This is a genomic window from Janthinobacterium sp. PC23-8 (assembly GCF_002250505.1).
In the GTDB taxonomy this organism is placed as follows: Bacteria; Pseudomonadota; Gammaproteobacteria; order Burkholderiales; family Burkholderiaceae_D; genus Janthinobacterium.
Window position 1 is genome coordinate 87,157 of sequence record NZ_NJGY01000005.1, and the last position, 225,876, is coordinate 313,032.

The 225,876-nt window shown below is 60.2% G+C and carries 210 protein-coding genes, 3 tRNA genes and 6 pseudogenes; 124 read left to right on the forward strand and 95 right to left on the reverse strand.

Annotated features, from left to right (window positions below; all coding sequences use genetic code 11):
* The 5 genes and pseudogenes from CD932_RS29600 to CD932_RS26895 all read left to right on the forward strand — a co-directional run.
* Positions 1 to 743: pseudogene (locus tag CD932_RS29600) on the forward strand (DNA polymerase III subunit gamma/tau); the annotation flags it as partial.
* 32 nt (positions 744 to 775) lie between these two features.
* Positions 776 to 1,102: a YbaB/EbfC family nucleoid-associated protein gene (locus CD932_RS26880; protein ID WP_094445955.1), complete on the forward strand. Its 327-nt coding sequence runs from the start codon at positions 776 to 778 to the stop codon at positions 1,100 to 1,102.
* 47 nt (positions 1,103 to 1,149) lie between these two features.
* Positions 1,150 to 1,740: a recombination mediator RecR gene (recR, locus tag CD932_RS26885; protein ID WP_065305998.1), complete on the forward strand. Its 591-nt coding sequence runs from the start codon at positions 1,150 to 1,152 to the stop codon at positions 1,738 to 1,740.
* A 3-nt stretch (positions 1,741 to 1,743) separates the two neighbouring features.
* A complete protein-coding gene (locus tag CD932_RS26890; protein WP_094445956.1) occupies positions 1,744 to 2,961 on the forward strand; it encodes a CaiB/BaiF CoA-transferase family protein in 1,218 nt (405 codons plus the stop codon).
* Between the two features lie 94 nt (positions 2,962 to 3,055).
* Complete coding sequence (locus CD932_RS26895; RefSeq protein WP_094445957.1) at positions 3,056 to 4,189, forward strand: esterase-like activity of phytase family protein; 1,134 nt, start codon at positions 3,056 to 3,058, stop codon at positions 4,187 to 4,189.
* Here CD932_RS26895 and CD932_RS26900 read toward each other — a convergent pair.
* From CD932_RS26900 to CD932_RS26915, 4 genes are all read right to left on the reverse strand, one after another.
* Positions 4,158 to 6,320, reverse strand: a complete 2,163-nt coding sequence (locus tag CD932_RS26900) for a bifunctional diguanylate cyclase/phosphodiesterase (RefSeq protein ID WP_094445958.1) — start codon at positions 6,318 to 6,320, stop codon at positions 4,158 to 4,160. The genes CD932_RS26895 and CD932_RS26900 overlap by 32 nt on opposite strands.
* Position 6,321: 1 nt before the next feature.
* Positions 6,322 to 9,180 (reverse strand): response regulator, encoded by a 2,859-nt coding sequence (locus CD932_RS26905; RefSeq protein WP_094445959.1) that lies wholly within the window; start codon positions 9,178 to 9,180, stop codon positions 6,322 to 6,324.
* Positions 9,181 to 9,363: 183 nt separating this feature from the next.
* The gene (locus CD932_RS26910; RefSeq protein WP_094445960.1) at positions 9,364 to 9,564 is read right to left on the reverse strand and encodes a YbdD/YjiX family protein; all 201 of its coding nucleotides are present in this window, start codon (positions 9,562 to 9,564) and stop codon (positions 9,364 to 9,366) included.
* A complete protein-coding gene (locus CD932_RS26915) occupies positions 9,564 to 11,624 on the reverse strand; it encodes a carbon starvation CstA family protein (protein ID WP_094445961.1) in 2,061 nt (686 codons plus the stop codon). The genes CD932_RS26910 and CD932_RS26915 overlap by 1 nt, the downstream gene beginning before the upstream one ends.
* Positions 11,625 to 11,856: 232 nt before the next feature.
* On the opposite strand from CD932_RS26915, the gene CD932_RS26920 reads away from it, so the two are divergent.
* From CD932_RS26920 to CD932_RS26940, 5 genes are all read left to right on the forward strand, one after another.
* Complete coding sequence (locus CD932_RS26920) at positions 11,857 to 13,239, forward strand: cache domain-containing protein (protein ID WP_094445962.1); 1,383 nt, start codon at positions 11,857 to 11,859, stop codon at positions 13,237 to 13,239.
* Entirely contained in the window at positions 13,236 to 13,871 is a 636-nt protein-coding gene (locus CD932_RS26925) for a response regulator transcription factor (RefSeq protein ID WP_094445963.1), read from the forward strand. The genes CD932_RS26920 and CD932_RS26925 overlap by 4 nt, the downstream gene beginning before the upstream one ends.
* 190 nt (positions 13,872 to 14,061) lie before the next feature.
* The gene (locus CD932_RS26930) at positions 14,062 to 15,249 is read left to right on the forward strand and encodes an EAL and HDOD domain-containing protein (protein ID WP_094445964.1); all 1,188 of its coding nucleotides are present in this window, start codon (positions 14,062 to 14,064) and stop codon (positions 15,247 to 15,249) included.
* A 1-nt stretch (position 15,250) separates the two neighbouring features.
* A complete protein-coding gene (locus tag CD932_RS26935) occupies positions 15,251 to 17,290 on the forward strand; it encodes a bifunctional diguanylate cyclase/phosphodiesterase (protein WP_094445965.1) in 2,040 nt (679 codons plus the stop codon).
* A gap of 78 nt (positions 17,291 to 17,368) precedes the next feature.
* Positions 17,369 to 17,458, forward strand: a tRNA-Ser gene (locus CD932_RS26940).
* A gap of 252 nt (positions 17,459 to 17,710) precedes the next feature.
* Here CD932_RS26940 and CD932_RS26945 read toward each other — a convergent pair.
* Complete coding sequence (locus CD932_RS26945) at positions 17,711 to 19,111, reverse strand: PLP-dependent aminotransferase family protein (protein WP_176461153.1); 1,401 nt, start codon at positions 19,109 to 19,111, stop codon at positions 17,711 to 17,713.
* A gap of 278 nt (positions 19,112 to 19,389) precedes the next feature.
* On the opposite strand from CD932_RS26945, the gene CD932_RS26950 reads away from it, so the two are divergent.
* Complete coding sequence (locus tag CD932_RS26950) at positions 19,390 to 19,620, forward strand: hypothetical protein (protein WP_094445966.1); 231 nt, start codon at positions 19,390 to 19,392, stop codon at positions 19,618 to 19,620.
* Between the two features lie 423 nt (positions 19,621 to 20,043).
* On the opposite strand, the gene CD932_RS26960 is transcribed toward CD932_RS26950, so the two are convergent.
* On the reverse strand, positions 20,044 to 20,589 hold the full coding sequence (locus CD932_RS26960) for a TetR/AcrR family transcriptional regulator (protein ID WP_094445968.1): 546 nt from the start codon (positions 20,587 to 20,589) through the stop codon (positions 20,044 to 20,046).
* Between the two features lie 131 nt (positions 20,590 to 20,720).
* On the opposite strand from CD932_RS26960, the gene CD932_RS26965 reads away from it, so the two are divergent.
* The 4 genes from CD932_RS26965 (at position 20,721) to gstA (ending at position 23,551) form a co-directional block, all read left to right on the forward strand.
* Positions 20,721 to 21,059 (forward strand): multidrug efflux SMR transporter, encoded by a 339-nt coding sequence (locus tag CD932_RS26965; RefSeq protein WP_094446142.1) that lies wholly within the window; start codon positions 20,721 to 20,723, stop codon positions 21,057 to 21,059.
* A gap of 85 nt (positions 21,060 to 21,144) precedes the next feature.
* Complete coding sequence (locus tag CD932_RS26970) at positions 21,145 to 22,218, forward strand: catalase family peroxidase (protein WP_094445969.1); 1,074 nt, start codon at positions 21,145 to 21,147, stop codon at positions 22,216 to 22,218.
* A complete protein-coding gene (locus CD932_RS26975) occupies positions 22,215 to 22,826 on the forward strand; it encodes a cytochrome b (RefSeq protein WP_094445970.1) in 612 nt (203 codons plus the stop codon). Before CD932_RS26970 ends, CD932_RS26975 begins: the two co-directional genes overlap by 4 nt.
* A 92-nt stretch (positions 22,827 to 22,918) precedes the next feature.
* Positions 22,919 to 23,551, forward strand: a complete 633-nt coding sequence (gene gstA / locus CD932_RS26980) for a glutathione transferase GstA (protein WP_094445971.1) — start codon at positions 22,919 to 22,921, stop codon at positions 23,549 to 23,551.
* A 207-nt stretch (positions 23,552 to 23,758) separates the two neighbouring features.
* On the opposite strand, the gene CD932_RS26985 is transcribed toward gstA, so the two are convergent.
* Positions 23,759 to 24,799, reverse strand: coding sequence for a methionine synthase (locus CD932_RS26985; protein ID WP_094445972.1), 1,041 nt, complete (start codon positions 24,797 to 24,799; stop codon positions 23,759 to 23,761).
* Positions 24,800 to 24,827: 28 nt separating this feature from the next.
* Positions 24,828 to 25,811 carry a DUF1852 domain-containing protein gene (locus CD932_RS26990; RefSeq protein WP_094445973.1) on the reverse strand — a complete coding sequence of 328 codons (984 nt, stop codon included), beginning with the start codon at positions 25,809 to 25,811 and terminating at the stop codon, positions 24,828 to 24,830.
* Positions 25,812 to 26,047: 236 nt separating this feature from the next.
* Between CD932_RS26990 and CD932_RS26995 the strand changes: the two genes are divergently transcribed.
* Positions 26,048 to 26,926, forward strand: a complete 879-nt coding sequence (locus tag CD932_RS26995) for a LysR family transcriptional regulator (RefSeq protein ID WP_094445974.1) — start codon at positions 26,048 to 26,050, stop codon at positions 26,924 to 26,926.
* 38 nt (positions 26,927 to 26,964) lie between these two features.
* Here the strand turns inward: CD932_RS26995 and CD932_RS27000 are convergent, their stop codons facing one another.
* Together CD932_RS27000 and pcaF are read right to left on the reverse strand one after the other, a co-directional pair.
* Positions 26,965 to 27,969, reverse strand: coding sequence for a porin (locus CD932_RS27000; RefSeq protein ID WP_094445975.1), 1,005 nt, complete (start codon positions 27,967 to 27,969; stop codon positions 26,965 to 26,967).
* A 44-nt stretch (positions 27,970 to 28,013) separates the two neighbouring features.
* Positions 28,014 to 29,216 (reverse strand): 3-oxoadipyl-CoA thiolase, encoded by a 1,203-nt coding sequence (pcaF, locus tag CD932_RS27005; RefSeq protein ID WP_094445976.1) that lies wholly within the window; start codon positions 29,214 to 29,216, stop codon positions 28,014 to 28,016.
* Between the two features lie 280 nt (positions 29,217 to 29,496).
* Between pcaF and CD932_RS27010 the strand changes: the two genes are divergently transcribed.
* From CD932_RS27010 to CD932_RS27025, 4 genes are all read left to right on the forward strand, one after another.
* Positions 29,497 to 30,507: a tripartite tricarboxylate transporter substrate binding protein gene (locus CD932_RS27010; RefSeq protein WP_094445977.1), complete on the forward strand. Its 1,011-nt coding sequence runs from the start codon at positions 29,497 to 29,499 to the stop codon at positions 30,505 to 30,507.
* 20 nt (positions 30,508 to 30,527) lie between these two features.
* Positions 30,528 to 30,989, forward strand: coding sequence for a tripartite tricarboxylate transporter TctB family protein (locus tag CD932_RS27015; protein ID WP_094445978.1), 462 nt, complete (start codon positions 30,528 to 30,530; stop codon positions 30,987 to 30,989).
* 10 nt (positions 30,990 to 30,999) lie between these two features.
* Positions 31,000 to 32,544, forward strand: a complete 1,545-nt coding sequence (locus CD932_RS27020) for a tripartite tricarboxylate transporter permease (protein WP_094445979.1) — start codon at positions 31,000 to 31,002, stop codon at positions 32,542 to 32,544.
* Positions 32,545 to 32,712: 168 nt separating this feature from the next.
* Positions 32,713 to 34,329 carry a methyl-accepting chemotaxis protein gene (locus CD932_RS27025; protein WP_094446143.1) on the forward strand — a complete coding sequence of 539 codons (1,617 nt, stop codon included), beginning with the start codon at positions 32,713 to 32,715 and terminating at the stop codon, positions 34,327 to 34,329.
* Here CD932_RS27025 and CD932_RS27030 read toward each other — a convergent pair.
* From CD932_RS27030 to CD932_RS27050, 5 genes are all read right to left on the reverse strand, one after another.
* Positions 34,304 to 34,714, reverse strand: a complete 411-nt coding sequence (locus CD932_RS27030; protein ID WP_094445980.1) for a cupin domain-containing protein — start codon at positions 34,712 to 34,714, stop codon at positions 34,304 to 34,306. The genes CD932_RS27025 and CD932_RS27030 overlap by 26 nt on opposite strands.
* A gap of 53 nt (positions 34,715 to 34,767) precedes the next feature.
* Positions 34,768 to 35,910, reverse strand: coding sequence for an alpha/beta hydrolase (locus tag CD932_RS27035; protein ID WP_254926780.1), 1,143 nt, complete (start codon positions 35,908 to 35,910; stop codon positions 34,768 to 34,770).
* Between the two features lie 32 nt (positions 35,911 to 35,942).
* Positions 35,943 to 37,946: a glycoside hydrolase family 3 protein gene (locus CD932_RS27040; RefSeq protein WP_254926781.1), complete on the reverse strand. Its 2,004-nt coding sequence runs from the start codon at positions 37,944 to 37,946 to the stop codon at positions 35,943 to 35,945.
* Between the two features lie 35 nt (positions 37,947 to 37,981).
* A complete protein-coding gene (locus CD932_RS27045) occupies positions 37,982 to 39,007 on the reverse strand; it encodes a porin (RefSeq protein WP_176461154.1) in 1,026 nt (341 codons plus the stop codon).
* A gap of 123 nt (positions 39,008 to 39,130) precedes the next feature.
* Complete coding sequence (locus CD932_RS27050; protein ID WP_094445982.1) at positions 39,131 to 39,937, reverse strand: IclR family transcriptional regulator; 807 nt, start codon at positions 39,935 to 39,937, stop codon at positions 39,131 to 39,133.
* Positions 39,938 to 40,201: 264 nt separating this feature from the next.
* Here CD932_RS27050 and CD932_RS27055 point away from each other — a divergent pair, with 264 nt between their 5' ends.
* The 7 genes from CD932_RS27055 to CD932_RS27085 all read left to right on the forward strand — a co-directional run bounded on the left by CD932_RS27055 (position 40,202) and on the right by CD932_RS27085 (position 49,218).
* Positions 40,202 to 40,996 carry an enoyl-CoA hydratase/isomerase family protein gene (locus CD932_RS27055; protein WP_094445983.1) on the forward strand — a complete coding sequence of 265 codons (795 nt, stop codon included), beginning with the start codon at positions 40,202 to 40,204 and terminating at the stop codon, positions 40,994 to 40,996.
* 60 nt (positions 40,997 to 41,056) lie between these two features.
* Entirely contained in the window at positions 41,057 to 43,144 is a 2,088-nt protein-coding gene (locus CD932_RS27060) for an acetate--CoA ligase family protein (RefSeq protein WP_094445984.1), read from the forward strand.
* An 11-nt stretch (positions 43,145 to 43,155) separates the two neighbouring features.
* On the forward strand, positions 43,156 to 45,213 hold the full coding sequence (locus CD932_RS27065) for a 3-hydroxyacyl-CoA dehydrogenase NAD-binding domain-containing protein (RefSeq protein ID WP_369679854.1): 2,058 nt from the start codon (positions 43,156 to 43,158) through the stop codon (positions 45,211 to 45,213).
* A 2-nt stretch (positions 45,214 to 45,215) separates the two neighbouring features.
* Positions 45,216 to 46,544, forward strand: coding sequence for an MmgE/PrpD family protein (locus CD932_RS27070; RefSeq protein ID WP_094445986.1), 1,329 nt, complete (start codon positions 45,216 to 45,218; stop codon positions 46,542 to 46,544).
* Between the two features lie 70 nt (positions 46,545 to 46,614).
* Entirely contained in the window at positions 46,615 to 47,418 is an 804-nt protein-coding gene (locus CD932_RS27075) for a substrate-binding domain-containing protein (protein WP_094445987.1), read from the forward strand.
* Positions 47,419 to 47,664: 246 nt separating this feature from the next.
* A complete protein-coding gene (locus CD932_RS27080; protein ID WP_094445988.1) occupies positions 47,665 to 48,336 on the forward strand; it encodes an ADP-ribosylglycohydrolase family protein in 672 nt (223 codons plus the stop codon).
* A 141-nt stretch (positions 48,337 to 48,477) separates the two neighbouring features.
* Positions 48,478 to 49,218, forward strand: a complete 741-nt coding sequence (locus tag CD932_RS27085) for a hypothetical protein (RefSeq protein WP_094445989.1) — start codon at positions 48,478 to 48,480, stop codon at positions 49,216 to 49,218.
* 10 nt (positions 49,219 to 49,228) lie between these two features.
* Here the strand turns inward: CD932_RS27085 and CD932_RS27090 are convergent, their stop codons facing one another.
* Entirely contained in the window at positions 49,229 to 49,630 is a 402-nt protein-coding gene (locus CD932_RS27090) for an ACT domain-containing protein (RefSeq protein ID WP_094445990.1), read from the reverse strand.
* Between the two features lie 8 nt (positions 49,631 to 49,638).
* Positions 49,639 to 50,250, reverse strand: a complete 612-nt coding sequence (locus CD932_RS27095; RefSeq protein ID WP_094445991.1) for a LysE/ArgO family amino acid transporter — start codon at positions 50,248 to 50,250, stop codon at positions 49,639 to 49,641.
* A 101-nt stretch (positions 50,251 to 50,351) separates the two neighbouring features.
* Here CD932_RS27095 and CD932_RS27100 point away from each other — a divergent pair, with 101 nt between their 5' ends.
* The 4 genes and pseudogenes from CD932_RS27100 to CD932_RS27115 all read left to right on the forward strand — a co-directional run bounded on the left by CD932_RS27100 (position 50,352) and on the right by CD932_RS27115 (position 53,869).
* Complete coding sequence (locus tag CD932_RS27100) at positions 50,352 to 51,263, forward strand: LysR family transcriptional regulator ArgP (protein ID WP_094445992.1); 912 nt, start codon at positions 50,352 to 50,354, stop codon at positions 51,261 to 51,263.
* Positions 51,264 to 51,293: 30 nt separating this feature from the next.
* Entirely contained in the window at positions 51,294 to 52,058 is a 765-nt protein-coding gene (locus CD932_RS27105) for a YEATS-associated helix-containing protein (RefSeq protein WP_094445993.1), read from the forward strand.
* 71 nt (positions 52,059 to 52,129) lie between these two features.
* Positions 52,130 to 53,283 (forward strand): annotated as a pseudogene (locus tag CD932_RS27110) (IS3 family transposase); the annotation flags it as partial.
* Between the two features lie 385 nt (positions 53,284 to 53,668).
* Entirely contained in the window at positions 53,669 to 53,869 is a 201-nt protein-coding gene (locus CD932_RS27115; protein ID WP_094445994.1) for a DUF3079 domain-containing protein, read from the forward strand.
* 46 nt (positions 53,870 to 53,915) lie between these two features.
* Here CD932_RS27115 and CD932_RS27120 read toward each other — a convergent pair whose 3' ends face one another.
* The gene (locus CD932_RS27120) at positions 53,916 to 54,389 is read right to left on the reverse strand and encodes a GNAT family N-acetyltransferase (protein ID WP_094445995.1); all 474 of its coding nucleotides are present in this window, start codon (positions 54,387 to 54,389) and stop codon (positions 53,916 to 53,918) included.
* A 108-nt stretch (positions 54,390 to 54,497) separates the two neighbouring features.
* A complete protein-coding gene (locus tag CD932_RS27125; RefSeq protein ID WP_094445996.1) occupies positions 54,498 to 55,469 on the reverse strand; it encodes a ribonuclease Z in 972 nt (323 codons plus the stop codon).
* A 393-nt stretch (positions 55,470 to 55,862) separates the two neighbouring features.
* Between CD932_RS27125 and msbA the strand changes: the two genes are divergently transcribed.
* Both msbA and CD932_RS27135 read left to right on the forward strand, forming a co-directional pair.
* Positions 55,863 to 57,740 (forward strand): lipid A export permease/ATP-binding protein MsbA, encoded by a 1,878-nt coding sequence (gene msbA, locus CD932_RS27130; protein ID WP_254926782.1) that lies wholly within the window; start codon positions 55,863 to 55,865, stop codon positions 57,738 to 57,740.
* Positions 57,730 to 58,209: a MarR family winged helix-turn-helix transcriptional regulator gene (locus CD932_RS27135; protein WP_094445997.1), complete on the forward strand. Its 480-nt coding sequence runs from the start codon at positions 57,730 to 57,732 to the stop codon at positions 58,207 to 58,209. Before msbA ends, CD932_RS27135 begins: the two co-directional genes overlap by 11 nt.
* Here CD932_RS27135 and CD932_RS27140 read toward each other — a convergent pair.
* Entirely contained in the window at positions 58,199 to 59,548 is a 1,350-nt protein-coding gene (locus tag CD932_RS27140) for a chloride channel protein (RefSeq protein ID WP_094445998.1), read from the reverse strand. The two genes, CD932_RS27135 and CD932_RS27140, sit on opposite strands and share 11 nt — an antisense overlap.
* A gap of 112 nt (positions 59,549 to 59,660) precedes the next feature.
* A complete protein-coding gene (gene nhaR / locus CD932_RS27145) occupies positions 59,661 to 60,560 on the reverse strand; it encodes a transcriptional activator NhaR (RefSeq protein WP_094445999.1) in 900 nt (299 codons plus the stop codon).
* A gap of 187 nt (positions 60,561 to 60,747) precedes the next feature.
* On the opposite strand from nhaR, the gene CD932_RS27150 reads away from it, so the two are divergent.
* The 3 genes from CD932_RS27150 (at position 60,748) to CD932_RS27160 (ending at position 63,497) form a co-directional block, all read left to right on the forward strand.
* The gene (locus tag CD932_RS27150; protein ID WP_094446000.1) at positions 60,748 to 61,710 is read left to right on the forward strand and encodes a TerC family protein; all 963 of its coding nucleotides are present in this window, start codon (positions 60,748 to 60,750) and stop codon (positions 61,708 to 61,710) included.
* A gap of 65 nt (positions 61,711 to 61,775) precedes the next feature.
* Complete coding sequence (locus CD932_RS27155; RefSeq protein WP_094446001.1) at positions 61,776 to 62,180, forward strand: TerB family tellurite resistance protein; 405 nt, start codon at positions 61,776 to 61,778, stop codon at positions 62,178 to 62,180.
* A gap of 36 nt (positions 62,181 to 62,216) precedes the next feature.
* Positions 62,217 to 63,497, forward strand: a complete 1,281-nt coding sequence (locus tag CD932_RS27160; protein WP_094446002.1) for a glycerate kinase — start codon at positions 62,217 to 62,219, stop codon at positions 63,495 to 63,497.
* Here CD932_RS27160 and CD932_RS27165 read toward each other — a convergent pair whose 3' ends face one another.
* Positions 63,498 to 64,511, reverse strand: a complete 1,014-nt coding sequence (locus tag CD932_RS27165) for a zinc-binding alcohol dehydrogenase family protein (RefSeq protein ID WP_094446003.1) — start codon at positions 64,509 to 64,511, stop codon at positions 63,498 to 63,500.
* 98 nt (positions 64,512 to 64,609) lie between these two features.
* Here CD932_RS27165 and CD932_RS27170 point away from each other — a divergent pair, with 98 nt between their 5' ends.
* From CD932_RS27170 to CD932_RS27185, 4 genes are all read left to right on the forward strand, one after another.
* On the forward strand, positions 64,610 to 65,512 hold the full coding sequence (locus tag CD932_RS27170) for a LysR family transcriptional regulator (protein WP_094446004.1): 903 nt from the start codon (positions 64,610 to 64,612) through the stop codon (positions 65,510 to 65,512).
* 104 nt (positions 65,513 to 65,616) lie between these two features.
* A complete protein-coding gene (locus tag CD932_RS27175; protein WP_094446005.1) occupies positions 65,617 to 67,158 on the forward strand; it encodes a DUF1800 domain-containing protein in 1,542 nt (513 codons plus the stop codon).
* Between the two features lie 14 nt (positions 67,159 to 67,172).
* Positions 67,173 to 68,354, forward strand: coding sequence for a DUF1501 domain-containing protein (locus tag CD932_RS27180; protein ID WP_094446006.1), 1,182 nt, complete (start codon positions 67,173 to 67,175; stop codon positions 68,352 to 68,354).
* Positions 68,355 to 68,457: 103 nt separating this feature from the next.
* Positions 68,458 to 69,636: an AI-2E family transporter gene (locus CD932_RS27185; protein WP_254926783.1), complete on the forward strand. Its 1,179-nt coding sequence runs from the start codon at positions 68,458 to 68,460 to the stop codon at positions 69,634 to 69,636.
* Between the two features lie 80 nt (positions 69,637 to 69,716).
* Here the strand turns inward: CD932_RS27185 and CD932_RS27190 are convergent, their stop codons facing one another.
* Positions 69,717 to 69,941, reverse strand: coding sequence for a hypothetical protein (locus tag CD932_RS27190; protein ID WP_065307247.1), 225 nt, complete (start codon positions 69,939 to 69,941; stop codon positions 69,717 to 69,719).
* Between the two features lie 170 nt (positions 69,942 to 70,111).
* Between CD932_RS27190 and CD932_RS27195 the strand changes: the two genes are divergently transcribed.
* From CD932_RS27195 to CD932_RS27205, 3 genes are read left to right on the forward strand one after another with little or no spacing between them, the layout of a single operon-like run.
* Positions 70,112 to 70,837 (forward strand): phosphatase PAP2 family protein, encoded by a 726-nt coding sequence (locus tag CD932_RS27195; protein WP_094446148.1) that lies wholly within the window; start codon positions 70,112 to 70,114, stop codon positions 70,835 to 70,837.
* Positions 70,818 to 71,777: a diacylglycerol kinase family protein gene (locus CD932_RS27200; protein ID WP_094446007.1), complete on the forward strand. Its 960-nt coding sequence runs from the start codon at positions 70,818 to 70,820 to the stop codon at positions 71,775 to 71,777. Before CD932_RS27195 ends, CD932_RS27200 begins: the two co-directional genes overlap by 20 nt.
* Before the next feature lies 1 nt (position 71,778).
* Complete coding sequence (locus CD932_RS27205) at positions 71,779 to 72,597, forward strand: metallophosphoesterase (protein ID WP_094446008.1); 819 nt, start codon at positions 71,779 to 71,781, stop codon at positions 72,595 to 72,597.
* An 18-nt stretch (positions 72,598 to 72,615) separates the two neighbouring features.
* On the opposite strand, the gene CD932_RS27210 is transcribed toward CD932_RS27205, so the two are convergent.
* From CD932_RS27210 to CD932_RS27225, 4 genes are all read right to left on the reverse strand, one after another.
* Entirely contained in the window at positions 72,616 to 72,906 is a 291-nt protein-coding gene (locus CD932_RS27210; protein ID WP_094446009.1) for a type II toxin-antitoxin system RelE/ParE family toxin, read from the reverse strand.
* Positions 72,899 to 73,144, reverse strand: coding sequence for a type II toxin-antitoxin system ParD family antitoxin (locus CD932_RS27215; RefSeq protein ID WP_094446010.1), 246 nt, complete (start codon positions 73,142 to 73,144; stop codon positions 72,899 to 72,901). Before CD932_RS27215 ends, CD932_RS27210 begins: the two co-directional genes overlap by 8 nt.
* Positions 73,145 to 73,251: 107 nt before the next feature.
* Entirely contained in the window at positions 73,252 to 74,643 is a 1,392-nt protein-coding gene (cls, locus tag CD932_RS27220) for a cardiolipin synthase (RefSeq protein WP_094446011.1), read from the reverse strand.
* On the reverse strand, positions 74,640 to 76,748 hold the full coding sequence (locus CD932_RS27225) for a site-specific recombinase (protein WP_094446012.1): 2,109 nt from the start codon (positions 76,746 to 76,748) through the stop codon (positions 74,640 to 74,642). Before CD932_RS27225 ends, cls begins: the two co-directional genes overlap by 4 nt.
* Positions 76,749 to 77,060: 312 nt before the next feature.
* On the opposite strand from CD932_RS27225, the gene CD932_RS27230 reads away from it, so the two are divergent.
* Positions 77,061 to 77,975 (forward strand): porin, encoded by a 915-nt coding sequence (locus tag CD932_RS27230; RefSeq protein ID WP_254926784.1) that lies wholly within the window; start codon positions 77,061 to 77,063, stop codon positions 77,973 to 77,975.
* On the opposite strand, the gene CD932_RS27235 is transcribed toward CD932_RS27230, so the two are convergent.
* The 3 genes from CD932_RS27235 to CD932_RS27245 form a co-directional block, all read right to left on the reverse strand.
* Positions 77,963 to 78,538, reverse strand: coding sequence for a DUF3617 domain-containing protein (locus CD932_RS27235; protein WP_094446014.1), 576 nt, complete (start codon positions 78,536 to 78,538; stop codon positions 77,963 to 77,965). The two genes, CD932_RS27230 and CD932_RS27235, sit on opposite strands and share 13 nt — an antisense overlap.
* A gap of 79 nt (positions 78,539 to 78,617) precedes the next feature.
* Positions 78,618 to 80,165, reverse strand: a complete 1,548-nt coding sequence (locus CD932_RS27240) for a TerC family protein (protein ID WP_094446015.1) — start codon at positions 80,163 to 80,165, stop codon at positions 78,618 to 78,620.
* 84 nt (positions 80,166 to 80,249) lie between these two features.
* Positions 80,250 to 80,798 carry a hypothetical protein gene (locus CD932_RS27245; protein WP_141213391.1) on the reverse strand — a complete coding sequence of 183 codons (549 nt, stop codon included), beginning with the start codon at positions 80,796 to 80,798 and terminating at the stop codon, positions 80,250 to 80,252.
* Between the two features lie 12 nt (positions 80,799 to 80,810).
* On the opposite strand from CD932_RS27245, the gene CD932_RS27250 reads away from it, so the two are divergent.
* Entirely contained in the window at positions 80,811 to 83,639 is a 2,829-nt protein-coding gene (locus tag CD932_RS27250) for a pitrilysin family protein (RefSeq protein ID WP_094446017.1), read from the forward strand.
* 69 nt (positions 83,640 to 83,708) lie between these two features.
* On the opposite strand, the gene CD932_RS27255 is transcribed toward CD932_RS27250, so the two are convergent.
* The 4 genes from CD932_RS27255 to CD932_RS27265 all read right to left on the reverse strand — a co-directional run bounded on the left by CD932_RS27255 (position 83,709) and on the right by CD932_RS27265 (position 85,929).
* On the reverse strand, positions 83,709 to 84,389 hold the full coding sequence (locus tag CD932_RS27255; RefSeq protein WP_094446018.1) for an OmpA family protein: 681 nt from the start codon (positions 84,387 to 84,389) through the stop codon (positions 83,709 to 83,711).
* 168 nt (positions 84,390 to 84,557) lie between these two features.
* Positions 84,558 to 84,704, reverse strand: coding sequence for a lmo0937 family membrane protein (locus tag CD932_RS28555; RefSeq protein ID WP_121670992.1), 147 nt, complete (start codon positions 84,702 to 84,704; stop codon positions 84,558 to 84,560).
* Positions 84,705 to 84,876: 172 nt separating this feature from the next.
* Positions 84,877 to 85,134 carry a hypothetical protein gene (locus tag CD932_RS27260; RefSeq protein ID WP_094446019.1) on the reverse strand — a complete coding sequence of 86 codons (258 nt, stop codon included), beginning with the start codon at positions 85,132 to 85,134 and terminating at the stop codon, positions 84,877 to 84,879.
* A gap of 147 nt (positions 85,135 to 85,281) precedes the next feature.
* Complete coding sequence (locus CD932_RS27265) at positions 85,282 to 85,929, reverse strand: glycine zipper 2TM domain-containing protein (protein WP_094446020.1); 648 nt, start codon at positions 85,927 to 85,929, stop codon at positions 85,282 to 85,284.
* Positions 85,930 to 86,129: 200 nt separating this feature from the next.
* Between CD932_RS27265 and CD932_RS27270 the strand changes: the two genes are divergently transcribed.
* Positions 86,130 to 86,894, forward strand: a complete 765-nt coding sequence (locus CD932_RS27270) for a Crp/Fnr family transcriptional regulator (RefSeq protein ID WP_094446021.1) — start codon at positions 86,130 to 86,132, stop codon at positions 86,892 to 86,894.
* A gap of 86 nt (positions 86,895 to 86,980) precedes the next feature.
* On the opposite strand, the gene CD932_RS27275 is transcribed toward CD932_RS27270, so the two are convergent.
* Together CD932_RS27275 and CD932_RS27280 are read right to left on the reverse strand one after the other, a co-directional pair.
* Complete coding sequence (locus CD932_RS27275; RefSeq protein WP_094446022.1) at positions 86,981 to 87,199, reverse strand: glycine zipper 2TM domain-containing protein; 219 nt, start codon at positions 87,197 to 87,199, stop codon at positions 86,981 to 86,983.
* A 162-nt stretch (positions 87,200 to 87,361) separates the two neighbouring features.
* Positions 87,362 to 89,449, reverse strand: a complete 2,088-nt coding sequence (locus CD932_RS27280; RefSeq protein ID WP_094446023.1) for an AsmA family protein — start codon at positions 89,447 to 89,449, stop codon at positions 87,362 to 87,364.
* Positions 89,450 to 89,730: 281 nt separating this feature from the next.
* Here CD932_RS27280 and CD932_RS27285 point away from each other — a divergent pair, with 281 nt between their 5' ends.
* The 7 genes from CD932_RS27285 (at position 89,731) to CD932_RS27315 (ending at position 94,156) form a co-directional block, all read left to right on the forward strand.
* On the forward strand, positions 89,731 to 90,135 hold the full coding sequence (locus CD932_RS27285) for a DUF4398 domain-containing protein (RefSeq protein ID WP_094446024.1): 405 nt from the start codon (positions 89,731 to 89,733) through the stop codon (positions 90,133 to 90,135).
* 18 nt (positions 90,136 to 90,153) lie between these two features.
* Positions 90,154 to 91,053, forward strand: coding sequence for an OmpA family protein (locus tag CD932_RS27290; RefSeq protein WP_094446025.1), 900 nt, complete (start codon positions 90,154 to 90,156; stop codon positions 91,051 to 91,053).
* Positions 91,054 to 91,168: 115 nt separating this feature from the next.
* On the forward strand, positions 91,169 to 91,705 hold the full coding sequence (locus CD932_RS27295) for a bacterioferritin (protein ID WP_094446026.1): 537 nt from the start codon (positions 91,169 to 91,171) through the stop codon (positions 91,703 to 91,705).
* A gap of 54 nt (positions 91,706 to 91,759) precedes the next feature.
* Positions 91,760 to 92,062 (forward strand): YqjD family protein, encoded by a 303-nt coding sequence (locus CD932_RS27300; protein WP_094446027.1) that lies wholly within the window; start codon positions 91,760 to 91,762, stop codon positions 92,060 to 92,062.
* 16 nt (positions 92,063 to 92,078) lie between these two features.
* Positions 92,079 to 92,465, forward strand: coding sequence for a phage holin family protein (locus CD932_RS27305; RefSeq protein WP_094446028.1), 387 nt, complete (start codon positions 92,079 to 92,081; stop codon positions 92,463 to 92,465).
* Positions 92,466 to 92,542: 77 nt separating this feature from the next.
* A complete protein-coding gene (locus tag CD932_RS27310) occupies positions 92,543 to 92,881 on the forward strand; it encodes a hypothetical protein (protein WP_094446029.1) in 339 nt (112 codons plus the stop codon).
* Between the two features lie 138 nt (positions 92,882 to 93,019).
* Positions 93,020 to 94,156: a patatin-like phospholipase family protein gene (locus CD932_RS27315; protein ID WP_094446030.1), complete on the forward strand. Its 1,137-nt coding sequence runs from the start codon at positions 93,020 to 93,022 to the stop codon at positions 94,154 to 94,156.
* A 2-nt stretch (positions 94,157 to 94,158) separates the two neighbouring features.
* Here CD932_RS27315 and CD932_RS27320 read toward each other — a convergent pair whose 3' ends face one another.
* The 3 genes from CD932_RS27320 to CD932_RS27330 form a co-directional block, all read right to left on the reverse strand.
* Positions 94,159 to 94,476: a hypothetical protein gene (locus CD932_RS27320; RefSeq protein ID WP_254926785.1), complete on the reverse strand. Its 318-nt coding sequence runs from the start codon at positions 94,474 to 94,476 to the stop codon at positions 94,159 to 94,161.
* A 45-nt stretch (positions 94,477 to 94,521) separates the two neighbouring features.
* Complete coding sequence (locus tag CD932_RS27325) at positions 94,522 to 94,674, reverse strand: DUF3309 family protein (RefSeq protein WP_065307223.1); 153 nt, start codon at positions 94,672 to 94,674, stop codon at positions 94,522 to 94,524.
* 70 nt (positions 94,675 to 94,744) lie between these two features.
* On the reverse strand, positions 94,745 to 95,185 hold the full coding sequence (locus CD932_RS27330) for a glycine zipper 2TM domain-containing protein (protein ID WP_094446031.1): 441 nt from the start codon (positions 95,183 to 95,185) through the stop codon (positions 94,745 to 94,747).
* Between the two features lie 267 nt (positions 95,186 to 95,452).
* Between CD932_RS27330 and CD932_RS27335 the strand changes: the two genes are divergently transcribed.
* The 3 genes from CD932_RS27335 to CD932_RS27345 all read left to right on the forward strand — a co-directional run bounded on the left by CD932_RS27335 (position 95,453) and on the right by CD932_RS27345 (position 97,652).
* Entirely contained in the window at positions 95,453 to 96,016 is a 564-nt protein-coding gene (locus CD932_RS27335) for a hypothetical protein (protein ID WP_094446032.1), read from the forward strand.
* A 67-nt stretch (positions 96,017 to 96,083) separates the two neighbouring features.
* Entirely contained in the window at positions 96,084 to 96,395 is a 312-nt protein-coding gene (locus CD932_RS27340) for a BON domain-containing protein (protein ID WP_094446033.1), read from the forward strand.
* A 165-nt stretch (positions 96,396 to 96,560) separates the two neighbouring features.
* A complete protein-coding gene (locus tag CD932_RS27345) occupies positions 96,561 to 97,652 on the forward strand; it encodes an AI-2E family transporter (protein WP_254926797.1) in 1,092 nt (363 codons plus the stop codon).
* 63 nt (positions 97,653 to 97,715) lie between these two features.
* Here CD932_RS27345 and CD932_RS27350 read toward each other — a convergent pair whose 3' ends face one another.
* Both CD932_RS27350 and CD932_RS27355 read right to left on the reverse strand, forming a co-directional pair.
* Positions 97,716 to 98,663, reverse strand: coding sequence for a YihY/virulence factor BrkB family protein (locus CD932_RS27350; RefSeq protein WP_094446035.1), 948 nt, complete (start codon positions 98,661 to 98,663; stop codon positions 97,716 to 97,718).
* Positions 98,664 to 98,735: 72 nt separating this feature from the next.
* The gene (locus tag CD932_RS27355; RefSeq protein ID WP_094446036.1) at positions 98,736 to 99,761 is read right to left on the reverse strand and encodes an OmpA family protein; all 1,026 of its coding nucleotides are present in this window, start codon (positions 99,759 to 99,761) and stop codon (positions 98,736 to 98,738) included.
* A 428-nt stretch (positions 99,762 to 100,189) separates the two neighbouring features.
* Here CD932_RS27355 and CD932_RS27360 point away from each other — a divergent pair, with 428 nt between their 5' ends.
* Both CD932_RS27360 and pbpC read left to right on the forward strand, forming a co-directional pair.
* Positions 100,190 to 105,931 carry an alpha-2-macroglobulin gene (locus CD932_RS27360; protein ID WP_254926786.1) on the forward strand — a complete coding sequence of 1,914 codons (5,742 nt, stop codon included), beginning with the start codon at positions 100,190 to 100,192 and terminating at the stop codon, positions 105,929 to 105,931.
* A gap of 11 nt (positions 105,932 to 105,942) precedes the next feature.
* Entirely contained in the window at positions 105,943 to 108,042 is a 2,100-nt protein-coding gene (pbpC, locus tag CD932_RS27365; protein ID WP_094446038.1) for a penicillin-binding protein 1C, read from the forward strand.
* 42 nt (positions 108,043 to 108,084) lie between these two features.
* Here the strand turns inward: pbpC and CD932_RS27370 are convergent, their stop codons facing one another.
* The 8 genes from CD932_RS27370 to CD932_RS27405 form a co-directional block, all read right to left on the reverse strand.
* Complete coding sequence (locus CD932_RS27370; RefSeq protein ID WP_094446039.1) at positions 108,085 to 108,351, reverse strand: hypothetical protein; 267 nt, start codon at positions 108,349 to 108,351, stop codon at positions 108,085 to 108,087.
* A 58-nt stretch (positions 108,352 to 108,409) separates the two neighbouring features.
* Positions 108,410 to 108,790, reverse strand: coding sequence for a hypothetical protein (locus CD932_RS27375; RefSeq protein ID WP_141213392.1), 381 nt, complete (start codon positions 108,788 to 108,790; stop codon positions 108,410 to 108,412).
* Between the two features lie 114 nt (positions 108,791 to 108,904).
* A complete protein-coding gene (locus tag CD932_RS27380) occupies positions 108,905 to 110,251 on the reverse strand; it encodes a sigma-54 dependent transcriptional regulator (RefSeq protein WP_094446041.1) in 1,347 nt (448 codons plus the stop codon).
* Positions 110,244 to 112,142, reverse strand: coding sequence for an ATP-binding protein (locus CD932_RS27385; RefSeq protein WP_254926787.1), 1,899 nt, complete (start codon positions 112,140 to 112,142; stop codon positions 110,244 to 110,246). The genes CD932_RS27380 and CD932_RS27385 overlap by 8 nt, the downstream gene beginning before the upstream one ends.
* Positions 112,139 to 112,930: an ABC transporter ATP-binding protein gene (locus tag CD932_RS27390; protein ID WP_094446042.1), complete on the reverse strand. Its 792-nt coding sequence runs from the start codon at positions 112,928 to 112,930 to the stop codon at positions 112,139 to 112,141. The genes CD932_RS27385 and CD932_RS27390 overlap by 4 nt, the downstream gene beginning before the upstream one ends.
* A gap of 11 nt (positions 112,931 to 112,941) precedes the next feature.
* On the reverse strand, positions 112,942 to 113,763 hold the full coding sequence (locus CD932_RS27395) for an ABC transporter permease (RefSeq protein ID WP_094446043.1): 822 nt from the start codon (positions 113,761 to 113,763) through the stop codon (positions 112,942 to 112,944).
* Positions 113,764 to 113,779: 16 nt separating this feature from the next.
* Positions 113,780 to 114,790 (reverse strand): ABC transporter substrate-binding protein, encoded by a 1,011-nt coding sequence (locus CD932_RS27400; RefSeq protein WP_094446044.1) that lies wholly within the window; start codon positions 114,788 to 114,790, stop codon positions 113,780 to 113,782.
* A 403-nt stretch (positions 114,791 to 115,193) separates the two neighbouring features.
* The gene (locus tag CD932_RS27405) at positions 115,194 to 115,445 is read right to left on the reverse strand and encodes a hypothetical protein (protein ID WP_094446045.1); all 252 of its coding nucleotides are present in this window, start codon (positions 115,443 to 115,445) and stop codon (positions 115,194 to 115,196) included.
* A 555-nt stretch (positions 115,446 to 116,000) separates the two neighbouring features.
* Here CD932_RS27405 and CD932_RS27410 point away from each other — a divergent pair.
* Both CD932_RS27410 and CD932_RS27415 read left to right on the forward strand, forming a co-directional pair.
* Complete coding sequence (locus CD932_RS27410) at positions 116,001 to 116,501, forward strand: winged helix-turn-helix domain-containing protein (protein WP_254926788.1); 501 nt, start codon at positions 116,001 to 116,003, stop codon at positions 116,499 to 116,501.
* Positions 116,502 to 116,725: 224 nt separating this feature from the next.
* Positions 116,726 to 117,610, forward strand: coding sequence for a zinc-dependent peptidase (locus CD932_RS27415; RefSeq protein WP_094446047.1), 885 nt, complete (start codon positions 116,726 to 116,728; stop codon positions 117,608 to 117,610).
* 9 nt (positions 117,611 to 117,619) lie between these two features.
* Here the strand turns inward: CD932_RS27415 and CD932_RS27420 are convergent, their stop codons facing one another.
* Positions 117,620 to 118,513 carry a LysR family transcriptional regulator gene (locus CD932_RS27420; RefSeq protein WP_094446048.1) on the reverse strand — a complete coding sequence of 298 codons (894 nt, stop codon included), beginning with the start codon at positions 118,511 to 118,513 and terminating at the stop codon, positions 117,620 to 117,622.
* A 101-nt stretch (positions 118,514 to 118,614) separates the two neighbouring features.
* On the opposite strand from CD932_RS27420, the gene CD932_RS27425 reads away from it, so the two are divergent.
* The 3 genes from CD932_RS27425 to CD932_RS27435 all read left to right on the forward strand — a co-directional run bounded on the left by CD932_RS27425 (position 118,615) and on the right by CD932_RS27435 (position 121,023).
* Positions 118,615 to 119,778 carry a mandelate racemase/muconate lactonizing enzyme family protein gene (locus CD932_RS27425; RefSeq protein WP_094446049.1) on the forward strand — a complete coding sequence of 388 codons (1,164 nt, stop codon included), beginning with the start codon at positions 118,615 to 118,617 and terminating at the stop codon, positions 119,776 to 119,778.
* Between the two features lie 132 nt (positions 119,779 to 119,910).
* Positions 119,911 to 120,486: a hypothetical protein gene (locus CD932_RS27430; RefSeq protein WP_094446050.1), complete on the forward strand. Its 576-nt coding sequence runs from the start codon at positions 119,911 to 119,913 to the stop codon at positions 120,484 to 120,486.
* A 171-nt stretch (positions 120,487 to 120,657) separates the two neighbouring features.
* Positions 120,658 to 121,023: a hypothetical protein gene (locus CD932_RS27435; protein WP_094446051.1), complete on the forward strand. Its 366-nt coding sequence runs from the start codon at positions 120,658 to 120,660 to the stop codon at positions 121,021 to 121,023.
* 9 nt (positions 121,024 to 121,032) lie between these two features.
* Here the strand turns inward: CD932_RS27435 and CD932_RS27440 are convergent, their stop codons facing one another.
* Positions 121,033 to 121,908, reverse strand: coding sequence for a universal stress protein (locus tag CD932_RS27440; RefSeq protein ID WP_094446052.1), 876 nt, complete (start codon positions 121,906 to 121,908; stop codon positions 121,033 to 121,035).
* 163 nt (positions 121,909 to 122,071) lie between these two features.
* On the opposite strand from CD932_RS27440, the gene phbB reads away from it, so the two are divergent.
* Positions 122,072 to 122,830 (forward strand): acetoacetyl-CoA reductase, encoded by a 759-nt coding sequence (gene phbB / locus CD932_RS27445; RefSeq protein ID WP_094446053.1) that lies wholly within the window; start codon positions 122,072 to 122,074, stop codon positions 122,828 to 122,830.
* A 155-nt stretch (positions 122,831 to 122,985) separates the two neighbouring features.
* On the opposite strand, the gene CD932_RS27450 is transcribed toward phbB, so the two are convergent.
* The 3 genes from CD932_RS27450 to CD932_RS27460 form a co-directional block, all read right to left on the reverse strand.
* Complete coding sequence (locus CD932_RS27450; protein WP_094446054.1) at positions 122,986 to 123,438, reverse strand: hypothetical protein; 453 nt, start codon at positions 123,436 to 123,438, stop codon at positions 122,986 to 122,988.
* Entirely contained in the window at positions 123,435 to 124,214 is a 780-nt protein-coding gene (locus CD932_RS27455) for a hypothetical protein (RefSeq protein ID WP_141213393.1), read from the reverse strand. Before CD932_RS27455 ends, CD932_RS27450 begins: the two co-directional genes overlap by 4 nt.
* Positions 124,215 to 124,354: 140 nt before the next feature.
* Complete coding sequence (locus tag CD932_RS27460) at positions 124,355 to 125,725, reverse strand: DEAD/DEAH box helicase (protein WP_094446056.1); 1,371 nt, start codon at positions 125,723 to 125,725, stop codon at positions 124,355 to 124,357.
* A gap of 178 nt (positions 125,726 to 125,903) precedes the next feature.
* On the opposite strand from CD932_RS27460, the gene CD932_RS27465 reads away from it, so the two are divergent.
* From CD932_RS27465 to CD932_RS29610, 8 genes and pseudogenes are all read left to right on the forward strand, one after another.
* Positions 125,904 to 126,686 carry a TonB-dependent receptor gene (locus CD932_RS27465; protein ID WP_094446151.1) on the forward strand — a complete coding sequence of 261 codons (783 nt, stop codon included), beginning with the start codon at positions 125,904 to 125,906 and terminating at the stop codon, positions 126,684 to 126,686.
* A gap of 358 nt (positions 126,687 to 127,044) precedes the next feature.
* Positions 127,045 to 127,692, forward strand: coding sequence for an SDR family oxidoreductase (locus tag CD932_RS27470; RefSeq protein WP_094446057.1), 648 nt, complete (start codon positions 127,045 to 127,047; stop codon positions 127,690 to 127,692).
* Between the two features lie 26 nt (positions 127,693 to 127,718).
* Positions 127,719 to 128,114 carry a hypothetical protein gene (locus CD932_RS27475; protein WP_094446058.1) on the forward strand — a complete coding sequence of 132 codons (396 nt, stop codon included), beginning with the start codon at positions 127,719 to 127,721 and terminating at the stop codon, positions 128,112 to 128,114.
* A gap of 129 nt (positions 128,115 to 128,243) precedes the next feature.
* Positions 128,244 to 128,404, forward strand: a pseudogene (locus tag CD932_RS29605) (CHASE3 domain-containing protein); the annotation flags it as partial.
* 149 nt (positions 128,405 to 128,553) lie between these two features.
* On the forward strand, positions 128,554 to 128,931 hold the full coding sequence (locus CD932_RS27485; RefSeq protein WP_094446060.1) for a BlaI/MecI/CopY family transcriptional regulator: 378 nt from the start codon (positions 128,554 to 128,556) through the stop codon (positions 128,929 to 128,931).
* A 2-nt stretch (positions 128,932 to 128,933) separates the two neighbouring features.
* Entirely contained in the window at positions 128,934 to 130,391 is a 1,458-nt protein-coding gene (locus CD932_RS27490; RefSeq protein ID WP_094446061.1) for a M23/M56 family metallopeptidase, read from the forward strand.
* A gap of 63 nt (positions 130,392 to 130,454) precedes the next feature.
* On the forward strand, positions 130,455 to 132,566 hold the full coding sequence (locus tag CD932_RS27495) for a TonB-dependent siderophore receptor (protein WP_176461159.1): 2,112 nt from the start codon (positions 130,455 to 130,457) through the stop codon (positions 132,564 to 132,566).
* 8 nt (positions 132,567 to 132,574) lie between these two features.
* Positions 132,575 to 132,712, forward strand: a pseudogene (locus CD932_RS29610) (hydrolase); the annotation flags it as partial.
* A 65-nt stretch (positions 132,713 to 132,777) separates the two neighbouring features.
* Here the strand turns inward: CD932_RS29610 and CD932_RS27505 are convergent.
* Positions 132,778 to 133,557, reverse strand: coding sequence for an inositol monophosphatase family protein (locus tag CD932_RS27505; RefSeq protein ID WP_094446063.1), 780 nt, complete (start codon positions 133,555 to 133,557; stop codon positions 132,778 to 132,780).
* A gap of 195 nt (positions 133,558 to 133,752) precedes the next feature.
* On the opposite strand from CD932_RS27505, the gene CD932_RS27510 reads away from it, so the two are divergent.
* The 8 genes and pseudogenes from CD932_RS27510 (at position 133,753) to CD932_RS29615 (ending at position 143,282) form a co-directional block, all read left to right on the forward strand.
* Complete coding sequence (locus CD932_RS27510) at positions 133,753 to 134,517, forward strand: RNA methyltransferase (protein WP_094446064.1); 765 nt, start codon at positions 133,753 to 133,755, stop codon at positions 134,515 to 134,517.
* A gap of 113 nt (positions 134,518 to 134,630) precedes the next feature.
* Positions 134,631 to 135,242, forward strand: a pseudogene (locus CD932_RS27515) (GMC family oxidoreductase); the annotation flags it as partial.
* Positions 135,239 to 136,189: an alpha/beta fold hydrolase gene (locus CD932_RS27520; protein WP_094446066.1), complete on the forward strand. Its 951-nt coding sequence runs from the start codon at positions 135,239 to 135,241 to the stop codon at positions 136,187 to 136,189. The pseudogene CD932_RS27515 and the gene CD932_RS27520, both read left to right, overlap by 4 nt.
* Positions 136,190 to 136,508: 319 nt before the next feature.
* Positions 136,509 to 140,138, forward strand: coding sequence for an EAL domain-containing protein (locus CD932_RS27525; RefSeq protein WP_094446067.1), 3,630 nt, complete (start codon positions 136,509 to 136,511; stop codon positions 140,136 to 140,138).
* 194 nt (positions 140,139 to 140,332) lie between these two features.
* Positions 140,333 to 141,028 carry a TetR/AcrR family transcriptional regulator gene (locus tag CD932_RS27530; RefSeq protein ID WP_094446068.1) on the forward strand — a complete coding sequence of 232 codons (696 nt, stop codon included), beginning with the start codon at positions 140,333 to 140,335 and terminating at the stop codon, positions 141,026 to 141,028.
* 14 nt (positions 141,029 to 141,042) lie between these two features.
* Positions 141,043 to 141,816, forward strand: coding sequence for a hypothetical protein (locus CD932_RS27535; protein WP_094446069.1), 774 nt, complete (start codon positions 141,043 to 141,045; stop codon positions 141,814 to 141,816).
* An 11-nt stretch (positions 141,817 to 141,827) separates the two neighbouring features.
* Positions 141,828 to 142,373 (forward strand): TIGR00730 family Rossman fold protein, encoded by a 546-nt coding sequence (locus CD932_RS27540; protein WP_094446152.1) that lies wholly within the window; start codon positions 141,828 to 141,830, stop codon positions 142,371 to 142,373.
* 294 nt (positions 142,374 to 142,667) lie between these two features.
* A complete protein-coding gene (locus CD932_RS29615) occupies positions 142,668 to 143,282 on the forward strand; it encodes a PEP-CTERM sorting domain-containing protein (protein ID WP_254926790.1) in 615 nt (204 codons plus the stop codon).
* A 51-nt stretch (positions 143,283 to 143,333) separates the two neighbouring features.
* On the opposite strand, the gene CD932_RS27550 is transcribed toward CD932_RS29615, so the two are convergent.
* The 3 genes from CD932_RS27550 to CD932_RS27560 form a co-directional block, all read right to left on the reverse strand.
* Positions 143,334 to 143,843, reverse strand: coding sequence for a YgjP-like metallopeptidase domain-containing protein (locus CD932_RS27550; RefSeq protein ID WP_094446070.1), 510 nt, complete (start codon positions 143,841 to 143,843; stop codon positions 143,334 to 143,336).
* Between the two features lie 117 nt (positions 143,844 to 143,960).
* Positions 143,961 to 144,350 carry a KGG domain-containing protein gene (locus tag CD932_RS27555; protein WP_094446071.1) on the reverse strand — a complete coding sequence of 130 codons (390 nt, stop codon included), beginning with the start codon at positions 144,348 to 144,350 and terminating at the stop codon, positions 143,961 to 143,963.
* Between the two features lie 55 nt (positions 144,351 to 144,405).
* Entirely contained in the window at positions 144,406 to 144,909 is a 504-nt protein-coding gene (locus CD932_RS27560) for a phasin family protein (RefSeq protein ID WP_094446072.1), read from the reverse strand.
* 344 nt (positions 144,910 to 145,253) lie between these two features.
* On the opposite strand from CD932_RS27560, the gene purU reads away from it, so the two are divergent.
* Positions 145,254 to 146,123 (forward strand): formyltetrahydrofolate deformylase, encoded by an 870-nt coding sequence (gene purU / locus CD932_RS27565; protein ID WP_094446073.1) that lies wholly within the window; start codon positions 145,254 to 145,256, stop codon positions 146,121 to 146,123.
* A 26-nt stretch (positions 146,124 to 146,149) separates the two neighbouring features.
* Entirely contained in the window at positions 146,150 to 146,692 is a 543-nt protein-coding gene (locus tag CD932_RS27570; protein ID WP_094446074.1) for a YaeQ family protein, read from the forward strand.
* Positions 146,693 to 146,707: 15 nt separating this feature from the next.
* Here the strand turns inward: CD932_RS27570 and CD932_RS27575 are convergent, their stop codons facing one another.
* Positions 146,708 to 147,493 (reverse strand): head GIN domain-containing protein, encoded by a 786-nt coding sequence (locus CD932_RS27575; protein WP_094446075.1) that lies wholly within the window; start codon positions 147,491 to 147,493, stop codon positions 146,708 to 146,710.
* A gap of 167 nt (positions 147,494 to 147,660) precedes the next feature.
* On the opposite strand from CD932_RS27575, the gene CD932_RS27580 reads away from it, so the two are divergent.
* Positions 147,661 to 148,296 carry an SAM-dependent methyltransferase gene (locus CD932_RS27580; RefSeq protein ID WP_094446076.1) on the forward strand — a complete coding sequence of 212 codons (636 nt, stop codon included), beginning with the start codon at positions 147,661 to 147,663 and terminating at the stop codon, positions 148,294 to 148,296.
* Here the strand turns inward: CD932_RS27580 and CD932_RS27585 are convergent, their stop codons facing one another.
* The 4 genes from CD932_RS27585 to CD932_RS27600 are packed head-to-tail and all read right to left on the reverse strand — an operon-like array spanning position 148,297 to position 151,524.
* Positions 148,297 to 149,571 carry a cytochrome c gene (locus CD932_RS27585; protein ID WP_254926791.1) on the reverse strand — a complete coding sequence of 425 codons (1,275 nt, stop codon included), beginning with the start codon at positions 149,569 to 149,571 and terminating at the stop codon, positions 148,297 to 148,299.
* The gene (locus tag CD932_RS27590) at positions 149,568 to 150,251 is read right to left on the reverse strand and encodes a c-type cytochrome (protein WP_141213408.1); all 684 of its coding nucleotides are present in this window, start codon (positions 150,249 to 150,251) and stop codon (positions 149,568 to 149,570) included. The genes CD932_RS27585 and CD932_RS27590 overlap by 4 nt, the downstream gene beginning before the upstream one ends.
* A 58-nt stretch (positions 150,252 to 150,309) precedes the next feature.
* Positions 150,310 to 151,005, reverse strand: a complete 696-nt coding sequence (locus tag CD932_RS27595) for a 3'-5' exonuclease (RefSeq protein ID WP_094446078.1) — start codon at positions 151,003 to 151,005, stop codon at positions 150,310 to 150,312.
* A gap of 9 nt (positions 151,006 to 151,014) precedes the next feature.
* Positions 151,015 to 151,524 (reverse strand): ProQ/FINO family protein, encoded by a 510-nt coding sequence (locus CD932_RS27600; RefSeq protein WP_094446155.1) that lies wholly within the window; start codon positions 151,522 to 151,524, stop codon positions 151,015 to 151,017.
* Positions 151,525 to 152,098: 574 nt separating this feature from the next.
* Here CD932_RS27600 and rpoD point away from each other — a divergent pair.
* Entirely contained in the window at positions 152,099 to 154,630 is a 2,532-nt protein-coding gene (gene rpoD / locus CD932_RS27605) for an RNA polymerase sigma factor RpoD (RefSeq protein WP_094446079.1), read from the forward strand.
* Between the two features lie 65 nt (positions 154,631 to 154,695).
* Here the strand turns inward: rpoD and CD932_RS27610 are convergent, their stop codons facing one another.
* The gene (locus tag CD932_RS27610) at positions 154,696 to 155,118 is read right to left on the reverse strand and encodes a chorismate mutase (RefSeq protein WP_094446080.1); all 423 of its coding nucleotides are present in this window, start codon (positions 155,116 to 155,118) and stop codon (positions 154,696 to 154,698) included.
* Positions 155,119 to 155,386: 268 nt separating this feature from the next.
* Between CD932_RS27610 and CD932_RS27615 the strand changes: the two genes are divergently transcribed.
* Positions 155,387 to 157,021: a hypothetical protein gene (locus CD932_RS27615; protein ID WP_141213394.1), complete on the forward strand. Its 1,635-nt coding sequence runs from the start codon at positions 155,387 to 155,389 to the stop codon at positions 157,019 to 157,021.
* 8 nt (positions 157,022 to 157,029) lie between these two features.
* On the opposite strand, the gene ppc is transcribed toward CD932_RS27615, so the two are convergent.
* Complete coding sequence (gene ppc / locus CD932_RS27620) at positions 157,030 to 159,873, reverse strand: phosphoenolpyruvate carboxylase (RefSeq protein ID WP_094446081.1); 2,844 nt, start codon at positions 159,871 to 159,873, stop codon at positions 157,030 to 157,032.
* A 240-nt stretch (positions 159,874 to 160,113) separates the two neighbouring features.
* Here ppc and hemC point away from each other — a divergent pair, with 240 nt between their 5' ends.
* The 4 genes from hemC to CD932_RS27640 are packed head-to-tail and all read left to right on the forward strand — an operon-like array spanning position 160,114 to position 164,239.
* The gene (gene hemC / locus CD932_RS27625; RefSeq protein ID WP_094446082.1) at positions 160,114 to 161,100 is read left to right on the forward strand and encodes a hydroxymethylbilane synthase; all 987 of its coding nucleotides are present in this window, start codon (positions 160,114 to 160,116) and stop codon (positions 161,098 to 161,100) included.
* Complete coding sequence (locus CD932_RS27630) at positions 161,093 to 161,881, forward strand: uroporphyrinogen-III synthase (protein ID WP_094446083.1); 789 nt, start codon at positions 161,093 to 161,095, stop codon at positions 161,879 to 161,881. Before hemC ends, CD932_RS27630 begins: the two co-directional genes overlap by 8 nt.
* A complete protein-coding gene (locus tag CD932_RS27635) occupies positions 161,878 to 163,038 on the forward strand; it encodes a uroporphyrinogen-III C-methyltransferase (protein WP_094446084.1) in 1,161 nt (386 codons plus the stop codon). The genes CD932_RS27630 and CD932_RS27635 overlap by 4 nt, the downstream gene beginning before the upstream one ends.
* Before the next feature lie 4 nt (positions 163,039 to 163,042).
* A complete protein-coding gene (locus CD932_RS27640; RefSeq protein ID WP_094446085.1) occupies positions 163,043 to 164,239 on the forward strand; it encodes a heme biosynthesis protein HemY in 1,197 nt (398 codons plus the stop codon).
* Between the two features lie 60 nt (positions 164,240 to 164,299).
* On the opposite strand, the gene CD932_RS27645 is transcribed toward CD932_RS27640, so the two are convergent.
* The gene (locus CD932_RS27645; RefSeq protein WP_094446156.1) at positions 164,300 to 165,694 is read right to left on the reverse strand and encodes a TonB-dependent siderophore receptor; all 1,395 of its coding nucleotides are present in this window, start codon (positions 165,692 to 165,694) and stop codon (positions 164,300 to 164,302) included.
* A gap of 174 nt (positions 165,695 to 165,868) precedes the next feature.
* On the opposite strand from CD932_RS27645, the gene CD932_RS27650 reads away from it, so the two are divergent.
* On the forward strand, positions 165,869 to 167,203 hold the full coding sequence (locus tag CD932_RS27650; RefSeq protein ID WP_094440899.1) for an IS4 family transposase: 1,335 nt from the start codon (positions 165,869 to 165,871) through the stop codon (positions 167,201 to 167,203).
* Positions 167,204 to 167,216: 13 nt separating this feature from the next.
* On the opposite strand, the gene CD932_RS27655 is transcribed toward CD932_RS27650, so the two are convergent.
* The 3 genes from CD932_RS27655 to CD932_RS27665 form a co-directional block, all read right to left on the reverse strand.
* Positions 167,217 to 168,203 carry a TonB-dependent receptor plug domain-containing protein gene (locus tag CD932_RS27655; RefSeq protein WP_094446086.1) on the reverse strand — a complete coding sequence of 329 codons (987 nt, stop codon included), beginning with the start codon at positions 168,201 to 168,203 and terminating at the stop codon, positions 167,217 to 167,219.
* A gap of 98 nt (positions 168,204 to 168,301) precedes the next feature.
* Positions 168,302 to 169,315, reverse strand: coding sequence for a FecR domain-containing protein (locus CD932_RS27660; RefSeq protein ID WP_094446087.1), 1,014 nt, complete (start codon positions 169,313 to 169,315; stop codon positions 168,302 to 168,304).
* Positions 169,312 to 169,806 carry a sigma-70 family RNA polymerase sigma factor gene (locus tag CD932_RS27665; RefSeq protein WP_094446088.1) on the reverse strand — a complete coding sequence of 165 codons (495 nt, stop codon included), beginning with the start codon at positions 169,804 to 169,806 and terminating at the stop codon, positions 169,312 to 169,314. Before CD932_RS27665 ends, CD932_RS27660 begins: the two co-directional genes overlap by 4 nt.
* A gap of 201 nt (positions 169,807 to 170,007) precedes the next feature.
* Here CD932_RS27665 and ppa point away from each other — a divergent pair, with 201 nt between their 5' ends.
* Complete coding sequence (gene ppa, locus CD932_RS27670) at positions 170,008 to 170,556, forward strand: inorganic diphosphatase (protein WP_094446089.1); 549 nt, start codon at positions 170,008 to 170,010, stop codon at positions 170,554 to 170,556.
* A 72-nt stretch (positions 170,557 to 170,628) separates the two neighbouring features.
* Here the strand turns inward: ppa and CD932_RS28560 are convergent, their stop codons facing one another.
* A complete protein-coding gene (locus CD932_RS28560; protein WP_141213395.1) occupies positions 170,629 to 170,892 on the reverse strand; it encodes a hypothetical protein in 264 nt (87 codons plus the stop codon).
* Positions 170,893 to 171,221: 329 nt separating this feature from the next.
* Here CD932_RS28560 and CD932_RS27675 point away from each other — a divergent pair, with 329 nt between their 5' ends.
* From CD932_RS27675 to CD932_RS27685, 3 genes are all read left to right on the forward strand, one after another.
* Positions 171,222 to 172,355: a hypothetical protein gene (locus tag CD932_RS27675; RefSeq protein ID WP_141213396.1), complete on the forward strand. Its 1,134-nt coding sequence runs from the start codon at positions 171,222 to 171,224 to the stop codon at positions 172,353 to 172,355.
* Between the two features lie 15 nt (positions 172,356 to 172,370).
* The gene (locus tag CD932_RS27680) at positions 172,371 to 172,805 is read left to right on the forward strand and encodes a phosphate ABC transporter substrate-binding protein (protein WP_254926792.1); all 435 of its coding nucleotides are present in this window, start codon (positions 172,371 to 172,373) and stop codon (positions 172,803 to 172,805) included.
* Positions 172,806 to 172,896: 91 nt separating this feature from the next.
* The gene (locus CD932_RS27685; RefSeq protein ID WP_094446091.1) at positions 172,897 to 174,525 is read left to right on the forward strand and encodes a methyl-accepting chemotaxis protein; all 1,629 of its coding nucleotides are present in this window, start codon (positions 172,897 to 172,899) and stop codon (positions 174,523 to 174,525) included.
* Here CD932_RS27685 and CD932_RS27690 read toward each other — a convergent pair.
* Positions 174,506 to 175,639, reverse strand: a complete 1,134-nt coding sequence (locus tag CD932_RS27690; RefSeq protein WP_254926793.1) for a GNAT family N-acetyltransferase — start codon at positions 175,637 to 175,639, stop codon at positions 174,506 to 174,508. The genes CD932_RS27685 and CD932_RS27690 overlap by 20 nt on opposite strands.
* A 213-nt stretch (positions 175,640 to 175,852) precedes the next feature.
* On the opposite strand from CD932_RS27690, the gene CD932_RS27695 reads away from it, so the two are divergent.
* Together CD932_RS27695 and CD932_RS27700 are read left to right on the forward strand one after the other, a co-directional pair.
* On the forward strand, positions 175,853 to 177,472 hold the full coding sequence (locus tag CD932_RS27695; RefSeq protein ID WP_094446092.1) for an NAD+ synthase: 1,620 nt from the start codon (positions 175,853 to 175,855) through the stop codon (positions 177,470 to 177,472).
* 41 nt (positions 177,473 to 177,513) lie between these two features.
* On the forward strand, positions 177,514 to 177,852 hold the full coding sequence (locus CD932_RS27700; protein ID WP_065307165.1) for a P-II family nitrogen regulator: 339 nt from the start codon (positions 177,514 to 177,516) through the stop codon (positions 177,850 to 177,852).
* Positions 177,853 to 177,871: 19 nt separating this feature from the next.
* Here the strand turns inward: CD932_RS27700 and CD932_RS27705 are convergent, their stop codons facing one another.
* The 3 genes from CD932_RS27705 to trxB form a co-directional block, all read right to left on the reverse strand.
* Entirely contained in the window at positions 177,872 to 178,501 is a 630-nt protein-coding gene (locus tag CD932_RS27705; RefSeq protein WP_094446093.1) for a trimeric intracellular cation channel family protein, read from the reverse strand.
* 122 nt (positions 178,502 to 178,623) lie between these two features.
* Positions 178,624 to 179,289 carry a Smr/MutS family protein gene (locus tag CD932_RS27710; protein ID WP_094446094.1) on the reverse strand — a complete coding sequence of 222 codons (666 nt, stop codon included), beginning with the start codon at positions 179,287 to 179,289 and terminating at the stop codon, positions 178,624 to 178,626.
* A gap of 14 nt (positions 179,290 to 179,303) precedes the next feature.
* Positions 179,304 to 180,257 carry a thioredoxin-disulfide reductase gene (gene trxB, locus CD932_RS27715; RefSeq protein ID WP_094446095.1) on the reverse strand — a complete coding sequence of 318 codons (954 nt, stop codon included), beginning with the start codon at positions 180,255 to 180,257 and terminating at the stop codon, positions 179,304 to 179,306.
* Positions 180,258 to 180,472: 215 nt separating this feature from the next.
* On the opposite strand from trxB, the gene CD932_RS27720 reads away from it, so the two are divergent.
* From CD932_RS27720 to CD932_RS28565, 5 genes are all read left to right on the forward strand, one after another.
* Positions 180,473 to 182,836, forward strand: a complete 2,364-nt coding sequence (locus tag CD932_RS27720; protein WP_094446096.1) for a DNA translocase FtsK — start codon at positions 180,473 to 180,475, stop codon at positions 182,834 to 182,836.
* A gap of 5 nt (positions 182,837 to 182,841) precedes the next feature.
* On the forward strand, positions 182,842 to 183,495 hold the full coding sequence (gene lolA / locus CD932_RS27725) for an outer membrane lipoprotein chaperone LolA (protein WP_094446097.1): 654 nt from the start codon (positions 182,842 to 182,844) through the stop codon (positions 183,493 to 183,495).
* 71 nt (positions 183,496 to 183,566) lie between these two features.
* Entirely contained in the window at positions 183,567 to 184,013 is a 447-nt protein-coding gene (locus CD932_RS27730; protein WP_254926798.1) for an AAA family ATPase, read from the forward strand.
* Entirely contained in the window at positions 184,006 to 185,310 is a 1,305-nt protein-coding gene (locus CD932_RS27735; protein WP_094446099.1) for a replication-associated recombination protein A, read from the forward strand. The genes CD932_RS27730 and CD932_RS27735 overlap by 8 nt, the downstream gene beginning before the upstream one ends.
* Before the next feature lie 55 nt (positions 185,311 to 185,365).
* Positions 185,366 to 185,593 (forward strand): hypothetical protein, encoded by a 228-nt coding sequence (locus CD932_RS28565; RefSeq protein WP_141213397.1) that lies wholly within the window; start codon positions 185,366 to 185,368, stop codon positions 185,591 to 185,593.
* Here the strand turns inward: CD932_RS28565 and CD932_RS27740 are convergent.
* On the reverse strand, positions 185,588 to 185,773 hold the full coding sequence (locus CD932_RS27740) for a hypothetical protein (protein ID WP_094446100.1): 186 nt from the start codon (positions 185,771 to 185,773) through the stop codon (positions 185,588 to 185,590). The genes CD932_RS28565 and CD932_RS27740 overlap by 6 nt on opposite strands.
* A gap of 234 nt (positions 185,774 to 186,007) precedes the next feature.
* On the opposite strand from CD932_RS27740, the gene CD932_RS28570 reads away from it, so the two are divergent.
* From CD932_RS28570 to CD932_RS28575, 4 genes are all read left to right on the forward strand, one after another.
* Positions 186,008 to 186,838 (forward strand): hypothetical protein, encoded by an 831-nt coding sequence (locus tag CD932_RS28570; protein WP_141213398.1) that lies wholly within the window; start codon positions 186,008 to 186,010, stop codon positions 186,836 to 186,838.
* Positions 186,839 to 187,659: 821 nt separating this feature from the next.
* On the forward strand, positions 187,660 to 187,848 hold the full coding sequence (locus CD932_RS27750; protein WP_093390971.1) for a hypothetical protein: 189 nt from the start codon (positions 187,660 to 187,662) through the stop codon (positions 187,846 to 187,848).
* Between the two features lie 14 nt (positions 187,849 to 187,862).
* A complete protein-coding gene (locus tag CD932_RS27755; RefSeq protein ID WP_094446102.1) occupies positions 187,863 to 189,743 on the forward strand; it encodes a DNA cytosine methyltransferase in 1,881 nt (626 codons plus the stop codon).
* A 2-nt stretch (positions 189,744 to 189,745) separates the two neighbouring features.
* Positions 189,746 to 190,900, forward strand: a complete 1,155-nt coding sequence (locus tag CD932_RS28575; RefSeq protein ID WP_141213399.1) for a hypothetical protein — start codon at positions 189,746 to 189,748, stop codon at positions 190,898 to 190,900.
* A 469-nt stretch (positions 190,901 to 191,369) separates the two neighbouring features.
* On the opposite strand, the gene CD932_RS27765 is transcribed toward CD932_RS28575, so the two are convergent.
* From CD932_RS27765 to mobC, 4 genes are all read right to left on the reverse strand, one after another.
* Positions 191,370 to 191,564 carry an AAA family ATPase gene (locus tag CD932_RS27765; RefSeq protein WP_094446104.1) on the reverse strand — a complete coding sequence of 65 codons (195 nt, stop codon included), beginning with the start codon at positions 191,562 to 191,564 and terminating at the stop codon, positions 191,370 to 191,372.
* 221 nt (positions 191,565 to 191,785) lie between these two features.
* Positions 191,786 to 192,484 carry a hypothetical protein gene (locus CD932_RS27770; RefSeq protein ID WP_094446105.1) on the reverse strand — a complete coding sequence of 233 codons (699 nt, stop codon included), beginning with the start codon at positions 192,482 to 192,484 and terminating at the stop codon, positions 191,786 to 191,788.
* Between the two features lie 103 nt (positions 192,485 to 192,587).
* Positions 192,588 to 193,922 carry a relaxase/mobilization nuclease domain-containing protein gene (locus tag CD932_RS27775; RefSeq protein WP_094446106.1) on the reverse strand — a complete coding sequence of 445 codons (1,335 nt, stop codon included), beginning with the start codon at positions 193,920 to 193,922 and terminating at the stop codon, positions 192,588 to 192,590.
* Between the two features lie 214 nt (positions 193,923 to 194,136).
* Positions 194,137 to 194,553, reverse strand: coding sequence for a plasmid mobilization relaxosome protein MobC (mobC, locus tag CD932_RS27780; RefSeq protein ID WP_094446107.1), 417 nt, complete (start codon positions 194,551 to 194,553; stop codon positions 194,137 to 194,139).
* 629 nt (positions 194,554 to 195,182) lie between these two features.
* On the opposite strand from mobC, the gene CD932_RS27785 reads away from it, so the two are divergent.
* From CD932_RS27785 to CD932_RS27795, 4 genes are all read left to right on the forward strand, one after another.
* Positions 195,183 to 195,491, forward strand: coding sequence for a hypothetical protein (locus CD932_RS27785; RefSeq protein ID WP_141213400.1), 309 nt, complete (start codon positions 195,183 to 195,185; stop codon positions 195,489 to 195,491).
* Positions 195,484 to 195,822, forward strand: a complete 339-nt coding sequence (locus CD932_RS27790) for a hypothetical protein (protein WP_094446109.1) — start codon at positions 195,484 to 195,486, stop codon at positions 195,820 to 195,822. Before CD932_RS27785 ends, CD932_RS27790 begins: the two co-directional genes overlap by 8 nt.
* 356 nt (positions 195,823 to 196,178) lie before the next feature.
* On the forward strand, positions 196,179 to 196,751 hold the full coding sequence (locus tag CD932_RS28580) for a hypothetical protein (RefSeq protein ID WP_141213401.1): 573 nt from the start codon (positions 196,179 to 196,181) through the stop codon (positions 196,749 to 196,751).
* Between the two features lie 180 nt (positions 196,752 to 196,931).
* Positions 196,932 to 197,393, forward strand: a complete 462-nt coding sequence (locus tag CD932_RS27795; protein ID WP_254926794.1) for a glycine zipper 2TM domain-containing protein — start codon at positions 196,932 to 196,934, stop codon at positions 197,391 to 197,393.
* A 55-nt stretch (positions 197,394 to 197,448) separates the two neighbouring features.
* Here the strand turns inward: CD932_RS27795 and CD932_RS29100 are convergent, their stop codons facing one another.
* From CD932_RS29100 to CD932_RS27820, 5 genes are all read right to left on the reverse strand, one after another.
* Entirely contained in the window at positions 197,449 to 198,222 is a 774-nt protein-coding gene (locus tag CD932_RS29100; RefSeq protein ID WP_176461160.1) for a hypothetical protein, read from the reverse strand.
* A 108-nt stretch (positions 198,223 to 198,330) separates the two neighbouring features.
* Positions 198,331 to 198,798: a hypothetical protein gene (locus CD932_RS29105; RefSeq protein ID WP_176461161.1), complete on the reverse strand. Its 468-nt coding sequence runs from the start codon at positions 198,796 to 198,798 to the stop codon at positions 198,331 to 198,333.
* Between the two features lie 145 nt (positions 198,799 to 198,943).
* The gene (locus CD932_RS27810) at positions 198,944 to 199,339 is read right to left on the reverse strand and encodes a helix-turn-helix domain-containing protein (RefSeq protein ID WP_094446110.1); all 396 of its coding nucleotides are present in this window, start codon (positions 199,337 to 199,339) and stop codon (positions 198,944 to 198,946) included.
* Between the two features lie 245 nt (positions 199,340 to 199,584).
* On the reverse strand, positions 199,585 to 199,941 hold the full coding sequence (locus CD932_RS27815; RefSeq protein WP_094446111.1) for a hypothetical protein: 357 nt from the start codon (positions 199,939 to 199,941) through the stop codon (positions 199,585 to 199,587).
* An 11-nt stretch (positions 199,942 to 199,952) separates the two neighbouring features.
* Entirely contained in the window at positions 199,953 to 200,774 is an 822-nt protein-coding gene (locus CD932_RS27820; protein WP_094446112.1) for a site-specific DNA-methyltransferase, read from the reverse strand.
* Between the two features lie 589 nt (positions 200,775 to 201,363).
* Between CD932_RS27820 and CD932_RS27825 the strand changes: the two genes are divergently transcribed.
* Positions 201,364 to 204,159 carry a DotA/TraY family protein gene (locus CD932_RS27825; RefSeq protein ID WP_094446113.1) on the forward strand — a complete coding sequence of 932 codons (2,796 nt, stop codon included), beginning with the start codon at positions 201,364 to 201,366 and terminating at the stop codon, positions 204,157 to 204,159.
* Positions 204,160 to 204,429: 270 nt separating this feature from the next.
* Here CD932_RS27825 and CD932_RS28585 read toward each other — a convergent pair whose 3' ends face one another.
* A complete protein-coding gene (locus CD932_RS28585) occupies positions 204,430 to 204,786 on the reverse strand; it encodes a hypothetical protein (protein WP_141213402.1) in 357 nt (118 codons plus the stop codon).
* A gap of 103 nt (positions 204,787 to 204,889) precedes the next feature.
* The gene (locus tag CD932_RS28590) at positions 204,890 to 205,432 is read right to left on the reverse strand and encodes a hypothetical protein (RefSeq protein WP_141213403.1); all 543 of its coding nucleotides are present in this window, start codon (positions 205,430 to 205,432) and stop codon (positions 204,890 to 204,892) included.
* Positions 205,433 to 205,792: 360 nt separating this feature from the next.
* Between CD932_RS28590 and CD932_RS28595 the strand changes: the two genes are divergently transcribed.
* Entirely contained in the window at positions 205,793 to 206,254 is a 462-nt protein-coding gene (locus tag CD932_RS28595; protein ID WP_141213404.1) for a hypothetical protein, read from the forward strand.
* Between the two features lie 503 nt (positions 206,255 to 206,757).
* Here the strand turns inward: CD932_RS28595 and CD932_RS27835 are convergent.
* The gene (locus tag CD932_RS27835) at positions 206,758 to 207,840 is read right to left on the reverse strand and encodes a replication initiation protein (protein WP_094446115.1); all 1,083 of its coding nucleotides are present in this window, start codon (positions 207,838 to 207,840) and stop codon (positions 206,758 to 206,760) included.
* A gap of 264 nt (positions 207,841 to 208,104) precedes the next feature.
* Here CD932_RS27835 and CD932_RS27840 point away from each other — a divergent pair, with 264 nt between their 5' ends.
* The 4 genes from CD932_RS27840 (at position 208,105) to CD932_RS28600 (ending at position 211,638) form a co-directional block, all read left to right on the forward strand.
* A complete protein-coding gene (locus CD932_RS27840; RefSeq protein ID WP_094446116.1) occupies positions 208,105 to 208,437 on the forward strand; it encodes a hypothetical protein in 333 nt (110 codons plus the stop codon).
* Positions 208,434 to 209,150 (forward strand): Fic family protein, encoded by a 717-nt coding sequence (locus tag CD932_RS27845; protein ID WP_094446117.1) that lies wholly within the window; start codon positions 208,434 to 208,436, stop codon positions 209,148 to 209,150. Before CD932_RS27840 ends, CD932_RS27845 begins: the two co-directional genes overlap by 4 nt.
* A gap of 1,322 nt (positions 209,151 to 210,472) precedes the next feature.
* Positions 210,473 to 211,219, forward strand: coding sequence for an HNH endonuclease (locus CD932_RS27850; protein WP_094446118.1), 747 nt, complete (start codon positions 210,473 to 210,475; stop codon positions 211,217 to 211,219).
* 71 nt (positions 211,220 to 211,290) lie between these two features.
* The gene (locus CD932_RS28600) at positions 211,291 to 211,638 is read left to right on the forward strand and encodes a hypothetical protein (protein ID WP_141213405.1); all 348 of its coding nucleotides are present in this window, start codon (positions 211,291 to 211,293) and stop codon (positions 211,636 to 211,638) included.
* A 311-nt stretch (positions 211,639 to 211,949) separates the two neighbouring features.
* On the opposite strand, the gene CD932_RS27855 is transcribed toward CD932_RS28600, so the two are convergent.
* The 5 genes from CD932_RS27855 to CD932_RS27870 form a co-directional block, all read right to left on the reverse strand.
* Positions 211,950 to 212,387 carry an H-NS family nucleoid-associated regulatory protein gene (locus CD932_RS27855; RefSeq protein ID WP_254926795.1) on the reverse strand — a complete coding sequence of 146 codons (438 nt, stop codon included), beginning with the start codon at positions 212,385 to 212,387 and terminating at the stop codon, positions 211,950 to 211,952.
* A gap of 71 nt (positions 212,388 to 212,458) precedes the next feature.
* A complete protein-coding gene (locus tag CD932_RS27860; RefSeq protein ID WP_094446119.1) occupies positions 212,459 to 212,917 on the reverse strand; it encodes a hypothetical protein in 459 nt (152 codons plus the stop codon).
* A gap of 94 nt (positions 212,918 to 213,011) precedes the next feature.
* On the reverse strand, positions 213,012 to 214,076 hold the full coding sequence (locus CD932_RS28605) for a hsdR (RefSeq protein ID WP_141213406.1): 1,065 nt from the start codon (positions 214,074 to 214,076) through the stop codon (positions 213,012 to 213,014).
* Positions 214,077 to 214,181: 105 nt separating this feature from the next.
* Positions 214,182 to 214,661, reverse strand: a complete 480-nt coding sequence (locus CD932_RS27865; RefSeq protein ID WP_094446120.1) for a hypothetical protein — start codon at positions 214,659 to 214,661, stop codon at positions 214,182 to 214,184.
* A 151-nt stretch (positions 214,662 to 214,812) separates the two neighbouring features.
* Positions 214,813 to 216,093, reverse strand: a complete 1,281-nt coding sequence (locus CD932_RS27870; RefSeq protein ID WP_094446121.1) for a tyrosine-type recombinase/integrase — start codon at positions 216,091 to 216,093, stop codon at positions 214,813 to 214,815.
* Positions 216,094 to 216,226: 133 nt separating this feature from the next.
* Here CD932_RS27870 and CD932_RS27875 point away from each other — a divergent pair.
* A pseudogene (locus tag CD932_RS27875) lies at positions 216,227 to 217,192 on the forward strand (replication-associated recombination protein A); the annotation flags it as partial.
* Positions 217,193 to 217,195: 3 nt separating this feature from the next.
* Here the strand turns inward: CD932_RS27875 and CD932_RS27880 are convergent.
* Positions 217,196 to 217,933: an NAD(P)-dependent oxidoreductase gene (locus CD932_RS27880; RefSeq protein ID WP_094446122.1), complete on the reverse strand. Its 738-nt coding sequence runs from the start codon at positions 217,931 to 217,933 to the stop codon at positions 217,196 to 217,198.
* On the reverse strand, positions 217,930 to 218,208 hold the full coding sequence (locus CD932_RS27885) for a DUF2917 domain-containing protein (protein WP_176461162.1): 279 nt from the start codon (positions 218,206 to 218,208) through the stop codon (positions 217,930 to 217,932). Before CD932_RS27885 ends, CD932_RS27880 begins: the two co-directional genes overlap by 4 nt.
* Positions 218,209 to 218,402: 194 nt before the next feature.
* On the opposite strand from CD932_RS27885, the gene CD932_RS27890 reads away from it, so the two are divergent.
* The 5 genes from CD932_RS27890 to CD932_RS27910 all read left to right on the forward strand — a co-directional run bounded on the left by CD932_RS27890 (position 218,403) and on the right by CD932_RS27910 (position 222,247).
* Positions 218,403 to 219,818: a PLP-dependent aminotransferase family protein gene (locus CD932_RS27890; RefSeq protein ID WP_094446124.1), complete on the forward strand. Its 1,416-nt coding sequence runs from the start codon at positions 218,403 to 218,405 to the stop codon at positions 219,816 to 219,818.
* A 151-nt stretch (positions 219,819 to 219,969) separates the two neighbouring features.
* Positions 219,970 to 220,173 (forward strand): hypothetical protein, encoded by a 204-nt coding sequence (locus CD932_RS27895; RefSeq protein WP_094446125.1) that lies wholly within the window; start codon positions 219,970 to 219,972, stop codon positions 220,171 to 220,173.
* A 99-nt stretch (positions 220,174 to 220,272) separates the two neighbouring features.
* Positions 220,273 to 221,562, forward strand: a complete 1,290-nt coding sequence (gene serS, locus CD932_RS27900) for a serine--tRNA ligase (protein WP_094446162.1) — start codon at positions 220,273 to 220,275, stop codon at positions 221,560 to 221,562.
* A gap of 87 nt (positions 221,563 to 221,649) precedes the next feature.
* A tRNA-Ser gene (locus CD932_RS27905) sits at positions 221,650 to 221,739 on the forward strand.
* A gap of 418 nt (positions 221,740 to 222,157) precedes the next feature.
* Positions 222,158 to 222,247 (forward strand) — tRNA-Ser (locus tag CD932_RS27910).
* Between the two features lie 246 nt (positions 222,248 to 222,493).
* On the opposite strand, the gene CD932_RS27915 is transcribed toward CD932_RS27910, so the two are convergent.
* Complete coding sequence (locus CD932_RS27915; RefSeq protein WP_094446126.1) at positions 222,494 to 222,790, reverse strand: hypothetical protein; 297 nt, start codon at positions 222,788 to 222,790, stop codon at positions 222,494 to 222,496.
* Between the two features lie 144 nt (positions 222,791 to 222,934).
* Here CD932_RS27915 and hisC point away from each other — a divergent pair, with 144 nt between their 5' ends.
* The 3 genes from hisC (at position 222,935) to CD932_RS28610 (ending at position 225,211) form a co-directional block, all read left to right on the forward strand.
* Positions 222,935 to 223,990 carry a histidinol-phosphate transaminase gene (gene hisC, locus CD932_RS27920; RefSeq protein WP_094446127.1) on the forward strand — a complete coding sequence of 352 codons (1,056 nt, stop codon included), beginning with the start codon at positions 222,935 to 222,937 and terminating at the stop codon, positions 223,988 to 223,990.
* 69 nt (positions 223,991 to 224,059) lie between these two features.
* Complete coding sequence (locus tag CD932_RS27925; RefSeq protein ID WP_094446128.1) at positions 224,060 to 224,929, forward strand: NAD(P)-dependent oxidoreductase; 870 nt, start codon at positions 224,060 to 224,062, stop codon at positions 224,927 to 224,929.
* A 75-nt stretch (positions 224,930 to 225,004) separates the two neighbouring features.
* Entirely contained in the window at positions 225,005 to 225,211 is a 207-nt protein-coding gene (locus CD932_RS28610) for a hypothetical protein (protein WP_141213407.1), read from the forward strand.
* Positions 225,212 to 225,876: the final 665 nt, after the last annotated feature.

A 225,876-nucleotide genomic window follows, 5' to 3' on the forward strand; every position in this document is an offset into this window, starting at 1 on the left:
CCGAGCGCCCGGCGCGCGCCACGCCGCCGGCCGCCGCCAGGTCGCCCGCGCCATGGGACGATGAACCGGTCCCGGTACCGGTCCCGGTCCCGGCGCCAGCCGTGCTTGTGATGGACACGCCTGCGCCCGCGCGTCAGGCGCCGCCGCAAGCCGAGCCCGATGACGAGTTGCCGCCGTGGGTCACCGAATTTTCCGACGACAGCGCCTCGGCCGCCGTGCAAAGCGCACCGGCCCAGGCCAGCTGCGAGCAGCCTGCGGTAGTGATGCCGCAGCGCGCGCCCAGGCAGGCCGCGCCCAGCGCGCCGTATGTGATCACGCCCGTGCCGGGCCTGGACTGGGACGGCAACTGGCCGGCCGTGGCGGCCGTGCTGCCGCTGCGCGGCGTGGCCCAGCAGCTGGCCGTGCAGGCCGAGCTGATCGAATGCCTGCACGATGGCGACAGCACCACGTTTCGCCTGCGCGTGCCGATCGATACCTGGCGCAGTCCTGCCAACGTGGAAAAACTGGCGGCGGCGCTGGCCGAGCGCTTTGGCCGCAAAGTCCATGTCGATACGGAACTGGGCGCCGTCTGGTACACGGCCAGCGCCGAAGCGCAGGCGCACCGCGAAGCGTGCCAGCGGCAAGCTGAAGAAACGATTGAAACCGACCCCTTTGTGCTCGATATGAAGCGTGCCTTCGACGCCTTCGTGGTACCGGGGACGATTACACCCGCACCGGCCGGCACGGCGCCGACCTTGCATTGATTAACTTAATTAAATAATACGGAGCATTTCTCATGATGAAAAATCAACTGGCTGGCCTGATGAAGCAGGCGCAAGCAATGCAGGACAATATGAAAAAAGCCCAGGAACAACTGGCGCTGGTGGAAGTGGAAGGCCAGTCCGGCGCCGGTCTGGTGAAAATCGTGATGAGCTGCAAGAACGACGTCAAGCGCGTGTCGATCGACCCGTCGCTGCTGGCCGACGACAAGGACATGCTGGAAGACCTGGTGGCCGCCGCCTTCAACGACGCCGTGCGCAAGGCTGAAGCGACCTCTGCCGAGAAAATGGCAGGCCTGACCGGCGGCATGAACCTGCCAGCCGGCTTCAAAATGCCATTCTGATGACCAGCCGCATGCGCCCGATCATTGCGGCCGGAGTGGTGTAATCCATGTCCAAGTCGCTGGAATTTCTGACCGAGGCGCTGCGGCGCCTGCCCGGCGTCGGCCCCAAGTCGGCGCAACGGATGGCGTTTCATTTGTTGCAGCACGACCGGGAAGGCGCGTCCATGCTGTCGCGCGCCCTGTTCCAGGCCGTCGATGCGGTGCATCACTGCGCCCTGTGCAATACCTTTACCGAACATGAGATCTGCGAAAATTGTCTCGACGAGGCGCGCGACAAGCGCCTGCTGTGCGTGGTGGAAACCCCCGCCGACCAGTTGATGATCGAGCAGACACTGACCTACAAGGGCCTGTATTTCGTGCTGATGGGGCGCTTGTCGCCCTTGGACGGGATCGGCCCGAAAGATATCCATCTTGAAAAATTACTGGGCCGCGCCAACGACGGCGTGGTCACCGAAGTGGTGCTGGCCACCAACTTCACCAATGAAGGCGAAGCGACCGCCCATTACATCAGCGAAATGCTCAAGGCCCGTGGCCTGCGCGTGAGCCGCCTGGCACGCGGCGTGCCGGTGGGCGGCGAACTGGAATACGTCGACGCGGGCACGATTGCCCGCGCGATGCTCGACCGCAGGGCGACATAACACATGGAAAAAACCACCTCCACGGGACCGTTGGCCGGCATCAAGGTGCTGGAACTGGGCACCCTGATCGCAGGCCCTTTTTGTGCCCGCATGCTGGCCGAATTCGGCGCCGACGTGATCAAGATCGAGTCGCCCGACGGTGGCGACCCCATCCGTTCCTGGCGCGTGCTGAAAGACGGTACTTCGCTGTGGTGGTCGGTGCAGGCACGCAACAAGAAAAGCCTGACGCTGAACCTGAAGGCGCCCGAAGGGCGCGCCATCGCCCGCCAGCTGGCGCTCGAAGCGGACATCATCATCGAGAATTACCGCCCCGGCGTGCTGGAAAAGTGGGAGCTCGGCTACGAACAACTCAAGCTGTTGAAGCCCTCCCTGATCATGGTGCGCCTGTCCGGCTTTGGCCAGACCGGCCCGATGAAAGACTTGCCCGGCTTTGGCGCCATCGGTGAATCGATGGGCGGGCTGCGCTATGTATCCGGCTTTGCCGACCGCCCGCCGGTGCGCGTGGGGGTGTCGATCGGCGACTCGGTGGCGGCGCTGCACGGCGTGATCGGCGCCATGATGGCGCTGCGCCACCGCGACGTGACCGGCGGCAGGGACGGCGGCGAAGGGCAGATGGTCGACGTGGCCCTGTACGAGGCCGTGTTCAACATGATGGAGTCGCTGGTGCCCGAATACGACCAGGCCGGCGTGGTGCGCGAACGCACGGGCGGCTCCTTGCCCGGCATCGTGCCATCGAACACCTATACCACCGGCGATGGCGAGAATATCGTGATTGCCGGCAATGGCGACGCCATCTTCAAGCGTTTGATGCTGGCCATGGGCCGCATCGACATGGCTGGCGATGCGCAACTGGCGCGCAACGACGGGCGCGTGGCGCGCACGCAGGAAATCGACGACGCCATCGGCGCCTGGTGCGCCACCCACACCATAGACAGCGCGCTGGCCGTCTTGATGGCGGCAGATGTGCCGGCCGGGAAGATTTATTCGGTGCGCGACATGATGAGCGACCCGCAATTTCTCGCGCGCGACATGTTCGAACAGCACCAGTTCGCCGACGGCACCCCCGTCAAGCTGCCGGCGATCACGCCGAAGCTGTCCGCCACGCCGGGCAGGACGCAGTGGCTGGGGCCGAGCCTGGGCCAGCACAACGACGAGGTGCTGGCGTCGCTGGGGTTTGATGCGGCGGCAATTGCCAGGCTCAAGGCCGATGGGGTGGTGTGACTTTATTTCAGCCTCGGACCTAAAGCTGGGGTCAGACCTGCCGGGTCTGACCCCAGATTTTACGTTGTGGTATTAACCGAGCTTAGGAACATCCGTGAATTTGCCCCCCCTGTGCGCCGTCTTCGCGCTAGCCGCGTCCCTGCTGCTGTCTGCCTGCGCCAGCATTCCCGCTGACGCCCCGATCACCAGCCTGCGCCTGATCGGCGAGCAGCGCATCGCCTTGAAGCAGCCGTTCAATGGCACCCTGGTCGGCGGCCTGTCCGGCATCGATTACGATGCCGCCAGCGGCGACTGGGTGCTGGAAAGCGATGACCGTTCGGAATTCAATCCGGCCCGTTTCTATCGCGCCAGCCTGAACTACGACAGCAAGCGTTTTTCCGGCGTGACGTTGAACAGCGTGCATTTTTTCCAGCAGGCCAGCGGCGGCAATTATCCGAACCTGGCGCACGCCAAACTGGACCGTGGCGAGCAGGTACCCGATATCGAAACCATCCGCGTCGATCCGCTCGATGGCAGCCTCTGGTATGGCAGCGAAGGCAACCGCAAGGTGGGGCTCGATCCCTTCGTGGCCCATGCCGGCCGCGACGGCCGCTTTATCGCCACCTTGCCGACGCCGCCCATGTTCAAGGTCAGCAAGGAAGAGCTTGGCTCGCGCAACAACATGAGCTTTGAAGGCCTGTCGTTTTCAGCCGACGGCAACAGCCTGTGGCTGGGCATGGAAGCGTCGCTGTACCAGGATGGACCGCTGGCCACCCCAGAGCACGGTTCGGTGCTGCGCATCACGCAACTGAGCCGCGCCGGCCAGGTACTGGCGCAATATGCCTACGAGATCGAGTCGATCGCATCGAAACCTGCGCCGGGGCGCAATGCGGACAATGGCGTGTCCGAAATCCTGGCCATCGACGAGCACCGCTTGCTGGTGCTCGAGCGTGCTGGCGTGGAAGATGCCGAGGGTGTGTACGTCAACCATGTACGCATCTATGAAATGGATGTCACCGGTGCCACCGATATCAAGGACTTGCCGGCGTTGAAGGGGGCCAATTACGTGCCGGCGCGCAAGCGTTTGTTGCTGGACCTGGAAAAGATCGGCTTGCCGCGCGTGGACAACCTGGAAGGGATGGCCTGGGGGCCGCGCCTGGACCATGGCCGGCGCAGCCTGGTGCTGGTGTCGGACGATAATTTCAATACCCAGCAAGTCACGCAACTCCTCGTCTTCGAAGTCCAGTAAGGTCGAGCTTGCCGCCTGGCGGCGGCGCCTGCCGCTCCAGCATGGCCGTGATCGCATCGTGTGGCGACGGGTGGCCCAGAAAATAGCCCTGGGCCATGTCGCAGCCGTATTCTTCCAGCATCAGCAACTGCTCGTCCGTTTCCACGCCCTCGGCCACCACCACCATTTTCAAGCCGTGCGCCATGGCGATGATGGCGCGCGTGATGGCCGCGTTTTCCGCGTCCTGCGGCAGGCCGGCGATAAAGCTGCGGTCGATTTTCAAGGCCCGCACGTCGAAGCGTTTCAAGTAATTCATCGATGAGTAGCCGGTGCCGAAGTCGTCAATCGACAGGTAGACGCCGATGCCGCGCAGTTGCTCCAGGGTCACCATGGTGGCGCGCGCGTCGTCCATCAAGGTACCTTCCGTCAATTCCAGTTCCAGCAGGCGCGCGTCCAGGCCCGTGTCGGCCAGCGCCGAGAGCACGATCTGCATCAGGTTTTCATCCTTGAATTGCTTGGCCGACAGATTGACCGCCATGCGGATGGCCTGCTGGCCGCCGCGCTGCCAGGCCTTGGCCTGGTTGCAGGCCGTGCGCAGCACCCATTCGCCGATCGGCACGATCAGCCCGGTTTCCTCGGCCAGCGGGATGAACTCGGTGGGCGAGATGATGCCCCGTTCCGGATGGCGCCAGCGCACCAGCGCTTCCACGCCGACGATCTGGGTGCTGGGCACGTCGATCTGTGGCTGGTACAGCAAGTACAACTCGTTGTTGCGCAGCGCTTTCCTCAGTCCCACTTCCATCTTCACGTGGCTCATGATTTCCATGGTCAGCGAAGAACTGTAGAGCTTGGCGTTGTTCTTGCCGCAGTTTTTCGCGTGGTACATGGCCGTGTCGGCGTATTTGAGCAGCGAATTGCAGTCTTCGCCGTCCTCGGGATACAGCGAAATGCCGATGCTGGCGGTGACGAAAATTTCATGCGCGGCTATCATGAAGGGCCGGCGCATGGCTTCCTTGACCCGGTGCGCCACATTGAGCGCGTCTTCCACCCGTTCCAGGTCGGGGATCAGGATGGTGAATTCGTCGCCACCGAGGCGCGCCAGGTTGCTGCCGCCCGGCTGGCCGTCGAGTTCATGTTCGGCGCGCAGCACCAGGTCGCTGGGGCGGATGGTTTCGCGCAAGCGCTCGGAGACGATTTTCAGCAGATGGTCGCCGACGTCGTGGCCCAGGGTGTCGTTGACGCGCTTGAAGGCGTCGAGATCCATGAACAGCACGGCAAATTTCTTGTTGTGTTCTTTCGAACGCACCAGTTCGCGTTCCAGGGTTTCCAGAAAGGCTTGCCGGTTCGGGATGCCCGTCAGGCTGTCGCAGTAGGCCAGGCGCCGTATCTGTTCTTCCGTGCGCTTGCGTTCGCTGATATCGCGCACCAGGCCCAGCACTTCGTCCGGCCCGGTCGACACCAGCCGTGCTTCGAAGTGGCGCGTGCTGTCGGCGTGCGTGAGCGTGTAGTCGACCGAGCCGATATGCTGGGTGGCCAGCACCTTGTGCATCTGCTCGACCAGGCGCGCGGCTATCTCTGCCGGCAAGACTTCGCTGATATGGCTGCCGACGCAATTTTCTATGGAAAAGCCGGCGCTGGCGTCGTGGCCCTGTTCGTAGTCGAGATAATAACCGTCGCGGTTCAGGCGAAAGAAGGTGTCGGGAATCGCGGCCAGCACGGCGCGGTTATGCGCATCGGCAATGCGCAGGCGGGCAATGGCGTCGCTGGCACGCAGCACGTATAACACGCGGTGCCCCAGAATCGGCCAGTTGATCGGCTTGGAAATGAAATCGGTGGCGCCCACTTCGTAGGCGTGCGTGACGGCCTCGATTTCGTCGCCGCCCGTGACCATGATGATGGGCACGGTGACGTTGCCTTCCTGGCGGCGGATTTCGCGGCACACGTCAAAGCCGTCCATGGCCGGCATGTCGACGTCGAGCATGACCAGATCCGGGCCCTTGAGCTTGTAGCTGGCCAGCGCCTGCACGCCGTCTTCGGCCTCGATCACGTCCAGGCCCACTTGCGTGAGCATTTGGCGCATCAGCATGCGCATCACGGGGTCGTCGTCGGCCACCAGTACCAGGCCGCGCTTGTTGGAAAGAGGCGCTGTCATGTCAATCTTCCTTCACGAGGAGGCGCTCCAGGGCGTCGCGCACCGCCAGGAATTGCTGGTCCATGGTGTGCAGCAGCCCGATCGCGCCATCGGTGCTACCGGCGCGGCCCAGTTTTTCCATCTCCTTGCACTGCAGCGCCAGCGCATCGGCGCCGACGTTGGCGCTGCCGGACTTGAGGCTGTGCGCGATCTTGCGCATGGCCTCGGTATCGTGCGCGGCGATGGCCGTGCGCAAGCTGGCCAGCTGGCGTGGCGTGTCGGTCGTAAAGGCGTTGATGACTTTTTCCAGCAAGGTATTTTCCACGCCGTCACCGCCCGCGCCCGACAGGGCGCGGATATTGTCCAGCGCCTGCCGGTTCAGTTCGTTCGAAGGTGCTGCCGACGCTGCCGCCGGAGTCAGGTTCGCCGCTTGCGGCCTGGCCGGCGGCGTGTCGATGGCCTCGTCCGCATGGTGCACGGTGGCCGCGCGCGGCAGGGCGATCCAGCGCGCCAGCGTGCTGGCCAGTTCCTGCTGGGTAAAAGGCTTGCTCAGGTAGTCGTCCATGCCGGCCGCCAGGCACGCTTCGCGGTCGCCCTGCAGCGCGTTGGCGGTGATGGCCACGATGGGCAGCATGCGCGCGTGGCCGTGGTGCTGTTCGTGGCGGCGGATTTCCGCCGTGGCCGCAAAGCCATCCATGACCGGCATCTGGCAATCCATCAGCACCAGGTCGAAGTCCCCGGCCTGTGCCGCATGCAGCGCTTGCTCGCCATTGTGGACGCACACCACGTCCAGGCCCAGACTGTCGAGCATGGCCAGCGCCACCTCGACATTGACCGGATTGTCCTCGGCCAGCAGCACGCGGCGCCGTTGGCGGCGGCTGGTTTGCCTCGGCGCATGTGGCGGATGGACGCGCAGGCTTTCGCTGGCGCGCGGCGGCGTGACGATGCAGTCGAACAGGTCGCATTCGCGCGCCGGCTTGATCAGCTGGAAGGCGACACCGGCTTCGCGCCGCTGGACCGGATCGGCCGCACCCCGTTCAGTGCTGAGCAACAACAGTTTCAGATCGGCCAGTTGCGGGTCGCTCTTGATGGTGGCGGCCAGCGCCAGGCCGCTGGTGCGCGGCAACTCCATGTCGAGCAGGGCGACGGTATAGGGCAAGCCGGCGTCCACGGCGGCGCGCAGCCGGGTCAAGCAGTCGCCGGCCGAACTGGCGCTGTCGCTGGCGATATGCCAGTTGGCCAGCTGGCGTTCGAGTACGGCGCGGGTAGCGGGTGTGTGGTCGACGATCAAGGCGCGTAACCCTCGCGTAGTGTTCAGATTGAAAGATGGATCGTCACTGTCGACGCGCCGTTTATCGAAATTTACGTCGAACCAGAAGATGGAGCCTTGCGTTAGAGCATTATCGACCCCGATAGTGCCGCCCATCAGCTCCACCAGCTGTTTCGATATTGTCAGGCCCAGGCCGGTGCCGCCATGCTTGCGCGTGGTCGAGCCATCGGCTTGCGAAAAGGAGTCGAAGATGCGCGAGCGTGCCTCGCTTGACACGCCGATGCCGGTGTCGTGCACCTCGAAGCGCAGGCCGACGCTGGGATTGTCCTCGCGGCATACTTCCACTTTGACCGTGACCTTGCCGGTTTCCGTAAACTTGATGGCGTTGCCCAGCAGGTTGACGATAATCTGGCGCAGACGGTTCGGGTCGCCGCAGATGGCGATCGGGATATCGTTGGCGATATCGAATTCCAGGCAGATATGCTTCGCTTGTGCCTGCGGCGCGAACACATGTTCGATATCGTCGAGCAGCTCGCGGAAATTGAAGCGGATATATTCGACGCTCAGTTTGCCCGCCTCGATCTTGGAAAAGTCGAGGATGTCGTTGATGATGACCAGTAAATTCTGCCCCGAGCGCTGCACCATGCTGGTGTAATGGCGCTGCTGTGGCGTGAGCTGGCTGGCCAGCAGCAACTCCGTCATGCCCAGCACGCCATTCATGGGGGTGCGGATTTCATGGCTCATGGTGGCCAGGAACGCGCTTTTCGCCTGGCTGGCGGCCTCGGCTGCATCCTTGGCTTTTTCCAGCTGCTCGGTGCGCACGCCCACCTGGCGTTCGAGCTGGTCGCGGTAATTGGCCAGGGTGGCGTCGCGGCTGTCGATCTGCGCCAGCATGTCGTTGAAGCTGTCGATCAGCACGCCGAGCTCGTCGCTGCGCCGGTGGGCGATGCGGTGGCTGTAGGTCTGGCTGCTCGACACTTTTTTTGCTGTCTCGATCAGCTTGGTAATCGGTTCGGCGATCAGGCTCTTGAAGCGCCGCGCCAGTATCAGCGCCACCAGGAACGACAGCAAGGTAGCGCTGCTGATGGCGCCCAGGTGGCGCGCAATATCGCGCCACATCTGGTACAGATCGGTTTCGATCATGATGGCGCCGACCACCTGCTCGTGCTGCCACACCGGACGGTACAGCCGCATCGAACGGGCCAGCGCCACCCGCGCACCGGGCAGCACGGGCGCGTCGATCAGCTCGGCCAGGCGCTCCGGCGCCATCGCCTCGGCCGGCGCGCTGTCCAGGCGCGGATGCCCGGCGCGGTAGAGGGCAAAGATCTTGCCATGGCGGTCATACAGGGCCGCCTGCACGATCTCGTCGCGCGCCTGCAAGGCGGCCAGCATCTGCTGCGCCTGGCCCGTCTTGCCGGTCAACAGGGGGCCAGCCCCGGCCGCGCCGATCACGCCGGCCAGCGACAGCAACTGGCGGCTCTCGTCTTCCTTGTGGCTGATCACGGCGGTGGCGGCAAACGCCATGAACACCAGCAGCAAGGCGCTGCCGGAGGACAATACCGAAATCATGGTCAGTTTCTGGCTGATGCTGGCGCGTTGAAAGTTGAACATGGGGACGGACATCCTCCGGGGTAATTATTGCTATTCTTTAATTAATTCCCATAGGAAAAATATAAGCGTGATGACGGAGCATCATGTTGATGTGAGTCTAAGTATGGGAAAGGTGGCCGGGGGGCGGGCAAGCCAAAAGAAAAGGCCAGTCTGGAACGACTGGCCTCGATCAATACTGCTACATCAGCAACAACCACCACGCTTGCCAGCGCCACCGTAGCGCGCTTCCTGGCGTTCGCGGAAGAATTCCTCGTACGTCATCATCGGCTCGCCGGGATGGGTCACTTCCCGGTGCGCCACGTAGGTATCGTACTCGGGCAGGCCGCACATCAGCCGCATGCTTTGCCCCAGATAGCGGCCCGCCTTGAGGATTTCATCGATCATCAGGGCACCGTCGGCATGGCCTGGTATGGGGTTTCCCTGGTGCTTGGGCGGCTGTCGGCGCGCGCCTTCATGATGGTGCGGATGCCGAACAGCAGCACGCTGATCACCACGATCACGAAGAAGCCGGCCAGGCCCGCATCGAGGTAATCGTTGAAGATAATCTGCTGCATCTGCGCCACCGACTTGGCTGGCGCCAGCAACTGGCCGGCGTCGAGCGCGGCCGAATATTTGTCGGCATGGGCCAGGAAGCCGACGCGCGGATTGGCGTCGAAAATCTTTTGCCAGCCGGCCGTCAGGGTGCACAGCAGCAGCCAGATGGTCGGCGTGATCGTCACCCACGCATACTGGCCGCGCTTCATCTTGAACAGCACGCAGGTGCCGAGGATCAGCGCAATGGCCGCCAGCATCTGGTTGGCGATGCCGAACAGCGGCCACAAGGTATTGATGCCGCCCAGCGGATCGACCACGCCCTGGTACAGGAAGTAGCCCCAGGCCGCCACGCACAGGCCCGTGGCCAGCAGGTTGGCGATCACGTTTTCCGTCTGTTTCAGCGCTGGCACAAAGCTGCCCAGCAAGTCTTGCAGCATGAAGCGGCCGGCGCGCGTGCCCGCATCGACGGCGGTCAGGATGAACAGCGCTTCGAACAGAATCGCGAAGTGGTACCAGAAGGCCATCATGGCCTTGCCGCCCATGGCGCCGGACAGGATTTGCGCCATGCCCACGGCCAGCGTCGGTGCGCCGCCGGCGCGCGAGATGATGGTGTGCTCGCCGACGTCCCTGGCGGTCTGCGTCAGCATGTCCGGCGTTACATAAAAGCCCCATTGCGAGATCGCCTGCGCGGCCGACTCGGCCGTGGTGCCGATCAGCGCGGCCGGGCTGTTCATGGCGAAATAGATGCCCGGCTCGATGGTCGAGGCGGCCACCAGCGCCATGATGGCGACAAAGGACTCCATCAGCATGGCGCCATAGCCGATAAAGCGGGCGTGGCTTTCGTTTTCGATCATCTTCGGCGTGGTGCCCGACGAGATCAGGGCATGGAAGCCCGACACGGCGCCGCAAGCGATGGTAATGAACAGGAAGGGGAACAGATTGCCCGACCAGACCGGGCCGGAGCCGTCGATGAACTTGGTCATGGCCGGCATTTTCAGGTAGGGCGCGACGACGATGATGCCGATCGCCAGGCCCAGGATGGTGCCGATTTTCAGGAACGTGGACAGATAATCGCGCGGCGCCAGCAGCAGCCACACCGGCAGCACGGAAGCGATAAAGCCGTAGCCGATCAGCATCCAGGTCAGCTCGGTCCCGGTAAAGGTGAACATGGCGCCCAGCACGGCGTGTTCCTGCACGTACTGGCCGCCGATAATGGCCAGCATCAGCAACACAAAACCGATGACCGACACTTCGCCGATGCGCCCGACGCGGATAAAGCGCGAGTACACGCCCATGAACAGCGCGATGGGAATCGTCGCCATCACGGTAAAGCTGCCCCATGGCGAGCCGGTCAGCGCCTTGACGACGATCAGGGCCAGCACGGCCAGGATAATCACCATGATCATGAAGCAACCAAGCAGGGCGATCAGGCCGGGAATCTCGCCCAGTTCGGCCTTGATCAGGTCGCCCAGCGAGCGGCCGTCGCGGCGCATGGAAATGAACAGCACGATAAAGTCCTGCACTGCGCCGGCAAACACCACGCCAGCGAGAATCCACAGCATGCCGGGCAGGTAGCCCATTTGCGCGGCCAGCACGGGGCCGACCAATGGGCCGGCGCCGGCGATGGCCGCGAAGTGGTGGCCGAACAGCACATATTTATTGGTGGGCACGTGGTCCAGGCCATCGTTGTGCTTGAAGGCCGGGGTCATGCGGCGTGCATCGAGTCCCAGCACCTTGTCGGCGATAAACAGGCTGTAGAAACGGTAGGCGATCAGATAGACGCAGACGGCGGCGATGACGATCCAGATGGCGCTGATCGGTTCGCCGCGCTGCAGGGCGACCACGCCCAGCGACGCCGCGCCGGCCAGCGCAAGCGCTGCCCAGCCGAGCTGTTTGAAAATGCGGTTCATGCTTCCTCCAGAAATTGACGGGTGCTGCACCCTGTGTCGGTTACCCTGTGGTGCACTGGTCGTTGCCAGTTTGTTCAGTCAGCGCAGCTTATGCCGAGTATTCACCAATCGTATAATGCTGGCAAGCGCACCACTACGCAGTCCGCCTCAGTATTACTACGCAGAGCCGGGCCCAGTAGCCGCGTAAAATCGCAGTTTCGATTGTTTACTTCCACCTCCATTGCGCCAGGTCATGAAACTACGACAGAAAGTCATCTTCCTGGCCATCACGCCGCTGATCCTGGCCATGTGCGCGATCGCCTTTGCTGTGCGTCACCAGGCCTTGATCCTGGCCGAGCAGCAGCGCGCCACCATCGAGCAGGCGTATCTGGCCAGCAAGGAATCCGAACTCAAGCACTATGTGACGCTGGCCAGCCACTCGATTGCCAAGCTGGTCAAGTCGGGCCGCAAGGACGCCGCCACGCAAGAGGAAGCCAAGCGCATCCTGGCCGCGCTCAGCTATGGCGACGACGGCTATTTCTTTATCTACGATCTGCAAGGCAACTCGCTGATGCACCCGCGCCAGCCCGAACTGGTGGGGCAGAACCTGTGGCAGCTGCGCGATGCGGACGGCAACCTGACCATCCAGCGTCTGATGCAGCGCGCCAGGAGTGGCGGCGGCTTCGAGCGCTACAACTGGGTCAAGCCGTCGAGCAATAAATCGGCGCCCAAGCTGGGCTATGTGATCCTGATGCCGGAATGGGGCTGGATGATGGGCACCGGCATTTATATGGACGATGTGGACCAGGCGCTGGCCAAGGTCGGCGCCCAGCAGTTCGCCAATATCCGCTCGACCATGCTGTGGATCGCGGCCATTGCCATCCTCGGTTCGCTGGTGGTGGCCGGCTGCGGCCTGGTACTGAATATCCGCGAACTGCGCGTGGCCGACGCCAAGCTGAAAGTGCTGGCGCAAAGAGTGGTCGAATCGCAGGAGGAAGAGCGGGCGCGGCTGTCGCGCGATCTGCATGACGGCATCAGCCAGTGGCTGGTATCGATCAAGCTGCAGATCGAGGCCGGCATCGCGCGCCTGGCCGGCAATGCCGACCAGCAAGCCCGTGCGCCGGCCACTTTCGAGCGGGCCGCCGAGCAACTGAACAAGGTGCTTGGCGAAGTGCGCCGCATTTCGCACAACCTGCGCCCGGCCATCCTGGACGACCTGGGCCTGGGCGCGGCGCTGGACCACCTGGTGCACGAATACAATGACAGCAGCCGCGCCCAGGCCGGCTTTGCCGCCAGCCCGCCAGGGGCCGGCGAAGGCTTGCCCGACATGGTCAACACGGTGCTGTTCCGTATCGCCCAGGAAGCGCTGACCAACAGCGAGCGCCACGCCCATGCCAGCACGGTCGCGGTCAGCCTGCGCGAAGCGCAGGGGGCGGTCGAGCTGCGCATCGAGGATAATGGCGGCGGTTTCGACGCCGACGGCATCGCCCTGCATCCGCAGCGCGGCATCGGCCTGCGCAACATGACCGAGCGCATGGAAGCCATCGGCGGCAGCCTGCATATCGCCTCGTCAGCCAGCGGCACGGTGGTGCTGGCGCGCCTGCCCTTCACTCATAAAGAGATCACAACATCATGACCGAAACAATACGCATCCTGCTGGTCGACGATCACCCGCTGGTGCGCGACGGCTTGCGCGCGCGCCTGGAAGCGGTGCCGCATTTCGATGTGGTGGCCGAGGCCGGCGGTGCGGACGAGGCATTGGAACAGGCGCGCGCGCATCAGGTGGACCTGGTGCTGATGGACATCAATATGCGCGGCACCAACGGGATTGAAGCAACCGGCCTGTTCAAGCGGGCGTTTCCGCAGATTGCCGTGCTGATCCTGTCCATGCACGACAAGCTCGAATACGTATCGCAGGCGATCGCCGCCGGCGCGCGCGGCTATGTGCTGAAGGATGCGCCGGGCAAGGATATCGTCTTCGCCATCGAAACGGTGATGTCCGGCGGCATTTATTACAGCGCGGCGCTGGCGCGGCAATTGTCACGCCCGCAAGTGCAAGACACTTTCCTGACCCTGCGCGAACAGCAGGTGCTGCAGCATATCGCGGCCGGCCAGTCGAACAAGCAGATCGCGCGCGAGCTGGACCTGAGCGTGCGCACGGTGGAAACCCATCGCCTGAACATCAAGCGCAAGCTCGGTATAGAAGGGCAGGCCGAACTGATCAAATATGCGGTCGAGCACGCGCAATTCGATGGCGGCGGCGCCTGATGGAGACGGCGGCAGATGGTCGTGGTTTCTTGTTGGAATGTTTTCTGAACATTTATTGCTAATATAAAACTGTTTCATTCGTGAGATTCGGATAGAATGATTCTTGCTGTCGAAGTGTCATGCCTGATGGCAGTGGCTTATTTGCGGCCAGTTCATGAACACTTTTTGCCTTATCCACACGAGATGATCGATGTCAGCGTCTGAATCAAACCTGTTTCCTTTGGTGGGATTACAAGCAGTTGCAAATGCGCACAACGAGTGGGTCGCCGTCAGCTTCCATCTTCCGCCGCAAGCCGGCGAGGCGTTGCTGAGCGCACTGGCTGCGGCCGATGTCTACGCTCACCTGGCGCCGCTCGACTGCATCATTCCCCTCAGCGAGCCGCACGGCGCCGATGAACCCTTGCTGGCCCGCTTGTTGCCGCAGCTCCCGCCACAGCGCACCATTTTCCGCTTGCCCGCCGCCGCTGCCGCCAACGAGCAAGTACAACAACTCTGTTTGCAATGGCGCGAGGCTGGCTACCGCATCGTGCTCGACGGTCCTGGCGCCGGCCCTGTGGCGGCGGCCCGGATCGACGCGCGCGCGCTGGGCATCGATGCGGCCGGCGAATTGCCGGGCCTGCATCAGCTGATGACATTGCCGGGTCCGCACCTGGCCTACAATATTGCCGACAGCGACAGCCTGGCCCGGCTGTCGGCGCTGGGAGTGAGCTGGTTTGCCGGCGACTATGCGCTGCATGGCGCGCGCCGCCAGAGCGACGCGGAAGAGGGCACCTCGCGCCGCCGCGTGCTGGTGCTGCTGGGCCTGCTGGCGCGCGACGCCGACGTGCAGGAACTCGAAGTACCGTTGAAGCAAGATCCCGAGCTGGCCTATCATCTGCTCAAGCTGGTCAACTCGGCCGCCTTCGGTTTCACGGCGACTATCACCAGTTTTCATCAGGCCATCACCCTGCTGGGCCGGCGCCAGCTGCAGCGCTGGCTGCAATTGCTGCTGTATGCGCGTCAGCAGGACGATGGCAAGATCAATGCGCTGTTGCCGCTGGCGGCCGTGCGCGGGGCGCAGATGGAGTCACTGTGCCAGTTGCGCGGCGGCGAACGCGCGGCGCAAGACCTGGCCTTCATGACCGGCGTGTTTTCCCTGCTCGACACCTTGCTGGGCATGTCGATGGCCGACATTATCGCCACCCTGAACCTGGACCCTGCCGTCGCCGGCGCCTTGCTCGAACGCAGCGGCGAACTGGGCGCCATGCTGGCGCTGGCCGAAAGCGGCGCCACGCCGACGCCCGCCAGCCTGGCGCGCGCCGGCGTCGATGGCGCAAGCTATTGGCGCAGCCTGCTGCAAGCCTATCAGTGGGCCATCACGGTGAGCCGGAACCTCTGACATGACCATGCTGCCGGTATCGAATACGCTGAGCGACAGCGCCGCCCTGTGCGACGCGGTGGTACGCCTGCGCGGCGCGGCCCTGGTGACGGAACTGGGCCGTATCGCCGGCAGCGTGATGGCCAGCGCGCACGGCGAGTTCCTGCCGTGCGCCCTGGGCGACGCACCTGCCGCACTGCTTGTCCCTGAGCCCTCAGGATTACTGCAGGAAATCAGTTTCGACGGCCATTGCTTCGGCCACTATCGCGTGGCCGGCAAGCACAGCTATAACGAGAGCGACCGCCGCCACCTGTCCAGCCTGGCGTCGCTGACGGCCGGCGTGCTGCAGGTGCACTCGCTGGCGCAGCGCTCCACGCATGCGTTCGCGCAGGTCGAAGCGTTGCTGGCGCAACAGACGCAGATCCTCGACCAACTGCACGAATCGGTGCTGACGATGGACTTGACGGGCTATATCACCAGCTGGAACAAGGGCGCCGAACGCTTGTTCGGCTACTCGTCGGTGGAAGCGGTGGGCCGCAACATCCTGTTTTTATATGACGACGAAGACACCGGTTTCCACGACGCCTTCCTGGAGCAGGGCGGGCGCCTGATGGAAGTGCGGCGCAAAAAGAAATCCGGCGAAGTCTTCTGGGCCAGCCTGTCGCTATCGCCGCTGCGCGACCTCGACGAGCGTCCGGTGGGCCTGATCGCCTACCTGACCGACATTACCGAACGCAAGCTGGCCGAAGAGCGCCTGCATCATCTTGCCTATTACGACGCGCTGACCAGCCTGCCGAACCGTACCTTGCTGACCAAACTGGCGGACCAGGCCCTCTCCGTGGCCCTGCGCAGCAAGATGCTTGGCTGCATGCTGTTCATCGACCTGAACCGCTTCAAGCTGATCAACGATACGCTGGGCCGGCGCATCGGCGACGAACTGCTGCGCCAGGTGTCGGTCCGCTTTCGCAAGGTGCTGCGCGACCAGGACCTGGTAGCGCGCCTGGGCGGCGATGAATTCGCCGTTGGCCTGTTCGACATCAGCCAGCATTTTGAAGCGAGCACGGTGGCGCAAAAGCTGTTGGCTTCACTGGTGGAACCGTTCCTGATCGAAGGCCACGACCTGCGCGTGGGCGCCAGCATCGGCATCAGCGTCTACCCGCAAGACGGCCACGACGCCGAAACCCTGCTGCGCCTGGCCGACATCGCCATGTACCGGGCCAAGCAGGACGGCGGCGGCGACGCCGAAAGCGTGGCCTTCTACAGCCATGACATGAACCTGGGCATGCAAGCGCGCATGCGCCTGGAAACCGGCCTGCGCCAGGCCCTGGCGGAACATCAATTGCTGCTGCACTACCAGCCGAAATACGCACTGGGCAGTGGGCGCATGATCGGCGCCGAAGCGCTGGTGCGCTGGCGCCACCCGGTGCACGGCATGATTCCGCCGGCCGACTTCATCCCGCTGGCCGAATCGACGGGCCTGGTGGTGCAAGTGGGCGAATGGGTGCTGGAAGCGGCCTGCGCCCAGGCGCAAGCGTGGAAACAGGCCGGCCTGTCCCCGATCCGCATCGCCGTCAACGTTTCCGCCCGCGAATTCACCTCGGCCCTGCCAACCCGGGTGGCCGCGATGCTGGAGCGCTACGGCCTGGACGCCGCCTGGCTGGAACTGGAAATCACCGAAAGCACGCTGATGCACAACATCGAGCGCGTGATCGGCATCATGGACCGCATCACGGCGCTGGGCGTGGCGCTGTCGCTGGACGACTTCGGCACCGGATACTCGAGCCTGTCGTACCTGAAGCGTTTCCCGATCGACACCTTGAAGATCGACCGGTCTTTTACCACCGGCATCCCGTCGGACGCCAGCGACTGCGCGATTGCCACCACCATCATCAGCATCGCCCAGCAGCTGCATCACAAGGTGATTGCGGAAGGCGTGGAAACGGCGGAGCAGATGGCCTTCCTGAACAGTGCTGGTTGCGACGAAGTGCAAGGCTACCTGTTCTCGCGCCCGCTGCCGGCCGAAGAGTTCGAACGGGTGTTGCGGAAAAACTGGGACGTGTAAGCCCCGCCACCGAAGAATTGCCTCGTTCCTCGTCCATCCATTGGTAAGCCCGCAAGCTTTATGTATAATGCAGGCTCCGGAAGCGTGGCCGAGTGGTTGAAGGCACTAGTCTTGAAAACTAGCGACGGGTTACACTGTTCGTGAGTTCGAATCTCACCGCTTCCGCCAGGCAATAAGAAACCGCCTTCGAGGCGGTTTTTTATTGCCTGGCGGAAGCGAGCAGGGCGCCTGCGCGCCCTGCGTGTGAGATTCGAAGGGCTGGGCCTACCAGCCCAGTCCGCCCCGAATCGCCCATCTGCTGCCGCTGCGCGGCAGCCCCGCGCGCCGTGGGCGCGCGTTCGTGGTTCCAATCAGGTTTTCGGCTGAACCCGCTTCTACGGTGCCCTTGGCATTACGGATGAAGCGCAGTTTCCCGGACACTTAAACCACCGCAGCGCTGAACGACTCGGGCCGTCGCGCAAGCAGCTGAGACAGTCGTTGAAGACCTGCCTGCAAGCGTCCACGGTCCTTGATGCACCCCAAAGAGATCCGAATGGCATTGACCGATCCGCTGCCGGTGGCGAAGGCTTCCGCCGGCGTGACGGCGATGCCGTAGGTAGCGGCCGTACGCGCAAGCTGGGAGGAGTTCCAGTACGCCGGCAACTCGAGCCATACATGCAGGCCGTCATCAAAGCCGCTGTACCGCCCCGCCAGAATATCGCGCGCCATCCGGTGGCGCAGGCGCGCTTCCTTGCGTACGCCTTGCACCAATTTGTCAGCCGAACCGTCGAGTATCCACTGCGTGGCCAGTGCGGCCGTCAGAGGCGCGACCATCAGCGCAAAGGATCTGAGCGCGACGAGGAACCGTTCGCGCTCAATCGGGTCGCGTATCAGCACGAAGGCGACGCGCAGGCCGGGCGTCAGGCATTTCGACAGGGTCGAGATGTAGACCACCTGTTCCGGGGCAAACGTGGCAATCGGTGCTGGCGGGGCATCGGCAAGGAGCCAGTAGGGATCGTCCTCGACGATGCGTACATTGCAGCGCTGCGCGATGCCTGCGAGCTCCTTGCGCCGGCGTTCCGGCATGGTGATGGCGGTCGGGTTCTGTAATGTCGGATTGAGGTAGACCAGCCCGGGCTTGTGCTGGCGGCATGCTTGTTCGAGCATCTCGGGCACCATCCCGTGCTGGTCCGCTTGCACCGCAATGAGGTGCCGGCCGAATTGGCTCGCCGCAACACGCAAGCCGGGATAACTCGCTGGCTCTGCCAGGATGACATCGCCAGGCGCCGTCAGCGCAAGGATCAATGCGGCGATAGCCGCCTGCGCGCCCGGACAGACAAGCAGATGTCGGGTATCGAGCGGTCCGAACATCGGTGCCAGCCATTTGGCGCCAGCCTTGCGGTCGGAGTCGCTGCCCCCGCCCAAGTGGTAAGTCATCAGCAATTCATTATCTGCCCGCATCAGTACTTGAGACAAACCCTGTTTCAGCATGTCGTCGAAGTCCACGCCATCGGGCGGTGGTGGCGTATTCATGGACAGGTCGAGGATGGCGGTCAATTCGACTTTCGGCGCCGCGACATAAGTGCCTCGGGCGCCGCGTCCTTCCAGCAAGTTGCGGCGCCTGGCTTCGTCGTAGGCGCGCGTGATCGTCGTCAGGTCGACGTCCAGCCGTGCCGCCAACTGGCGCTGCGCAGGCAGACGGTCACCAGGTGTCAACGATCCATCTGCCACCGCCGCCTGCAACGCATCGGCAATCTGCAAAAAACGTGGCCCTTTGTTTGCGGCCAAGCGCGGCAACCAGTGCGGCATATTGTCATCTTGTATGGTTTTCAACTGGGACATTTTGTCTCAATGTATGGAAATTGTTTTAAGGTAGTATGCCTCAGCGCGCGCGGCAACACCATCGTTGCATGGCCGTTGCTGACGTTGTCTCCTCTCTCATCCGCATTGGGCAAATCACTGCGCAAGATGCCATGGCTATTTCATGGCTCGCTATAATGAAAGATTGAACAGGATGCCAGGGGATGGTTCGAACAAAAAAATGAAGCTGCGCAAGCAGCGTTTTGAGGTAGCGATCCTCACGATAGATAGTGTCAAGTAATAGCCTGGAAATACTCAAAATGATGGATTGGATTCCTGTAGTCTTCGTTACGTTCAAGGCTCTCGTGCTCGGCACGGGCATGTTCTTTGCCATCAAGTGGCATTACGATCAAGGCAAGAAGAAGGGCAGGCGCGCGGTGCTGCGCTCGAGTGGCAAGGTGGTTGCAGTCTTCGTGCTGTCGCTGCTGGCCCTGGGGCTTGTCACCTTCCTGCTTGTCAGCAGGCTCGGCATGGAAATAGCCTTTTCATGATGGCAAAGCATCGTCGGCAGTCAGCCAGTGATGGGGCGGCAATGCCGCGCTGCGGCTAGGGGGCGGCAGCGGCAGGCGCTCCTTGCCGGTGGACCTGAAGGCGTGCCAACACGCCGTCCATTGACCTGTCAAGTGTCGTGTACTGAGCAAGTTCCAGATAGCGAAGCTGCCCCGGAAGCAGTTCCGCCAGGCGCAGCTTGCCTTTCTGGTGACGAGGATGTTCCTGGCGAAACGGATGGCGACCATGGACCAGTCGCAGGATGGCGAGGACATGGTCCCGATCGTCCAAGAGATCAATCCCTTCCCCCCACAACCGTGGCGAACCGGCGCCGCTGGCGGTTTCACTGTGCCCATCACCGCATTCTCCCTCCGGCGATGCAGGCGTTCACCGACTTGACCCATGAGCTGTTCAGCGACGCCACCTCAAGGCTTCCTGAGCAGTTCTCCCATCAAACCATCCAGTTGCTCGCGCTCTTTGTTGCCGATCTTATAGGTAGACAGTAAATCCGATAGCCATAAGCCGTCTGCCGCCAGACGAACGAGCAAGGCATTTTCAGTGGGAGCCTGGTCGAGAGAGCGCTCAATTTCTGCGCGCTCGCTCCACCGCGCCGCCAATCCGCGATCAATGACGGTTGCCACGACCATGGCGCGCCAGCCTTCGGTGTCCTCGTACGAAGTGGTATTGAGCGACATGCGTGCGTAGCGCAATGCTGGCGGCGCCGACGCATCTTCCAACGCCAATGCTTCGTTGAATTGATCCATATAAAGGTCGAAAAGTGCGGCAAGCAGCTGTTCTTTGGTGCCGAAATGATGTTGTACCGCACCTTTGCTGACACCGGCGGCACTGGCAATTGCGCCGATAGAAACCGGCTGCCCGGTACTTAACAGGACAGTGGCGGCGTGAAAAAGCCTCTTTCTGACTTGGTCAGGTTGTTTCGGAGGCCGGGGAGTGTGTGCTTTAGAAGTCATACCTCAATTCTACAACGCAAAAAATAAAGTACAATACGATCGTATTGTAAAAAATCGTCCTGCGAAACAATGAGGACATGAACAACGCCATTCACAATTGCAAAATTAACCACGTCAAACAAGAGAAGAACATGCTTGCAACACACTATATCTGGCTAGGAGCCGCAATCGTATCGGAGGTTGCCGGCAGCGCCTTCCTGGCCAGGTCCGAACAGTTTTCACGATTGGTGCCAACCGCGCTGGTGGTTATTTTTTACGGATTCGCATTCTATGGACTCGGCCAGGCACTGAAAGGCTTACCGCTGGCGATCGCCTACGCCATATGGGGCGGCTTAGGCATCGTCCTGACCGCGCTGCTCGGCGTGCTCGCGTTTAAGCAAAGGCTGGACTTTCCGGCAATCATCGGCATCGTTCTCATTGTCACCGGAGTGATCGTGATGAACCTGTTTTCAAAGACAGCCTCGCATTAACCAGGCGACATTCACTGTCAATTCAAGGAGTCATCATGAACAACACACCGCGTACCACCTTCGCCCCGTCCAACGGCGGCCGGCCATGAAGATCGGCGATATTGACCTCAAGCGCAGCTGGCCGGCCCTGGCCGGCATCGGCGCGATCGTCGCCGTGCTGGCCACGGCCTTTGCCTGGGCTGCCGGTTTGCTTGGCCAGCGCGTGACCAATACGACTTTCCTGGAAGACACGCAACATAATTTTCCTGCTGGCTACCGTCGCGCACACGGCAAGGGAGTGTGTTTCGACGGCGTGTTTCGCGCCAGCGGCGCAGTGGCAAGGTACTCCGATGCCAGGGTTTTCGCTCAGCCGGAGACACGGGCCACAGGACGCTTCTCGATTGGGCACATGAGCCCTTATGCTGCGGATAACTCCACCAGCACCGTCAGCATGGCCATGATGCTCACTGCCGATAACGGGCAGCAGTGGCGCATGAAAATGAACAACGAGCCGTATTTCGCCACCCGCGATGCCCCCGGCTTCCTGGCGATGGTCAAGGCTACTGCACCTGATCCGGCCACCGGCAAACCCGACCCCCAACACGTGGAGGCTTTCCTCAAGGATTATCCGGAGGCGCGCAAATACATGGAGGCCGATGCCGTGAAACCCTGGGCCAGCAGCTTCGCCGGCGCCACGTTCTACGCCATCCATGCCTACTTTCTGGTGGCCGAGGATGGGCGACGGCAAGCCATGCGCTGGTCGCTGCGGCCGCATGCGACATTCACCGCCTGGAGTGCTGAAGAGCGTGCGCGGGCCAGTCACGATGCCTTGTTCACAGATGTAGCGCAACGCCTGACAAAGGCGCCGTTGCATTGGGATATGGTGATGCAACTGGCCGCGCCAGGCGATCCGGTGGATGATCCATCGCAGCCCTGGCCGGAAACCCGCCAACAGGTAGTGGCCGGAACGCTGGAAGTGCAGCGGGTCTTCGAGCAGACTGACGGCGTGTGTCGCGACATCAATTTCGATCCCACCTTGATACCGGCCGGCATGGCACTGTCGAACGATCCGGTATTGGCAACGCGGGCAGGTATTTACGCCCACTCGTACAACGCACGGCTGCACGAAATCGGCTACGGCAAGGCCACCGATGCGGTTGGAAAGAAGGCAGCACAATGACGACCGAAGCCCGCACCGCAAGCAAAACTTTACCAGGCCATGAAGCTGGCCTGCCAGCACAATTCAACCTGCTGGCGCAGTTGTTGCATTGGACGATGGCGGCGGCCATTCTGGCGATGCTGTTCATCGGCGTAGCCATGATGACGTCGCTGACCTGGCGGCCCTGGCTGCTCGACCTTCACCAGCCGCTGGGCATTGCCATCTTGCTGTTGGCGATAGTGCGTTTGCTCAACCGGCTGCGCCATGGTGCGCCAGCGTTGCCCGCCGACATACCACGCTGGCAAGTCATGTCAGCCAAGGCATCGCACTGGGTGCTGTATGGCTTGATGGTCTCGCTACCGCTGCTCGGCTGGGGTGTACGCTCGGCGGGCGGATGGCCAGTGACGATGTTGCCGGGTGTCGCGCTGCCGCCCATCGCGCCTGCCGATCCGGTCTGGTACGCGGTGCTGCGTGACGCCCACGGCCTGCTGGCCTGGCTGCTGTTCGCCGTCGTGCTGATGCATCTTTCCGCCGCACTCATGCATGCCTGGGTGCGCCGTGACGGGGTCTTCTCCAGCATGACGCCAGGTGGCCTTCAGAATCGTCGTTACCGCCGCAACAGGACATAGATTGGCATCACATTCTGGCGTTTTTATATCGCCTGAACCGCGCGCTTTTCCTCAAGGGGAAGCGCATTATTGAAACGTATGGAGCCCACAGAATGAAACTCTACTACAAGCAGGGTGCCTGCTCGCTTTCTCCCCACATCGTTGCAAACGAACTTGGTCTTGATGTTGAATTCATCAAGGTTGATCTCAAAGACCATACAACGGCAGAGGGTAAGAATTTTTACAAGGTCAACCCGCATGGCTACATTCCTGCGCTGGAGCTTGATAACGGCGACATGCTGATGGAAGGCATTGTCATCGTTCAGTATCTCGCGGACCTGAAGCCCGAAAAGGACCTCGCTCCCGCCAACGGAACGTTTGAACGCTACAAGCTTCAGGAGATGCTCGCCTTCCTCTCGACGGAAATCCACAAGGGCTTCATTCCGCTTTTCTATGCACCTTCGGCAGGCGGCTATATCGAGATCGCAAGGCCGAAGCTGGAGCAACGCTACGCCTGGATTAATGACCATCTTGCGGACAAGCAGTTTCTTATGGGCGACAAATTCTCGGTCGCCGACACCTATCTGTTTGCTGTGACCGGTTGGGGCAAGGCGTCGTGGCTGAAGTCGTACGAGGATACGTCTATTCATTTTGACCATCTTCAGCACCTCCAGGCCTGGTATGAGCGTGTCAAGAGCCGTGCAGCCGTGCAGAAGTCCATCCTCGAGGAAGGCCTCGACTTGTAAGTAAGTGCCAAGAAATTATCCTGATGCCTCGTTGCCTGTGCAGCGAGGCATGGAACGGCCGGTCTTGGTCCATTCACGCCCTTGGGCAGGAGTTCCAGCATCTCGTCGTTGCGCTGGAAGGGCGCTGCGCTGCAGCGCATCAGCACCATGTCCGGGGGCTTTTCGTGCCGATCCCGGCTTGTCCGCAGTCGCCCCAAAGCACCGTGTTCAGCCTTGAATGCCGCCCAGGATCTCCCTTCGCACAATCTCCGCTCCCGCGCTCAGGGCATTCAATTTCCCCCTCGCCACCTCCCTCGGCAACGGCGCCATGCCACAGTTGGTACACGGATACAGCTTGTCCGCATCGACAAAGCGCAGCGCTTTGCGCAGGGTGCCGGCGACTTCCTCTGGCGTTTCAATGGTGTGGCTTGCCACGTCAATCGCCCCCACCATCACTTTTTTGCCGCGAATCAGTTCGATCAGGTCCATCGGCACCTGAGAGTTATGGCATTCCAGCGAGATGATGTCGATACTGGATTTCTGCAGCTTCGGGAAAGATTCTTCATATTGGCGCCACTCGGACCCCAGCGTCTTTTTCCAGTCAGTATTGGCCTTGATGCCGTAGCCATAGCAAATATGGATGGCGGTTTCGCACTTGAGCCCTTCAATCGCCCGCTCCAGGGTGGCAATCCCCCAGTCATTGACCTCATCAAAGAAAACATTGAAGGCCGGTTCGTCAAATTGGATGATGTCGACGCCAGCGGCCTCCAGTTCCCTGGCTTCCTGATTGAGGATCTTGGCGAATTCCCAGGCCAGTTTTTCGCGGCTCTTGTAGTGGCTGTCATAGAGCGTATCGATCATCGTCATCGGACCTGGCAACGCCCATTTGATGGGCTGACTGGTTTGCTGACGTAAAAACCTGGCGTCTTCGACAAACACCGGTTTCTGGCGGCTCACTGCGCCTACCACCGTCGGCACGCTCGCATCATAGCGATCACGAATTCTGACGGTTTCACGTTTTTCAAAATCAACGCCGTTCAGATGCTCAATAAACGTGGTGACAAAATGCTGGCGGGTTTGTTCGCCGTCGCTGACAATATCGATGCCCGCTTGCTGTTGTTCCTGCAGCGACAGGCGTAAAGCATCGTGTTTGCCCTCAATTAATTGCTCGTCCTGTAATTTCCACGGCGACCAGAGTTTTTCAGGTTCCGCGAGCCAGGAAGGTTTGGGCAAACTGCCGGCCGTCGACGTAGGCAATAATTTTTTCATGATGATTGATTTCTTGTATGGTGGTTGATCAGAGAGCGTAATTGGCAGCCCATTGTTCCAGCACGTTTTTGTATGGCTTGATGAAGTGCTCTTCTGTATATTTGCCCTGCTTGATGGCCAGCTGGCTGCGCTCTTCCCGGTCATACACAATCTGAGTCAATGAATAATCCTGGTTCTTCAGGCTGGGCTGATAAATTTTCCCCGCTGCGGAATTGGCATTGTAAATCTCGGGCCGGTAGATCTTTTGAAATGTTTCCATCGTGCTGATGGTGCCGATCAGTTCAAGATTGGTGTAGTCGCCAAGCAGGTCGCCGATAAAATAAAAAGCCAGAGGGGCAGAGCTGTTTGGCGGCATGAAGTAGCGCACCTGCATGCCCATTTTTTCGAAATATTGATCGGTCGGGGAAAACTCATTTTGTTGGTATTCAACGCCCAGGATCGGGTGCTGATTTTCCGTCCGCTGATAGGTCTTGCTGCTCGAGGCGCTGATGCAAATGACCGGCGGCTTGCTGAAGTGCTGCCGGTAGGTCGTCGATCTTACAAAGTGCTTGAACAGCTTGCCATGAAAATCGCCGAAATTATCGGGAATGTCGAAGGCGGATTTATTGTTGTTGTGTTCCGGCAGCAGCACGCTGAAGTCGTAATCGCGCACGTAAGACGAGAAGTTATTGCCCGCAATGCCGTCAATGCGCTCGCCGGTTTTCTTGTCGATGATATTCGGCTTCAAGATCTCGATCAATGGCAGTGCATTATTGCCGCCTTCGCCATCGATCGTCATTTCAACGGAAATGATTTCGAGCTCGACAGAGTAGCGGTCGCCCTTGGGGTTGTCCCAGTGGGCCAGGTTGTTGAAGCGACTGTCTATCATCCGCAGGGTATTGCGCAAGTTCTCCTGGCGGCTCTTTCCTCTGGCCAGATTGGCAAAGTTGGTCGTCAGGCGCGTACTGTCCGAGGGGTGATAGTTTTCATCGAAACGAATGGTCTTGATGCTGAATGAAAAATCGTTGCTCATGGTGATCTGGTGTCCTGACTGTTGCGAAAAATATGAATGTTGCTGCTGTGGTGTTTTAGTCTTTTTATGTCCGCCGGAAACCGCGACTGGCCGAAGTGGACGTGTCATTTTTGCTTTCTGCTGCGGTGAATGCGTGCGGGCCGAACAAGGTCGACAACAAGGGATGGATGATAGCGCCGGGAATCGATGAAGTATAATGGTCTTATTTCATACATCCATGAATATGGCGCATATACATGCTTGAACGCATCCACCTCAGCATCGTCCAGCAGGTCGAGAAACAAGGGTCACTGACGGCTGCGGCCAGCGTGCTGAACCTGACCCAGTCGGCCCTGAGCCACAGTATGAAGAAACTGGAGCAGCAACTGGGCACCGACGTCTGGCTGCGCGAAGGGCGCAGCCTGCGCCTGACGCAGGCCGGCCAGTACCTGCTGGCGGTGGCGAACCGGGTGCTGCCGCAACTGGACCTGGCCGAAGAGCGTCTGGGCCAGTTCGCGCAGGGCGAGCGCGGCGCGCTGCGCATCGGCATGGAATGCCACCCTTGCTACCAGTGGCTGCTCAAAGTGGTGTCGCCCTATCTGGCCGCCTGGCCCGACGTGGATGTGGACGTCAAGCAGAAGTTCCAGTTCGGCGGGATCGGTGCGCTGTTCGGCTACGAGATCGACCTGCTGGTCACGCCCGACCCTTTGTTCAAGCCGGGGCTGAAGTTCGAACCGGTGTTCGACTACGAGCAGGTACTGGTGGTGGCCAAGGGCCATGCGCTGGCATCCGTGGATTATGTGCAGCCCCAGCAGTTGAACCAGGAAGTGCTGATCAGCTATCCCGTCGATATCGAGCGCCTCGACATCTACAATCAGTTCCTGTTGCCGGCCGGGGTCGCGCCCAGGCGCCACAAGGCCATCGAAACGACCGACATCATGCTGCAGATGGTGGCCAGCGGCCGCGGCGTGGCCGCGCTGCCGCGCTGGCTGGTGGAGGAATATGCGGCCAAGATGGAGGTGGTGCCGGTGCGGCTGGGCGAGCGCGGCATCGCCAAGCAGATTTTCCTCGGCGCGCGCGAGGCCGACATTGCCATCGACTACGTGCGCGCTTTTATCGAACTGGCGTCGTCCTGACCGGTGCGCCGCGCCCTGGCGTCACCGGCCGGGGCGCGTCAGAAGCTGTGCCGGACCCCCAGGTTGGCCGCGCGGTCGCCGCTGCCCCTCTCGGTGGCGCTGCCCACCGTGAAGGCCGCGCCGTTGTCGTTGCCGATCATGGCGTACGCCGCATAGAGGTCGGTGCGCTTGGACAGTGCGTATAGATAACCGACACCCCATTGCCGCGCGTCCTGGTTGGCCCTGGCCTTGTCGTCGTGGCGGACATGCGACAGCATCACCTTGTGCCGGCCGAACGGTACCAATACGCCGGCCAGGGTGTCGTGGCTGTCGGCCGTGCCGAGCCCCCGGTTGCGCGCGTGCGAGACGTAGGCCTTGACCGTGCTGAAGGTATAGCTGGCGGCGAGCAGCGTATTGCGGGTGCGGTCGGTACCGGCCGCATTTTCGACCCGGTGGTGGGCGCCTCCCAGCGCCAGCGGGCCGTTGGCATAGGCCAGCGAGGCGCTCAGGGTGCGGTTCTTGCTGCTGTCGCCGGCCACCTCGCCGGCGCCGTAGGCGAGATCGGTGCGCAGGCCGCTGATAACTGGGCTGACGTATTGAACGACGTTGTCGGCGCGGGTGTTGAGCGTCATGATGTTGCCGGCGCGCCCAGCCAGGCTCACCGCCGCGAACGGGTCGCCGACATCGCGCAGCGTCTTGTAGTAGGGCGTGTACTGGCGCCCCAGCGTCAGCGTGCCGAAGCCGCCGCTCAGGCCGACATACGCCTGGCGCCCGAACAGCACGCCGCCCTGGCCGACGGTGCCGGTGTCGGTATTGAAGCCGTTTTCAATCGCGAAGACGGCGGCCAGGCCGCCGCCGAGGTCCTCCCGGCCCCGGAAGCCGAGCCGGGAACTCGATGCGACGCCGCTGTTGAGTTTGGTCACGGTGGCGCCGCCGGGGCCGCCACGTTCGTTGACCATGCCGGCATCGACGATGCCGTATATGGTGACGTTGGACTGGGCCTGCGCCTGCACGGCCGTCGCGCAAAGCAGCGCCGTGGCGAAGGTGGTCATGGTTTTTTTCATTGTGTCTCCTGGTGGTGGTGTGGTGCTGAAAATGTGTGCCGGGTTCAAACCCGTTCGAGCACGATGGCGATGCCTTGTCCGACGCCGATGCACATCGTGCATAGCGCGTAGCGCCCGCCCGTGCGGTGCAGCTGGTTGACGGCGGTGGTGACCAGGCGGGCGCCGGACGCCCCCAGCGGGTGGCCAAGCGCGATGGCGCCGCCATGCGGATTGATGCGAGTATCGTCGTCGGCCAGCCCGAGTGCGCGCAATACCGCCAGGCCCTGCGCGGCGAAGGCCTCGTTCAGTTCGATCACGTCGAGCTGGTCCAGCCGCAGTCCGGCCATGGCCAGCACCTTGAGCGTGGCCGGATGCGGGCCCATGCCCATGATGCGCGGCGCGACGCCGGCGGTGGCCATGGCCACCACGCGTGCGCGCGGGGCCAGGCCGTGGCGGGCGGCGGCGGTGCTGCTGGCCAGCAGCACCGCGCAGGCGCCGTCGTTGATGCCCGAGGCGTTGCCGGCCGTGACAGTGCCGCCCGGGCCGACCACCGGCTTGAGCCCGGCCAGCACGTCGAGCGTGGTGGCGCGCGGGTGCTCGTCCTGAGCGAAGACGACCGGAGCGCCTTTTTTTACCGGGATCGCGACGGGCACGATCTCGCTGTCGAAGATGCCGGCGCGCAGCGCGGCGAGCGCCTTGGTCTGGCTGGCCAGCGCGAAACGGTCCTGGTCGGCGCGGCTGATCTGGTATTCGGTGGCGACGTTTTCGGCCGTCTGCGGCATGCTGTCGACGCCGTACATCGCCTTGAGCTGCGGATTGACGAAGCGCCAGCCCATCGTCGTATCCTCCATGACCTGGTTGCGCGAGAAGGCGCCATCGGCCTTGCCGACGACGAACGGCGCGCGCGTCATGCTTTCGACGCCGCCGGCGAGCAGCAGCGACGCTTCACCGCTCCGGATGGCGCGCGCCGCGCTGCCGACAGCGTCCATGCCCGAGCCGCACAGGCGGTTGATGGTGCTGCCCGGCACCGACACCGGCAGCCCGGCCAGCAGGGCCGACATGCGTGCGACGTTGCGGTTGTCCTCGCCGGCCTGGTTGGCGCAACCGTACAGCACCTCGTCGAGCGCCTCCCAGTCCAGGTGCGCGTGGCGCGCCATCAGGGCCCGGATCGGCAGCGCGCCGAGGTCGTCGGCGCGCACGGACGACAGGGCGCCGCCATAGCGCCCGAACGGCGTGCGCAGGGCGTCGCAGATGTATGCGTCTTGCATGGAGTCTCCTTCCAAATATTGTTATGTGCGCGCCGATACGGCCGTCGCATGCCAAAAAGTCTAGGCCGATACGTCGCGGCGCGCATCTACCGGTTTCCATTGGGTGGAATAAGGGCTGGCATGGCGGGCGCCAGGAATTGCATGTCAAATTCCACTGTGTGGAATAGTGGGGGTGTGTCACCCGATGTTAAGGGATAATCTGCATCACATGTGGCAGTTTGCGAAGACAAACGACCCAAGCCGGCCCCTGGCCGGACCCGACACCCATCAAGGAGACACCATGTACCAGCGTTCCCATTCCCGTTCCCGTTCCCGTTCCCCATCGCCGGCGCGCCGCGCCATCGTCGCCGGCCTCGCCATCATCGCCACCGCCGCCGCCCTGCCGGCGTTCGCGGCCTTCCCGGACAAGCCGATCCGCATCGTCGTGCCGTTTTCGCCCGGCGGCGGCACCGACATGGTCGCCCGCGTCGTCGCCGAAGGCATGTCCAAGGATCTGGGCAAGCCCATCATCGTGGAAAACAAGCCGGGCGCCGGCACCATCATCGGCAGCGACTATGTTGCCAAGAGCGCACCCGACGGCTATACCCTGGTGATGGCGACGTTTGCCCACGCCGTCAATCCGAGCATGCAGCCGAAGATGCCGTTCCAGACCGACAAGGCGTTCGCTCCCGTGATCCTGGTCGGCCGCTCGCCGAACGTGCTGGTGGTGCGTGCCGACCGTCCGTACAAGAGCGTCGCCGATATCCTGGCCGCAGCACGGGCCACGCCGGGCAAGCTGACGTTCGGTTCCCAGGGCAACGGCACCTCGGCCCACCTCGCCGGCGAGCTGTTCAAGATAACGGGCAAGGTCAACCTGGTGCACGTGCCGTATCGCGGCGCCGGGCCTGCCATCACCGACATGCTGGGCGGGCAGATCGACATGATGTTCGGCACCGTCGCCGCCGTCGCGCCGTTCATCGCCAGCGGCCAGATGCGCGCCATTGCGGTCACTACGGCCGAGCGGGCGCCGGCGCTGGCGAAGGTGCCGACCATCGCCGAATCGGGCCTGCCCGGCTATGCCGCCGAAAGCTGGTACGGGCTGTACGCGCCGGCCGGCACGCCGCCGGCGGTGATTGCGCGCCTGAACGCGGCAGCCAAGCGCGCCGTCCAGAGCGAGCTGTTCCGCAAGAAGGTGGAGGGCGAGGGGCTCACGGTCAGCGCCGGCGCGCCAGCCGAACTCGATACCTATGTGCGCGCAGAAACGGCGCGCTGGGAACAAGTGGTGCGCAGCGCCAACATCAAGGCCGAATGAGCCGTCCCGGGAACAACACCATGAAAATCATCAATCACAAGGACTTCTGGGCCGGGGTCCTGTTCCTGGCCTTCGGCGCCTTTTTCGCCGGCGAAGGGGCCAGCTACACCTTCGGCAGCGCCGCCCGCATGGGGCCGGGCTACTTCCCGACGATACTCGGCATGCTGCTGATGCTGTTCGGCCTCATCGTCGCCGTCGGCGGCATGCGCGCCGGCGCCACCCCCGAAACCGTCGAGCGCTTTTCCTGGCCCACGCTGGCGCTGATCCTCGGGCCGATCGTGCTGTTCGGCCTGCTGCTCGAACCGCTCGGTCTGATCCTGTCGCTGTTGATGCTCGTGGGCATTTCCAGTTACGCCAGCCACGAGTTCAGCTGGCGTGGCGCGCTGTACAACGCCGCCTTTTTGATCGGCCTGTGCCTGCTGGTGTTCATCTACGCGCTCGGCTTGCAATTTCAGCTGTGGCCATCGTTCGTTGGTGTTTAAGGGATAGACCATGGAAGCTTTTCTCTCTCATATGTCGATCGGTTTCGGCGCGGTGCTCGCGTTTGAACCGGTCTCGCTGCTCGGCATGACCGCCTCATTGCCGATGAACCTGCTGTACTGTTTCGTCGGCGTCGTCATCGGCACCCTGATCGGCGTGCTGCCAGGGCTCGGCCCGGTCGCCACCATCGCCATGCTGCTGCCGGCCACTTACGCGTTGCCGCCGCTGGGCGGGCTGATCATGCTCGCCGGTATCTATTACGGCGCCCAGTATGGCGGCTCGACCACGGCGATCCTGGTCAACCTGCCGGGCGAGACCTCGTCGGTGGTGACCTGCCTGGACGGCTACCAGATGGCGCGCCGCGGTCGCGCCGGCGTGGCCCTGTCGACCGCCGCCATCGGTTCGTTTTTCGCCGGCTGCGTCGGTACCTTGCTGCTGGCCGCGTTCGCCGTGCCGCTGGCGGCGCTGGCCTTCAAGTTCGGTCCGGCCGAGTATTTTTCGCTGATGGTGCTCGGCCTGGTCGGCGCCGTGGTGCTGGCCTCGGGCTCGCTGCTCAAGGCCGTCGCCATGATCTGCCTCGGCCTGCTCGGCGGCCTGGTCGGCACCGACGTGACCAGCGGCGTCTCGCGCTACGCCTACGATATCCCGCAGTTGTCGGACGGCATCGGCTTCGTGGCGGTGGCGATGGGGGTGTTCGGTTTTGCCGAGGTGATCAAGAACCTGGAACAGAAGGGCGACCGCGAGGTGTTCACCAACAAGGTCACCAGCATGCTGCCGAGCAAGGAAGATTTCCGCCGCATGATAGCGCCGATGTTGCGCGGTACGCTGCTCGGCTCGGTGCTGGGCATACTGCCCGGCGGTGGCGCGGCGCTGTCGTCGTTCGGTTCCTATTCGCTGGAAAAGAAGGTCGCCAGGAACCGCGACGAATTCGGCAAGGGCGCCATCGAGGGCGTGGCCGGGCCGGAAGCGGCCAACAACGCGGCCGCGCAAACGTCGTTCATTCCGCTGCTCACGCTCGGCATTCCACCCAACGCCGTGATGGCGCTGATGGTCGGCGCCATGATGATCCACAACATCCAGCCCGGGCCACAGGTGATGACCAGCAACCCGACCCTGTTCTGGGGCCTGGTGGTGTCGATGTGGGTCGGCAACCTGATGCTGGTGGTGCTGAACCTGCCGCTGATCGGCATCTGGGTCAAGTTGCTCAAGGTACCGTACCGTCTGCTGTATCCATCGATCCTGGTGTTCTGCTGTATCGGCGTGTACACGGTCAACAACAGCGCCTTCGACGTTTTCATGACGGCCGCGTTCGGGTTGCTCGGCTATGTGTTCAACAAGCTTGGCTGTGAAGGCGCGCCGCTGTTGCTCGGTTTCGTGCTGGGGCCAATGATGGAGGAGAATTTCCGCCGCTCGCTGCTGCTGTCGCAGGGCGATTTCTCGGTCTTCTACACGCGCCCGCTGTCGCTGGGCTTGCTGTGCGCCGCCGCCGTGCTGGTACTGGTGGTTACCTTGCCGTCGATCAAATCGAAGCGGGAAGAGGCCTTCCAGGAAGAGTGATGAAGGGCATGGCCCGTCCGCGCCGTCGGTGCGGACGGGCTTTCTTTTTTTCTGCTATTAATTTGACTGTTGGTTCCTGGTAACAGAGTGCCCAATTGCACATACTTACCGGCTAAGATGATCGCCTTGCCGCGCGGCCGCGGCGTGTTTTCCCATGGAAAGTCCAGCATGATTGAATTATTCAGCAATATCAGCGTCAAACGGCGCCTCGTCTTCGGCTTTGCCAGCATCCTGTTGTTGTCGCTGATCGCCATCGTGGTCAGCATCGCGCGCCTGAACGGCGTGGCCGCAGCCACCCGCACGATGATCGACGAGCCGATGGCCACCGAGCGGATCTTGCAAGACTGGTATCGCAATATGTTCGCGGCGGTACCGCGCGCCACCTCCATCATCGTCAGCAACGACCCCGGTGTGGCCGAGTTTTTCGCCGCCACCGCCAAGGCCTCGGCCGCCGCCTCGGAGGGGTTGCAAAAGGAGGTCGAGGCGCGCATGGATACCGACGTCGAGAAGAAGCTGTTCGCAGAACTGGGCGCGCGCCGCAAGGATTTCCTTGGCACCCGCGACACCATCATGGCGCTCAAGAAGGAGGGCAAGAGCGACGAGGCGCGCCAGATGCTGCGTGAGATCTACACGCCGAAGAGCGTGGTCTATCTGGCCGCTGCCGCCGCGCTGCTGGGCGAGCAGCGCCGCCAGATCGACGAGGCTGGCCAGCATATCGAACAAATCAACGTCGCCAGCCGTAACCTGATGATCGCGCTCGGCGTCACGATCCTGCTGCTGGGCAGCACGCTGGCCATCGCGCTGGGCCGCTCGATCGTGCAGCCGCTCGAACGCGCGGTGGCGCTGGCGCGCCGCGTGGCCGCCGGCGACCTGACCTCGCGCGTGGAGAACCGGGCGCGCGACGAAACCGGCCAGTTGCTCGATGCGCTGGGCGAGATGAACGGCAGCCTGTCGCAGCTGGTTGGCGACGTGCGCCTGTCGACCGACACCATCACCGTGGCGGCCCAGGAGATCGCCAGCGGCAACGCCGACCTGTCGGCCCGCACCGAAGCGCAGGCCGGCGCGCTCGAGGAAACGGCCAGTTCGATGGAGGAACTGACCAGTACCGTGCGGCAGAACGCCGACAATGCCCGCCACGCCAACGAGCTGGTGGTCACTGCCAGCGGCATCGCCGTGCGCGGCGGGGCCGTGGTCGGCAAGGTGGTCGAGACCATGGGCTCGATCAAGGCCAGTTCCGGCAAGATCGTCGACATCATCGGCGTCATCGACGGCATCGCCTTCCAGACCAATATCCTGGCGCTCAATGCCGCCGTCGAGGCGGCGCGCGCCGGCGAGCAGGGCCGCGGTTTCGCGGTGGTGGCGTCCGAGGTGCGCAACCTGGCCCAGCGTTCGGCCTCGGCGGCCAAGGAGATCAAGACGCTGATCAACGACTCGGTCGACAAGGTCGACGAGGGCGGCCGGCTGGTCGACCACGCCGGCCAGACCATGAGCGAGGTGGTCGAGAGCGTGCGCAAGGTGGCCGAGATCATGGGCGAGATCACGCTCGCCAGCGAGCAGCAAAGCGAGGGCATCGAGCAGGTCAACATGGCCATCGGCCAGATGGACGAGATGACCCAGCAGAATGCCGCGCTGGTCGAACAGGCCGCCGCCGCAGCAGCGAGCATGCGCGAACAGGCGCAGGCCCTGCTGGGCCAGGTGGGCCGCTTCACGGTGGCCGACACGCCTGCGGCACTGCTGGCCCCGGCGCGGCGCGCGCCGGTCAGCGCGGCAAATCGACTTCGATAAACACCGCCGGCTCCTGTTCCAGGTTTTGCAGCGCGTGGCGGCGCGCGCCGTGGGTCTCGTAGGACTGCCCCGCGCTCAGCCGTCTCGATTCGCCCGTGTCCTCGAACGTCTCGGTCACCGTGCCGCGCAATACATACGACACCGACGGGCGGTCTGCATGGCTGTGCAAGGGCAGCAGGCCGCCGGGATCGATGGTGACCTGGCGCATGCGTAGGCTGCGCGCCGCGCCGCCGTCGAGCATGTTGGCTAACGGGATGCTCTCAAGCACTTTGCCGTTCACGCCGACCCGCTGCGCATCGGCGCTTTGCGCCGCCGCCGGGGCGCTCATGAGGGACAGGGCGCAGGCCAGGGCTGCGGCGGTTGCTGCAAGTTTATAATTTTTCATGGTATTGAGTCGATGGTCGATGGAATGGGGGCCGGCAAATGGGCCGGCCGGCGTTACTTGACGTTGTCGGCCAGCCAGCGCTCGAGGCGTTCGGCGATCAGCAAGTTATTTTTCTCCAGCATCATCAAATGCCCGTTGCCGTGGATGCCTTGCTGTTCGAGGCGCCAGTGCGTGGCGGGCACGCCCGCTTGCCGCAGAAAGGCGGCGCTGCAATGGTCGTACGGGGCGTGGTACGACGCCTCGCCCGTCACCACCAGCACCGGCGTGGTTTGCAGATGCGTCAGTTTGCGCGCCGGGCTGCGCTGCAGCCAGCACTTGACCAGATCCTCGCCGTCGGCCGCGCTCTGCTGCTCGATCGCGATGTCGGCCGGATTTGTCACGGCCGGCGTGTAGGTCACCGCGATATTGGTCAGTCCCCAGGCCAGTTCGCGCACGCTCTGCGTGGCATTCTGAAACGGCGGCCCCGACGGTTCGATGGCGACGATGGCCTTGACCAGCGCCGGCCGCGCGTCGGCCACCGACCAGCCGAACAAGCCCGCCTGCGAATGCGTGAGCAGCACGGCCGGGCCGATCTTGTCGAGCAGCGCGACCATCGCTGTTTGCACCAGTTGCTCGCTCTTCGCGTTATCGGCTACCGACGGCACGATGGCGCGATAAAAATCGTCGAACACCGGATCGCCCCGGGTGGCCGGCGCTTCGCCGCCGCCCGGCCACTGGGTATGGCGCGCTGCCTGCGGCCAGGCCCGGTAGCGCTCGGAGGCCGTAAACAGCCGCTGCACCAGCGCCACGTCGCTGGTGCGCAGTTTGTCGGCGCCGGGCAGCGCCGGCGAGCGACCGCGGCTGGGCTGGTCGATCAGGTAGACCACATAACCGTGGTCGACGAAATAATCGGCCCATCCCTTGCGTCCGTCCGGCGTGGCCATCCAGTTGACGCCGGTTTGTCCCAGGCCGTGCAGGAACACCAGCGGGTACTTGCGGGTGATCTTGCGCGGTGCCCAGCCCTCCACATACATCTGGCCGGCCATCAGGTCCTTGCCGTCGGCGCTGACATATTCGCCGCCGACGTAGAACGCCGCATGACGCGCGACGCTGGTTTCGATAAACTGCTCCGGGCCGAAATCGGCGCCGCTGGCGGCGCCGCCGACGCCCGCAAGGGTCAGTGCCAGGCCGAACGTCAGCGTGGTGAATTTTTTCATGATTGCTCCTGTTGAATGTATGGTGGATCGCGTCAGTCGCGCAAGCCTTGCCCCATGCGGGTGGCGAGCTGGCCCTGTGGCGCCGGTACGGTGATCGACAGCGGCAAATCGTAGGGCAGCCGGCCTTCGAACGGCCGCTCCCCTGTCAGCATGTCGAACAGCGCGTCGGCCCCGAGGCCGAAATGGACGACGATGGCCGCCGCTGCTGGGATCAAGGCGCTCAGGTCGGCCGGCCGGTCCATATACACCGACACCACCGTGGGCACTTTGGCGCTGATGCGCCTGAAGGCCTCGTAGCTGGCGCCGCCGGCCTTGAAAGCGGTGTCGCCTTCGCGGTAGCGCGAGCCGAAAAAGTGTTGCGGATGCAGCACTTCGCTGGGCGTGGCGATGGCCATGATGGCGAAGTCGGCCTGCTCGACGGTGTCGACCACGTTGAAACCGCGCCGCCGCGCGCTGGCCGGATCGATCTGGTACAGGAAGACCTTGCGTGCGGCCGGCGCCTTCAGCGGCAGCGTGTGGGCCTGGTTCTGCACCAGCACCGCCGAGCGGCGCTGGGCGTCGAGCGCCATCGCCTGGAAGCCGGCGTTGCCGACCACGCCGCTGGCGGCGTCGACATCGACGTAGGGGGCTTCAAACAGTCCCAGCTGGAATTTCTGCAGCATGATGCGGGTCACCGCGCGGTCCAGCGCGGCAAGCTGCAAGCGGCCGTTGCGCACCGCCGAGATAATATACTGCGGATCTTTGGCGCCGCCGAACTGGTCGACGCCGGCCTCGACCGCCTTGGCGAAGCGGCTTTCCTTCGACAGCTCCTCCACGCCCCACGGCATGGCGATGTCGGCCGGGTTGGGTTTCTGGCCGGCGGGTGCGCCGTCGCGGCAGCCGGCGAGGCAGTCGTCGGTGATCTGCCAGTCGCTCAGCACCACGCCGTCAAAACCGAAGCGCCCGCGCAGCACTTCGCCCAGCATCTGCCGGTTAAAACCGATGCCGACCTGCTCGATTGGCCCATCGGCGCCTTGCACCATCAGGCCCGGTCCCGGCTGGCCGTAGGTCGGCATGACCGCGCCCACCTGCGCGGCGAAGGCGCCGGTAAACGGATAGATATGGTCTTCGATGGTATCGGTCCCGACCTGCATGTGGCGGCCGTAATGGTTGTGGGCGTCATAGCCTTGCGGCCCGGTCGCGCCGTAGCCGACCCAGTGCTTGACCACCGAGACGACGCTGTCGGCATGCAGCCCGGTCGCGCCGGACTGCATGCCGGTGACGTAGGCGTTGACCAGCCGGCGCGCCGTCTCGCGGTCGCCGCCAAAGGTGCCGTTGCTGCGGTGCCAGCGCGGATTGATGGCCAGGTCGGCCTGCGGCGACAGCGCCATGCGGATGCCGACGGCCAGGTATTCCTGGCGTACGCTGTCGGCGAAGCGTCGCACCAGCTCGGCGTCGCCGGTGGCGGCCATGCCGGCCGGATCTGGCCATTGCGTGAAGCTGCCGGCGCCCACGCTGATCCCCTGCGAGGACTGGAACTGGTTGCGCGGGTCCGAGCTCAGCGTGACCGGAATGCCGAGCCGTCCCCGTTCGGCCGTTGCCTGCAGTTCATTGGCTTGCCGCGCCATGGCGGCGACGTCGGTGTTGAGGCGGTTTAGGAACGCGGTGATGTGTTGGTCGAGCAGTAACTGGTCGATCCCCGGCCGCTCCCATGCGGTGCCCGCGCCAGGGATGGTGCCGGAGGCGGTCGACGGCGGATTGGCATGCATCATGGCGCCGGCCTTTTCGTCGAGCGTCATGCGCGCCACCAGGTCGCGCGCGCGTTGCTGGGCACTGTTGCGCCAGTCCTCGTAGCCGTCGAGCACGCCGTTCTTGTTGTGGTCCTTGAAGCGCAGGCCGTCGACCGTCAGCACGGCGATCGTGCGGGTTTGCAGCGGTGCTTGGGCCGACCGGCCGGCCGGGGTGGTGCACGCGCAAAGCGCGGCGATGGCAAGCGCCGGCAAAGCCAGGCGCGTGGTGTGCAAAATCGGATGGCGGGAGGGCATGGTGATGGTCATTGTCTGTCGAGATGGGGGAGGGGACGGCGGCGCGCTCAGAAGCGATGGCTGATGCCGGTTTCGGCGCCGCGCGAGCGCCCGCCCGCGCCCAGTCCCTGGGCGGTGGCGACGGCGAACCTGGCGTTGCCCTGGTTGCGCAGGTCGACGTAGGTGGCGTACAGCGTGGTGCGGCGCGATACATCGACGGTGTAGCCCACGGCCAGTTGGGTGGCGTCGTCGGCGCCAACCGGCACGCCGGCCAGCGTTCCTGTCGAGCCGATCCAGGTGTAGTTGGCGCGCAGTTTGCCTACCGGCAGCGGCACGACCGCGCCGATCTGGGTCACCAGTCGCGCCGCGCCCAGGTATTCGTTGCGCACCGTCGAGGCGATCAGGGTGGCCATCGGCAAGCTGTACGAGGCCGACAGCGAGGTGCGCCGCAGCATGCCGGCGATGCCGTCGAAATTGCCGATCGCGGCGCTCAGGTTGAGCTGCTGGTCGGCATAGCCGATACGCGTGCCGCGATACTTTTGCGCCGGCTTGCCCTCGCCGGCGGCGACCGCGACATTGGCGTAAAAACCGCCCAGGGTGTCGGGCGTGAAATAGCTGACGATATTGTCGGCGCGCGCCCACAGGCCGGTCGCCTCGATGCCGCTGCCGAACGCGGTCGAGTAGAATTTCCCCTGGTCGGCCAGGCCGCTGACGCCGAACACGTCGAATTCGCCGAACGCGGTGTAGCTGGGCGTCAGATCGTGTCCCACGCGCAGTTCGCCGAACTTCCCGCCCAGGCTGACGGTCGAGCGGCGGTTCCACAGGCGCGCGCTGTTGCCGGTGCCATTGTTGTAGTTGACGGTGCCCTCCATCCATGCGCCTGCGTAGAGGCCGTCGCCCAACGCTTCCGTGGCGCGCACGCCGATCCGGCTCGCCGCATAGCCGCCGCTGCCGATGGTCCAGGTTCGGGCGCCGTCGTTGTCGAACACGCGCATGGCCGCGTCGGCCACGCCGAAGACGTTGACGCTCGATTGCGCCGTGGCCTGGCCGCAGGCGAGCGCCGCAGCGGCAATCAGAAAGGGGGACAACTTCATGCCATTTTCCTCGGGTAATGTGGTGGAGATCCCGATTATTGTGGCAGTGTCAATTGATTGGCAATGATGTAATTCCATGCAGTGGAATTGGGCGCCATGGCGGCGCTGGCGCTGGCGCTGGCACTAGCGGTGCCAGGCAGCCTGGATCGCGTCGCGCAGCGCGAGCAGGGGGCCGCGCAGCTCGTCGACCACCGAGTCGAACGGTTCGGCCGTGGTCACGCTCATGTTCAGGATGTGGATGGCGCAGTGGGGCATGGCGATCGGCGTCGCCAGGGCGACCACCTCGGGCTGCCAGGCGGCCGCGCAGTAGCCATGGCGCTGCACGCTGTCGATCGCCGCGAAGATCTCTCCTTCCATCGTCTCGCGGTCCTGCGCCGGCGACTTGGCCGAACCGCGCGCCTTGAGCCGCGCCAGAAAACGTTCGCGCGCCGGCACCGGCGCCACCGCCAGATAGGCTCTTCCCAGCGACGTCAGTTCGATCGGGATGCGCTGGCCCGAGACGATGGTGCGCAGCACCACCTTGCGGTTGTAGCGTATCGATTCGAGATACACCATCTCGTCGCCGTCCGCAATGGCCAGGCCGACGTTGACCCGGAACTTTTCCGAGGCCTCGCGCATCAGCGGTTTGGCCACCTGCAGCGCCTGATTGCTCAAGCGCATCGCCAGCGCCAGACTCAGTACCGCGACGCCGAGCCGGTAGCCGCGTCGCTGCGGATCGTATTCCAGCATGCCCTCGTGCACCAGCGTCTGCGTCAGGCGGCTCACGGTCGAGCGCGCCAGGCCGGTCTTGTCGGCGATATCGCCGTTCCCCATCACGTCCGATCCCGGGCGGAAGGCTTTGAGGATCGCCAGGCCCCGTTCGAGCGAGCGATTCTGCGATGGCCGCTCCTGTCGCGTGACCGCGTTGGCGGGCGTGGAAAGCTGTTTCATGGTGTGCTCCTGTTTGACCGGCCGATGCGATGGTGAGGAATTTCCCGGCCTGTTGTTGTTTGTTCTGACCCATGGTAGCGCATGAACGAGTGAGAAAGCAATTCCATTAGATGGAATCTGGCTGATGCGCTCGCAAGAGAATTCACTACACTGTATCCATCACCGCACGCGCCGTTCCCCGATGACCGGCGCGCATGAAGAGAGCCGGAATCGGCCCGCCAGGAGATATCACGTGCCCCAATTATTTAATCGAAGGAACATCCAATGACTGCTCTCACCCTGATCGACCTGCGGGTCGACGCCGGCATCGCGACCATTTATTTCAACCGCCCGGAAAAGCGCAACGCCATGAGCGACGCCATGCGCAGCGAGTTCATTGCCGCGCTGGAAACAGTTGCCGCCGACAAGGCCATCAAGGCGCTGGTCATCACCGGCAACGGCAAGGGCTTCTGCGCCGGCGGCGACATCTCCGGCATGGAGCAACGCATGCAGGCGCCGGCCGGCGATATCGCCTACAACGGCTGGCACCGCCAGCAGCGCGTGCACCACACGCAAGGCCTGCTGTTTACCATGCCCAAGCCGGTGATTGCCGCCGTCAACGGCGCCGCCTCGGGCCTCGGCGCCGACACCGCGCTGGCGTGCGACTTCATCGTCGCCGCCGACGACGCCAGCTTCACCTGGTCGTATATCAACCGCGGCATCATCCCCGATGGCGGCGGCATGTATTTCCTGCCGCGCCGCATCGGCCTGTCGAAAGCCAAGGACCTGATTTTCTCGGGCCGCAAGGTCGCCGCGCCCGAAGCGCTGCAACTGGGCATCGCCGACCGCCTGGTGCCCGCCGATCAACTGGTGGCGTCCGCGCAAGCCTGGGCGGCGGAACTGGGCAAGGGATCGGGCACCGCGCTGGCGCTCGGTAAAACCATCCTCAACCAGAGCTTCGAGCTGTCGGCCACGCAGGTGTTTGCGATGGGTAGCCAGGCGCAAGGCATCTGCTACACCAGCACCGAACACCGCGCATCGGTGATGGCCTTCCTGGCCAAGGCCGCCGAGAAAAAATAAGCGAAAACAGGCAAGCGCGCACCGCGCGCAGCCTTTCAAAGATCAACGACGAGACCAGACATGAACGCCATTTCCCTTCTTTTCAAACCGCGCAGCGTCGCCATCATCGGCGCCTCCGGCGACGCCAGCAAGACCGCCGGACGTCCCATCGCCTACCTGCGCAAGCACGGCTACGCGGGCGAAATCTATCCCGTCAACCCGCGCGTCGACACCATTGACGGCCTGCGCTGCTACCCCGACATCGCCTCTCTGCCGGCCGCGCCAGACGTCGCCATGGTCTGCGTCGGCGCCGAGCGCGCCATCGGCGCGGTGCGCGAACTGGCCGCCAGGGGCTGCGCCGCCGCCATCGTGCTGGCCAGCGGCTTCGGCGAGACCGGCGAGGCGGGCCTGCGCCGCCAGCAGGAACTGATCGAAGCGGCGGGCAGCATGCGCCTGCTCGGACCGAACACCATCGGCCTGGTCAACCTGACCGACGACATTCCGCTGTCGGCCAGCGGCGCGCTGGAAATGGATCGCTTCCCGGTTGGTGCGGTGGGACTGGTGTCGCAAAGCGGCGGCATCCTCGGCGCGCTGATGTCGCGCGCGGCCGCGCGCGGCATCGGCATGTCCAAGCTGGTCTCGACCAGCAACGAGGTCGACCTGGAACTGGCCGACTTCATCGACTACCTGGTCGACGACGAGGCCACCCGCGTCATCGCGCTGTATGTCGAAACCGTGCGCAACCCCGAGAAATTCCGCGCCGCCTGCCTGCGCGCCGCGCAAGCGGGCAAGCCGGTGGTGGCGTTCAAGATCGGCCGCTCCGAAGCCGGCGCCCGCGCCGCCGTGTCGCATACCGGCGCCATGGCCGGCGCCGACCGCATGTACGACGCCCTGTTCAGGCAGGTCGGCGTGATCCGCGCGCAGACCTTCGCCGACTTCCTCGACATTCCTGCCGCGCTGACCAACGGCCGCGTCTTGCGCGGCAAGCGCGTCGCCATTCTTACTTCCACCGGCGGCGCCGGCACCCTGATTTCCGATGCGCTGGGCGTGACCGGCTTCGACGCGCCGGCGCCCGACGAAGCCACCGCCGCACGCCTGCGCGCGCTGCAGACGGGCGAGGAGGCGGCGCTGGACCGCAATCCGATCGATGTCACGCTGGCCGGCCTCAAGCCGGACCTGCTGCGCGGCGCCATCAACGCCTTGCTCGACAGCCCGACCTACGACGCGCTGATCATCATCGTCGGCTCGTCGGCGCTGGCCATGCCGGAACTGATGGCCGGTGCGATCCAGGACTGCCTGGCCAACAGCGACAAGCCGATCCTGGCCTACGTCAGCCCGCACGCGCCCGAGCTGATGGCGCTGTTCAACCAGCGCGGCGTGCCGGCCTATACCGCGCCGGAGAGTTGCGCCGCCGCGCTGGGCGCGATGCTGCAACTGGCGCGCGCGCCGGCGCAGATCGACAGCGGCGAGCCGTGCAGCCCGGTCGCCATCGACGACTTTGGCTCCGGTTCGCTCGACGAGGCACAGGCCAAGGCCCTGTTTGCCCGCTTCGGCGTGCCGTCGGTGCGCGAACAGATTGTCACCACGCCGGCCGAGGCGCAGGCCGCCGCCGCCACGTTCGGCGACAAGGTGGTGCTCAAGATCCTGTCGTCCGAGATCACCCATAAAAGCGATGTCGGCGGCGTGGCCGTGGCCGTGCCGGTGGCGCAGGTCGGCGAACGCCTGGCCCTGATGATCGAGGACGTGACGGCCAGGGCCGGCGTCACGCCGAGCCGCTTCCTGGTGCAGGAGATGGTGTCGGGCGGCGCCGAATTCATCCTCGGCGTGCACCGCGACGCGCTGGGTACTGCCGTGCTGCTGGGCATGGGCGGCGTGATGGCCGAGCTGTTCAAGGACACCACCATGCGCCTGCTGCCGCCGTCCGGCGGCTTGAGCCGCGCGGACGCGCTGGAGATGGCGCGCGAACTGAAAACCTGGCCGCTGCTCGACGGCTTCCGCGGCCGCCCGAAGGCCGATGTCAATGCGCTGGTGGACGCCATCGTCGCGTTCTCGCGCATGGCCTCGCAACTCGGTGAACGCCTGGTGGAAGCGGAAATCAACCCGGTCTTCGTGCTCGAGGTCGGCCGTGGCGTGCGCGCCGCCGACGGCGTGCTGGTGCTGGGCGCGTGATGGGAGCCCCATTGAGCACAGCACAGGTTCGGCTCGAGCGCGATGGCGATATCGCTGTCATCGTGATCGACAACCCGCCGATCAATGCCGGCTCGGCCGCCGTGCGCGCGGGCCTGCTGGCCGCCATCGACACCGTGGCACACGATGGCACCCTGCGGGCGGCGGTGATCATCGGCGCCGGCACCACCTTTATCGCCGGCTCCGACCTGAAGGAATTCGGCCAGCCCTTGCAGGACCCGCAACTGCCGGCCATCATCAAAGCCATTGAGGGTTGCGGCAAACCGGTGGTGGCGGCGCTGCATGGCGCCGCGCTAGGCGGCGGCTACGAGCTGGCGCTGGGCTGCGACTACCGTATCGCCGCGCCGGGCACGGTGGTGGGGCTGCCGGAAGTGACTCTGGGCATCATCCCCGGCGCCGGCGGCACCCAGCGCCTGCCGCGCCTGGTCGGCCTGCCCAAGGCCATCGACCTTGTTTGCAGCGGTGAGCGGGTGGCGGCAAGCGAAGCGCTGGCGCTGGGCATGCTCGACGCCATCGCCGCCGGCGACCTGCGCCAGGAGGCGCTCGCCTGCGCGCGCCGGCTGATCGGCACCAGGTCGCTGCTGCGCGAGCGCACCGCACCGGCATGCACCGCCGAAGAGCTGGCCGCAGCCTCGGCAGCCGCCTTGCGCGCCGGCCGCGAGCGTCCCGCCGTGCGGGCCGCGATCGAGGCCGTCGGCCAGGCGGCGCTGGCGGACATGGAGCCAGGCCTCGCCGCCGAGCGCGCCATGTTCCAGCAATTGCGCCTGTCGGTCGAGGCGCGGGCGCTGCGCCACCTGTTCTTTGCCGAACGGGCCTCGGCCAGGCATCCGGCGCTGGCCGGCGTGGCGCCGCGCCCGGTCGAGCTGATCGCGGTGCTGGGCGCCGGCACCATGGGCGCCGGCATCGCGATTGCCGCGCTCGATGCCGGCTACCGGGTGTTGCTGGTCGAGCAGGACCCGGCCGCGCTCGAACGCGGCGGCAACAATATCGCCGACCTGTACGCCGACCGCCTCAAGCGTGGCCGCTTGAGCGCCGAAGCCGCCGCCCAGCGGCTGGGCAGCCTGGAGCGCAGCCTCGACTGGAGTCGCCTGGCCGAGGCCGACCTGGTGATCGAAGCCGTGTTCGAGGACCTGGCCGTCAAGCAGCAGGTGTTTGCGCGCCTGGACGCCGTCATGCGCCCCGGCGCCATCCTGGCAAGCAATACCTCCTACCTCGACCTCGACGCGATTGCCGGCGCCACCTCGCGCCCGGGCGATGTGCTAGGGCTGCATTTCTTCAGCCCCGCCAACGTCATGCGCCTGCTGGAGGTAGTGCGCGGCGCGGCCACCGCGCCCGAGGTGCTGGCCACCGGCCTGGCCGTCGGCCGGCGCCTGCGCAAGCTGCCCATCCTGACCGGCAACGCCTTCGGCTTTATCGGCAACCGCGTGTACGCCGCCTACCGGCGCCAGTGCGAATTTTTGATCGAGGAGGGCGCATATCCGGAACAGGTGGACGCCGCGCTCGAAGCCTTCGGCTTTGCCATGGGGCCGTTCGCGGTGGCCGACATGTCCGGCCTCGACATTGCCTGGCGCATGCGCCAGAGCCAGGCCGCCACGCGCGATCCGCGCGCCCGCTATGTCGACATTGCCGACCGCCTGTGCGAAGCCGGACGCCTGGGACGCAAGACCGGCGCCGGCTACTATCGCTACCAGGCCGGCGCCAGGGGCGGCCAGCCCGATCCCCTGGTGCGCGAGGTGATCGAGCAGTCGCGCGCCGCCAACGGCATCGCCGCCCGGCCGCTCGACGATGCCGAAATCGTGCGCCGCGCGCTGCTGGCCATGGTCAACGAAGCGGCGCTGCTGCTGGCCGAAGGCGTGGCCGGCCACGCGGCCGATGTCGACCTGGTGCTGATCAACGGCTACGGCTTTCCGCGCTGGGAGGGCGGCCCGGTGTTCTGGGCGCGCGAACGCGGCCGCGCGGCGCTGGAGCACGATCTCGACTGGCTGGCGGCAGTGAGCGCAGCCGGCTTCGTGCGCGGCGACGCCGCCTGCCTGCTGGCGAAGGAGGACTGAGCATGCATGCAACCGAGGTATTGGCGCGCTTCGGCGCCGCCTTCCACGCGCGCAGCGTGGCGCCGGAGGTGATCCATGCCGCCAAGCGGGCGGTGGTCGACTGGTACGCGTCGGTGTTTCCCGGCTACGCAACGCCGCCGGTGCAGCTGTTGATGGCCACCCTGGCCGACGACCTCGATCGGGGCAAGTGCCGGCTGGCCACTAGCCAGGCGGCCACGCCGCGCACGGCGGCGCTGATCAACGGCGCGGCGGCGCACGCCGCCGAGGTCGATGACAGTTTTCGCGGCGCCATGTACCACCCGGGCGCGGCGACCATCGCCGCCGCCCTCGCTGCAGGGCAGGAGGTCGGCGCCGATGGCGCCGAGTTCCTGCGCGCGGTGGTGGTCGGTTACGAGATCTCGACCCGCATCGGCGTGGTGCTGGGACGCTCGCACTACCGCTACTGGCACAACACGGGCACCGTCGGCGTGTTCGGCGCGGCCGCTGCCGCAGCGTACCTGTACCGGCTCGACGCCACTGCCTTTGCCCATGCGCTGGCGACGGCGGCGACGTTTTCCGCCGGACTGCAGCAGGCTTTTCGCATGGATTCGATGTCCAAGCCGCTGCATCCGGGGCGGGCCGCAGAAGGCGGCCTGCTGGCCGCCGCTCTTGCGGCCAGGGGCGCGACCGGCTCGCTGGACGTGCTCGACGGTGAAAACGGCCTGGGACGCGCCATGAGCGACGGCCCGAACTGGTCGCGCATCGGCGCCACCCTGGGCACGGTGTTTCATATCGAGGGACTGACGTTCAAGAACCATATCGGCTGCGGCCACGTGTTTCCATCCATCGACGGCGTGCTGGCGCTGAGGGAACAATACGGTTTGCGGCCGGACGACATCGAAAGCGTGAGCGTGGGCACCTACCAGGCCGCCCTCGATATCGCTTGTTACGGCGTACCGGCCAGCGCCAACGAGGCGCGCTTCAGCATGCCCTTCATGCTGGCCACGGCGCTGGTGCACGGCAGCGTGCGCATGCGCGCCTACGAGGCCGCAGGGCTGGCCGACCCCGGCGTGCATGCGCTGATGCCGCGCATCGCCACGGCGGTCGATGCGGAGCTCGACGCGCGCTTTCCGGCGCAGCGCGCAGCGCGCATCGAGATCGTGTGCCGCGACGGCCTGCGCCTGGCGCACTTCCAGCCCAACCGCAAGGGCGACCCCGAAGATCCGCTCGACGACGCCGACCTCGGCGACAAGCTGCTCGAGCTGGCGACGCCGGTGATCGGCGGCGCGCGCGCGGCAGCGCTGCTGGCGCGCTTGTGGCAGGCCGACAGCGCTGGTGCGCTCGACTGGTAGCAACTCGCGGCAACACCGTCCCGCGCGCCGCGTGGGACGTATTTCAATATAAAAACTCAGGAGATCAACCATGCTGTCCCGCAAACTCAACAAAATCGTGCTCGCCGTGTGCGGCGCGTGCGCCTTCGCCAGCGCCAGCGCGGCCCGCGCCGACGAACTCAAGGTGCTGACCACCGGCATCATGAAAGGCTCGTTTGCGCACATCGCCGCGCAATTCGAACGCGAAACCGGCCACACGCTGAGCATGTCCTGGGGCCCGTCGTCGGGCAATTCGCCGGAGGCCAGCCAGGTGCGCATCAAGAGCGGCGAGCAGGTTGACGTGCTGATCATGGTCGACAAGGGGATGGACGAGCTGGTACGCGGCGGCTATTTCGTGCCCCTGAACCGCCGCGACGTGGCCATCTCGAAGATCGGCGTGGCCGTCAAGACGGGCCACCCGCTGCCCGATATCAGCAGCGTCGACGCCGTGCGCAAAACCATGCTCGCGGCCAGCTCGATCGCCTATTCGGAAGGCGCCAGCGGCAGCTATATTGCCAACGTCATGCTCAAGAAGCTGGGCATCGCCGACCAGGTCGCGTCCAAAAGCAAGGTCATCCTTGGCAGGAAATTCGTCGGCGAGGCGCTCGCCAGCGGCGAGGCCGAACTGGGTCTGCAGCAGCTCAGCGAGCTGCGCCTGGAACCCGGGGTGAGCGTGGTCGGGCCGCTGCCCGACGAACTGCAAAAGGCCAGCCTGGTCACCGCCGCCGTGTCGTCGAAGGCCAAAAACATCCCGGCGGCGCAGCAGTTCGTCGCTTTCCTGGCCACCCCCTACGCCACCGACGCGATCCGCAACAGCGGCCTGGAACTGCCTGCGCACAACCCGGCCATAAAGTAGCCAGAGCGCTGCGGCGATTGCGGCCGCGCCGGTGCAAGCCGGTAGCAAGCCGGTAGCCAGCAGGTAGCCAGCAGCTGAGGCGCATGCCAATGCCGGACCGCGTCCTCATGGCACCCGCCAGGCCACAGCCTGGCGGCCAGGAGTCATTCCTGAATCCGGCCGCGACAGGTGCCAAACACAAGCGTGCATGCCCTCCCCCGGAAGTCTCCTTATATTCATGCTTTCGCCAGCATACGACACTTCAACATGCCCACTTTGCAATCGCGCTACCTCGCCACCCTCCTGGGCCTGGCCACCGGTGAGGCCATCGGCATGACAGTGCGCGCCGCGCTCGACAGGTTCGCCGACGCGGGTAATCCCTACAGTGGCGACACGTCCCCGCGCACGGCCGGCAACGGTTCGCTGATGCGCCTGGCGCCCGTGGTGCTGTTCGCCTGTCCCGATGTCAAAGAAGCGATCCAGCTGGCCGCCGACAGTTCCCGTACCACGCACGGCGCACCGGAAGCGCTTGAAAGCTGCCAGTTATTCGCAGCTCTGCTGTGCGGCGCGCTGGCGGGAACCAGGAAAGAAGACCTGCTGGCCAGCATCACGTTCCGGCCAACGGAGCCGAAGCTGAGCGAACTGGCTGGCGGCAGCTTTGTCGCCAAGCCGGAACAGGACATTCGCGGCACCGGCTACTGCGTCGATTCGCTGGAAGCATCGCTGTGGTGCTTTTTCAATACCGACAGTTTTGAAGCGGCCGTGCTGCGCGCCGCCAATCTGGGCGACGACGCTGATACCACGGCCGCGATCACCGGCCAGATCGCCGGCGCCTGGTATGGTGTGGAAGCGATTCCGCAAGCCTGGCTGGAGCCATTGGCGATGCGCGGCGATATCGAGCAAATGGCGGTCAAATTGCTGGAGCGGCAGAGAGCGTAGCTGGCGCTGCCATATGTTAAGATCGCCGCTTGGCAATTGCCGTGGACGCAGCGTCATGCCAGAAATTTCAATTGGCTCTGCTTCGCCCATCCGCATGGCTGTCGCGCAGCCACCGCGCGAGTAACCTCACCGGCACGGCCCATGAAATCGATTTTATTTTGCACCAGTTATATCAGGAACGAGCAGCAGTGGCAGCAGCGCTATCAGCGCTGGCTCAATTATTACCAGGATGGGCCGATCGAGGCGGTCAGGAAGATCATGATCGACGACGGCTCGCCATGGTTGCCGACGCCCGACATCATCAAGACGGTTCCCTCGACGGCGTCGCTGTCGCTGTTCAATGACGACAAGGTGATCGTGCGCTTTGCTGATAACCTGGGGCGGCAAAGCGTGTCGGCCTATCCTGGCTGGTGGCGCAGTTTTTTGCATGGCGTGACCCTGGCCAGGGAACTGGGCGTCGACAAGATCGTTCATATCGAATCGGACGCGTATATCTTGAGCCAGCACCTGGCCGATTTCATCAACGGCATCGAGTCCGGCTGGCATGTGCTGTGGTGCCAGCGTTATCGGTTTCCCGAAACGGCGATCCAGGTCATTTGCGGCGATCAGTTCGAGCTCTTCGAACAATTCAAGGCGTGCCAGCCCGATTTGAATGACGGTGACCTGGCGGAAAACCTGCTGCCATTTACGGCGGTCCACCGCCAGTTCAAGGGCGAGCGCTATAGCGAAGTGCAAAAGAACCGCGGTTTTTTGCGCTCGAAGAAATTCGATTTTATCCCGTTTCTCCAGCGGCCGTTCTTCCGTGAATCGATTCCGGACGACGCCGATTTCGTTACGCAAGCCGTGATTTCCCAGCAATTCGCCTTCCGCAAGAACAGCTGATCAGCTGATCTCAGCTGATCAGGACGTGTCCCGCCTCCTTCAGCAAACCCACGGCCGCTGGCAGGTCGCAGGTCTTGAGCAGCAGATGGTCGCCATCGTAGGTGGAAACGACAAACACGCCCAGGCCGCCTTGCGACAGTGGCCGCACCACCGACAACACGATGCCGGTGGCGCCAAAGGCAAATGGCCCCACGAAGCGCCAGCAAGTCCACTCCTTTTCCGATACCGTGCCAGCTGGCACGCGCGCGGCCATGCACACGATCGACAACTCATGTGGCGAGCGGCTGATGCTGACAAAGCCGTCGCCATCGGCCCAGGCCGGAATCGCCGCATTGGCGTCGAGGCGGCTGACCGCATACTCGCCGCCGGCCTGTTCCAAAGTAATGCTGTGTATCTCTGTCGGGACGTTCATTTTTTTCCTTAGTGTATGAAAAGTGAGGCGGCAATCGCCCACATGGTCAGTGCGACCAGGCCGTCGAGCACGCGCCAGGCGCGCGGATTGGCGAACACGGGTGCCAGCAGGCGGGCGCCAGCCGCCAGTGCGCCGAACCATAATGCCGAGGCGGTCATGGCGCCTGCCGAGAACCAGGCGCGGCCGTGTTCCGGTTGCTGCGCGCCTATGGCGCCCAGCAACACCACGGTGTCGAGCCAGGCATGGGGATTGAGCAAGCTGAGCGCGATCGCCGCGCGCAGGGCCGGGCCTGCTTCGCTGACGGCGCCGCTGGCCGCTTGCAGCGCGCCGCCTTGCCCGCGCCAGGCGGCCCAGGCCGCGCGGCGGCCGTATTCGAGCAAAAACAGCGCGCCGGCGATGCGGATCGCGCCCAGCAGCCACGGCGTGGATGCCACCAGGCGCCCGACGCTGCCGGCTCCCAGGCCGATCAGCAAGATATCGCCGGCGATGCAGGCGGCCGCGCACAGCAGCACGTGCTGGCGTTGTATACCCTGCCGCAATAAAAACGCATTCTGCGCGCCGATGGCGATGATCAGTCCGCCGCCCATGGCCATGCCCTTGAAAAAACTGCTGCTCAACATTGATGTTTCCCACGTAAAAGATGGCAGCATAAAAGATGGCAGCGTATTAGTATAATGAATATTATTCGTCATTCATTCGAAAAATTCATGAGGTGGGAACAATGAGCGTGCTCGATTACCGGGGCCTGGCAGCCCTCGATGCGGTGGTGGAACAGGGCAGTTTCGAGCGTGCCGCGGCCGCCTTGTCGATCACCCAGTCGGCCGTATCGCACCGGCTGCGCGCGCTGGAGGAGGCAACTGGCGAACTGCTGGTGATCCGCAGCCAGCCGCCACAGGCGACCGCGCGCGGCCACCGCCTGATCGCCCATTACCGGCAAGTATTGTTGCTGGAAGCGGGCTTGCAGGCGCAAGCGCCCGAGCCGATGGCGCTGCCGCGACTGGCGATTGCCGCCAATGCCGACAGCGCCGCCACCTGGCTGCTCGACGCGCTGGCGTCCGTGCTGGCGGAACCGGCTTGCAGGGTCGAAGTAGTGCTGGACGACCAGGACCAGACCCTGCGCCAGCTGCGCGAGGGCAGGGTGGTCGGCTGCATCACCAGTTCGCCCGATGCCGTGGCCGGCACGTCGGTGGTGGCGCTGGGCACCATGTCGTACCGCTGTGTGGCCACGCCGGCCTTTGCGCGGCGCTGGTTTCCCGATGGCTTGAACCCGCAGTCCGTCGCTATCGCGCCGGCCGTGATCTACAACCGCAGCGACAGCCTGCATGCGCGCTATCTGGCGCAGATGGGCCTGGATCACAAGGTGCCACACAGCTACTTTCCCAGCGCCGAAGGCTTTGTGGCGTTTATCCAGGCGGGGTTCGGCTACGGCATGGCGCCCGAGATCCAGGTGCGCGAAGAACTCGCTGACGGCAGGCTGATCGATCTGGCGCCGGGCACGCAAGTGGACGTGGCCCTGTACTGGCACCGCTGGAATATCCAGACGGCGCTGACCAGGACGCTCAACGACGCCATCGTGGCGACGGCCGGAAAATGGCTGGCGGCAGCAGCGCAGTCCCAGGGAACTTCCTGCTGAGTCGGTGTCTAATCATTATTCTCGGTTTGCATGTGGCGCGGCTTCAATGTTATCGGGGGCAATATGGTCTGTCTGCTTTGGGGCATTGGCATCGTCATGTTTGTCGCCGGAATGCTTGGTGGCATCGTAAATTATTTTCTTTCCGAGCCGGCAGAAGAAAGACCCATGCCATGGTGGAAGCACGCAACCATAGGTGTCGCTGCCGCCTTCATGGTTCCGTTGTTCTTGAATATGATTTCCGGAGATCTGATCGATAAAATATGCGGCACGACAGATTCTTTGCCTGACTACTCCAAGATTTTTGTTTTGGCAGGTTTTTGCCTTGCAGCATCTGTCTCTTCCAGGGCTTTTATAGGATCAATGTCGAATCGCTTGCTTCAGGCCGTGAAATCGGCCAACGAAAAATCAAGTGATGCGAAAGAATTGGCCGAAGAAGCAAAAGTAGAAGCAGTGAATGCAGCAGCCCGAGCGGCTGAAGCGAAGGCAGTCGTCGATCCGCTTATCGAAGAAGACGAAAAACAGATCGAGACTGGTCATCTGATGATGCCAGCATCCATGATGGAATATGCCCCTACCAAAGACGAGCTTGATGTATTGAAAGCGATGATAGAAAGCCGTTTTACCATGAGGTCCCTAAGTGGTATTTCAAAAGATAGTGGTGTACCCAAGGAGCGGGTAAATAGTGCCATCTCTACCTTGCTACAAAGCGAACTGATCGGACAGACGATGAGTAACGGCCAACCACGTTGGTATCCAACACCAAAAGGTAGAGCCGCGCTCGTGGGAGCCGTCTGATGCTCAGTATAGTGGACCCACGATTTGAGACAGCAGTTTAAGCTATGGTCCTCACAGGAGGATGGCGGCGAATGGCGGAGATAAAGAAGCGGAAAGTGCACAGCGCGGAGTTCAAGGGAAAGGTCGGTCTTGAGGCCGTGCGTGGTATCAAAACGGTGAACGAGATCGCGCAGCATCACGGTGTCCATCCTGTGATGGTCAGCCAGTGGAAGAAGGAGATCCTTGCCCGAGCTGGGACCCTGTTCGAAGGTAAGCGGGGACCGAAAGTGGAGGCGGCACACGAGGACGAAGACCGGCTGTACGGCGAAATTGGTCGCCTTAAGATGGAGTTAGATTGGCTTAAAAAAAAGTCAGGCCTGTAAGCGGCGCGGTGCGGTTGGAATGGATCGTCGCCGGCGAGATATCGCTGTCGCGACAATGCGAGTTGGCGGGTGTCTCGAGGGCGACCGTGTACCGGCCACGGGAGGCGGCGCGTCCTGATGACGATGAGCTGACCTTGTGTGCGCTGATCGATGAAGAATTCACGCGGCATCCGTTCTACGGGAGCCGGCGGATGGTGGTGATTCTGACGCGGCAAGGTTGGATGGTTAACCGCAAGCATGTGCCGCGATTGATGCGCATGCTCGGGCTGGCGGGGATGGCGCCGGGGCCGGGCACGGCAGTTCAACATCCAGGGCACAAGGTGTATCCGTATCTACTGCGTGGCGTGGCCATCGTGCGGCCAAACCATGTCTGGAGTACAGACATCACGTATATCAGGCTGGCACGCGGCTTTGCGTACCTGGTCGCGATCATCGACTGGTACTCGCGGCGCGTGCTGACCTGGCGCATCAGCAACAGCATGGACGCGTCATTTTGCGTGGACTGTCTGGAGGAGGCATTGATCGATCACGGCAAGCCTGAGATCTTCAACACCGACCAGGGCAGTCAGTTCACGAGCGTGGCCTTCACAGGGGTCCTGAAGCGTGCAGGAGTTGACATCAGCATGGACGGGCGGGGCCGTGCATTGGACAACATCTTCGTGGAGCGCCTGTGGCGCAACGTCAAGTACGAGGACGTGTACTTGAACGGCTACGCCACGATGGGCGACCTGCATGCAGGATTGACGCGGTACTTCGCCTTTTACAATGGCGAGCGGCCGCACCAGGCGTTGAACTATCAGACGCCGGATGTAGTGTACAAAAGTGGCGAAGGCGGTGGTGCCTTGATCCTCGATAAATACGGCAGCGTGCCTGCGCTGGAATCACCTGAGACAAAACCAGGGCACGATGCAAGCAGTGCTGGGGAGCATGGGGCTCCGCCCCAAACCCCGCCCTGCCGGGAGCCGACCGAGATGACTCCCATGCTCACGGGTGGGTAAAATTAAGCAAGACAGGGCAGCGCTGATCTGCTGCATGCAGGATCAAGACCATAGCTTAAATTCAGGCAAAAACTGTCTTGACGGATGGGTCCACTTTACAGTCCACTAACGCGATATGCATTATTTTGTTGGCGTAGTCCATGAAATTACTCATCCTTGACCTCGGGCAAGTCGACGTTCCAATTTCAATTGCATCGCCCACGTCGCAAGCCTAGAGTGAACGGTGTCGCCTCCAGCCCGGTGCCCTATCATGGCCAAGCCCTTTCCCGTCAACCCCAAAAACCCCGAACGCATCTGCTGGGGCTGCGATAAATATTGCTCACCGGACGCCATGGCCTGCGGCAATGGCTCTGAGCGTACCCAGCATCCGATTGAACTTTTCGGCGAGGGTTGGAATGAGTGGGGGTTGAGCGCGCCGGAGCAGCAGGACAAAGCCAACAAAATGCCGTAGGCAAAGGCAGCTCAGGAAATCCCGGGACGCGCAATGCGCGGCCTGACTACTGCTTGCTGAAGGCAAACTCCAATACTTCATCGCCATGGGCGTCCGTCTCGCCGGTCGCTGTCCAGCCCAGGTGGCGGTAAAAACCGTGCGAGCGCGACGCAGGGTCGCTGGAACAGCCGAGGAACAAGCGCTCATGTCCGTGCGCGCGCAGGTCCTGCATCACCAGGTTCAGCAAGGTCTTGCCGGCGCCCCTGTTTTCCACTGCCGGCAGCAAGGCCAGCACAATGATTTCACCCGTTTCGCGGTCGCCGAAACAATAGCCGGCCAGCACCCCATCAGTGTGGCAGGTGTAACCAGGCAGATTGCCTGATCGCATCATTTCGGCCCAGGACTCGGCTGTGATGCCGAACTCGGCCAGGCGCTCCGCTGACACCGCGTTTTGCCGGGTCTGGCCGCGCAGGGTGATAAAGGCGGCCGCGTCTTGCGCCAGGGCCGCTTGAAAGGTCAGAGTGGGGAAGGATGTCGTCATAAGGTCTCTTGCATGTAATGCGTGCAACTTTACCCGGCTTCAACAGAACACTCAAGCCTTGCGCCTGCGTCTGAATATGCCGGCCTGTACGGCAGCGATCCGTACTGATCAGTCGGGTTTGCGGCCATCCACCTGGCTCAGCACGCCTGCGGCATCAAGTGCATAACTGTCGAAATCGTTCGCCAGGTACAAGCTGCCCGCATAGTGCCGGCGCGCTTCCGCCTCCAGCTCGGCCATGCCGTCGCGGTGGTGGTAGCGTGCGCTGAAGTGCGTCAGAATCAAATTCGGCATGCCGCAGCGCTCGGCAAACTGCGCCACTCTTTGCACCGAACTGTGGGTCGGCCCCGGCCCGGCCTTGATCAGCATCGCTTCCGTGTAGGTCGCCTCATGCACCAGCAGTTGCGCACCCTGGCAGGCCTGCTCGAGCAGGCCTGGCGTGTCGTTGTCGCCGCCGACCACGATGGCGGCCTGGTTTGTCTTCGTGAGGCGAAAGTCGGCGCTGCGCAGCTGGCGGCCGTCGTCCAGCACCACATCGTGCCCCGCCTGCAACTGTCCCCACACGGGGCCGGACGGCACGCCGTGCGCCAGCAGGGCCGCCTTGTCCAGTGTTGACTTATGCGTTTCCAGCGCGAAGCGAAAACCCACGCTGGCGGCGCGGTGCGACAGCGGGTGCCGAGTAATCGTCAAGCCCGCCTCGCTGTGCACGACCTGCGCGCTATTGACGTCGACATGGATCAGCGGGTAAGTCAGAAACAGTTCCGTATGCAGCAAGGTGGCGTCGAGCCAGGCGCGGATGGCCGGCGGCGCGATGATGGTCAGGGGCCGCTTGCGCCCCGTCATCGAGGCGCTGGCCAGCAGGCCCGGCAAGCCATAGCTGTGGTCGCCATGTACATGGGTGATGCAGATGCCGGCCAGGTCGTGCACGGACAAAGCGATGCGCTGCAGGCGGTGCTGGGTGGCTTCGCCGCAGTCGACCATCCACCAGTCGCGCCCCAGGGCGGTTTGCACGGCCAGCGCAGTGACGTTGCGGTAGCGGGTGGGCACGCCGGACGAGGTGCCGAGAAAAGTCAGTTTGAACATGCTGCGATTATGCTTGACGGCGGGCCACTTGTGTGTAATTACAACGAAACGTAACGGTGCGTGCAATCCGCGAGTCGAAATGTACAATGAATAAAAACCAGGCAGACGGCGTACGAGCGCCGCTTTTGATGTTTAATCATATCCCCCCAAGGAGTACACCATGAGCACCCCCACCAAGAAAATCCTCACCGTGCTGGCGTTGACCGCCCTGGTCGTTGCTACCGCAGCCGGCGTCGGCGGTTTGTAGGTTTGTCATAACAGCACCGGCGCAAGCTGTCTTGTCCAGGCACCGGCTGTCCATGGCCTGTGCCTGTTGCCTGTCCCGCAGTACGCCTACTTTCTCGTAGGAAGCCCCCGCACGCGTTAGAATCACGCTTTCCCTTTCGATTCTCCATGCGCATGCAGCAAAGCCACCACTTGTTTTTCCGTCTGGTCAGCCAATTCTGGCGTTATGGCGGCAGCCTCCTCGTTACCATGCTGGCCGTGGGTGTCGCTTCGGCTACCGATGTGCTGCTGATACGCCAGCTGCAAAACGTGGTCGACGCCATGCGCGCCGGCGCCAGCGAGCATCTGGCGCCGGCCACCACCGGCATCATGGGGCTGCTGCAGGGCTGGGTCGACCGCTTCCTGCCGGCGCAGGCGGGCCAGGTCGAACTGTGGGTAATCCCGGCCACCATCCTCGGCCTGTCGGTGATGCGCATGGTGTCGAGCTTTGCCGGCGACTACGGCTCCGTCTGGCTGTCGAGCCGGGTGCAGGCCGATTTGCGCGAACAAATGTTCGCTACCATCATGCGCCTGCCCAGCCGTTTTTTTGACACCACCACCACCAGCCTGACGCAGTCGCGCGTGGCCTTCGACGCCAGCCAGGTGTCGCAGGCGGGCCTGAACGTGCTCAACGTGGCGGTGCGCGATTCGGTGGCCACCGTCGGCTATCTGGTATTGCTGTTCAGCATAGACGTCAAGCTGGCGCTGTTCTGCATGGCCACCATGCCCATCGTCGCCATCGTCGTAACCCTGGCCGGGCGCCGCATGCGCCACCTGAGCAAGAGTTCGCAGCAGGCGGTGGGCGAGCTGACCTCGGTGCTCGACGAGAGCATCGGTGGCCAGCGCGTGGTGAAAATTTTTGGCGGGCAGGATTACGAGCAGGCGCGCTTTGTCGACGTGGTCAAGCGCAACCGCCAGCTGGCCGTCAAGCATGCGGCCACTTCGGCCATGAATTCCGGCATTATCATGATGCTGGTCGGCATTACCTTGTCGTCGGTGATCTATTTCGCCCTGCTGCGCGCGCAAAGCGGCGCCATTACGCCGGGCGCCTTTGTCGCCTTCATGGGCGCACTGATGGCGATGCAGTCGCCGATCAAGAGCCTGACCAAGATCAATGAACCACTGCAGCGAGGCCTGGCCGCCGCCGAGTCCGTGTTCGACCTGATCGACACGCCGCTGGAACCCGATCCGGGCCAGGTCGCGCCGGTCGCGGTGCAGGGCAATCTGTCGCTGCAGAACGTCAACTTTCGCTATAACACCGACGACCCCGACGCGCCGACCGCACTCAGCAATGTTTCGCTCGAGATACAGGCCGGTGAAACGGTGGCGCTGGTGGGCGGCTCGGGCGGTGGCAAGACGACATTGCTGGGCCTGCTACCGCGCTTCTACGACGTGAGCGGCGGCCAGATCCTGCTCGATGGCGTCGATGTGCGCGACTATCCGTTGCTGGCCCTGCGGCGCCAGTTCGCCCTGGTCAGCCAGGACGTGATCCTGTTCAACGACACGGTAGCGGCCAATATCGCCTATGGCGATCCGGCGCCGGACCAGGCGCGCATCGAAGCGGCCGCGCGCGCCGCCCATGCGCACGACTTCATCATGCAGATGGCGCACGGTTATGCAACACAAGCCGGCCAGAACGGTTCGCGCTTTTCCGGCGGCCAGCGCCAGCGTCTGGCGATTGCCCGGGCGCTGTACAAGGACGCGCCGATTTTGCTGCTCGACGAAGCGACCAGCGCGCTCGATACCGAGTCGGAACGGCAAGTGCAGGCGGCGCTCGAAGTGCTGATGCGCAACCGCACCACCATCGTGATCGCCCACCGCCTGTCGACCATCGAAAGCGCCGACCGCATTGTCGTGATGCAGGGCGGGCAACTGGTCGAGTCCGGCAGCCATGCGTCCCTGCTGGCGCGCGGCGGCGCCTATGCGCGCCTGCATGCGAGCCAGCTGTCGCGCGAGCCGGCAGCCTCGGCATCGGCCGGCGTAACAGGAGGCGCTCATGGAGCCTGATGAAAAGCAGGCGCGCAGCCTGGCGCTGCAAAACCTGCGCGTGGTAATGCGCGCCGCGCAGCGCCATTCGATGCGGATCGAAAAGCAGTGCGGCGTGTCGGGCGCGCAGTTGTGGGTGATGCAGGAAGTGTTCGACCAGTCGGGCCTGCGCATCGGCGAACTGGCTTCCAGGATGTCGATCCATCAGACCACGGCCAGCAACCTGGTCGATGCGCTGGTAAGAAAATCGCATCTGCGCAAGGCGCGCGACCAGCCTGATCAAAGGGTGGTGACCTTGCACCTGACCGATAGCGGCCAGGCCGTGATCGGCGCCGCACCTCAGCCGGCGCGCGGCTTGCTGCCCAGCGCGCTGGGCCGGCTCGACGCCGCCAGCCTGGCGCAACTGAACGCTGGACTGGCGGCCTTGCTGGCCGTGGTGGCACCCGACGACCGCCAGGCGGGACTGCAGCCGCTGGCGTTCACGATGTAGCTGGCGCGTCTGGCGCGGGCACGGCTGTCTTCGGCAGGCGCTGCAATTGCAGCTGCGCCAGCGCGCCATACAGCGGTTCGCTCAGCACGCGCGAGACGGTGCTGGCCACCACCGCGCAGGCCATCAGGCTGAGCACCATGCCGTGGCCGTCGACCATTTCCATCACAATAATGAACGCCGTCAACGGCGCCTGGGTGGCTGCCGCCAGGAATCCCACCATGCCCAGCGCGATCAGGGCCGGCGCGTGCGGATAGTGCAGCAGCAGCGCGATATCGTGGCCGATGCCGGCGCCGATCGCCAGCGATGGGGCAAAAATGCCGGCCGGCACGCCCGACCAGACCGTCAGCCAGGTCGCCACATATTTGAAGGCGACAAAGGCGGGGGGCACCTCGGCCGCACCGTCGAGCATGGCGCGGGTGGCCACGGTGCCGCTGCCGAACGTGGCGCCATGGCTGGCCACGCCGATCACCGCCACCGCCAGGCCGCAGACGGCGGCAAACAGCACTGGCCGGCCCTTGCGCCAGGCCGACAATTTGCCCAATGGATTGCCGCGCGCGGAGGCCAGCAGCAGGCGGGCGAACAGGCCGCCGGCCACGCCCGCCACCAGGGTCACCAGCAAGCCGGGCAGGGCCAGCGCCAGGCCGATCGGCCCCGGGTGGATCACGCCGAAGTGGGTGGCATTGCCGTGGATGGAGACGGCCATCATGCCGGCCAGCACGATGCCTGCGACGATCAGGCCGCTGTTGCGCTGTTCTGGCGAACGCGACAATTCTTCGATGGCGAACATCACGCCGGCCAGCGGCGTATTGAAGGCGGCGGCGATGCCGGCCGCGCCGCCGGCCACCAGCAGGGAATGGGGCGACACCGCCGACTGGCGCGGCAGCCAGCGCCGCGCCGCCAGCATCACGCCGGCGGCGATCTGCACCGACGGGCCTTCGCGGCCCAGCGACAAGCCACCCAGCAGGCCGCCCGCCGTCAGCGCGATCTTGGCGGCCGACAGTTTCAACGACACATACAGCGAGCGCTGTTCGGCGCCCACCGACGGGTACAGCGCCGCCATCACTTGCGGAATGCCGGAGCCGGCCGCGCCGATGGCGTAGCGGCGCGTCAGCCACACCAGCACGGCGGCGCACAGGGGCGTCCACAGCAGGGTGAACCACCAGGCTTTGGCATTGAAAAAGTGAAAGACATCGAGCGCTTCTTCGGCCAGCCAGGTAAAGCCGACCACCACCAGGCCGGCCATGGCCGCCATGCCGACCACGACAAAGCGCGACCACCACAGGCGTGGGTCGGCAAATTCATGCTTGAAGGCAGAAGGAATATCGTGCAAGTGCTTCATGGTGGCAAATCCGGGGAGGGGTGGCGCGTGGCGTCGGGAGAGTTGTAATTGTACCGATATATTTGCGCGAATGTATTTCGCTGGCTTATTTTGTGACGCACAGGAAACAATATTACACAAACAGCTCGCGCCGCGCGCTCTGGCTGATGGCTACGGTGGCCGGGTGGCTCAGGCGGCGCTCGGTGGTGATCGCATATACCTGCTCGACCAGGCTGTCGACCCTGCCCAGCGGCACCACCGCGTATTGCTGGCAAACCTGGTGCGCAATCACGGTGGGGGCGAAGAACAGGCCGGCGCCGGACTGGCCGAAGGCCTTCATCATGGCGCTGTCGTCAAATTCGCCGACGATGCGCGGGTGCAGATTGTTTTCGCTGAGCCACTGCTGCAGGCGCGCATGGATGGCGAAGTCTTCGCCCGGCAGCAGCAGCGGCGCGCGGTGCAGGCAGTGCGGGAAGTCGCCGCTGAGGGTCGCGGCCAGCGCCCTGCTGCCGAACACGGTCATGCCGCTTTCACCGAGCAGATGGTTAAAGCCGCGCACACTCAGGTGGGCTGGCATGGGGCGGTCGGCGATGATCAGGTCCAGCCGGTGCACGGCCAGCTCGGCCAGCAGGCTGGCCAGCCGGCCTTCGCGGCAGATGAGGCGCAGCGGTTCGGTCAGGCCCAGCGCCGGTTCCACCAGGCGGCAGGCGATCAGTTTCGAGACGGAATCGGCGCAGCCGACGCGGAAGGTGGTGGTCGTGGTGCGCGATTGGTCGCGCACGATTTCCAGCAACTCGTCGCCGGCGCTGAAAATCTCTTCGGCGTGGGAGAGGATGCGCCGGCCCGTGTCGGTCAGTTCCAGCTTGCGCCCTGCGCGGCGGAACAGCGCCACGCCCAGCGTGTCGGCAAACTCGCTGAGCTGGCCCGAGATCGATTGCGGCGTCAGGTGCAGCTGCTCTGCCGCGCGGGCGATGCTGCCGGTTTTGGCGACCATCCAGAAATACCGCAAGTGTTTGAAGTTCAATATGGACATGGTTGGCGTGCCGACTCTCTATAGATCGGTTTTTTCGATGTATCATTCAATTATATTCGATTTGTTCGATGTTCTGATTCGTCCTATGATGGCTGCTCATGCATGGATGCTCATGCGTTACATGTATTTATCAGAGGAGAAACATCATGTGGTTCAGTATTGATCAATTTGAGCAGGGAGGCTGGCGATGAACGGTTTGGAAAGCATTGCGTCTCTGCCCATGTGGGCCGGTTTTATCGCCTTCGTGCTGCTGATGCTGGCGCTCGATCTGTTTGTCTTCGGCGGCAACAAGGCACACAAGGTGAGCGTCAAGGAAGCGGCGATCTGGTCGCTGGTCTGGGTCAGCATGGCGATGATCTTCAACGGTGGCTTGTGGTGGTACCTGAACGGTACTGTCGGCGCCGAGGTCGCCAACCAGAAGGCGCTGGAGTTCTTTTCCGGCTACCTGATTGAAAAGGCCTTGTCGGTCGATAACGTGTTCGTGTTCCTGCTGATCTTTTCCGCCTTCCAGGTGCCGATCCAGTACCAGCGCCGCGTGCTGATCTATGGCGTACTGGGCGCGATCGTGATGCGTGCGGTCATGATTTTGGCGGGCGCATGGGTGGTCAGCGAATTTAGCTGGGTGCTGTACCTGTTCGGTGCCTTCCTGTTGATTACCGGTGTGCGCATGCTGGTGGCGGCCGATTCCGAGCCGGACGTGGCGAACAATCCGGTGCTGCGTTTTGCCCGCCGTCACTTGCGGGTGGCCGACGGCGACCATGGCGAGAAGTTTATGGTGGTTAAGGATGGCTTGCGCTATGTCACGCCGCTGTTCCTGGTGCTGATCCTGATCGAGGTGACCGACCTGATTTTCGCGGTCGATTCGATCCCGGCGATCTTCGCCATCACGACCGACCCGTTCATCGTGTTTACCTCGAACCTGTTTGCGATCCTGGGACTGCGGGCCTTATACTTCCTGCTGGTGGACGTGGCTGACCGTTTTCACCTGCTCAAGTTTGGCCTGGCGATGGTGCTGGTGTTTATCGGCGCAAAAATGCTGATCATGCCGTGGTACCACGTGCCGGTCGAAGCGTCGCTGATGGTGGTGGCCGTGCTGATCGCGTCGAGTTGCCTGGCCAGCGTGTTGATCGCCAAGAAAGAAGATAAGTAATAACGTCATCCAGCGCGTCCGCAGTGGCGGGCGCGCTCCCTTAATAATTTATGAATGGAATCAAAATGCGTAGCTACCCAAAAAACAGTCCCCAGGCAGCCGGCCGGCTGCTGGCAGTCATGATGGTGGTCGACGGCAACCTGGCCACCTCCGAGCTGCAGGCGCTGGACCGCAGCAAGATCCTCGACCATATCGACCTGGAACTGGTGGCGTTCCGGCGCCTGCTGCAAGATCTGTGCGACGACCTGCTGACTTCTACCGTGCACGGTTCGGTACAACTGAGCAATACCGTGATCGACAGCCTGCTCGAAGAAATCGATGATCCAGACCTGCGCCGCAAGCTGCTGCAAACCATGTGGAAGATCGCCGACGCCGACGACTGGCTGGCCGATGGCGAAGCGGTATTGCTGGCGCGTGCCGGTACGGCGTGGTCGTCGGAAACCAATTTCCGTGAACATGGCACGGTGTAAACTGGCTGGTCTCATCACGCTATCGAGGAGCCCGACATGAAGCCAGACCAGCGCCCGCGTGACTTGCTGCACGCCATGTTCACGGCGGCGATCGCCGCGGCCCAGCCGGCCCACTGCGTGCCGCCCCATCTGCCGGCCGCGCCCAAGGGCCGCCTGATCGTGATCGGCGCCGGCAAGGCCTCGGCCGCCATGGCGCAAGCGGTGGAACAGCACTGGCCAGGGGAATTGTCCGGCCTGGTGGTCACGCGCTACGGCTATGGCGTGCCATGCGCGCGCATCGAGATCGCCGAAGCCGCGCATCCGGTGCCGGACGCGGCCGGCATGGACGCCGCGCAGCGCATGCTGGCGCTGGTCGGCACTTTGAATGCCGACGACACGGTGCTGTGCCTGATTTCCGGTGGCGGTTCGGCGCTGCTGGCCTTGCCCCTGGCAGGCATCACGCTGGCGGAAAAACAGGACCTGAACCGCGCCTTGCTGGCCTCGGGCGCGACCATCGGCGAGATCAATTGCGTGCGGCGCCATCTGTCGGCCATCAAGGGCGGCCGCCTGGCCGCCGCCTGCCATCCGGCCCGGCTGCTGACGCTGGCCATTTCCGACGTGCCGGGCGACAAGCCCGGCGATATCGCCTCCGGTCCCACGGTGGCCGACGCCACCACCTGCGAGGACGCACTCGATATCGTGCGCCGCTACGGCATCAATCTGCCGGCGAGCATCCGCGAAGCCCTGGAGAGCGGACGCGGCGAATCGGTCAAGCCCGGCGATGCGCGCCTGGCCCATGCCAGCATCGAGCTGATCGCCACGCCGCAAATGGCGCTTGAAGCGGCGGCCGAGGTGGCGCGCGCGGCCGGCGTGACGCCGTATATTCTCGGCGACAGCCTGGAAGGCGAGGCGCGCGATGTCGGCAAGGTGATGGCCGGCATCGCCCAGCAGGCGGCGCGGCGCGGCCAGCCGTTCGCCACGCCCTGCGTGCTGTTGTCCGGTGGCGAAACCACCGTGACGGTGCGCGGCGATGGCCGTGGCGGGCGCAATGTGGAATTTTTGCTGGCGCTGGGCATTGCCCTCGATGGCGAAGCGAATGTGCATGCGCTGGCCGGCGACACCGATGGCGTCGATGGACAGGAAGAGATCGCCGGTGCGTATCTGGCGCCCGACACCTTGCGGCGCGCCTGGGCGCAGGGCAGGCGCCCGCGCGACAGCCTGGATCGCAACGACGGCCACGGTTTTTTCCAGGCGCTGGGCGACAGCGTGGTGACCGGCCCCACCTTGACCAATGTGAATGATTTCCGGGCCATCTACATTACGGCAAGCGCCAGCTGATCAAAACCCTTCCAGCACGATCTTGCCGCGCGCGGTATTGCTCTCCAGCATGGCGTGCGCGCGTTTCAGATTGGCCGCATCGATCTTGCCGAAGCGCTCGGCCAGCGTGGTCCTGATGATGCCGGCGTCAACCAGTTGCGCCAGCTCTTCCAGCAGTGCGTGCTGTTTGAGCATGTCATCGGTCTGGAACAGGGAGCGGGTAAACATCAGTTCCCAGTGCAGCGACACGCTCTTGCTCTTGAGTTTGCGCACGTCGATCTGCTCGGGATCGTCGATCAGGGCGAACTTGCCTTGCGGCGCGATCAGTTCGACGATCTGGTCGAAATGCCTGTCGGTCTGGTTCAGGCTGATTACGTAATCGACCGGCGGCAGCCCCAGGCGCGTGATTTCGGCTGCCAGGGGCTTGCCGTGATCGATCACGTGATGCGCACCCAGTTCCGCGACCCAGCTTGACGTTTCCGCGCGCGAGGCGGTGCCGATCACCGTCACGCCCGTCAGCTGGCGCGCCAGTTGCACCAGGATGGAGCCGACGCCGCCGGCCGCGCCGATCACCAGCAGCGACTTGCCGCTGGCAGCGGTAGTACGGCTGATTTGCAGGCGATCGAACAATAATTCCCAGGCGGTGATGGCGGTCAGCGGCAGCGCGGCGGCCGGCGCGAAATCGAGGCTGTTGGGCATATGGCCGGCGATGCGCTCGTCGACCAGCTGGAATTGGCTGTTGCTGCCGGGGCGATTGATGGCGCCCGCATACCAGACCTTGTCGCCGACCTGGAACAGGGTGACGTCCGCGCCGATGGCGGTGACCACGCCGGCCGCATCCCAGCCCAGCACTTCCGGCTGGCCGTCTTTCGGCTGGCGGTTCTTGCGGATCTTGGTGTCGACCGGGTTGACGGACACGGCGTGCACGGCCACCAGCAGGTCGCGCCCGCTGGCAAGCGGTGTTGGCAGCTCGATGTCGAGCAGGGCGTCGGCATCGGCGATAGGCAGGCTGTGGTGGTAGGCGATGGCTTTCATGGCGGTCCTTGTCGGGTGAACGATGCCGTATGATGGTGGCTTTACTGCCCGGGAAAAAGCGGGCATATACTGAAACACTTTCAAAGGAATCCTGAAAATTGCTGCGCCTCGACGATTTGCAGGTATTTGTGCGCACGGCCGATTGCGGCAGCCTGTCAGCGGCGGCGCGCGAGCTCGGCATTTCGCCAGCCCTGGCCAGCGCCGCCGTCAAGCGCCTGGAAGGGGAGTTGGGTTTGCGCCTGTTCTTGCGCACCACGCGCTCGCTGAGCCTGACAGCCGACGGCACACATTACCTGGACCCTGCGCGCGAAGCGCTGCGCTTGCTGCGCGCGGGCAGCGATGCGCTGGCGGCGAGCAAGGACAGTTTCGGCGGAACCTTGAAAATTGCCATGCCGTCGGACCTGGGCCGCAATTTGCTGCTGGGCTGGCTCGATGCCTTCCAGCGCCGCCATCCCAAGCTGCATTATCAGCTGAGCGTGAGCGACCGCCTGGCCGACATGGTGCGCCAGCAGGTTGATGTGGCCATCCGCTACGGCGAGCAGGATGACTCCTCGCTGATCGCCCTGCCGGTCGCAGCGGCCAACGACCGCGTGCTGGTGGCCTCGTCCGCTTATCTGCGGGAACACGGCCCCGTGCTGTCGCTGGACGACTTGCAACGGCACAACTGTTTGCGCTTTGCGCTCGAAGACGGCCTGCACGACCGCTGGACCTTTTACCGCCTGCCGCAGCGCGAACAGGTCAGCGTGCAAGTGAGCGGCAACCGCAGCGCCGACGATGCCGACCTGGTGCGCCGCTGGGCCGTGGCGGGCCTGGGTATCGCCTATAAATCGCGGCTTGATGTATCAGCCGACCTGGCGGCCGGGCGTTTGCAGAGATTGCTGCCCCAGATGGCCGGCGAGGCCGCGCCACTGCATCTGGTATGCATGCACCGTGCCCAGGTGACGCCCGTGGTGCTGCAGTTGCGCGACTTTCTCAGAGAGCAATGCAACTTGCTAGCTTGATCATTATTCAGGCAACTCGCATACAACTCGTTGCAATTGGCAATGATGTGGCGGCGTAAGCGGGGTAAGCTTGCGTTCCTGATCAAGCCGCTTGAGGAGTGACCATGCGACAGAAGCTCATGATAATTTTGCTTGCCGGTGCGGTATTGGGCGGATGCGCCAGCACCACCGAGCCTGTGCCTTCCGCGCAGTCCGCCCAGCCGACGAGTCCGGCGCAGGCGCTGGCCATGCAGCAGCGCATCAGCTGGGGCATCAGTGCCGGCAGCGTGCGCCAGTTGCAGCAACAGGGCTGGGACCGCTACCTGCAGGCGCAGCTGCATCCCGGCAAGGCGGTCTTGCCGCCGGCGATACAGGCGCAGCTCGACGCCATGACCATCAGCCAGACGCCGATGGATCAAGTGGTAATGAGCACTGAACAGCGCCGCAAGGATGCCAGTGCCGTGATGGATGATGCAGCCAGGCAGCAGGCGCAAAAAGATTACCAGCAGGAACTCAATCGCCTGGCGCGCGAGGCGGCCACCCGCTCGCTGCTGCTGGACGTGTATTCACCGAACCAGTTGCAACAGCAGATGAGCTGGTTCTGGCTCAATCATTTCAGCGTGCACCAGGGCAAGCATAATTTGCGCGCCATGGTGGGCGACTATGAAATGAACGCCATCTCACCGCATGCGCTGGGCAAGTTCCGCGATCTGCTGGCCGCCACCGTGCACCATCCGGCCATGCTGCGCTACCTCGACAATGAAGCGAACGCGGCCAACCGTATCAATGAAAACTATGCGCGCGAACTGATGGAACTGCATACGCTGGGCGTCAATGGCGGCTACAGCCAGAAGGACGTGCAGGAACTGGCGCGTATCCTGACCGGCGTGGGAGTGAACCTGGGCGCCGAGATGCCGAAAGTCAAACCGGCGCTGCAAGCCCAGTATGTGCGCCGTGGCCTGTTCGAGTTCAATCCGAACCGCCACGATTATGGCGACAAGCAATTCCTGGGGCAGCCGGTCAAGGGCCGGGGCCTGGCCGAGCTGGACGAAGCGCTGGACCGTCTGTGCCGCAATCCGGCCACGGCGCGCTTTATCAGTGGCAAGCTGGCGCAGTACTTTGTCGGCGACACGCCGCCGCCGGCGCTGGTGGCCAGCATGGCGCAGACGTTCCAGAAAACCGATGGCGATATCGCCGCCGTGCTGCAGACCCTGTTTGCCAGTGACGCTTTCAAGCAGTCGCTGGGCCGCAAGTTCAAGGACCCCATGCACTATGTGGTCTCGGCCGTGCGCCTTTCCTATGACGACAAGCCGATCCTGAACGCCGGTCCCATGCTGGGCTGGCTGTCGCGCATGGGCGAGCCGCTGTATGGCCGCCAGACCCCCGACGGTTATCCGCTGCAGGACACCGCCTGGGCCAGCCCGGGGCAAATGACGACGCGCTTTGACATTGCCCGCACCATCGCCTCGGGCAGCGCCGGCCTGTTCAAGACCGACGGCCCGCAACCTCTGGAAAAACCGGCCTTTCCGCAACTGTCCAGCGCCGTGTATTTTCAGAGCATCGAGCCGACGTTGAGTACCGCGACGCGCCAGGCCTTGCAGCAGGCCGGCACGCCGCAGGAATGGAACACATTCCTTTTGTCTTCGCCAGAAATGATGCACCGCTAACCGGGAGAAACACCATGAATCGTCGTGACCTGTTGAAAGCGCTGGCCGCCGCTCCCTTGTTCGGCGCCGCCGGCAGCCTGATGGCGGCGCCCGCCACGGACGCCAAGCTGCTGTTTGTGTTCCTGCGTGGCGGCTATGACGCCAACAACCTGCTGGTGCCGATCGGCAGCGATTTTTACTATGCGTCGCGGCCCAATATCGCCATCCCGAAGCCGGGCGCAGACAACGGCGCACTGGCCCTGAACGGCGACTGGGCCCTGCATCCGGCCCTGCGCGACACCATCTACCCGCTGTACACGGGCGGCGACGCGGCCTTTATTCCGTTTGCCGGCACCACCGATTTGTCGCGCAGCCATTTCGAGACGCAGGACAGCATCGAGCTGGGCCAGGACCTGGCGGGACGACGCGACTTCCGTTCGGGCTTTTTGAACCGTCTGGCACAGGCCCTGAACGCGAAGGGCGCCATTGCCTTTACGGACCAGTTGCCCTTGATTTTTCAGGGCGGCCTGCAAGTGCCGAACATGGCGCTGCGCTCGGTGGGCAAGTCCGGCATCGACGCGCGCCAGAGCCAGATTATTGCCGCCATGTACAAGGGCACCGCCTTGCAGGCGCCGGTCAGCGAAGGCTTCGTGGTGCGCGACGACGTGGCCAAGGGCTTGGTCGCCGAAATGAACGAGGCCAACCGCAACGCCATCAGCCCCAAGGGCTTCGCGCTGGAAGCGCAACGCATTGCGCTATTGATGAAGGACAAGTACAACCTCGGCTTTGTCGATGTGGGCGGCTGGGATACCCATGTGGGGCAGGGTGCGTCGAGCGGCTACCTGGCCGGGCGCTTCGAGGAACTGGGGCGCGGTCTCGCCACCTATGCCCAGGAAATGGGCGATGCCTGGCGCAATACCGTGGTGGTGGTGGTCAGCGAATTTGGCCGCACTTTCCGCGAAAACGGCAACCGCGGCACCGACCACGGTCACGGCAGCGTGTTCTGGGTGCTGGGCGGCGCGATCCGCGGCAAGCAGGTGGTGGGCCAGCAAGTGGCGATCACGCAGGCCAATCTGTTCCAGAACCGCGACATGCCGGTGCTCAACGAATACCGCGCCGTGCTCGGTGGCCTGCTGCAGCGCACGTTCGGCCTCAATACGGCGCAGCTGGGCCGGGTGTTTGCAGGCGTGAAACCGGTCGACCTGGGGCTGGTGTAGCCGGTGTCGTAACGGCAAGCTCCGTGTTACGCTACGGCTGCGCAATCGGCGCGTAGATAATCCCGGCCGCGCGCGCATGCGGCGCCGGGCGGAATGGAGCAGTATGAGTGATACCCGGCGCGATATCGGGCGCGATAAGGGACGCGATAAGGGACGCGATATGGGCCGCGAGACCCGGCGCGACCTGGTCGGCGCAGGATTTTCCCTGGCGCTCATTGCGCTGGCGGCGTTCGTGATGCAGCGCTTTTTCCTGCCGCTGGTGTGGGCCGGCATTTTATGCGTGGCGACCTGGCCGCTGTATGCACGCCTGCGCGCCGCGCTGGGGCAGCGCCCTATCCTGGCGGCGGCCTTGCTGACCCTCGCTTCGGCCTGCATCTTCATTGTCCCGGTCATGCTGGGCGTGGCGCAGGCGGCGCGCGAAGTGCCGGTGCTGGCCGATTTTCTCATGCGCGCCAATGCCGACGGCTTGCCCGTGCCCGGCTGGGTGGCCAGTATTCCGCTGGCCGGCAACGCCATCAATGACTGGTGGCAAGTAACCTTGAACCAGCCCCATGGCCTGGCCCATGTCATGGCCGGCAGTGCCGTGGGCGGCTTTCATTCGGCGCGCGACATGGTCAAAATCCTCGGCGCCGACATGCTGCACCGGCTGGTCGACTTCGGCCTGGCTTTTTTATGCCTGTTTTTCTTCTACAAGGACGGCGAAGCGCTGACGCGCCAGATCACCCGCATCGGCAGCCATTATCTGCGGCCCGAACGCTGGGTACGCTATTCGCAGAAAGTGCCGACCGCTATCCGCGCCACCGTCAATGGCCTGGTGCTGGTCGGCCTGGCCGAAGGCGTGCTGATCGGCATCGCCTATGCACTGGCCGGCCTGCCGTCGCCGGCCCTGTGGGCGTTTGCCACCGGCGTGCTGGCCATCATTCCCTTCGGCGCGCCGCTGGCCTACGCCAGCGCGGCGGCCTTGCTGGTCATGCAGGGCAGCGTACCGGGCGCCATCGGTGTGGCGGTTTGGGGCACCATGGTGCTGTTCGTGGCCGACCATTTTGTACGGCCCGGCATGATCGGCAACGCCACCCGCTTGCCGTTTCTTGCCGTGCTGTTCGGTATCCTGGGCGGCGTGGAAACGCTGGGCCTGGTGGGCCTGTTTATCGGCCCGGTCGTGATGGTGCTGTTCGTTACCTTGTGGCATGAAGCCTATGTGGCCGGCGATACCGCAGTGCCGGACACTGCGGATAGCATTGACACACCTGCCGGCCCGGCCGCGCCGCCACGCACACGGTAATGAGGGGGTGGCCGGCGCCATGGCGCTGGCCAGTACCGGTGTGTGGCGGGCTGGGCCGGGTGGAGACTGTCGCCAGTCTCTTAATGCGCCTTGGAGAGAATTAACAACCAGCGGCGCATCAGCAGCACTTCAACATAGCCCGGTTCGATGCCCGTGCCGCATTCGATCAAAGGATTGACGGTATAAAAACGCTTGCGAAAGTCGCGGCAAACGAGGATTTCGCGCTTGCCCATGCGGACCAGGAAGGAGCTGGGGGCGTATTCCAGGCCGAACCGTGAGCCAAAACCGCTATTCAATGTTGCCATGACAATTCCTTTGAGGGAGATGTGTTGAACGAGTCATCAGAATAGCACAACTACTGTATGAAAACACAGCTACTGTATGGATAAACAGTATATTTTTCTGACCGTGGTTTTTTTGATCATGCTGTAACAGACAAGGAGAATGTAGTTTGCCGCACAACAATGACACGCGCATGACCACCATCTGGGGCGGCCGGCTGCGCCGCTTTGTCGAGGCGCGGCTGTCGCCCGAGGGCGAGCTGGGCCTGCACATGACGGTGGGCGTGGCGCTGATGCTGATCGCCATCGTGGTGTTTCATGGAATCGCCGACGCCGTGATGGGCATGGAACGGATCACCGTGATCGACCAGCAGGTGGCGCACTGGTTCAACCAGCACGCCATTGCGTGGCTCACCTGGTGCCTGCTGGTAATTACCCATATGCATGGCGTGCTTGGCGCCATCACCATGGCCTGCGTGCTGGGCTGGTATCTGCACCGCCAGCGGGCCACGTACTGGCTGTTTACCCTGGTCATCACCATGCCGGGCGTCATGTTTCTGAACGTTTTGTTAAAGTCTGTTTTCGGCCGCGCGCGGCCCAGTTTCGACGAGCCCCTGCTCGCTGCGCTGAGCACCTACAGTTTTCCCAGCGGCCATACCGCCACCGCCACGGCGCTGTACGGCCTGCTGGGCGCCTACCTGGTGTGCCAGCTTGACCACCGGCAATGGCGCCGGCGCATCGTCATCGCGCTGGCGGCGTTCGCGATGGCGGCGCTGGTCGGCTTCAGCCGCATCTACCTGGGCGCGCACTACCTGAGCGATGTGCTGGCGGCGATGGCGGAAAGCTATGGCTGGCTGGCGATCTGCATCGCCGGGGTGTCGACCCTGCGCCGCCGCCGGCATGTGCGTCAAACCAAATAGGAAGGAGAATATTCTGGCAACCAAGGTCGCAGTCATCATCAACGCCGGTGCCGGATGCGGTTATGCATCGGACTGGGCGCAGCAACTGGAAGCGACTTTCGCCGGCGTCGGACTCGACGCCGCCATTACCCTGGCCGAGAGCGGCGAGGTCATGATCGCCACCGCCGAACAGGCGCTCAGGGACGGCGCGCCCATCGTGGTCGCGGGCGGCGGCGACGGCACCATCAATGCGGTGGCCTCGGTGGTGGCCGGCAGCGGTACGCCGTTTGGCGTGCTGCCGCTGGGCACGCTCAACCATTTTGCCAAGGACCTCAACATTCCGCTCGAACTTGACGCGGCGATCGCCAACGTGGCGCGGGGCGTGCCGCACAAGGTCGACGTGGGCGAAGTCAATGGCCGCATCTTTTTGAACAATTCCAGCCTGGGCCTGTACCCGGATATCGTGCGCGACCGCGAGAAGCAGCAGCGCCGGCTGGGGCGCGGCAAGTGGCTGGCCTTCGGCTGGGCGCTGGTGGCGGCGCTGCGCCGCTATCCCTTCCTCAGCGTGCAGCTGAGCCTGAATGACAAGGTGCATGCGCGGCGCACGCCGTTTGTGTTTATCGGCAATAACGAATACCTGATGGAGGGCTTGAACATCGGCGAGCGCGAGCGTCTCGATGGTGGCAAACTCAGCCTGTATGTGGCGCAGCGTCCGGGCCGCCTGGGCTTGCTCAAGCTGGCGCTACACGCGCTGTTCGGCAAGCTCGGCCAGGCCAGGGATTTCGATGTGCTGACCACCACCGAGATGGAAATCGCCACCCGCCACCGTCGCCTGCGCGTGGCCACCGACGGCGAAGTGACGGTCATGAATACGCCGCTGCGCTACCGCCTGCGCCCGGCCGCGCTCGAGGTGCTTGTGCCCAGGCCTGTGCCGGCGCCAGTCGCTATCGAGGAAAACTGAATTGCGTACCATCGTCCATTTATCCGACCTGCATTTCGGCAAGGTAGACCAGGCCCTGCTGGCGCCGCTGCGCGCGCTGATCGACCGGCTCGAACCGCATGTGGTGGTGGTCTCCGGCGACCTGAGCCAGCGCGCGCGCAGCGCCGAGTTCCAGGCCGCGCGCGCTTACCTGGACAGCTTGCCGGGGCCGCAGATCGTGGTGCCCGGCAATCATGACGTGCCGCTGTATAACGTCTTGAGCCGCTTCCTGACGCCGCTGGTGAAATACCGGCGCCATGTGACGGACGATTTGTCGCCCGAATATGTCGATGATGAAGTGGCCGTGCTGGGCATCAATACGGCCCGTTCATTGACATTCAAGGATGGCCGCATCAGCCATGAACAGATCGCCGCGCTGCGCGCACGCCTGGCGACCTTGCCGCCAGGGCTGACGCGGGTGATCGTCACGCACCACCCGTTCGACCTGCCCGAGCACTTCGACAAGAATGACCTGGTCGACCGCGCGCCGCAAGCGCTGCAGATGTTCTCGGAATGCGGCGTCGATTTATTGTTGGCCGGCCACCTGCACGCCAGCGTGTCGGGCAACACGGCCCAGCGCTACAAGATCGACGGCTATGCGGCGCTGATGGTGCAGGCAGGCACAGCCACCTCCACGCGCGGGCGGGGCGAGTCGAACTCGTTCAATGTGATCCTGATCGAAGACAGCGATATCCGCGTCGAGCGCTACAGCTGGAATGAAGAAACCGCCGACTTTGAAAAAGCCAGCACGGAAGCGTTCGAGCGCACGGGCGGGGTGTGGGCCAGCATGCGGCCGCTATGACATCGACATGGCTTGCGCCTACAGATAGCGTTGTGCATCCATGCGTTGGTGCAAGATACGGACGATGGCGATGCCGTAGTGCGTGATGCGCAAGTAAATCATATGCCGCCCCACACTGCGACGACGATAACCGGGACGGATATCGTCGCAGGCCGGGGCCGTTTTGGGATGATCCGCCAATTCGGCAAAGGCCGCTGTCATGAGGTCCGTATAGCGGCTTGCCTGTGCCACGCTCCAGCGCTGCGCCGTATAGGTCCAGATCGCTTCCAGATCCTGCTCGGCGGCCGGCGTGAGCCAAACCTCAGCCATGTGCGGCCAGCATCCTTTGCTTGAAAGCGGCGGCATCGAAAGGTCGCGGCTCGCCGCTGGCTTCACCTTCCATCAATGCTGCGCGGATGACATCGAGTTCGGCGCTGCGTTCCTGTTCACGCCGGATCAGGTCGCGGATGTATTCGCTGTCGTTGGTGTAGCGACCGGCCTCGATCTGCGCCTTGATCCAGTCGTCCTGTTTATCCGTCAAAGTGATGGTCTTGCGCACGGTGCTCATGATCTGAACTCCCTATAATCGCCATGGTGCGATGATTGTCATACTATTGATGCAATATAGCGCAAGTATGGGTAAATTTCCAGTGACAGGACGGATAGTGCAACCGTTCAAAGCCAATAGTGCATGAACTGCGCCGCCCATTCCTTCATGCGGTCGGCCCACGGCCGCGCTTCCCATTTGGCCCTGGTGATTTCTTCCGAATCGCGCAAGTCTTCCTGGAAGGCGTTTTCCATTTCGCGGCCAAAACTGTCGCCCAGCACCACCACGTTCAGTTCGCTGTTATGCAAAAAGCTGCGCATGTCGATATTGGTCGAGCCCACGGTCGACCAGGCGCCATCGATGACGGCCGTCTTGGCGTGCAGCACCGCCAGTTTCAAATGGTAGATGCGCACGCCGCCGGCCAGCAGTTCGTCGTACAGTGCATGGCCGGCATGGAACACCAGGCCGCTGTCTGACACGCCCGGCAACACCACTTTCACGTCGACGCCGCGTTTGGCAGCGGTCGTCAGGGCGTCCACGGTTTGCTTGTCCGGCACGAAATAGGCCGAGGTGATGTGGATCGATTTTTTGGCCTCCTGGATCGCCAGGATGTACGCCTTGTAGATTTCGAAGCCGCCGCCCGGCTCGCTGGCCACCACGCGCACCAGCTTGTCGCCCATTTCGGCAATCGCCGGGAAGTAGGGGGCGTCGGGCAGGTCGGCCTGGTCCTGCTGGGCCCAGGTGCGGATAAACAGCCACTGGAAAGCGGCCGCGGCCGGGCCTTCGATTTTCACATGGGTGTCGCGCCAGCCGACGTCGCTCTTGTCGGACGGTTTGGCCTTGGAGCGGAACAGCGAGCTTTTTGAATAGGTATTGCTGATATTGATGCCGCCCGTAAACGCCATCGTGCCATCGACGATCAGTACCTTGCGGTGGTCGCGGTTATTGATCTTCCAGTCCTCGCCCTTGAGCTTGGTCGGATTGACGGGGTTGAAGGCCACCAGACGGATGCCGGCGGCGCGCATGCGCTCGAAAAACGCCTGCGGCACGCCCAGCGTGCCCACGCTGTCGTAGATGATGTTGACGGTGACGCCCGATTGCTGCTTGTCGATCAGCGCATCGGCAAATTTCAGGCCCATCGGGTCCTGATCGAAAATATAGGTTTCCAGGTTGATGGTCGATTTGGCTTCCGAGATGGCCTTGAGCATTTCCTTCATGGTTTGCGGGCCATCGAACAGCAGCGTCACCTTGTTGCCCTTGATCAGCGGCACGCCGGTGGCCGCTTCTTCCAGCGCGGCCTGGGTTTTCAGGTCCATGCCGGACTTGGCCCAGCGCTTGTTGAGCAAGGCGGCGCGGCTGTTGACGTTCAGCAGGGCGCCTTTGCCAGTGATCACCTTGGGCGTAGCCACCGGTTCCAGTTCGGTGTTGAGATTCTTGACGTCGGGCAGCGAAGCGCATGCCGCCAGGGTCCAGCACAGCAGGAGGGCGGAAATACTGGGCTGCAGGCGCTTCGCGCTCATTTGTGGCCTTTTATCGGTAGGGAGTCAAGCACGTCATCGGCCAGCGCCAATGGCGGTGGGTTGTTGGAACCAAAGAAAAACATGATCGGCGACTTCACGAAACGCTTGCCGAGGATCTTGAGCAACTGCAAGCCATGCTTGAAGCGCACCTGGCGCGAACGCAGCGCCACCCACAGCGCCAGGCCAAAGCTGACCAGCAAGTTGGCGGTGCCGATGGCGAAGATGCCGGACAGCGACTTGACGGCCAGCTGCCAGCTCATATTGTGGTCGAGTCCGACAAGCGCTGTCGCAAAGTTGGCGGCAGAAAAGGTAATGTGGCGGATATCGATCGGCAGGCCCAGCAGGAAACCGAGGGTGCCGATGGTGCCCAGCAGGATACCGAAATAGAAGTTACCCATCAGACCGCCCAGATTATTTTCCAGATACAGGCCCAGCCGCTGCAGCCGTTCCTGGCCGATGACCCGGCCCAGGCCGCGCAATTGCGCGATGCGCTGGGCCCAGCGCGTGTACAGCGCCTGGTTGTCATAGTAGCCTGAAATCAAGCCTGCCACGAACAGGCACACGCCGGCGATCATGGCGTAGAAAATGGCCGGGCTGCCGATCGGATCGATATCGTGCAGCAGGTGCATGGCTTTCTCGGGCGACACCAGATGGTGGCCGGTAATGGCGTGGTAACCGAGCGCGATCAGCCAGGCGGTGGGAATCGCGGTGGCCATATTGCCCAGCACGGCCATGTTTTGCGTGCGGAATACCTTGTTGATCAGTTCGGCCATGCTGTCGAGGTCGATATTGCGCCCGTCCTTGCTGTGCAGGCCGGCGGCAATGCGCGAGGCCGTCATGGCCGGCTGCTTGGTAGCCACCGTAAAGTGCAGCAAGTGGATGAACATGAAGCCGATCGAATAATTCATGCTGAACATGAAGGCTTCGACCAGCGGCGCCGAGCGCAGGTAGGACATCAGGATCTTGAACAGCGCCATGAAGCCGATGATGACGCCGGCGCCGGCCGACGACAGGAACATGGCGCCCATGTCGCGGCGGTTTTCCGCGATGTAGTGCTCGCCGGTGCGGCTGGCGTTTTCCGTCACGTTGCGCGCGAGCAAGTTGATATTGTCGGTAAACAGGTCGCTGACCTTGTACTTGTGGTTATGCGCGCGTATCAGTTCCAGCGCCAGCGCCACCGCGCCCGCACGGCGGCGGCTGACGGGGCGCGCGTCGATCAGGTCCGGCGTGGCGTCAACCGTGATGGCGGCGATATCGACATTGATCGAGCCGGGCAGTTCGCCGCTGGTATCGACCAGGAACAGCAGCTTGCGCAGCCGGTCGATGCTTTGCGCCAGCGCCACCAGCAAATAGGTCAGCGCAATGCTGGTGCCCTGGTACAGCGCTTTCTTGCGGATCTTGACGATCACGGCGTCACACTGGTCCAGCATCACCAGCAGATGGCGCGCGTCCTCGATATGCTCCAGGCTGCCTTGCAGCAGTTGCGTGTAGGCGTCGAGGTAGGCGTTCACTTCGGTATTCTGCACCATGAACGGCGACTGGAACACTTCGATCTCGTTGTGAAAGCGCGTCAGCTCCGGCTCCAGGCCCATGGCGCAGACACGGTAGGACAGGGTGCGGATGGCGTCGAGCATGCCGGGCAGCATGATATTGCCGTCGCCCACGGCCAGTTCGATCTCGTCGGCCGTCAGCACGTCGAGCAGTTCGAGCCAGTCGGTGGCCGGCACATTGCTGATCCACAGGTGATCGGTTTCCAGGTACAGCACCTGGTCGAGCGCGTCGCTCAGATATTCATCGCCGAGGGCGGGCGGCAGCATGCGGTAGGCGATGCGGCGTTTCAATTCGGTAAAAAAGCCGCTATTCGACAGCACGCCGATATCGGTGTAGAGGCTGGCATGGCGGCGTGCGGCCAGCACGCGCAGCACGTATTCGTGCAGGGCGCGGGCCTGGGCGGCATTGCCCTTGAGCAGTTGGCGCAGGGTGCGCACATTGGCGATGGCGGTGGCGTTGTCGTGGGGGCGCTTGGGACGCAATGAATTAAAGAGTTCGACCAGCAAATCGATATTGCTGGTGTAGGGATCAATGCGTTCGAGGATAGCTAGCATGCAGAAAAACGGGCGGGCCGCTGTCGGTAAAACCAGTAGTGTACCTTTTGTGCAAGATCGTGCAACGTGCGGCAGCGTACACAGACATGCTTGAATCGGACAGAAACAGGCGTTTGTTGTTTTGCAATCTGCGTTGACAAAAAGCAACGAAGGGTTTGTTGCCAGTTGGCGACGCCGAGCATTTTCTTTCTGTTGTACATCGCACAGATCGCTTGCTTAAAAACGGGGATAAGGTAATAGTAGGTCAGACACCTGGCGCGTGTCCTGATCGGTACCGGCAATTTTTTACCTGACAATACCGAGATAGCTATCATGAAGACCTCGTACCTGGCGCTAGTGGTAATGGGATCGTGGGCCACCGCGATCGGGCCGTGGGCGCTGCGTGCGCAGGCCGAAACAAGCAGCGTGCCTGGCGGTGCCCCCGTGTATGGCATGCTTGACACCGGCGTGGTGGCCGGGCGCGGCTGCGTGGTCGATTGCGGCGGCACCAGCCAGTACCTCCGGCAGACTGTGACCCTGCCGGAGGTGGCCGATCCCTTCAGGGGCGACATGGCCGGCAGCGCCAGCAACCTGGCCGGTTACGGCGTGCAGCGCTACGACAACACCGTCAAATATGCGACTCCCTCCCTGCGCGGCATGAGCGCCGCCGCCATCTACAGTGCGGGCGAATCGCCTTACAGCCGCGTGCAGAACCGCGCCTACGGCGCCACGCTCGGTTATTCGGCCGGCGCCGTCAATGTCAGCGTGTCGCACCAGCGCAAGAACAATTTCATCCAGGCAGCCGGCACGGTGCCGGCGATCGACATGTCGGCGCGCAACACGCTGGTAGCGGCCAACCTCGACCTGGGTCTGGCCACCGCGTTTGCCGCCGTCGGCATCAACAAGGGCTATGGCAACTCGCCGTGGGACCCGAGCAACGCCTACAGTTCGCTGGCGTTGTCGAGGTCATCGTCGGACAGCCGCGATACCTTGCTTGGCGTGTCGGTGCCGGTGCGCGGCTTCAAGCTGCTGGCCTCGTATGTGCGCAAGGATGACCGCGATCTCGCCAACCGCGACGCCAGCCAGCTGGCCCTGGGCATCACCTATGCGTTGTCAAGACGCAGCGATTTTTACGCGTCCTACGCGAAGATCCATAACAAGAACGGCGCGCGCTATACGGTCGGCAACGCCAGCGACAGCGGCCGTGGCGACGCCGCCTTCAACCTCGGTTTTCGTCACGGTTTCTGAGCCGCCGGCGAGGTTGCGGAAGCTGGGCAAGCCGCGCCCAGCCACTTGCCGCTGCTGGCCACATTGACCTGTTCTGGCGTGCCGCGCGCGCTGGTGGTCGCATTCAACTGCATGGTAAAGGCCTGGTCGCCCTGGAAGGTTACTTTGCCGGTGCCGCTGGACTTCGGGTTGGCGCAGGTGAAGGACACATTCATGCCGCCCGGAACGGCCACGTTGTCCGACTTGCAGTCGCCGGGCTGGCCGGTAGGAATCTGCTGGCGTGCCGCCATCTCGGGCGTCACGCAGGCCGTCACGCGCACGGCGCCGTCGGCGCCCACGGTGGGCATGGCCATGCCGCGGCTGGCGGCCATCGTTTCGAGCTGCTTGCGCTGGTCGGGCGGCAAATTGCCCAGCTGCTGCAGCACCATGTTCATGGCGCTGTCGGTGGCGACGTCGGGCGAGGCCATCTTGCTGTCGATTTGCCACAGGCCGGGCCTGATCGGCGGCGGGGCGTCTTTCGCCTGAGCCTGGCAAACAAAGGCCGCGCAGGCGAGGACGGTAAGGCGGGAAAGAGTGCGATGCATGGCGGGGTCTCCGTAAAAGGCAGGCCCCAGCATACGCGATGGCGGACGGCGCACGCTTGCCGTGTTGTTACAAACTGTATTACAAGCTGTGATCGGGCTCGATGCGGCGCACGTCGACGCAGGCGATGCGGCGCTCGTCCGCTTCAAGCACTTCGTAGCGCAGGTCGTTCAGTTCCAGCACCTCGCCGACGGCCGGCATGTTCTCGAAATGGGCCAGCAGGAAGCCGGCCAGCGAATTGTATTCGCCGTCTTCGCTGACCAGGGTTTCCGTATCGAACACTTGTTCCAGGTAATGCAGGTCGGTCGCGCCGTCGATGCGCCAGTGGCCGGGACCGAGCACCTCGACGTCGGGCTGTTCGTCCTCGTCGGGAAATTCGCCGGCGATCGCTTCGAGGATATCGATTGGCGTCAGCACGCCCTGCACGGTGCCGAATTCATCAACCACCAGCACCAGCTGGCCACGTGAGCGCCGCAAGGTTTCCATCGCTTTCAATACGCCGGCCGCTTCCGGCACCACGATCGCTTCGCGCATACTGGCCGCATCGATCTGGCCGTGCGAGACCAGGTCTTCGATCAGGTCCTTGCTGCGCGCCAGGCCCACCACGTTATCGAGGTCGTCGTTGCAAACGGGGATCATGCTGTGCGGCGTGTCGCGCAGCAAAGTCAACATCTTCTCGCGGCTGTCGTTCAGGTTGACCCACGACACGTCGCCGCGCGGCGTCATCACCGAGCGGATCGAGCGCTCGCCCAGGGTCAGCACGCCGCTGACCATATTGCGCTCTTCCACGCCGAACGCCGGGATGTCGGGCGTTTGCTTGACTTCATCTTCCTGCACCGCTTCGCGGCCCTTGCGGCCCCCCAGGAGGCTCAGCACGGCTTGCGCGGTGCGGTCGCGCAGCGGCGTCGTCGATTGCAGTTTGAGGAAATTGCGGCGCGCCAGCTGGTTGAAGAACTCGATCACCACCGAGAAGCCGATGGCCGCATACAGATAGCCTTTCGGGATATGGAAGCCCAGGCCTTCGGCGATCAGCGACAGGCCGATCATCAGCAAAAAGCTCAGGCACAGCACCACCACCGTCGGATGGGCGTTGACAAAACGCGTCAGCGCTTTGGAGGCGAGCATCATCACGCCGATGGAAATGATGACAGCGGCCATCATCACGCCCAGGTGCTCGACCATGCCGACCGCCGTAATCACGGCGTCGAGCGAGAACACGGCGTCGAGCACGACGATCTGCGCCACCACCAGGCCGAAGCCCGCGTAGACCTTGGAACCGGTGGCTGCGTGCGTCACGCCTTCGAGGCGCTCATGGAGTTCGGTGGTGGCCTTGAACAGCAGGAACAGGCCGCCGACCAGCAGGATCAGGTCGCGCCCGGAGAAAGTAAATTGCCAGACGGAAAACAGTGGCGCGGTCAGCGTCACCAGCCAGGAGATCAGCGACAGCAAGCCCAGGCGCATGACGAGGGCCAGGGTCAGGCCCAGCACGCGCGCCCTGTCGCGCTGGTGCGGCGGCAGCTTCTCGGCCAGGATGGCGATAAAGATCAGGTTGTCGATACCCAGTACGATTTCCAGTACAACCAGCGTCAGCAGGCCGACCCAGATTGTCGGGTCAAATAACCATTCCATGGTGGTTTACCTTGTCAAATCAAAAAGTTTCAAGCATGCCCGGCTGCAGCGTTGCCCCGGACGTGTCGGTGTGATCCATGCCGTTCAGCTGCGAACGCGTGGCGGGCGCATGGCCTGCCACACGTCCGCTTCGGCAAGTGCGGCGGGTCCCGTCCGCCAGACGATGGCGCAAAAAGAAAGCGCCTGGCGACATGCGCGATACAGGGTGATGGGGTCGTTGTCGCACTCTTCGGCGTCGCAGCTGGCAAGTGCGGCATCCGGAGCGCTGTCGGCGTGCGCGTAGACGTTACGGCAATCTGCGCTGGCCGCGTGCACGCCAGCGTGCTGGAATGGGGAAGTGCTGGCGTACGCCATGCTGGCGTATGCCTGGGGTAAAGCGATGAAAACAAACAGGCAGAGCAGGACGAGAGCTCGTCTCATATACAGGCGGATAGTTCTGGAACGGTCGAGTATAGCACGCGATGATTGCCGCTCCGTGACCTGCTGCTTGCGGAATTGATAAGTTTGTCGTAAATTGCGTTTTAGTAACAATTTCACCATCCGGCGCATACGCGCCCGTGTCGTGAGCATTGTTGCGTTTGTTATTCGTTGCTTATTCGCTGTCGAGTGTTTTTTCTTATAACGCAGTCTCACCAGGACCATGCTTTGAAACCAATCACCGCTCTCTTGCTTGCCGCCGGCATTTTGTCGCCTTCCTTCGTGCTGGCCGCTACCCCTGTACCCGCCGCCAAAACCCAGAAAACCGGCGCGCCGGCCGCCGCCGTGAAAGTCACCTCGGTCGAAGGCATTACCGAATACAAGCTGGCCAATGGCTTGCGCGTGCTGTTGTTTCCAGACGCCAGCAAACCCACACTGACTACCAATATCGTCTACATGGTCGGCTCGCGCCATGAAAACTACGGCGAGACGGGCATGGCGCACTTGCTGGAACACCTGCTGTTCAAGCCCAGCGCCAATTTCGGCGTCAGGAAGGGCAGCAAAACCCCGGTCGAGATCCTCAATTCGACTGGGGCCCAGTTCAATGGCACCACCTGGTACGACCGTACCAACTACTACGCCACTTTTCCGGCCAACGACGACAACCTGCGCCAGATGCTGGCGCTGGAAGCGGACCGCATGGTCAACGCCGCCATCGACCAGAACGACCTGTGGAACCCGAAGACCAGCAAGGGCGAAATGACGGTGGTGCGCAACGAGTTCGAAATGGGCGAGAGCGATCCGATCAGCGTGACGAGCGAGCGCATCCAGGCCGTCGCGTACGACTGGCACAACTACGGCAAGTCGACCATCGGTGCGCGTTCCGATATCGAACAGGTCAATATCCCGCGCCTGCGTGCGTTTTATCACAAGTACTACCAGCCCGATAACGCCGTGCTGATGGTGGCGGGCCGCTTCGACGAAGCAAAAGTATTGAAGCAGATCAATGATTTGTTCGGCAAGATACCGAAACCGACGCGCGTGATCGAGCCGACCTACACGGCTGAGCCGGTGCAGGATGGCGAGCGCGCCGTGACGGTGCGCCGCAGCGGTGGCACGCAGTTCGTCGGTGCCGGCTATCACGTGGCGCCGTCGGGCCATCCGGACGCGGTCGCCCTTGAAGTGCTGGGCCATGTGCTGACGGATGCGCCTGCGGGCCGCCTGCACAAGGCGCTGGTGGAAACCAAGCTGGCCAGCAAGATTGAATACAACTCGGTCAGCAACCTCGAACCGGGCTACAACCTGTTCGGTGCGCTGGTGCCGCTCGATGGCAAGCTCGACGCGGCGCAGGACGCCATGCTGAAAGTGCTGGAGGACCTGAAATCGCAACCGGTCACCGAGGCCGAAGTGGCGCGCGTCAAGCAACAGCTGAACAAGCAGATCGAACTGGCCACCTCGAACACGGCGCGCCTGACGATTGCGCTGACCGAATCGCTGGCGGCCGGCGACTGGCGTCTGTTCTTCCTGCAGCGCGACCAGCTCGACAAGGTCACGGCGGCGCAGGTGCAGGCGGCAGCCGAGAAATACCTGAAGAGCTCGAACCGCACCCTGGGCCGCTTCATTCCGACCGACGCGCCGGACCGCACCACCGTACCGGCCTACGCCGACGTGGCGCCGCAGCTGGCCGGCTACACGGGCCGCGCAGTGGTGGCACAGGGCGAAGCGTTCGATCCCAGCCCCGACAATATCGAAGCGCGCACACAGCGCTTTACCTTGCCCAATGGCCTGAAGGGCGCCTTGCTGCCGAAGAAAACCAAGGGCAATACCGTCAGCGTGGTGCTGAAGCTGCACTTCGGCAGCGCTGACAGCCTGGCCGGCAAGGCTGGCGTAGGCAGCTATACGGCCAATCTGCTGTCGCGCGGCACCGATAAGCTGTCGCGCCAGGAGGTCAAGGACAAATTCGACCAGCTGGGCATGCAGGTCAGCATCAGCGGTGGCGCCGAAGGCGTGACGGCGGCCCTGAGTGGCAAGCGCGACAACCTGCCAGCGGCAATGGACTTGCTGGCGCAAGTGCTGCAGAAACCGGCCCTGTCGGAGATGGAATTTCTGGAACTGCAGCGTGAACGCGTCGGCCGTGCCGAACAGGAACTGCCGGAACCGATGCCGCTGGCCTCAAACGCGTTCATCCGCCTGCTGGACGCGACCCCGCCGGAGCACGTGCGCCACGTCAAGACGCTGCCGGAACAGCTGGCCGTCTGGAAAAGCGTGAACGTGGCTGACGTCAAGGCTTTCCACGCCGGCTATTATGGCGCCGCCAGTGCCGATTTTGCGGCCGTGGGCGACTTCGATCCGGCAGCGCTGAAGGCGCAGGTAGCCAGCTTGTACGGCAACTGGAAATCCGCCCAGCCGTACTTGCGCATTGCCGACACCGTCACGTCGGTCAGCGGCAAAAAAGTCAGCCTGGAAACACCTGACAAGGCCAACAGCGTGCTGTTCGCCATCGTGCCGCTGACGCTCAAGGACGATGCGCCGCAATATCCGGCGCTGGTGCTGGCCAACCACATGCTCGGCGGCGGCGCGCTGCGCAGCCGCCTGGCCGATCGCATCCGCCAGAAGGAAGGCCTGTCATACGGCGTCGGTTCGCAGCTGAACGTGCCAGCACGCGATCCGGCCGGTTTCTGGATGGCTTACGCCATCAGCGCGCCGCAAAACACCGGCAAGGTGGAAGCGGCGCTGCGCGAGGAAATCGCCAAGGTGCTGGCCGAAGGCTTCACGGAAGCGGAACTGGTGGAAGCGAAAAAAGGCTGGCTGCAGTCCGAAGAAGTTCAGCGCACGCAGGACACGTCGCTGGCGCGCACGCTGGCCACGTATCTGGACGATGGCCGTACCATGGCCTACGACAAGGATCTGGAAGCCAAGGTATCGGCGTTGACGCTGGCGCAGGTCAACCAGGGCTTGCGCGAGTACCTGAAATCGGACGCCGTGTCGGTGGTGACGGCAGGCGACTTTGCCAAAGTGGCGAAAGAGTCCGGCGCTGCAGCGACGACGTCGAAATAAACCATTGCACGTAAAAAAACAGCCGGACCATGCAAGTGGCCCGGCTGTTTTGTTTGGTGCTGTTGAAAATTAACGTGGCGCCATCTCGGCCACATAAATTTCCACGCGGCGATTGCGGGCGCGGCCGCTGTCGTCGGAGTTCGAGGCGATCGGTTCACGCGCGCCGCGGCCTTCGACCACCACGCGGGTCGGCGAGACGCCGCGCATGGACAGGTAGTCGCGCGTATGGGCGGCGCGCTCGACCGACAGCGGCTCGTTGATCGAGGCGCTGCCGGTACTGTCCGTATGGCCGATGATGCTCACGGTGGTGCTCGGGTTGTCGTTCAGGGTAGCGGCAAAGCGGTCGAGGATGGGACGGAAGTTGCCCTTGATATCGGCACGGTTGGTATCGAACGAGATATCGCTCGGGATTTCCATTTTCAGGCGGTTGTCCGCCGTCTGCGTCACTTGCACGCCGGTACCCTGGGTGGCTTGTTCCATCGTGCGCTTCTGGTTTTCCATGCGGTTCGACCAGATATTGCCGACCACCGCGCCGGCAGCCGCACCGAGCAGGGCGCCGCCAGCCGTACGGCCGCTGCTGCCGCCGCCGGTGGTGCCGCCGATCAGTGCGCCCAGGCCGGCGCCGATGCCGGCGCCAGTGGCCGTGCCGCGTTGCGTGGACGACATGTCGGCACAGCCGGAAACGGCGACCGTCAGGGCCAGCATGGCGATCACGGATTTGGCGCCTGGGCCGGTTTTAAATGGATTCATGGAGTTTCTCCTAGTGTTGTTCTTGAAAGTACCCGGGGGGATTGCCCGCACACGTTACTGCAAAAAGGCCGGTCTTGCCAGTCCAGGCGCCAATGGAAAGACGGCGCCCGTTTGCACGTGCGCCGCCCGCCAGCGTCAAGCCTTGCCGGCTGCACCGAAGCACAGCCTCTATAGACCGCGCCCGCTGATCAGACGCAACAGAATCATGATGACTGCGACGACCAGCAGAATGTGGATGAAGCCGCCAATGGTGTAGGAAGTTACCAGACCCAGCAGCCAGAGAATGATGAGTACTACTGCGATTGTATAGAGCATGATGTGTTCTCCGTGAGTAATGTGTGCATGGCGGCGAGGTGATGTACCCGCCGTCATCGGTTTTTTTGCCATTTGCGTTGCTGCCGGAGTGACACTCCCTGCAAAACGCTGATGCCATGACGCATAGTCTCCTTTGCCGCCGACGCCATCTGTACGGTGTCGTACACAACTCCTACTTATTTGCACTGCCTTGCACATTGGCATGTTCCGCGTCCGCCATGCCTGGCAGCCAGGCCAGCATGCCGGCCATGCCGACGGCGCCGGCCAGGCAACTGAGCATGCCGCCGGTCAGCAGCAGCATCACGCCGAACACGGGAGCGGCGGCGCCGCCGGGCGCCAGGTCCAGCGCGCAAAAGCCCAGTAGTGTCGCCAGCATGCCGCCGCCGATAAAGCTCAGCCATATTTTGTTGCCAGCCTTGTTATTTTCCACGTCTGCCTCCTTTGATGGGTGACTTTGTAAATTTCCTTAGTGCATCATCTCCTGTCGGCCCGGTCTCATCTGTGCGCCAACGAACATGATCAAAAAGAAAACGCCCGGACTGGCCGGGCGCGTGTTGGTACCAGCCTCGATCGGCGGTTAGCCGGCGCGCAAGCCGCCGTTGACCACGCGCACGCGGTCGCCCTGGCGCCAGTTCGGCGCGGCGCTTTGATGCACGGTGCGCGTCTTGCCGTTGTCCAGGCGCACCACGATGTTATAGCTGCGCGTGGCGCGTACGCTGCCTTCGATCTGGTTGCCGGCCACGGCGCCGCCAACGGCGCCCAGCACGGTGGCCAGTTCCTTGCCATGGCCGCCGCCCACCTGGTTGCCCAGCAAGCCGCCGACCACGGCGCCGCCAGCGGCGCCGACGCCACTGCCGGAAGCGCGCGTATTGACTTCATTGATCGACTCGATCACGCCGCAGTTGTTGCATACCTTCGGTGCCGGCGCAGGTGCCGCTGCGTATTGCTCAGGCTCCGGTTGCGGCTGCGGGCGCTGCACCGGCTGCACGGCCAATTGCTGCGACTGGGGCGGGGCGGCCAGCGGCTGGGCGCCGGCTGGCGGTGCGATCGCCTGCAGGCTGGCCAGTTGTTCGCCGGAGGCGGCGCTGCTCAATGGCTGAGCCTGGCGGCTTTGCGAGGTAGGCAGCCAGCCCATCAGGGCTGCCGTGCCGACGCCGCAAAACAGCAGTACTGCAACGGCGGCGGCCAGGATCAGGGGATGCAAGGATTTGGTGTTAGTGGTCATGAAATGCTCCTGTTTTAATTTGAGTGAATCCGGATGGCTGGCGCCGGGAAGGCCTGGCCTGAATCTGTTTATTGGTCTCAACGCCGAGTGTGCGTCGCCACGTCATTCGCTTCCGTGCGTCACCGTACATACAGCGCCAAGGTGGCCCCGTAGGCTAAGTAAAAATTATGTCGAGTTGTAACGACACCAAGGAAAAGGCAATGCCATCAATGACCGCTACCATCAACCTGCCCCGCGATGCAGGCCGCTCCGCATTGGCTTCGGCCGCTGCAGGCAACCGCCTGCTGGCCAGCCTGCCGGAGTCCGACCTCAAGCATCTGTCGGCGCTGTTCGATACCGTGACGGTCGACGTCGGCGACATACTGTACGAACCGGGCCAACAGATCGGCCATGTTTATTTTCCGGGCGACTGCCTGATCTCGCTGCTGGCCGTGGCCGAAGGCCGCATGACGCTCGAAGTGGGTTCGGTCGGCCGTGAAGGCGTGCTGGGCGCGTCCGTTGCGCTGGGCCATGAACTGGCGCAGGTGCGCGCCGTCGTCCAGCGGTCCGGCAGCGCCAGCCGCATTGCGCGGGCCGATTTCTGCGCTGAATTTGCCCAGCTCGATTCCTTGCAGCGCTTGCTGTACCGCTACACCGACACCTTGCTGGCGCAAGCGATCCAGATTGCCGTGTGCAGCCGTTTTCACGTGCTCGAAGCGCGCCTGGCCCGTTCGCTGCTGATCACGCGCGACCGCCTGCAGTCGGAAAAATTTCACCTTACCCATGAATTCCTGGCCCATACGCTTGGTGTCAGGCGGGTTGGCGTGACCAAGGCGGCCAGCGCGCTGCAGCAGCAGAAACTGATTACCTACAGCCGTGGCAATATCGAGATCCTCGATTCGGCCGGGCTGGAGGCGGTATCGTGCCGCTGCTATGAGCTGGTCAAGGATGCGGGCACGGCCGGCATGGCCAATGTCTTCGTGTAAAGGCCCGCTTATTTGCGCGGCGGCGCGGGACGCAAAAAAGCGGGGCGGCCATTGAAATGGCCGCCCCGCTTTTATATTGCCGACAATTACTTCGGCTTGACCTGATTGCCGATCACGCCGCCGACGGCTGCGCCGCCAACTGCGCCAACGGCGCTGCCGCCGGTCAGCACGGAACCGGCAACGGCGCCGATGCCTGCGCCGATGGCGGTGTTTTTATCCTGGCCGGACATGTTGGCGCAAGCGGTCAGGCTCAGCACCAGTGCGGCGATGGAAGTGGTTGCGGCGAGTTTTTTAATCGTTTGCATGGTAGATCTCCTTTGGATTCGGTCCCGTGGCGCCGGCAGGGAAAAAGCCGTTTGTAACGTACGCCAGTTCAAGCACAGTGACAGAATAGAATTTCAGAGAGATAAGATCTGTTCGGCAACGCACATAGGCGTGTAACAAATGTAAAGACAACATCCCGGCCCTCAGCGTGGCACGGCCCGTTCGCCCGTCGTCGGCTTGGCGCCCTGGCGCGCGCGGGCCTTGCCCGGCGGCGGCGCGACTGGCTTGCGCCCGGCCTGGTTCAGCAAGGCCGCGCATTCGCTTTGCTCGCCGGGGCCGGCATTGACCAGCGGCAGCAGGGCGGCAAACGGCGCCACCGCCGCCAGCGCCAGCGCGCCGCCGGCGCGCAAGGCCAGCACGCCCTTGTCGACGCTGACGTCAGGATCGCTGAAAGTGCCCTTGACATACAGCGGCGAGCGCAGCGAGAAGATGCGCACGCCCTTGCTGTCAGGCCGCAAGGTCAGGTCCAGCCGTTCATTTTCCAGGTTGACGGTGCCATCGACGTGCAAGGTGGCGTCGTCCGTGTCGACGATGAACTGGCGCGTTTGCATCAGGCCATGGGTGACGCCGAAATCGGCCGCCATGCAGTTGAGCTTGACTTGCTTGTCGCCCGATAATTTCGCCAGCACCACGCTGCCGATATTGAGGCCCATTTCCTCAAGCAGCAATTTGCTGATGCTGCCGCCATTGATCAGGGCCTTGACTTCGCCATTCGCGTTGCCCAGCAAGCTGGCCACCGAGTTGCCGGTGGCCGTCAGGGCGGCATCGCCATTGATCTGGCCCACGCTGGCCTGCAACGGCGGCAGCCTGGGGAACAGCTGCCTGATCTGCATGTGGCGCGCGCTCGCCTTCAGCTCGGCGGCGATGCCGCCGGCCAGCGTCCTGCCGCTGCCGTCCAGCCTGATCTGCGTGGCCAGCGTGCCGCCAGCGATATTGAAGTTGAGCGGGTTGAGCGACAGCACGCTGTCTTGCAGCACGATATGCGTGTCGACCTGGCTGATCGGCAGATCGGCGTCGCGCGTGATCTGGTCGGCCGTGTAGCGCACGTCGGCGTCCAGGCTGGTCCAGCGTTCCGTCCTGAACGCTTCCACCGGCAAGACGCGGCCGGCCGGCTGCAGGTAGCGCGCGCCGCGCTGCTCCTTGCTGGCGCGGTTGTCGGCGCCCACCAGAGGGCCCAGGTCGCTGAACTGCAGCAGGCGCGAGTGGACGTTACCGGTCAGGAAGTTGCGTGGCTTGCGCTCGGAAAACGTCATCTTGCCACTGATGTCGCTCGAACCAACCTTGCCGCTGAACTTGTCATACACCCAGTCGCCGCCGCCACGCTTGATGACGCCCGTCAGCCGCCCCTGTGCGCTGAACGGCGGCGTTTCCGGCAGCAGCACGCCCGTCAGCGGGTACAGCTGCGCCATGCTGGGGCCCGCTATTTTCAGCAGCACGTCAAGCGCTGCCAATTGGGTCGGGCGCGTCAGCGTGCCGTCGATGGCCAGCATGGTGCCGCCCGAATGCATTTCGGCCTGCAAGGGAAACGGCGTGCCCTGCTGCTGCAGCGACAGCACGCCGCCGGCCTTGCCGCTGCCTTTTACCGGTGCGCCGCGATACGTGCCGGCCAGTCTCCAGGCGATGCCATAGCGGCTGTCAGCGATGGTGTCGACATCGGCCCGCATGGCGGTATCGGTGACGCCGTCCGTGAGATAAACCGTGCCCTTGCTGAAGACCACGCTTTGCAGCTGGAACTCCCATTTCGAGTCCGGTTTCTGCTTTTCGAATGTCCAGTTGTTGTTGCCGTCCTTGCCGCGCAGCAGGCGCACGTCGGGGCTGTCGAAACGCAGTTCCGGAATCACGATTTTCTGCTGCAGCAAGGCCAGCGGATTGAGCGAGAAGGCCAGCCGGCTGACGCTGGCCGCATCGGGGTGCGCCGGATCGGGCGTGATGCCGACTGGGTTGCCCATGCGAACATTTTGCGCCTGAAGATGGGGCCAGGGCAGGTAGTCGCGCCAGCCGTGCCGGCCAGGCGCCGCAGCCGGTTGTTGCCAGGTCAGCGTCAGGTCGCCGTCGATGACGAAGGGGCGTCCCAGCGCTTCGCTGGTGCGGGCATTGAGCCAGGGCCTGGCGCGGTTCCAGTCGGCATTGATCAGCACGACGATGGCGACGGCCGGCACGGCGACGAGCAGGCCGGCGGCGGCGAGGACGATCTTGGCGCGGCGCGACTTGGGGAGCGGCAGGTGAGGCATGGATCAGTTCTTTCTGGATAATGGGGACGGCGCGGGGCGGCGGCAGTATGCCCGATGCTACCGCAAAGCGCCGCGCCACACGTTCGTTTGTGCGCTGGCGCACCTTGTCGGCAGGGTTGTTGTCGCTTTCTTACGCTATGTGCGGCACCGAACTGATAGTGCCGGTGCCAGGGGCTATAACGTCATACATCAGGCGCCGCTTCATGCATCGAAGCCGGCGCGTCAAGACCAGTGTTGATGCAAACCCCGTTATCCGATTCATGTTCTCCAGGAGAAAAAAAATGACAAACCGAGATCTTTTCAAAGCCCCCCTGAGCGCGCTGGCCGTCTGCGCCACCGCCGTTGTGTTGATGACCGGCTGCGCCAGCCAGAAAACCCCGGCCACGGCCGATGTGGCCGTCTCGCGCGCCGCGCTGGACAATGCCGCCAGCGCCGGTGCCGCGCAACTGGCCCCGGACGAAATGCGTTCTGCCCGCGAAAAAATGATGCGTGCCAACCAGGCCCTGAAAGAGCACGACTACAAGCTGGCCCGCGAGCTGGCCGACCAGGCGCAAGCTGACGCCAAACTGGCGCAAAGCAAGGCCAACTCGGCCAAGGCCACCGCTGCCGCCGACGAAGTCAACGAGAACATCCGCGTCATGCGCGAAGAACTCAACCGCGCCAACATGCAAGCTCCCCAACAATAAGAACAGGAATCACACATCATGAAAAAAGCTACTTACACCACCATTCCCGGCCTGCTGGCCATGGCCGCCCTGGTTGCCGCTTGCAGCTCCGCGCCGACCACCACCAGCCTGCTCGACCAGACCCGCGGCGACTACATGGCCGCGCAGGCTAACCCGATGGTGTCGACCTATGCGGCGCGCGAGTGGCGCGACGCCAGCGCTGCGCTGGAAGCGGCAAACGCCGCCGCCACGCGCCAGGAAGACAAGGAGCAGGTCGACAAGCTGGCCTATCTGGCCAAGCAAAAAATCGCCACCGCACAAGAAGTCGCCAAACAGAGAGCCGCTGAAGCTGATGTGGCCAATGCCGGCAAGCAGCGCGACGAACTGCGCCTCGAAGCGCGCACGCAGCAGGCTGACCAGGCCACCGCCCGCGCCCAGGCTGCGCAAGCGGCTGCCGAAGCGGCCAAGGCCCAGGCGCAGAGCGCCGAAATGGCGACCCGCGATGCCCAGGCACGCACCGCCGCGCTGGAAGTGCAACTGGCCGACCTGGCCGCCAAGAAAACCGAACGCGGCATGATCATCACCCTGGGCGACGTGCTGTTCGGCACCGACAAGTCCAACCTGACGGCCGACGGCATGAACACGGCGCGCAAGCTGGCCGACGTGCTGAAAAACAACCCGCAGCGCACCGTGCTGATCGAAGGTTTCACGGACAGCACCGGCAGCTCGGCGCATAACCTGGAACTGTCGCAACGCCGCGCCGAAGCCGTGCGCAATGCCTTGATGGAACAGGGCATCGCCCGTGACCGCATCGCCACGCGCGGCTATGGCGCCGCTTACCCTGCGGCGGGCAACGATACGGCGGCCAATCGCCAGCTCAATCGTCGCGTGGAAATCGTGCTGTCGGAAGACAACACGGCCATTCCCGCCCGTCGTTAATCAGAACTGATTGGTGTCAAGCGCGGCGCAGGCAAGCGCCTTTGCCGCAGCAGTACCAAGGCAGCGCCGGCCCGCTTGGCCGGCGGATACCCACGCTAGCATTGAGAGGAAAATTATGTCCGATACTTCAGTTGCCACTCCTTCGGGAATCGATACGGCCGCCATCCGCGCCGCCGCCAGGAATCTTGACGACGGTGCTGTCACCGAAGGCTACCAGGGTAATCGCCAGGAAGTGATCACCATGTTGAATGGCGCCCTGGCTACCGAGCTGGTGTGCATTGCACGCTACAAGCGCCATTACTACACCGTGAGCGGACGTGATAACGGCACCATCAAGGCCGAGTTCCTTGAGCACGCCCAGCAGGAGCAGGAACACGCCGACTGGCTGGCCGAGCGCATCGTTCAATTGAATGGCAAACCAGATTTTAATCCGGCAACATTGCTTGAGCGCAGCCATGCCGAGTATGATGACTCCGACGACGTGCAAAGCATGGTCAAGGCCAACCTGATCGCCGAGCGCGTGGCGATCGAATCGTACCGCCAGATGATCGTCAAGATCGGCGAAACGGATCCGACCACGCGTCATTTGTTGATCAAGATCATGGCCGTCGAAGAAGAGCACGCCGACGACATGCGCGATCTGATGGAATAAATGTCCGTCATCGTCACAAGAAATTACATTCATCCACAGCTGAGGAGTTTAACCATGTTGGAAAACAATATCACCACCGTCAATAACGATGTCAAAACCCTGGTGAAAGATGCCCAGGCATTGTTCAGCGCCGCTGCCGCCCTGACCGGCGAAAAAGCCGACGAAGTGCGCGTCAAGGGCATGAAAACCCTGGACGCCGCCCTGGTCAAGGCACAGGAAGCACAAGCTGCGGCCATCGTTTCGGCCAAGGAGCTCGCCTCCCAGGCTGATGGTTACGTGAAAGAAAATCCATGGCGCACGGTGGCCCTCGCCGCTGGCGTTGGCGTACTGATCGGTTTCATCCTGGGCCGCAAGTAATCAAGTCGGGAGCGATATGGACAAGTCCGCTTCGTCTCACCAGGGGCCGGGATTGATCGCTTCGATCGCCGGCCTGGCCAGGAACGCAGTCGGACTGATGTTGTCGCGGCTGGAACTGGCAAGCATCGAATTGTCGGAAGTGCGCAATCATCTGTTGCAACTGGTCGTCATTTTCGCCCTGGCGATGGTGGCAGGCCTGTTCGCCATCGCCTACGGCAGCGTGCTGGTGGTCTTTCTGGCCTGGGATAGCCTGGGCTGGAAGATACTGCTGATCATGACGGCGGTATTCGCGCTGCTGGCTGTCTGGCTCGTCATGCATGCGCGCGCGATGCTGCGTCAAGGTAAGCTTTCATTGCCGGCCACCATGGCTGAATTGAAGGCCGACCGCGACATGCTGATCTAGTACCAGCTGACAAGGCCCGCACGGCATCACGTCCCTGCGGGCCTTGTCTTTGTCATGCTGCCCAAGGAGGAACACCCATGTCGGAACACGACAAAATGACGCTGCAAGCGGCGCGCAAGCGGCAATTGATCGCCGAAGGCGAACTGTACCGTGTGAGCATCGTGCATGCCCGCGCCAATGTGGGCCATGCGCTGCGCCCGGAAACCATGTTGCAGGGCGTGATACACACGGTCAGCGGTTTTGCCGGCAATCGCGTCGAGTCGCTGCTGGCGCCAGGCGGCTTTCGCCTGCAGGCCCTGATGCCGTACGCCATGACGGCGCTGTCGTTTATCGGCCGCAAAAAGCTGGTCAAGCCGGCGCTGGTGCTGGTGATCGTCGCCGCCGTCGCTGCCGGCTGGCTGCGCCGCAAGCACTGAGTCACCGCTGCTGTCCCGAACGCCGTCATTGACGGCGTTTTTTTTGGGCGCGCGCCTGCCTGCGCCGGTTCGCGCGATCCCTTACAATGCATCACGGTGCAGCCTTGCACGCCAGAGCCTGGAGCTATCTTGACGACCATGATCAATCCCTTGAATCCCGCGCGCCTGCGCATCGTGCTGGTGCTGCAGGGCGGCGGCGCCCTGGGCGCCTACCAGGCCGGTGTTTACCAGGCGCTGCACGAGCACGCGCTGGCGCCGGACTGGGTGGTGGGCACCTCGATCGGCGCCATCAATGCGGCCATCCTGGCCGGCAACAAGCATGAAGACCGGCTGGTGCGCCTGAAGGAGTTCTGGCGGCGCGTGTCGCATCGCGACAGCATCGACATGACGCGCGTGGGCGACTCCCAGCGCCGTTCGAATATCTGGCTGGCCACGCTCGATACCGTCTTGCGCGGCGTGCCCGGCTTTTTCAAGCCGCGCCTGTTCAGCCTGTTCCCGGCCGGCTGTGCCGTGCCGCCCGAAGAGGCGAGCTTCTACGATACCAGCGAATTGGCCACCACCCTGGAAGAACTGGTCGATTTCGATTACCTGAACCAGCCCGGCGCGATGCGGCTGTCGGTCAATGCGCTGCGCGTGAAATGCGGCAGCCTGCACAGTTTCGACAGCCATCACCAGCGGCTTGGCGTCGACCATATCCGCGCCAGCGGCGCCTTGCCGCCCGGTTTTCCCGGCGTGCGCGTCGATGGCGATTTGTACTGGGATGGTGGCCTGTATTCGAACACGCCGCTCGAGACCGTGCTCGACGATACGCCCCACGTCGATACCCTGGTTTTCATGGTCGACTTGTGGAGTTCGGAAGGGCCCGAACCGACCACGCTGGACGAAGTGCAGACACGGCAAAAGGATGTCACTTTCGCCTCGCGCTCGAAGCGCCATATCGAAGACTACGTCAATACGCACACCCTGCAGCGCAAGCTGCGCGAACTGTATGCCAAGCTGCCCGACACGGCCCACAACCACCAGCAGACCGAAGAGCTGATCGGGCTCGGCTGCGACAGCACCATGCATATCGTGCGCCTGCCGTATGCGGGACGCGACTGGCATATGGCGGCCAAGGACATCAATTTTTCCAAGGGTTCGATCGAATGGCGCTGGGAGCAGGGCTACCAGGATGGCCTGCGGGCCGTCAAGGCGGCCGGCTGGCTGGCGTTGGTCACGCAAGACACGCCGCTGGTGGTGCATGAGCTGCCACCGTACGAGCGTACCACCGTCTGACACTATTTCGGATGGGCCGCCTCGCGCAGTGCCTGCGCGTTCGCCATATCCTGGCGATAGGTCTCCTGTGCCGCTTTCAGGCAGGCGCCACGTGCCGCTGGTGCTGCCTGGCGGCAGGCTTTTTTTGCTTCGGCGAGCGCGGCCGCAATCTCCTTGTGCAAGGTGCGCAGCTGCGCTTGCGGCGTGCTGTCAGCCTGGTACCAGCGGGCCGGATCGCCTGGCTGCGGCGTGCCGGTGGGCGGCGCGTCCTGGGCCATGGCCAAGGGTGCCAGGCAGGCGAGCAGCAAGGCGGACAAGGCGCGTGTCATTGTTTGCTTCATGATATTTCCTTTTAGAATGGAAAAAGGCGCCGTAGCGCCTTTTTGTTATAGCCTGCCGGTCAGTAGCAGCAGGATCAGGATCACGACGATCAGGCCGGCGACGCCGCTGGGGCCGTAACCCCAGCTGCGGCTGTGTGGCCAGGTCGGCAGTACGCCGATCAGCGCCAGGATCAAAATAACCAGAATAATGGTACCCATGATAACTCCCTGTATTTTTTGTTGTAAGGCGAATGGCCGGCGAGGCCATCACGCATTGATCGGAAAATGATTAATAACGGTAGACGCGGCCATCGATGACGCGCACGCGGTTACCCGGGTTCAGGTCATAGATGCTGTCCTGCACCACATTGCGGTACTGGCCATTGTCCAGGCGAACATTGATCTGGTAGCTCGGTGCCTGCTGCTGGCGGCCTTCGACCTGGTTGCCGACCACGCCACCGGCAACGGCGCCGGCAACGGTGGCGGCGGTGCGGCCACTGCCCGAGCCGATATTGCTGCCCAACAGGGCGCCGGCGATGCCGCCAACCACCGCGCCCGCGCCGCTGGTCTGGCTACGGCCCTGGACGGCCTGGATCGAGTCGATGGTGCCGTAGGTGGCCGACTCGGGCTGGGAACCGTTGTAGTTCTGCGATGGGGAGGTATTGGCGCAACCGCTGAGGACGGCAGTAGCGGCAAGCATCAGTGCAGCCAAGGTGGCGTTGGTTTTCATTTTATTCTCCTGACGTTGTGAAAGAGTGCATGAGGCGATCTTAGGCACCGCCGCCATTGCGGTCTGTACGCTGCCGCACGTACTTATTTGCTGCCTGATTTCCATATCAAACGCTGTTAGCTGTTGTTATTCGCCCCATCTTTGCGTCGTCGGGCGAAATGTGCAGGCTTATGTACGGCAGCGTACAGAACCGCGTTGATGATCCACGTAAAACGGTAGTCATGCCACACAGATAGGCAAAAGATCATCACCACCAGGGAGCATCAGATGAATAACAAGAACATCCGCAAGACTTTCGCCGCAGTTATCGTCGGCATCGCCTGCGCCGCATGGGGCAACGCCGCCCTGGCCGCCACGCCGGAAGCGAAGGCTGCCTACAAGAGCGCCAATGAACAAGCCGGCGTCAATTACAAGGCCGCTCATGCCGAGTGCGAAAAAATCTCCGGCAACCCGAAAGAGGTCTGCATCGCCGAAGCGAAAGCCGTGCGCGCCTATGACGAAGCGGTGGCCCAGGCCCAATACACGAACACCCTGCGCGCCTACACCAAGGCCCGCGTCAAGATTGCCGACGCCAACTATGACGTTGACCACAAGCGCTGCGATGCGCTGACCGGCAACGACAAGGATGTCTGCATCAAGCTGGCCAAGTCGACCAAGGTCGCGGCCCTGGCCGATGCCAAGGCCGACAAGAAAGTCATCGAAGCGCGCAGCGATGCGCGTGACGAAAAAAGAAAAGCCGAGTACAAGGTCGCCGCTGAAAAGTGCGACGCCCTGGCCGGCGCAGCCAAAGACGACTGTGTGAAGGCTGCAAAACTCCAGTTTGGATATTAAATCCAGATTGGTTACAAGAAGCTCCCCCGTGAGCACCCTGATTGACCACTCCTAAAAGGAAAATACCATGAAATTCACCAAATCTATCGCTACCGGTCTGTTCGTCGCTTCCCTGTTCGCCGTTGCTGGCTGCGCGTCGACCCCAACCAAAGAAGGCACGGGCGAATACGTGGACGACACGCTGGTCACCACCAAGGTCAAGGCCAGCATCATCAATGAGCCGACCCTGAAAGCCACCGAAATCAATGTGGAAACCTTCAAGGGCGTGGTCCAGCTGAGCGGCTTCGTCGCCCAGCCAGGCGATGCCGTCAAAGCCGGCGAAATCGCCCGCGGCGTCAAAGGCGTGAAATCGGTCAAGAACGATATCCGCGTCAAGTAATTGCCAGTCCCGCCAGAGCGCCTGCCGTTGCCGCAGGTACTCTGGCCATCCACAGAACGTAGCGGGAGTCTCATGAACCACCCAGCCGATATTCCTTCCCAGTCGGTTGTCGCCGGTACCGCCGAGCCTGCCGCCAGCGCGTCCGTGGAACATCCCGACCCGGTCTTGCGCCTGCCGCTGCACGTCAATGCGCGCGGCCTGGCGCTCGGCATCATCGCCACTGTGAGTTTTGTCTATGCGCTGCAGTGGGCGCAGAAATTCCTGATTCCCGTCATTTTCGGCATCTTCCTTGCCTATACCCTCAATCCGCTCGTTGCCTGGCTGGAAAAAATCCGCTTGCCGCGCGCCATCGGCGCCACCGTCGTCACCGCCCTGATCCTGTTTGGCTCCATCGTCGTCATCGAACGCGTGCAGGGCGAATTCGAAGCCATCGTCGAAGAACTGCCGGCCGCTACCCACAAGCTGGCGCGGCTGATCGCCGCCAACACGGGCGGCAAGGCAAGCACGTTTCAAAAGATGCAGGCCGTGGCCAATGAAATCGAGCAGGTGGCCGCCGGTGCCGAAGCGCGCCGCAACGTGCGCCGCGCCGCTGCCGCCGAAGGCCCCAATTTCAAGATCATGGACTGGGTCTGGGCCGGCTCGCTGGGCCTGATGGGCTTTGTCAGCCAGGCCACCATGGTGATCTTCCTGGTATTTTTTTTACTGCTGTCGGGCGACACCTTCAAGCGCAAGCTGGTCAAGCTGACCGGGCCATCGCTGAGCCGCAAGAAGGTCACCGTGCATATCCTGGAAGACATCAATACCTCGATCCAGAACTATATGTTCATGCTGCTGGTCACGAATGTCTTGCTGGCCCTGCTGATGTGGGTGGTACTGCACCTGATCGGCCTGGAAAACGCTGGCGCCTGGGCCATCATGGCCGGCTTGCTGCACATTATTCCGTATTTCGGTCCCTTGCTGATCACGATCGCCACCGGCCTGGTTGCCTTTCTGCAGTTCGAATCGGTGGAAATGGTGGTGCTGGTGATGGCCGCCTCGCTCGGTATCGCCACCCTGGTCGGCACCTTTGTCACCACCTGGATGACGGGGCGCATCGCCCGCATGAATCCGACGGCGGTGTTTGTCAGCCTGCTGTTCTGGGGCTGGCTGTGGGGCGTCTGGGGCTTGCTGCTGGGCGTGCCCATCATCGTTATCGTCAAGGTGGTGGCGGAGCGGGTGCAGGGGATGGAAGTGGTGGCGGAACTGCTCGGCGAGTAAAGCGACCATCATCATGCAAAACGGCGCCCGAGGGCGCCGTTCTTGCCTGAGGTCGAGAGCGGCTTACGACTGGTGCCGCTTCAATATCTTGGTCACCAGGTCGCCATCTTCCGTCTTCGGCGCGTGTTTCATGCTGCCCAGTTGCAAGGTAAACTGGCGCGTGAATTCCGCGCCCAGGAAAAAGATCTGCGCCGAGTAATAAATCCAGATCAGCAGCGCTACCAGCGAGCCCGCCGCGCCATAGCTGCTGGCCACGCCGCTGTTACCGATATACATGCCGATCGCGTATTTGCCCAGTGAAAACATGAAGGCCGTGCCCAGGGCGCCGATCATCACGTCGCGCCAGGACAGGCGCACCCTGGGCAGCATCTTGTAGATCACGGCAAACAGACAGGCGATCACGGCAAAGCCGAGCAGGTTGGAGAGGATGGAAAACAGCACGGCGGCATCTTTCCAGTGGCCTTCCCAGTAGTTTTCCAGGATGGCCATGGCCGCGCTGATCACCAGCGACACCATCAGCAAAAACGCCAGTACCAGCACCAGGCCAAACGACAGCAGGCGCGTGCGTATCATATCCCAGGCGCCCGCTTCCTTCAGGGGCGGTACTTGCCAGATCTCGTCGAGGCTGGCTTTCAATTCGGCGAACACGCTGGTGGCGCCAAACAGCAGCAGGGCGCCGGCGATCAGGGTGGCGATGCGGCCCTGGTCATGGTTGCGCGCGCCGGCCAGCACCAGCTGGATCGCTTCGGCGCCTTGCGTGCCCAGCAAGCCCTGCAGCTGGGACATCAGCTCGCCGCGCGCGGCGGCCTGGCCATAAAAGAAGCCGGCGATGGCGATCACCAGCACCAGGATGGGGGCAACGGAAAACAGGGTGTAGTAGGCGAGGGCGGCGCCCTTGCTGGACGCGCGGTGTTCCAGCCATTCGGTGACGGAACAGACGATAACGCTGCGCATCGTCTTGCCAAGCGGTGCCAGTTTGGCCAGGCGGGGATTGCGGCTAGAAAAATTCATGCGTGGCTTTCAATGAAAAAAAGGGGCCGCGGCCCCTTTCTTTTTAACAGTGGCGTACCACTCACAAGGTGATTATCGTACGCGGCGCTCGATCGTGATCTGCTCGACTTCAACGCGACGGTTCGGTTCCAGGCACTTGATCAGGTCAGCACGTTTCTTGTTATCGCAAGTAACGACTGGATTGGTCGAGCCCTTGCCTTCGGCGCTCAGGCGGTTGGCGGCAATTCCTTTGTTCACCAGGTAGACCTTGACCGCGTCAGCGCGTTGCTGCGACAGCTTCTGATTGTACTTGGCCGAGCCGATACGGTCGGCGTAGCCGCTGATGACGACGTTGTTGACATCCGGTGCGGCGGTCAGCACGCGAGCGATTTCGTCGAGCTTGGTCTGGGTCGGTGCCAGCTTGGCGCTGTCAAACGCGAACAGTTCGGTCGCGGACATCGTCACTTTTTCAAAGCGTGGCGCCGGTGGCGGCGGTGGTGGCGGCGGCACGATCACGACGACTTCTTCACGCACTGGCGGCGGTGGCGCTGGGCGCGCTGCCACTGGCGGCTTGTCGAAAGCGTAGTTCAGGCCAACGTTGACGTACCAGTTGCTCGATTTGCTTTCCGGGAATGTGTTGCCGCGCAGGAAGCCGTGCACATTGCGCACGTCGAGCTGGGTCGACCACTGGTCGGTCAGCTTGCTCTGGAAACCCAGGCCCAGGTTGGCGTAAGGCGAGCTCTTGCTGCGTTCGCCCAGAGGACCGTTGTCCTTGTCGCGCTGCATGCCGGCGCCGACGACGACGAACGGAGCAAATCCTGGGTTACGGTTAAAGAAGTACAGGCCATCGACGCCCAGCGTGTTTTGCTGGTAGCGGTTGCCATTGTCTTTCGAGCGGGTGTAGGTGGTGCCGAACTGCACGTCCCACTGTGGCGAAACAGGCTTGCCAAAACGCAGACCAGCGCCGTAGCCGGTTTTGTCGGAAGAAAAACTCGAATCTGGTTTCGAAGCATTGATGCTTGGTTGAATGTACCAGGATGGATTGATTTCCTGAGCCTGTGCGCCGATTGACGAGCACAACACGGCGGCGGCAACGGCGATTTTTTTTAAATTATTCACAAGTAACTCCCAACGTTAATAGAGATTTTTTTCTTAATACATCAAACGGTTAGATGGTCTGCGTTCTACTGCAACAACAATTCCAGATGTGCATGTTTTTTATCGGATGCACTGCTGTTGGATTGGAGAATACGTTTCCAGGTTCAAGCGGTCGGTGCGTTAGCGCACAAAGGATTGTTGTATATCAATGGTGTTGCTGAATCGAGACAAATACAACACTTGACGCACTCAATTGTTGACTTCGCTGCACGCCGCAGCGCTGAAATGGATAGTGGATAGGGGCGGCTATCGTACGACTGGCGCCATGCCGACAGCTGTATATTAGCAACGATGGTCAGCTTGCTAGCTTATACCTCAGTGTGATTGCCCGCTCGACTGTTCAGTTTGTTTTTCCCTGCGCTGTACGCTGCCCAACCAGGAGCCATTCCGTGCCCAAGCTGCCTTCCCAGTCCATGCTGCTGAGCAAAGTATTAATGCTGTGCCTGTCTGCTGCCGTGCCGCCCGCCGTCTGGGCCGACGCCGGCGTGGCCAGTTTTTCGCCCAGCGGCACCATCAAGGCCGTGCGCCAGGTGCGGGTGCAGTTCGCCACGCCGATGGTGCCAATGGGCGACATGGCGCTGCCGGCGCCGTTTGCCGTCGATTGCGGCAAGGCCGAGCCTGCCGTGGTGGCGGGTACCGGGCGCTGGGCCGACGAGCGCAACTGGGCGTATGACTTCGCACGCGACCTGCCCGCTGGCGTGGCGTGTACCTTTGCCTTGAAAGCGAACCTGAAGGACCAGGCCGGCCAGGCCGTGCGGGGCCAGGCCAGCTACCGCTTTTCCACCGGCGGGCCGGCCATCGTTGAGGCGGCGCCTTATGACGGCCAGCCGCGCATCGATGAAAACCAGATTTTCGTGCTGGGCCTGGACGCCGTGCCCGACGAGGCCAGCGTTGTCGCCAACGCCTACTGCCGCGCCGACGGCATCAATGAAAAAATCGGCGTGCGCCTGTTGCAGGGCCAGGACCTGGAGCAGATCCTGGCCTTGCGCAAGGGATTTCTTGAGCGTTATTTCGGCGCGTATTTCAAAAAACGCGGTGGCGTGTGGAAAACCAGCATGCTGGTGCGCAGCAAGGGCGCGCCGCCGCTGCCGGTCGCCGTTCTGCAATGCAAGCGCAGCTTTCCTGCCAATGCCAAGGTGTCGCTGGTATGGGGCGCGGGCATCGCTGGCGCCGGCGAGCCCGGCATCGTTAGCGACAAGGCGCAGACCCTGAACTTCAAAACGCGGCCCGACTTTACGGCCCGCTTCAACTGCCAGCGCAGCAATCCGAAAGCACCATGCATCCCGTTCCTGCCCATGCGCGTGCAGTTTTCCGCACCGGTGAAAGCCGAACTGGTGCGCGCATCGACCTTGACAGGGGCTGGCCAGACCTGGCGGCCGAGCGTGGCCGAAGGCGATGAAAAAGCCGAATTCCTGACCGAAGCGACGTTCAAGGGGCCGTTTCCCGAACAGGCCAGCCTGGTGCTGGCGCTGCCGCCCAAATTGCAGGATGACGCCGGCCGCGACTTGCTCAACGGCGCGCGATTCCCGATGACGGTGCGCACCGGCGAGCAGCCGCCACTGCTGAAATTCCCGGCGCCGTTCGGCATCCTCGAAGCGAAGGGCGATGGCTTGCTGCCGGTAACGGTGCGCAATATCGAACCCGTGTTGTCCGGCAAGGAAGTTGGCAAGGAAGTCGGTGCTGCCGACGGTGCCACCCTGCGCGTGCCCGACAATGACGACCAGTTCATCATCGAATGGATGCGGCGCCTGGCCGGCGAAGGCAAGGTCAATGAATATTGGCAGCCCAATGCGCAGTATGCGGGCAGCATGAAAAAATCCGTGCTCGAAGGTAGCCCCGGCGCGCGCGCCATCAAGCTGCCGCGCCCGTCCGGCAAGAAAACCTTTGAAGTGATCGGCATTCCACTGGCCAGGCCCGGCTTTTACGTGGTGGAACTGGCCAGCCCCATCCTGGGCAAGGCCCTGCAGGGCAAGCCGTCCACGGCGTATATCCGCACTGCCGCACTGGTAACGAACCTGGCGGCCCACTTCAAGCATGGCGCGCAGTCGTCGCTGGTCTGGGTCACGTCGCTCGACCAGGGTGCGCCGGTAGCCAGGGCGCAAGTGGCCGTGCGCGACTGCGCCGGCAAGCTGCTGTGGCAGGGCGTGACGGACAATCACGGCGTGGCGCAAATCCGCGAAGAACTGGCCAAGTCCAGCTGCAAGAACAACCCCCATTACTTTGTCAGCGCGCGCAGCGGCGGCGACATGACCTTTACCTTGTCGGACTGGGTGGGCGGCATCGAAGCGTGGCGCTTCAACCTGCCCACCGACGACACGCGCGCCGACAACACCTTGCTGGCCACGGTATTTGACCGCACCTTGCTGCGCGCCGGCGAAACCGTGCACATGAAGCATTTCATCCGCAAGCATACGCAGCAGGGCTTCGAGCTGGCCGGCAAGGGCAATGGCCCGGGCAGCGCCACCTCGGTGGTCATCGCGCACATGGGCAGCGCGCAGAAATACGAGCTGCCGCTGCGCTGGTCAGCCAGCGGCTCGGCCGAGAACGACTGGGTGATCCCGGCGGACGCCAAACAGGGTCAATACGAGGTCACGATGGCCGGTAAACCGTCGGGAACGTTTCGTGTCGAAGCGTTCCGCGTACCGACCATGAAGGCGGTGCTGCAAGGCCCGAAGGCGCCGGCCGTGCAAGTGTCCAGCATCAGCCTTGACGCGCAGATCAATTACCTGGCCGGCGGCGCCGCCACCAATGCGCCCGTCAAGCTGCGTACGCTGCTGCAGGACAAGCAAGTCACGTTCGCCGATTATGCAGACTACAGTTTCAGCAATGGCGATGTGAAGGAAGGCCTGGTCAAACAGGGCACGCAACAGGAGGACGATGGCGAAAGTGGCGGCCCGTGGCAGGATGAAAGCCATGGCCGGCCTGGCGCCGCACAGGCGGCGCGCACGCAAAGCCTGAACCTCGACAAGGCCGGCGGCGCGCGCATCGTCGTCGACCAGTTGCCGAAACTGTCCACGCCGCGCGACCTGGTGGCCGAACTGGCCTTCCAGGACGCCAATGGCGAGACGGCCTCGGTCGCCACCCGCGTGCCGCTGTGGACCTCGAATGTGGTGATCGGCATCAAGCCCGACGCCTGGGCGCTGAGCCGCGATCAGTTCAAATTTACGGTGGCCGTGCTGTCGCTTGATGGCAAGCCGGTGGCCAACGCAGCGGTGGCGGTCGACTTTTTCCAGCGTAACAGCTATTCGCACCGCCGGCGTCTCATCGGCGGCTTTTATGCCTATGAAAATTCCAGCAATATCGTCAAGCTGGGCCAGGCTTGCACGGGCCAGACCGATGCCAAAGGCTTGCTGTTATGCGACGTCAAGGCGCCCGCCAGCGGCAACCTGATCCTGCGCGCCAGCACGCGCGATGGCGCCGGCCGCGCGGCGGTGGCCAACCGCGATACCTGGGTGGCCGGCAGCGGCGACTGGTGGTTCGACGCCAGCGACAACGACCGCATCGACTTGCTGCCGGAAAAGAAACGCTATGAACCGGGTGAGCAGGCCAGCTTGCAGGTGCGCATGCCGTTTCGCGCCGGCACGGCCCTGATCACGGTCGAGCGCGAAGGCATACTCGACACCTATGTGCGCCAGTTGAACGGGCGCGAACCGCTGGTGTCCATACCCGTCAAGCCCAACTACGCGCCCAACGTGTATGTCTCGGTGCTGGTGGTGCGCGGGCGGGTCGATGGCGTGCAGCCCACAAGCCTGGTCGACCTCGGCAAGCCGGCCTACAAGATGGGCATCGCGCCCTTGAACGTAGGCTGGCAGGCGCATGAACTGCGCGTGATGGTAGTGTCGGACAAGGACGTGTATCAAACCCGCGACAAGGCCGAAGTGTCGGTGCGCGTGCGCCGCGCCGATGGCCAGCCGCTGCCGGCGGGCGCCGAAGTGGCGCTGGCCGCCGTCGACACGGGCTTGCTGGAACTGATGCCCAACGACAGCTGGAAATTGCTCGACGCCATGATGGCGCGCCGCAGCCTGCAGGTGGAAACGGCGACCGCGCAGATGCAGGTGATCGGCAAGCGCCACTTCGGCCGCAAGGCTTTTCCGGCCGGCGGTGGCGGCGGCAAGGGCGCCAGCCGCGAGCTGTTCGACACCCTGCTGTTCTGGAAAGGCACGGTCAAGCTCGACGCCAAAGGCGAAGCGACGGTGCAAGTGCCGCTGAACGACTCGCTGACGGGCTTTCGCATCGTCGCCATTGCCAGCGCCGGCCAGCAGTTCTTCGGCACCGGCAGCACCGACATACGCACCTCGCAAGACCTGATCATCCTGTCGGGCCTGCCGGCGCTGGTGCGCGAAGGCGACCAGCTGCGCGCAGGCTTTACGGTGCGCAATACCTCCAGTGCCTCCCTGAACGTGGAACTGAACGCCACTGCCGCCGGCAAGGCGCTGCCGCGCCAGCATCTCGCTTTGGCTGCTGGCGAAGCGCGCGAGGCTGGCTGGGATTACCCGGTGCCGGTGGGCGCGACCAGCGTCGTGTGGCAAGTCAGTGCGAAAGCGGGCGGGCGCACCGATCAGCTCAACATCACGCAGAAAGTGGCGCAGGCCACGCCCGTGCGCACCTACCAGGCGACGCTGGTGCAGCTGGACCAGCCCATCAATATTGCGGTGCAGCAGCCGGCCGGCGCCTTGCCGGGCCGTGGCGGTATCCAGACCAGCTTTGCCGCCAGGCTCGGGGGCGAGCTGCCCGGCGTGCGCGAGTACATGCAAGCCTACCCGTACACCTGCTTCGAGCAGAGCAGCTCGAAAGCCATCGCCCTGGGCGACCATGCTCTGTGGCAGGCGACAGTCGCCAGGCTGCCGGCCTATCTCGATGCGGACGGCCTGCTGAAATATTTCCCGTTGATGGAGCAGGGCAGCGACAGCCTGACGGCGTATATCTTGTCGGTCGCGGCCGAAGCGGGCTATGCGATACCGGAGCAAGCGAAGAACCGCATGGAGGAAGCCTTGACCGCCTTCGTGCAGGGCCGCATCGTGCGCCATTCGGCGCTGGCCGCCAACGACCTGGCCGTGCGCAAGCTGGCCGCGCTGGAAGCCTTGTCGCGCTCGGGCAAGGTGCCGCCCGACGCCCTGGAGTCGATCAGCATCGATCCGAAGCTATGGCCGACCTCGGCCTTGATCGACTGGTCGCTGTTGCTGCAGCGCACGCCGAAGCTGGCGCGCCGCGACGCCCTGCTGGCCGAGGCGCAGCAGATACTGCGTAGCCGCCTGAACTTCCAGGGCACGACCATGGGCTTTTCCACCGAGCGCAAGGATAACTGGTGGTGGCTGATGGTGTCCGGCGACGTCAACGCCAACCGCCTGCTGCTGGCCGTGATGGACGAGCCGGCCTGGAAAGACGATATCGGCCGCCTGGCGCGCGCCAGCCTGGGCCGCCAGAAAAAGGGCCGCTGGGATACCACCGTGGCCAATGCCTGGGGCACGCTGGCGATCGCAAAATTTTCGGCCAAATTCGAGTCGACTCCTGTGACGGGTGCCGTTGCCGCCAGGCTGGGCAGCGACACGCAAACCCTGCTGTGGAACCAGGCCGCCAAACTCGGTCCCGTGTTGCAGCCCTGGCCGGCCGGCAAGGATACCCTGGGCCTGGCCAACAGCGGCACCGGCAAGCCCTGGGCCACCGTGCAAAGCCTGGCGGCCATTCCACTCAGGGCGCCCATATCGAGCGGCTACACGGTCAAAAAAACCATCACGCCGGTCGAACAGAAGACCGCCGGCACATGGTCGCGCGGCGACATCTACCGCGTGCGTCTGGACTTGTCAGCCCAGGCCGACATGAGCTGGGTGGTGGTCGACGACCCGATCCCGGCCAGCGCCAGCGTGCTGGGCAATGGCCTGGGCCGCGATTCGGCACTGGCCACGGCTGGCGAAAAAGTGGCGGGCCGGGTCTGGCCCACGTTCGAGGAACGCGCGTTCGACGCCTTCCGCGCCTATTACGCTTATGTGCCGAAAGGCACGTGGAGCGTGGAATACACGGTGCGCCTGAACAATGCCGGCGACTTCAGCTTGCCGGCCACGAGGATCGAGGCGATGTATGCGCCGGACATGTTTGGCGAGAGCCCCAACGCCAGCGTCAAGGTGGGGCAGTGAAGCAAGTTGCGATGGCTGCGTTGCTGGCCAGCCTGGCGCTGCCGGTCTGGGCGGTAGCTGCGCCCATCCCGACGCCGGCGCAAGTGCAGGCCGCGTATCGCAGCTCCGAAGCGCAGTTGTTCGATCGTGGCGGCGCCGGCCTGCAAGCGCTGCGGGTCGATATGCAGGCGCGCCGCCTGCCCTGGGTGGCGCTGGCCGATATCTCGCCGGCGCTGCAGCAGGCGGTGCTGCTGGCCGAAGACCAGCGCTTCATGCGCCATGGCGGGGTGGATATTGCGGCGGTGGCCACGGCGGCCTGGGACAATCTGTTTTCCAGCAAGGCCAGGGGCGCTTCGACCATCACCATGCAACTGGCGGGCCAGCTCGATCCGGCCCTGCAAGGGTCCAGAAACGGCCGCAGCGTGGGCCAGAAATGGCAACAGATGCGCGCCGCGCGCGAGATCGAGGCCAGCTGGAGCAAGGCGCAGATTTTTGAGGCGTATCTGAACCTGGTGTCGTTTCGCGGCGACCTGCAGGGCGTTGCCGCCGCCTCGAATACGCTGTTCGGCAAGGCGCCCTCGGGGCTGAACCAGACCGACGGCATTATCCTGGCCAGCCTGGTGCGCGCGCCGAATGCGCCGCTGGCGGCGGTGACGCGGCGCGCCTGCGCGCTGGCGCACGAATGGCGCATGGACAGCAGCTGCCAGCTGATCGGCCAGCGCGTGCAGACGGCCTTGCAGCGCGGCAACCAGTTGCTCGAGCCGGCCCCGGCGCCGCAAGTGGCGCGCCAGTTGTTGAAGCAGGCCGGCGCGCAAGTGGCCAGTACGCTCGACGGCGCGCTGCAGCGCTTTGCGCAGGACACTTTGCGCCAGCAACTGGCGTTTCTGCGCGAGCGTAACGTCAACGACGGCGCCATTATCGTGCTCGACAATCGCAGCGGAGACATTCTTGCCTATGTCGGCAACGCGGGCGGCAGCGAAGTCGATGGGGTGACGGCGCCGCGCCAGGCCGGCTCGACCCTGAAACCCTTTTTGTATGGCCTGGCCATCGAGCGCCGGCTGCTGACGGCCGCCTCCGTCATGGACGACACGCCCCTCGATATCGCCACCGGTGGCGGCATGTATGTGCCGCAAAACTATGACCGCCACTTCAAGGGCCATGTCAGCGCCCGCACCAGCCTGGCCAGCTCGCTCAATATCCCGGCCGTGCGCACGGTGCTGCTGACGGGCCAGGACAGTTTTTACAATCGATTGAAAGATGTCGGGCTGGCCAGCCTGAGCGAGCCGGCCGAATACTACGGGCCGTCGCTGGCGCTGGGCTCGTCCGAAGTGACCTTGCTGGAGCTGGCCAACGCCTACCGGGTGCTGGCCAATGGCGGCCTGTACAGCACGGCCAGCGTACGGCCGGGGCAGGCGGGCGCCGGCAAGCGCCGCGTGATGGATGCGGGCGCGGCCTTTATCGTCAGCGATATCCTGTCCGACCGCGCCGCGCGCAGCATGACCTTTGGCCTCTCCAACGAGCTGGGCACGAATTTCTGGAGCGCCGTGAAGACCGGTACCAGCAAGGACATGCGCGACAACTGGTGCGTCGGCTATGCCGAACGCTATACGGTGGGGGTGTGGGTCGGCAATTTCGACGGCCAGCCGATGTGGGATGTGTCGGGCGTGACGGGCGCCGCACCCGTCTGGCATGACGTGATGGCGTATTTGCACCGGCAGGTGGCCAGCCACGCGCCGAAGCCGCCGGTGGGCGTGCTGCAGCAGGCGGTGAGTTACCGGCCGGCGTTCGAGGCGCCGCGCCGCGAGTGGTTTATCGCCGGCACCGAAAGCGCGGTGATTGCCGTGCTGGATGACGCCTCGCGCCCGCCCGCCATCGTCTATCCGGCCGACGACAGCATCCTGGCCATCGATCCCGATATTCCCCAGCCGTTGCAGCGCGTGTTTTTCCAGGCGCAGGCCGGGCACGGCTTGCGCTGGCGGCTCGACGGCAGGGACCTGGGTCCGGCCGACGACAGCCTCGGCTGGAAGCCGGCGTCCGGCAAGCATGCGCTGGAGCTGGTCAACGGCAAGGGCAAGGCGGTGGCGCAGTCGGCCTTCGAGGTGCGCGGCAACGCGCTGGCGCGGCGTGACTGAAAAAGCGGGCAGCTGTTCAAGGCCAGTTGATCAATATCGCGTTCAGCGCTTGCGCATTTTCGACCAGGCGCTGGGCTGGGGATCGGCCAGCCGCCTGTCGGCCAGGCCAGGTGCCAGCCATAACAGCAGCAGCCAGGTCATGAACGACAACAAGCGCTGCAGTGCGCCGGCGCACAGCGAGAAAATGACAAACCATGCCAGCGAGTATGTGTGCGGCACTCGCGCGCTCTGGAACAGGAAAAACGTAGCAAGGGCTGCCAGCAGCAGCATGGGAAGTTCAAACCACCATTTGCGTTCGATCGGGGACATGGTTTCATCGGGAAAGTTGCTTTCCTTGATGATAACGCAATATGGACGTAGCGTTAAATTATTGCATGGTCGCCGGCGTGGTCGGCGGCACCGGTGGCATCGGCGGGACTGGCGCGCCTGGAATGGACGGCGGGCTCAAGGTGCCGGGCACGGGCTGAGTGTTGGGTGGGGGGGCGGGCAACGGTGCGGGACGATGCTGCTTGTCGCGTTTTATCGCCCGCTGGTCCCTGGCAGGGCGTTCATGCTGGCGCATCTTGCTGCCTGGCATGGGTTTGCCCTTGTTGTCGAGCTTGTCGGACTCGTCGGATTGTTGGCCCGGGTCGCGCTGGTTGTTGACGTGGTTGCCGGTCTGGTTGAGGTTGGTGGTCGACTGGGCTTGTACCCAGGCGCCGCCGACGGTCATCAGGGCGGCGGAAAGCAGAAGAGCGGCGGTTTTCATGGTGCGTGTCCTGTCGTGATTGATCGATGCGGCATTGTCACATATAGAATCCATCAAGCAGGTAGGAGCACGCCTCAGCCCCATGTCGGCGCATGACTGACAAGCGTGCCAGCGTCAGCGAAACTGCTCGGTGGAAATATCGAACCGCTTGAGCTTGTCGTACAGGGTTTTTTTCGGAATATTCAGGCTGGCCGCCGCCTCGATCACATTGCCGTTATGGCGCCGCAGCGCCTCTTCGATAATCGAGATTTCGAACGCATCGACCTGCTCGGCGAGCGAGGCCTCGCGGCAGCCGGCCGGGTTCAAGGTATCGTCGAGCAAACCGAGCACGAAACGGTCGGCCACATTGTGCAGTTCGCGCACATTGCCGGCCCAGCGCTGCGCCATCAGCGAGGCCAGCAGTTCGCCGCTGACGAGGGCCGCCGGCTGGCCATAGCGCAGCGCCGCCTGCAGCACGAAAAACTCGAACAGCAGCGGAATGTCTTCGCGCCGGTTGCGCAAGGAAGGCAAGGTAAGGCTGGCGACATTGAGGCGGTAATACAGGTCGGCGCGGAACTTGCCCTGTTCGGCCAGCACATTCAAATCTTCCTTTGCGGCGGCGATCACGCGAAAGTTCACCGAAATCAGTTTATTGGAACCGAGCCGTTCGACCTGGCGCTCCTGCAGCACGCGCAGCAATTTCACCTGCAGCGCCAGCGGCATGCTTTCGATCTCATCGAGGAACAGGGTGCCGCCGTTGGCGTATTCGATCTTGCCGATGCGCTGGCGCTGGGCGCCCGTAAACGCGCCTTCCTCGTGGCCGAACAGTTCCGATTCAAAGATCGATTCGGGCAGGGCGCCGCAGTTGATGGCGACAAACGGATGATCGCGCCGCTCGCTGAAGTCGTGCAGGCAGCGCGCGACCAGTTCCTTGCCGGTGCCGGTCTCGCCCAGGATAATGATGTCGGCGGATTTGGGCGCCAGGTTCAGCACCAGCTGGCGTACCTTGGCCATGGCCGCACTGCGCCCGACGATGCGCGCCTCGATGCCGACGCGCTGTTCGAGCTGGCGCCGCAAGTTCATGTTTTCCAGCACCAGGTGGCGTTTGTCGAGCGCGCGCCGGCACACTTCCACCAGCAGGTCGGCCGAGAACGGCTTTTCGATAAAGTCGTAGGCGCCGCGGCGCATGGCGCCCACTGCCATCGATACATCGCCATGGCCGGTGACGAGGATGACCGGCAGGCTGGCGTCCTGCGCCACGGCGATATCGAGCAATTTCAAACCGTCGATACCGGGCAGCTTGATGTCGCTCAATAAAATGCCGGCAAATTCCGGCACCAGGAAGGGCAGGGCTTCCTCGGCCGTGGCAACGGCGGTCACTTGCAGGCCGGCCAGCTCCAGCGACTGGCGCGCGCCCTTGCGCACCACGGCGTCGTCCTCCACCAGCAGCACTTGCATGCCATCGAAGTTGTTCTCATGCATCCGTCTGATCCTTGGTTTGCTCACGCGTGAGCGTGATTGTAAACTGCGCGCCGCCGCCTTCGGCCGTCGAGCGGTTGCGCACGGCCAGCGCGCCGCCCGCCGCGCGCACGATGCCGGCGCTGATCGACAGGCCCAGGCCCAGGCCCTGTTCCCTGGTGGTGTAGAAGGGATCGAAGATGCGGTCCAGCGAGGCCAGCGGGATGCCGGGGCCATTGTCGGTCACATGGATCACGGCCAGCTGCCCCTCGCTGCGCACCTGCAGCCAGATTTGTACCGGCTCGTGTTCCGGTACGGCGTCCATCGCGTTGGTGATCAGGTTGCTGAACACCTGTTCCAGTCCGATGGCATTGCACAGCACGATGAGCTCGTCTTCAGGCCAGCTTTCATGCAGGGTGAGGCGCTGCGAATGCTTGCGTGTGCGCACCTGCAGCATGGTTTGCCCGAACGCCTGGCGCACCGACACGGGTTTTCTGGCATCGTCGCTGCGCCGCGCAAAACCCTTCAGTTGCGAGGTGACGTAACCGAGGCGCTTGACCAGGTCGGAAATCGTCGACAGGTTGTCGAGCGCGTCATCGACGCGTCCGCGCGCGAGCAACACCCTGGCGTTGTCGGAAAAGGTTTGCAGCGCCGCCAGCGGCTGGTTCAGTTCGTGCGTGACGCCGGCCGCCATCTGGCCGATGGCCGCCAGCTTGCCGCTTTGTACCAGCTCGGCCTGGGCGTAGCGCAAGGTCTGCTCGGCCCGTTCGCGCTCGGCCACTTCCGCCTGCAGCCGTCCATTGGCATGGAGCAGGTCGGCCGTGCGCTGGGTCACCTTGATTTCCAGCTGTTCATAGGCCAGCGCCAGGGTCTGCTGGGCCTTGAGCTTGTCGGCGATGCGGCGCCGGCGCTGGCGCGCATACATCAGCGCCAGCATCAGAATCGCCCAGCCCAGGGCCGCGCCGATGGCGGCATTGCGGGCCGCCGCGTCAACCTGGTCCAGCTCGGCCAGCACCGTGATCTGCCATTGCAGCGGCCCCAGCGGACGATTCACGGCCAGATAGTCGGCCGTGCCCGGCAGGGCCGGCAGCTGCTCCGTTTGTACATGCTCGAGCGTCATCACGCTGGCGCCATCGGCGAACTGGCGCTGCAGGCGGTGCGGCAGGATGGGCAGGTTTTCTTGCAGGAACTGGCGCTGGCTGCTGATGTCTTGCTTGGCCGCCGCCGACAGGGCCGCCAGGGTATTGAATTTGAAGGACGGCGTGCTGGCCAGGATGATCACGCCATTGGCGTCCTTGACCCAGATCTGTTCGCCCGCGCCCGGCGAGCGCCACGACTGCTCGATCCAGTCCAGGTTGACCTTGGCGGCGACGATGCCGATGATGCGCCCGTGGCGCAGCACCGGCTGGGAGATAAAATAGCCGGCCTCGAAAGTGGAGGCGCCAATGCCGTAAAACCGGCCGATGCCGCCGGCAATCGCGTTCTTGAAATACGGCCGGAAGCCATAGTTGACGCCGACATAGGAACTGGCGTCCTGCCAGTTGCTCGACGCCAAAGTGGTGCCGTGGGCGTCGAGCACATACACGGCAAAGGCGCCGGCGCGGCGGTTGATATCGACCAGGTAGGCGTTCAGTTCGCTGACCTTGCCTGGCGTGGGCTGTTCGAGCAGCTGCGCCACGGCCTCGCTTTGCGCCACCGCCAGCGGCAGGAATTCGTATTTGTTGAGGGCGCCGCCGATCGACGCCGCATACAGCTCGGCGCGCGAGTCAAGGGTGCGGTGCAATTCATCGAGCTGGCGCTGCCGCACCCAGGCATGGGTGGACCAGGTCAGCGCCACCAGCAGCACCAGCGAGGCGCCGGCAAGCAGGGCGCTGGCCGGCGGTTTCAACAGGTACAAGCGCTTGAACAAGTTCAATCTGCGGTGCTGGCCATCGTTTCCGCGTTATGGTGCCTCTGCTGCTCTTCCATCACCATCTCGCCCAGCATGCGTTTGATGCGGTTGAACTCGGGGTCGCTCGGGTCGCGCGGGCGCGGCAGGTCGATCGCCACGTCGCGCTTGACGGTGCCGGGGCGGTAGGTCATGACGATGGTGCGGTCGGCCAGGTAGATCGATTCCTCGATCGAGTGCGTGACGAACACGATGGTGGTGCCGAAGACTTTCCAGATCTTCAGCAACTCGTCCTGCAGGTTGCGCCGCGTCAAGGCATCCAACGCGCCGAACGGTTCATCCATCAGCATGACCGGGGAATCGAGGGCCAGCACGCGGGCGATTGCCACGCGCTGGCGCATGCCGCCCGACAGGTCTTTCGGAAAGCGCAAACGGAATTCCGTCAGGCCCAGCATCTTGAGCAGCATGTCGACCCGTTCGCCGATTTCGGCGGGCGACTTGCCGGCGATTTCCAGACCGAACGCGATATTGCTTTCAATCGACATCCACGGAAACAGCGCATACTCCTGGAACACCATGCCGCGGTCGGGACCGGGTTCCGTGATCAGCTTGCCGCCGGCCAGGATCTGGCCGGAAGTGGGCTGCGAAAAGCCGGCGATCGCATTGAGCAGGGTCGACTTGCCGCAGCCGGACGGTCCCAGCAGGCAAATGAATTCGCCACTGGCGATATCGAGGTTGATGTCTTTCAAGGCGACGACGTCGCTGCCGCCGGTGGTGAAGATCTTGTTGACTGCGTTGATATGGATGGTGGTCATGGCCGTTCCTCTCAGTGTTCCAGGCCGCGGTGCCACTGCAGCAGATGGTTATTCAGGGCATTCATGGCGATATCGATGGCCAGGCCGAACAGGCCGATGGTAAACATGCCGGCGATAATTTTATCGGACCAGAAATACTCGCGTGCTTCAAGGATGCGAAAACCCAGGCCGCTATTGACGGCGATCATTTCCGCCACGATCACGACGATAAACGCCGTGCCCATGCCGATGCGCGCGCCGGCCAGGATATACGGCGTGGCGGCCGGCAGGATCACGCGGCGAAACATGGTCATCTGGCCCGCGCCCAGGTTGCGGGCGGCGCGGATATAAATGCCGTCGACCTGGCGCACGCCGGCGATGGTGTTCATCAGCACCGGAAAGAAGGAGCCGATGCTGATCAGGAAGAAGGCGGGCGGGTTGCCCAGGCCAAACCACAAAATTGCCAGCGGAATATAGGCGATCGGCGGGATCGGACGCAGCACCTGCACCAGCGGGTCGAACAGCTTGTAGATGGTCTGGTTGGTGCCCATCAGCAACCCCAGCGGCAAGGCCAGGCCGGCGCCGATGGCAAAGCCGCCCAGCACGCGCGACAGGCTGGCCCAGGCGTCGTGCGGCAGTTCGCCCGAGAACATCCACACCAGGTAGTTGCCGGCTTCGGGGGTGTACGCTTCCATCGGAATCAGGTATTCATACCATTTCACCACCACCGCCACCGGCGAAGGCAGGATCTGCGGATTGATCCAGCCAAACGTGGACAGGGCCTGCCAGAACAGCAGCACGGCCACCGGCACGATGGCGCCGTGCGCAAAGCGTTTCATCATGTGTATATTCATCGTCAGCCTTCCAGGGTTAGCGTGGTGCGTAGGATTTCTTGGCTTTTTCCAGCAGGTCCAGCTTGACCCAGTCGCTGGCGGCCGGCGGCTTGGCCATGCGACCCACGCCGAACTTCACCATATAATCGGTGGTCAGTTGCACGTGGCTCTGGCTAATGTCTTCCGTAAAGATGGCGTTGTCGATGGCGTCGCGGTAATCCTCGCTGGTGATCTGGTTCTTGAACATCGATTCACGCACGTATTTTTCCGCCAGTTTCGGGTCGGCCAGGAAGGCGCGGGTGGCGGCGACAAAGCAATCCATGAAGCGCTGCGCCACTTCCGGTTTTTCCTTGTACATTTTTTCCGTCATTACCAGGGCGCGCACCGGTTCGCCCAGCGGCGTGTCGTAAGGTTTGATGATGGCGGCGCCATATTTCTTGTGGATCGCCTGCGTCGAATACGGCTCGGACTGGCTCATGACGTCGATGTCTTTTGTCAGCAGCGCCTGGTTCAGGTCGGGGTAGCCCATGTACAGGATCTGCACGTCCTTGCCCGGTTTGTCCGACCAGCTCAGCTTGGCCTTGGTCAGTTCGGCAAACAGCAGGATCTCTTGCGGGCCGCCGCGCGTAACGCCGATCTTCTTGCCTTTCAGGTCGGCGATGCCCTTGATATTGAGGTCGGGGCGGCCGACGATCTGTACGCCGCCCTTGGCAAAGCCTCCCACCAGGTAGACCGGCAGGCCGGTGGCGCGGCCGGTAATGGCCGCTTCGAGCGCGCTGGCCGAGACGTCGATCTCGCCGGCGATCATGGCCGGCACGATGTCCAGGCCCTTGGCGAAGATGCGTTCCTCGATCTTCAGGTCGTACCTGGGTGCGATTTCCTTCATGTAGGCCACCGCGCCGTAGTGGGCGAATTTCAGGTTGCCCAGGCGCACCAGGTCGGCGGCATGCGCGGACAGCGGGAACTGCGCGGCCAGCGCCACGGCGACGGCCAGGGCCCTGGTATTGAAAAAGGATGAAAAAGACGAAATGCGGGCAGGGTGGGTCATGCTGTCTCCAGATATAGATGATGTTTGCGGGCTGCTCTGACGGCGGCCATCACAACACAACAGCATCTTTCGTGCCAGTGAAGCGTATTTTGCCGCGGATGGCAAGTGATTGTTTATAAACGCTAATTTTTAGCGTGCACAAAGCGCTTTTCGGGTGATGTCGGTTTTTCCGCACGCGCGGGTGAAAAGCTGTGCGGATTGCCGCATTGTTTGATACGTCCTTGACGCAGATCAAGACGAAAGCGGTGAACCTGCTGCCCGGAATCGACTCCAAGCATAAAAAAACGCGTTGGATCGCTGATCGCAACGCGTAACTCCCCCGAGGAGTGGGGGCGCGGCCCGCGCTGGCCTTGATGTTCTTGCCGCGCGGCGCCGGATGGAACGACTACCTTGTGCCGGGGGCTTACTTCGCTGGCGTGGCCGGCGGCACGGCCGGCGTGGTGGCCGGATCGGTCAGCGGCGCCGGTGTCGCGCCAGGCGCGGTTTCAGGCGTGGTGGCGGGCGCGGCCGGATCAACCGGCGTTGGCGCCGGGGTTACCGCCGGGGCGGTGGCGGCCGGCGCGGCTTCCGGCATCGGTGCGTCGGCAGGTTTCTTGCACGCGGAGAGACTGATCAGGGCAGCGGCGGCCAGCAGATAAGGCATTTTCATCATCATGATTCCTTTGCAAAGTCAGGTTGGAAGATGCTGGCTGGTGCCGGCGGCTTCTATGCTTGATATGCCGGGCCGTGCCAGTCATCGGTCGTGGGCGCCAGGCAGCACAACGAATGCTTGCCTGACGATCGGCTTTATCTTATGTCAAGGCAATTGCTGCATCTGTTCGCCATCGCACGTTAAGAAAGCAATGGAAGTGCAATACTGGTTTCAGACCATGAGACAAGTCAGTAACTGATTACGCGTGAAAATTCCACACGGAAATATTTTTAACTTTCTTGATCTTACTGCTCACTAATGTTCGTTAACGCACAGACCAAGATCGCCCAGACGGGCATTCTGTGGTCAGACGTCTGGAATTAGTGATGTCCTGGCACACACCAGGCACTCAGCAATTCAGGCTACCGGCAATCGTTTACAAGGAGTATTCAAATGCATGCAATGACCCAGTCTCACGTGAAGAGCGAAATGAAGGCAGCGCACCAGGAACTTCGTGGAACCCAAAAAGGGTCCTCAATGGCAATGGTAGAGCGTGCGGCGCCGATCCCCCCGGAGCGCATGAACCCGATTTCCATGGCTCCCATCGAGCGCGTACGTTCCACCTCGGCTACGCTGCGCCGTATTGAAAACATGCAAAAGCTGATCGGTGAATTGTCGATGCACGAAATGCTGGCCGATGAAATTGCCTGGTTCCTCAAATTTTCGCCGTCGGGCGCCCGTAAATACATCCGCGACCTGCGCGAAGCGGGCGTGATCGAACTGGCCCGCTATATCGAAGGCACCGCCACCTACCTGGGCAAGGCCGTATATCAGCTGACCCCCGACCCTGAGCGCGTGCGCGCCTTTTTGGCCGCCATCGTCCAGCCGAAACGCGAAGGCGCGCCACCGCGCAAGGACCGTCCAGGCCTGCGCGAGCAAAGCATGGCAGGCAGCGGCCGGCATTTCCATATCCTGGCCGATGACACGCACTACGCAATCCGCGTCAACCGTGGCCCGGTGATGCGCGATCCGCTGGTCGCCGCCTTGTTCGGCGCACCGCAGCAAAAAAGCGAGGCGTAAATCCTGCCGGCAGTGCAATGGCAGGAACGACGACGATCATTGCACTGTGCGGTGGCAAAAACGAAAGCCGGGTTCGCGCCCGGCTTTTGGCGTGGCGGCGGTGGTTTGCGCGCGATTGAAAAGATGGCAATGAGCCCCATCTGTGTCGGACTGCCTCAACCAGGAGTTCCCGCCGTGTCCGATTTCGCCTGCCTGCCTTCCACTTGCCCGAGCCGGGTGCCAGCATGAATCCCCTGCTGTGGATTGCTCTCGTCACCGCCGGCATCGTGCTGTCGCTGTGGTTTCCGCGTTGGCGCCTGAAGCGCGCCTTGTCGCGCCCGCTACCGCCCGACGGACTGGCCATTATTGAAAACAATATTCCCGTCTACCGCCATATGCCGGCGCCGCTGCAGGAGCAACTGCGCCGGCTGGTGGTACAATTTCTATATCAAAAGAAGTTTGTCGGCTGCGGCGGGCTGGAAGTTACCGACGAGATGCGCTACACCATCGCCGGCCAGGCCTGCCTGCTGCTGCTCAATCGTGACACCGGGGTCTATCCGGAACTCGACACCATCCTCGTCTACCCCAACGAATTCGTCGTCACGCGCAATGAGGTGGGGCCGGGCGGCGTGGTCACGCCGTCGGCCAATGGCCTGCTCGGCGAATCGTGGGGCGATGGCCGGGTGGTGCTGGCCTGGGACCATGTGCAGCGCGGAGCAAACGACTGGACCGATGGCCAGAACGTGGTGCTGCATGAATTTGCGCACCAGCTCGACAGCGAATCTGGCGCCGCCAATGGCGCGCCGTATTTGCCCAGCATTACCAGCTACCGCAGCTGGGCCACCGTGTTGTCGCGCGACTTCGACAACCTGCGCCATGACGCCATCTACCACCAGCACAGCGTGATGGACCATTACGGCGCCACCAATCCGGCCGAGTTCTTTGCCGTCGCCACCGAAACGTTTTTTGAAAAGCCGTACCAGATGGCCGAGCATCACGCCGAGCTGTATGCCGAGTTTCTCAAGTTTTATCAAGTCGACCCGCGCGACTGGGCCGAGCCGCCAGGCGAGGCGGAGCATCTGCACTCGCCGTTCCGCACGCAGTCTCCTGATTATGCGCCGCAATGGTGACGCTGTTGTTTACGTCCTGAACTCTGCCACCAGGAAATCGATGAAAACGCGCGTCTTGGCCGGCAGGTTGCTGCGGCTCAGGTAGTACAGATACAGGTCGGCCGACGGCAGGGTGTAGTCCGGCATCACTTCCCTGAGCCGGCCGCTGTCGAGGTATTTCGCCACATCCCACTGCGAGCGCTGCACGATGCCGTGGCCGTCCAGCGCCCAGTTCAGCACGATATCGCCATCGTTGCTCGACACGGCGCCGCGCACCTTCACCAGCTCCACCGAACGCCCCTTTTGCAAGCGCCAGGTGCCGTATACATCGTCGTTCTGCCGGTGCAGGATGCAGCGGTGGCGGTGCAGTTCCTGCGGCGTTTGCGGTTCGCCCGCCTGCTTCAGATAGGCCGGCGAGGCACACAGGAAACGCCGGTTGCTCATCAGTTTCCTGGCGGTGAGGCGTGTATCGGGCAATTCGCCAAAGCGTATTGCCACGTCATACGCTTCTTCCACCAGGCTGATCGGCCGGTCCGTCAGGTGCAGTTCCACTTCCACTGCCGGATAGGCATGGGCAAAGCGCGAGACGATGGGCGCGATGCGGCTGCGGCCAAAACCGGGTGTGCCATTGACCCTGAGCAAACCCTTCGGCGCGGCGCGGCCGCTGGAAACGGCTTCCTCCAGGTCGCGGATCTGATGCAGGATCTGCGCCGCCTGCGCCAGGTACAGCTCGCCTTCATTGGTCAGGCTGATGCGGCGCGTGGTGCGGTTGACCAGGCGTACGCCGAGGCGCTGCTCCAGCAGGCTCAAGCGCTTGGTAATGGCCGGTGGCGTCACGCCCAGTTCGCGCGCGGTGGCCGCCATATTGCCCAGTTTGGCAAGCAGCACGAAAAACGCCAGGTCGGGTGCGGTTTCAGTATGCATTTACACTCTTCACTTGAATTGAATAATGGTTTTAATTGAGGTGAATTATAAGTGTCAAATTCAAGAGTAAGCTCGGTTTCACTTAATCAGGAGCCACTCTTATGAACATCCTTGAAATCCGCGAAAAGACCGTCCCCATCAGTTCCCCCATCCGCAACGCCTATATCGACTTCAGCAAGATGACACTGAGCCTGGTCGCCGTGGTGACCGATGTGATACGCGACGGTAAGCCCGTGATCGGCTATGGCTTCAATTCGAATGGCCGCTATGGCCAGGGAACCCTGATGCGCGAGCGCTTTATCCCCCGCATCCTGGAGGCCGATCCGGCCAGCCTGGTCAATGACGAGGGCACCAATCTTGACCCGCACAAGATCTGGAACTGCATGTTTACCAATGAAAAGCCGGGCGGCCATGGCGAGCGGTCGGTGGCGATCGGCACCATCGACATGGCGGTATGGGATGCGGTCGCCAAGATCGAAGGCAAGCCATTGTTCCAGCTGCTGGCCGAGCGCTACGGCAACGGCAGGCCGGACCGCCATATCTTTGTCTATGCGGCCGGCGGCTATTACTACCCGGGCCAGAACCACGACAAGCTCAAGGACGAGATGCGCAGCTATATCGACCGCGGCTATACGGTGGTGAAAAAGAAAATCGGCGGCGCCGATCTCGACGAAGACTTGCGCCGCATCGATTCCGTGCTCAGCGTGCTGCAGGACGGCCAGAAACTGGCGGTCGACGCGAATGGCCGCTTCGACCTCGACACAGCCGTGAAATACGCCAAGGCGCTGTCGCAATACGATCTGTTCTGGTACGAGGAACCGGGCGACCCGCTCGACTTCGAGCTGCAGGCCACCTTGCGCAATTACTATACCAATCCGATGGCCACCGGCGAAGACCTGTTTTCAATGCAGGATGCGCGCAACCTGATACGCTACGGTGGCATGCGCGCCGACCGCGACTGGCTGCAGTTTGACTGCGCCCTGAGCTACGGCCTGGTGGAATACCTGCGCACGCTCGATATGCTGAGGGAACACGGCTGGTCGCCGAAGCGCTGCATCCCGCACGGCGGCCACCAGATGTCCTTGAATATCGCCGCTGGCCTGGGCCTGGGCGGCAATGAATCATATCCGGACCTGTTTCAGCCGTATGGTGGTTTTCCGGATGGCGTCAAGGTCGACAACGGTCATATCGTGCTGCCGGATTTGCCGGGCATCGGCTTTGAAGGCAAGGCCGATCTGTACCACGAAATGCGCAAGCTGGCGTAATCGGCCCCTGCGTTGGCGCCGCTTGATGTGTGGGCAGTGTGCGCGAGCGTACAGTCGCGATCGGGCCGCAAGCGCAGGCTATGTACGGGGGCGCCTTGCGCCGCTCATCGACAAGCGACCAGGAGAACCATCATGTCACGTATTCTTGCAGGGCATTTCCAGTTACAGGACGAGGTCGATGCGGCGCGCGTGGCGCTGCGCCAGGCGGGTTTTCCCGACAGCCGCATCAGCGCCTTCTTTGTCAACCAGCCGGGCCAGCATGATCTGCACGAGTTCGGTGGCGACCGCGACATGTCGCCGGGTGCCAGGGAAACCCCGGAAGGCATCGCCGAAGGCGCCGCCGTCGGCGCTGCGGTGGGCGCCGGCGTTGGTGCGGCCACGGTGCTGGCGACCGGTCCGCTCGGTCCGGTGGTGGGGGCGCTGGTGGGCGCCCACGTGGGCTCGCTGTACAGCTTGAACAAGATGAAGGGCGCCGGCGAATCCGAAGAGGTGCCGGCGGGCGAAGGCAGTGGGCACGAAAACCGGCGCCGTCCGCGCCAGCCCGGCATGCTGATCGCGGTGGCCGTCGCGGGCGACGACGAAGCGCAACGGGCGCTGGCCGCCTTGCGCCAGCTGGGCGCGCAAAACCTCGAGCAGGCCGAAGGCAATATCGTCAACGGCGACTGGGAAGATTTCGATCCGCTCAGCATTCCCGTGCGCGTGGCTTGAGCCGGCGATAAATAAAAACGCGCCGCGCTTGTGCGCCTTGATCCCTGTTACTATTAATCGCATGAATAGTGCCGACAGGGATGGTTCCCATGCGCCAGAGTTGCTTGGCGTCACCGTTACTGTCCGCCATCTTGACAGCCGCACGCTAACGAGTATGGACAGGGGAGCGTCATGACACAAGCATGGTTCATTCTTACCCGGCCCGACGGGCGCGACATCAGCGCCCCCACGCCGAGCCAACTGGCCGAAGCGCTGGATCAGGTGTATTGCAATGGCGGCATCGGTGCCGACGGCGGCCCGGCCAGCGCCGTGCTGCGTTTCGGCTACGACGACGGCCTGATGTACCAGGTCGAGGTGGCTAGCGGTGGCGTAGTCACTTTCGAGGAATGGTCGGACCGCGATTGCGAGATCGCCCTGGCCAGCCCGCGCCGCATGACGGCGCTGCGCCAGGACGATGCGCTGCAGCTGTGGCAGTGGCTGGCGCAGCGCCAGGTGGCCAAGATCCGCGCGCAGAGCTGGCATTCCGAAGGTGGATGAGAAGGTAATTCAGTGCGCCATCAGCACCGGGATCGTCATGCTTTGCAGCACCGTGCGCGTGACGCCGCCGAGGATGGTTTCGCGCAGCCGCGAGTGGCCGTAGGCGCCCATCACCAGTAAATCAGCCGACAGTTCCGCTACCTGCGTCAGCAAGGCTTCGCCGATATCGCCGCGCCGCGTGGCGCCGCCATCGAGTAACAACAGTTTTGCCTGCACACCATGGCGCGCCAGGTATTGCAGCAGATCGGCGCCCGGATGGTCGCCATGCTCGGCCGCATGCAACTGGGCGTCGAACACGGCCACATGTACCTGGCCGGCGCGTTGCAACAAGGGCAGGGCGGCGCTCACGGCGCGGCTCGCTTCCTTGCTGCCATTCCATGACACCAGCACATTGCGCGCCGCCGCCGGGTGATGCGCCTGAGCCAGCTGCGCCTGCGACAGCGCATACGGCACGATCAGCACCGGCTTGCCCGAATTGAGCAGCACGTAGGCGGGAAAGTCACGCATCACCGATGGTGATTTGTCGGCCGCGTTGTACTGGCTGATCACTACCAGGTCGGCATAGCGTGCCAGGAGGCTGATGCCGCCTGCCGCTTCGTCGTCGACCACCCGCTGCTCGAACGAGGCCACGCCGGCGCTGCTTGCCTGCTGCGCGAAACCGCCCAAGGCGCGCGCCGCGCGTTCACGCAAGAAATTGAGGTGCAGCGACAGGTTGGGGTCGGCGTCCAGGTCGGGCTGGTGCTGGTACAGCAGGCGCGACACGCCCGTCAGCGCCACGCCCGTCAGGTGGCCGCCGCAGGCTTGCGCCACGCTGGCCGCCAGCGCCATGCGCGCATCGCGCCCAGCGCCGTCATCGATATGGAGCAACACGGTTTTATAGCTCATGAGCCGGCCTTTCAAGGAGAACTGGCCTCCATTCTGGCACAGACCAGCAGCTTGCCTGCGCACGGCTGCGGCAGTCTGAGCCTTTGATATTGCGCAAAGTCGCTGATAAAAACTGCTTCTACACTTGATCCCACTCAGAAAAACAATTCAAGAGGGAGGCGAGATGAATCAACAATGGGCTGAACAACGCGTGGCGCTGGTAACCGGTGGCATGGGCGGCCTGGGCACGGCCTTGTGCCGCCGGCTGCACGGCGCCGGCTTTGCCGTGGTGGCCATGCATACCCCCGGCAACCCGCGCGTGGCGCACTGGCTGGAAGAGCAGCGCGCCGCCGATTTCAACTTTCATGCGCTGGCCGCCGATGTCGCCGATTTCGACGCCTGCCGGTCGGCGGTCGGCCATGTGCTGCAGCAGTTCGGCCGGGTCGATGTGCTGGTCAATAATGCCGGCATCACGCGCGACCAGAGCATGCGCAAGATGGAGCGCGCGCACTGGCGCGAAGTGATGCGCACCAATCTCGACAGCGTCTTCAACATGAGCAAGCAGGTGCTCGAACCGATGCTGCAGAACCGCTGGGGCCGCATCATCAATATCTCGTCCGTCAACGGCCAGAAAGGCGCTTTCGGCCAGTGCAATTATGCGGCCGCCAAGGCCGGCGTGCACGGTTTTTCCAAGTCGCTGGCGCTGGAAGTGGCGCGCCATGGCGTGACGGTCAATACGGTGTCGCCCGGCTACCTGCGCACGCGGATGGTCACCGCCGTGCCGCCCGACATCATGGAAAAGAAAATCCTGCCGCAAATTCCGCTCGGCCGCCTGGGCGAACCCGAGGAAGTCGCGGCGCTGGTCGCCTACCTGGCCTCGGACGAAGCGGCGTTTGTCACGGGCGCCAATATCGCCATCAATGGCGGGCAGCACATGAGTTGATTTCAGGTTGGTGGAGGAGACCCGGCATCGAGTGCGCACACAGAGGCGGAGCGGTGCCGGAAGTAGCGCGGTAGTGGCGTGGTTGCAAGGCAAGGGGCAGGGCAGCGATGCCCTGCCCTTTGCCTTTGTGGCGCACTGGCTGCGCTCGATCGCCCTCAATCGCCGGCCATGTCCTGCAGCCGTTCGTGCACCGTCGCCAGGGTCGACAGGATGCGTTCGGCACTGCGCGCCAGCACGGCGCGGCCCAGGTTCAGCAGGCTGGTCGCCAGGCTGATCCAGTCGCTGACCTTGTCGTGACGGGCGATGCGCTGGCGCACGGCGTCGAGCAGGCCGCTCAGCTGGCGCTGGGCCGTGCCCAGGCCCATGATGATATGGCCGGCGGCGTCGGCGTACAGGGCATTGGCCTGCTGGCGCAGTGCCACCTCCAGCGCGAACACGGTTTGCGCCTGGGCCTGGGTGATGCCGGCCTCGCCCAGGCTGGCACGTTTGCGGATCGCGCGCATCACGGCGTCGTGCAGGGCGGTGGCGGCCTGCGACAGGCTGTCGCCCAGTTGTTCGACCCGGATTGCGCTGCTGAGGGCGGCTTCCCGTCGTTCGCGCTCGCTCATGGCAGTGCTCCCATGCTGGCCAGGCGCGCATGTTCCAGCGCCAGCGCCGCCAGTTGCCGCTGCGCCAGGGTATGGCGCAGCCCGTAGAGCCGATATTCGTCGACCTTGCTCTGCTGCACGGTTTTCGCCAGTACCGCCAGCAGGCGCTGCGGCGGCGTGTCGGCAAAGGCGATATCGGTCTCCAGCAGGCCCAGCACGATATCGCGCTCATTGTCGCCGGCCTTGTCGTACAGGCGCAGCAAGCTGTTCAAGGTCGACACCAGCGTTTGCAGCGCGGCGTCGCCGTCGCGCATCAGCTGGCCCAGCAACTGGCGCTGACCGTTGTCGCCTTGCATGCGTGCCAGCAGCCGCAGCAAGATGGTGTATGCGCTGACCGCGTGGTCGTCGATACCGGTGCCAGGCCAGGCGCGGATCGCCACGCCGGCCGCATTGATTTCGCCGGTGTAGGCAAAGCGGTCCTGGCGCGCCAGTTGGCCCAGGCCCTGCAGGTATTGCGTCACGCCCAGCTGTATCAGCGCCACGTCGGCATGCATGGCGCGGCGCTGGCGGTCGAGCAGTTTTTCGCTGGCCTCCTGCTGCTCGTTCAGATAGGGCCGCAGGCGATCATAGCTGTCGCGATGGCGCAGCGCCAGTTCGGCGAATGACTGCAGGAATTTGGCGTCATCGGCCAGCGCCACCACTTGCGGCGTGGCCGGCAGGCGATCGGATGATGTGGCGCAGCCGCCCAGCAACAGGCATAGCGCAAATGAACGGGACCAGCGGGACAAGCGGAACATGGTGGTAGCCGGAAAGGGAAAATACCTCGATTGTCCCCTCAGGCGGCGGCACTGATATTGTGATGGAGCAAGCGTACAGACGTAAAAAATGCGCTCGCAACAGAGTTGCGGAGCGCATTTTCAGTCAGCAAGACAAGGTCTTAGCGGCCGCGGCCGCCGGAACGATGCGACGCTGCCGAACGCGGCGCATTGCCGGAACGGTTGCCGCCGCCACCGCCGCCCGCTGGGCCGGCGCTGCGTGGCTTGGCGCCGCTGCCACCGGTTTTGACACGTACCACGGCGCCGGCTGGCGCGCGGCTGTTGTTGCGGTGGCCGCCGGTGCCGCTGCGCAATTGCACAGGCTGGGCGCGGGCGTTCAGGTCCGGTTCGAAGCCTTCGATGACTTCGCGCGGCAGGGTCTGCTTGATCAGCTTTTCGATGTCTTTCAACATTTCGTGCTCATCCACGCAGACCAGCGACACGGCCTCGCCCTTGGCGCCGGCGCGGCCGGTACGGCCGATACGGTGGACATAGTCTTCGGGAATGTTCGGCAGGTCGTAGTTGACCACGTGCGGCAACTGGTCGATATCGATGCCGCGCGCGGCGATGTCGGTGGCGACCAGCACTTGCAGGGTGCCATCCTTGAACTCGGACAGCGCGCGCGTGCGCGCCGACTGGCTCTTGTTGCCGTGAATGGCCAGCGCGCCGATGCCGTCCGCGCCCAGTTGCTCGACGAGCTTGTTGGCGCCGTGCTTGGTGCGGGTAAATACCAGCACTTGCGTCCAGTTATTCGACTTGATCAGGTAGGACAGCATCGGGTGTTTCTTGTCGCGGTCGACCGGATGGATCTTCTGCTTGATCACTTCGACGGTCGAATTGCGGCGCGCCACTTCGATCATGGCCGGCTTGTTCAGCAGGCCATCGGCCAGGGCCTTGATCTCTTCCGAGAAGGTGGCCGAGAACAGCAGGTTCTGGCGCTTCGGCGGCAAGACGGCCAGCACTTTCTTGATGTCGCGGATAAAGCCCATGTCCAGCATGCGGTCGGCTTCGTCGAGGATCAGGATTTCCACTTTCGACAGATCGACCGTGCCCTGGCCCATATGGTCGAGCAAGCGGCCCGGCGTGGCCACCAGCACGTCAACGCCATGTTTCAGCTGCTTGATTTGCGGGTTGATGCCGACGCCGCCGAAGATCACGGTCGAGTTCAGCTTGGTGTACTTGCCGTAGGTGCGCACGCTTTCCTCGACCTGGGCGGCCAGTTCGCGCGTCGGCGCCAGGATCAGCGCGCGGATCGGACGCGTCGAGGTGTTGCTGGTGATGGCCGCGCCATTGGCGTCGGTCGACAGGCGGTGCAGCACGGGCAGGGTAAAGCCGGCCGTCTTGCCGGTACCGGTCTGTGCGCCGGCCAGCAGGTCGCCGCCAGCCAATACGGCGGGAATCGCCTGGGTCTGGATCGGGGTCGGTACGGTGTAGCCGTGTTCGGTAACGGCACGAACGATAGCGTCGGACAATCCGAGGGAGGAAAAGGACATGGTAACTTTATTGTGAGATCGGCCTGTCGCCATCGGGAGGCGCCAGTCGCAGGCAATCAGATTAGGGTCGAAAGACAGCGGCAAGGGGACTGGTCATATGTGCCGCACACGCGAAGTATAACAGCATGGAGAAAAAGCGCTGTAACTGATTCAGATCAAGGCATCCGTGGTGGCGCTGATGGTGGCCGTCCTGGTTACCATCGGCACCCTGAATTTCTCGAAGCTGTCGAATGCCAACGCCATCAATACCCATACTCACCAGGTGCTGGGCAAGGCCGGCGAACTGCTGGAAAGCCTGATGAATATGGAAACAGGTGAGCGTGGATATGTGATCACGGGGGGGGGGGGCAGCTCGCTGGAGCCCTATAACAAAGGCAAGACGGCGTTTGCCGAACAGTTGGGCCATATCCGCGTGCTGACCAGTGACTATCCTGCCCAGCAACAGCGCTTGGAGCAGCTGGGAACGGCGCAGCAAGCCTGGCTGGCCGGCGCGCTCGATCCCGTGATCGCCATGCGGCTCGCCGTGGCGCAGGGCGCGGCGCCGATCGAACCCATGCTGGCGCTGGAACGGCAGGGCAAAGGCAAGCAGGGCATGGACGCCATGCGCCTGGCGCTGTACGCGCAGGACGAATGGGCGGTGTCCGCGCGCTGCTCGCTCTGCCTGGGGCTGCGCCGGGAAGGCTTGCGCACCGCCAGCAACATCGTCGGCGGCCAGGTGCATGTACGCTCGCAAGTGTGGAGCCCGCTGCTGCAAAGCCTGTGGAAACTGCGTGGCGTAGACCAGGTGCGCCTGGCGCTCACGCGCACTTACAAGGCGCCCGAGATGTTCGAGCTGATCCCGCGCCGCTATACGGTCGACAACGGAAAAAGCGCCAGCAGTTCGGGGGCGCTCAAAGCCGAGATGACTAAGCCGCGCAAGCAGCGACGCAATTTGAAGCAGATCCATGAGGACCTGAAATAGCTGGGCTATTATAAGGGTCTTACGATCGCGTGGCAGCGTTTGCCAGACAGTGGAAGGCGGGTCAAACAGACTGGGTCAATTCTGCGAGCAAACGAACACGCGCCGACAGGCGACTTCCTGGTGCCTGTCCCGGAAGCGGTCAAAGTAATCCCCGTGAACAGTTGAACGATCAAAAATTACCTTGGTCATTGATGCCTTCTTAGTAAGCGTCATGCTTGACCAGCAGATTGAAGTCAGCAAGCGCCAAAAGATCCATAAGTGTTCCAATATTGAGACAATGTGTCCCAATATTATCATCTATGCATCAGAAAACGGATCATCTAAGATGGCATCTCACCTGACCACCAAGGAGTGCATCATGACCATCCTGGTTACCGGCAGCACCGGTCGCATCGGCACACAAGTCATCCATGCATTGGCACGCAGCGGCGCTGAGGTACGCGCGCTGGCCCGTTCGCCGGAAAAGGCCCGTTTTCCTGAAGGCGTCAGCGCTGTCAAGGGTGATCTGCTCGATGCCGACGCAATGCGGCAAGCGCTGGCCGGCGTCAAAACGCTGTTCCTGCTCGTTAGCAATGCGCCGGACGAGTTGACGCAAGCGATCAACACGCTGGGCCTGGCCCTCGAGGCGGGAGTGCAGGGTATCGTATATCTATCGGTCACACGCAGCGCTGAATTTACTGACGTGTCGCACTTTATCGGCAAATACGCGTTCGAACGGATGATCGAGCAGCTCGATTTGCCGGCTACCATCCTGCGGCCGTCGTACTTTTTCCAGAATGACACCATGCTCAAGGATCCGCTGACAGATCTCGACGCGTTCGAGAAAAACATCAAGGCGAATGCACCGGCGTGGAAAGCCTGCGACAGGCGAGCGATGATGCGGCGCTACCAGATCGATGGCGCTGTCGCGGCCGAGCTCGACGTCGTACGCCTGACCGATCTCCTGGGCCGGCCACCGCGCAATTACCGCGACTTCGCGCAAGAAACCTTCCGCCAATGGCAATAACGCCAACATCACACAAGGAGCAGAACATGAACGCATCGAACAGCACGAAGAAGGTCTTGTTTATCGGCCAGCAGCCGGAGACGGTCGATTTTTCCGATCCCGCGCTGCCGCCGGGATTCGACGCGGCCAAGATCCATGCCGGCATCGCTGGCGGCATGGCGCAGATGGCCGAGCGCGGCTGGCACGCCGACCTGTGCCTCGTTCGGCCCGACGACAGCGCCGCCATCGAAATCCAGCAGCAACTTGGCAGCGTCGATTATGACGCTGTGGTGATCGGTGGCGGCATCCGTATTCCGCCGAAAAGTCTGCTGCTGTTTGAACAGATCGTCAATGCCGTACACCGCGCCGCGCCCGCCGCCGCCATCGCGTTCAACACTACGCCACAAGATACAGCTGCAGCAGCGGCGCGCTGGTTTAAGTAGACCAATCTAAGGCTGCTAGGTCCGGAATGCTCATCGGAAGACATTTCGGGCGTTTCCCCGTTCAAGGTCGGCGAACTGCTGGAAAGCCTGATTAATATGGAAACAGGTGAGCGAGGCTATGTGATCACGGGGGGGACAGCTCGCTGGAATCCTATAACAAAGGCAAGGCGGCGTTGGCCGAACAGCTGGGCCATATGCGCGTGCTGACCAGTGACTATCCTGCCCAGCAACGGCGCCTGGAGCAGCTGGGAACGGCGCAGCAAGCCTGGCTGACGCGCTCGATCCCGTGATCGCCATGCGGCTCGCCGTGGCGCAGCGAGGGTGAGTGGGAAGAGTTCTGAGGCATGAACAGGCTGTGTGACACTTGTCGCAGAAACTGCTTGCGCAGCATGTGACAGTTGTCGCATAATCGCTGTTCATCTTTCTGCAAAGGACAGCCGTGGCCACGCCCTCCGTTACCGAACTGACGTTATTGAAAGCCCTGTGGAAAGGGCAACCGCTGTCGGCGCGCGCGCTGCACGCCAGCGTGCAAGAAGAACTGGGCTGGTCGTTTTCATCGACCCGCAAGACGGTCGAGCGCATGCTGGAAAAAGGCCTGCTGGTGCAGCGCAGCGAGCAGGGCGTGCTGGTGTATGAAACCGGCGCCGACAAGGTGGCGACCCTGGCCGCCTTTGCCCATGATTTCGGGCGCCGCGTGATGGAGCTCGACAGCCCATTGCCAGTGACCATGTTTACCGGCAGCAAGCTGGTCGACCGGCAGGAACTGGCGCAGCTCGAGCAGCTGCTGCAGGACTGGCCCAGCGACGCGAAGGAGTAAGCATGTGGTTCTCCTTGACCCTGAGCTTGCTGCAGGCCAGCGCCGCCTGCCTGCTGACGGGGCTGCTGCTGTGGGCCATGCTGAGCGTCGCGCAACGCTACTGGCCCGCGCTGGCCGCCCAGCGCAGCGTGTGGCTGGGCGCGCAACTGGTGCTGGCCGCCGCCTTTTTGTTGCCGCTGCTGCCAGAGACGCGGCAGTTGAGCGTGGTGCCGGAACTGACCGTGCCGGCGCACTTGCTGGCCGCTGCCTCAGCCGCTCGATTGCCCGTCGCGCTGTTTGCCATCGATGTGCCAGATTCCGCCATGCCATCGGGCACGCCGTGGCTGGCGCTGGCGCCGGCCGCGTGGGGCCTGGTCTATCTGCTCGGCGTCGCTTTGACGGCATGGCGCTGGCGGCGTGGCCGCGCGATGTTGCGCGCCTTGCTGCAACTGGCGCAGCCGCGCCGCCTGCACGGCCTGGACGTGCTGGAAGTGGACGCGCCAATTTCTCCGATGCTGGTCGGTATATGGCGGCCGCGTTTGCTGTTGCCGGCGCACCTGGCGCAATTCACGCCAGGGCAGCAGCAGCTGGTGATCGCCCATGAGCTGACCCATGCGCGCCGCCGCGATCCCTTGCTCCTGCTGCTGGCCACCGTGCTGCAAGCCTTACTGTGGTTCAATCCGGCTGCGCGTTGGCTGGCCGGCAAGCTGGCGTGGGCGCAGGAACTCGGTTGCGACCGCCAGGTGCTGGAAGGTCGCCCCCAGCGCGAGCGCCAGCAATATGCGGCGGCGCTGGTCAGGCAATTGGGCCTGCAGGCCCAATCGCTGCCGGGGCTGGCCTTTGGTGGCAGCAGCGGCATGGCCGAGCGCCTGGTTCGGATGCGTGACGGGCCAAGGCAACTGCATCCCTTGCAGCGGATGCTGACGGCGCTGCTGCTGTGCGCCATCGGCGTGGCCAGCCTGGCGCTGCAGCCGGCGCTGGCGTGGACAGTGAACGACAAGTCCCTGCCTGTCAGCACGCCGCCGCTTGCCCTGCCTGCGGCGCCAGCCGCCTGGCGCAATCCGCTCGACAGCATGTACGTCACCGGTTTTTTTGGCGTAGTGCGCCCGATGACGCCGCAGGGCCATCGCGGCATCGATCTGGCCGCGCGGCGCGGCACGCCAGTCCATGCGGCAGCCGACGGCATCGCCAGCGTCAGCGAGGATGCGCGCCTGGGCAAGGCCGTGCGCATCGACCATGGCGGCGGCGTCGAGTCGCTGTATGCCCATCTCGACCGGGTTACCCTCGCCAATGGCACGGCCGTCACGGCCGGGCAGGCCATCGGCACGGTGGGCGACACGGGTCTGGCGACGGGACCGCATCTGCACTTCCAGGTCAGCCGCGACGGGCGTTTGCAGGATCCGCAACAGTGGCTGGCCGGCCTGGATGCCCATGCCAGCGCGCGTGCCCTGCGCATGCGCAAGGAGCAGTTCGGCCACTAAAGAGCAACCCGTCACATGCCGGCCTGGAGTCCCGGGCCGGCACCACCACTTCCAAGAGTCCTCATGCGATACACCTTACTGCTATGCAGCCTCGCGCTGCCATGGCCGGCCGCCGTGCGCGCCGACGATGTTGTTCCCTCGGTCACCATCAGCGTTGACCGCACCGCCCAGCGCCGCAACGACACGGTCGCGACCATCACCGTCGGCCACGATGAACTGGTACGCCAGGGCGACCGCGCCCTGCTTGACGTGCTCAAGCGCCTGCCCGGCGTGTCGGTGGGCGGCGCGCCTGGCGCCGGCCAGGGCCAGCAAATCGCTCTGCGCGGCCTGGGCCAGGGCTATACCCTGATCATGCTCGATGGCGTGGCCGTACCGAACGGCTTTGCGCTCGACAGCCTGGATCCGGAACTGGTCGAGCGCGTCGAGATCCAGCGCGCCGCCACCGCCGAATTTTCCGCGCAGGCGATTGCGGGATCGATCAATATCGTGCTGAAAAAGGCGGGCGCCAAAGCGCCGCGCGAGTTCAAGCTGGGCGCATCGAGCAGTGCCGGCCGGGGCGCAGGCAGTGCCACGGTGCAGTGGTCGGGCAAGCAGCGAAAGTTGACGTATGCGCTGGCCGGCACCGTCAGCCGCACGGCGCGCGCCAGCGATATCGACGAGTGGGTCCGCAACTTCGATATCGACGGCGAGGCTACCCTGCTGCGCCATGTGCCGCAGCGTGAAACGGTGGTGGTCAACGGCCTGGAACTGGCGCCGCGCCTGAGCTGGGCGCTGGAAGGCGAAGCCAGTCTGGCCTGGCAAAGCCTGCTCAGCGTCAAGCGCCTGGCGACCCGCCACCTGGGCATGGAAACGGCGTATGTGGGCGGCAACAGCAGCTATCCCGATAATCACAGCGACTTCGACCAGGCCAGCACCACCGTGCGCAGCGACCTGCAGTGGCTGCGCAAGCTCGACGCCGGCGCCAGCCTGGATGTCAAGCTGGGCGTGAACTACAACCACCGCAGCAACGATTTCGTCTTCGAGGGCCGTGGACAGGACCGCGGGCTGCGCGCGACGCACCTGGTCGACTCCGGGGTCGACGATGTGGGCGCGACCTTCAGCGGCAGCTACCGGCGCCCGCTGGGCGAGTACCATCTGCTGGCAGCCGGCTGGGATGCCGGCCGGCGACGGCGCGCGGATTTTCGCCGCGAGCGCCAGTTCGCGCCCGGCGAGCCCCCCTTGCTGTCGGACGAAGCCCATGCGGCCACCGCCATGCGCCTGGCGCTGTACGCGCAGGACGAATGGGCGGTGTCCGCGCGCTGGTCGCTCTACCTGGGGCTGCGCTGGGAAGGCTTGCGCACCGCCAGCAACATCGTCGGCGGCCAGGTGCATGTAAGCTCGCAAGTGTGGAGTCCGCTGCTGCAAAGCCTGTGGAAGCTGCGCAGCGTAGACCAGGTGCGCCTGGCGCTCACGCGCACTTACAAGGCGCCCGAGATCTTCGAGCTGATTCCGCGCCGCTATACGGTCGACAACGGCAACAGCCCCACCAATCCCGACAATCAGGGCAATCCGGCGCTGCGCCCGGAACTGGCCTGGGGCGTCGATGCGGCCTATGAATACTATCCCGCCAAAGGGGCGCTGCTGGGCGTGAGCGGCTCCCTGCGGCAGATCAGCGGCGTGATGCGCGAGCAGTTATTTTTCGCTGGCGAACGCTGGGTCGCCACGCCCGTCAACGGCGGCGACGCGCTGGTGCGCGGGCTGGAACTGGAGGCAAAGTTGCCGCTCGGCGCCTTCGACGTGCGCGCCAACCTGGCGCGCAACTGGTCGCGCGTAACGGGCGTGCCGGGGCCTGACAACCGGCTCGACAGCCAGCTGCCGTGGCGCGCCAGCGCCGGTGGCGACTACCGGCTGGCGCGCCTGCCACTGTCGCTCGGCGCCAGCTTTACTTACCAGGCCGGCGTGCGCTCGCGCACGTCAAACAACTTGCTGGCCTATGCCGGCGTCAAGCGCGAACTGGATGTCTATGCGCTATGGAAATGGAGCGATCGCCTGCGCCTGCGTGTGTCCGGCGCCAATTTGCTTGGGCAGCGCTACGCCACCCGTAGCCTGTACGACGATCGCAGCGACCGCATGCTGCGCAGTATCACGACGGGCAGCGAGCGCAGCTGGCGTCTGATGCTGGAAGGCACTTTGTAAGCTGCGATCTCAATGAACTGCAGCGCGACTGGGCCCGTGGCGAGACCTACAATGCAACTGTGGCCACCGCCGTGGCGCATGGCGGCGGCTATGGCCTGGGACTCATTTACGCCAAGACCATGTTCAACGCCAGCGAAGGGCATTGATGCCTGGCGTTCAGCAGGCGTAAAAAAACCGGCCCTGGCCGGTTTTTTTACATTCGCGATTGCTGTTAAGCAAACGGCGCCAGCAGGCTGACCATCTGGCCAAACACTTTCGGGCTGGCGGCGATCACGTCGCCCTTGTACAGGTAGTCCGACTCGCCGGAAAATTCACCGACGATGCCGCCCGATTCCGTGATCATCAGGGCGCCGGCGGCGATGTCCCACGGCTTCAAGCCTTTCTGGTAGAAGCCGTCCAGGCGGCCGCAAGCGACATAGGCCAGGTCCAGCGCGGCCGAGCCGGCGCTGCGCACGCCCTGGCTGCGCTCGCCCATGATGGCGTACATTTTGAGGTATTCGTCGAGCGCGCGCGGGCCGGCGCCGTGGCCGGTGCCCAGCATGGCGTTCGATACGCGGTCCAGTTTGGTCACGCGGATGCGTTTTTCATTCAGGAAGGCGCCGGCGCCTTTGCTGGCCGTAAACAGGTCGTTGCGCACCGGATCGTAGATGACAGCTTGCGTGACGATGCCGCGCTGGGCCAGCGCCAGCGAGATGCAGTATTGCGGGAAGCCATGGATAAAGTTGGTGGTGCCATCGATCGGGTCGATGATCCATTGAAATTCATTCTCGTCGTGCGAGTTGGCGGAAGCGCCCGATTCCTCGCCCAGGAACGCGTGGTCCGGGTAGGCTTTGGACAGCACCTCGATAATGGCTTGTTCGGCCGCCTGGTCGACGTCGGTGACGAAATCGTTATGTTGTTTTTCCGTGACGACGACGCGGTCGAGGTCGAAAGACGCGCGGTTGATGACGGTGGCGGCGCGGCGGGCGGCCTTGATGGCCGTATTGAGCATTGGGTGCATGTGAGCTTCCGTTAAAAGCACGCGAGCGCCCGGCAGTACCGGTGTGTACTGGAGCGCAGGAGTGCAAGAATGAATTAAAGAGCAAAGCGGTGGCGAACTGGTTAAAATCCCGGGCTGGCGTCAGCGTTGTGTGACGTCTTGCTCCGACATTTCCTGTATCGATACCGCGCAATGGCGCTATTTTAAATGAATCTGCCCGAAATCAATACGTCTCTTTTCACACGCCTGCGATTTATTCTCGTCGAGACCAGCCGCTCCGGCAATATCGGCGCCGTCGCGCGGGCCATGAAAACCATGGGCTTTTCCGACCTGGTGCTGGTCAATCCGCGCTTTGCCGATGCCCTCTGCGACCCGGAAGCGGTGGCCTTTGCCAGCGGCGCGCAGGATATCCTGGCCGGCGCGCGCATCGTCGGCTCGATCGCCGAAGCGCTGGAAGGCTGCAACTACGCCGCCGCCGTCTCGGCCCGCCTGCGCGAGTTTTCGCCGCCGGTGACGGCCCCGCGCGCGATTGCCGCCCAACTGGCGGCCGGCACCGAGCTGCATGCGGCCGTGATTTTCGGCAACGAGCGTTTCGGCCTGCCCAATGAGATCGTCGAGCAGTGCAATGTCCTGATCAATATTCCCGCCAATCCCGAATACTCTTCGCTGAACCTGTCGCAGGCGGCCCAGGTGATCGCCTATGAGTGCCGGGTGGCCGCCCTGGGCGACTTTCAAGCGGCCAGCCCGGTCGGCTTTCAAGGTGACGCGGCCAGCCTGGCCCAGGTCGACGGCATGTATGGGCACTTGCAGGAAGCGCTGGTCGCCATCGATTTCCTCGATGCCGATAACCCGAAAAAGCTGATGCCGCGTTTGAAACGCTTGTTCTCGCGCACCGGGCTGGAAACGGAAGAAGTCAATATCCTGCGCGGCATCGCCCGCCATATCCTGGTGATGGCGAAAAAACCGCGCTGAACGATAAACCGCTGGCAGAGTAGTTAGACCATGCGCTCTATTTTTTGAGCGCGCCAGCTTTTGCTCCTGGCTTACACTGGCCGGAAAAAGCAGGTCACAGGAGATGTAACATCATGCGACGCAATGTCAACGGCTGCTGGAACCTCGGCTACTGCGGCATGGGCTGCCCCACCAATGCCAAGCAGTCGATGCTGGTCACCACGATTCCTGCTGCATTGCGCCTGGGTGCCTGTCTGCTCACGCATGCCAGGGCCGAGCGCTTCGTGCTGCGGGGCGAGCGCATCGCCAGCCTGCAGGTCACCGCCCTCGATGCAGCAGGCCAGGCAGCTACCGGCATCGAGTTGACCTTGCTTGCGAAACACTTTGTGCTGGCCGGCGGCGCCATCAATTCGCCGGCGCGCCACTACACCAGCTGGGCCCAGGCGCGGCAGGCCATCGATGCCTTGCCGTACCAGGCCTTGCTGGCGCGCGTGGTATCGGCCCATGTGATGAAAGGCTGCGCCATGTCCGACGATGCGCGCCTGGGCGTGTGCGATGCGCTGGGGCGCTACCGTGGGCTGGCCAATCTGTCGGTGCATGACGGTTCCCTGTTTCCCACCGCGATCGGCGCCAATCCGCAGTTGTCGATCTATGCGCTGGCCGCGCGCCTGGCCAGCAGCCTGGCGCGCGAGCTGACCGGCAAGGCCTCGCCCGGCTTTGGCGCGGACGGGGACGCTGCGCCATGATCGCGCGCGCCCTGCGCTGGCTGATGCTGCTGCAAGTGCTGGCGGCCCTGGGCCTGGCCTGGCTGCTGTGGCAGGCCGGCGTGCGGCCGACGGCGCTGGCGCTGTTGCTGGGCGTGCTTGGAGTGCTGCTGCTGCGCGCGCTGATCGTGGCGCGCAATTTCTGGCAGAGCCGGCGCTTGGCCGGTGAGCCCGCGCCGCAGCGGCTGGAATGGACTGCGGCGGCGCGCCTGTTCGCGGGCGAACTGGGCGCCAACCTGCGCACCTCGTCCTGGGGCATGTTGCACCCGCGCCTGAGCACAGCTGGCGCGCCAGGAAAGGGCATGCTGCCGGTTTTATTGATACACGGTTATGTCTGCAACCGGGGCTTCTGGGCGCCCATGAGCTGCCAGTTGGCGCGGGCCGGCGTGGCGCACGGCGCGGTGGACCTGGAACCCGTCGGTGCCGGCATCGACGACTTCGTGCCGGCCGTCGAGCAGGCCATCGCTGCGCTGCTGGCGCGCGCGGGCGCCGGGCAGGTGGTGATCGTTGCGCACAGCATGGGTGGCCTGGTGGCGCGCGCCTATCTGCGCCGGCATGGCACTGCGCGTGTGGCGCGCGTGATCACCATCGGCACGCCGCATCATGGCACGGCGCTGGCCAGGCTGGCGCCGGGCAGCAATGCGCGCCAGATGAGCCGGCCGGGCGGCCAGCCCAATGCCTGGCTGGCGCAACTGGCGGCGGACGAGACTGCGCCAGTACGCGCCCTGATCACCTCGATCTATTCGTATCACGACAATATTGTCGCGCCGCAGGATTCGGCCCGGCTGCCGGGCGCGCGCAACAGCGCTTATGCCGGCCTGGGGCATGTGGCGCTGGCGTCGGATGCGCGCGTGCTGCACCAGGTGTTGTCGGAGATCACTATCATTTCGGAAGTCGGCGCGGTGCTCCTGGCGCCCCATGGCGCTTGAGTTTTCGCGCCATTGATCAAGCCGGTAACGCTGTCGTTTTAACGCTATTGTTGCCTATTTAAAATAGATTTCCCTTCATAAAAACCTGTTTTCCAGACGCTTACTGGTTTAAGCTGACAGCTGCCGCGCACGCCAGGCGCGCGGCTGTCAGGTGGACACTACTGTGGCGAAACTGGCGGCTGCCGATTTATACTGAGAATCTCCATCCGCTATTGTAGGATGGGCCTGTCACGCAATTGAACGTTGTGCGCTGAACCGTACAGACGCATTCTGGTGAAAGGGTTTTAATGGTGAAATGTTACCTGGGTGGGAGTGCCAATTGTCCGCACGTATCCTGATTATTGAAGATAACGCCACCAATATGGAATTGATGGTGTATCTCTTGCGTGCTTTCGGCTACACGCCGCTGGCGGCCTATGATGGCGAAGAGGGAGTGCGCATGGCGCGCAGCGAGGTGCCCGACCTGATCATCTGCGACGTGCACCTGCCCAAGCTCGATGGCTATGGCGTGGTGGCCGAGCTGAAAAAAGATCCGGCGCTGCGCAAGATCCCGGCGCTGGCCGTCACCGCGCTGGCCATGGTGGGCGACCGCGAGCGCCTGCTCGAAGCGGGCTTCAATGGCTATATCGGCAAACCAATCGAACCCGATCTGTTCGTGGCGGAGCTGGAATCTTTTTTACCCGTGGCGCCGTCGACGCCAGTTAAAAACGACATCTGCACTATCCTGATCGTCGATGATCATGTGCTCAACCGCGAGTTCCTGACCGCGCTGCTGGGCTACGGCGGCCATCGCCTGCTGCAAGCGTCCAATGGCGCCGAGGGCCTCGACATCATGCGCACCGAGCGGCCCGATCTGATCATCTCCGACATCCTGATGCCCAATATGGATGGCTATGAATTCGTCTCGCGCGTGCATGCAAATCCTGCGCTGGCCGACGTGCCCATCATTTTTTATACGGCCACCTACCGCGAACAGGAAGCGATTTTGCTGGCGCAAGCCTGCGGCGTGCGCTGGGTGCTGCCCAAGCCGTCCGACCCTGAAGTGATTGTGCGCACCGTCAACGAAGCGCTGGGCCTGGTCGCGCCTGGCGCGCCGGCCAGCGCCAGGCTGCGCGCAGCCGAAATGCCTGAGGCCGGCAAGCTGGCCGGCATCGAACAGCATGTCAGCGGCTATCTCGACGAACTGGAAACGAGCAGCCAGCAGATCTCGCAGCTGGCCGGGCAGGGCGAAGGCAGCCCGCCCGTGCCGGAAGACCTGGCGATCATGACGCAGCGCTTGTCGCGCTCGCTGGCCAGCCTGCAGGCGGTCAGCCTGCGCCTGACGGCCCTGATCGAGCTGGGCATGGAGCTGGGGGCCGAACGCGATCCGCGCGCGCTGATCGCGGCCGGCTGCAAGGTGGCGCAGAACATCTGCGTGGCGCGCTATGCCTGCATCGGCGTGCTTGAAGAAGGCGCCGACAAGCTCAGTTACTTTTCATCGTGCGGCACTGAAAAGAACATCAGGCAGATCGCCGCTGCGCCGCGCACGGGTGTGCTGTCGCGCTTGCTCGAACAGCAGCGACCGCACCGCGTCAATGGCCTCAAGGGCGACCCTGCCGCGCTGGGCCTGCCCGACACGCATCCGCCCGTGCACTCTTTTCTCGGCGTGGCGATCGCTTCGCGCGAGCGCGTGCACGGCTGGCTGTACCTGGTCGACAAACTGGGCGCGCCCGAGTTTTCCGAAATCGACGAGCGCGTCGTCGCCACCGTCGCCGCGCAGATCGCGGTAGCCTATGACAACCTGCTGCTGTACGACGAAATCAAGCGCCATCACGAACAGCTGACCCTGGACATGGCGGCCCGCATCCGCCTCGACGAGGACCTGCGGCGCTTTCGCCTGGCGATGGACGCCACCGCCGACGCCATCTTCCTGGTCGACCGCGCCGGCGCCTGCTTTGTCGACGTCAACCAGACGGCCTGCCGCATGCTCGGCTTCGAGCGCGAAGACTTCCTGCAGGTCGGCCCTGGCCGCGCCCACGACGGCCCGTCGCAGCTCGACGAGCTGTATGAAAAACTGCTGGCCGGCGACCAGGGCGCGCCGATGGCCGAACTGCAGTTGCACCGCAAGGATGGCTCGCCGCTGGCGGTTGAAGTGCAGCGGCGCACCCTGCGCTCGGGCCAGAGCTGGATCCTGGTGGCGGTGGCGCGCGACATCACCGAGCGCAAGGAGGCCGAGCAGCGCCTGTTGAAACTGGCCCATTTCGACACGCTCACGGGGCTGCCCAATCGCAGCCAGTTCTACGATTCGCTCACGCACGCGCTGTCCCAGGCGCAGGAACATCAATGGTCGGTAGCCGTGCTGTTTCTCGATGTTGACCGTTTCAAGAATGTCAACGATACGCTGGGCCACACCATCGGCGACGAATTGCTGCGCCAGTTTTCCAGCCGCCTGGTCGATTGCCTGCGCGTGCGCGACACCATCGGCCGCTTCGGCGGCGACGAGTTCGCCGCCATCCTGATCCTGCCAGACGGCGTCCAGCATTCGGTGAGCGTGGTCGACAAGATCCGCGAAGCGATGCGCAAGCCGTTCGATTTGCAGGGCCATGAGGTGACGGTCACGGCCAGCATCGGCATCGCCGTCTATCCCGACGACGCGCTCGATGCCGACACCCTGATCCAGTACGCCGACACGGCCATGTACCGCGCCAAGGAGGCGGGGCGCGACGCCTTCCGCTTCTTCACGGCCGAAATGAACGCCCAGTCGATGGCCCGCCTGGACATGGAAAACGCGCTGCGCCGCGCCATCGACAACGAGCAATTCGTGCTGTTTTTCCAGCCCAAGGTGCATATCGGCTCGGGCCGGGTCAGCGGCGCCGAAGTGCTGATCCGCTGGCGCCGCCCAGGCCACGGCATGGTGTCGCCGGCCGTGTTCATTCCCTTGCTTGAGGAAACCGGGCTGATCGTGCGGGTCGGCAATTGGGTACTGGACCAGGCCTGCCGCATGATCGCCGACTGGTGCGCCAGCAGCATCGGCCCGGTACACCTGTCGGTCAATGTCTCGGGCATCCAGTTCTTTGTCGGCGGCCTGGAAGAAGAAGTGCTGCGCGCCATCCGCAAGCACGCGATTGCGCCCGATCTGCTGGAACTGGAATTGACGGAAAGTTCCCTGATGTCGAACGCCGAGGAAACCATTGCCGTGCTGCGCAACCTGAAGGCGCTGGGCATCCAGATTTCCATCGACGATTTCGGCACCGGCTACTCCAGCCTGGCCTATCTGAAACGCTTTCCGATCGACAAGCTCAAGATCGATATCGCCTTTGTGCGCGAGGTCACCAGCAACCCCGATGACGCGGCCATCGTGCTGGCCATTATCAGCATGGCCCACAGCATGAAGCTGCAGGTGATCGCCGAAGGCGTGGAAAACGATGCGCAACTGGCGTATTTGCGCCGCCATGGCTGCGATGAAATGCAGGGCTATTATTTCAGCCGCCCCGTGCCGCAGGACGAGTTCGAACAGATGTTAATGAAAGGCAAACATCTGCAGGCGCCGGGCGACGACGGCAACGAAGAGCAGCAAACCTTGCTCATCGTCGATGACGACGTCTTCATGCTCGACGTGCTGAGCGACTTCCTGGCCCAGGATGGCTACCGCATCTTCACCGCCCAGACGGCCGCCGAAGGCTTCGACATCCTGGCGCGCCACCGGGTGCAGGTGATTCTGTGCGACCAGTGCATGCCGGCCATGAGCGGCACGGAGTTCATGGAAAGAGTCAAGCACCTGTGCCCGGATACCTTCCGCATCATGCTGTCGGCCCATGCCGACCTGACGCCCATCATGGCGGCCATCAACCACGGCGCCGTTGACCGCTTCTATACCAAGCCCTGGAAGGGCGCGGTGTTGCGCGAAAATATACGCGAAGGCTTTCGCCTGCATGGCTTGCTGCACGGCCCGGCACCAGCGGCCGCCTGATCCTTCCTGGTGCTTGCCATTGCCTGGAATGGACAGCAAGGCAGACTATCGCGCGGCAGTCAGACCCGCCAAAAAAGTGCTGCAGAAGAAAAAGGCGGGGCTGGCCGGCAAGGCGTCCTGGCCCGGCGCCCGGTGTTTCATCAGGGCTATCTTCGGTGGTATGCTTGGGGCAGAACAAAGAGAGATTGCCCGCCATGCTACAAAAAGCACCACGCCGTACCCGCGAACGCATCCTGGAATTGTCGCTGCGCCTGTTTAATGAATTTGGTGAGCCGAATATCACGACCACCGTGATTGCGGAAGAGATGAATATCTCGCCCGGCAACCTGTATTATCACTTTCGCAACAAGGACGATATTGTCAATTCGATCTTCGTCCAGTTCGAGGCGGAAATCGAACGCATACTGACCGTGCCCAGCGGCCGCCGCTCGAATATCGAGGATGTCTGGCTGTACCTGCACCTGATGTTCGAGCTGATCTGGCGCTACCGTTTTTTCTACCGCGACCTGAATGACTTGCTGTCGCGCAACCGCAAGCTGGAGCTGCATTTCAAGCTGATCCTCGCGCACAAGATCAAGGTGGCCACCCAGCTGTGCGAAGACTTGCGCAGCGAGCAATCGCTGGTGGCGTCGGACATGGACATTGGCGCCATGGCGACCAATATGGTGGTGGTCGCCACCTACTGGCTGTCGTATGAATACGTGCGCAATCCGCGCAAGTACAGCGAACAGCAGTCGATGTCCGATGCGCTGGCGCGCGGCTGCTACCAGGTGCTGTCGCTGATCGGCCCGTATCTGCGCGATGAGACCCATCTGCTGTTCCGTAAGCTGTCTGAACAATACCTGACTACACTGCAAGAAGATGGTCGGCTGACCGACGGCGCGATTTGAACTAGGAGACCGTGATGGCTTGGAAAAAATTTCCGTATCCCGACAATACGTATGTCTACACCCCCTTGTCGCTGGAAGCGGCCTGGCAGCGCCTGCATGCGGGCGATGTCGAGCCGTTTCCCCGGCAGGCGGCGCTGGTGCAAGCCTGGATCGCCTGCCATGCGGGCGACTTCGAACGGGCGGCCAAGCTGGGCCTGGCCGTGGGCGTGCCCGGTTATAGCGTGGCGCACAAGGCCACTTGCATGCATGCCACCCATCTGGAAATGCATGAGGCTGACAAACTGGCGCTGTTCGAGGAAGTGGCAGAGCGCTGCGAGCGCCAGCAGACCGAGCAGCCCGACAATCCGGCCGGTTTTTACTGGCATGCCTACAGCCTGGGCCGCTATGCGCTGGGCATTTCGGTGGTCAAGGCGTTGGCCCAGGGCATGGGCGCGAAGGTGCGCAACAGCCTGAACCGCACCGTGACCTTGGCGCCGCTGCATGCCGATGCACATATCGGCTTCGGCATTTACCACACGGAAATCATCGACAAGGTGGGCGCCCTGATCGGCGGCCTCAGCTATGGCGCCAGCAAGGACGATGGCTACCAGCACTTCAAGACGGCGCTGGCCCTGAATCCGGACTCGGCCTCGGCGCACAGCGAATACGCGCGCGCCTTGACCATGCTCGAAGGAAATAAAAAACTGGCCGAAGCGATGGCCTTGTATGAACAGGCCGCCGATTGCGTGGCGGTCGATGCGAAGGAGCGTCTCGAAGTCGAGGCTGCTATTGATGAACTGAAGAAATAGAGGGTCCTGTGATCAAGGCTTTATGTGTGTACTGTGGCGCCAATGCTGGCGTCACCCCCCAATATGCGGTGGCGGCGCGCGAACTTGCGCACGTGCTGGTGTCGGAAAATATCGCGCTCGTCTATGGCGGCGGCAATGTGGGCCTGATGGGCGTGATCGCCGATGAAGTGCTGCGCCTGGGCGGCGAAGTGACGGGCGTGATCCCCACCGCGCTGGTCGAGCGCGAAGTGGGCCATACGGGCCTGACGCGCCAGTTCGTGGTGAAGGACATGCATGAACGCAAGGCCATGATGGCCAGCCTGTCCGACGCCTTTATCGCCATGCCGGGCGGTTACGGCACCCTGGAAGAACTGTTTGAAATGCTGACCTGGGCCCAGCTGGGCATCCACGCCAAGCCGATCGGGCTGTTGAATGTCGACCATTTTTATGATGGCTTGATCAGCTTTGTGCAAAACGGCCGCGAGCAGGGTTTTGTCCGCCCGCAGCACGCCGCCTTCCTCAATGCCGATGCCGATCCGGCCGCGCTGGTGCAGCGCCTGAAAGACTGCGCCCCCTGATCCTGGCGCCTTGCTTGCAGACCAGCCATGTACCGTGAAGGGCATGGCTGTTTTGTTTTTGGTGCGACAAGTTAACACGGTGTAATATTGTAATTTTTATAGTTGCAAAAATTCCACATGTGCATGTTTTTTTGAGCACAAAGATGATTTTTCGACATGGATGTGTTCTACTGACCCCTGTCAAGCAAGCTGTGCCGAATTTGGACCATGTCTTGCCGACGTTCTCCCCCATGGCTCCGACTTTCCTCAACGTTGGCCCCGATCTTGCGGCTCCATTTCTCAAAGGTAAATATTTTGAAAACCCTGACGATCTTGCGTAGCGCGGCGATTGCCGCTGTGTTCGCCGCTGGCGCCGCCCAGGCCCAGCAATCCGTCATCACCTTCAATGCGCTCGAGCGTTCCGGCTTCGATACCACCTTCCTCGATTCCTACAGCGAAGCGGGCTACAAGTTCGATAATAACCTGTGGTATTCCCTGAGTTCGCCCAAGCAGAATAATTACACCTATGCCGGTTCGGCCGGCCTGAGCGCCGAAGTCGGGTCGATCACTACCATGGCGCGCGCAGATGGCGCCGCCTTTTCGCTCAACAAGATCAGCCTGGCCGATTACATCAGTGCGCCGGGTGCATATGATGTGACCTTTGTCGGTGCCAAGGTCGGGGGTGGCACCGTCAGCCAGACCTTCACTGTGGGCGGCGTCAACAACTTGAACAACAATTTCAACAACTACACCTTTACCGGTTTCAATAACCTGGTATCGGCGTCGTGGCAGCAGGGCTTGTTGCATACCTATCAGGTCGACAATATCGGCGCGTCCGTCAGCGCCGTGCCGGAACCGGGCGCCTGCGCCATGCTGCTGGCCGGCCTGGGCTTGCTGGGTTTTATGCGCCGGCGCAAGAATGCCGCCTGAGCAAGCAATGTTCGTAAAGTCCGTAAAAAAAGCCGCTGTCAGCGGCTTTTTTCATGACCACAGGCGCTGGCCGGAAAGGTCGAGCTGTGTCAGGTACAGGCGCACGTCGAATTCATACTGGTGATACTGCGGCTCCATGTAGGTGCACAGCTTGTAGAAGGCCTTGTCGTGCTGTTTTTCCTTCACGTGCGCCAGTTCGTGCACGGCGATCATGCGCAAAAATTCCAGCGGCACTTCCTTGAACAGCGTCGATACGCGGATTTCATGCTTGGCTTTCAGCTTGCCGCCCTGCACCCTTGAAATCGAGGTGTGCAAGCCCAGTGCATGCTGGATCACATGGATCTTGCTGTCGAACGCGACCTTGCTGATCGGTTCGGCGTTGCGCAGGAATTCATGCTTGATCTCTTGCACATACTCGTACAGCGCTTTGTCGTTGCGTACATCGTGTGCTTGCCGATAGCGTTTTTGCAGCACCTCGCCCAGTTTGTCCTGGGCAATCAGTTGCTGTACTTGCGCTAACGTTTGCTCGGAATAAGCGCTCAGGTATTTCAGGGCAGGCATCAAGGGGCAGGGTAGGGATCGGTCGAGGCGAGAATGTACCACACTGTGCCTGCTGCCACAGCGAGGGCCATGCCCGCCTCAGGCGGCGCCGCCAAGTGTCGCCGCGCCGCCAGGGCCTCAGGCGTCGTCTGCGTCCTTGTCTCGGCTCGTTTTCTGCGATGTCTTGCTGCGGCTATCAGCGTCGCGATTGGCCGATTGACGGCTCTCGCCGCCTTTGCGGCCGATCTCGGCCATGTGCTCGCGGTTGCGGCTGACGGCCTCGCCCCCTTTTTGTCCGGCCCGGCGTGCTTCTTCCGAGTCGAATTCGTGGGCGGTGCCTTTCTGGTGCGCGGCCTGGCCGCCCTTGCTGGCGATTTCGCGCTGCTGTGCTTCGCTCATGGCGGCAAAGCCTCGCTTGCCGCTGCCTTTCTGGCTGGCCTGGCCTTCGCTTTTCTGGCTGCTGCCAGCGCTCTTGCCCTGCTCGTTGCCCTGCTCGTTGCCTTGTTCACTGCCTTGATTGGTAGCCATGCTGTTCTCCTTGCTGTCGGTGCCTGTGGTAGGGGGCGGATGCGGGGAGGGCGGTTCAGTGGGCCTGTGCCTGGTCCTGCCTGCCGGCTTCGGGCTTGCGACTGGCGCCATCGCTGTGGGCGTCCACATGCATCCTGGCTATCATGTCACGCTGGCGCTGCGTGGCTTTTTCGGTTTCTTCGGCCGTCTTGCGCACCAGTTCGTCGGCAAAGGCAACGGCGGTGCGGCTTGCTTCGGGCAAATGGGCTTCGGCCGTGCGGTTCATTTCGACATTGGCGTCGGCCATCAGGTGGGTCAGTTGCTGCTGATACTGGCGCAGCTTGTCGGTGCCCGGCGGTACATGGCTGGCCGCCGCCGACAGCGCTTCGCTGCCGCCGCGCGCCGTCAGGATGCGGTGGTTGGCGCTGGCCATTTCCTCGAGCATGTCTTGCGCCATGCGCATGTTCAATTGGTTCACGCGCATGGCCGTGTCGAACATTTTGCGCGACAGTTCGGTGACAAAGTTAAGCTGTACGTCCAGGTGGGCTTGCAGGGCGGGGCTGATACTGTTTGTGAACATGTTCTACCTCAATAAGGACTGGTTCGGGAAACATCCGGCGGATCCGGATGCGCGTTCAGATCAAGCAAAGAGATAGACGCCGCGAATGGCGGCAGGTTCCATGCCGGTGCCATGTTTTCGGCGCTGCGGGCGGGCGCATGTCTGAAAAAAACGTCGGAGTTGTGGCAGATCAAGCGATGCGTGGATCGTGACCCAGACCAGGGTGGCCTGGAAAATGCTGAGAAAGTGGCCCAGCCGTGCGACAATACCGGCCTCGCGGCAGTGCGGCCCAGCGCCGTTCGCCACGGCTTTCGCGAATTGTCGCGAAGGTTCATCGACTACTTATTGACCTGCCTTTCGCGACCATGACGCATCCCGAATATATACTGACCCTGTCCTGCCTGGACCAGCGCGGCATCGTGCACCGCGTGTCCGGCTTCCTTGCCGAGCATGGCTGCAACATCATCGATTCGGCCCAGTTCGGCGACCAGGAATCGCAACTGTTTTTCATGCGCGTGCATTTCGCGCTGGAAGACGCCGCCATCGGCGACGGCGCGCTGCGCGCCGATTTTGCAGCCCTGTCGCAGGCCATGCAGCTGAACGGACAATTACATGACGCGCACGCCAAGCCGCGCGTGATGCTGATGGTGTCGAAGATCGGCCATTGCCTGAACGACTTGCTGTTCCGCTACAAGAGCGGCCTGCTGAACGTGGAAATTCCCGCCATCGTGTCGAACCACATGGAGTTCTACCAGCTGGCGGCCAGCTACAATATTCCATTCCACCACCTGCCGCTGGCCGCCGGTGCGCCGGAGGCGGCCAAGCTGGCGCAGGAAGCGAAAATCATCGAGCTGCTCGACGCTCACCGGATCGACCTGGTGGTGCTGGCGCGCTACATGCAAATCCTCTCGCCGGGCCTGTGCCAGGCGCTCGACGGGCGCGCCATCAATATCCACCATTCCTTCCTGCCCAGCTTCAAGGGCGCCAGGCCATATGCCCAGGCGCATCACCGCGGCGTCAAGCTGATCGGCGCGACGGCCCATTTCGTCACCGGCGACCTCGACGAAGGCCCGATCATCGAGCAGGACGTCGAGCGGGTCGACCATGCGATGGACGCCGATACGCTCACGGCGATCGGCCGCGACGTCGAATGCGTGGTGCTGGCGCGCGCCGTGAAATGGTTCGTGGAACACCGCATCTTGAAAAATGGCAACAAGACAGTCGTCTTCCGCTGACCTCCAACTTCCCTGACCCAGACACAATGGCACTCAAAGCAACAATATTCAAAGCCGATCTGCAGATCGCCGACATGGACCGCAATTACTACCAGGGGCATGCGCTGACCCTGGCCCGCCACCCGTCGGAAACCGACGAGCGCATGATGGTGCGCCTGCTGGCGTTCGCCATCCACGCCGACGAGGCGCTAACCTTTACCAAGGGCCTGTTCGATACCGAAGAGCCTGACCTGTGGCGCAAGGATTTGACGGGCGCCATCGAACTGTGGATCGAAGTGGGCCAGCCCGACGAAAAGCGCATCCTGAAAGCTTGCGGGCGTTCGGAGCAGGTGATTGTCTACAGCTATGGCGCGACCAGCCATATCTGGTGGAAGCAGATCGCCAACAAGCTGGAACGGGCGAAAAACCTGACCGTCATCAACCTGCCGTCGGACGCGGCGCAGGACATGAGCAAGCTGGCCCAGCGCAACATGCAGCTGCAATGCACGATCCAGGATGGCCAGATCTGGCTGACCGACAGCGTCAATACGGTGCTGATCGACCGCGAGCCGGTCAAGCCGGCGCGCTGACCGGTTTGCCCTGCCTCAGTTGGGTGCGGCGCCCAGGCGCCTGATGCTGCTCGAGCGTTGCATGCTGCGGCTGACCTGCGGGTCACCATAGTAGCTGACCTCGCCCGAGCCGCCGATGCTGATGGCCAGCTTGTCTTTCGCCCATACTTCGGCTTCGCCCGAGCCGCCGATGCTGACCTGCACCTGCCTGGCGGCCAGGCGGCCGGCGTCGATATGGCCCGAGCCGCCGATCGAGGCCGTCAGCTGTTCCGTCTTGCCGCTGGCCTTGAAATTGCCGCTGCCGCCGATGGCGACCGAGACGAGGCGCACGTCGAGCTGGCCCGCATCGATCGAGCCCGAGCCGCCCACGTCAAAACGCAGTTTTTCACCGCGCAGGCCGCTGGCGTTGACGGCGCCCGAGCCGCCCACGCTGACCCTTTCGATATTGCTTGCATACACCACGATGTGCAGGGTCGTCTGGCGCAAATTGGTGTTGCGCCTGGCCGGGCGGATGCGCAGGGTGCCGTTTTCGACCACCGTGTCGATCAGCGGCAGGAGATTGTCATCGGTTTCGATGGTGAGGCTTTCCGTGTTGCCGATGCGCAGTTCCACGGTGCCTGGCACATTCAGGGCCACGCCGTTGAAACGGCCCACCTCGCGCTGTTGCTTTTGCAGCTTGCCGCTGCCCTTGACGCTGTTGCCGGCAATCCAGTCTATCGGCGAGGCCAGGGTGGGCGCGGCAGGCGCGGCCAGGGCGAAGACGCTGGCGGCCAGCAGCAGGGCGGTGGTGGCGCGGCGCGCTCGATAGTGGGGCGATGTCATGGCGGTTCCTTGTTCAATGGGGTTGACTGCATGGTAACCGCTGGGTGGCATGCGGCCCAGCGTCGTGCGACAGACTGCGCCGTGGCGGGCACAGAATGCAGGCGGTGGCGACCACGGGGCATGAGGTATCATGCCGGTATTGCATATAGAACGAGCACTGGAATGACATGTTGATTATTACCATCAAACAAGGCAAGGAAAAAAGCTTGCTGGGCCAATCGTGGATCTACGCCTCGGCGATCGACAAGGTCGAAGGCAAGCCGCAGGAAAAAATGAAGCCGGGCTCGACCGCCATCGTGCAAAGCTCGTCCCGGCAATTCATCGCCCGCGCCGCCTACAACTCCAAGTCGCAGATCCGCGCGCGCATCTGGAGCTTCAGGGAAGACGAGCCGGTCGATCACGCGCTGATCAAGCGCCGCGTCAAGGCCGCCATCGAAAAGCGCTTGCCGGCCATCAGGAAGGCCGGCGACAACCAGCTGCTGACCCTGATCAAGGGGGAAGACGAGGGCTTGCCCGGCCTGGTGGTACAGCTGTTCGGCGGCGCGCAAGGCTACCTGATCTGCGAATTTAACGCCGGCGGCGTCGATGCGTGGAAAGTGGCCATCGTGCAATCGCTGATGGCCTCGACCGGTTGCGCCAACGTGTATGAGCGCTGCGACGAGCTGCTGCGCAAGGGCGAAGGCTTGCCTTTGATGGACGGCGCGCTGGCCGGCGAAGAGCCGCCCGATGAAGTCATGCTGACCGACAACGGCGTGCGCTATGCGCTCGACCTCAAGACCGGGCACAAAAGCAAGTTTCGCTGATCATTCCAGCGGCACGCTGCGATACTTGTTGACCTCCAGTGCCGTCACCGCCGGCGCATCATTGCCCCAGCTGGCGCGCAAATGGCTGACCACGGCCGCCACTTCCCCATCGTTCAACAGCGGACCGTACGGCGGCATGCCCCAGGGGCGGGGATTGCCGGCCGTGCCGGGCGCAAAGCCGCCGTTGAGCACGATGCGGATGGCGTTCACGGGTGAATCGGTCAATAAAGCGCGGTTGCCGGCCAGCGGCGGGTAGCCGGGCGGCACGCCCTTGCCGTCCGCCTGGTGGCAGCTGGCGCAATGCGTCTCATACAGTTTGGCGCCCTGCGCCAGTTGCGCGGTGGCCGCCTCGGAGCTGTCGCGCGGCGCCGGTTTTGCTGGTGGCTGGGTGTCGGGCAGGCTTTTCAGATAGACCGCCATCGCCCGCACGTCCGCCACTTCCAGGTGTTGCAGGCTTTGCCGCACCACCTCGGCCATCGGCCCGAACACGGTGGCGCGCGGCGATACGCCCGTGTGCAGCAGTTGCACGATATGCTCGGTATCCCAGTCGCCCAGGCCCGCTTCCGCGTTCGAGGTCAGCGCGGGCGCATACCAGCCCAGCATGGGAATCAGGCCGCCCGACAGGCCCTCTTCGCTGCCGCCCAGGGTCGTGCGGCTGCTATGGCAGGCATTGCAGTGGCCCAGGCCCTGCACCAGATAGGCGCCGCGGTTCCACTCCACGCTTTGCGCCGGGTCTTGCTGGTAGACGGCCGGCCGGAAATACAGCGCGCGCCAGGCGGCCAGGGCAATCTGCTGGTTGTAGGGAAAGCGCAGGGTGTGCGGCAGATTGGCCTGGCGCCGCGCCGGCACGGTTTGAAAATAGGCGTACAGCGCGTCGCTGTCCTCGCGTTTTACCTTGGTGTAATTGGTATAGGGAAAAGCCGGATACAGCAGGCGGCCGTCTTTCGACTTGCCGTTATGCATGGCGCGCCAGAAATCGTCGGCGCTCCAGGCGCCGATGCCGGTTTCCTTGTCCGGCGTGAGATTGGGCGACATCACATTGCCGAACGGCGTAGCGAGCGCGCGTCCGCCCGCATAGGGCACGCCGCCGCGGGTGGTATGGCAGGCCATGCAGTCGCCGGCTTTGGCCAGATAGGCGCCGCGCGCCACCAGCTGCTCCCGGTTCAAATTGTTGGCGGCGGCCGGCGGACCCATATCGTCTGCCGGCCACAGCAGCATTTTTGAGGCCACGCACACCAGCAGCAGCACACCGACGGCGATCAACGATTTTTTCACGGCGCGACCTTGTCTGTGGAGCCCGGCACGCTGCCGCAGTGCAGCGGCAGGGGCAAGGTGATGGTCTCTGCGGGACGCGCACCGGCGTCGGCCGCCTGCGTGCCCAGCCAGGCCGACACGGCGCCGACATCGGCGTCCGACAAGCGTTCGGCAATCTGCGCCATGCAGTCGGGCGCATGGGCGCGGCGCACGCCGTTTTTCCAGGCGCCGAACTGGGCGTTGATATAGTCGCGCGGCAAGCCCAGCAAACCGGGAATGGCGGGCGCCACGCCGGCCAGCTGCTGGCCGTGGCAGGCGACGCAGGCCGGGATTTTTTTCACGCTGTCGCCCGCAAGCACCAGCTGCTTGCCACGCGCCAGGGCGGCCGTGCCCGCCGTACTGGGCTGGGCCGGTGGCGCAGCAGGGTGTTGCTGCGAAAAATAATCGGCGATTTCTTTGAGGTAGGCGTCGGGCAGGTGCTCGACCATGTAGGTCATCAAGGGATAGCGGCGCCGGCCGTCGCGGAAATTGAGCAGCTGGTTGTACAGGTAGCCGGCAGGTTTGCCGGCGATGCGGGGAAAGAAGGCGTCGTGGCGTTCGTCCTGCGCATGGCAGGCGGTGCAGGCCTTGATGCGCTGTTGCAGCGTATCGGGCACAGTGGCGGCCACCGCCGTGCTGCCGGCCATGCCGGCCAGCGCCATTATCAGCCTGGAAATAGGTCGCCGCATGCCGTCCACCCGTCTATGCTTGTTTAGTTGCCTAGCATATACTGTTCTCGTCTGTTGCGACAGTACCAATGAGGTGTGAAGTGCCAGGTATCGGCGCAATGACGTCGCGTGGCTGCGGCGCCACCTTGCCGCCGGTGGCGATCCAGCGGCGGTACACGCGCAGGGCCACCTGCGCGTCGTCGGCCGCATACAAGATTTGCTTGTCGGACAGGCGCACCGAGGCCCAGTTGGTGGTGGAGATTTTTTTGGACTTCTGCAGATGCAGGCCGAAGAACTTGGCCACCGCCGTCTTGGCGCCCAGGTCGTTGCGCTGGCCGCCGCGCAGGGCCACTGACAGGTCGAGCACGCCAGCCGGCGCAATGCCGAGCTTGTTGCGCAGACGCTTGACGTCATCGGACAGGCCGAATCCCACTTTCAGGGGACTGCTGGCCTCGAGGATGGCTTTCAGTTCGGCCAGCGCCGGCGTCGGCTTTGAGCCCACCTGGAACAGGTAGGCGGTGTCGTCGGTGGCCAGCTGGATCAGGTGCGGGCCGGTCGACGACTCGCCCTTGACGAAGGTTGGCTTCGATTCGGTATCGAAGCCGATCGCGTCCGCCGCCAGCAGGGCAGCCATGGCCGACTTCGCTTCGTCAGCGGTGCGTACCAGCCGCACGTCCTCCAGGCGGATCCCCTGGTAGGGCGGCAACGCGGGTGCAAGCGGCTGGAGTGGCGCAGCAGCATTATCCATGAAGCCGGATCAGCCTTTGCGCGAGAATTTCGCGGTCAGCAAATTGAGCTTTTCAAGACGCAGGCGGTTCGCTTCCTCGGCTGCCGCCGCTTCGCGCTCGGCCTTCTTGCGGTCGGCTTCTTTCTTGAAGCGCTGCTGCAATACTTGCGTGGCGTGTTCGCGGTGGGTGGCCGTGACTTCCGCGCCGGCTTTGCCGTCGAGGTCGTAACGCAGCTTGGCTTTTTCCATGACGCGCAGATAGCGCAGCGAACCGGTGTGGATGCCCAGCGCCGTGCGCATCAGCTTGCGGTCCAGGTCCGGCAGGCGGGCCAGGATCTGCTTGTCGATGCCGATGGACAGGGGCAAGCAATCGCGGAACGGTGGAAATTGCTCCTGGAACTGCTTGAGCAGCGCGCGCGCTGTCAGGCCGGCCGGCGCTGGTGCGGCTGCCGCGGCCGCCGGTGCGGGCGCGGATGCTGCCGCGTCTTGCGCTTGCGTGTCAGGAGTGGTGGCTTGCAGGTCTGGCGTGGAGCTGGTCATCGACATCGTGGGGTTAGGCTATAAAAGGGGAGCATAGCACGCGCCACAGGCGAGCGCATTGTCTTTTTTGGCAACTTGACAGGCATTTGACATGCATCGTCGTAATGAAGGCAGGCGCAAAAACCGTTAAATGTGTATAATGTCGGCTTGCGCTGATGGCTGCACCGTGTTTTTACGGGGCAAATCAGGTGTGCAGAGGGGTAAAAGCAGCGTGGCAGCCTTGATATTCGGACGATGGATGGCAGATGGTGTGCTTGTCAACTCGGGATTATCGGCAATCATGCATGAGCTTGCTCTTCGCTGTGTCTTCACTGAACAACAACAAGCCCGTTCTGGTACGGGCTTTTTTTCATTCCGCAATGTACATCGCCTGTTTATCTGACCCGGCTTCGGCCTCGCCGTCCGGTCCGCCGCTCGCGCAGCATGCGCGGGCCTTGAACGTTCTGATCGACAGGCGCCGCTGCCGTTAGAGGGCAGCCGCAACAATACGCTCCATCGAGTCCGGTTTCGCAGGCTTAGGTGGAATCATTCACTTCGCGCCGACACCATCTGGTCTCGCATTAAGAGATATCTCATGAAGAATACGCCAAAAACTTTAACGTTGTCCGCCAAGGCGCCACGCCCGGCCTCCGCGCAATTAGCCGTTCCAAAAACGACTCTATCTTACTTCATCGATAATGCGCAAGCGAATCCGGAAGCGACCGTGGTCACGCCGACCGTCGTCACGGTGGTCAAGAAGAGCCGTTCGCGCCTGGCCGCCGTGCCGCCGCTTGACATTGCCGTGGAAGCGCCCGCCGCCGCCGAGCCTGCCGTAGCGGAAAGCGCCGCCGAGCCAGCGCCGGGCGTCAAGCTCGCGCCGGTCGTGAAAGTGGCCGCCGCGCCGCGCAAGGTCAGCGAAAGCGCCGCCACCAACAAGGTGGTGACGGCTGCCCGTTCGAAAGTCGTGCGCGCCAAGGTCGAAGTGGCGCCGGTGACCATCATCAGCGGCACCCAGGCGGTCAGCAAGACCACCGACGCCGACGCCCTGGCCGCCATCGATACCTCGAACTACTTCCTGCCGACCGTCAAGGTGCCGGGCCGCCGTGGCCGCAAACCGAGCGAATTCACGCCGGAAAACGATGAAGTGGCGGCGCTGAACGCCGTCGAACGCGCCGAACTGAAGGCCGTCTCGAAAGCGCGCGACCGCAAGGCCAAGGGTGGCGTGGCCGATGCGCTGGGCGATCCGGAAGCGTCGGCAGCGGATCTGGAGCGCCGCCGCAAACAGATCACCGGCCTCATCAACATGGGCAAGGAGCGCGGTTTCCTGACCTATGCCGAGATCAACGATCAACTGCCGGAAAATATCATCGATCCGGAAGCGATCGAAGGCATTATCGCCACCTTCAACGACATGGGTATCGCCGTCTACGAGCGCGCCCCTGACGCGGAAAGTTTGTTGTTGACTGACAACGTCGCCACCGTCACCAGCGACGATGAAGTCGAAGCTGCGGCCGCCACCGCGCTGTCGACGGTCGACTCCGACTTCGGTCGCACCACCGACCCGGTGCGCATGTACATGCGTGAAATGGGCGCCGTGGCGCTGCTGACGCGCGAAGGCGAGATCGAGATCGCCAAGCGGATCGAAGGCGGCCTGAAAGACATGATCCAGGCCATTTCCGCCTGCCCGACCACGATTGGCGAAATCGTCGCCCTGTCGCAAAAGATCGCGCGCGACGAAATCAAGGTCGATGAAGTGGTCGACGGCTTTGTCGACCTGAACGAAAGCAATGCCCCTGCGCCGGCCGCCGTGGTGGTGCCGGCTGCCGCCACGGGCGACGACGAGGAAGAGGAAGAAGAGGCGGAAGAAGAAGACGGCGACGCCAATGGCGGCGCAGCCGGTTTCTCGAGCGAACAGCTGGCGCAGCTGAAAAAGAATGCCTTGGAAAAATTCAACGTCATCTCGACCCAGTACGAGAAGATGCGCAAGGCGCCCGAAGGCTACAACTCGAAAGTCTATGTCAAGGCGCAGGAAGCGATCTCGCAGGAATTGCTGGGCATCCGCTTTACCGCCAAGGTGGTCGAAAAGCTGTGTGACACCCTGCGCGGCCAGATGGAGGAAGTGCGCCATATCGAGCGCGCCGTGCTGGAACTGTGCGTGAACAAATGCGGCATGCCGCGCGCCCACTTCATCAAGGTGTTCCCGGGCAACGAGACGGACCTGGAATGGGTCGACCGCGAAGTCGATTGCAAGTATCCGTACAGCGCCATCCTCAGCCGTAACGTGCCGGCCGTGAAAGAGCTGCAAAAGAAAATGATCGACCTGCAGGCCCGCGTGGCCTTGCCGCTGGCCGACCTGCGCAAGATCAACAAGCAGATGGCCGCCGGCGAAAAGCGCGCGCGTCACGCGAAACGTGAAATGACGGTCGCCAACTTGCGCCTGGTCATTTCGATCGCCAAAAAATACATCAACCGCGGCCTGCAATTCCTCGACCTGATCCAGGAAGGCAATATCGGCCTGCTGAAAGCGGTCGACAAGTTCGAATACCGCCGCGGCTACAAGTTCTCGACCTATGCCACCTGGTGGATACGCCAGGCCATCACGCGTTCGATCGCCGACATGGCCCGCACCATCCGCGTGCCGGTGCACATGATCGAAACGATCAACAAGATGAACCGCATCTCGCGCCAGATCATGCAGGAAACCGGTAGCGAACCGGACCTGGCGACGCTGGCCGTCAAGATGGAAATGCCGGAAAACAAGGTGCGCGAGATCATGAAGATCGCCAAGGAGCCGATCTCCATGGAAACGCCGATGGGCGAAGATGGCGATTCGCAACTGGGCGACTTTATCGAAGACAACACCACGCTGGCGCCGCTGGACGCCGCGCTGCATGCCTCGATGCGCAACGTGATCAAGGAAGTGCTCGATTCCCTGACCCCGCGCGAAGCGAAAGTGCTGCGCATGCGCTATGGCGTGGAAATGTCGAACGACCACACGCTGGAAGAAGTGGGCAAGCAGTTCGACGTCACGCGCGAGCGTATCCGCCAGATCGAAGCGAAAGCCATGAGCAAGCTGCGCCAGCCTTCGCGTTCGGACAAGCTGAAAACGTTCCTGACGCAGAACTGAGAGTCAGTCCGGTAAAGAAGGGAGGCCATCAGGCCTCCTTTTTTTATTGATACAAAAGCAACAGCCTATTTTTTCCACGGCGTCTGGCCGGCGGCGCTGGCCTTCGCGAACACCTGCTGTTCATAGTCGAGGTAGGCGCGCAGCATGGGGCGGTAGGTCGCTTCGGCAATGTCTGGCGACAGCCCGTTCTCTTGCGCCAGCGACATCGCCTTGCGCACCACGGCCTCGGCGCGCGCCGGCACTTCCACGTGGGTGGGGTCGGCCTTGAAGCGCGCCGCCTCGTGCACATAGCGGCCGCGCTCGGCCATCAGGCGCACGATATCGTGGTCGATGCGGTCGATATGGCCGCGCACCTCGTCGAGGCTCTGGCAACAGGCGCCGTTATCGACGGTCGGGCTGCCCCAAGGGGCGGGCGCCGCCGCTGCGCCTTGCTGGGCGTGCGCGGCACTGGCCGCGAGCAGTAAAACAGTCGTCAGGAATAATCGCATGCGTCGCTCCGGTTGGGATGAGGGCGGTTGCCGTCATCGATGGGCGCGATTCTACCGGCTTTTGCTGGCCGGCCCGGTCCGCTTCAGCGCTGGCCACGCCCGGCGGCCAGCCAATTCGACGGTCGTGACCTGGCCCTGCTGATGATTGCCGTGGCGCAATAGTGCTATGGCCGCTTTGGCTTACAATCGATCGTACTCATCAATCGCTGCTATCCTCTGGAGCACACTGGTCATGACGATATGGAAGGCGCACCCTCGCGCGATCACGATGCTGACACTACTTACCTGCCTGGCCGGCCACGGCCAGGCGGCCCTGCCGCCGGGCGTACACGATGCGCTCGATAGCCAGCTGGGCCTGCATCGCGGCCAGGATTTTCGGCTTGCCGATGGCCAGTGCCGCGATTGCCCGACGATCCCGCAGGCGCTGTTTTACTTTCGCGATGAAGTCATCGCCGTGCCCAGGGCGGGGCTGCCCGTGTCCGGCCATTCGAGCGTGGCGCGCGGCAAGGACGATGTGCGGGCCTGGGCCGCCAGTGCCGAGGCGCGGCAACTGGCCTATCCGGGCCTGGTCTGGCTGGGTGCGCCGCAGTTGCTGCCAGATGCCATGTTTTCAGCGGGCGGCGCCAGCCTGCGCCTGCCTGGCGGCGCCGTGCTGCCAGCGCGGCTGGTGCCGAAGATCGCCACCAACCTGGCGTATTTCGACGCCAGTTCACATGCTTTTTTCGACGCCAGATCCGTGCGCGTGCGCGGCCGCCTGGAGCAGGTGGACGGCGCGCAGCGTTACACCGCGCGCACCATCTGGCCCAACGACTTCGTGATCGCCGCCCAGCCGCTGGCGCTCGAGCCATTGAAAAGCAAGGACGGCCTGGTCGACTATGTGCGGGCGCACGATGGCGGCGCCAGGAGCGCCTATTCGAACCGCCTGATCTGGGAGCGCCAGCCGGGCGCGGCCAGCCAAAGCCGGGGCCGGCCCGTGCTGGGCGTCATGCTCAACGGCGCGCAGGGCGATGACGATGAAGCCTACGGCGGGCATTTTGCGATCGCCACCGGCACCATGGGAGCGCGCGGCGAATTTGCCGACTGGATCGTGAATAATTTCTATGGCCTCGACGCCTATGGCGAAAAGGGTATTTTGGCCGCCTCGGTGCCGATGGATAACTACCTGGCCGACCTGAACAGCGGGCAATCGTATTACCGGCCGTCGTACATGCTGGTCGCGGTGCTGAATAATCCACGCACCGCCGTGGCCTACCAGGGCGGCGTGCAGCGCCTGTACAACCAGTATTACCGGCACGATATCGCCTACGACGGCGCGCTGAACAACTGCGCCGGCCTGAGCATGGATGTGTTTGATGCGCTGGGCTGGAACATTCCGGCGCGCGGTCCCACCCATGCCCTGATGGCCCTGGCCGGCTATCCGTACAAGGCGATCAGCAAATGGAGCTTGAAGGAAGGCCGCAAGGCGTATGACTACCTGAGCGAGGAACAGACGCGGCTGTATCCGGCGGTGGCGTTCGATGCGGCCGGCCAGGACCTGCTGCGGCTGGTGAGCGGCGCGCCGGGGCGCGTCCTGACGCCATTCGAGCAGCAACTGCGCAGCGACGTGGACGCGTTGATCCTGGTGCGCATTCCGCAGTTCCCGTCGAGCCGCGCCTTCGGCTCGGCACCCGTGTTTTCCTATGACGAATACATGGCGCGCACGCCGGCCGACCATGCCGACTGGAAGATCGTGCCGGTCGAACCGAAGCCATTCCCGGCGGCCTTGCGCGACGGCCTGGCCCGCGAGCCGCTACCGCGCAGCGTGATGCCGTGGCCGGTGGCGCTGGCCGGCGTCACGCTGCTGGCGCTGCTGCTGGGCGCCGGTTGGCTGGCGCGCCGGCGCTGGATGCAGCGCCGGCGCTGAGCGCCCTGTCAGCCGGTATTGCGCAAGCCTGCCGCCACCCCGTTGATCGACAGCTGGATGCCGCGGTGCACGCGCTCGTCGAGCTGCTTCTCGGTCGACAATGCGCGGTGGCGTTTGATCAGTTCCACCTGCAAGTGGTTCAGCGGATCGAGGTAAGCAAAACGGTTCTGGATCGAGCGCGCCAGCAGCGGATTGCCGGCCAGGCGCTCCGTGTTGCCGGTGATCAGTTCCAGGCATTGCAAGGTATTGCCATGCTCTTCCGTGATGCGTTTGTAGATACGTTCGCGCAAGTCAGGATCGGCCACCAGTTCCGCGTAGCGCGAGGCGATCGCCAGGTCCGTCTTGGCCAGCACCATATCCATGTTCGACAGCAGGGTGGCAAAAAACGGCCATTCGGCGTGCATGCTGCGCAAGGTGTCGATTTTCTCGTCCTTTGCGCCGTTGCCGTCGTTGATCCAGGCGCCAATCGCGCTGCCGAAACCGAACCAGCCCGGCAGCAGCAGGCGGCACTGGCCCCAGGAAAAGCCCCACGGTATCGCGCGCAAGTCTTCGATGCGCTGGTTGGCCTTGCGCGAGGCGGGGCGCGAACCGAGGTTCAGTTCGGCAATTTCCGCAATCGGCGTGGCCGCAAAGAAATACTCCGTAAAGCCCGGCGTTTCATAGACCAGTTGGCGATACGCCTTGTAGGCCAGGTGCGACAGTTCGGCCATCACCGTTTCAAAGCGCGCCAGTTGCCTGGCTTGCTGCGGATTTTCCGTCTGCGGCGCCAGGCTCGCTTCCAGCGTGGCGGCGACCAGCAATTCCAGGTTGCGCCGGCCGATTTCGGCGTTGGAAAACTTCGAGGCGATGATCTCGCCTTGCTCCGTCAGGCGGATCTGGCCGTTGACGGTGCCCGGTGGCTGCGCCAGGATGGCTTCGTAGCTGGGGCCGCCGCCACGGCCCACCGTGCCGCCGCGGCCATGGAACAGGCGCAGCTTGACCCCCGCCCGCTGAAAGTCGGCCACCAGCGCCAGTTCGGCCTTGTACAGCTCCCAGTTCGAGGTGAGAAAGCCGCCATCCTTGTTCGAGTCGGAATAGCCGAGCATGACTTCCTGCAGTTGCCCCTGCCTGGCGATCAGCTGTTTGACCAGCGGCAGGGCCATCGCGCGGCCCATGATGCCGGCCGCGCGCTGCAGGTCGGGGATGGTTTCGAACAGCGGGATGACCATCAGTTCGGCGCTGGCGCCGTCGCCGCCGTCGCCGCCATCAATGCGCAGCAGCCCGGTTTCCTTCTGCAGCAGCATCACTTCCAGCAGGTCGGACACGGTTTCCGTGTGCGAGATGATGTAGTTGCGGATCGCCCGCGCGCCGTAGCGCGCGCGGATATCGCGTGCCGCGCGCAAAATCGCCAGTTCGGCATCGGTCACCTCGTTATAAGTGATGAAGGGCGAATACAGCAGGCGCGGCTGCGACAGTTCACTCAGCAGCAGCGTTTCCCGCGCGTCCTCGTCCAGCGCGCAGTAATCGCTTTCCACGCCGCTTCTTGCAAACAGGTCGGCCAGCACTTTTTCGTGCACGTCCGAGGTTTGCCGCATGTCGAGCGAGGCCAGGTGAAAGCCGAAGATATCGGCCGCGCGGCGCAAGGTGGCCAGGCGCGGGCGCGCCAGCGCGGCGCCGTGATGGGCCGTCAGCGAGGCGTTGATCACTTTCAAATCGGCCGCAAACGCGGCCGCGTCAGGATAGGACGCGGCCGGACCGACTTCCTTGCGCAGGATATTGGTCGCGCCCAGGGCGCGCGCGGTGGCCGCCAGGCGCGCATAGATGCCGATCAGGGCGCGCCGGTACGGTTCGTCGCTGCGGTGCGGCGAGGCGTCCGGCGACTGCCCGGCCAACGCTTCGAGTTCGCCGCTCACGCCGACGAGCAGGGTCGAGACCGACAATTCGGCGCCCAGCGCGTGCACTTCGTCGAGATAAAAGTCGAGGATAGTGGTGGCGTGGCGCGCCAGCGCATGCTGCATGGTGCCGGCGTTGACGTTCGGGTTGCCGTCGCGGTCGCCGCCGATCCAGCTGCCCATCTGCACATGGGCCGCGTCGATCGGCGTGACGGTGCCGTCAGGGTTCGGATATTCGGCGGCGATATCGTCCTCGATATCGTCGTACAGGGCCGGCAGCTCGCGCAGGAAGGTGATGCGGTAGTAGGACAGGGCGTTTTCGATCTCGTCGGCCACCGTCAGCTTCGAGTAGCGCAGCATGCGCGTTTGCCACAGGGTTGCCACGCGCGAGCGCAGCAACTGCAGGTTGGCCTGGCGTTCCTTCGGCGTTTGCGGCGTGTCGCGTTCGGCCAGCAGGCGCGCGATATCGTGCTCGGCGTCGAGGATGCTCTTGCGCTGCACTTCGGTCGGGTGGGCTGTCAGCACGGGGGCGATCAGCGCGTCGCGGAAAAAGGTGTCGACGGTGGCGCGCGTCACGCCGGCGGCGCGCAGTTTTTTCAGCGCAAAGCCCACGCTGCCTTTTTGCGCGCTGGAGCCGGCCAGCAGATGGGCGCGGCGGCGGCGGATATGGTGCTGGTCTTCGGCGATATTGGCCAGGTGCGAAAAGTAGGAAAAGGCGCGCACCACGGAATTGGTCTGCTCGCGCGTCAGTTGCTTGAGCATGGCGTCCAGTGCCAAAGCGGCGCCGGCGTCTGCTTCGCGGCGAAAGCGCACGGAGGTCTGGCGGATGGTTTCGACCACCTGGAAGACGGCCTCGCCTTCGTGCTCGCGCAGCACGTCGCCCAGCAGGCGGCCCAGCAAGCGGATATCTTCTTTCAGTGGCGCGTCCTTGTCGGAGCTGGAGGCGGCGTCTGTTTCTGGTGCACTGGCTTCATTGAGCATGATTGATACCAAAGTAGGTGTAAAAGAAAAGAATCGGTAAAGGCGCCGGGCGTTCAGCCGTAGCGTGGAGGGGGCGCATGATAAAATTTATGATCTTGAACATGGCGTGTGACCGGTTTTGCCGAGTAGGCAAAGGAACAATAATTATAGCGACGCCGCGCGCTCTGCCCGCAAAACAGTGGCATAGCCAGCGGCGAAACAACAACGACAGCGAAAGAACTTGTTTTGAACTCATCCGAAATGCCCCCCGAATTGAATGTCCCGGCCAAGCTGATCATCGCCTCGCGCGAAAGCCGGCTGGCCATGTGGCAGGCCGAGCATGTGCGCGCGCGCCTGGCCGCGCTGTATCCGCAGTGTAGCGTTGAAATCCTCGGCATGACCACGCGCGGCGACCAGATCCTTGACCGCGCGCTGTCCAAGGTGGGCGGCAAGGGCCTGTTCGTCAAGGAACTGGAAGTGGCGATGGACGAAGGCCGCGCCGACCTGGCCGTGCATTCATTGAAAGACGTGCCGATGGAGCTGCCGGCGGGCTTTGCCCTGGCCGCCATCCTGGAACGCGAAGATCCGCGCGACGCGTTCGTGTCGAACGACTACGCCAGCCTCGACGCGCTGCCGCATGGCGCCGTGGTCGGCACCAGCAGCCTGCGCCGCCAGTCGCTGATCGCCGCGCGCTACCCGCACCTGACCATTTTGCCGCTGCGCGGCAATCTCGATACGCGCCTGGGCAAACTCGACCGTGGCGACTACGCCGCCATTATCCTGGCCGCCGCCGGCCTGAAACGCCTGGGCCTGGAAGAGCGCATCCGCGCCGTGCTCGACCCCGAATACAGCCTGCCGGCGGCCGGCCAGGGCGCGATGGCGATTGAAATCAGGCGCGAACGCGCCGACGGCGTCGACCTGGCCGCCTTGCTGGCGCCGCTGAACCACACGGCCACCGCGCAAGCCGTGACGGCCGAACGCAAGGTGTCGAAAATATTCGGCGGCAGCTGCCAGATTCCGCTGGCCGCCTTTGCCACCGTCGATGGCGACCAGATGCGCCTGCGCGCCATGGTCGCCACGCCGGACGGCAAGCGCATGGCCAGCGCCGACGTCAGTGGCGCGCCTGACGCGCCCGAGCAGCTCGGCGAGGCCGTGGCCGAACTGCTGCGCACGCAGGACGCCGCCGCCATCCTGGCCTCGTGCGCGGTCACGCCGGACCAGCACGAAGGGCTGGCGCCGCATGCCTGATGTGGCGACGGTGGTGATCACGCGGCCGGCGCAACAAGCCGGGCCGCTGGCCGCGCGCATCGCCGCACTGGGGCGCAGGGTTGCATTGCTGCCGCTGCTGGAAATTCATCCGCTGCATCAGCCGGACGAATGCGCGCACTTGCAGGGCGTGCTGGCGCGCCTGGCGGACTATGACCTGGTGGCCTTTGTGTCGCCCAACGCCATCGACTGCGTATTTGCGCACCTGCCTGCCTGGCCGGGCGGCGTGGCGCTGGCGGTGGTGGGCGAGGGCAGCCGCCTGGCGCTGGCCGCGCACGGTGTCAACCAGTCCAACGCCAGCATCACCAGCCCCGGTGAGCATGCGCGCAGCGATTCCGAACACTTGTTGCTGGCGCTGGACTTGCCGGCCCTGCGCGGCAAGCGCGTGCTGATCGTGCGCGGCGACGGCGGCCGCGATTTCCTGGCCGACGGCTTGCGCGCGGCCGGCGCCAGTGTCGACTTCGTTACCGCCTACCGGCGTGCCGTGCCAAGCTTGACGCCGGCCTTGCGGGCGACTCTGGAACAGTTGTTGCAGCATAATAATGACTGGGTCATCACCAGCTCGGAAGCGCTGCGCGGCCTGCTGTCCTTGCTCGCCGAAATGGACGCGGAGAGGCAGTTTGTTGTAAAAATGAAACAGCAGCATCTGATCGTGCCGCATGCCCGTATTGCACAGTCTGCGGCACAGCTGGGCTTTGCCCATGTGACCTTGACAGGATCTGGCGACGCAGGCGTGCTCGCCGCGTTACAATCACGACCATGAACGAAATGCCTACACACTCAGAACCGACTCCAACGCCTGGCAGCGCCGTCTTGACGACGCCGCCGGCGGCCGATCAACCGGGCGCGTCCCCGCATGGCCGCGCGCCGACCCTGCTCGATCAGCTGCAAAAGCCGATGAGCATCGCCGTCATCGTGCTGGCGGTGCTGCTGGCGGCGCAAAGCTGGTCGAGCAGCAAGCAGATCCGCAACCTGCGCGAGGAAGTGGCCAAGCGTTTGCAAAAGGGCGATATCAGCAACGCCGAAACGGGCGTGGTGGCGCGCAATGTGCAAGAAAGCAACAAAGAACTGCAGATCAAGGTCGGCGCGCTGGAAAACCGCCAGAGCGAAACGCAAAGCCAGCAACTGGCGCTCGAGCAGCTCTACAACGACCTGTCGAAGAACCGCGACGAGTGGGCCCTGACGGAAATCGAGCAAGTGCTGTCGACCGCCAGCCAGCAGCTGCAACTGGCCGGCAATGTGCCCGGCGCGCTGATCGCGCTGCAAAACGCCGACCGCAGCCTGTCGCGCTCGGACAAGCCGCAATTCATCACCATCCGCCGCGCGATCGGCCGCGACATGGAAAAGCTCAAGGCCCTGCCGAGCGTCGATTCGACCGGCGTGGCGCTGCGCCTGGACGCCGTGATCGCCCAGATCGACGCCTTGCCGATGCTGTCCGACGAAAAGCCGGCGCTGCCGGCCGCGCCTGAGAGGGCGCGCAAGCCGGTGCCGGTGCGAAATGCGGCCGGCAAGCTGGTCGGGCCACCGGCGCCCGAACCGCTGCTGCTGCAAGTGCGCAATGGCTTCGATACCTGGAGCGGCGACATGTGGAACGACGTGCGCCAGCTGATCCGCATCCGCCGTGTCGACACGCCCGAAGCGCTGATGCTGTCGCCGACGCAGTCCTATTTCCTGCGCGAGAATATCAAGCTGCGCCTGCTTAACGCGCGCATGGCGCTGCTGTCGCGCAACGAGACAGCCTTCCGCAACGACCTGATCGCTGCCCAGGATGGCCTGGCCAAGTATTTTGATACGCGTGCGCGCGCCACGCAAACGGCGCAAGGCCTGCTGCGCCAGGTACAAGCGAGCAACCTCGCCATCGACATGCCGACCTTGTCCGACAGCCTGACCGCTGTGCGCAACTACAAAGCGAAGTCCTGAGCCCATGCGTCTATTTCTCTGGTTACTCGCCCTGATGGCTGCGGCGATCGGTATCGCCGTAACGGCCCGTTTCAATCCCGGCAACGTGGTGCTGTTCTATCCGCCGTACCGCATCGACCTGTCGCTGAATTTTTTCGTGCTGCTGCAGGTGACCCTGTTCGCGGTACTGTACTTCCTGTTGCGCGCCCTGCGCGCCACCGTGCGCATGCCGGCCGAAGTGGCCGCTTACCGCCGCCGCAAGCGTGAGCGCGACGGCAACAAGGGCTTGCGGGAAGCCTTGAAGGCGCTGTTCGAAGGCCGCTTCGGCCATGCCGAAAAAGCCGCCCTGCGCGCCGCCGAACTGGAAGAAAACGCCGGCCTGGCCGCCCTGATCGGCGCACGCGCCGCGCATCGCATGCGCCAGTCCGAACGCCGCGACAGCTGGCTGGCCCGCATCGAAGGCGATACGGCCCTCAAGACCGCGCGCCTGATGACGGTCACGGAACTGCTGGTCGACGACCACCAGCCCGAAGCGGCGCTGGCCGCCGTGCGTGAACTCAACGCCAGCGGCACGCGCCATATCCATGCGCTGCAATGGTCGCTGAAAGCCGAGCAGCAGGCGAAAAACTGGCCGGAAGTGCTGCGCCTGGTGCGCTCGCTCGACAAGCACCGCGCGCTGCATCCGGCGCTGTCGTCGCGCCTGCGCGAACTGGCTTATGAACACTTGTTGTCTGACCGCACGCACGACGCCGAGTCGTTGATGCACGTCTGGTCGACGGTGCCCACCAGCGACCGTGTGAAACCGTATATCGCCTGCCGCGCCGCCACCGCCCTCAATACGCGCGGCCTGCACGACGAAGCGCGCCTGGTGTGCGAAGAGTCCCTGGCAGCGGACTGGGACGACCGCGTGGTGCGCGCCTACCGCGAAGCGGCCGCGCCCTACGGCACGCCGGCCCTGCTGCTGCAGATCGAGCATTGCGAACAGTGGCTGAAACAGCGTCCGCTGGACGCCGAACTGGCGCTCACTTTAGGCTCCCTGTGCCTGAAACAGAAATTGTGGGGCAAGGCCCAGCGCCACCTGGAGCAGGCCCTGTCCGACGCGACCGACCCGCGCATGGTGCGCGACGCCCATCTGAAACTGGCGCAGATGCACGACGCCTTGCAGCAGACGGAGCAGGCTGCGGCGCATTACCGGCAGTGCGCGCTGGCGACCATCCTGTAAAGCAAAAAACCCGTCGCGAGACGGGTTTTTTGTGGGTCTTGCGTGCCTTAAAACTTGAAATTAAAACTTGAAATTGGCCGTCAGCAGCGCATTGCGCGGGTCGCCATACACGCCGGTGCCATACGAGCCCATGCCCGGCATATAGGTTTTATCGAGCACGTTGTTGACGTTCAGCGCCAGCGACAGGCGCGGGCCCACCTGGTAGCGCGCCATCAGGCCCACCACCGCGTAGCTCGGCTGCGTGGCGCGCCAGCGGGCAGCCGTCGACAGCTGGTACCAGGTTTCGCTTTGCAACGTCAATGAAGCGCCAACCGTCCAGCCGGCCGGCAGGGTGTAGGCGGTGCCGAGCTTGAACAAGTGCTTCGGTTGGTTGGTGTTTACTGCGCTCAGGATCAGGTTGGGCTGCGGCGGAATATGCGAGGTGCGGAAAGTATAGCCGCCGGCCACGTTCCACGCCGGCGTGAGCTGGCCCGAGGTCTCCAGTTCCACGCCCTTGCTGGTGACGCCGGCGATCGGCCGGTAGATTTCGCCGCCCGTGATGCTGTTGATGCCCTGGTATTGCGGCGCGTTGTCCTGTTCGATCTTGAATATGGCCAGGCTGGCGTTGATTTTGCCATCGAGCCATTCTCCTTTTACCCCCGCTTCCATGCTCTTGCCCGTCAACGGGTCCAGCGAGCTGTCGCTGGCGTCCCTGTAATAGGTTTGCGGCTTGAAAATGTCGGTATAGCTGGCGTAGAGCGACCAGGTGTTGTTCAAGTCAAACACCACGCCCGCATATGGCACCACTTTCGCGCTCTCGTTCAGGTTGTCCGATACGGTCCGCACGCCCGCCACCGTCACCTGGTAGTCATACAGCTTGTACCAGCTGGCGCGCGCGCCGAGGATCAGCGACCAATCATCGATCGGGCGCAGGCGCACGGCGGCGGACACGCCTTTTTCCGTGATGGTGGTGTCGCGGTCGGCGCGCCTGGTTTGCGTCGGCAATGTCAGCACGCCGTCCCACAGCCGATAGTCGGGCACCGCCACCAGGCTGCTGGTATGGAGCTGGGCGTCCTTGTCCTGGCGCGAATAGCCGGCGCCCAGCATCAGTTCGTGCTGGCGGCCAAACAGGGTGAAGGGGCCGGTGGCGGCAACATTGGCGCTGTCGGTGCGCGCTTGCGTCGGCAGCGGGCCACCGAGCAGGCGGATGCCGGCGCCGGTCTGCTGGTTCATGTAGCCGTTGTAGGCCGAGCCGTACAGCACGTCTTTCGACTGTTTCAAATGGCTGGCGGCGGCATCAAACTGCCAGCCGTTGTCGAAGGCATGCTTGATGGTGGCAAAGGTATTGGTGCTGTTGTTGTTCCAGTAGGACCAGCGCGCGGCCGGGTTCAGCGAGCGGCGAAAATGCGTTTGCGCGCCGTCGCTGTAGAACAGCGGCAGGTGGCCGAAGGTGGCGCCGTCGGCGCGGCTTTGCATATGGTCCACGCCCAGGCTCAGGGCATAGGTTTATACACATCTCCGCGTCAGCCCGCCAAGTTTGCTTGGCGATAACAGTGGGGCGGAAAAATCCGTTTACATTCAAGCACTTGCGGGAGCAGTTGTAAACTATTGATTTTTCAGGTTTACTCTCGTCTTTTGGCTCGCGAAATAATGACTAAATCGACGCACTGGACGGGCCTGGAATTTGCTGAACTTGACCTTGGGGACTCCCGCCTTGACAGTCGCGCCAGGAAGATCGTGGCGCGATTTGCCGACAAGCCCTCGTCCAGCATTCCTAAGTCGTGCAATGGCTGGGCCGAGACGATCGCCACATACCGATTTCTCGAGAACGACGCCGTCGAGTGGCGCGACATCATGGCACCGCACTGGGCCAAGACGCAGCAGCGCATGGGCGAACACCCCGTCATTCTGTGCTTGCAGGACACGACCGAACTCAATTTCAACGGGCAGCAGATCGAAGGTCTCGGGCCGCTCAGCTATGAAGTCCAGCGCGGCATGTATGTCCATCCAACGTACGCCGTCACGCCGGAACGGTTGCCGCTAGGCGTGCTCGACGCCTGGATGTGGGCGCGCGAGAAGATCAACGCTGCCGGCGTTCGACCGGGAATCAAGGAAAGTGGCCGCTGGATCGAAGGCTACGGGCGGATCGCCGAGATGGCCGCCGAGATGCCGGCGACGCGACTGGTGTACGTGGCCGACCGCGAGGCCGATATGATCGAGCTGATGACCTACGCACAGGACTGCGGCACGCCGGCCGACTGGCTGGTGCGCGCGAAGACCGACCGGGCACTGCCAGAGGGCGAGCGATTGTGGGCGCACACGCTCGATGGTGCGCCGGTGGGGGAAATCAGTTTCGTCATCGGCGCGCGCGACAAACAGAAGGGCCGCAAGGTGCGCCAGCAACTCTGGGCCAGGCGTGTGGAACTGCCGGCGCGGCGCGGCGTCAAGATCGCTGCGACCTGCGTCATCGCGCGCGAAATCGATGCGCCCGCCGGCATCGAGCCGATCGAATGGCGCTTGCTCACCAATCGAACCGCCACCACCGTCGATGAGGTGATCGAGTTGATCGACTGGTACCGCGCGCGTTGGGAAATTGAGATGTTCTTCCATGTGTTGAAGAACGCCTGCAAGGTCGAGGCGATGCAGCTCTCCCACATCGACAATCTTGAACGCGCGCTGGCGCTGTTCATGATCGTGGCGTGGCGCGTCTCCTATCTGATGCGCATCGGGCGCATCTGCCCGGATCTCGACGCCAGCCTGTTCTTCGACCCAGATGAAATCCGTGGCGCTTACCTGCTCACGAAGGAGCGACGGCCGGATCAGCCTCCGACACTTAACGATGTGGTGCGCTTGATCGCGCGCATCGGCGGCTTCCTTGGACGAAAAGGCGACGGCGATCCGGGCGTCAAGACAATCTGGCAGGGCATTCAGGATGTGCGCGTGGCTGCACTCACCATCAAAGCGCTACGCGACGAAGCTGGGTGATTTGTGTATAAACCTATGGGCTCAGGGTGGTGCGCGGCGCCAGGTCGGCTTCGACGATGGCGTACAGGCTGCGCGTATCACGTTTGTAATAGTCGATATACGAGTCGGCGTTCTGCACCGCCGCCACCACGCGGCCACGCAGGCTACCGCTGGCGTTCAGGGGGCCGGCGACATCGGCCACGCCGCGCAGTTTGTTCCACGAGCCGACGCTGCCGTTGAGCGAGCCGGCAAATTCGCTGGTCGGGCGCTTGCGCACCAGGTTGATGGTGGCCGACGGATTGCCGGCGCCCGTCAACAGGCCCGTCGCGCCTTTCACCACTTCGACGCGATCATAGACGGCGCTGTCGCCAATGGCCGTGGTGTACTGGTTCGAGCTGTCGAGGGTATTGGGCATGCCGTCGAACTGGAAGTTTTCGATGGTATAGCCGCGCGCATAAAACGTGGCGCGTTCGCTGTCGTTGCGCCCGACGGTGACGCCAACGACTTTCTCCAGGATGTCGGGCACGCTGTTCAAGGCCTGGTCGTCCATCTGCTGGCGCGTGACGATGCTGACCGATTGCGGCGTTTCGCGCATCGACAATCCCATGCGGGTGGCCGTGCCCATCACGGGCGTGGTGTAGCTGCCGCTGTGCTCGGTGACATCGGCTGCTTGCGCGCTGGCCGTCACGCTGACGGGCGCCAGCGTCTGTTCGCCGCCGGCGACGCGGCGCAGCGTATAGCCGCCATTGCCCTGGTCGACCGCTTCCAGGCCACTGCCGGCCAGCAGCGCGGCAAAACCGGCGTTCGGTGTATGCGTGCCCTGCAGGCCGGGCGAGGTGCGCCCGCTGGCCAGCGCCGGATCGTAGGTCAAGGCCACGCCGGCCGACGCAGCGAACAGGTTCAGGGCCGAGACCAGCGGGCCGGCGGGGATCTGGTAATGCTTTGCGGAGGCGGCGGTGGCGGCGACCGGCGCGGCCATGGCGATGGCGAGAGGTAAAAGAGTATAGCGGTGATCAAGCATGATGGGCCCAGGTAAAAGATAGACAGGTGGTTTTTGTTGCTCCTGTCTTGCAGGCCGTGCGAACAGCAAAAAAGATGAAAATTTTTCTGAAAATTTTTTCAAGCCGCTTCCAGGCTGACCCAATAGCGCGTCATGCTGCGCAGGCGCAGCGGGAACGATTGCACCAGCAACAGCAGCGCGCGGTCGGTGTCGGCCAGTGGAAACACGCCGGAGATGCGCAGCTGCGCCACGTTCGCGGCGCACACCAGGCGGCCGCGCCGGTAGCGTGCCAGTTCGGCCACCACTTCACCGAGGCTGCGGTCGTTGACCAGCAGGCTGCCGGTATGCCACAGGCCGGCGTTGTCGTCGGCCTGGCTTGCTGGCCCGATGGCGCTGGCGCTCAGGCGGGCCTGCTGTCCGGCGCGCAGTCTCACTGGCCGGGCAGGCAGCCGTGCGGCGCGCAGTTCGACGGCGTCGTCCAGCACGGCCACCTGCGCATGATCGTCAAACTGGCGCACGGCAAAGCGCGTGCCCAGCGCGCGCGCGGTGCCTTGCATGGTCTCGATGATGAAGGGGCGCGGGTCCGGCTGCGCCGCCGTGCCCTGGCCTTGCCGGTGGCGTGCCGTCTCTATCAGGATTTCGCCTTTCAACAGCCGCACGCACCGCTGCGCCGTATCGAAACGCACGTCGACGGCGCTGTCGGTATTCATGATCAGCAGCGAGCCATCGGGCAGTGCCACCCGCCGCTGGCTGCCGACCCCTGTGCTGTAGTCGGCCAGCAAGGGCCGCAGCAGGCCATGCTGCTGCGCACTCTGCCAGGACAGATAGCCGACAGTGCCGCCAGACGCCAGCAGCAGCACGCTGCGCAGCACCTGCCGCCGTGCTGGTCCGCCTGCGGCCAACCGGGCGCGCAGCACGGGCGAGGCGATTGCGGCCGGCGCCTGTTGCAAGGTGGCGCGCATCGCTTCGATGCGCTGCCAGGCGCGCTGGTGGTCCGGGTGCTGCTGGTGCCAGCGCAGCCAGGCCGCCTGCTCGGCCTCGCCCGCGCTGCCCGAGCACAGCCGTGCATACCAGGCGACGGCTTGCTTGCGCACGGCCGCTTCGTCGCGCGACTGCGCTGTCGTTTGCTTCATGGCGCCAGCAGCTCGCAGTGTGCGACGCAATGTTCAATGGCCGTGCACATGTAATTGCTGACCGTGCGCTTGGTCACGCCCAGCTGCGTGGCGATCTGTTCGTAGGTGAGGCCGTCAAGTTGCGACAGCAAAAACGCCAGTCTTGCGGCCGGTTTGAGGCCATCGAGCATGGTGTCGATGGCCACCAGCGCTTCCAGGACGATGGCGCGTGTTTCGGGCGACGGCGCATGGGTTTGCGGCAAGGCCGCCAGTGCCTCGAGGGAGGCCCGTTCGATATCCTTGTGGCGGAAAAAGTCGGCTACCAGGCCGCGCGCAATGGTGCCCAGGTAGGCGCGCGGCGCCAGCAGGGCCGGCGTGTCGCGGCGTGCCAGTACGCGCAAAAAGGTGTCGTGCGCCAGGTCGGCGGCATCGATGGCATTGCCCATCTTGCGGCGCAGCCAGCCTTGCAGCCAGCCGTGGTGGTCGCTGTACAGGGCGCTGATGTCGGGCATAGGCGGGGAGGGGGCGGAAGGCACGGCGCTTAGATAATAATGGTTCTCATTTACAAATCATAGCATTGGCCAGCCATCAATGCTACTGTTGCGCGATTGCTTGACAAGATAGCCACATTGGGCCTGCTGCATGGCACAAGGCGCGTGTACTTCGCTATAATTGCGCGGTTAAAACACTGTCAGCACACACGAGGAAACCCCATGAGCTTGAACAAAGTGCCTTCGGGCCGCGATTTGCCGAACGATTTCAATGTGATCATCGAAATTCCGATGAACGCCGATCCGATCAAATATGAAGTGGACAAGGAATCGGGCGCCATTTTCGTCGACCGTTTCATGGGCACCGCCATGCACTATCCATGCAACTACGGCTATGTGCCGAACACCCTGTCGCCGGACGGCGACCCGGTCGATGTGCTGGTCATCACCCCGTTCCCGCTGTTCCCTGGCGTGGTGGTGCGCTGCCGTCCTATCGGCGTGCTGAAAATGACCGACGAGTCGGGCGAAGACGCCAAAGTGCTGGCCGTGCCTGTCGACAAGGTCCTGTCGATCTACAGCCACTGGCAAAAACCCGAAGACCTGAATGAACTGCGTTTGCGCCAGATCCAGCATTTCTTCGAGCACTACAAGGACCTGGAAAAAGGCAAATGGGTCAAGATCGACGGCTGGTATGGCGCCGATGAAGCCCGTGCCGAACTGCTGAACGGCGTTGCCGCTTACAAAAAAGAGGCGGAAAGCGCCGCTTCGTAATTTGCCGCGCTCCACCAAAAATGCCCCCGTTGCCAATACTGGCACGGGGGCATTTTTATTGCTGCAACAAGATCAGTGGGCGGCGATCACGCCCATTTGCAGCGGCGCCTGCACGAATAGTTCCGGCACGATGCGCCAGGCCACGAAAGGCCAGTAGCTGCGGCGGCTGACGATGCGCAAGAACACCACGATCACGCCATTGCCGACAAAAAACGTCATGCTCGTTGCCAGCAGGGTCGGGCCGGCCAGGCCCCCAGCACTTGCACAACTGCCAACAGCCAGAAACGAGCACGGCCGGCAGGGCGGACAGTGCACGCCCGCATCTTCCTCGGGCATGACTTTTTCCGGCTTATCACAGCCACCATGCTGATAAAACAGGCAGCATGGGCCGACTGGTGCCTGCGCATGGCGCGCGCTGACAGCGCCACCATCGTTGCCGGCTTGCCGCTGCCGCAGTCTGAACGTCGATGAACGCGCTGCTCCTCTTGCCTAATTACAACAAATTCAATAAGTTTATTGATTATTTGCAACGCTATCTATACAATCAAATAAAACAAAAATATGCTTTAATAAACAAATATATCAAATAAAATAATTTAGTGCGTTTTTAAAAATAGTGTTTTAAAAATAACGATAACATCAGACCAGGCAAACGGAGAGAAAAAATGAGTTCCTTCAAGATCAGGAAAGCGGTAGCGGGTATGGCGGGTTTCGGTACAGTGCCCCTGGCACTGATGCTGGCGGCAGGCGCGGTGCACGCGCAGGATGCCGACAGCATGTTTTCGTATAGCGGTTTTGGCACGGTGGGCGCGACGCGCTCGTCGTCGGGCCAGGGCGATTTTGTCAGCAGCCTGTATCAGCGGTCCGGCGCCGGCGCTTCGCGCAGCTGGGATGTTGGCACCGACACCAAGCTCGGCGCCCAAGCGGTCGCCAGGTTCAGCGACAAGCTGACCGGCGTGGTGCAGGTGGTGGCCATGGCGCGCAGCGACAATACCTACAATCCGCGTTTCGAATGGGCCAATCTGCAATACGCGTTCACGCCAGACTTCAAGGTGCGCGTGGGGCGTACGGCGCTGCCCACCTTCATGGTCTCCGACACGCGTCTGGTGGGCTACGCCAATACGTGGGCACGTCCGCCGGTGGAGGTCTACAGCGATATTCCGATGACCAATCTCGACGGCTTTGATGCGTCGTACAGGAGCCACTTCGGCAGCGTCATCAACACCTTGCAAGTGTATGCGGGCAGAACCGATATCAACACCGTCGATGAACGGGGTCAGAAGACGCCGACCACCACCATCAGGAAAGCCATCGGATTTTCCGATACCATCGAAACGGGCGCCTGGACGGCGCGCATCGGCTATCTGCAGTCCGATGTCACTTTCGCTCTGGCTCCTGGCTTTGACTTGAAGGTGGCGCAAAAATCGTACAGCGTCGGCGCGGCCTACGATCCGGGAGCCTGGTTTATCCAGGGAGAATTCACCAGCGTGCGCCTGCCAGGTTTCACGCCAACGGTCAATGGCAGTTATGTGACCGGCGGCTATCGCCTTGGCAACTTCACCCCCTATGCCATCTACGCGAAAGGCACCTCGTCCAACACGCCGGCGCTGGTTTCCTATGATCAGAAAACCGCCTCGGTGGGTGTGCGCTGGGATGCGATGAAAAATGTCGCTGTCAAGCTGCAGGCCGACAGGATCGAGCCGCTCAAAGGCACGACAGGCTACTTTACAAACGTGCGGCCGGGGCTCACCGGCAGCAAGGTCAATCTGGTGACTGTTGCAGTCGATTTCGTATTCTGAGCGGGGGATTAAATCGTGTTCATTTCCAAAAAAACCAGTATTTCCATGATGGCGGCCGGTCTGCTGTTCTTGTCGCTGCCTGCGTTCGCGGAGGTTGTCGTGATTGTTTCGGCGAAAAGTACGGCCACGGCGCTGAGCGAAGAACAGGCGTCCGATCTTTTCCTGGGCAAAAACAGCAGCTTGCCCGGCGCAGGGCAGGCGGTGCCGGTGGACCAGGCCGAAGGCTCGCCGGTGCGCGAGCAGTTTTATGCCAAGGTGTCCGGCAAGACCGGCGCGCAGTTGAAGGCCTACTGGTCGAAGCAGATTTTCAGCGGCAAAGGCCAGCCGCCGAAGGACGCCGGCGACAGCGCGGCGGTCAAGACCCTGGTGGCGGGCAACCCCAACATCATCGGCTATGTCGATAAAAGCGCGGTCGATGCGACGGTGAAAGTGCTGCTCACCATCAAGTAAGTCTGAATCGCCACACGGCGATGCGAGGCGCGATGGCGCGCGTCGCCGTGTGGGATGTTCAAGAATATAATCATTTCACAAGAGGCTCAAGATGAGCATCAAGCAGAAAATCTGGGCCTTGCCCTTGATTTCAACCGCTGTCTTTGCGCTCGGCCTGGCGGTCAGCACCTACCTGGTGTTTGAAACACAGAAGTCGATTCACGCCACCGAGACCGTCGACTATCCGCTGCTTGATACGGCCAAGGCGCTGACGGCCGACATCGGCGCCATTTCCGATGCGCTGCGCGACTCGGTGGCCGAAGGCGACAAGAATCGCCTGTCCCAATTGCCCGAACAAGCGGCCAGGCTGCGCGTGAAACTGAAAACCTTCGGCCAGATCGATGGACAAAGTGCCAACGGCGCGCAATTGACGCAGCAATTCGAGGCCTATTTTGCGCCGGCGCTCAGGGCGGCGCGCATCATGCTGGAAGTCGAGCAGGGCGATCCCGCCAGTGCCGTGACCAGCATGCAAAGCGCGCTCAAGACCTTGAACGCCAACCTGCTCAAGACGAATGAGGAGGCGCGCCATCGCTTCAGCGCCGGCATCGTGCAAAGCCAGACCAGCGTCGGCCGCATTCTGGTGAGCAGTATTGCGGTGGCGCTGATCGTCATCGGCACCCTGGCGGGCGCGTCGTTCTTCGTGGTGCGCACCATCTGGCAGCAACTCGGCGGCGAACCCGAATATACCCGCGCCATCGCGCGCGCCGTCGCCGACGGCGACCTGTCGATGGAGATCCACACCGATCCGAAAGACAGCGGCAGCCTGTTGCTGGCCTTGAAGGACATGCGCGACAAGTTGGGCAGCATGGTGTCCGAGATCAAGCGGTCGGCCGAGACGATCAATGTGGCCAGCCATGAGATTGCGGCGGGCAACGCCGACCTGGCGGCGCGCACCGAGTCGCAGGCGGGCAGCGTGGACCAGACGTCGCGCTCGATGCAGACCTTGACCGTGACGGTGCGCGAGAACGCCGACAATGCCAATCAGGCCAATTCGCTGGCCCTGTCGGCCAGGGCAATTGCCACCAAGGGCGGCAAGCTGGTGCATGAAGTGGTCGCCACGATGGGCGCCATCAACGGCTCGGCCACGAAAATTGTCGACATCATCGCGGTCATCGACGGCATCGCCTTCCAGACCAACATCCTGGCGCTGAACGCGGCGGTGGAAGCGGCGCGGGCGGGCGAGCAGGGGCGCGGCTTTGCCGTGGTGGCCAGCGAGGTACGCAACCTGGCGCAGCGCAGCGCCGGCGCGGCCAGGGAAATCAAAGAATTGATCGGCGATTCGGTGGCGAAGATCGGCATCGGTTCGAAGCTCGTCGACGAGGCCGGCGTGACCATGGGCGATATCGTCGAGTCGGTCAGGAAGGTGGCCGACATCATGTCCGATATTACCGCCGCTACCCGCGCGCAGACCGGTGGCATCGAGAGCATCGGCCAGGCGATCGAAAGCATCGACGGCATGACGCAGCAGAACTCGGCGCTGGTCGAGCAGGCGTCGGCGGCGGCCGAGTCGCTGCGCGAGCAAACCGCTCACCTGAGCGAGGTCTTGTCGGTGTTCAAATTGGACGCGCGGCACGCCAGCGCGCCAGCGGCCATGAGCGTTGCACCCGCAAGCACCGGCAAGGTCGTGGCGTTACGCCCGGCGCCAGCCGGCCGCACACTGCTTACGGGCCGGCGGTCTTGAACGGTACGTGTTCGCTTAACTCATCAATATAGTCATTCATCGACGCCGTTTCCTGTGCCAGGAAGTCGGCGATGGCGTCGGCGAAGCGCGCGTCCGCAATCCAGTGAGCGGACCAGGTAGGCGTTGGCACCAGGCCGCGCGACATCTTGTGCACACCCTGCGCGCCGCCTTCGAAGCTGGCGATGCCGTGCCCGATACAGTACGCGATGGACTGCATGTAGCAGGTCTCGAAGTGCAGGCCGGAGACAAATTCCTGGGCGCCCCAGTAGCGGCCATACATCACATTGCCGCCCACCAGGTTCAGTGCCACCGCGACCGGCGTATCGCCGCGCTTGGCCAGCACGATCATCAGGCTGTCCGGCATTGCGGCCAGCAGGCGTTCGAAAAAATCCAGGGACAGGTAGGGTTTGGAATAATGTGCCTGATAGGTGAGCACGTAACAACTGTAGAAGAAGCGCAGTACCTCGGCCGTGATGGCTGTGCCGGCCAGGTGTTCGAAGTGAATGCCGGCGTCCTGCACGCGGCGGCGGTCCTGGCGCAGCTTCTTGCGTTTTTCCATTTTCATGGTGGACAGGAAAGCGTCGAGGTCGGCGTAGCCGTGATTCTCCCAGTGAAACTGTACCCCTTCGCGCAGCATATAGCCTGCCTCGACCAGCGCCTGGCGGTCCTGCTCGGTCGGGAACAGGACATGCAGCGACGACGTCTCCATCTGCCGCGCCACCTGCAGGGCCGCGCGCGCCAACAGCACGCGATCCTGCGCCGTGCCGGCCAGCAGGCGATTGCCGGTCACGGGCGTGAACGGGATGGCCGACAGCAGCTTGGGATAATAGGCAACGCCATGGCGATGAAACGCGTCCGCCCAGCCATGATCGAAGACATATTCGCCCATGCTATGGTGTTTCAGATAGAGCGGCATGGCGCCGGTGAGCTCGCCGCGTTCTTTCATCAGCAGGAAGCGCGGCGACCAGCCCGTCGCCTCCGATGCGCAACCGGTCTCATGCAGAGCATTCAGAAAGCGGTAGCTCAAGGTCGGGTTGTCTCCCGCCAGCGACGCCCATGCGGCCTCGGAAATGTCTGCGAGAGAGTCGACGATGGAAAATTCTTTTTCGGGCAATTGCCGCTCCTGCGCTCTGGCTGTGCTTAACTGGTGGGAATCCATGGCCGACATTGTCGCAGAGTTCACCCTGGCGTGCATGGGCGCGCACTGGCAGAGACCATAGCCGTGCGATAATTCAGTGTTGTGGCTGGCATTGATCGCTGCCGGGTCGCCGCCATCGCCGTATTCCCGTCTTGTCTAGAAAATTAATAAAACGAAATATTCCATATCATGACAGTCAAAGTCGCAATTGCTCAAATGAATAGTACGGTCGGCGATCTGGCCGGCAACCGTGCCAAAATCGTCGACCTGGCCCGCCGCGCCCATGCGGCCGGCGCCGATATCGTGCTGACCCCCGAACTGTCGCTGGTCGGCTATCCACCGGAAGACCTGTTGCTGCGCAATGCATTCCACGTAAAAACCCGACAAACGTTCGCGGCGCTGGCGCACGATCTGGCGCAGTTCCCCGACCTGCACGTGGTAGTCGGCTTGCCGCTGCAGGACGATGCCGGGCTGGTGCGCCATAACGCCGCCGCGGTGCTGGTCAACGGCCAGGTGCTGGGCACCTATCGCAAGCATGACTTGCCGAACACCACCGTGTTCGATGAAAAACGCTATTTTTCATCCGGCGACCAGCCCTTCGTGTTTGCCGTCAAGGGCGTGCGTTTCGGCATCAATATCTGCGAAGACACGTGGTTTGCACACGCTCCCCAGCGCGCCCGCGAGGCCGGCGCCCAGGTGCTGCTGGTGCCGAACGGTTCGCCCTACCATATGAACAAGCAGCATCTGCGCTATGAGACCATGCGCCAGAATGTGTGCGCGCAAGGCATGGCGCTGGTTTACGCCAACCTGGTCGGCGGCCAGGACGAGCTGATCTTCGACGGCGACTCCTTCGTGATGGATGCCGATGGCGTCATTTGCGCCCAGTTGCGCCATTTCGAGGAAGATTTGCAGGTTGTCGAGTTCGATGGCGCCAAACCGGTGCCGCAGCCGGTCGCGGCGGCCCTGCCGGTGGAAGCCCAGGTCTATCAGGCGCTGGTGCTGGGCGTGCGCGACTATATAGGCAAGAACGGCTTTCCCGGCGTGCTGATCGGCATGTCGGGCGGCGTCGATTCGGCCCTGACCCTGGCGATCGCCGTTGATGCGCTGGGCGCCGACAAGGTGCGCGCCATCATGATGCCATCGCAGTTTACGGCCGATATTTCATGGATCGACTCGCGCGACATGGTAAAACGGCTCAATGTGCGCTACGATGAAATTCCGATCAAGCAAACCTTCGACGCCTTCCGCGCCACCTTGGCTGAAGAATTCGCCGGCCTGGCCGAAGACGCGACGGAAGAGAACATCCAGGCGCGCATCCGCGGCACCTTGCTGATGGCGCTGTCGAACAAGCATGGCAGCATCGTGCTGACAACTGGCAACAAGAGCGAGATGGCGGTCGGTTATTGCACCCTGTACGGCGACATGGCGGGCGGCTTTGCGGTGATCAAGGATATCGCCAAGACGCTGGTGTATCGCCTGTGTGCATACCGCAATAGCGTGTCAAGCGTGATTCCCGAGCGCATCCTGACGCGCGGTCCGTCGGCCGAACTGCGTGCCGACCAGCTGGACCAGGATTCCTTGCCGCCATACGATATTCTCGACGGCGTCATGCAGTTGTATATGGAAGAAAACCGGCCGATCGCCGAGATTATCGAGGCCGGTTATCCACCGGCCGACGTGGCCCGTATCACGCGCCTGATCAAGATCAATGAATACAAGCGGCGCCAGTCGCCGGTCGGCATTCGCGTCACGCATCGCGGCTTTGGCCGCGACTGGCGCTATCCGATTACCTCGAAATTCTTTGAGTAAAGAGTCACCTGTTCGACCCAGCCAATTATTAAGGAGTAGCCATGAAACAGATTACCGCCATCATCAAACCATTCAAGCTCGATGAAGTACGCGAAGCCCTGGCCGATGTGAATGTAACGGGTTTGACCGTGACGGAAGTGAAGGGTTTCGGCCGCCAGAAGGGACACACCGAGCTGTATCGTGGCGCCGAATACGTGGTCGATTTCCTGCCGAAGGTCAAGGTGGAAGTGGTCGTCGACGACAGCGTGACCGAGCAGGTGGTCGACGCCATCATCAAGGCCGCCCGCACCGGCAAGATTGGCGACGGCAAGATTTTCGTGCGCAATATCGAGCAGGTCATCCGTATCCGCACCGGCGAGACCGGCCCGGAAGCGGTATAAGCAGGATGGGGCGTTGTGTTCAGCGCCCCAGTCGCATATCGAATTTCCAGCTGATCAGCCGCATGATGGTAATGCCGCTGGCGCTGGTCCAGAGCGCAAAGTCGTGGGCGACGCCGAAGTGCTTTTGCAGCAGATAGGCCCAGCAGCCGATAAAGGCGCAAATCGCATACGGTTTGCCATCGCGAAACACCATCGGCACTTCGTTGCACACGATGTCGCGCATCACCCCGCCAAAAATTCCCGTGATCACCCCCATCATCGAGGCGATGAACAGCGGCATGCCCGCGCGCATCGCTTCGGCCACGCCGGCAATGGCGAACATGCCCAGGCCTATCGCGTCGGCCACCACGATCAGGCGTTCGGAGACGATCTGGCGCAGGTGCTGGATCAGCGGGGCGGCCGTCAATGCCAGCACGAAGATCAGGATCGCGTATTCCTGGTGCGAGACCCAGAACAATGGCCGCTTGTCGAGCAGGATGTCGCGCAGGGTGCCGCCGCCAAAGGCGGTAATGAAGGCCACCACGAACACCCCCACCAGGTCCATGCGCTTCCTGCGCGCCTCGATAAAGCCGGAAAAGGCGCCGACCAGGATGGCGATCACTTCGATCAGTTTGATCAGCGAGCCGGGCGGTAATTGGGGTGGCATCATGGGGGGCGGCGGCCGGGCTTGCCCGGCAAAAAATAATAGCCACAGGTTAACATGACACGGCCCCGCATGGTGGCAAACGGGGCCGTGTTTTAAGGCAACTCTTTATCGAGGACAGAGCAAAGCTAGCGCACCACCTGCAGCGCTGCCGCCAGCAGCACCGTCAGCGCGCCGTCGCCGCCTTCGGAACGGCGCGACTGGCAAAAGGCGATCACTTCCGGTTTTTGCACCAGCCAGCTGTGCACCATCGATTTGAGTACCGGTTCCTGGCCTTTCGAACCAAAACCCTTGCCGTGGATCACGCGCACGCAGCGCAGCTTGCGCCGCGTCGCATGGGCGAGAAAGGCGCCGATGCCGTCGCGGGCCTCGTCGCGGCGCAAGCCGTGCAAATCGAGCTCGTCCTGGATGGGCCAATGGCCCTTGCGCATTTTTTTCACCACGTCAGGACCGACACCGGGCGCCGCATAATTGAGGGCCGGATCGTTTTCCAGGTAATGGTCGACTTCGAACAGGTCCGACAGCGACTCGCGCAGCACGGCCGCGTCGTCTTCCTCGCGCGACAGCTTGCGCGCCGGCTGGCTTGACGTCATGGCGGGCGTCTTGGGCAGCGCCGGCACGTAACGGTTCGATTCGGGCAGGCGCTTGACGCCGCCGATGCTGGCCTTGAACAGATTGCCTTCCAGCGCCTGCACTTGCGCCTTTTTGGCGCGCTCGGCCTGTTCCACCGCGCGCGCTTCGGCCTGTTCCCTCAGCTGCTTGCTGACGGCTTTCAGGTCGGCAAAGTCTTTCATCGACGCCACCAGAATTACTCCTGGCCTTCCAGGTAGCGCTGTGCGTCCAGTGCTGCCATGCAACCGGTACCGGCGCTGGTGATGGCCTGGCGGTAGATATGGTCCTGCACGTCGCCAGCGGCAAACACGCCCGGCGCGCTGGTGGCGGTGGCCATGCCATCGAGGCCGGTTTTCGTCTTGATATAGCCGTTGTGCATGTCGAGCTGCCCTTCGAAGATGCTGGTGTTCGGCTTGTGGCCAATGGCAATGAACACGCCGTGCACGTTCAACGCTTCGACCTTGCCGTCGATGGTGGACTTGATGTTCAGGCCCGTCACGCCGCCTTCGTTGCCCGTCACTTCGTCCAGCGTGTGGTTATATTTCAACACAATCTTGCCTTCGGCAACCTTGGCGTTCAGGCGGTCGATCAGGATCGCTTCGGCGCGGAACTTGTCGCGGCGGTGGATCAGGGTCACTTTATCGGCGATATTCGACAGGTACAGCGCTTCCTCGACGGCAGTGTTGCCGCCGCCGACGACCGCCACTTCCTGGTTGCGGTAGAAGAAACCGTCGCAGGTGGCGCAGGCCGACACGCCCTTGCCCATGAAGGCCGCTTCCGAAGGCAGGCCCAGGTATTGGGCGGAAGCGCCGGTGGCGATGATCAGGGTGTCGCAGGTGTACTCGTGGCTGTCGCCTTTCAGACGGATCGGTTTTTCGTTCAGGAACGTGGTGTGGATATGGTCAAACACGATTTCCGTATTGAAGCGCTCGGCGTGCTGCAGCAGGCGCTGCATCAGGTCCGGTCCTTGCACGCCCATCGGGTCGCCGGGCCAGTTTTCCACGTCGGTGGTGGTCATCAACTGGCCGCCCTGTTCCACGCCGGTCACCAGCATCGGCTTCAGATTGGCGCGCGCGGCATAGACGGCGGCGCTGTAGCCGGCAGGGCCGGAGCCAAGGATCAGAACGCGGGCGTGTTTGGTAGTGGTCATGATGGGGCTTCTCTATATTGGGGGGTCTATCCGAATTGGGGGCAATCACGTCAAGCACAAGGGAGTGTTGTGCTTGCGCAAGGTATGCCCGGATTATAGACCAAGCCGCCCACGCAGACGAATCGTGGGGTCGTCTGCGACCTATATGGCTTAGAATACGGCTTATGATGGGAAATTCCCTTACAGAAACATTTTACCTTGCAACGCTTCCCAGAATGACTAAACCAGCCCAGGCCAACCAGAACAGTTACACCCGCAAGCCGGTCGAGCGCCGGCCGCTGCCCAACCGGCTGGTGAGGCTGTTGTCCGAGGCGCGCTGGTTTGCCTTTGCCGCCTTCGCCCTGTATTTCGTGCTGATACTGGCCAGCTTCAACAAGCTCGATCCGGGCTGGTCGCATGCGACCAATGTCGACAAGGTGGCCAACCTGGGCGGCAAGCTCGGTGCGACCCTGTCCGACCTGTTGTTGTATATCTTCGGTTTTTCCGCCTGGTGGTGGTGCGTCTGGCTGCTGCGCACGGTGTGGAGTGGTTATCGCCGGCTCAGCAGACGATTTCTGCTGGAACAGGAGGACGAGGTCGAACGCGAACACCATGTCGAGATGCTGATCCGCATCGTCGGCTTTTCCATCATGCTGATCGGCAGCATGGGCCTGGAATACCTGCGCATGGCAAAAAGCCTGCACGTACAGTTGCCGCGCGAGCCGGGCGGCGTGCTGGGCCAGTTGGTCGGCCATTCCAGCCATGTGGCCTTCGGCTTCACGGGCGCGACCTTGCTGTTGCTGCTGCTGTTCGCCCTGGGGTTTTCCCTGTTTTTCCATGTTTCCTGGCTGCAGGTGGCTGAGCGCATTGGCGCTGCCATCGAAGACGCTGTCAACTGGTTCGTGCTGCGTTACCGCGACCGCGAAGACCGCCGCCAGGGCGAAGTGGCGGCCGTGCGCCGTGAGGAAGTGGTGGTGATCGAACGCGCCAAGCACGTGGAAAAACACGTGGCCGCGCCGCCGGTGAAAATCGAGCCGCAAATCATGACGGTGGTCAAATCCGAGCGCGTGGAAAAGGAGCGCCAGGCGCATCTGTTCGAAGGACCGGGTGACGGCAAGCTGCCACCCTTGTCCCTGCTCGACGAGGCGCCGGCGGTGGTGGAAACCGTGTCGGTGGAAACGCTGGAATTTACCAGCCGCCTGATCGAAAAGAAATTGTCCGATTTTGGCGTCGATGCCAAGGTGGTGGCAGCCTACCCGGGGCCGGTGGTGACGCGCTACGAGATCGAGCCGGCCACGGGCGTCAAAGGCAGCCAGATCGTCGGTCTCGCGCGCGACCTGGCCCGCTCGCTGTCGCTCACCTCCATCCGGGTGGTGGAAACGATTCCCGGCAAAAATTATATGGCGCTGGAGCTGCCCAACAGCAAGCGCCAGATCGTGCGCCTGACGGAAATTCTCGGCTCCAAGGTCTATAACGATGGCGTATCGAGTTTGACGATTGCGCTGGGCAAGGATATCGCTGGCAAACCGGTGGTGGCGGACCTGGCCAAGATGCCGCACTTGCTGGTGGCCGGCACCACCGGTTCCGGTAAATCGGTGGGCATCAACGCCACCATTTTGTCGCTGCTGTACAAAGCCGATCCGCACGATGTGCGCCTGATCCTGATCGACCCGAAGATGCTCGAAATGTCGGTCTACGAAGGCATTCCGCACTTGCTCGCGCCCGTGGTGACCGACATGCGCCAGGCCGGCCATGCGCTGAACTGGGCTGTGAACGAAATGGAACGCCGCTACAAGCTGATGAGCAAGATGGGCGTGCGCAACCTGGCCGGCTACAACACAAAAATAGCCGACGCGGCCAAGCGCGAAGAACATATCCCGAATCCGTTCAGCCTGACGCCGGACTCGCCCGAGCCTTTGGAAAAACTGCCGACCATCGTCATCATCATCGACGAGCTGGCCGACCTGATGATGGTGGTCGGTAAAAAAGTCGAGGAATTGATCGCCCGTATCGCGCAAAAAGCGCGCGCGGCCGGCCTGCACTTGATTCTGGCGACACAGCGCCCATCTGTAGACGTGATCACGGGCCTGATCAAGGCCAATATTCCGACCCGTATCGCGTTTCAGGTGTCATCGAAAATCGACTCGCGCACCATTCTCGACCAGATGGGTGCGGAAACCTTGCTGGGCATGGGCGACATGCTGTACATGCCGCCCGGCACCGGCCTGCCGATGCGGGTGCACGGCGCCTTTGTCTCCGACGAGGAAGTGCACCGCGTGGTCAGCCACCTGAAGCTGCAGGGCGAGCCGAACTATATCGAGGGCATCCTCGAAGGCGGCACCCTGGAAGGCGAAGGCGGCGAAGCGGGCGCGCCGGGCGAGGGCGGTGGCGAAGCTGACGCCCTGTATGACCAGGCCGTGCAAGTGGTCTTGAAAAACCGCCGCGCCTCGATTTCGCTGGTGCAGCGCCATTTGCGCATCGGCTACAACCGCGCGGCACGCCTGCTCGAACAGATGGAGCAAAGCGGTGTCGTCTCAACCATGCAGTCCAATGGCAACCGGGAAATCCTGGTGCCGGCGGCCAGTAGCGAACCAGGATAAGAAGAATGAAACAGTGTATCGCAACAAAATGTATCATCGGCGCGGCCAGCGTCGCCTGCAGCCTGCTGTTCGCGGCCAGCGCCTCGGCCAGTGCGTTGGAGCAATTCAAGACCTTTGCCGCCGGCACCAAGTCGGCCAAGGGCGAATTCGTGCAGCGTCAAGTCAAAAAGGCGGAAGCGGGCGGCAAGGCGAAAGTCTCCACGCCAGCGAGCGGCACGTTTGAATTTGCCCGCCCAGGAAAGTTCATCTGGACCTATCAGAAGCCGTACGAGCAACTGCTGCAAGCCGATGGCGAACAGTTGTATATCTACGACAAGGACCTGAGCCAGGTCACGATCAAGAAACTGGGCGATGCGCTGGGCTCGTCGCCGGCCGCCATCCTGTTTGGCAGCAACGACCTGGAAAAGAACTTCACCCTGGCCGAAGCGGGCACGCGCGACGGCCTGGAGTGGCTGAAAGCCACGCCGAAAGCCAAGGACACGACCTTCGATGAAATCAATATCGGCCTGCGCAACGGCGTGCCCGAAGCGATGGAGCTGCGCGATTCGTTCGGCCAGACCTCGATCCTGTCGTTCAAGAATTTCCAGAAAAATCCCAGCCTGGCCGCCAATCACTTCAAATTTGTCATGCCCAAGGGCGCCGACGTGATTAATAATTAGATTAACGCGCGCTTGCTTGTGACCGGCCTCGCAGCGATGCGGGGCTTTTGCTTTTTTTACTGGACCTTATGATGGCGGATCTGTTTTCCACTGAACCACGCCAGCCGCTGGCCGAGGCGCTGCGCCCGAAAATCCTGACCGAAGTGATCGGCCAGACCCATCTGCTGGGCGTGGGCAAACCCTTGCGCCTGGCCTTCGAGGCGGGCAAGGCCCACTCGATGATCTTGTGGGGGCCGCCCGGTGTCGGCAAGACCACCCTGGCGCGGCTGATGGCCAACGCTTTCGACAGTGAATTCATCGCCCTGTCGGCCGTATTTGCGGGAGTGAAAGATATCCGCGCGGCCATGGACCAGGCGCGCAACAACCTGGACCAGTTCGGCAAGCATACCTTGTTGTTTGTCGATGAGATCCACAGGTTCAACAAAGCAGTCAACTACTTTATAAAACAAAGGCTTAGAAAGCTCATTGTGCAAATAATTGTGCTTACCCCTGGTTCAGTGGAGGTAAAGCATGGCTGATTTGTTCTCTCAAAAGCCTGTTGCACCACTTGCTGAAGCCCTTCGCCCCAAGACCTTGGATGAGGTTGTAGGTCAGTCCCACCTGCTCGGAGAAGGTAAGCCTCTGAGACTGGCTTTCCAGTCGGGCCAGCCACACTCCATGATCTTCTGGGGGCCGCCTGGGGTGGGTAAGACGACCTTGGCACGCCTGACGGCCTCAGCGTTCAAATGCGAGTTTATAGCCCTCTCAGCCGTGTTCTCAGGCGTTAAAGACATTCGTGCCTCAATGGAGCAGGCAGAGCAAAATTTAGCTCTTGGCAAGCACACAATCCTGTTCGTAGACGAAATTCACAGGTTCAATAAGTCCCAGCAAGATGCCCTTCTTCCTTATGCGGAAAGCGGCTTGGTGACGTTCATTGGAGCTACGACAGAGAACCCTTCCTTTGAAGTCAATTCGGCCTTGTTGTCGCGTGCTCAGGTCTATGTTCTGAAATCGCTCACCGACGAAGAACTGAGGCTGTTGCTAAAGCGTGTTCAAGAGGAAAAGTCTCTTGGTGATCTCAAGTTTGAAGAACAAGCAGTTGATACCCTGATTGGCTATGCAGACGGGGACGCAAGGCGCTTCTTGAACTTATTGGAGCAGACCAATACAGCAGCTAAAACCTCTGGCATAGCTACTGTTACCGCTGACTTTCTTCAAAATGCACTGACCTTGAATAGCCGCCGCTTTGATAAAGGCGGGGACAATTTCTATGACCAGATATCGGCTTTGCACAAGTCCGTGCGTGGCTCGAATCCTGATGCGGCTCTCTACTGGCTGACAAGAATGTTGGACGGTGGTGCTGATCCTCGTTACCTGTCACGACGAATTGTTCGTATGGCTTGGGAAGATATTGGTCTTGCCGATCCAAGGGCCATGCAGATTGCCAATGATGCAGCGTTAACGTATGAGCGCCTTGGCAGTCCAGAAGGAGAGTTAGCTTTGGGCCAGGCAGTCATCTATCTGGCAGTTGCTGCTAAAAGCAATGCTGGCTACAACGCATACAACCAGGCTAGGGCGTTTGTAAAGAAAGACAAAAGCCGTGAAGTACCCGTTCACTTGCGTAATGCTCCGACTAAGCTGATGAAGGAACTTGGCTACGGTCACGAGTATAGGTATGCTCACGATGAGCCACACGCCTATGCTGCTGGCGAAACCTACTTCCCAGACGATATGCTGGAACCAGGTTGGTATAAGCCTGTGCCGCGTGGTTTGGAGGGTAAGATTGCCGACAAGATGGCATTTCTACGAAAGCTTGATGAGGATGCAGGAAAGTAATAATTTACCTTAACAAGAGCAGTTACTGCACTCGATAAATCAAAGGAGAGAGAAAATGGAGGAGAAAATTATTTCTTTGTCTTATGATGAAGGAACAATTGCTCTAAATGGCGAAGTGATTATTGATGTGGGCGTTATCAAGCAGATTGTCTTTGATAGGGAAAATCAAAAAGGAAAAATAATTATAGAAAATGGTGGTCAGCTTTGTGAATTCTCGATTTCTTTGAAGTCCGCATACGCGCTCATTGTTTTTCTGGGAACTTCGTCATGGGTGAATTTATAGATCTGGATTTATGGATATGACTTTTTTGAAGAAGTGAAAATAGTTAGCGACGATTTTAAAGTCAGCATCATCAGTTTTTGACTCTAGATAGTCGGCGTATGTTCTGTGCAGAGTAGCGAGCAACGCCTTAGAAAATTCTTCGTAAACTTCTTCTGGTGTGGTCTTGTCGCCTTGATTCATATACGTGTCCTTGAAATAAGATAGATATATCAAAAAATACAGCAATGTCAATCTCGGTGGCGATATGGACGTTAAGAATTTACCTTCGTGTAGTTAGGTTATTGAAAGTGATACTCTGTGTGGACTAAATCTCAATTAGCGAACCCTGTCAATGTCGGAATTATAGAAAACTATAAATCATATTGGGCAAGTCATTTCTATTCTGTTTTGGAATGTCTGCATTCCCACAAAACGATGAATCATTCCCCAATGAATTTGCGTAGCTATCCTAATTGGTCGTTAAGTGAGATGAGAGGAGATTTGCCATTAAATTTTTTCAATGAGTTGGAAAGCTATATTCGCAATTGGGGTTTTCAATATTTCTTGTCTGTTTTTATGAACAATAAGATGTCGTCGGAAATTGTTGAGCAGTTAGTTAAGAATCTCTCCGATCTATACAATGCTAATTTTTCAACAAATTTCAATAACTATGCTTTCTACATATCTGGTCACGATAGCGCATTGAGTCATGGTTTGTTAGATCGGTTTACCGAAGTGTTTCCTCCAGAACTAAGGGAAAATAAGCCTGATTCAAGCATACTTATCGCACAGTCAGATCTTTGTCTCATCCTTACTAGTCCAAAGACAAATAATAAGGTGGCGATATTTGGTGAAGTTGAAGGGACATATGGGAACGACATGTCAAATCAAAGTTATTGGCGTAATAAACTAGATTTTTGCGTATTTACAGTTGGTGTGATAGAAGGATCTGGAAAGGGGACCTATGTGGCAAATTCATGCCTAAATGGAATTGATAGGGTTAATATTTTATTCGAGAAGAAACATCCCGTTGTGGCTGATTTTCAAACTGTATTAAATTTTATGAAGATTCTCTTTGTTGAGGGGCCGTCAACTAAAATTCAACTTCGAGATGAAGAGTTTGATTATTTTTTCAATAAAGTAAAGAGTTATTGGAAGAGACCAATTTTGGATCTAATCAACGACATGCAATCCTATTTTGAAAGAAGTCAAGTTATTGGGTTTATGAAAAATAAAATTTCAATCATTACCGACATTCAAGCGTAGTAGTAACGGTGGCATGATCAGCAGCAGGGCTATCCTCACAGTAAGTCTGACCATTTTGGTACCAGTGGACTTCCCCATCGTCCTCATGGTTTCTATTATTCATATATTGTTTTTCTTCTTTGCAGTAGGTTTATTCGGCAATTTGGAGTTAGGTTTTTTATTGAGTTTCTTTTTGTCGAGCCATTGACCGCGAGTTTTTTGTTAATTAATTTTATGTTTTCCGTTCGATCTACTAGGAGTCTGCGCGGCAGAACGATTTCGCTTCATTTTCCGACATTTTCAGGGGTGCTTTACCCCTTACCAATGTCGAGAAAAACGATTCTAGAGCGTTCTGAGAGGTCGAAAAATCGAGCCGTGATTTTCATTTCTTCTGCCGCGCACACTCCTAGCAGATAGCCAATTTTTTCAATGCTATATTTTTCTGTCGCATTTCTCAGTTTTTGCAGTTAGTAAAATTATAGACTCCCAAGAAAAAAATAGCTGCACGAAATATCTTTGATCCATCTTCTCTTCTGCATGAATGATTGGCCCAGTAGTTTTTTCATCTTTGATTGCCTTTTTTTGCCGTCAAATTTTTCTACCTGAAAGAACTTAGGCGTGATGCCCCAGTATCCGAGTACGACATAGATCAGAGACTTCTCATTATCCTTTTTATATTCCATAACTGTTCTTATCGTTGAGATAGTTACCCAATGAATTGGGAATAAATCAATAGATGGAGTGATGGTTTCGGATTCAAATTAATTAAATTACTTCCAATAATATTGCGGTTGTGATAAAATGGATACACATTGTGTGTCCATTACTTGCGCGGAGTGCTCATGAAAGATGCGGGAATGCGTATACGGGTAGAGCCCGAATTGCGCGAAGCTTTTATTCGGTTGTGTAGAGATAAGGATATGCCTGCTGCTCGCGTTTTACGTGCCTTCATGAGAGACTTTGTGGAGAGAGAGGGCGATGATCAGCAATTTCCGCTCTCATTTAAAGAACAGGTCACTGAAAAAGTTTAGGTTAGGAATGCAATATGGTTCAAATGGGAAAATATGAACGCCTTAAGTTAGGCAAAGGTATTAGGGTGATCAGCTTCTTTACTGGTGCTGGTGGATTAGATTTGGGTTTTGATTTGACGGGGTATGATGTCGTCTATGCCACTGATATCGACGCAATGTGCTGCGAAACACTCAAGGCTAATTTGGGTGGAGTGCTATCAAAAAGCACGATTGTCGAACAAGCTGATATTCGAAAAATTGATCCATCGACGTTGCCCAAAGACATTGACCTGATAATTGGTGGTCCGCCGTGCCAATCATTCTCTGCATCTGGCAGGCGTGCGGGCGGAGCTTCTGGGCGTCTCGATGACCGAGGCACGTTGTTTGAAGCTTACTGCAAAATTATTGATTATGTGAAACCGAAGGCGTTCCTTTTTGAGAACGTGCGGGGTATTTTAGGAACCAATAAGGGTGAAGATTGGAATGCAATCGTAGAATCATTCCGTGATATTGGTTACACGATTAGTTATCGGATTTTAGATGCTCTTGACTACGGCGCACCTCAGCAGCGTGAGCGTATGATTATGGTTGGGCATAAGCTCGACAGCGAGTTCCTATTTCCCCGACCATTATTTGGTCCCGACTCAGAGAATGATGCTCCTTACATTACATCGGCGCAGGCATTGGATGGGATTGTCGCTGACAACGAGGATAGAAATAGTCTGGTGCTGCGAAATGGGAAGTATGCTCATTTATTACCGTTGGTCCCACCAGGTGAAAATTATCTTCATTTCACGGCGAAACGAGGCTATCCGAATCCCATATTTGCCTACCGTTCTAGGTTTTCTGATTTCTTATATAAAGCAAACCCTGATACCCAAATTAAGACTCTCATTGCTAGCCCTGGAAAATACACTGGTCCATTCCACTGGGATAATCGTTGCTTTACGGTGCGTGAATACATGAGGTTGCAAGGCTTCCCAGACAACTACATCTTTGTTGGTGATCGCACTGATCGAGTGAAACAAATTGGAAATTCAGTAAGTTTGAAGTTGTCGTATCAATTGGCAATTGCGATTGCCAAGCAAGTATTTGGTCGTAAAAGTGATATCAAGTTGTTGCCTAGTGATTATGTCCTTTCGTTTGATAGTAGGAAGGGCAAGAAGGCGGCTAAGACGCGCGAAATTCATACGGCGGTTGCTCACAATTCAAACGAAACGCCAACGTCGATGTTTAATTTTGTCGAGTATGAAAGTAGCGTTATTCCTAATGAGTCTTTAAGTTCTAGGAATAATGTTTCCGTTAAGGTGACTGGCAATACTGCAAAAATAACGGTCAAGGCAGATAACTCAAGAAAAATTTTTGCCAGACTACGGATGGAAATTCGAAAATCAGAAATTGGAGCTGCGAGTGACTTGCTGCCTGCGGATGCTATTTTAGATGTAACGGCATATGGAGAGTCCGAACATACAGTTCAAACTATGTGGAATGCCATTGATGATTGGGTTATTCGCTCAAGTAATTTTCACTCTTTATTTGAGTTGTATGGGCATTTTACTGAACCACATCCAGTTTTTCGCATCACCAGTTTTGTTGCAAAATCTGATGCACCAATTGCAGCCTTTGCAAAGCACGTATCTGATTTTGAAAACTGTTCGCACTATTTTCCACGAGAGCACTTAACAAAGTTATTCGGCGTAAAATTTGGCACGTCGAGTTTTATTGAATTGGTTAGGATGCTAAGAAGCTATAGGTTTGATATCAGGTGTCATGAGACAAATATAGCCATTCCTAAAAATGTTTACATGGTTTCATATCCATTTACTTTGCCTTTTGGTAAGCAGATGAATTTCTCAATTAGACCGCAGATTTTGGCTGAGCATAATACTTCAAATAATAGAATGGTGGCTGCATAAAAATGGCAAAGAAAAATCAAGAAGCAGGTCAAGATGTTCAAGAGAAAATAGCTGATGCTTTAAATGTTGCATTAGCGAGAGCTGAAGTCAATTTTTTAATCGCTAAAATTGATGATTATAATCTTTCCGATGATTTTTTGGCGGCGTTAAAGGAGTTGTCTGAGAAGTCGCAGAAAGCGGCAACTGGATTTACTAATATCATTACTTGCTTGGCAATCAAGGCGGCAATGCCAGATGTTGATATGCGATATCATCAAACGCAGATTCAAACTCAGACCGATAGACCAGCAGGTTTTAACTTTCGTGGGGTGAGTGAGCGAACGGTTGCCCCTTGGCTAACTGATCATACATTTGAATCCGCTAAATCTGGTTGGCAGACTAGGACTTTTGAACGCCCAAAGCCTTATATGTTGAGCTACGATGAGAACATAGCTGATATTAAGACCCCTTTCTTGGCGACTTTTAATGAGGTAGAGGTTCTTGAGCAGTCTGCCGTAGAAGCATTGGCATATCTAATTCATCAGCAATTGATTCTTCGAGAGTCCAAGAAAATCGTATTGTCGATTCCCAAGACCAAGGATATTCAATTAATTGTAAAAGTTTTTAGAGAGCATTTCTTCCATTCCTATAAGGCATCTAAGGGTGCGTCCAGGTTGCCAGTGTTGGCGCTCTATGCTGTATATAGTGTGCTAATGGAGCAACTTAACAGATATGAAGGAATGGAGTTGAAACCGTTGGAGCAGCATTCAGCTGCGGATTCTCAAACTGGTGCAATCGGTGACATTGAGGTAATTAACTCTACGACCAAGGAAGTGTACGAGGCGATTGAAGTAAAGCACGACATTGCGTTGAGTGAGCGGATTATTCAAGATGCAGCAGCGAAGATTATGGATAAGTCAGTAGATAGATACTATATCTTGACAACACACTCCATGTGTGAGCCTGACGATGTGCTTTATAAAAAGATTGCTAATGTTAAAGCTTTGTATAATTGTCAGTTGATCGCTAACGGTATGATGCCATCATTGAAATACTATCTTCGTCTTCTCTCTGATCCAAGTTTGGTTTTCCCCCGCTATGTAAAATTGCTGGCAAGTGATAAGGCAATAAAGCATGAACATAGAGAGGTTTGGAATAAATTGGCAATTGAGGGATGAACTAATAAAGATTTTGTTCACAGAAAAGAAAAATCCAGCTACGTGCTGGATTTTTTTGAGCTTGTCTGCAACTCTCAATTACTGCGCATACTTTGTCTTAATTTCTTTTGCCACTTTATCGGGAGTCTTTCTGGCATCTGTTCTTTGACTTGCTCAACAGACTGGGCGACATACCTATTTTTTTCGATTTCAAAGCTGTTGGAGTGCTTCGACGGATCAGTTTAGTTAGTGCAGTCCTGCGCGTATCGTGGAAGTGAAGGCGGGTTGTCGCTTCATCGTATAGTTCCAATGCCTTCAATGCATCGACCCAGTATTGACGGAAATTCCAAGGTGTCAACTTGAAGACTTGTCCCTTCGCCAAACGGTTCATATTTACCCGCAAAGGCCGTCCGAACTATCCGGCCGACTTCAAACGGCGCCTTGCCAGCGGGGCCTGCACACCTGGCATCTCGGTGTCAACGCTGGCCCGTCAGCATGCCATCAACGCCAGCGAACGGAATATGCGCGAGAGCGTTGTTTTGCCAGAATAGTTCCGGCCATAAAGGATATTCAGTCGTTTGAAATTCTGTACAGTTTTTCCGCTATCTTTAACGGATTTTTTCCACTCCAAACCACTGAAGCTGCCAAAGCTTGCTATGTCTATCTGATTAATCACAGATCCCATCCCTTCAATATTCGCCTTGCGGAAGGTTGTAACAGAATGTTACTGCGAGTCTACAGCGGATGGGTAGGTGATGCCAGTATGGAATATCAAAAAAGCAATTTTTCATGATCGCCTTGGCTGTCGCCGGCCCCCGGACCTCATAGCTTAGAAGAACGTCGCAGCGTTCTAGCCTACCGGCATTTCTGACTGGGATAAGTGGATTTTTACCAGGTGGTAAAGGCTTATATCTTGATCACCTTCTTCTTCGCTACCTGTGGTTTAGGTTGTAGTTTAATTTCGAGCCTTTGGTTGGTTTTTATCTTCATGATATCGATATCTAATTGCTTGTCATTGAGAATATTCGTTGCATACAATTTAATGGCGTAAATGGCGCATATCACTTTCTCCATCATGAATCCGGGTGCTTGATTGAAGTAGTCGTAATGAACAATATCACCTATCCAATGCTCTACAGAGATCTTTCCCAATCGTTGATTTCTCAATGCCTTCTCTTTCGGTGACATGCCTGGCGTGATTGGGTGGACCTCAATGAAAGCTTTACGTACAAATTTCTTTAGTATCGCTTCCTCGTTTCGGTAGTCAGCTATTAATTCGTTATAGTTATACCCGAAGTATTCTTTGCTCAAGTATGCTGATTTTAGAAATTCAAGCATAAGGATAAAGCTATAATTAGACTGCATTTCCCTGCGATATTTGGCTGACTGCCTTCCGAAGTATTTGTAAGCTGTTTTGTCGGCTAAGTCCCAATTCCAGTATCCCTGTTGAGTCTTCTTCCTTATGTGAAGATTTTCTTCTTCGACAGTGGAGAGGAAGATTGCTGTTAGTGTTTCTGGTGATATGCTTGTTACCTGCTGAATGAGAGTTAGCTTGGCGATGTTGTCTTTTATGTGCTTATATGTATTGTTCTTTTTCTTGATCATGATTTCTCCTGTTTTTGTACATATAGCAGGAGCAAGGAGACTGTCAAGTTAAAATCATATGATTTTAACTGTATAGTAAAAGCACGGTTAAGTGCTTAGTGCGTTAATGAATGATTGGTTTGTTAGAGTCGGTCGCTTGTAATTTCTTTTTCTCAAGCTCAAGATTTAATGCTGCCAGTTTTTGTTCTATGATCATAATCTGGGACTTGAGCTTGGAAGCTCTTGGCCCCTTGGCACTTGCCAGCATAAGAAGCAGACTGTGGTACTGCATGGACATGCTGCCTATCTGCGCTTCCAATCCACCAAGAGCCGAACCCATGACTGAAGGCAAGGCGCTGGCCTGCTTCTTATCGTCGTTGCGGCGTGCTACTCGGTGCGGAAGGTTCGCCTGTGGACCAGTCGTGGCAGGATCTGCTTGTTCCCTCAATGTGACTAGGTGCTTGTCCAAAGTGCCGGCGCTGTCCTTGCCAGGTTGATGTTCCTTGACTTGCTTGTGCTTGGTATCAGGACGTGGTTGCGAGCTCTTGGCGGTGGCTCTATTGCGATTCGCACAAGGTTTGGGAGTTAGATAGCGACGCTGATTGAAAGCCGTTCTGGCTTCGATTCCTGCTACCAGCTTGTCCTTCTGTTCTTGGGCTTCAGAATAGGACAGAAACCTTGGGATCTTGGCTTGGTGATGATCGGCAACGATTGCTGCATAATCGCTGTCCTTGGCAAACAACGGGCCCTTCAAGCGGGTATTTTTCTGTGCGCCAGGTAGCCGCACGGTTATGAAGTCGGTGCCTACCTTGTCCACGTCCACACCGTTGCGCTTCATGAAGCCAATGAGTTGGTTGCGATTGCTGACAAAGCCATTGGTGATTTCTGAGTGGAGGACCTTGGCGAAGTCGTTCTTAGCCTTCTTATCCTTCTTGCCGTTTGGGGACTTGGCCTCAAAAGGCTTAAGAGAGATTTTGAGAGGATCGGCCACAACCTGGGCGAAGCCCAAGCTGTCGTTCATGACGGCAGAGAATGCATTGAAAAAAGCTATGTTTTTCTCACCAGGTGGATGAATGTTGAGCTGCTGGCCGGTGGTCAGTTCTGTATTGGCAACCAGGAAGTGGAGCTCAAGATTGCCCTTGTCCCTGTGGGCCACCCAGAAGTCTGCAAAATTCTCGTCCACCTTCAGACCAGGCATGAACGTCGAGCGGAAGGTTTCAATGACTGTGTTGATCTGTTCAGGTGTTACTGATTCGTTATCGCGGAAGGCGACGACACCAGAGGTGTACTTGTGCAGCCTGTTGGTAGCATTGGCTATGGCCTCAAACGAATTGGGATCGCCAGAAAGTATTTCAGGTGGCACAGAGCGTTTCTTGCCTTCATGGTCGGTGTCGGAAAGTAAGTAGTTGACTGCTGAAGCTGCACCTCCTTTACCAGTTGGAAAAATCGTTATATTCATATCTTTGACCTCTTCTTTGTAGGTTTATTTTTGAGAGTGGTATGAAGCTTGTCGTTGACATTCTTCATATCTAACCACTGCTGATATTCTTCTTTTTTGAGCTAAATTTCGTTTAGCCATCATTCTTTATGATCAATAGCAGGACCGTCTTGACGGTAAAGCTGATCATTGTTATACCAACGGATTGCTCCATCTTCGTCATATTTCCCATTTTTCATTTTCGTTCCTTAAATATTGTTGTTATGGTGGAAACGCCATCTTGAATTTTTGTCAGTTCTTCGAACATTCCCTGTGTTGTAGAGTTCCAAACCTTCATGCGATTGAGAGCACGGGCAATCTGATTGATATTGCTACCTATTTTTCCCAAGGAAGCGAGAAGCTGAAGACGAAGCTTATGTTCTACCTTTGTCTCTTTGTTAGCCTGGTGGTTACTTGGTAGAAGCAAGGCGCGAGCATGGATGGCTGTAGAAGAAGCTCCTGCTTCGATTGCTCTTTCTTGAAGAGCGGCCCACTCTTCAGGGGTGAATCTGATTTCAAAGCGCTTCGTCCGTTTTGATTTATTGGCTTCGACGCCGGTTTGTCCTGAGCGTTGTTTGACTTTAGGGTCAATATTCTTTTTTTGATACTTCATTTAACGATCCTATTATTGTTAATTTTTCGAGCCTCGTGCAACAGCGGGTGTGGGTGAAACCCACAATATTCAACCTAAAGTAGCCATGAAATGGGTAACGTAGGATTGATTGACCTTGCTTTAACTAAATTTCTTTGTTTTTTCCTGTTTGTAGGGGGTAGGAGTAACGACCCTCCTTTAAAGATTAGCGTAACGATTTTGGATGTCAAATTTACTCACGTCTCATGAGTAAATATTTCATGTCTAAGAATTTGCATGGAAGTAATATTAATGAATCATAATTTGTATGGAAGTTAATGTTGGTGAGTCATAATTTCTATGTGCAATCGTGTTCATGAGACACGAATGAGTCCACGCTACATGAAACCAATGTGTTGTAATTCCTATGTGGTTTCGCGTTCATGAGACATGCTTGTGTCTATGAGACATGAGCGCAATGAATAGTTATTTCTATTTGTGATAAATCTCATGCGACATACATGTGTCTATGCGACATGAACTGATTGTGCGATTTTGTTTTTTATCCATGACGGCTATGACTCAGTGCCTATTAAAGAAGATGATTTATTGGGGTTGACTTCAGTAAAGCTTACGCTTAAATGATTTGTGAACCACTAGGAGAATGCATCATGGCAAAAGAAACAATTAAAGCTGTAAAGGGTACGGTGCGTATAGGTCCACGTATTTCCAGAGCGACATACATGCAGGCAAAATATATTTATGCGACGAAGGGTATGAGCTTTGAAGAAAGAATTGAAGAGCTACTTGATAAAGATATTGAGTATCAGATGAAGCAGAAGTGGTTTCTCGATGGATTAAATAAGAGGGAACATGAGAAGTTTGACGGTCTTAGGAAGGCGGTCAAGAATTCAGGTGATATTGATAGCAGCCTCTTTGATTCCAATAATTTAGATCGTGGAGGCGATCAAGATGAGTGAGTCTGAAGATAGGTTGATATATTTAAAAGCATGTGGGGAAAAGCCTCTGAATTATTATCTTCCTTTAAACGTTTTGGAAGTCATAGACGATGGAGGTAAGTTTAGTTTTAGTGCCACCTTTTTGACGTTTATGCTTAAAGCTAAAAGCAACGAAATAAAGCTTGAGAGGAAAGCCAAAGAATGGGCCGATGGAAAAGACTCACTTGATCGAGAGGTTTTAAAATTAACTAAGGATTTTTATGCAATGAAAAAAGAGAGGGACAAGCTCAAAAGGCAGTTGGCTAGTGCCAAGGTAAACGAGGGTGCGGAGAGTGACGACGATGGTGAATAACCTTCAAGAAGCACCCTTGGCTTGCGCCGGTCCCTCAAAGGGACCTCATGCTTAGAAGAGTGGCGAAGCACTCTCACTGACGTGGATATGTCTTGAAGAAGAAATTTCACTAGTAATTGACTTATTAAAATAAATTGCTAAGATAAAAAAGCGAAGCGGCATTAGTTCGTTTTGTGTTTTTTCATGATGGAATGTTAAGATAAAAGGCACCAGGAAGGTGCTTTTTTTATTGCTTGGCTGAAGAGTAAAATCTTGCGTGTCACTCTAAAATCTCGCTAAAGTCGATACTGGATTTCTATTGATATTTGCTTGCAATACGCTAGTCTCGTTCTAGGGGTAAATTAGGAGATTCCCCTTTGAAGAACGGACGGTATGAAGAAGATGGCTTGGAACTTTGGTATTTTAATGATCAACTGCATAGAGAAGATGCCCCTGCGTGTATAGAGAGTGATGGTTCAAAATCCTGGTATCACCTGGGGGAGCTGCACAGAGAAGATGGTCCTGCCGTCATATGGGGCGATGGTGCTAAGGAATGGTGGGTTGGTGGCCTTAGACACCGTATCGGCGGTCCTGCAGTCGTCAATGCAGACGGTAGCTGCTCTTGGTATAGAGACGGTCAGTTGCACCGTGTCGACGGGCCAGCCGTAGAAGCTGGCAGTGGGGCGAAGGCTTGGTACCAAGAGGGAAAGCTGCATCGTATGAAGGGGCCGGCTGTAGAGGGTTCTGACGGCGTAACGGAATGGTACCGATATGGAGTCAAGATTCCAGACCAAGACTTCCTACCGAAGCCGTTTGACTCCAGGAAGCTTGCCTATGTTAGTGGTTATTACGGCAAGTCAGTGAAAGTTGTAGAGAACAGAATTTTGGCTCTCAGAAAAGAGTTTTTTGATGAAGGGGAAACGTCTAGAGGTGTTAAACCCAAGTGGTAATCCTCGCCATTTAGATCTTCTTCGTTTATTTCGTTCTATGGTGCTAGATTCTCGGCCCGAAAAAGAAGAACGTACGTTAAAGTTGGATATCAATTCTGAACACTCGGTTTAAGTTCTGAGTTGATAATGCCTTGGCCGGTTGGCAAGGTATTCCGACGAACGACAACTGCACGGGGAATTATGAAGAAGCTGCACCAGGGGTATGGAGGCAAATGTATTGGCGCCGCAAGGAATGGCTTGCTGGTCATGGTGTTGGTGTTGACAGGCTGTGCAGCAGTTCGTGGAGAACCGCCATTGGTGATCTACGGCCAAGTCGTTGCGGCACAGCCTCGCCAGGTGTTGGAGCAGCATGCAAACCCGACTGGCGCTGTAGTCGGTGGTTTGGCCGGTGGTGTGTTGGGCAATCAGTTTGGCAAGGGCAATGGCAAGAAGGCCATGACGGTCTTGGGTGCTCTCGCTGGTGCTGCGGCCGGGAGTCAGGTCGGAAAACGGGAAGATGTGAGATCCGTCATGGATTTGCAAGTAAGGATGCCTGACGGTGCGGTAGTGCCGATCACGACCAGTGATGTGGGTTTCAGGATTGGTCAGACGGTGAAGATTACTCAGCAAGGAAAGCAGGCAACGATTGAAGCGGTAAATTGAACAAAGAAGGAAAATAGTAGATAGACCACTTAAGTGGTCTGACTGTTTTGGTGTTTCATGGCTTTAAATTGAAAAATTCATCAATTTTAAGTGTCTTTTTTTGTTTAATAAAATCTTCTCTTAGCTCGCTAATCGTCTCTTTGGTTTCAGCAGAACTTCTGATGTTAGGGCTGTCATGTTGTTCAGAAGAATATTTAGATGCTGGAAGATACTCCTTTGCTTTCGTTCCTAAAAATTCAATAGCATGATCGGTTGCGACAGCAGCGTTATGAAATGCAACCCAAATTATCATTAATGCATCCATGCCAAGTCTTAAAAACTTATTTTTCTTCAAGCCGTTGCTGTTTGCCAACTTATCTTTGATGTCAAAAGCAAGCCCCATGCTTGGACTGCCTAGCTTACCATCTGTTAGGTTTTTGTTTGAATCTTGAGAGAATTTCGTTTCTTTTGATTCTTCTGGAAATTGTTCTGTGACGCTTTTCTCAACGGCAGGGATTATTTCACCTGTGTATCTGGATAATTTCTTGTTGGATATTATCTCATTGAATTCACTTTCTAGATATTGTCTTCCATTTAAGTACCATGATACTGTTCCGTCAAAGTATTCATTTGCGGGCCCATCTTCCCTGTGCCTTAATCCATTTCTATACCAAAACTTAGAACCGTCTGATAATTCACAAGCGGGACCATCTTCTCGATGCTTTTCCCCATTGGCGTACCAGAGCATTGTTCCGTCTTGATATTCGATGGCAGGTGCATCCTCGCGGTGAAATGTGCCGTTTACATACCAATACACATCACCAAACTCTACATGTCTTCCATTTTTCATACTTACTCTCCATTAAACTATACAATGCTATTGAAGCGAAGAGTAAAGTCAATGAAAAGTATGATGAATTTATAGGTATGAAAACATTACCAAAATAAGTGTGCTTTATTAAGGATTCCTTTTTAGTTTTTTAGTATCTACTGCTGCGTTTAAATTTTTTCTCAGTGCCAGCATAGCTGAGACAATGGTTGACACATCACTAAGTTGACTGTCATCAAGTGTTTCAAGCGCTGACTGAACACTCTTGACCTTGTTAAGCGGAAAATCCGATTTAGTGTATTCCACGCCGTTTAAGAACCATTCAGTCATTCCGTCAGGATCTTCAATCGCTGGGCCATCATCACGGTGGAGCTTTCCGTGCTGATACCATTCTTTTCTACCATTAGCAGATTCAAAGGCAGGACCATCATCACGGTGAAGTTTTCCATTAATCCACCATTCTCGGCTACCATCTACATCCTCAATCGCGGGGCCATCTTGACGATGTATAAAATTTTTTAACATCCAAACTATTCTTCCACCTCTTTTTGTTACTGGAATAGATTTCTCCACTACTGCTTCATTGATATTTTTCATATTTCCTCCATAATAATTAATCTTATTAAATTGAAGGAAGAAATCAAGACTGTGAGTGCAATAAAAAAAGCTCCATGAGCGAGCTTCCTTGTATGCATAGGCGAAACGATCTATATTTATTAATTTTATCGCTCGTTCTGAACCGTTAGATGTCCACTGGCAATTTTCTTGTTCGTGACTTGTTCCAAGCGATCTTGCAGACCTGTTCTAGTACCTGCATGATGCTCTCGCGGTCGTAGACCGAAACGTCTTCCAATGCCAAATAAATACGCTTGGCTTGGTCTTCAACGCGAACGCTGCTATCCATGATCAGTTCATCCAAGCCACATTCAAAAATGTCGGCCATATCGGATAGCCTGGTGATCGACGGCTCTGCCGTCCCCTGTTCGTATCTTGCATAAGCTGCTGTTCCTATGCCAAGCCTTTGAGCCACCATGTCCTGCGTGTAGCCGGTCGCTTCTCTCCGCCTTTTGATCCTGGAACCAATCTGTTTCTTCAGCTTTTCGTGCTTTGTTTTTTGCTTCACGCTGTCATTGGTCATCACTGTAGGTAGTGGTAGTTAAATTCATATGATTTTGACTGAGAACAGGGCAGAGTTCAAGGTGCAAGAGCGCACTAGAGCGACGATCTAGTGTTGAGGTGCGAGTAAAGTGTGATTTTTCCGTTGCTTACAAATTTCAAACGCTTTGTTGAAATATAAGCAATTCAAAATTATCATTTTGTATTGAATCCCGAAAAAAAGTTAATGAATTTTTAGAAAAAAAGCACCCAGGAGGGTGCTTTGATTTAATGAACGAGCGCTTCAAGCCTACGCTTTTGCTTATTCTTCAGGCAAGACATCAGCAGTGGGTAGTTATCCAAGATTGTCTTGGTCAGTTCGTCATGCAGCTTCGTGAAGTCGTCTGAACTCATGAATTCAATCACTGAACGTGGCGTTTTCGGCATACCACAGAGCGTCATTCCCGCTTGAACCATGAAGTAGCTGTTGTAGCCAATCAGCAGTTCCTTGATACGCTCGTCATGATTGGAGCTCCACTTCTTGAAAACCTCGAGCAGAGCCTTTCCCTCATTGGTCTTGGCAAAGCTAAAAATCCTGTCATTCATTCCGTTGATGCAGTATTGAAGGCAGTTAATATTTTTCATATCCGCTCTCCTTATGCCGCAACCAGATAGGTCATTTCTTCATCCATGAGCTTATCGAGCTCCCCCACGATGGTTGCTTCATCCCCAAGCGCGGTGAAGCCAAGCTCAAGTTGCTCTGCTTCGATGCGTGCCTTGGCCATCTCAAAAAACCGTGTGTCCTTCTCAAAGCCAATGGCATTCCTACCGTGCTTCTTTGCGATCACCAGGGTAGTTGCCGAACCTGCAAAAGTATCGAGCACCACGTCTCCAGGTTTACTGTGGTTCTTGATCAGGGGCTCAATCATCCAGGAGTACTTTTCGGTTGGATGCTTGGTGTCTTTCCTGCCGATTGGACCCTCGTAGACCTGTGTCATTTCGGACTGCTTACCGAAGTTGAAGGTGTACTGTTTGCCTTTCGTAAACCACACGGCTTCTTCGATGGTGGACCTGTAATTCCAGCCAGTACTTGGAATGGGGTTTTTTTTCTTGAAATAGATCTTGTTCTTGAAGTTCAAGTGGAAGTCACGCTCGATGTAGTGAGCAATCAATCCAGTATATTTACGGTCCAAGAAGAGGATAACGGAACCGTTGTCTTTGAGAACCCGGACGAACTCAGCAATGAAGGGCTTGAGCCATTCATAGTAGGCTTCAATGCACGGCCAGCTATCTTTGAAGTCGTGACCCCATGCGTCTTCGGTGGAAACGATTTTCCCACCTACCATTGTCAGCTTGTTCTTACTCGCAATGCCGTAAGGAGGATCAGTAAGTACCAGGTCAATGGACTGGTTTGCAACTGCTTTGATGCCAGCTTGGCCGTCGATGTTAAGAAGATAGTTTTGTTCGGTGATATTCATAGTTATTCCTTTATTTTTAATTTATGTCATATGTTTTTCCCTCCTTCTAAGTGGACCATCCGCTTAGTTGGCAGTTAGTGGGTTAATCGCTGTAGGTAATTTCTTACCTATTTGTATGTCGTCGCTGTATGGTGAGTATTATGTTTTAGGGAGGAAATTTTGTACAGCCACGCGAAGGTAGTAACCTAACGTTTGACGTTTAGCTCATTCCTGCTCTTTGATTTCTAGATATTTCACACTATCGGTGAAGACCATGAATAAATTAATAAGGAATTTATTTATTGAAAGATGTAAAAAAATTTGATAAATGTATTGACAATTTAATATATTAAATTAGATTGATTGATGAGCAAGAGACTCCCCAGGTTGTGAGGCTTACTAAGCAGACGGTTTATCCGTTTGCTTTTTTATTAGGCAATCGTCATTGAAGAATGGAATTTATTATCTTGCTTGATATCCCGGAGGAAGGTCGTAGCCTTCCTAACCCTTGCCTACAGCATCTAATATTAATGGTATAAATGCAATTTTTCTTGCCTTTTGTTTTTTGTCTTGTAAATTAATAAGATAAATATAAAAAAGGGGAGTAGACATGAAAAAGATGTGGATTTTATTCTTGGTAATGATGTTGCCAAGATTGGCGTTTGCAAGTGGCCCATTTGAGCCAGTTGCCGACGACATTAGTGTAAAGGTGCTAGGGCAAATATTTGGCTCACTAGTCTCTAGCGGTGGCAATGATGCGTTTGGCAGCGCCGTCGCAACATTTAATGGAGCAATCTTGCTCATTGGCGGCATTCTTGCTACATATACTTTACTAGCGGGTACCTTGGGGACGGCGCATGATGGAGAGATGCTAGGGAAAAAGTTTTCCTCTGTCTGGATACCAATACGTTATTCGCTTGGTACTGCTCTGGTGCTGCCAGTTTTACCAGGAAATTACTGCATGATGCAGCAAATGGTTATGTGGTTAGTGTTACAAGGTATTGGCTTGGCCGATCTTGTATGGGACTCATACATAAAAACCCCAGGCATATCAGCAAATTTGAGTATCAATAAAAATACTGAAGACAAAGTGAAGCTACTAGCCGAAAATATTTTCATGGCTCAGGTCTGCGTTGAGTCTAATAAGAAAGCTGTCGGAGAGACTGATAGTGTGTTGAAGATAAAAAGCCGATATAACTATGCAACGGTGTATGACGATAGCAATAGAACCTACAACTTTGGTGATCAAAAAGGTATCGCTTCAGGCTGGTCAAAAAATGATTGTGGCGAAGTGACATTTGGGGAAAAGATTGAAAACTCAACTGTAGTCGATGGTCCTACTACAACAAACAGAGGATATTTGGGTCCGTTAGATGACTTGTTCCAGCCAACTGACATTCAACTAATCAATAAGGCACACGAGCTTGCAACTGCGGCAATGATTGTAGTTGCAGAAAAAGCGGCCCAAGAGCTTGTTAAAGATGGGGACAACCTGGATGTTGAAGCTGCTGCAAAGTTTTATGCGAAAGCTGTAAAGGTAGCAACCATGGAATACATGGCTGCTGTGAAGACAGCCGCTAACGCGGTTGCTATGTTACCGAGTGACACTACAAAATCTGCTCATAAGTATGGTTGGTTCATGGCAGGTGCCTACTTCATGAACACCGTTGTGACCAATAACAAGATTACTAATGCTTTAGCTGCGGTGCCAGACAGCAAGTTTTCAAAGTCTGCCTTCAATGATCAAGCTGAATCGCTGCAAGCTACCGGATTGAAGGTCATTGCTGCTGGAAACCCTGACTATGGTTCAGCAGCAAATGCAATTAATTCTAAGAAGGATAACCAAGCTTCTAAAGCGACTCAAGAATTGGGATATAGTGGGCGCATCATGAATGCACTTACTCGTGGCTTGACTTCCATTGATCTGTATAACTTGAAAAATGACACCAGGCATCCAGTCATCGTTATCAACGAAATGGGTTCCAGACTTCAAGCGTTCTGGACAGGAATGATTCTGACACTCATTGGCGTAACTGGCGCTGCTGGTATTGCATCACTCTTTCCTTCAGCATCTGCGATAGCTACAACTGTATCTAATGCACTCTTCATTATCATAGGATTCTTAGGTTTGCCAATCATGGCCTTGGCCGCAACTTCTTTTACAGCGAGCTACTTGATACCAATGTTGCCATTCATGATGTGGCTAGGAATCTTGGGAGGATGGCTGATAGCTGTTGTAATTAGTATAATTGCTGCACCATTATGGGCGATTATGCACCTTCACCCAAACGGCGACGATTTGACTGGTAAAGGTGGAAATGGATATATGATGGTTCTTGGACTTCTGTTAAGACCTTGTTTGGCCATCTTCGGTTTCATAGCTGCGATTGTGATCTCTTCTGTAATGGGTGAATTCATCAATAAAGTCTTCTTCCAGGTATTCTCATTTAGCCAGGGTGACGGAAAAGGATTAGGCTTCTTCATAGGTATGATCGCTGGCACAGCTATCTATGTAGGTATTATGTTTTCATTTATTAAAAAGACATTTGGCTTGATGCATATTATTCCTGATGAGCTTATGAGATGGATCGGTGGTGGTGGAGATCAGCTTGGGCAATATGCAGGTAAGATGGGCGAAGGATCACAAGGCAGTCTTGCAGCAGTTGCGTCTTTCACTGCTGGACGTGGTCTTACTCAAAGTATGCAAAATGGTGCAAGACAGTTGGGTGACATTGGTAAGAATTTCAAAACAAAGAAAGACAATGAAGCTAATGAGGCGAAGAATAAGGATTTTCAAGGCTTGAAGAACAGAAAAGAATTTGACGGTCTTAAAGCCGGTATAGATAAATCTCTAGGTGGTGGCGGTGGTGATCAGGTAGCTTCCATGATGGGTATTACGGCTGACAATATTGATAGCTTTGAAAGCCAGGAGAAGATGCATCATTTGACCAATGCTATTAATTCATTAGAGCCTCATGGAGAGGATGCAGGGGCTGCATTTTTTGGTGCTATGCAAAGTGCATCTGGTGAAGGATTCGCTTCTTACGGTGGCGCAAAAGAGGCTGCAACTGAGATATCTAAAGGGGTCGTAACAAACTCTTTACTTGCTCACGCGAAGGAGCAGTTTGGCGAAGGCGCCAATGACTACATTCGGTCAGTGGCAAACAACGAGACTGGAGGGATAGACAACGGGAAAGCAGCAAAGGCTGTCAGTGATCTGAAAAAAGCTAAAGATGCTCTTGGCCCCCAATTCCAGGATGTATTCAATAAGGCAGTCAGCGAAAACCCTAATAATGGACCTGCAATGATTACACATATGGCTAAAGCTTATGGAGCAGTAAATGTGGGAAAGAAGAAAGAGGTTGAGCCAGAACTGATTCCTGAAGGTAATAAAAACGATGTTTAAAAAAGCACCCTTCGGGGTGCTTTTACTTAGTCTTGATATTTAAGAGAGTTTCAGCTTTCTTGATCTGATCATCAAGGAAATTTTTACTGGCATCTGAGTTAAGAAGTTTCTCCCAAATTTTCTCAATGTGCTTCTGTCTTTCAAAGGGTGAATGAGAGTACGTTGTTGGGTAATTATTCTTTCTCATGTGGAAGGGATATATTTAATGCCAGTAGTTATGTGAGTGAAAGACAAGTGCATACAATAGTTAAATATTTTAAGATTGGAATATTATTTTATCTTGATATTAATTTTGCTTGGGGTTAAGTTATTTAACTCTCGCCATCTATCTCGTTGCTCACTTACGAGTTTACTCTCTAGAATTTCTTCTTCGATGAGTAGGAGGTCAGCATTGTAAGTTCTTTCTGTTACCATGCAATAATAAACCAGTTGGCCGATATTAGTGTTGGTCTTCGGGACGGTTTCCGAAGTACCATCCGTCTTTGTAATCTCTATCATGTTACCCTTTATGACAGCGAATACTGTATCTATATGCTTCAAATCACTAACAACATTTTGGCCATTAAAGACAAAACAGGATATTAAAAAACCTTTCAATTTTCTAAGAAAATAATATACCCACTTCATATGCCGTCCTCCTGTTTAGGATCAACATATGAAATGAAAAGTTAAAGTCAACAGTGATGAGTGAAAAAAGCACCCGAAGGTGCTTTAGTGTATGAGTTAAAAATTATGCTTTGCCGCTCTTCTTACGGGCTTCCAGGATTGCTGAGGCATACTCGGCAAGCAGTGGGCTGGTTGTTGAGTTGTTACTATGCTCAGTGCGATTCTCAAGTACCGCGTTCGCATTTTTGGTGGCAAGCTGCTGAATTTCGTCGGGAGATTTTCCTACCTCAATCCCAAGTTGCATAGCTGTTTCTTTGTAAGCTTTTTGCCCCATGATCCATTCAGCCAGCATTTGCTGTTGGAGCTCGTATGTCTTCTTGAAGTCGCTACTCACGTCTGCGATTTCCTTCATAGGGCGGGAAAGCAGCTCTCTATGCACTTGCACCTCTTGCTTACTTTGACGAAGCTCATTCTCAAGTCGCTCCACACGGAGACTCAAAATATCAGCCACCCTAGCTGCATTTTCATTCATGCGAGCACTATGTTCAGCATCTGATGCCCGGCGTTCAGCAGCGTGTGACTTAGACTCGTAAGAGCGGACCAAATCGTTTTTGCCAATGTTCTCAGCCAGGAGGCCATTAATCACTGCTGTTTGACGTGTGCTCATGCTTTTCTCCAATTGATGAGTCAACTATAACAAAAACGAAAAGGAAAGCAATATTTGTACGCCACATCGTGAGAGAAACGCGAAATTTTGCGTCTATTTTCGATCTGAGTATCGAAAATCGCTCCACCAGCGCTGCTTGTAGAGGTGGGGTATTTTCCAGAAACGGATTGGCGAGAGACTGCGGTGGTGCATTAAATATATTTATGTTGCAATAATGGCTTTTTTTGCATGAGAATTTTGTTCGATTTCGATGACGTTCTGGTTTCGCTGCGCCTTCGAAACGTCATCCGTTAGCTGTCAACCCTGATTGACTTTCTTAATTGTTTTGTCAAAATAGAAGAACAATGGAAAAGGAAAAATATGGGTGAAATATTAAAGACAATAACAGGTCAAGTATGTGGTAATGGCATTGTGACTAATGAAGGACAATTCTTGGTCTATGAGTATGTTGAGATAAAAAATGATCAAGAGACAGTTAGGTTTGAAAGTGTTGCTATGAACAAAGAAATGGCTATTGCTATGAAGACTGGCAGAGCTTTCCAGTTCGCTGACTCAAATAATTTCAATACTCATTTTAAGCACCAGTTCCTTTGTGCTGTACAAGCTAAAAACGGCGATGTGATATCAGATGACAGAGTCTTAAAAGGAGCATTTAAAGTAAGACGATTTCTTGCATTTCTATCTTTAATACCACCGGCTACTATAGTCGCTCCATTTGTTTTCAAAAAGGCAGGAGAGATCAAAGCAGCTTCTGAGAAGGTGGGTGAATTTGATCCCATAGATAAGAACTTTTACAGAAACGTGAAGAAGAAAAAGATGTAAGGAAGAGAGTTTTTATAACCGATGAATGAGATCCTGGAAGAGTGTCGTAGCACTCTACACTCGCGTGATCAATCATTGAGGAAGGTTTATTGGCATCCAGGTGGGTGCTCATCGTCATTTTGCTGCATGGTTTACTTTCCCTGCTTTGTTTGCGTAGCAAATGAAGTAGGTGCTCCCAGCCGGGCCACTGAACTTTTATTATCTACAGCAGAAAGAATTAAACAGCAATTTTCTGTTTCGCCAATTTTTCTTTAATTCTTTGCAGCGCAGTCCTTCGGACAATCATTGTGCATGAAAAGCCCATTCAGGATCATGATTTTTGTTATAAGTCCTTCGGAATTTCCTTTGCTTTAAACCACCCATACATGGGTATATATCTGATAGACACCGTATTGCATATTAGTTGTATTTTCCAACTAAGTGCATCATCAAATATGAATTAATAGTACTACAGCAGAAAAGATCTATTTGCGAGAGCAAATACAATCCCCGCGCCGAAGAATTTATGCCCATCTTCTATTTAGACCAACCTCTCTATCGATTTCTTTCCAATAGCTTGCAACCGTCCTGGGAGATACTTCGGCACGAAGAGCTACTGTTTTCTGTGTAAGTGGCATTCCTGCGGTCTTGAGTCCCATTGCTGCCTCTATAACAGCCTCGCGGGTAGATTTAGCTCTAGTGTCATTTGTATGTGTTGCCCCAGCAGCCTGCTTGGCCTTCAATGACATCTCTGGTAGCAATTTCATTACCCCACGGTTCTTTCCACCATTTCCGATGGTTGCTTGATTTCTCCATGTCCAGGTGCCAACTGACTTGGAAACTGTTAGGGCTTCTTTTGCTGGAAGAACCCCATATTGGCAGTCTACGAAGGTTTTGTTGATAGACTGTGCCTTACAATCAACAACATGCTGAAAATCAATATAGGAATATGGTTTTTTGACTTCTATGTAAGACCATTCCCGTAGGCTATCAAACAAAGATGTATTTCTACCTCCTAGCTCACCCTCAACCTTTCTTTTTTTCTTATGACCTGTTAAGTCCAGTCCCCACTCCTGAAAATCCTCTAGGTCATATTTAACGTCGTGATAAATCGTCTTCCAGGAGTCATGCATAGGGTTCTTGGCAAACTTTCCAAGGTATGCTGTATCTGCCTTTAAAACACTCGTTAAAGCAAGATCGGTATTTTCATAGTATTTCTGTGGTGCTCGCCTAGCGTTCTCAGTGTAATAGACAGGTGTTCTCAGTTCATAGAAATAATGGCAACGTGCATTGTAGGGATTGATGACTATGTAGGTTGGTGGAGGTAGTTGTTTTTCTTCCCAAAGAAAAGCTGAACCAAGAATATCAGGGCTTCCGTTTGTTTGGTCAACGTCATCTATGTCAATGATTATGTATTTTTTATACAACTGATGAACTTCAATGTAACGATGAAGAAGAGCATTCTCTTTTTTTCTAAATCTTGTCCCGTACTCAAAATCGTTGGTGCTTCTAACTTTGGCTGGCAATGACTCAATAAAATTATCAAACATAAATATTCCCTTATTTTTTGCAAAATCCAGGAGTATTCTTAAATTCCTTATTGACATTTTAATCTAAATAAGTTTTAATATCTAAATCAGGTCAAGCCGCCACAGCTTATAGAATGTTCCTAGATTTTAAATGCTCAAGTTTAGTCGCTTGGGCATTTTTCATTTATATAATAGTTTTAAGAAATATTTTATTAAATGTCAAATCGGCTATTTTATTTTTATCTATAATTATCTTGTGATCGACGTTCTATGTTTATCATTGACATGTGAGGTTGCTTGTGATAGCGTATGCGATGAATATCTCTATCTGGAGAAAATATTATGAGTAAGCCACAGAGCACATTGAAGTCTTGGAGTGGGAGACAAGCCATAGCGATATTGGCCGTAGACAACATTAAAGTGTCTGATTTTGGCTATGAAATTTTAAAGCGCAGCGAAGAGGGAACTATTAGCTATAAGGAGGCTAAGGAAGAGATCTTAGCCAAGGCTAAAGCTAAAGTGTTAGCTGCTCAAGGCACGAAGAATGAGGTCATAGTTAAGAATCAACCTAATCGTCTGGTTTTCAAAGGCACGAAAGCTGAGGTTATAAAAGCCATAGCCAAGGAAGAAGACAGTGTTGTAATTGTGAAAGCAGCTAAGGTAAAAATTAAATGAGTGATGAAGATCACTACTATGTAGCTGGATACTCTGCCGAAGACGACCCGTACAGTGAAGCTAACGGTGTTCTCAAGAATAAGCTTGGTATCACTAACACCAGGGACTTGAACGAGCTTGAAGCTGACCTAGCTGCCCTTGCTGTAAGGGAGCTTTTGACTAGGCCAATCCCCAAAGAGTTTTCTGTTGCCGTTCTTCAGGCTATCCACAAGGAAATATTTGGAGAAGTCTATCCTTGGGCTGGGCAGTTCAGGAAGGTGGATATTGCCAAGGGTGATACCTTCTTTGAAACGCATAAGGACATTGGAAAGAAGCTCGATCTGCTCTTTGACCAGTGCAAAAGCAAGGATTTCTTTGTCGGTCATTCTCAAGACCAGTTTGCTCAAGAGTTAGGTGATTTTTTGTTGGAACTCAACAGAATTCATCCCTTTCGGGAAGGCAATGGCCGGACCCAAAGATTGTTGTCGTCGCAGATGGCATTGAATGCTGGCTACAGTATAAGTTGGGAGTCGGTCAGCAATGATGCCATGAAGAGAGTCTGTATTGAGGGTGTGGAAGGTGACAGTCTGCCCATGAAGAAGCTTATAAAGCTCAATTTGTCTGTGGCGCCGATAGTGTCGCTTGACCAGGAGAAGGCTCAGGTCATGCAAAGGAAGGCAGCATTGAGAGAGCAGTATTTCGTACCAAGCAAGAAGTTCAAGAACGAACCGTAAGCGCCTGTGGGTGCTTTTTTTTCGTCTGCTTGGTTTCCTGGAAGAGTGTCGTAGCACTTTCACTGACCAGGTGCAGAAGTGGAAATGGGCTGGAAAAATTGTGCTCTCCAGCAACACCAACGTACACTTGTCATAATTGAATGCCTGATGTTATTCAATTGCTCGCGTAAACATTAGTGACCGGGAGGGTTCGGGTTCAGGCTGCTAGGTCGCGTTCCTTTTTTATTTACTGTCGAAAATGAATACCCACTACGTGATTATCTTGTTGTTATGCTCTTTATTATTGAAGATCGATGATGTTTATTCTATCTTTGTCAAGCATATTCGCTCATTCGTTTCACTCATTCACTACTAAGCTTGACAAAGATTTACCCTAACCAAAATTTTAAAATTTTGAGGTTTTACGCTTAATCAGTTAGTAGTGCTACATACCTGAACAAAAATCAATATAAGTGTTTTTGTGTTGAGAATTCACTGTCTTAATACAGCTTGAGCCGGGTTCCTCTGATTGCTTTCCGTGTGTCTTTGCTCAAATACCATTCATTGACTACTTATCATTTTACTGATTTGCTACCTATCACTCGTTACCTTTTTCAGTTGCTAAATCGATATTAAATCAATCTAGTTATTTTTACCTGTGTATGTATTGTGATTATTTGCATTCGTTTGAGCCGAATCGAGAACCGCTACGGTTGACGCATAAACTCAAATTACTCTCAAGTATTAAAATAAAAATAAATTAAAAGTCAATGGTAAATAAGAAATAAAAATGCCACCGATTAAGGTGGCTTTCTTATTTGAGTGATTGGCCTAAACCAATTGCGTCAACCGTAGCATTAATCAATATAAAAGATTGAAAATTAAAGTCAAGATAAATCGGAAATTTTAAATTGATAATTATATTTAACATTAATATTAAAGTAGAATGAATTGATCTTCGGTGACTTTACTCGTCTAGGGTAAAGAAGAACGGAGGCATTTGATCAAGAGAAGGCTCAGGTCATGGATAGGAAGACGGTATTGCGAGAGCTATACCTAACACCAGGGAAAAATCCGAGAGCAAACCGTAAGCGCCTGTGGATATTCTTTTCGTCTGCTTGGTTTCTTGGATGAGTAGTGATGCACTCTCACTGACGTGACTAGGTGCAGAAGTGGGCATAGGCTGGAAAACCTGTGCTTTCTAGCAACAACAACGTATACTTGTCAGACTTGAATGCCAGATATTGCTCAATAGCTCGCGTAAATTTTAGTGACCGGGAGGGTTCCGGATGCTAAATAGTTATTTAAATATAATTATTATTGTTTTTTGCAAAGGATTTTGAATGCCCGTAAAGAAAGTTAATGACGCGCACATTAAGGCTGCTGCGAAATTTTGGAAGAAGAATCCAGGGTATAGGGGATTTCGAGACAGCCAAAATTACGACGTGATCATCAATGGAGAACCATATCCGCCTAAAGCAATAGTGTCCATTGCTCATGAGATCTCAGGGACTGCGGATATGGAACCATCAAGTTTCAAGGGAGCCCGTAGGGGGCCTTGGCATGACATGCTGAGAGGTCTTGGTTTTCAGGTGGTCCCCAAAGGCTTGGTTGTGACAGAATCCAAAGACATTGGGGAAAGTGCCACAACACTTCAAGATATTGAGGATATCGAGAAGCAAACTGATTATAGCCCGACTGAGCGAGAAACCTTGATCTTGGCAAGGATAGGTCAAGGAAAATATCGTAAAGAACTCTTGGAACTTTGGGATGGTAAGTGTGCGGTTACTGGGTGTTCTGTATTGCCAGTGCTAAGAGCTTCACATGCAAAGCCTTGGCGTGATTCTGACAATCAGGAACGTCTTGATCCAAATAATGGTCTTCCGCTTGTTGCCAATCTTGATGCCTTATTCGACACTGGCCTAATCGGTTTTGATAGCGATGGAAAAATGCATGTATCAAAGAACCTACGGGACAAAGAATTGATCAGTGGTGTTCCACGTGCTTTGCGAAAAAAGCCAACAGGTGAGCAATCCAATTATTTAGAAGAACATTTTAGTTTTATTTTTCAAGAAGACTTACCTTTTTAGTCGTAAGCAGGTGCCGTATAAACAAATTATTGCAACATGGTTTGTCGTTAATCATCATGAGAGGATTATAAATGAAGAATATGAACTGGGATAAATTTTACTCTGATATTGAATTTAAAGAACTGGCGCTCCTTGCTCCAGAGTTTCATTCTCGCGGAAATCCCACTACATACAGTCGGGATAAGAACGTCATATATCTATCGTCGCTGGATATTGACGTGGAAGTAACGAATGAAAGTGTTTTGCGCACTTTGCTAAAAAGCGTTAAGGAATCTTACGTTTCAAGTATCAACCAAGGTCGCCTGAATATAAAAAGAGCTTATCTTGCGCAAGTAGATTTTTTGGAGCTTTGCAAGATCCTATACACGCTCACTGGCGATGAAGAATTTGCCGATCCTGATTTTGCTTTAAATGAGTAGGGTTGGACATGGTATTACGGCAACAACAGTGAATAATTGGTCCTGTTAGGAAGCTGGCAAGCAGGGAGGGTATGCGTTTTGTCGGGTAGGCATACCTTCTCTTTGACGGGGCCACAACGCTACTAGTTGCTTGATAGGTGCCGTGAGGCTAGATGCGGCTACGACCGTCTTCCTATGGTGCCAAGAAGACTGCATTGAGGTCATGGATGGTAAAGGGTTATGGCAAAGAAAAAGCACCCGCAGGTGCTCTTCACATTTTTACCTACTGGCTTGGACATACCTCCTCCCCCAGGATAATCGTTACCCTTGAATCACTTGATCAAGAACTGATTCTTGTCTTTGCCGTCCAGCCAACGTGGAGGACGTCCACGACCTGTCCAAGTTTCGCCAGTGGCATCATCGCGATACTTTACAGCGACTGACTTGAGAGCTTTGACAGGCTTCGTTTTGGTATCTTTCAGGTCTTCAATGCTCAGACCATATGTCCTCATGATAGAGGCGATTTCTGCCTTGGCGCCTGTAATTTCGTTCTTGCGTGCAGCTTCGGCAAGTTGTTGTAGTTCAGCGATTTGCGCTTGGTATTCCTGATAAGTAGGCATGAGTTCCTTCGATAGTTTGATGATAGATAGTACTTTACGCGATTTTTGTAAATTCACCAAACCTAACAAGAAGAATTCTTGAATCATCCCCACATCGGCTGGTTTTTCATTATATGCATGTTTGCCAGAAGAGTGGCGAAGCACTCTCACTGACGTGACCAAGTGCAGAATAATAGAAGAAGAGAAAACTATGGAGTTATACAACTAAGTGACCACGTTTTTTATCGTCTTTTTCCTGCCCCATAACTCCCAGGTAGCATGAGTCGTGAGTCCATCAAGTCCTCGCTCACTTCTCGCTTATTGTCGTATATCTTTGCTTGTTTAGGTGGTGGATTTTTAACGGCAATCGGTTTGGCCGTAGGTTGATTTGCAGCTTGTGTTACTTGGTACAGAGTCGCATGCTTGAGTTTACGTGGTTTTGTATCGGTTAGGGTAAAGTTGAGCCTTGGCCGAAGAGCGGTGATGAAGTTAATTTCATATGGCGTGTCATCGATCAAACCAAAAATGCTGTTTAAATACATGTAATTTTTGTGCTCAATCGCATGCTCTGTGGCCATCTGCACGGCGAGAGTGTAGATACCTGACTGGCATAGTTTCTTGAGATCAATGAGAGGACCGATCCTGGAATCTGCCAAAGTGTTTATAAATTTTTTAAGTTCTGCAATCTTCTTGTCATCCATGCTCTGTTCTCAGTCTTGCTCTAGTGTTAAAATATTTCTCGAATTATTGAGATCACTATTGCCTCTACAGAATTAATGCCGATTCAATACACCTTTAATCGTCGGACCGATATCCTGCGTAACCATCGCAGTGTTCGCAACCAGTACTGTAGGTATCTTCTGCACAGCCTGTCATAGAGGCACCACAGGACTGGCATCTTGCCACCGAATCAAAGTGGACGAGACAATTAGTGCATAAATATCCACCTTGGTACTCGCACACTGTTTCAAAGCCTTGGCACTCATCACAGTTAGCAGGTGTATCGGAATCAAAATCGTGCTTGGTTCCGCGAACTTGATTCTGGTCAAGCAGATCAAATGCATCCTCGTTGGGAAGTTCAAATTTGCAGTTGGTACATGTGAGGCCGTCATAAGCTACCATATGCTGATTTGAGTCATTGCATTGTGGGCACTCCAATTGTACCCGTTTCTCACTATGAAAACAGACCATGCAGTCGCTTGAAAATAGACGATCAACTTCTTCTTCTACTTTTAAAGCATTCATCGTGCATACCGGACAATCTTCAAAAATCGCTCCACCAACTTTCATCCCTTCAATCTTAGGCTTCAGATCTTCATATTTTACTTTTGCATAGTGGTTATTTGCGATGAGAGTCCGTTCCATTTTTCGGAAATCGTTTTCAAATGGCTTAAATTGTTCTCGCCAAGTGTCTGTGATAAAGCGGTTAAGCTCAAACCATGCTTGCGCCTGTTCAAGTTTGATCTCGTCTCGCTGTTTTCCGTTAATTCCACTATGATAGAAATGCACCATGCGATTTCGATGTTTCCTAACCTTATCGAATGCCTCCTTGGCACTTTTTCTTAATGGCTTGTTCAGGGCATTATCTAAGCGTGTGCATGCGTCAGAAAATGAAACCGACTGAAAGTCCCCTGCCTCATAATTTTTCCGGTTTGCGTCTCGGTCAACGACCACAAGCGTCCAATGCTCATGTACAAGAGGCGCCTTGAGAAAAATCTCTACTGCTGTGTGGAAATTAATAACCGAGTGTTTAGCATCGCTATCAAGCTGGGATATTGCCTTCGCCAAAAAATCTATTCCATTTCGAACCAAGTTATTAAAATCTGATTCAAGCTCTTTTTTAATGGAAGGTTTAGACATTTTTCCCTGCATTTTTAGAGTTATTAATCGAAAATTCAAATGAAAAATTGGAGTTTTACGACAAAAAAGCACCATTAGGTGCTTTTTAATTTATTGCTATTAACCTTAGACTGCTTTGAATTCAGCTTCAGTAATTTCACCCATCTGGTCCTTGTTAGGAACCTTGCCTTCACGGCTTGCCAGCTTCTTCAAGAAGTTGATTTTGGCCTTTTTGTCGGCAGGAGTGACCAGCCATGCATCAACAGACTTACCAGCCTTGTAACTTGCAAAAGCACCTTCAGCTTCCAGGAACTTCGGAGGGTGGGCCAGCCACACACCAGTCTCTTCGCCCTTGGTGGATTTAAGCGGCTTAGTCATGACGCGAGTACCAGCGGCTTTGTTTGATGCGTTGGCTGTAGAAGCACGTGCGACAGGCGCGGCGTGAAGACCGAGTTCAGAAGCAGTGAAGTTAAACAGCTCGATTTGCTCCAGGACACTTGCCAGAGCAGCAGGGCGTTCGGATTGCAACTGAGCGGCTACCATTTCTTCAAATTCTTTGCGTTTTGCAAGGATGTCAGCCAACGAGAGTTTTTTTGCTTCTGCCATGAATTTCTCCAGTAAAAAGGTAAGGACTGTAGATTCTTGAAGGTTTTTTCAACAAGTTTTTACAATGATTGTTAATAGATGTACTTTATGATCAAGAAGCAGATGCGTCAACTATCTTCTTCTTATTTTCTAATAATTTATATTTTAAGAGTCAGTTTCTGTCGCCATAGTACACATTGGTCATTGTTGAAGAGCTATGACCGGCCAACATCATGATTTCGTCTTCAGACAGTGCCTGACCGGATCGCAACTTGGCAAACAGGGCAGCCAGGCGATCAGGCATTGCTTGGATTGTGGTTTCAACCGTTTGAGGTGACACTCCCATCTCCTTGGCAATCTGGAAGTTGTTCAGTCGTTTTTGACGAATGAGCTTGGTCAGGGCTGTCCTTCGTGTGTCATGAAAATGAAGCCGTGTCGCGGCATCGTCATAAAGACCAAGCGCTTTCAGCGCATCAACCCAGTATTGACGGAAATTCCAGGGTGTCAGTTTGAAGATGGGACCTCTGGCAATGCGATTAGATTTCAGCCATTGCCTGAATTCGTCGTCGTCGGGGATCATGATGTCCCTTGGTTTACCATTCTTGGTTTTTGGCAAGTGGATGGACCAAAGATCTAAATTCACGTTTTCCCATTGAGCATTGAGCACTTCGCTTTTTCGTGCGCCAGACTCAAGGCAGGAAATGAAGAGGTAGTAGGGCTCTTGGTTGGCTTTGAGCTTCAGCCACTCAGCAATCTGTACTGCCTCATCATCGGACAGAACCCGTTTTCGTCCAAGAAAGGGCTTGGGCTTTTCGCCTTTTGGAAGCATCTTCACTGGGTTCATCAAGCCGTTTGGGAACTGTTCAGGATAGAGCTTATAGACCTTTTCAAACGCCGAACTGATCGTGGAGATTTCACGAAGAATGGTGTTATCCTTGATTCCTGCCTTTCTTCTTGAGTCCATGTAGGCAATGAGCAGCCAGAAGTTGACAGTGTCGATTTTGAAGCTGCCGAACTCAATGAAGTCTTTGTCGTAAGTTCGGCCCAGCATGGCATCGACAATCGTATTCTTGTAGCGATAATTATCAAGCTTCGCCCCAAGGTCGTTGATGTACACTGGAATAGCTGGAATCGCCTGAAGGCAACGGTTATGGTTGCTCTTGAGTGAAGAGGCGGCGTGCTTGCTCATGTATTGTTCGAAGTAGTCCCTCAGAAGCCGTCGCATGTCAGGCATCTCAAGTTGGTACTTCATGTCAAAAATGAGGTTTTGAGGAACCCCAGTGTTGATACGGTGAAGTTCCTGAGTTTCCCAGGACCGCGCAACGGCCTCGTCCTCAAAGAGCTTGGAGATGTTTTCACCGCCTTTGCGAATCTGGACTCGCCAGCGTGTGACACTGACTTTGCGGCCAGTTTCCTTGTTCAAAACCTTGTATTTGATCGGGTACACCGACATGTTGAACTCCCTATTCGCACAATCATTTTCCGTGGTGCATTTAATTGTGCATGAAAACCTAGGTTTTGTGCAATATCACGGTCTATTGGAGATGTAACTCATTGATTTTTAACGAGTCCAAATAAGTGTATCGCGCTTCAACAAGTCGCAGCAGGACGCCTTGCTGCCCTTCGTGGAATCGGGCCTGGTGACGTTTATCGGCGCCACCACCGAAAACCCCAGCTTCGAAGTGAACTCGGCGCTGCTGTCGCGTGCGCAAGTGTATGTACTCAAATCGCTGACGGAAGACGAGCTGAAACAGTTGCTGGCCAAGGCACAAACGACGGCCTTGTCGCACCTGGTGTTCGAAGACACCGCCGTCGATACGCTGATCGGCTATGCCGACGGCGACGCGCGCCGTTTCCTCAATTTGCTGGAACAGGCCGACACGGCCGCCAGCTCGACCGGCACGACGAACATCGACGCGGCGTTTGTCGACAATGCCCTGACCCTCAATTCGCGCCGCTTCGACAAGGGCGGCGACAATTTCTATGACCAGATTTCGGCCCTGCACAAGTCCGTGCGCGGCTCGAACCCGGACGCGGCCCTGTACTGGTTCTGCCGCATGATCGACGGCGGCGCCGACCCGCGCTATCTGTCGCGCCGCATCGTGCGCATGGCCTGGGAAGATATCGGCCTGGCCGACCCGCGTGCGCTGACCATGGTCAACGACGCGGCCGAAACCTATGAACGCCTGGGTTCGCCCGAAGGCGAGCTGGCGCTGGGGCAGGCAGTGATCTACCTGGCGATTGCCGCCAAGAGCAATGCCGGCTACAACGCGTTTAACACGGCCATGGCCTTCGTCAAGAAAGACAAATCGAAGGAAGTGCCGGTGCACCTGCGCAATGCGCCAACCAAATTGATGAAGGAACTGGGCTACGGTCACGCCTATCGCTACGCGCATGACGAGCCCGACGCGTATGCTGCCGGCGAAACCTATTTTCCGGACGGCATGGCCGAACCAGGCTGGTACCAGCCCGTGCCGCGTGGGCTGGAAAGCAAGATCGCCGACAAGCTGGCCTGGCTGCGCGAGCTGGACCGCAAGGCCGGCAAGGGCTGAAGCCTACAAGCCCAGCAGGATAAAACCGTCATCCTGCGGCGCGTAGCCGACCAGCTTGCGCGTCGCGTCGATGGCCAGCCGTTTGTAGCGGTTGTCCGATACCCCATGCACCACATGGTAGCCGGCCGGCACCTCGGCGCTAATGCAGCGTGCCAGCAGCTGCACCACGTCGCGTTCGCTGACAAAGGCGGCAATATCGCGCGCGCTGTGCTGCTGGCCAGGCTCGAAGCGCGCCACATTGGCGATGCGCACGGCAAACGCCGTCATGCCGTACTGATGTGCAAACGCCGCCGCCACGCCCTCGCCAAACGCCTTGCTGGCGCCGTACATGTTGGCAGGCCGCGCCGGCATGGCTTCCTGCACTTGCACATCGAGCGGATAGCCTTCCACCGCTTGCGCGCTGCTGGCCAGCACCACGCGCCGCACGCCTTGTGCCTGCGCCGCGCGAAAGATATTGTGCGTGCCGACGATATTTGGCTGCAACAATTGGGTATCGAAGTCGGCGCCGGCATGCGGCACGCCGGCCAGGTGCAGCACCACGTCGATGTCCGTGCAGGCGGCCAGGCAGGCGTCGTAGTCGCTGACATCGAGTGCAATGGCGGGGCAGGGCGCCTGCGCCAGCCTGGCTGTGTGCAGGTCGGCCAGGCGCAGGGAGAATTCGCCGTGCCGGCTGTGCCAGAAAACGGTACCGATCACGCCGGCTGCGCCCGTGACCAGCACGCGCGGTAAAGATGAAGTCATGTCGTCCTTGTGCTCAATAATGTCGGGATATGTAACGCCCACCAGGCACGTCGTGGCGCCGCCGCATGGACACGGATGCGCCCGCTGCCCACCGCCTCCACCAGCACCAGGCCATGGTTTGGTATCGTGTAGCGCTGGCCGGCCTGCAGCACGGTGTCGGCGAACTCGGCATAGGCCGTGACCCAGGCGCGGCCTTCGATGCATTCGATGACGCCAGCGCCGGCGTGTTCCAGCCGCAACGGCATGTTGCTGTGTAAGTCGTGTTCGGTGGCCATCGTGTACTCCTGCTGTGCGGACAGGAACAGCTTAAGCGCCCGGCGTGAACCGAAACAGATGCACTCAATCGAAATTGTCATGCATACAGTGTGCTGGCCGCTACACTGTGCTTGTCAAAAAATACGGCAACTGTATCTGTCTCGGCCTGGTCTTGCCGCCGCATACTGGCGCGGGGAAGAACACAAGGAAGTCCATGCAAATCAATCTGTACGAGCACCTGGCCAACGAACTGGGCGCGCTGATCGACACGCGCGTGTTTGCGCCCGGCGAGCGGCTGCCGTCGATTCGTCACTTGGCGCAGCAAAAGCGTCTGTCCATCAGCACCGTGATGCAAGCGTTGCGCCTGATGGAAGACCGCGGCCAGGTCGATGCGCGCCCGCAGTCCGGCTATTTCGTGCGCCACCGCGCGCCGCGCCGGCCGTGCAGCGCGCAGGCCCTGCATCTGAAGGAGCCTGCCTTTGTCGGCATCAACAATCTGCTGATGCGGGTGCTGAAGGACAACGAAACGGCGAATATCGTGCAACTGGGCACGGCCTGGCCGCCCGATGAGATCCTGCCCATCAAGCGCATGCAGCGCACCATCAGCGCGGTGGCGCGGCGCGAACCGGCGCTGCTCGGCAAGGTCAGCTGTTACGACAGCAGCGAAAGTAACTTCCTGCGCCAGGTAACGCGCCGCGCGCTGGACTGGGGCAAGCTTGATCCCGGCGAAATCGTCGTCACCAATTCCTGCACCGAGGCGATCAGCCTGTGCCTGCGCGCCGTTGCCAGGCCGGGCGACACCATCGCCATCGAATCGGCCACCTACTTCGTGCTGCTGCAGATGATCGAAAGCCTGGGCATGAAGGCGCTGGAAATTCCCACCGATCCGAAGACGGGGCCGTCGCTCGACGCGCTGGAACTGGCCTTGCGCGCGGGGTTGGCGCAAGCCTGCCTGTTCGTGCCGAACGCGAACAATCCTTTGGGCTGCGTGATGCCGGACGCGAACAAGCAGCGCCTGGCCGGCTTGCTGTCGCAATTTGATATTCCGCTGGTGGAAGACGATGTCTATGGCGACCTGTGCTTTGCCCAGCAGCGGCCCTGGCCCGTGAAAGCCTGGGACACCAGCGGCAACGTGCTGCTGTGCTCGTCGTTTTCCAAGGCGGTCACGCCCGCCTCGCGCGTCGGTTATGTGCTGGCCGGGCGCTTCGCGCAGGAAGTGGCCTTGCTGAAAACCGTGTCCAGCGGCGCCACCAGCCATTTTTTCCAGGCCGTACTGGCGGACTTCCTGGAAGGCAGCAGTTACGACCAGCAATTGCGCAAGATGCGGCGTACCCTGGTGCAGCGCATCGCGCGCATGTCCGATGCGGTGGTGGCAAGTTTCCCGCCCGAGTGCCGCTTGTCCGAGCCGCAGGGCGGTTTTGTGCTGTGGGTCGAGATGCCGGCCCAGGTCGATGCGCTGGCGCTGCACGGCACAGCCATCGCCCAGGGCGTGGCGTATATGCCGGGCCAGCTGTTCTCGGCCTCGGGCAAGTTCGGCAATTACTTGCGCCTCAATTGCGGCAATGCCTGGACGCCGCGCATCGAACAGGCCATCACGTGCCTGGGCGGCCTCGTCAAGGACGCGCTGTAGCGTCTGTCGCCGCTTCAATCCTTGTTTTTCACCGTTCGCGCCGCGTTTTTCGCCGCTGGTCGCAAGCCGGTGGTGTTCGCGGTGGCCGCTGGCTAAAGTAGCACCATACCAGCAGCACTCATCGACACCACACACCACCGGGAGCCACATCATGAACGCACTGAAAAACATGGAAATCGCCTTTGTCGCCGCCGCCGTCCTGGCCATCGGTTCCAGCTTTGCCACCGCCGACAGCCGCGCAGTCAGTGTCAGCGCCGACTCGGCCGTGGTGGCTCAAGCATTGAATACCTCGATCCCTGTGGTGGCGGTCAGCGCCCGCCGCCTGAGCGCTGCCGAAAAAGCCGCTTTCATCTGATGCCGCCGGCCGCCAAAACGGCCAGCGCAAAACTCGGAATGAAACGAACGGGTCTTGGTACAATGTGTGCTTCCCTACATCAGCACCGCCACGCACCCCATGATAGATATTCAATTACTCCGTAAAGACATCGCCACCGTTGCCGCCCGCCTGGCGACGCGCAAGTTCCAGCTCGATGTGGCAGGTTTTACCGCCCTTGAAGCCGAACGCAAGGCGATCCAGACGCGCACCGAAGAATCGCAGGGCAAGCGCAATGCGCTGTCCAAGCAGATCGGCATGTTGAAGGGCAAGGGCGAAGATACTTCGGCCGTGATGGCGCAAGTGGCCGGCCTCGGTGACGAACTGAAAGCCGATGAAACGGCGCTGGCGCTGGTGCAAGCGAAGCTGAGCGAGTTCATCATGGCCGTACCGAACCTGCCGCACGAATCGGCGCCGGTCGGCGAAGATGAATCGGGCAACGTGGAAGTGCGCAAGGTCGGCACGCCACGCAGCTTCGATTTCGAAGTGAAAGACCATGTCGATGTTGGCGCCGCGCTGGGCCTCGATTTCGAAGTGGCGACCAAATTGACCGGCTCGCGCTTTTCCGTCATGAAAGGCGGCATCGCCCGCCTGCACCGCGCGCTGGCGCAGTTCATGCTCAATACCCACGTGGACGAGCATGGCTACACGGAATGCTATACCCCTTATATGGTCAACGCCGATTCCCTGCGCGGCACGGGCCAGTTGCCGAAATTCGAAGCCGATTTGTTCTCGGTGAAAAAAGGCGGCGTCGAAGGCGAGGGCGAGACTTTCTACCTGATCCCGACCTCGGAAGTGACCCTGACCAATATCGTGCGCGACGAAATCCTGGCGCAGGACCAGCTGCCCCTGAAGATGACGGCGCACACGCCATGCTTCCGTTCGGAAGCGGGCAGCTACGGGCGCGACACGCGCGGCATGATCCGCCAGCATCAGTTCGACAAGGTGGAAATGGTGCAGGTGGTCCATCCCGATACCTCGTATGCCGTGCTCGACGAAATGGTGGGCCACGCCGAAACCATCTTGCAGCGCCTGGGCCTGCCATACCGCGTGATGTCGCTGTGCACCGGCGACATGGGCTTTACGGCCGCCAAGACGTTCGACCTGGAAGTATGGCTGCCGGCGCAAAACACCTACCGCGAAATTTCGTCGCTGTCGAACACGGAAGCCTTCCAGGCGCGCCGCATGCAAGCGCGTTTCCGCAACCCCGCCGGCAAGCCTGAACTGGCCCACACCCTGAACGGCTCCGGCCTGGCAGTGGGCCGCACCCTGGTGGCGGTGCTGGAAAACTACCAGCAAGCCGACGGCAGCGTGGAAATCCCGGCAGTGCTGCGCCCGTACATGGGCGGCCTGACCCATCTGAAAGCATAAAAAGTCCTTTCCTTTTTTTCGCTGGCTGCTATAATCTTGCCTTCTCGCAGCAATGCGGGGAAAAGACCGCAGTAAAGTGCAGTACCTGGAGAGGTGGCAGAGTGGTCGAATGTACTTGACTCGAAATCAAGCGTACGTTAAATCGTACCGTGGGTTCGAATCCCACCCTCTCCGCCAGAACAAATAAAAGAAGCTCCCGCAAGGGAGCTTTTTTTATTTGTGCGGCGGAGAAGAGCACGCCCCCTGCGGGGCGTGCGCGTGGGATTCGAAGACGAGCGCGTACTCGCGCGAGGCTCCCCGAATCGCCCATTGAGGTTTTAAAATCGCCCAAAGCGCGCCAGCGCAAGGCGATTTACAGGTTCTGAAGCAACTCGCCCAAAGCGCGTCAGCGCAAGGCGATTTTCAGGCTCCCCGAATCGCCCATTGAGGTTTAAAATCGCCCAAAGTGCGCCAGCGCAAGGCGATTTTCAAGTTCCCCGAATCGCCCATATTGTTTTGCAAAACCCCTACCCAACCCAAAACCCCCATGCTAAAATAGCGCCTCGCTCAAACAGCCCCGGCAGTTTGAGCAGACCGCAACAGCAAAGCAGTACCTGGAGAGGTGGCAGAGTGGTCGAATGTACTTGACTCGAAATCAAGCGTACGTTAAATCGTACCGTGGGTTCGAATCCCACCCTCTCCGCCAGAACAAATAAAAGAAGCTCCCGCAAGGGAGCTTTTTTTATTTGTGAGGCGGCGAGGAGCAAGGCGCCTGCGCGCCTTGCGGGTGGGATTCGAAGACGAGCGCGTACTCGCGCGAGGCTCCCCGAATCGCCCATTGAGGTTTTAAAATCGCCCAAAGCGCGCCAGCGCAAGGCGATTTCCAGGTTCTGAAGCAGTTCGCCCAAAGCGCGCCAGCGCAAGGCGATTTCCAGGGGTGTGATTTGCTCGTTCATGGCAGAAGCCTCCTCATGGTGCGATAAATGGTCCTCGCTTTTGCCGGGGTGTCAAACAGTGTCCCAAGGGTATCGTGCATGACCTGGCAATTGGCGGCCAGCCGTTCCTCCAGCGCCATGATGCGTTGCCGTTCTGCGCCGCGCAGGTCGCTGGCGCCCTGCAGTTCCGCGACGATCTGTTCGCTCACGCTGACTGCTACCGCAAGCCAGGCATCGCTTTTGCGCCGGCGCGCTCTTTGTGCCGGCAAGCCATAACTGATTCTTCTTTCCGCAGCCCTGTGCATGCTGTCCATGGTTGCCCTCCGTCAAAGCGCTCACATGACACGCCGTGATCAAGAGCCTGAACGCCCGCTCAGCCGCCATCATGATCCTGCTCGGCACTATGGTAATCTAGCCACAGTTCCTCCCTCCCATCCCCTGATACCCAATTACAAGCAATGAGCCAATTCTGGAGTGCCATCGTCAGCCAGCTGACCCCCTATGTTCCCGGCGAGCAGCCAAAACTGCCTGGCCTGGTCAAGCTTAATACCAATGAAAATCCGTATGGTCCGTCGCCGCAGGTGATCGCTGCCTTGCGCGAGGCCGCCACCGACAGCCTGCGCCTGTATCCGGACCCCACTGCCAGCGAACTGAAGCAAACCTTGGCCGACTACCACGGCGTGGCCAGCGCTGAAGTGTTTGTCGGCAATGGTTCCGACGAGGTGCTGGCGCTGGCCTTCATGGCCTTGCTCAAGCACGACGCGCCGCTGCTGTTCCCGGACATCAGCTACAGTTTCTACCCGGTCTATTGCAAGCTGTACGGCATCGATTACCGCACCGTGCCACTCGACGATACGATGCGCATCCGCCCGCAAGACTACACGGGCCCATGCGGCGCCATCATCTTCCCCAACCCGAATGCGCCAACCGGCGTCAATTTGCCGCTCGCCGGCGTGGAAGCGCTGCTGCAAGCCCATCCCGGTGCGGTGGTGGTGGTTGATGAAGCGTATGTCGATTTCGGCGGCGAGAGCGCGATTCGGCTGGTCAGGCAGTATCGCAACTTGCTGGTGGTGCAGACGCTGTCGAAGTCGCGTTCGCTGGCCGGCCTGCGCGTCGGTTTCGCCATCGGCCACCCGGACCTGATCGACGCGCTCGAGCGCGTCAAGAACAGTTTCAATTCCTATCCGCTTGATCGTTTGGCGCTGGCCGGCGCCGTGGCATCGTTCCGCGACGAAGCGTATTTCCAGCAGACGCGCCAGGCGGTGATCGACAGCCGCAGCGAACTCACGCATGCCTTGACGGTGCTGGGCTTCGAGGTGCTGCCTTCGGTGGCCAACTTCGTGTTTGCCCGCCACCCGCAGCATGACGCGGCGCAACTGGCGGCCGGCCTGCGTGCGCGCTCGGTGATCGTGCGTCATTTCCAGGCGCCGCGCATCAGCCAGTACTTGCGCATCAGCATCGGCAACCCGCAGGAATGCGCGGCCTTGCTGGAGGCCCTGCGCGCGCTGGTCTGACCGCTTCAACCCGCTCAAGTTGTGCCACAATCGGCGGCTTGATTCATCAATAAAAAGGGGACGGAGAATATGGCAAAAGTGGCATTTATCGGCCTGGGCGTGATGGGTTTCCCGATGGCGGGCCATCTGGCGGCGGGCGGGCACGACGTTACCGTGTACAACCGCACTCGCGCACGCGCGCAAGCCTGGCTGGCGCAGCACCGGGGCAGAAGCGCCGCCACGCCGGCCGAAGCGGCTGTTGGCGCCGAGTTTGTCTTCACCTGCATCGGCAACGATAACGATCTGTACCAGGTGATCCTGGAAGAGGGCGGCTTGCTCTCGGGCATGGCGCCTGGCAGTATCCTGATCGACCATACGACGGCATCGGCCGAAGCGGCGCGCACCATTCATGCTGCGGCAAAAGAGCGCGGCGTGTTTTTTCTCGATGCGCCCGTCTCGGGCGGCCAGGCGGGTGCCGAAAACGGCAAGCTGACGGTGATGGCCGGCGGCGATGAGGCAGCCCATGCGCGCGCGCAAAGCGTGATGGCGCTGTACGCCCGCGCCGTGACCTACATGGGACCATCGGGTTCTGGCCAACTGACCAAGATGGTCAACCAGATCTGCATCGCCGGCCTGGTGCAGGCGCTCAGCGAAGGCATCGCTTTTGCCGAAAACGCCGGCCTCGATGCGGCGCTGGTGGTGGACGTCATTTCCAAGGGTGCGGCGCAGTCCTGGCAGATGGAAAACCGCGGCAAGAGCATGATCGAACGCAAGTTCGATTTCGGGTTTGCCGTCGACCTGATGCGCAAGGACCTGGGTATCTGTCTGGCCGAAGCACAGCGCAACGGCAGCGATTTGCCCGTGACCAGGCTGACCGACCAGTTCTATGGCGAAGTGCAGCAGGCCGGCGGCAACCGTTACGATACCTCCAGCCTGATCACGCGCCTGGGCAAGAAGTAGGCGTTCCTTGCGATATGGCGGCGCTGCCGTCATATCGGGGCTATCCGCAAGAACCTCCTCCGGCAGGTGCTCGTCATGTCGGCTTTGCAGCTGCGCCGCAATGGCTGGCGCGATGCTTCTTTGCGTAACAAGAAGTTGCAAGCGATGTTGTGGCTATGGAATATCCCTTTGCCACAGAAAGCGCAGCGGCGACGTCATGACGTGTCCCGAGCCAGCCATCATCACTTTCCTGTTGTAAATCCCCAACGTTTGCAGGGCGTCCTGGCAGCTCAGGCAAGATGATATCGGTTTTTTTTCAATCTCGTTCCGACCGCCGGACAGTCGTCTGGGCGGCACATGATCGCCCAGTTCTTTTGACAGTGCTTGCAGTCGCCAAGGTGTGCTCGCATGGGCACAATGTAAATGCAAATATCACTTTGTTGTGATGCGATGCCCTTCAAATGTTAAATGTATGATGCAATTGATATTTTTTGTGACAAGGAAACAAATACATAAAATATAAAAATGCAAAATAATACGATGTTTTATTTATTTATTTTGTGAAAATATTTTCAATGGAAAACTGTTAAGTCATATCGGTTTGACGCGACAGAGAAAGCAGAAAAACAAAGGCCATCGCTCAGTTTGGTGATTATGTGAGAGTAATTCTGTATGGAAAATGTGTAAGCTCAAGAAGCCCTCAGTAGCTTGTTAGTTTAAAAATTTTTCCTTGATGATATTCTTGATGAGAAAAAATAAAAAAAAGTAATTGTCAGTTTGTCGACATTAATACTATAAAAACTGTTTTCTTGAAACCATGCCATTTTTGCTCTGCTTATCGCGACCGAGAGGATACTTTTGCGCTCCACACTTCTTCCCCTGACCTTGCTTCTGCTGATCCAGGGCGCTTATGCCCAGCAACCGACCGCCGGCAGCCAGCTGCAGCAGATTCCGGTGGCGCCGCAGTT

Bases quoted from the DNA above. Each gene is read 5' to 3' on its own strand.
- CD932_RS27040 (WP_254926781.1), bottom strand. From the start codon at position 37,946: ATGACCATCACCATGCCCTCCCGCCATCCGATTTTGCACACCACGCGC.
- CD932_RS27810 (WP_094446110.1), bottom strand. From the start codon at position 199,339: ATGACCAATGACAGCGTGAAGCAAAAAACAAAGCACGAAAAGCTGAAG.
- CD932_RS28585 (WP_141213402.1), bottom strand. From the start codon at position 204,786: ATGAAGTGGGTATATTATTTTCTTAGAAAATTGAAAGGTTTTTTAATA.
- CD932_RS27635 (WP_094446084.1), top strand. From the start codon at position 161,878: ATGAACGAAATGCCTACACACTCAGAACCGACTCCAACGCCTGGCAGC.
- CD932_RS27410 (WP_254926788.1), top strand. From the start codon at position 116,001: ATGAACCCGATTTCCATGGCTCCCATCGAGCGCGTACGTTCCACCTCG.
- CD932_RS27890 (WP_094446124.1), top strand. From the start codon at position 218,403: ATGCAAATCAATCTGTACGAGCACCTGGCCAACGAACTGGGCGCGCTG.
- CD932_RS27825 (WP_094446113.1), top strand. From the start codon at position 201,364: ATGAAAAAGATGTGGATTTTATTCTTGGTAATGATGTTGCCAAGATTG.
- CD932_RS28595 (WP_141213404.1), top strand. From the start codon at position 205,793: ATGGGTGAAATATTAAAGACAATAACAGGTCAAGTATGTGGTAATGGC.
- CD932_RS27700 (WP_065307165.1), top strand. From the start codon at position 177,514: ATGAAACAGATTACCGCCATCATCAAACCATTCAAGCTCGATGAAGTA.
- CD932_RS27490 (WP_094446061.1), top strand. From the start codon at position 128,934: ATGTGGTTCTCCTTGACCCTGAGCTTGCTGCAGGCCAGCGCCGCCTGC.
- CD932_RS27180 (WP_094446006.1), top strand. From the start codon at position 67,173: ATGAATCGTCGTGACCTGTTGAAAGCGCTGGCCGCCGCTCCCTTGTTC.
- CD932_RS27325 (WP_065307223.1), bottom strand. From the start codon at position 94,674: ATGGGTACCATTATTCTGGTTATTTTGATCCTGGCGCTGATCGGCGTA.
- CD932_RS27735 (WP_094446099.1), top strand. From the start codon at position 184,006: ATGGCTGATTTGTTCTCTCAAAAGCCTGTTGCACCACTTGCTGAAGCC.
- CD932_RS27285 (WP_094446024.1), top strand. From the start codon at position 89,731: ATGACAAACCGAGATCTTTTCAAAGCCCCCCTGAGCGCGCTGGCCGTC.
- CD932_RS27070 (WP_094445986.1), top strand. From the start codon at position 45,216: ATGCATGCAACCGAGGTATTGGCGCGCTTCGGCGCCGCCTTCCACGCG.
- CD932_RS26910 (WP_094445960.1), bottom strand. From the start codon at position 9,564: ATGATCGATGAAATCCTCAAGGCGGGCCGCTATCTGGGGCAAAGCATG.
- CD932_RS28575 (WP_141213399.1), top strand. From the start codon at position 189,746: ATGGCAAAGAAAAATCAAGAAGCAGGTCAAGATGTTCAAGAGAAAATA.
- CD932_RS27095 (WP_094445991.1), bottom strand. From the start codon at position 50,250: ATGTTGAGCAGCAGTTTTTTCAAGGGCATGGCCATGGGCGGCGGACTG.
- CD932_RS27125 (WP_094445996.1), bottom strand. From the start codon at position 55,469: ATGTTCAAACTGACTTTTCTCGGCACCTCGTCCGGCGTGCCCACCCGC.
- CD932_RS27400 (WP_094446044.1), bottom strand. From the start codon at position 114,790: ATGACCCACCCTGCCCGCATTTCGTCTTTTTCATCCTTTTTCAATACC.
- CD932_RS28560 (WP_141213395.1), bottom strand. From the start codon at position 170,892: ATGCCCGAGGAAGATGCGGGCGTGCACTGTCCGCCCTGCCGGCCGTGC.
- CD932_RS27340 (WP_094446033.1), top strand. From the start codon at position 96,084: ATGAAATTCACCAAATCTATCGCTACCGGTCTGTTCGTCGCTTCCCTG.
- CD932_RS27880 (WP_094446122.1), bottom strand. From the start codon at position 217,933: ATGACTTCATCTTTACCGCGCGTGCTGGTCACGGGCGCAGCCGGCGTG.
- rpoD (WP_094446079.1), top strand. From the start codon at position 152,099: ATGAAGAATACGCCAAAAACTTTAACGTTGTCCGCCAAGGCGCCACGC.
- mobC (WP_094446107.1), bottom strand. From the start codon at position 194,553: ATGAAGTATCAAAAAAAGAATATTGACCCTAAAGTCAAACAACGCTCA.
- CD932_RS27060 (WP_094445984.1), top strand. From the start codon at position 41,057: ATGAACGCCATTTCCCTTCTTTTCAAACCGCGCAGCGTCGCCATCATC.
- CD932_RS27280 (WP_094446023.1), bottom strand. From the start codon at position 89,449: ATGCCTCACCTGCCGCTCCCCAAGTCGCGCCGCGCCAAGATCGTCCTC.
- CD932_RS27840 (WP_094446116.1), top strand. From the start codon at position 208,105: ATGAGTAAGCCACAGAGCACATTGAAGTCTTGGAGTGGGAGACAAGCC.
- CD932_RS27035 (WP_254926780.1), bottom strand. From the start codon at position 35,910: ATGAAAAAATTCACCACGCTGACGTTCGGCCTGGCACTGACCCTTGCG.
- purU (WP_094446073.1), top strand. From the start codon at position 145,254: ATGACGCATCCCGAATATATACTGACCCTGTCCTGCCTGGACCAGCGC.
- CD932_RS28565 (WP_141213397.1), top strand. From the start codon at position 185,366: ATGGAGGAGAAAATTATTTCTTTGTCTTATGATGAAGGAACAATTGCT.
- CD932_RS27135 (WP_094445997.1), top strand. From the start codon at position 57,730: ATGGAGCCTGATGAAAAGCAGGCGCGCAGCCTGGCGCTGCAAAACCTG.
- CD932_RS27595 (WP_094446078.1), bottom strand. From the start codon at position 151,005: ATGGATAATGCTGCTGCGCCACTCCAGCCGCTTGCACCCGCGTTGCCG.
- CD932_RS27915 (WP_094446126.1), bottom strand. From the start codon at position 222,790: ATGGACAGCATGCACAGGGCTGCGGAAAGAAGAATCAGTTATGGCTTG.
- CD932_RS27105 (WP_094445993.1), top strand. From the start codon at position 51,294: ATGTGGCGCGGCTTCAATGTTATCGGGGGCAATATGGTCTGTCTGCTT.
- CD932_RS27835 (WP_094446115.1), bottom strand. From the start codon at position 207,840: ATGTCAATAAGGAATTTAAGAATACTCCTGGATTTTGCAAAAAATAAG.
- CD932_RS27730 (WP_254926798.1), top strand. From the start codon at position 183,567: ATGGCGGATCTGTTTTCCACTGAACCACGCCAGCCGCTGGCCGAGGCG.
- CD932_RS27630 (WP_094446083.1), top strand. From the start codon at position 161,093: ATGCCTGATGTGGCGACGGTGGTGATCACGCGGCCGGCGCAACAAGCC.
- CD932_RS27175 (WP_094446005.1), top strand. From the start codon at position 65,617: ATGCGACAGAAGCTCATGATAATTTTGCTTGCCGGTGCGGTATTGGGC.
- CD932_RS27155 (WP_094446001.1), top strand. From the start codon at position 61,776: ATGCGTAGCTACCCAAAAAACAGTCCCCAGGCAGCCGGCCGGCTGCTG.
- CD932_RS27820 (WP_094446112.1), bottom strand. From the start codon at position 200,774: ATGAATATCACCGAACAAAACTATCTTCTTAACATCGACGGCCAAGCT.
- ppa (WP_094446089.1), top strand. From the start codon at position 170,008: ATGAGCTTGAACAAAGTGCCTTCGGGCCGCGATTTGCCGAACGATTTC.
- CD932_RS27020 (WP_094445979.1), top strand. From the start codon at position 31,000: ATGGAAGCTTTTCTCTCTCATATGTCGATCGGTTTCGGCGCGGTGCTC.
- CD932_RS26900 (WP_094445958.1), bottom strand. From the start codon at position 6,320: ATGACAGCGCCTCTTTCCAACAAGCGCGGCCTGGTACTGGTGGCCGAC.
- CD932_RS26930 (WP_094445964.1), top strand. From the start codon at position 14,062: ATGTCAGCGTCTGAATCAAACCTGTTTCCTTTGGTGGGATTACAAGCA.
- CD932_RS27865 (WP_094446120.1), bottom strand. From the start codon at position 214,661: ATGGCAGAAGCAAAAAAACTCTCGTTGGCTGACATCCTTGCAAAACGC.
- CD932_RS27275 (WP_094446022.1), bottom strand. From the start codon at position 87,199: ATGCAAACGATTAAAAAACTCGCCGCAACCACTTCCATCGCCGCACTG.
- nhaR (WP_094445999.1), bottom strand. From the start codon at position 60,560: ATGTCCATATTGAACTTCAAACACTTGCGGTATTTCTGGATGGTCGCC.
- CD932_RS26985 (WP_094445972.1), bottom strand. From the start codon at position 24,799: ATGAAAAAATTATTGCCTACGTCGACGGCCGGCAGTTTGCCCAAACCT.
- CD932_RS27750 (WP_093390971.1), top strand. From the start codon at position 187,660: ATGAAAGATGCGGGAATGCGTATACGGGTAGAGCCCGAATTGCGCGAA.
- CD932_RS27415 (WP_094446047.1), top strand. From the start codon at position 116,726: ATGAATCCCCTGCTGTGGATTGCTCTCGTCACCGCCGGCATCGTGCTG.
- CD932_RS27710 (WP_094446094.1), bottom strand. From the start codon at position 179,289: ATGAAAGACTTTGCCGACCTGAAAGCCGTCAGCAAGCAGCTGAGGGAA.
- CD932_RS27310 (WP_094446029.1), top strand. From the start codon at position 92,543: ATGTCGGAACACGACAAAATGACGCTGCAAGCGGCGCGCAAGCGGCAA.
- CD932_RS26975 (WP_094445970.1), top strand. From the start codon at position 22,215: ATGACGACCGAAGCCCGCACCGCAAGCAAAACTTTACCAGGCCATGAA.
- CD932_RS27300 (WP_094446027.1), top strand. From the start codon at position 91,760: ATGTTGGAAAACAATATCACCACCGTCAATAACGATGTCAAAACCCTG.
- CD932_RS27195 (WP_094446148.1), top strand. From the start codon at position 70,112: ATGACCACCATCTGGGGCGGCCGGCTGCGCCGCTTTGTCGAGGCGCGG.
- CD932_RS27305 (WP_094446028.1), top strand. From the start codon at position 92,079: ATGGACAAGTCCGCTTCGTCTCACCAGGGGCCGGGATTGATCGCTTCG.
- CD932_RS27795 (WP_254926794.1), top strand. From the start codon at position 196,932: ATGAAGAAGCTGCACCAGGGGTATGGAGGCAAATGTATTGGCGCCGCA.
- CD932_RS28610 (WP_141213407.1), top strand. From the start codon at position 225,005: ATGTCGGCTTTGCAGCTGCGCCGCAATGGCTGGCGCGATGCTTCTTTG.
- CD932_RS26915 (WP_094445961.1), bottom strand. From the start codon at position 11,624: ATGAACCGCATTTTCAAACAGCTCGGCTGGGCAGCGCTTGCGCTGGCC.
- CD932_RS27640 (WP_094446085.1), top strand. From the start codon at position 163,043: ATGCGTCTATTTCTCTGGTTACTCGCCCTGATGGCTGCGGCGATCGGT.
- CD932_RS27575 (WP_094446075.1), bottom strand. From the start codon at position 147,493: ATGACATCGCCCCACTATCGAGCGCGCCGCGCCACCACCGCCCTGCTG.
- CD932_RS27030 (WP_094445980.1), bottom strand. From the start codon at position 34,714: ATGAAAAATTATAAACTTGCAGCAACCGCCGCAGCCCTGGCCTGCGCC.
- CD932_RS27520 (WP_094446066.1), top strand. From the start codon at position 135,239: ATGATCGCGCGCGCCCTGCGCTGGCTGATGCTGCTGCAAGTGCTGGCG.
- lolA (WP_094446097.1), top strand. From the start codon at position 182,842: ATGAAACAGTGTATCGCAACAAAATGTATCATCGGCGCGGCCAGCGTC.
- CD932_RS27650 (WP_094440899.1), top strand. From the start codon at position 165,869: ATGACTAAATCGACGCACTGGACGGGCCTGGAATTTGCTGAACTTGAC.
- CD932_RS27390 (WP_094446042.1), bottom strand. From the start codon at position 112,930: ATGACCACCATCCATATCAACGCAGTCAACAAGATCTTCACCACCGGC.
- CD932_RS27295 (WP_094446026.1), top strand. From the start codon at position 91,169: ATGTCCGATACTTCAGTTGCCACTCCTTCGGGAATCGATACGGCCGCC.
- CD932_RS27665 (WP_094446088.1), bottom strand. From the start codon at position 169,806: ATGCCCGACATCAGCGCCCTGTACAGCGACCACCACGGCTGGCTGCAA.
- CD932_RS27235 (WP_094446014.1), bottom strand. From the start codon at position 78,538: ATGCATCGCACTCTTTCCCGCCTTACCGTCCTCGCCTGCGCGGCCTTT.
- CD932_RS27425 (WP_094446049.1), top strand. From the start codon at position 118,615: ATGAACATCCTTGAAATCCGCGAAAAGACCGTCCCCATCAGTTCCCCC.
- CD932_RS27870 (WP_094446121.1), bottom strand. From the start codon at position 216,093: ATGTCGGTGTACCCGATCAAATACAAGGTTTTGAACAAGGAAACTGGC.
- CD932_RS27080 (WP_094445988.1), top strand. From the start codon at position 47,665: ATGCCCACTTTGCAATCGCGCTACCTCGCCACCCTCCTGGGCCTGGCC.
- CD932_RS27610 (WP_094446080.1), bottom strand. From the start codon at position 155,118: ATGCGATTATTCCTGACGACTGTTTTACTGCTCGCGGCCAGTGCCGCG.
- CD932_RS27120 (WP_094445995.1), bottom strand. From the start codon at position 54,389: ATGACGACATCCTTCCCCACTCTGACCTTTCAAGCGGCCCTGGCGCAA.
- CD932_RS27265 (WP_094446020.1), bottom strand. From the start codon at position 85,929: ATGACCACTAACACCAAATCCTTGCATCCCCTGATCCTGGCCGCCGCC.
- CD932_RS27320 (WP_254926785.1), bottom strand. From the start codon at position 94,476: ATGAAGCAAACAATGACACGCGCCTTGTCCGCCTTGCTGCTCGCCTGC.
- CD932_RS27115 (WP_094445994.1), top strand. From the start codon at position 53,669: ATGGCCAAGCCCTTTCCCGTCAACCCCAAAAACCCCGAACGCATCTGC.
- CD932_RS26960 (WP_094445968.1), bottom strand. From the start codon at position 20,589: ATGACTTCTAAAGCACACACTCCCCGGCCTCCGAAACAACCTGACCAA.
- CD932_RS27435 (WP_094446051.1), top strand. From the start codon at position 120,658: ATGACACAAGCATGGTTCATTCTTACCCGGCCCGACGGGCGCGACATC.
- CD932_RS27190 (WP_065307247.1), bottom strand. From the start codon at position 69,941: ATGGCAACATTGAATAGCGGTTTTGGCTCACGGTTCGGCCTGGAATAC.
- gstA (WP_094445971.1), top strand. From the start codon at position 22,919: ATGAAACTCTACTACAAGCAGGGTGCCTGCTCGCTTTCTCCCCACATC.
- CD932_RS26935 (WP_094445965.1), top strand. From the start codon at position 15,251: ATGACCATGCTGCCGGTATCGAATACGCTGAGCGACAGCGCCGCCCTG.
- CD932_RS27720 (WP_094446096.1), top strand. From the start codon at position 180,473: ATGACTAAACCAGCCCAGGCCAACCAGAACAGTTACACCCGCAAGCCG.
- CD932_RS27550 (WP_094446070.1), bottom strand. From the start codon at position 143,843: ATGCCTGCCCTGAAATACCTGAGCGCTTATTCCGAGCAAACGTTAGCG.
- CD932_RS27165 (WP_094446003.1), bottom strand. From the start codon at position 64,511: ATGAAAGCCATCGCCTACCACCACAGCCTGCCTATCGCCGATGCCGAC.
- CD932_RS27160 (WP_094446002.1), top strand. From the start codon at position 62,217: ATGAAGCCAGACCAGCGCCCGCGTGACTTGCTGCACGCCATGTTCACG.
- msbA (WP_254926782.1), top strand. From the start codon at position 55,863: ATGCGCATGCAGCAAAGCCACCACTTGTTTTTCCGTCTGGTCAGCCAA.
- CD932_RS27465 (WP_094446151.1), top strand. From the start codon at position 125,904: ATGGTGGCCGTCCTGGTTACCATCGGCACCCTGAATTTCTCGAAGCTG.
- CD932_RS27460 (WP_094446056.1), bottom strand. From the start codon at position 125,725: ATGTCCTTTTCCTCCCTCGGATTGTCCGACGCTATCGTTCGTGCCGTT.
- CD932_RS27010 (WP_094445977.1), top strand. From the start codon at position 29,497: ATGTACCAGCGTTCCCATTCCCGTTCCCGTTCCCGTTCCCCATCGCCG.
- CD932_RS27695 (WP_094446092.1), top strand. From the start codon at position 175,853: ATGACAGTCAAAGTCGCAATTGCTCAAATGAATAGTACGGTCGGCGAT.
- CD932_RS27685 (WP_094446091.1), top strand. From the start codon at position 172,897: ATGAGCATCAAGCAGAAAATCTGGGCCTTGCCCTTGATTTCAACCGCT.
- CD932_RS26920 (WP_094445962.1), top strand. From the start codon at position 11,857: ATGAAACTACGACAGAAAGTCATCTTCCTGGCCATCACGCCGCTGATC.
- CD932_RS27580 (WP_094446076.1), top strand. From the start codon at position 147,661: ATGTTGATTATTACCATCAAACAAGGCAAGGAAAAAAGCTTGCTGGGC.
- CD932_RS27150 (WP_094446000.1), top strand. From the start codon at position 60,748: ATGAACGGTTTGGAAAGCATTGCGTCTCTGCCCATGTGGGCCGGTTTT.
- CD932_RS28570 (WP_141213398.1), top strand. From the start codon at position 186,008: ATGAATCATTCCCCAATGAATTTGCGTAGCTATCCTAATTGGTCGTTA.
- hemC (WP_094446082.1), top strand. From the start codon at position 160,114: ATGCCCCCCGAATTGAATGTCCCGGCCAAGCTGATCATCGCCTCGCGC.
- CD932_RS27025 (WP_094446143.1), top strand. From the start codon at position 32,713: ATGATTGAATTATTCAGCAATATCAGCGTCAAACGGCGCCTCGTCTTC.
- CD932_RS27530 (WP_094446068.1), top strand. From the start codon at position 140,333: ATGCTACAAAAAGCACCACGCCGTACCCGCGAACGCATCCTGGAATTG.
- CD932_RS27015 (WP_094445978.1), top strand. From the start codon at position 30,528: ATGAAAATCATCAATCACAAGGACTTCTGGGCCGGGGTCCTGTTCCTG.
- CD932_RS27775 (WP_094446106.1), bottom strand. From the start codon at position 193,922: ATGAATATAACGATTTTTCCAACTGGTAAAGGAGGTGCAGCTTCAGCA.
- CD932_RS26950 (WP_094445966.1), top strand. From the start codon at position 19,390: ATGATGGATTGGATTCCTGTAGTCTTCGTTACGTTCAAGGCTCTCGTG.
- CD932_RS29105 (WP_176461161.1), bottom strand. From the start codon at position 198,798: ATGAAAAATATCAATGAAGCAGTAGTGGAGAAATCTATTCCAGTAACA.
- CD932_RS28605 (WP_141213406.1), bottom strand. From the start codon at position 214,076: ATGTCTAAACCTTCCATTAAAAAAGAGCTTGAATCAGATTTTAATAAC.
- CD932_RS27075 (WP_094445987.1), top strand. From the start codon at position 46,615: ATGCTGTCCCGCAAACTCAACAAAATCGTGCTCGCCGTGTGCGGCGCG.
- hisC (WP_094446127.1), top strand. From the start codon at position 222,935: ATGAGCCAATTCTGGAGTGCCATCGTCAGCCAGCTGACCCCCTATGTT.
- CD932_RS27535 (WP_094446069.1), top strand. From the start codon at position 141,043: ATGGCTTGGAAAAAATTTCCGTATCCCGACAATACGTATGTCTACACC.
- CD932_RS26925 (WP_094445963.1), top strand. From the start codon at position 13,236: ATGACCGAAACAATACGCATCCTGCTGGTCGACGATCACCCGCTGGTG.
- CD932_RS27100 (WP_094445992.1), top strand. From the start codon at position 50,352: ATGAGCGTGCTCGATTACCGGGGCCTGGCAGCCCTCGATGCGGTGGTG.
- CD932_RS27450 (WP_094446054.1), bottom strand. From the start codon at position 123,438: ATGAGCGAGCGCGAACGACGGGAAGCCGCCCTCAGCAGCGCAATCCGG.
- CD932_RS27705 (WP_094446093.1), bottom strand. From the start codon at position 178,501: ATGATGCCACCCCAATTACCGCCCGGCTCGCTGATCAAACTGATCGAA.
- pbpC (WP_094446038.1), top strand. From the start codon at position 105,943: ATGGCTGCGTTGCTGGCCAGCCTGGCGCTGCCGGTCTGGGCGGTAGCT.
- CD932_RS27055 (WP_094445983.1), top strand. From the start codon at position 40,202: ATGACTGCTCTCACCCTGATCGACCTGCGGGTCGACGCCGGCATCGCG.
- CD932_RS27240 (WP_094446015.1), bottom strand. From the start codon at position 80,165: ATGGAATGGTTATTTGACCCGACAATCTGGGTCGGCCTGCTGACGCTG.
- CD932_RS27330 (WP_094446031.1), bottom strand. From the start codon at position 95,185: ATGAAAACCAACGCCACCTTGGCTGCACTGATGCTTGCCGCTACTGCC.
- CD932_RS28555 (WP_121670992.1), bottom strand. From the start codon at position 84,704: ATGCTCTATACAATCGCAGTAGTACTCATCATTCTCTGGCTGCTGGGT.
- CD932_RS27555 (WP_094446071.1), bottom strand. From the start codon at position 144,350: ATGGCTACCAATCAAGGCAGTGAACAAGGCAACGAGCAGGGCAACGAG.
- CD932_RS27770 (WP_094446105.1), bottom strand. From the start codon at position 192,484: ATGATCAAGAAAAAGAACAATACATATAAGCACATAAAAGACAACATC.
- CD932_RS27090 (WP_094445990.1), bottom strand. From the start codon at position 49,630: ATGAACGTCCCGACAGAGATACACAGCATTACTTTGGAACAGGCCGGC.
- CD932_RS27765 (WP_094446104.1), bottom strand. From the start codon at position 191,564: ATGGGATCTGTGATTAATCAGATAGACATAGCAAGCTTTGGCAGCTTC.
- CD932_RS27230 (WP_254926784.1), top strand. From the start codon at position 77,061: ATGAAGACCTCGTACCTGGCGCTAGTGGTAATGGGATCGTGGGCCACC.
- CD932_RS27215 (WP_094446010.1), bottom strand. From the start codon at position 73,144: ATGAGCACCGTGCGCAAGACCATCACTTTGACGGATAAACAGGACGAC.
- CD932_RS27370 (WP_094446039.1), bottom strand. From the start codon at position 108,351: ATGTCCCCGATCGAACGCAAATGGTGGTTTGAACTTCCCATGCTGCTG.
- CD932_RS26905 (WP_094445959.1), bottom strand. From the start codon at position 9,180: ATGTTCAACTTTCAACGCGCCAGCATCAGCCAGAAACTGACCATGATT.
- CD932_RS26890 (WP_094445956.1), top strand. From the start codon at position 1,744: ATGGAAAAAACCACCTCCACGGGACCGTTGGCCGGCATCAAGGTGCTG.
- ppc (WP_094446081.1), bottom strand. From the start codon at position 159,873: ATGCTCAATGAAGCCAGTGCACCAGAAACAGACGCCGCCTCCAGCTCC.
- CD932_RS27200 (WP_094446007.1), top strand. From the start codon at position 70,818: ATGTGCGTCAAACCAAATAGGAAGGAGAATATTCTGGCAACCAAGGTC.
- CD932_RS27185 (WP_254926783.1), top strand. From the start codon at position 68,458: ATGAGTGATACCCGGCGCGATATCGGGCGCGATAAGGGACGCGATAAG.
- CD932_RS27455 (WP_141213393.1), bottom strand. From the start codon at position 124,214: ATGTTCCGCTTGTCCCGCTGGTCCCGTTCATTTGCGCTATGCCTGTTG.
- CD932_RS26965 (WP_094446142.1), top strand. From the start codon at position 20,721: ATGCTTGCAACACACTATATCTGGCTAGGAGCCGCAATCGTATCGGAG.
- CD932_RS27420 (WP_094446048.1), bottom strand. From the start codon at position 118,513: ATGCATACTGAAACCGCACCCGACCTGGCGTTTTTCGTGCTGCTTGCC.
- CD932_RS27675 (WP_141213396.1), top strand. From the start codon at position 171,222: ATGAGTTCCTTCAAGATCAGGAAAGCGGTAGCGGGTATGGCGGGTTTC.
- CD932_RS27740 (WP_094446100.1), bottom strand. From the start codon at position 185,773: ATGAATCAAGGCGACAAGACCACACCAGAAGAAGTTTACGAAGAATTT.
- CD932_RS27885 (WP_176461162.1), bottom strand. From the start codon at position 218,208: ATGGCCACCGAACACGACTTACACAGCAACATGCCGTTGCGGCTGGAA.
- CD932_RS27615 (WP_141213394.1), top strand. From the start codon at position 155,387: ATGCTGACACTACTTACCTGCCTGGCCGGCCACGGCCAGGCGGCCCTG.
- CD932_RS27660 (WP_094446087.1), bottom strand. From the start codon at position 169,315: ATGAAGCAAACGACAGCGCAGTCGCGCGACGAAGCGGCCGTGCGCAAG.
- CD932_RS27380 (WP_094446041.1), bottom strand. From the start codon at position 110,251: ATGCATGAGAACAACTTCGATGGCATGCAAGTGCTGCTGGTGGAGGAC.
- CD932_RS29100 (WP_176461160.1), bottom strand. From the start codon at position 198,222: ATGAAAAATGGAAGACATGTAGAGTTTGGTGATGTGTATTGGTATGTA.
- recR (WP_065305998.1), top strand. From the start codon at position 1,150: ATGTCCAAGTCGCTGGAATTTCTGACCGAGGCGCTGCGGCGCCTGCCC.
- CD932_RS27255 (WP_094446018.1), bottom strand. From the start codon at position 84,389: ATGAATCCATTTAAAACCGGCCCAGGCGCCAAATCCGTGATCGCCATG.
- CD932_RS27430 (WP_094446050.1), top strand. From the start codon at position 119,911: ATGTCACGTATTCTTGCAGGGCATTTCCAGTTACAGGACGAGGTCGAT.
- CD932_RS27375 (WP_141213392.1), bottom strand. From the start codon at position 108,790: ATGAAAACCGCCGCTCTTCTGCTTTCCGCCGCCCTGATGACCGTCGGC.
- CD932_RS27405 (WP_094446045.1), bottom strand. From the start codon at position 115,445: ATGATGATGAAAATGCCTTATCTGCTGGCCGCCGCTGCCCTGATCAGT.
- CD932_RS27270 (WP_094446021.1), top strand. From the start codon at position 86,130: ATGCCATCAATGACCGCTACCATCAACCTGCCCCGCGATGCAGGCCGC.
- CD932_RS27225 (WP_094446012.1), bottom strand. From the start codon at position 76,748: ATGCTAGCTATCCTCGAACGCATTGATCCCTACACCAGCAATATCGAT.
- CD932_RS27350 (WP_094446035.1), bottom strand. From the start codon at position 98,663: ATGAATTTTTCTAGCCGCAATCCCCGCCTGGCCAAACTGGCACCGCTT.
- CD932_RS27440 (WP_094446052.1), bottom strand. From the start codon at position 121,908: ATGAGCTATAAAACCGTGTTGCTCCATATCGATGACGGCGCTGGGCGC.
- CD932_RS27815 (WP_094446111.1), bottom strand. From the start codon at position 199,941: ATGAAAAATATTAACTGCCTTCAATACTGCATCAACGGAATGAATGAC.
- CD932_RS28600 (WP_141213405.1), top strand. From the start codon at position 211,291: ATGAAGAATATGAACTGGGATAAATTTTACTCTGATATTGAATTTAAA.
- CD932_RS26945 (WP_176461153.1), bottom strand. From the start codon at position 19,111: ATGTCCCAGTTGAAAACCATACAAGATGACAATATGCCGCACTGGTTG.
- CD932_RS26995 (WP_094445974.1), top strand. From the start codon at position 26,048: ATGCTTGAACGCATCCACCTCAGCATCGTCCAGCAGGTCGAGAAACAA.
- serS (WP_094446162.1), top strand. From the start codon at position 220,273: ATGATAGATATTCAATTACTCCGTAAAGACATCGCCACCGTTGCCGCC.
- CD932_RS27510 (WP_094446064.1), top strand. From the start codon at position 133,753: ATGAATCTGCCCGAAATCAATACGTCTCTTTTCACACGCCTGCGATTT.
- CD932_RS27475 (WP_094446058.1), top strand. From the start codon at position 127,719: ATGAACGCATCGAACAGCACGAAGAAGGTCTTGTTTATCGGCCAGCAG.
- CD932_RS27045 (WP_176461154.1), bottom strand. From the start codon at position 39,007: ATGAAGTTGTCCCCCTTTCTGATTGCCGCTGCGGCGCTCGCCTGCGGC.
- CD932_RS27000 (WP_094445975.1), bottom strand. From the start codon at position 27,969: ATGAAAAAAACCATGACCACCTTCGCCACGGCGCTGCTTTGCGCGACG.
- CD932_RS27845 (WP_094446117.1), top strand. From the start codon at position 208,434: ATGAGTGATGAAGATCACTACTATGTAGCTGGATACTCTGCCGAAGAC.
- CD932_RS27395 (WP_094446043.1), bottom strand. From the start codon at position 113,763: ATGAATATACACATGATGAAACGCTTTGCGCACGGCGCCATCGTGCCG.
- CD932_RS27085 (WP_094445989.1), top strand. From the start codon at position 48,478: ATGAAATCGATTTTATTTTGCACCAGTTATATCAGGAACGAGCAGCAG.
- CD932_RS27925 (WP_094446128.1), top strand. From the start codon at position 224,060: ATGGCAAAAGTGGCATTTATCGGCCTGGGCGTGATGGGTTTCCCGATG.
- CD932_RS27895 (WP_094446125.1), top strand. From the start codon at position 219,970: ATGAACGCACTGAAAAACATGGAAATCGCCTTTGTCGCCGCCGCCGTC.
- CD932_RS27590 (WP_141213408.1), bottom strand. From the start codon at position 150,251: ATGGCGCTGGCCGGCATGGCCGGCAGCACGGCGGTGGCCGCCACTGTG.
- phbB (WP_094446053.1), top strand. From the start codon at position 122,072: ATGAATCAACAATGGGCTGAACAACGCGTGGCGCTGGTAACCGGTGGC.
- CD932_RS27785 (WP_141213400.1), top strand. From the start codon at position 195,183: ATGGCAAAAGAAACAATTAAAGCTGTAAAGGGTACGGTGCGTATAGGT.
- CD932_RS27315 (WP_094446030.1), top strand. From the start codon at position 93,020: ATGATCAATCCCTTGAATCCCGCGCGCCTGCGCATCGTGCTGGTGCTG.
- CD932_RS27645 (WP_094446156.1), bottom strand. From the start codon at position 165,694: ATGCAAAGCCGCGCCGACGGCGCCACCTTCGGCCACCTGCCGCTGTTC.
- CD932_RS27335 (WP_094446032.1), top strand. From the start codon at position 95,453: ATGAATAACAAGAACATCCGCAAGACTTTCGCCGCAGTTATCGTCGGC.
- CD932_RS27655 (WP_094446086.1), bottom strand. From the start codon at position 168,203: ATGCTTGATCACCGCTATACTCTTTTACCTCTCGCCATCGCCATGGCC.
- cls (WP_094446011.1), bottom strand. From the start codon at position 74,643: ATGAGCGCGAAGCGCCTGCAGCCCAGTATTTCCGCCCTCCTGCTGTGC.
- CD932_RS27140 (WP_094445998.1), bottom strand. From the start codon at position 59,548: ATGAAGCACTTGCACGATATTCCTTCTGCCTTCAAGCATGAATTTGCC.
- CD932_RS27755 (WP_094446102.1), top strand. From the start codon at position 187,863: ATGGTTCAAATGGGAAAATATGAACGCCTTAAGTTAGGCAAAGGTATT.
- CD932_RS27210 (WP_094446009.1), bottom strand. From the start codon at position 72,906: ATGGCTGAGGTTTGGCTCACGCCGGCCGCCGAGCAGGATCTGGAAGCG.
- CD932_RS27050 (WP_094445982.1), bottom strand. From the start codon at position 39,937: ATGAAACAGCTTTCCACGCCCGCCAACGCGGTCACGCGACAGGAGCGG.
- CD932_RS27790 (WP_094446109.1), top strand. From the start codon at position 195,484: ATGAGTGAGTCTGAAGATAGGTTGATATATTTAAAAGCATGTGGGGAA.
- CD932_RS28590 (WP_141213403.1), bottom strand. From the start codon at position 205,432: ATGAGCACACGTCAAACAGCAGTGATTAATGGCCTCCTGGCTGAGAAC.
- CD932_RS27505 (WP_094446063.1), bottom strand. From the start codon at position 133,557: ATGCTCAATACGGCCATCAAGGCCGCCCGCCGCGCCGCCACCGTCATC.
- CD932_RS27470 (WP_094446057.1), top strand. From the start codon at position 127,045: ATGACCATCCTGGTTACCGGCAGCACCGGTCGCATCGGCACACAAGTC.
- CD932_RS27570 (WP_094446074.1), top strand. From the start codon at position 146,150: ATGGCACTCAAAGCAACAATATTCAAAGCCGATCTGCAGATCGCCGAC.
- CD932_RS27600 (WP_094446155.1), bottom strand. From the start codon at position 151,524: ATGACCAGCTCCACGCCAGACCTGCAAGCCACCACTCCTGACACGCAA.
- CD932_RS26970 (WP_094445969.1), top strand. From the start codon at position 21,145: ATGAAGATCGGCGATATTGACCTCAAGCGCAGCTGGCCGGCCCTGGCC.
- CD932_RS26880 (WP_094445955.1), top strand. From the start codon at position 776: ATGATGAAAAATCAACTGGCTGGCCTGATGAAGCAGGCGCAAGCAATG.
- CD932_RS26990 (WP_094445973.1), bottom strand. From the start codon at position 25,811: ATGAGCAACGATTTTTCATTCAGCATCAAGACCATTCGTTTCGATGAA.
- CD932_RS27290 (WP_094446025.1), top strand. From the start codon at position 90,154: ATGAAAAAAGCTACTTACACCACCATTCCCGGCCTGCTGGCCATGGCC.
- CD932_RS27860 (WP_094446119.1), bottom strand. From the start codon at position 212,917: ATGGATGACAAGAAGATTGCAGAACTTAAAAAATTTATAAACACTTTG.
- pcaF (WP_094445976.1), bottom strand. From the start codon at position 29,216: ATGCAAGACGCATACATCTGCGACGCCCTGCGCACGCCGTTCGGGCGC.
- trxB (WP_094446095.1), bottom strand. From the start codon at position 180,257: ATGACCACTACCAAACACGCCCGCGTTCTGATCCTTGGCTCCGGCCCT.
- CD932_RS27850 (WP_094446118.1), top strand. From the start codon at position 210,473: ATGCCCGTAAAGAAAGTTAATGACGCGCACATTAAGGCTGCTGCGAAA.
- CD932_RS27495 (WP_176461159.1), top strand. From the start codon at position 130,455: ATGCGATACACCTTACTGCTATGCAGCCTCGCGCTGCCATGGCCGGCC.
- CD932_RS27560 (WP_094446072.1), bottom strand. From the start codon at position 144,909: ATGTTCACAAACAGTATCAGCCCCGCCCTGCAAGCCCACCTGGACGTA.